This window comes from Coprococcus sp. HCN-4056, assembly GCF_037892645.1.
GTDB lineage: Bacteria > Bacillota > Clostridia > Lachnospirales > Lachnospiraceae > Coprococcus > Coprococcus ammoniilyticus.
The window spans coordinates 1-220,080 of the sequence record NZ_JBBKBL010000006.1 but is presented as its reverse complement, the minus strand read 5'-3'; the positions used below and the strand labels follow the sequence as shown (position 1 = coordinate 220,080).

The 220,080-nt window shown below is 41.2% G+C and carries 212 protein-coding genes, 5 pseudogenes and 1 other annotated feature; of the genes and pseudogenes, 188 read left to right on the top strand and 29 right to left on the bottom strand.

What is annotated here, in order from left to right:
* The 3 genes and pseudogenes from WKT03_RS11155 to WKT03_RS11145 form a co-directional block, all read left to right on the top strand.
* A pseudogene (locus WKT03_RS11155) lies at window positions 1-268 on the top strand (ATP-binding protein); the annotation flags it as partial.
* Window positions 269-302: 34 nt separating this feature from the next.
* Entirely contained in the window at window positions 303-851 is a 549-nt protein-coding gene (locus WKT03_RS11150) for a hypothetical protein (protein WP_117785623.1), read from the top strand.
* A 57-nt stretch (window positions 852-908) separates the two neighbouring features.
* The gene (locus WKT03_RS11145; RefSeq protein WP_340392060.1) at window positions 909-1,958 is read left to right on the top strand and encodes a S66 family peptidase; all 1,050 of its coding nucleotides are present in this window, start codon (window positions 909-911) and stop codon (window positions 1,956-1,958) included.
* 265 nt (window positions 1,959-2,223) lie between these two features.
* Here WKT03_RS11145 and WKT03_RS11140 read toward each other — a convergent pair whose 3' ends face one another.
* Window positions 2,224-2,658, bottom strand: a complete 435-nt coding sequence (locus WKT03_RS11140; protein ID WP_118615380.1) for an RrF2 family transcriptional regulator — start codon at window positions 2,656-2,658, stop codon at window positions 2,224-2,226.
* A 463-nt stretch (window positions 2,659-3,121) separates the two neighbouring features.
* Here WKT03_RS11140 and WKT03_RS11135 point away from each other — a divergent pair, with 463 nt between their 5' ends.
* From WKT03_RS11135 to argJ, 14 genes are all read left to right on the top strand, one after another.
* Window positions 3,122-3,271 carry a hypothetical protein gene (locus WKT03_RS11135; RefSeq protein WP_340392058.1) on the top strand — a complete coding sequence of 50 codons (150 nt, stop codon included), beginning with the start codon at window positions 3,122-3,124 and terminating at the stop codon, window positions 3,269-3,271.
* A gap of 45 nt (window positions 3,272-3,316) precedes the next feature.
* Window positions 3,317-5,215, top strand: a complete 1,899-nt coding sequence (locus tag WKT03_RS11130; RefSeq protein WP_340392056.1) for an Ig-like domain-containing protein — start codon at window positions 3,317-3,319, stop codon at window positions 5,213-5,215.
* A 244-nt stretch (window positions 5,216-5,459) separates the two neighbouring features.
* A complete protein-coding gene (locus WKT03_RS11125) occupies window positions 5,460-6,770 on the top strand; it encodes an O-acetylhomoserine aminocarboxypropyltransferase/cysteine synthase family protein (protein WP_021944776.1) in 1,311 nt (436 codons plus the stop codon).
* Between the two features lie 115 nt (window positions 6,771-6,885).
* Window positions 6,886-7,815 (top strand): cysteine synthase A, encoded by a 930-nt coding sequence (gene cysK, locus WKT03_RS11120; RefSeq protein ID WP_021944777.1) that lies wholly within the window; start codon window positions 6,886-6,888, stop codon window positions 7,813-7,815.
* Window positions 7,816-8,012: 197 nt separating this feature from the next.
* Complete coding sequence (locus WKT03_RS11115) at window positions 8,013-8,216, top strand: hypothetical protein (RefSeq protein ID WP_117785533.1); 204 nt, start codon at window positions 8,013-8,015, stop codon at window positions 8,214-8,216.
* An 11-nt stretch (window positions 8,217-8,227) separates the two neighbouring features.
* The gene (locus WKT03_RS11110; protein ID WP_117785534.1) at window positions 8,228-8,443 is read left to right on the top strand and encodes a hypothetical protein; all 216 of its coding nucleotides are present in this window, start codon (window positions 8,228-8,230) and stop codon (window positions 8,441-8,443) included.
* Between the two features lie 34 nt (window positions 8,444-8,477).
* Window positions 8,478-9,497 (top strand): lysylphosphatidylglycerol synthase transmembrane domain-containing protein, encoded by a 1,020-nt coding sequence (locus WKT03_RS11105; protein ID WP_117785535.1) that lies wholly within the window; start codon window positions 8,478-8,480, stop codon window positions 9,495-9,497.
* A 90-nt stretch (window positions 9,498-9,587) separates the two neighbouring features.
* Window positions 9,588-12,290 (top strand): translation factor GTPase family protein, encoded by a 2,703-nt coding sequence (locus tag WKT03_RS11100; protein WP_340392050.1) that lies wholly within the window; start codon window positions 9,588-9,590, stop codon window positions 12,288-12,290.
* 269 nt (window positions 12,291-12,559) lie between these two features.
* Window positions 12,560-14,911 (top strand): hypothetical protein, encoded by a 2,352-nt coding sequence (locus WKT03_RS11095; protein ID WP_340392049.1) that lies wholly within the window; start codon window positions 12,560-12,562, stop codon window positions 14,909-14,911.
* 389 nt (window positions 14,912-15,300) lie between these two features.
* Window positions 15,301-16,782 (top strand): glycerol kinase GlpK, encoded by a 1,482-nt coding sequence (gene glpK, locus WKT03_RS11090; RefSeq protein ID WP_021944783.1) that lies wholly within the window; start codon window positions 15,301-15,303, stop codon window positions 16,780-16,782.
* A 79-nt stretch (window positions 16,783-16,861) separates the two neighbouring features.
* On the top strand, window positions 16,862-19,414 hold the full coding sequence (locus WKT03_RS11085) for a glycoside hydrolase family 3 N-terminal domain-containing protein (RefSeq protein WP_340392047.1): 2,553 nt from the start codon (window positions 16,862-16,864) through the stop codon (window positions 19,412-19,414).
* A gap of 274 nt (window positions 19,415-19,688) precedes the next feature.
* A complete protein-coding gene (locus WKT03_RS11080) occupies window positions 19,689-20,663 on the top strand; it encodes an aldolase catalytic domain-containing protein (protein WP_340392046.1) in 975 nt (324 codons plus the stop codon).
* A 350-nt stretch (window positions 20,664-21,013) separates the two neighbouring features.
* The gene (gene gltX, locus WKT03_RS11075) at window positions 21,014-22,693 is read left to right on the top strand and encodes a glutamate--tRNA ligase (protein WP_340392043.1); all 1,680 of its coding nucleotides are present in this window, start codon (window positions 21,014-21,016) and stop codon (window positions 22,691-22,693) included.
* 116 nt (window positions 22,694-22,809) lie between these two features.
* Window positions 22,810-24,054, top strand: a complete 1,245-nt coding sequence (gene argJ / locus WKT03_RS11070; RefSeq protein ID WP_340392040.1) for a bifunctional glutamate N-acetyltransferase/amino-acid acetyltransferase ArgJ — start codon at window positions 22,810-22,812, stop codon at window positions 24,052-24,054.
* 190 nt (window positions 24,055-24,244) lie between these two features.
* Here argJ and WKT03_RS11065 read toward each other — a convergent pair whose 3' ends face one another.
* Window positions 24,245-24,694, bottom strand: a complete 450-nt coding sequence (locus WKT03_RS11065) for a hypothetical protein (RefSeq protein WP_021944788.1) — start codon at window positions 24,692-24,694, stop codon at window positions 24,245-24,247.
* A 79-nt stretch (window positions 24,695-24,773) separates the two neighbouring features.
* Window positions 24,774-25,163 (bottom strand): hypothetical protein, encoded by a 390-nt coding sequence (locus WKT03_RS11060; RefSeq protein WP_173788827.1) that lies wholly within the window; start codon window positions 25,161-25,163, stop codon window positions 24,774-24,776.
* A gap of 402 nt (window positions 25,164-25,565) precedes the next feature.
* Between WKT03_RS11060 and WKT03_RS11055 the strand changes: the two genes are divergently transcribed.
* The 6 genes from WKT03_RS11055 (at window position 25,566) to WKT03_RS11030 (ending at window position 32,395) form a co-directional block, all read left to right on the top strand.
* Complete coding sequence (locus WKT03_RS11055) at window positions 25,566-26,318, top strand: DeoR/GlpR family DNA-binding transcription regulator (RefSeq protein ID WP_008400090.1); 753 nt, start codon at window positions 25,566-25,568, stop codon at window positions 26,316-26,318.
* Entirely contained in the window at window positions 26,315-27,217 is a 903-nt protein-coding gene (gene pfkB, locus WKT03_RS11050) for a 1-phosphofructokinase (RefSeq protein ID WP_021944790.1), read from the top strand. The genes WKT03_RS11055 and pfkB overlap by 4 nt, the downstream gene beginning before the upstream one ends.
* A gap of 78 nt (window positions 27,218-27,295) precedes the next feature.
* Window positions 27,296-29,359, top strand: coding sequence for a PTS fructose transporter subunit IIABC (locus WKT03_RS11045; RefSeq protein ID WP_340392034.1), 2,064 nt, complete (start codon window positions 27,296-27,298; stop codon window positions 29,357-29,359).
* 171 nt (window positions 29,360-29,530) lie between these two features.
* Window positions 29,531-29,794: an HPr family phosphocarrier protein gene (locus WKT03_RS11040; RefSeq protein ID WP_008400082.1), complete on the top strand. Its 264-nt coding sequence runs from the start codon at window positions 29,531-29,533 to the stop codon at window positions 29,792-29,794.
* A 40-nt stretch (window positions 29,795-29,834) separates the two neighbouring features.
* Window positions 29,835-31,538, top strand: a complete 1,704-nt coding sequence (ptsP, locus tag WKT03_RS11035; RefSeq protein ID WP_340392030.1) for a phosphoenolpyruvate--protein phosphotransferase — start codon at window positions 29,835-29,837, stop codon at window positions 31,536-31,538.
* Window positions 31,539-32,092: 554 nt separating this feature from the next.
* Window positions 32,093-32,395 carry a hypothetical protein gene (locus WKT03_RS11030; RefSeq protein WP_021944793.1) on the top strand — a complete coding sequence of 101 codons (303 nt, stop codon included), beginning with the start codon at window positions 32,093-32,095 and terminating at the stop codon, window positions 32,393-32,395.
* A 15-nt stretch (window positions 32,396-32,410) separates the two neighbouring features.
* Here the strand turns inward: WKT03_RS11030 and WKT03_RS11025 are convergent.
* Window positions 32,411-32,503, bottom strand: a pseudogene (locus tag WKT03_RS11025) (winged helix-turn-helix transcriptional regulator); the annotation flags it as partial.
* A 199-nt stretch (window positions 32,504-32,702) separates the two neighbouring features.
* On the opposite strand from WKT03_RS11025, the gene WKT03_RS11020 reads away from it, so the two are divergent.
* The 3 genes from WKT03_RS11020 to WKT03_RS11010 all read left to right on the top strand — a co-directional run bounded on the left by WKT03_RS11020 (window position 32,703) and on the right by WKT03_RS11010 (window position 33,895).
* Entirely contained in the window at window positions 32,703-33,041 is a 339-nt protein-coding gene (locus tag WKT03_RS11020; RefSeq protein WP_340392027.1) for a cupin domain-containing protein, read from the top strand.
* A gap of 16 nt (window positions 33,042-33,057) precedes the next feature.
* The gene (locus WKT03_RS11015) at window positions 33,058-33,390 is read left to right on the top strand and encodes a carboxymuconolactone decarboxylase family protein (RefSeq protein ID WP_021944795.1); all 333 of its coding nucleotides are present in this window, start codon (window positions 33,058-33,060) and stop codon (window positions 33,388-33,390) included.
* Between the two features lie 67 nt (window positions 33,391-33,457).
* Window positions 33,458-33,895: a DUF3783 domain-containing protein gene (locus tag WKT03_RS11010; RefSeq protein ID WP_340392024.1), complete on the top strand. Its 438-nt coding sequence runs from the start codon at window positions 33,458-33,460 to the stop codon at window positions 33,893-33,895.
* Between the two features lie 92 nt (window positions 33,896-33,987).
* On the opposite strand, the gene aguA is transcribed toward WKT03_RS11010, so the two are convergent.
* The 4 genes from aguA to WKT03_RS10990 form a co-directional block, all read right to left on the bottom strand.
* On the bottom strand, window positions 33,988-35,085 hold the full coding sequence (aguA, locus tag WKT03_RS11005; protein WP_340392021.1) for an agmatine deiminase: 1,098 nt from the start codon (window positions 35,083-35,085) through the stop codon (window positions 33,988-33,990).
* A gap of 205 nt (window positions 35,086-35,290) precedes the next feature.
* Window positions 35,291-36,583, bottom strand: a complete 1,293-nt coding sequence (locus WKT03_RS11000; RefSeq protein ID WP_243175723.1) for a serpin family protein — start codon at window positions 36,581-36,583, stop codon at window positions 35,291-35,293.
* Window positions 36,584-36,749: 166 nt separating this feature from the next.
* Window positions 36,750-37,370: a hypothetical protein gene (locus WKT03_RS10995; protein ID WP_340392017.1), complete on the bottom strand. Its 621-nt coding sequence runs from the start codon at window positions 37,368-37,370 to the stop codon at window positions 36,750-36,752.
* A complete protein-coding gene (locus WKT03_RS10990) occupies window positions 37,354-37,842 on the bottom strand; it encodes an RNA polymerase sigma factor (protein WP_021944800.1) in 489 nt (162 codons plus the stop codon). Before WKT03_RS10990 ends, WKT03_RS10995 begins: the two co-directional genes overlap by 17 nt.
* 160 nt (window positions 37,843-38,002) lie before the next feature.
* On the opposite strand from WKT03_RS10990, the gene crcB reads away from it, so the two are divergent.
* The 17 genes from crcB to WKT03_RS10905 all read left to right on the top strand — a co-directional run bounded on the left by crcB (window position 38,003) and on the right by WKT03_RS10905 (window position 56,567).
* Window positions 38,003-38,365 (top strand): fluoride efflux transporter CrcB, encoded by a 363-nt coding sequence (crcB, locus tag WKT03_RS10985; RefSeq protein WP_021944801.1) that lies wholly within the window; start codon window positions 38,003-38,005, stop codon window positions 38,363-38,365.
* 42 nt (window positions 38,366-38,407) lie between these two features.
* A complete protein-coding gene (locus WKT03_RS10980; protein WP_340392012.1) occupies window positions 38,408-39,616 on the top strand; it encodes a M20 metallopeptidase family protein in 1,209 nt (402 codons plus the stop codon).
* 224 nt (window positions 39,617-39,840) lie between these two features.
* On the top strand, window positions 39,841-40,329 hold the full coding sequence (locus WKT03_RS10975) for a pyridoxamine 5'-phosphate oxidase family protein (protein WP_340392010.1): 489 nt from the start codon (window positions 39,841-39,843) through the stop codon (window positions 40,327-40,329).
* Window positions 40,330-40,489: 160 nt separating this feature from the next.
* The gene (locus WKT03_RS10970) at window positions 40,490-40,972 is read left to right on the top strand and encodes an HD domain-containing protein (protein ID WP_021944804.1); all 483 of its coding nucleotides are present in this window, start codon (window positions 40,490-40,492) and stop codon (window positions 40,970-40,972) included.
* A gap of 471 nt (window positions 40,973-41,443) precedes the next feature.
* The gene (locus WKT03_RS10965; RefSeq protein WP_021944805.1) at window positions 41,444-42,850 is read left to right on the top strand and encodes an amidophosphoribosyltransferase; all 1,407 of its coding nucleotides are present in this window, start codon (window positions 41,444-41,446) and stop codon (window positions 42,848-42,850) included.
* Window positions 42,851-42,937: 87 nt separating this feature from the next.
* Window positions 42,938-43,203: a binding site (T-box leader), on the top strand.
* 133 nt (window positions 43,204-43,336) lie between these two features.
* Window positions 43,337-45,058 carry a carbon starvation CstA family protein gene (locus WKT03_RS10960; RefSeq protein ID WP_118662468.1) on the top strand — a complete coding sequence of 574 codons (1,722 nt, stop codon included), beginning with the start codon at window positions 43,337-43,339 and terminating at the stop codon, window positions 45,056-45,058.
* 617 nt (window positions 45,059-45,675) lie between these two features.
* A complete protein-coding gene (locus WKT03_RS10955) occupies window positions 45,676-46,242 on the top strand; it encodes an alpha/beta hydrolase (protein WP_118674840.1) in 567 nt (188 codons plus the stop codon).
* A 70-nt stretch (window positions 46,243-46,312) separates the two neighbouring features.
* A complete protein-coding gene (locus tag WKT03_RS10950; RefSeq protein WP_340392003.1) occupies window positions 46,313-46,699 on the top strand; it encodes a MerR family transcriptional regulator in 387 nt (128 codons plus the stop codon).
* A 6-nt stretch (window positions 46,700-46,705) separates the two neighbouring features.
* The gene (locus WKT03_RS10945; RefSeq protein WP_186847411.1) at window positions 46,706-48,457 is read left to right on the top strand and encodes a 1-deoxy-D-xylulose-5-phosphate synthase; all 1,752 of its coding nucleotides are present in this window, start codon (window positions 46,706-46,708) and stop codon (window positions 48,455-48,457) included.
* Window positions 48,458-48,522: 65 nt separating this feature from the next.
* Window positions 48,523-49,086 (top strand): alkyl hydroperoxide reductase subunit C, encoded by a 564-nt coding sequence (gene ahpC, locus WKT03_RS10940; RefSeq protein WP_186847410.1) that lies wholly within the window; start codon window positions 48,523-48,525, stop codon window positions 49,084-49,086.
* Window positions 49,087-49,088: 2 nt separating this feature from the next.
* Entirely contained in the window at window positions 49,089-50,834 is a 1,746-nt protein-coding gene (locus WKT03_RS10935; protein WP_340391997.1) for an FAD-dependent oxidoreductase, read from the top strand.
* Between the two features lie 171 nt (window positions 50,835-51,005).
* A complete protein-coding gene (locus WKT03_RS10930; protein ID WP_008399964.1) occupies window positions 51,006-51,353 on the top strand; it encodes a type II toxin-antitoxin system RelE/ParE family toxin in 348 nt (115 codons plus the stop codon).
* 5 nt (window positions 51,354-51,358) lie between these two features.
* Window positions 51,359-51,670 (top strand): helix-turn-helix domain-containing protein, encoded by a 312-nt coding sequence (locus WKT03_RS10925; protein ID WP_021944812.1) that lies wholly within the window; start codon window positions 51,359-51,361, stop codon window positions 51,668-51,670.
* Window positions 51,671-51,893: 223 nt separating this feature from the next.
* On the top strand, window positions 51,894-52,562 hold the full coding sequence (locus WKT03_RS10920; protein ID WP_340391995.1) for a response regulator transcription factor: 669 nt from the start codon (window positions 51,894-51,896) through the stop codon (window positions 52,560-52,562).
* A 25-nt stretch (window positions 52,563-52,587) separates the two neighbouring features.
* Window positions 52,588-54,240 (top strand): ATP-binding protein, encoded by a 1,653-nt coding sequence (locus tag WKT03_RS10915; RefSeq protein ID WP_173788839.1) that lies wholly within the window; start codon window positions 52,588-52,590, stop codon window positions 54,238-54,240.
* Window positions 54,241-54,267: 27 nt separating this feature from the next.
* On the top strand, window positions 54,268-55,284 hold the full coding sequence (locus tag WKT03_RS10910; RefSeq protein WP_173788840.1) for a LysR family transcriptional regulator: 1,017 nt from the start codon (window positions 54,268-54,270) through the stop codon (window positions 55,282-55,284).
* A 167-nt stretch (window positions 55,285-55,451) separates the two neighbouring features.
* Entirely contained in the window at window positions 55,452-56,567 is a 1,116-nt protein-coding gene (locus tag WKT03_RS10905) for a 5-methyltetrahydropteroyltriglutamate--homocysteine S-methyltransferase (protein WP_173788841.1), read from the top strand.
* 103 nt (window positions 56,568-56,670) lie between these two features.
* Here the strand turns inward: WKT03_RS10905 and WKT03_RS10900 are convergent, their stop codons facing one another.
* Window positions 56,671-57,999, bottom strand: coding sequence for a sodium-dependent transporter (locus tag WKT03_RS10900; RefSeq protein ID WP_173788842.1), 1,329 nt, complete (start codon window positions 57,997-57,999; stop codon window positions 56,671-56,673).
* A gap of 325 nt (window positions 58,000-58,324) precedes the next feature.
* On the opposite strand from WKT03_RS10900, the gene WKT03_RS10895 reads away from it, so the two are divergent.
* From WKT03_RS10895 to sufU, 6 genes are read left to right on the top strand one after another with little or no spacing between them, the layout of a single operon-like run.
* Window positions 58,325-58,750 (top strand): RrF2 family transcriptional regulator, encoded by a 426-nt coding sequence (locus WKT03_RS10895; RefSeq protein WP_021943695.1) that lies wholly within the window; start codon window positions 58,325-58,327, stop codon window positions 58,748-58,750.
* Between the two features lie 23 nt (window positions 58,751-58,773).
* On the top strand, window positions 58,774-59,535 hold the full coding sequence (sufC, locus tag WKT03_RS10890; protein WP_008399954.1) for a Fe-S cluster assembly ATPase SufC: 762 nt from the start codon (window positions 58,774-58,776) through the stop codon (window positions 59,533-59,535).
* A 25-nt stretch (window positions 59,536-59,560) separates the two neighbouring features.
* Window positions 59,561-60,967: a Fe-S cluster assembly protein SufB gene (gene sufB, locus WKT03_RS10885; protein WP_021943693.1), complete on the top strand. Its 1,407-nt coding sequence runs from the start codon at window positions 59,561-59,563 to the stop codon at window positions 60,965-60,967.
* Window positions 60,968-60,980: 13 nt separating this feature from the next.
* Complete coding sequence (locus WKT03_RS10880; RefSeq protein ID WP_173788843.1) at window positions 60,981-62,072, top strand: SufD family Fe-S cluster assembly protein; 1,092 nt, start codon at window positions 60,981-60,983, stop codon at window positions 62,070-62,072.
* Window positions 62,053-63,270 carry an aminotransferase class V-fold PLP-dependent enzyme gene (locus WKT03_RS10875; protein WP_173788844.1) on the top strand — a complete coding sequence of 406 codons (1,218 nt, stop codon included), beginning with the start codon at window positions 62,053-62,055 and terminating at the stop codon, window positions 63,268-63,270. Before WKT03_RS10880 ends, WKT03_RS10875 begins: the two co-directional genes overlap by 20 nt.
* On the top strand, window positions 63,260-63,682 hold the full coding sequence (sufU, locus tag WKT03_RS10870) for a Fe-S cluster assembly sulfur transfer protein SufU (protein WP_008399947.1): 423 nt from the start codon (window positions 63,260-63,262) through the stop codon (window positions 63,680-63,682). The genes WKT03_RS10875 and sufU overlap by 11 nt, the downstream gene beginning before the upstream one ends.
* A gap of 342 nt (window positions 63,683-64,024) precedes the next feature.
* On the opposite strand, the gene WKT03_RS10865 is transcribed toward sufU, so the two are convergent.
* The 4 genes from WKT03_RS10865 to WKT03_RS10850 form a co-directional block, all read right to left on the bottom strand.
* Complete coding sequence (locus WKT03_RS10865; RefSeq protein WP_117785561.1) at window positions 64,025-64,849, bottom strand: amino acid ABC transporter ATP-binding protein; 825 nt, start codon at window positions 64,847-64,849, stop codon at window positions 64,025-64,027.
* On the bottom strand, window positions 64,833-65,543 hold the full coding sequence (locus WKT03_RS10860; RefSeq protein WP_021943689.1) for an amino acid ABC transporter permease: 711 nt from the start codon (window positions 65,541-65,543) through the stop codon (window positions 64,833-64,835). The genes WKT03_RS10865 and WKT03_RS10860 overlap by 17 nt, the downstream gene beginning before the upstream one ends.
* 65 nt (window positions 65,544-65,608) lie before the next feature.
* Window positions 65,609-66,484, bottom strand: a complete 876-nt coding sequence (locus WKT03_RS10855) for a transporter substrate-binding domain-containing protein (RefSeq protein ID WP_117808309.1) — start codon at window positions 66,482-66,484, stop codon at window positions 65,609-65,611.
* Between the two features lie 108 nt (window positions 66,485-66,592).
* Window positions 66,593-67,471 carry a YitT family protein gene (locus WKT03_RS10850; protein ID WP_044944542.1) on the bottom strand — a complete coding sequence of 293 codons (879 nt, stop codon included), beginning with the start codon at window positions 67,469-67,471 and terminating at the stop codon, window positions 66,593-66,595.
* A gap of 245 nt (window positions 67,472-67,716) precedes the next feature.
* Between WKT03_RS10850 and WKT03_RS10845 the strand changes: the two genes are divergently transcribed.
* The 24 genes from WKT03_RS10845 (at window position 67,717) to guaA (ending at window position 94,515) form a co-directional block, all read left to right on the top strand.
* Window positions 67,717-68,940 carry an SLC13 family permease gene (locus tag WKT03_RS10845; protein WP_340391979.1) on the top strand — a complete coding sequence of 408 codons (1,224 nt, stop codon included), beginning with the start codon at window positions 67,717-67,719 and terminating at the stop codon, window positions 68,938-68,940.
* A gap of 889 nt (window positions 68,941-69,829) precedes the next feature.
* On the top strand, window positions 69,830-70,573 hold the full coding sequence (locus tag WKT03_RS10840; RefSeq protein WP_118483356.1) for a LytR/AlgR family response regulator transcription factor: 744 nt from the start codon (window positions 69,830-69,832) through the stop codon (window positions 70,571-70,573).
* Window position 70,574: 1 nt separating this feature from the next.
* The gene (locus WKT03_RS10835) at window positions 70,575-71,897 is read left to right on the top strand and encodes a sensor histidine kinase (protein ID WP_340391975.1); all 1,323 of its coding nucleotides are present in this window, start codon (window positions 70,575-70,577) and stop codon (window positions 71,895-71,897) included.
* A 163-nt stretch (window positions 71,898-72,060) separates the two neighbouring features.
* Window positions 72,061-73,017 (top strand): hypothetical protein, encoded by a 957-nt coding sequence (locus WKT03_RS10830; RefSeq protein ID WP_340391972.1) that lies wholly within the window; start codon window positions 72,061-72,063, stop codon window positions 73,015-73,017.
* A gap of 247 nt (window positions 73,018-73,264) precedes the next feature.
* Complete coding sequence (locus WKT03_RS10825) at window positions 73,265-74,791, top strand: Y-family DNA polymerase (RefSeq protein ID WP_340391969.1); 1,527 nt, start codon at window positions 73,265-73,267, stop codon at window positions 74,789-74,791.
* Window positions 74,792-74,806: 15 nt separating this feature from the next.
* Window positions 74,807-75,241, top strand: coding sequence for a hypothetical protein (locus WKT03_RS10820; protein ID WP_340391967.1), 435 nt, complete (start codon window positions 74,807-74,809; stop codon window positions 75,239-75,241).
* A gap of 149 nt (window positions 75,242-75,390) precedes the next feature.
* A complete protein-coding gene (locus tag WKT03_RS10815) occupies window positions 75,391-76,278 on the top strand; it encodes a sulfide/dihydroorotate dehydrogenase-like FAD/NAD-binding protein (RefSeq protein WP_340391964.1) in 888 nt (295 codons plus the stop codon).
* Entirely contained in the window at window positions 76,278-77,666 is a 1,389-nt protein-coding gene (gene gltA, locus WKT03_RS10810; RefSeq protein ID WP_021945015.1) for an NADPH-dependent glutamate synthase, read from the top strand. Before WKT03_RS10815 ends, gltA begins: the two co-directional genes overlap by 1 nt.
* A gap of 200 nt (window positions 77,667-77,866) precedes the next feature.
* Window positions 77,867-78,475 carry an HD domain-containing protein gene (locus WKT03_RS10805; RefSeq protein WP_021945014.1) on the top strand — a complete coding sequence of 203 codons (609 nt, stop codon included), beginning with the start codon at window positions 77,867-77,869 and terminating at the stop codon, window positions 78,473-78,475.
* 221 nt (window positions 78,476-78,696) lie between these two features.
* Complete coding sequence (gdhA, locus tag WKT03_RS10800) at window positions 78,697-80,043, top strand: NADP-specific glutamate dehydrogenase (RefSeq protein WP_008399921.1); 1,347 nt, start codon at window positions 78,697-78,699, stop codon at window positions 80,041-80,043.
* Window positions 80,044-80,301: 258 nt separating this feature from the next.
* Window positions 80,302-80,967, top strand: a complete 666-nt coding sequence (locus tag WKT03_RS10795) for a phage holin family protein (RefSeq protein ID WP_119962519.1) — start codon at window positions 80,302-80,304, stop codon at window positions 80,965-80,967.
* Window positions 80,968-81,104: 137 nt separating this feature from the next.
* Entirely contained in the window at window positions 81,105-81,545 is a 441-nt protein-coding gene (locus WKT03_RS10790) for a Fur family transcriptional regulator (protein WP_008399910.1), read from the top strand.
* Window positions 81,546-81,669: 124 nt separating this feature from the next.
* Window positions 81,670-82,797 (top strand): putative manganese transporter, encoded by a 1,128-nt coding sequence (locus WKT03_RS10785; RefSeq protein WP_243863380.1) that lies wholly within the window; start codon window positions 81,670-81,672, stop codon window positions 82,795-82,797.
* Between the two features lie 27 nt (window positions 82,798-82,824).
* Entirely contained in the window at window positions 82,825-83,559 is a 735-nt protein-coding gene (locus WKT03_RS10780) for an SDR family NAD(P)-dependent oxidoreductase (protein WP_340391955.1), read from the top strand.
* Window positions 83,560-83,660: 101 nt separating this feature from the next.
* Entirely contained in the window at window positions 83,661-83,903 is a 243-nt protein-coding gene (locus WKT03_RS10775; protein WP_340391952.1) for a hypothetical protein, read from the top strand.
* 349 nt (window positions 83,904-84,252) lie between these two features.
* Window positions 84,253-84,810: a LytR C-terminal domain-containing protein gene (locus WKT03_RS10770; protein WP_340391949.1), complete on the top strand. Its 558-nt coding sequence runs from the start codon at window positions 84,253-84,255 to the stop codon at window positions 84,808-84,810.
* Window positions 84,811-84,970: 160 nt separating this feature from the next.
* Window positions 84,971-85,843: a YitT family protein gene (locus WKT03_RS10765; RefSeq protein WP_340391945.1), complete on the top strand. Its 873-nt coding sequence runs from the start codon at window positions 84,971-84,973 to the stop codon at window positions 85,841-85,843.
* Window positions 85,844-86,040: 197 nt separating this feature from the next.
* Window positions 86,041-87,153, top strand: a complete 1,113-nt coding sequence (locus WKT03_RS10760; RefSeq protein WP_021943138.1) for an ABC transporter ATP-binding protein — start codon at window positions 86,041-86,043, stop codon at window positions 87,151-87,153.
* A gap of 207 nt (window positions 87,154-87,360) precedes the next feature.
* Window positions 87,361-88,449 (top strand): PucR family transcriptional regulator, encoded by a 1,089-nt coding sequence (locus tag WKT03_RS10755; RefSeq protein WP_021943137.1) that lies wholly within the window; start codon window positions 87,361-87,363, stop codon window positions 88,447-88,449.
* Between the two features lie 128 nt (window positions 88,450-88,577).
* On the top strand, window positions 88,578-89,264 hold the full coding sequence (ftsE, locus tag WKT03_RS10750) for a cell division ATP-binding protein FtsE (protein ID WP_021943136.1): 687 nt from the start codon (window positions 88,578-88,580) through the stop codon (window positions 89,262-89,264).
* A complete protein-coding gene (gene ftsX / locus WKT03_RS10745) occupies window positions 89,254-90,162 on the top strand; it encodes a permease-like cell division protein FtsX (RefSeq protein WP_021943135.1) in 909 nt (302 codons plus the stop codon). The genes ftsE and ftsX overlap by 11 nt, the downstream gene beginning before the upstream one ends.
* 13 nt (window positions 90,163-90,175) lie before the next feature.
* Window positions 90,176-91,399, top strand: a complete 1,224-nt coding sequence (locus WKT03_RS10740) for a murein hydrolase activator EnvC family protein (RefSeq protein ID WP_243000471.1) — start codon at window positions 90,176-90,178, stop codon at window positions 91,397-91,399.
* A 223-nt stretch (window positions 91,400-91,622) separates the two neighbouring features.
* The gene (locus WKT03_RS10735) at window positions 91,623-92,891 is read left to right on the top strand and encodes a S41 family peptidase (RefSeq protein ID WP_243863381.1); all 1,269 of its coding nucleotides are present in this window, start codon (window positions 91,623-91,625) and stop codon (window positions 92,889-92,891) included.
* A gap of 82 nt (window positions 92,892-92,973) precedes the next feature.
* Window positions 92,974-94,515, top strand: a complete 1,542-nt coding sequence (gene guaA / locus WKT03_RS10730) for a glutamine-hydrolyzing GMP synthase (RefSeq protein ID WP_044944527.1) — start codon at window positions 92,974-92,976, stop codon at window positions 94,513-94,515.
* A gap of 292 nt (window positions 94,516-94,807) precedes the next feature.
* Here guaA and WKT03_RS10725 read toward each other — a convergent pair.
* Window positions 94,808-94,960: pseudogene (locus tag WKT03_RS10725) on the bottom strand (helix-turn-helix domain-containing protein); the annotation flags it as partial.
* A 258-nt stretch (window positions 94,961-95,218) separates the two neighbouring features.
* On the opposite strand from WKT03_RS10725, the gene WKT03_RS10720 reads away from it, so the two are divergent.
* From WKT03_RS10720 to WKT03_RS10675, 10 genes and pseudogenes are all read left to right on the top strand, one after another.
* The gene (locus tag WKT03_RS10720; protein ID WP_243863383.1) at window positions 95,219-95,425 is read left to right on the top strand and encodes a UPF0158 family protein; all 207 of its coding nucleotides are present in this window, start codon (window positions 95,219-95,221) and stop codon (window positions 95,423-95,425) included.
* Between the two features lie 2 nt (window positions 95,426-95,427).
* The gene (locus WKT03_RS10715) at window positions 95,428-96,687 is read left to right on the top strand and encodes a hypothetical protein (protein ID WP_173788861.1); all 1,260 of its coding nucleotides are present in this window, start codon (window positions 95,428-95,430) and stop codon (window positions 96,685-96,687) included.
* A gap of 61 nt (window positions 96,688-96,748) precedes the next feature.
* Complete coding sequence (locus WKT03_RS10710; protein ID WP_340391932.1) at window positions 96,749-97,378, top strand: phospholipase D-like domain-containing protein; 630 nt, start codon at window positions 96,749-96,751, stop codon at window positions 97,376-97,378.
* Window positions 97,379-97,447: 69 nt separating this feature from the next.
* Window positions 97,448-97,594, top strand: a complete 147-nt coding sequence (locus WKT03_RS10705) for a hypothetical protein (protein WP_243863384.1) — start codon at window positions 97,448-97,450, stop codon at window positions 97,592-97,594.
* Window positions 97,595-97,653: 59 nt separating this feature from the next.
* A pseudogene (locus WKT03_RS10700) lies at window positions 97,654-98,719 on the top strand (IS256 family transposase); the annotation flags it as partial.
* A 526-nt stretch (window positions 98,720-99,245) separates the two neighbouring features.
* Window positions 99,246-99,431, top strand: a complete 186-nt coding sequence (locus WKT03_RS10695; RefSeq protein ID WP_173788864.1) for a helix-turn-helix domain-containing protein — start codon at window positions 99,246-99,248, stop codon at window positions 99,429-99,431.
* A 19-nt stretch (window positions 99,432-99,450) separates the two neighbouring features.
* A complete protein-coding gene (locus WKT03_RS10690; RefSeq protein WP_173788865.1) occupies window positions 99,451-99,876 on the top strand; it encodes an Arm DNA-binding domain-containing protein in 426 nt (141 codons plus the stop codon).
* A 79-nt stretch (window positions 99,877-99,955) separates the two neighbouring features.
* Window positions 99,956-100,333: a TnpV protein gene (locus WKT03_RS10685; RefSeq protein WP_118508148.1), complete on the top strand. Its 378-nt coding sequence runs from the start codon at window positions 99,956-99,958 to the stop codon at window positions 100,331-100,333.
* Between the two features lie 88 nt (window positions 100,334-100,421).
* Window positions 100,422-100,871 (top strand): MarR family winged helix-turn-helix transcriptional regulator, encoded by a 450-nt coding sequence (locus WKT03_RS10680; RefSeq protein ID WP_173788866.1) that lies wholly within the window; start codon window positions 100,422-100,424, stop codon window positions 100,869-100,871.
* Window positions 100,864-102,219, top strand: coding sequence for an MATE family efflux transporter (locus WKT03_RS10675; RefSeq protein WP_340391924.1), 1,356 nt, complete (start codon window positions 100,864-100,866; stop codon window positions 102,217-102,219). The genes WKT03_RS10680 and WKT03_RS10675 overlap by 8 nt, the downstream gene beginning before the upstream one ends.
* A gap of 432 nt (window positions 102,220-102,651) precedes the next feature.
* Here the strand turns inward: WKT03_RS10675 and WKT03_RS10670 are convergent, their stop codons facing one another.
* Both WKT03_RS10670 and istA read right to left on the bottom strand, forming a co-directional pair.
* Entirely contained in the window at window positions 102,652-103,437 is a 786-nt protein-coding gene (locus WKT03_RS10670; protein WP_201854404.1) for an ATP-binding protein, read from the bottom strand.
* Window positions 103,430-104,746: an IS21 family transposase gene (gene istA, locus WKT03_RS10665; protein ID WP_243863385.1), complete on the bottom strand. Its 1,317-nt coding sequence runs from the start codon at window positions 104,744-104,746 to the stop codon at window positions 103,430-103,432. The genes WKT03_RS10670 and istA overlap by 8 nt, the downstream gene beginning before the upstream one ends.
* A gap of 337 nt (window positions 104,747-105,083) precedes the next feature.
* Here istA and WKT03_RS10660 point away from each other — a divergent pair, with 337 nt between their 5' ends.
* The 7 genes from WKT03_RS10660 to WKT03_RS10630 all read left to right on the top strand — a co-directional run bounded on the left by WKT03_RS10660 (window position 105,084) and on the right by WKT03_RS10630 (window position 111,824).
* Complete coding sequence (locus WKT03_RS10660; protein ID WP_173788869.1) at window positions 105,084-106,337, top strand: AAA family ATPase; 1,254 nt, start codon at window positions 105,084-105,086, stop codon at window positions 106,335-106,337.
* 78 nt (window positions 106,338-106,415) lie between these two features.
* Complete coding sequence (locus WKT03_RS10655; protein ID WP_173788736.1) at window positions 106,416-106,589, top strand: hypothetical protein; 174 nt, start codon at window positions 106,416-106,418, stop codon at window positions 106,587-106,589.
* A 36-nt stretch (window positions 106,590-106,625) separates the two neighbouring features.
* Window positions 106,626-107,321, top strand: a complete 696-nt coding sequence (locus WKT03_RS10650; protein ID WP_173788870.1) for an ATP-binding cassette domain-containing protein — start codon at window positions 106,626-106,628, stop codon at window positions 107,319-107,321.
* Window positions 107,314-109,791: an ABC transporter permease gene (locus WKT03_RS10645; protein ID WP_340391915.1), complete on the top strand. Its 2,478-nt coding sequence runs from the start codon at window positions 107,314-107,316 to the stop codon at window positions 109,789-109,791. The genes WKT03_RS10650 and WKT03_RS10645 overlap by 8 nt, the downstream gene beginning before the upstream one ends.
* 27 nt (window positions 109,792-109,818) lie before the next feature.
* Window positions 109,819-110,499, top strand: a complete 681-nt coding sequence (locus WKT03_RS10640) for a response regulator transcription factor (protein ID WP_340391913.1) — start codon at window positions 109,819-109,821, stop codon at window positions 110,497-110,499.
* Entirely contained in the window at window positions 110,496-111,539 is a 1,044-nt protein-coding gene (locus WKT03_RS10635; RefSeq protein WP_173788873.1) for an ATP-binding protein, read from the top strand. Before WKT03_RS10640 ends, WKT03_RS10635 begins: the two co-directional genes overlap by 4 nt.
* A gap of 75 nt (window positions 111,540-111,614) precedes the next feature.
* Window positions 111,615-111,824 carry a hypothetical protein gene (locus WKT03_RS10630; protein WP_173788874.1) on the top strand — a complete coding sequence of 70 codons (210 nt, stop codon included), beginning with the start codon at window positions 111,615-111,617 and terminating at the stop codon, window positions 111,822-111,824.
* A gap of 145 nt (window positions 111,825-111,969) precedes the next feature.
* On the opposite strand, the gene WKT03_RS10625 is transcribed toward WKT03_RS10630, so the two are convergent.
* Both WKT03_RS10625 and WKT03_RS10620 read right to left on the bottom strand, forming a co-directional pair.
* Complete coding sequence (locus tag WKT03_RS10625) at window positions 111,970-112,233, bottom strand: type II toxin-antitoxin system prevent-host-death family antitoxin (protein ID WP_173788875.1); 264 nt, start codon at window positions 112,231-112,233, stop codon at window positions 111,970-111,972.
* A gap of 462 nt (window positions 112,234-112,695) precedes the next feature.
* Window positions 112,696-113,571: a LysR substrate-binding domain-containing protein gene (locus WKT03_RS10620; RefSeq protein ID WP_173788876.1), complete on the bottom strand. Its 876-nt coding sequence runs from the start codon at window positions 113,569-113,571 to the stop codon at window positions 112,696-112,698.
* A 118-nt stretch (window positions 113,572-113,689) separates the two neighbouring features.
* Between WKT03_RS10620 and WKT03_RS10615 the strand changes: the two genes are divergently transcribed.
* From WKT03_RS10615 to WKT03_RS10605, 3 genes are read left to right on the top strand one after another with little or no spacing between them, the layout of a single operon-like run.
* The gene (locus WKT03_RS10615) at window positions 113,690-114,448 is read left to right on the top strand and encodes an ABC transporter ATP-binding protein (RefSeq protein WP_340392065.1); all 759 of its coding nucleotides are present in this window, start codon (window positions 113,690-113,692) and stop codon (window positions 114,446-114,448) included.
* Window positions 114,433-115,224, top strand: a complete 792-nt coding sequence (locus WKT03_RS10610) for an ABC-2 family transporter protein (RefSeq protein WP_173788878.1) — start codon at window positions 114,433-114,435, stop codon at window positions 115,222-115,224. Before WKT03_RS10615 ends, WKT03_RS10610 begins: the two co-directional genes overlap by 16 nt.
* A gap of 3 nt (window positions 115,225-115,227) precedes the next feature.
* Complete coding sequence (locus WKT03_RS10605; protein WP_173788879.1) at window positions 115,228-116,031, top strand: ABC-2 family transporter protein; 804 nt, start codon at window positions 115,228-115,230, stop codon at window positions 116,029-116,031.
* A gap of 436 nt (window positions 116,032-116,467) precedes the next feature.
* Here WKT03_RS10605 and WKT03_RS10600 read toward each other — a convergent pair whose 3' ends face one another.
* Entirely contained in the window at window positions 116,468-117,832 is a 1,365-nt protein-coding gene (locus tag WKT03_RS10600; RefSeq protein ID WP_340391905.1) for an MATE family efflux transporter, read from the bottom strand.
* 173 nt (window positions 117,833-118,005) lie between these two features.
* Here WKT03_RS10600 and WKT03_RS10595 point away from each other — a divergent pair, with 173 nt between their 5' ends.
* From WKT03_RS10595 to WKT03_RS10570, 6 genes are all read left to right on the top strand, one after another.
* Complete coding sequence (locus WKT03_RS10595; RefSeq protein ID WP_021943298.1) at window positions 118,006-118,497, top strand: RNA polymerase sigma factor; 492 nt, start codon at window positions 118,006-118,008, stop codon at window positions 118,495-118,497.
* A complete protein-coding gene (locus WKT03_RS10590; protein ID WP_340391903.1) occupies window positions 118,494-119,201 on the top strand; it encodes a zf-HC2 domain-containing protein in 708 nt (235 codons plus the stop codon). The genes WKT03_RS10595 and WKT03_RS10590 overlap by 4 nt, the downstream gene beginning before the upstream one ends.
* 312 nt (window positions 119,202-119,513) lie before the next feature.
* On the top strand, window positions 119,514-120,557 hold the full coding sequence (locus tag WKT03_RS10585) for a lysylphosphatidylglycerol synthase transmembrane domain-containing protein (protein ID WP_021943300.1): 1,044 nt from the start codon (window positions 119,514-119,516) through the stop codon (window positions 120,555-120,557).
* Window positions 120,551-121,171: a CDP-alcohol phosphatidyltransferase family protein gene (locus tag WKT03_RS10580; RefSeq protein ID WP_008399837.1), complete on the top strand. Its 621-nt coding sequence runs from the start codon at window positions 120,551-120,553 to the stop codon at window positions 121,169-121,171. The genes WKT03_RS10585 and WKT03_RS10580 overlap by 7 nt, the downstream gene beginning before the upstream one ends.
* A 21-nt stretch (window positions 121,172-121,192) precedes the next feature.
* Window positions 121,193-122,080, top strand: a complete 888-nt coding sequence (locus WKT03_RS10575) for a phosphatidylserine decarboxylase (protein ID WP_021943302.1) — start codon at window positions 121,193-121,195, stop codon at window positions 122,078-122,080.
* Between the two features lie 45 nt (window positions 122,081-122,125).
* Window positions 122,126-122,416, top strand: coding sequence for a hypothetical protein (locus WKT03_RS10570; RefSeq protein ID WP_021943303.1), 291 nt, complete (start codon window positions 122,126-122,128; stop codon window positions 122,414-122,416).
* A gap of 237 nt (window positions 122,417-122,653) precedes the next feature.
* On the opposite strand, the gene WKT03_RS10565 is transcribed toward WKT03_RS10570, so the two are convergent.
* Complete coding sequence (locus tag WKT03_RS10565; protein ID WP_021943304.1) at window positions 122,654-123,976, bottom strand: sodium-dependent transporter; 1,323 nt, start codon at window positions 123,974-123,976, stop codon at window positions 122,654-122,656.
* A 229-nt stretch (window positions 123,977-124,205) separates the two neighbouring features.
* On the opposite strand from WKT03_RS10565, the gene metF reads away from it, so the two are divergent.
* The 7 genes from metF (at window position 124,206) to mutY (ending at window position 130,795) form a co-directional block, all read left to right on the top strand.
* Window positions 124,206-125,075, top strand: a complete 870-nt coding sequence (gene metF / locus WKT03_RS10560) for a methylenetetrahydrofolate reductase [NAD(P)H] (RefSeq protein ID WP_021943305.1) — start codon at window positions 124,206-124,208, stop codon at window positions 125,073-125,075.
* A 626-nt stretch (window positions 125,076-125,701) separates the two neighbouring features.
* Entirely contained in the window at window positions 125,702-126,676 is a 975-nt protein-coding gene (bsh, locus tag WKT03_RS10555) for a choloylglycine hydrolase (protein WP_021943306.1), read from the top strand.
* Window positions 126,677-126,749: 73 nt separating this feature from the next.
* Window positions 126,750-127,376, top strand: a complete 627-nt coding sequence (locus WKT03_RS10550) for a metallophosphoesterase (protein WP_021943307.1) — start codon at window positions 126,750-126,752, stop codon at window positions 127,374-127,376.
* A gap of 6 nt (window positions 127,377-127,382) precedes the next feature.
* On the top strand, window positions 127,383-127,622 hold the full coding sequence (locus WKT03_RS10545; RefSeq protein WP_008399828.1) for a hypothetical protein: 240 nt from the start codon (window positions 127,383-127,385) through the stop codon (window positions 127,620-127,622).
* 214 nt (window positions 127,623-127,836) lie between these two features.
* The gene (locus WKT03_RS10540) at window positions 127,837-128,559 is read left to right on the top strand and encodes a DUF6577 family protein (protein ID WP_262530077.1); all 723 of its coding nucleotides are present in this window, start codon (window positions 127,837-127,839) and stop codon (window positions 128,557-128,559) included.
* A gap of 8 nt (window positions 128,560-128,567) precedes the next feature.
* Window positions 128,568-129,608, top strand: a complete 1,041-nt coding sequence (locus WKT03_RS10535) for a nucleotidyl transferase AbiEii/AbiGii toxin family protein (RefSeq protein WP_021943310.1) — start codon at window positions 128,568-128,570, stop codon at window positions 129,606-129,608.
* 89 nt (window positions 129,609-129,697) lie between these two features.
* The gene (gene mutY / locus WKT03_RS10530; protein ID WP_021943311.1) at window positions 129,698-130,795 is read left to right on the top strand and encodes an A/G-specific adenine glycosylase; all 1,098 of its coding nucleotides are present in this window, start codon (window positions 129,698-129,700) and stop codon (window positions 130,793-130,795) included.
* Here the strand turns inward: mutY and WKT03_RS10525 are convergent.
* Window positions 130,778-131,584, bottom strand: coding sequence for a LytR/AlgR family response regulator transcription factor (locus WKT03_RS10525; RefSeq protein WP_340391896.1), 807 nt, complete (start codon window positions 131,582-131,584; stop codon window positions 130,778-130,780). The genes mutY and WKT03_RS10525 overlap by 18 nt on opposite strands.
* A 450-nt stretch (window positions 131,585-132,034) precedes the next feature.
* On the opposite strand from WKT03_RS10525, the gene WKT03_RS10520 reads away from it, so the two are divergent.
* The 5 genes from WKT03_RS10520 to WKT03_RS10500 all read left to right on the top strand — a co-directional run bounded on the left by WKT03_RS10520 (window position 132,035) and on the right by WKT03_RS10500 (window position 136,079).
* Window positions 132,035-132,289, top strand: a complete 255-nt coding sequence (locus WKT03_RS10520; protein ID WP_117785594.1) for a heavy-metal-associated domain-containing protein — start codon at window positions 132,035-132,037, stop codon at window positions 132,287-132,289.
* A 126-nt stretch (window positions 132,290-132,415) separates the two neighbouring features.
* Entirely contained in the window at window positions 132,416-132,586 is a 171-nt protein-coding gene (locus WKT03_RS10515) for a hypothetical protein (protein WP_021943314.1), read from the top strand.
* A 26-nt stretch (window positions 132,587-132,612) separates the two neighbouring features.
* Complete coding sequence (locus tag WKT03_RS10510) at window positions 132,613-134,124, top strand: DUF975 family protein (RefSeq protein WP_340391894.1); 1,512 nt, start codon at window positions 132,613-132,615, stop codon at window positions 134,122-134,124.
* A gap of 175 nt (window positions 134,125-134,299) precedes the next feature.
* Entirely contained in the window at window positions 134,300-134,665 is a 366-nt protein-coding gene (locus WKT03_RS10505; RefSeq protein ID WP_119962490.1) for a BlaI/MecI/CopY family transcriptional regulator, read from the top strand.
* The gene (locus tag WKT03_RS10500; RefSeq protein WP_021943317.1) at window positions 134,658-136,079 is read left to right on the top strand and encodes a M56 family metallopeptidase; all 1,422 of its coding nucleotides are present in this window, start codon (window positions 134,658-134,660) and stop codon (window positions 136,077-136,079) included. Before WKT03_RS10505 ends, WKT03_RS10500 begins: the two co-directional genes overlap by 8 nt.
* A 164-nt stretch (window positions 136,080-136,243) precedes the next feature.
* Here the strand turns inward: WKT03_RS10500 and WKT03_RS10495 are convergent, their stop codons facing one another.
* Complete coding sequence (locus WKT03_RS10495) at window positions 136,244-137,086, bottom strand: AraC family transcriptional regulator (protein ID WP_021943318.1); 843 nt, start codon at window positions 137,084-137,086, stop codon at window positions 136,244-136,246.
* A 212-nt stretch (window positions 137,087-137,298) separates the two neighbouring features.
* Here WKT03_RS10495 and WKT03_RS10490 point away from each other — a divergent pair, with 212 nt between their 5' ends.
* The 6 genes from WKT03_RS10490 (at window position 137,299) to WKT03_RS10465 (ending at window position 145,173) form a co-directional block, all read left to right on the top strand.
* Window positions 137,299-138,582 (top strand): ABC transporter substrate-binding protein, encoded by a 1,284-nt coding sequence (locus WKT03_RS10490; protein ID WP_262530075.1) that lies wholly within the window; start codon window positions 137,299-137,301, stop codon window positions 138,580-138,582.
* Between the two features lie 2 nt (window positions 138,583-138,584).
* Window positions 138,585-139,493 (top strand): carbohydrate ABC transporter permease, encoded by a 909-nt coding sequence (locus tag WKT03_RS10485; protein ID WP_021943320.1) that lies wholly within the window; start codon window positions 138,585-138,587, stop codon window positions 139,491-139,493.
* Window positions 139,490-140,374, top strand: a complete 885-nt coding sequence (locus tag WKT03_RS10480) for a carbohydrate ABC transporter permease (RefSeq protein WP_008399819.1) — start codon at window positions 139,490-139,492, stop codon at window positions 140,372-140,374. Before WKT03_RS10485 ends, WKT03_RS10480 begins: the two co-directional genes overlap by 4 nt.
* 15 nt (window positions 140,375-140,389) lie before the next feature.
* On the top strand, window positions 140,390-142,567 hold the full coding sequence (locus tag WKT03_RS10475; RefSeq protein WP_340391888.1) for an alpha-galactosidase: 2,178 nt from the start codon (window positions 140,390-140,392) through the stop codon (window positions 142,565-142,567).
* Window positions 142,568-142,683: 116 nt separating this feature from the next.
* A complete protein-coding gene (locus WKT03_RS10470; RefSeq protein ID WP_186847383.1) occupies window positions 142,684-143,511 on the top strand; it encodes a zeta toxin family protein in 828 nt (275 codons plus the stop codon).
* A gap of 24 nt (window positions 143,512-143,535) precedes the next feature.
* On the top strand, window positions 143,536-145,173 hold the full coding sequence (locus WKT03_RS10465; protein ID WP_340391885.1) for an alpha-amylase family glycosyl hydrolase: 1,638 nt from the start codon (window positions 143,536-143,538) through the stop codon (window positions 145,171-145,173).
* Window positions 145,174-145,542: 369 nt separating this feature from the next.
* Here the strand turns inward: WKT03_RS10465 and WKT03_RS10460 are convergent, their stop codons facing one another.
* Window positions 145,543-146,001, bottom strand: coding sequence for a DUF2798 domain-containing protein (locus tag WKT03_RS10460; RefSeq protein ID WP_340391884.1), 459 nt, complete (start codon window positions 145,999-146,001; stop codon window positions 145,543-145,545).
* Between the two features lie 404 nt (window positions 146,002-146,405).
* Here WKT03_RS10460 and WKT03_RS10455 point away from each other — a divergent pair, with 404 nt between their 5' ends.
* Entirely contained in the window at window positions 146,406-147,005 is a 600-nt protein-coding gene (locus WKT03_RS10455) for a zinc-ribbon domain-containing protein (RefSeq protein ID WP_021943325.1), read from the top strand.
* Between the two features lie 69 nt (window positions 147,006-147,074).
* On the opposite strand, the gene hcp is transcribed toward WKT03_RS10455, so the two are convergent.
* Window positions 147,075-148,829, bottom strand: coding sequence for a hydroxylamine reductase (hcp, locus tag WKT03_RS10450; protein WP_117785632.1), 1,755 nt, complete (start codon window positions 148,827-148,829; stop codon window positions 147,075-147,077).
* Window positions 148,830-149,200: 371 nt separating this feature from the next.
* On the opposite strand from hcp, the gene WKT03_RS10445 reads away from it, so the two are divergent.
* From WKT03_RS10445 to WKT03_RS10430, 4 genes are read left to right on the top strand one after another with little or no spacing between them, the layout of a single operon-like run.
* Complete coding sequence (locus WKT03_RS10445) at window positions 149,201-149,974, top strand: ABC transporter ATP-binding protein (protein ID WP_008399808.1); 774 nt, start codon at window positions 149,201-149,203, stop codon at window positions 149,972-149,974.
* Window positions 149,964-152,051 carry an ABC transporter permease gene (locus WKT03_RS10440; protein ID WP_340391883.1) on the top strand — a complete coding sequence of 696 codons (2,088 nt, stop codon included), beginning with the start codon at window positions 149,964-149,966 and terminating at the stop codon, window positions 152,049-152,051. The genes WKT03_RS10445 and WKT03_RS10440 overlap by 11 nt, the downstream gene beginning before the upstream one ends.
* Window positions 152,052-152,053: 2 nt before the next feature.
* The gene (locus WKT03_RS10435) at window positions 152,054-152,734 is read left to right on the top strand and encodes a response regulator transcription factor (RefSeq protein ID WP_340391882.1); all 681 of its coding nucleotides are present in this window, start codon (window positions 152,054-152,056) and stop codon (window positions 152,732-152,734) included.
* A gap of 2 nt (window positions 152,735-152,736) precedes the next feature.
* Window positions 152,737-153,768 (top strand): sensor histidine kinase, encoded by a 1,032-nt coding sequence (locus WKT03_RS10430; RefSeq protein WP_117785603.1) that lies wholly within the window; start codon window positions 152,737-152,739, stop codon window positions 153,766-153,768.
* A gap of 59 nt (window positions 153,769-153,827) precedes the next feature.
* Here WKT03_RS10430 and WKT03_RS10425 read toward each other — a convergent pair whose 3' ends face one another.
* The gene (locus WKT03_RS10425) at window positions 153,828-154,178 is read right to left on the bottom strand and encodes a PadR family transcriptional regulator (RefSeq protein ID WP_118674774.1); all 351 of its coding nucleotides are present in this window, start codon (window positions 154,176-154,178) and stop codon (window positions 153,828-153,830) included.
* A 150-nt stretch (window positions 154,179-154,328) separates the two neighbouring features.
* Between WKT03_RS10425 and WKT03_RS10420 the strand changes: the two genes are divergently transcribed.
* From WKT03_RS10420 to WKT03_RS10400, 5 genes are read left to right on the top strand one after another with little or no spacing between them, the layout of a single operon-like run.
* Window positions 154,329-155,108 carry a hypothetical protein gene (locus WKT03_RS10420; RefSeq protein WP_118674772.1) on the top strand — a complete coding sequence of 260 codons (780 nt, stop codon included), beginning with the start codon at window positions 154,329-154,331 and terminating at the stop codon, window positions 155,106-155,108.
* 24 nt (window positions 155,109-155,132) lie between these two features.
* Entirely contained in the window at window positions 155,133-155,708 is a 576-nt protein-coding gene (locus WKT03_RS10415; RefSeq protein WP_262530068.1) for a hypothetical protein, read from the top strand.
* Window positions 155,705-156,586, top strand: a complete 882-nt coding sequence (locus WKT03_RS10410) for a hypothetical protein (protein ID WP_118674768.1) — start codon at window positions 155,705-155,707, stop codon at window positions 156,584-156,586. The genes WKT03_RS10415 and WKT03_RS10410 overlap by 4 nt, the downstream gene beginning before the upstream one ends.
* The gene (locus WKT03_RS10405) at window positions 156,583-157,230 is read left to right on the top strand and encodes an ATP-binding cassette domain-containing protein (protein WP_118674766.1); all 648 of its coding nucleotides are present in this window, start codon (window positions 156,583-156,585) and stop codon (window positions 157,228-157,230) included. The genes WKT03_RS10410 and WKT03_RS10405 overlap by 4 nt, the downstream gene beginning before the upstream one ends.
* Window positions 157,220-158,053 carry a hypothetical protein gene (locus WKT03_RS10400; RefSeq protein ID WP_340391872.1) on the top strand — a complete coding sequence of 278 codons (834 nt, stop codon included), beginning with the start codon at window positions 157,220-157,222 and terminating at the stop codon, window positions 158,051-158,053. Before WKT03_RS10405 ends, WKT03_RS10400 begins: the two co-directional genes overlap by 11 nt.
* A gap of 13 nt (window positions 158,054-158,066) precedes the next feature.
* Here WKT03_RS10400 and WKT03_RS10395 read toward each other — a convergent pair whose 3' ends face one another.
* Complete coding sequence (locus WKT03_RS10395) at window positions 158,067-158,948, bottom strand: helix-turn-helix transcriptional regulator (protein ID WP_117785612.1); 882 nt, start codon at window positions 158,946-158,948, stop codon at window positions 158,067-158,069.
* 239 nt (window positions 158,949-159,187) lie between these two features.
* Between WKT03_RS10395 and malQ the strand changes: the two are divergent.
* The 25 genes and pseudogenes from malQ to WKT03_RS10270 form a co-directional block, all read left to right on the top strand.
* Window positions 159,188-160,609: pseudogene (gene malQ, locus WKT03_RS10390) on the top strand (4-alpha-glucanotransferase); the annotation flags it as partial.
* Window positions 160,610-160,702: 93 nt separating this feature from the next.
* Window positions 160,703-162,955 carry a glycogen/starch/alpha-glucan phosphorylase gene (locus tag WKT03_RS10385; protein ID WP_340392062.1) on the top strand — a complete coding sequence of 751 codons (2,253 nt, stop codon included), beginning with the start codon at window positions 160,703-160,705 and terminating at the stop codon, window positions 162,953-162,955.
* Between the two features lie 51 nt (window positions 162,956-163,006).
* Entirely contained in the window at window positions 163,007-164,524 is a 1,518-nt protein-coding gene (locus tag WKT03_RS10380; protein ID WP_340391869.1) for a response regulator, read from the top strand.
* Complete coding sequence (locus WKT03_RS10375; RefSeq protein ID WP_340391867.1) at window positions 164,517-166,259, top strand: sensor histidine kinase; 1,743 nt, start codon at window positions 164,517-164,519, stop codon at window positions 166,257-166,259. The genes WKT03_RS10380 and WKT03_RS10375 overlap by 8 nt, the downstream gene beginning before the upstream one ends.
* Before the next feature lie 136 nt (window positions 166,260-166,395).
* A complete protein-coding gene (locus WKT03_RS10370) occupies window positions 166,396-167,703 on the top strand; it encodes an extracellular solute-binding protein (protein ID WP_340391866.1) in 1,308 nt (435 codons plus the stop codon).
* A 112-nt stretch (window positions 167,704-167,815) separates the two neighbouring features.
* Entirely contained in the window at window positions 167,816-169,201 is a 1,386-nt protein-coding gene (locus WKT03_RS10365; RefSeq protein ID WP_021943343.1) for a carbohydrate ABC transporter permease, read from the top strand.
* Window positions 169,201-170,076, top strand: a complete 876-nt coding sequence (locus WKT03_RS10360; RefSeq protein ID WP_117785617.1) for a sugar ABC transporter permease — start codon at window positions 169,201-169,203, stop codon at window positions 170,074-170,076. Before WKT03_RS10365 ends, WKT03_RS10360 begins: the two co-directional genes overlap by 1 nt.
* Before the next feature lie 50 nt (window positions 170,077-170,126).
* Entirely contained in the window at window positions 170,127-171,827 is a 1,701-nt protein-coding gene (locus tag WKT03_RS10355; protein ID WP_340391865.1) for a peripheral protein, read from the top strand.
* A gap of 36 nt (window positions 171,828-171,863) precedes the next feature.
* The gene (locus WKT03_RS10350; protein WP_008399796.1) at window positions 171,864-172,460 is read left to right on the top strand and encodes a sugar O-acetyltransferase; all 597 of its coding nucleotides are present in this window, start codon (window positions 171,864-171,866) and stop codon (window positions 172,458-172,460) included.
* 109 nt (window positions 172,461-172,569) lie between these two features.
* On the top strand, window positions 172,570-173,550 hold the full coding sequence (locus WKT03_RS10345) for a diaminopimelate dehydrogenase (protein WP_118674754.1): 981 nt from the start codon (window positions 172,570-172,572) through the stop codon (window positions 173,548-173,550).
* Window positions 173,551-173,566: 16 nt separating this feature from the next.
* Window positions 173,567-174,094: a nitroreductase gene (locus WKT03_RS10340; RefSeq protein ID WP_021943348.1), complete on the top strand. Its 528-nt coding sequence runs from the start codon at window positions 173,567-173,569 to the stop codon at window positions 174,092-174,094.
* Window positions 174,095-174,250: 156 nt separating this feature from the next.
* Complete coding sequence (locus WKT03_RS10335; protein WP_340391862.1) at window positions 174,251-175,585, top strand: MATE family efflux transporter; 1,335 nt, start codon at window positions 174,251-174,253, stop codon at window positions 175,583-175,585.
* 62 nt (window positions 175,586-175,647) lie between these two features.
* Entirely contained in the window at window positions 175,648-176,061 is a 414-nt protein-coding gene (locus tag WKT03_RS10330; protein WP_021943198.1) for an EamA family transporter, read from the top strand.
* Window positions 176,062-176,270: 209 nt separating this feature from the next.
* Window positions 176,271-176,669, top strand: coding sequence for a hypothetical protein (locus tag WKT03_RS10325; protein WP_340391860.1), 399 nt, complete (start codon window positions 176,271-176,273; stop codon window positions 176,667-176,669).
* 30 nt (window positions 176,670-176,699) lie between these two features.
* The gene (locus tag WKT03_RS10320) at window positions 176,700-177,251 is read left to right on the top strand and encodes a hypothetical protein (RefSeq protein ID WP_340391859.1); all 552 of its coding nucleotides are present in this window, start codon (window positions 176,700-176,702) and stop codon (window positions 177,249-177,251) included.
* A gap of 252 nt (window positions 177,252-177,503) precedes the next feature.
* Window positions 177,504-178,814 carry a leucine-rich repeat domain-containing protein gene (locus tag WKT03_RS10315; RefSeq protein ID WP_340391857.1) on the top strand — a complete coding sequence of 437 codons (1,311 nt, stop codon included), beginning with the start codon at window positions 177,504-177,506 and terminating at the stop codon, window positions 178,812-178,814.
* 146 nt (window positions 178,815-178,960) lie between these two features.
* Complete coding sequence (locus tag WKT03_RS10310; protein WP_173788899.1) at window positions 178,961-179,767, top strand: ThiF family adenylyltransferase; 807 nt, start codon at window positions 178,961-178,963, stop codon at window positions 179,765-179,767.
* Window positions 179,730-179,909: a hypothetical protein gene (locus WKT03_RS10305; RefSeq protein WP_173788900.1), complete on the top strand. Its 180-nt coding sequence runs from the start codon at window positions 179,730-179,732 to the stop codon at window positions 179,907-179,909. Before WKT03_RS10310 ends, WKT03_RS10305 begins: the two co-directional genes overlap by 38 nt.
* Window positions 179,910-180,076: 167 nt before the next feature.
* A complete protein-coding gene (locus tag WKT03_RS10300; RefSeq protein ID WP_340391854.1) occupies window positions 180,077-180,469 on the top strand; it encodes a hypothetical protein in 393 nt (130 codons plus the stop codon).
* 163 nt (window positions 180,470-180,632) lie between these two features.
* On the top strand, window positions 180,633-181,814 hold the full coding sequence (locus WKT03_RS10295; protein WP_147353881.1) for an FtsX-like permease family protein: 1,182 nt from the start codon (window positions 180,633-180,635) through the stop codon (window positions 181,812-181,814).
* A gap of 2 nt (window positions 181,815-181,816) precedes the next feature.
* The gene (locus WKT03_RS10290) at window positions 181,817-183,094 is read left to right on the top strand and encodes an ABC transporter permease (RefSeq protein WP_262530061.1); all 1,278 of its coding nucleotides are present in this window, start codon (window positions 181,817-181,819) and stop codon (window positions 183,092-183,094) included.
* Between the two features lie 2 nt (window positions 183,095-183,096).
* The gene (locus WKT03_RS10285; protein WP_340391851.1) at window positions 183,097-183,762 is read left to right on the top strand and encodes an ABC transporter ATP-binding protein; all 666 of its coding nucleotides are present in this window, start codon (window positions 183,097-183,099) and stop codon (window positions 183,760-183,762) included.
* Window positions 183,759-185,162: a hypothetical protein gene (locus WKT03_RS10280; RefSeq protein ID WP_340391849.1), complete on the top strand. Its 1,404-nt coding sequence runs from the start codon at window positions 183,759-183,761 to the stop codon at window positions 185,160-185,162. The genes WKT03_RS10285 and WKT03_RS10280 overlap by 4 nt, the downstream gene beginning before the upstream one ends.
* A gap of 83 nt (window positions 185,163-185,245) precedes the next feature.
* The gene (locus WKT03_RS10275) at window positions 185,246-186,403 is read left to right on the top strand and encodes an ATP-binding protein (protein ID WP_340391847.1); all 1,158 of its coding nucleotides are present in this window, start codon (window positions 185,246-185,248) and stop codon (window positions 186,401-186,403) included.
* 43 nt (window positions 186,404-186,446) lie between these two features.
* Window positions 186,447-187,382, top strand: coding sequence for a DMT family transporter (locus tag WKT03_RS10270; protein WP_340391845.1), 936 nt, complete (start codon window positions 186,447-186,449; stop codon window positions 187,380-187,382).
* Between the two features lie 202 nt (window positions 187,383-187,584).
* Here the strand turns inward: WKT03_RS10270 and WKT03_RS10265 are convergent, their stop codons facing one another.
* Window positions 187,585-188,337 carry a putative ABC transporter permease gene (locus WKT03_RS10265; RefSeq protein ID WP_021945002.1) on the bottom strand — a complete coding sequence of 251 codons (753 nt, stop codon included), beginning with the start codon at window positions 188,335-188,337 and terminating at the stop codon, window positions 187,585-187,587.
* Between the two features lie 230 nt (window positions 188,338-188,567).
* On the opposite strand from WKT03_RS10265, the gene WKT03_RS10260 reads away from it, so the two are divergent.
* From WKT03_RS10260 to WKT03_RS10235, 6 genes are all read left to right on the top strand, one after another.
* The gene (locus tag WKT03_RS10260) at window positions 188,568-189,773 is read left to right on the top strand and encodes a hypothetical protein (protein ID WP_340391843.1); all 1,206 of its coding nucleotides are present in this window, start codon (window positions 188,568-188,570) and stop codon (window positions 189,771-189,773) included.
* 94 nt (window positions 189,774-189,867) lie between these two features.
* Window positions 189,868-190,782, top strand: a complete 915-nt coding sequence (gene nadA, locus WKT03_RS10255) for a quinolinate synthase NadA (RefSeq protein ID WP_340391842.1) — start codon at window positions 189,868-189,870, stop codon at window positions 190,780-190,782.
* 440 nt (window positions 190,783-191,222) lie between these two features.
* The gene (gene pdxS, locus WKT03_RS10250; protein ID WP_021944999.1) at window positions 191,223-192,098 is read left to right on the top strand and encodes a pyridoxal 5'-phosphate synthase lyase subunit PdxS; all 876 of its coding nucleotides are present in this window, start codon (window positions 191,223-191,225) and stop codon (window positions 192,096-192,098) included.
* A 75-nt stretch (window positions 192,099-192,173) separates the two neighbouring features.
* Window positions 192,174-192,737 (top strand): pyridoxal 5'-phosphate synthase glutaminase subunit PdxT, encoded by a 564-nt coding sequence (pdxT, locus tag WKT03_RS10245; protein ID WP_021944998.1) that lies wholly within the window; start codon window positions 192,174-192,176, stop codon window positions 192,735-192,737.
* Window positions 192,738-193,166: 429 nt separating this feature from the next.
* The gene (gene pdxR, locus WKT03_RS10240) at window positions 193,167-194,567 is read left to right on the top strand and encodes a MocR-like pyridoxine biosynthesis transcription factor PdxR (protein WP_340391840.1); all 1,401 of its coding nucleotides are present in this window, start codon (window positions 193,167-193,169) and stop codon (window positions 194,565-194,567) included.
* Between the two features lie 46 nt (window positions 194,568-194,613).
* A complete protein-coding gene (locus WKT03_RS10235; protein WP_021944996.1) occupies window positions 194,614-194,949 on the top strand; it encodes a cupin domain-containing protein in 336 nt (111 codons plus the stop codon).
* A 225-nt stretch (window positions 194,950-195,174) separates the two neighbouring features.
* Here WKT03_RS10235 and tsaA read toward each other — a convergent pair whose 3' ends face one another.
* Entirely contained in the window at window positions 195,175-195,846 is a 672-nt protein-coding gene (gene tsaA, locus WKT03_RS10230) for a tRNA (N6-threonylcarbamoyladenosine(37)-N6)-methyltransferase TrmO (RefSeq protein ID WP_340391838.1), read from the bottom strand.
* A 303-nt stretch (window positions 195,847-196,149) separates the two neighbouring features.
* On the opposite strand from tsaA, the gene WKT03_RS10225 reads away from it, so the two are divergent.
* The 12 genes from WKT03_RS10225 (at window position 196,150) to WKT03_RS10170 (ending at window position 209,140) form a co-directional block, all read left to right on the top strand.
* The gene (locus tag WKT03_RS10225) at window positions 196,150-197,046 is read left to right on the top strand and encodes a substrate-binding domain-containing protein (RefSeq protein WP_021944994.1); all 897 of its coding nucleotides are present in this window, start codon (window positions 196,150-196,152) and stop codon (window positions 197,044-197,046) included.
* Between the two features lie 15 nt (window positions 197,047-197,061).
* Window positions 197,062-197,913 (top strand): phosphate ABC transporter permease subunit PstC, encoded by an 852-nt coding sequence (gene pstC / locus WKT03_RS10220; protein WP_021944993.1) that lies wholly within the window; start codon window positions 197,062-197,064, stop codon window positions 197,911-197,913.
* The gene (gene pstA / locus WKT03_RS10215) at window positions 197,914-198,777 is read left to right on the top strand and encodes a phosphate ABC transporter permease PstA (RefSeq protein ID WP_008402765.1); all 864 of its coding nucleotides are present in this window, start codon (window positions 197,914-197,916) and stop codon (window positions 198,775-198,777) included.
* Window positions 198,778-198,804: 27 nt separating this feature from the next.
* Window positions 198,805-199,560 carry a phosphate ABC transporter ATP-binding protein PstB gene (gene pstB / locus WKT03_RS10210; RefSeq protein WP_117785649.1) on the top strand — a complete coding sequence of 252 codons (756 nt, stop codon included), beginning with the start codon at window positions 198,805-198,807 and terminating at the stop codon, window positions 199,558-199,560.
* Window positions 199,561-199,574: 14 nt separating this feature from the next.
* Complete coding sequence (gene phoU, locus WKT03_RS10205; RefSeq protein WP_340391836.1) at window positions 199,575-200,225, top strand: phosphate signaling complex protein PhoU; 651 nt, start codon at window positions 199,575-199,577, stop codon at window positions 200,223-200,225.
* Between the two features lie 36 nt (window positions 200,226-200,261).
* Complete coding sequence (locus WKT03_RS10200) at window positions 200,262-200,552, top strand: hypothetical protein (protein WP_117807158.1); 291 nt, start codon at window positions 200,262-200,264, stop codon at window positions 200,550-200,552.
* A 143-nt stretch (window positions 200,553-200,695) separates the two neighbouring features.
* Window positions 200,696-202,462 (top strand): Na/Pi cotransporter family protein, encoded by a 1,767-nt coding sequence (locus WKT03_RS10195; RefSeq protein ID WP_340391833.1) that lies wholly within the window; start codon window positions 200,696-200,698, stop codon window positions 202,460-202,462.
* Between the two features lie 96 nt (window positions 202,463-202,558).
* On the top strand, window positions 202,559-203,233 hold the full coding sequence (locus tag WKT03_RS10190; protein ID WP_021944989.1) for a response regulator transcription factor: 675 nt from the start codon (window positions 202,559-202,561) through the stop codon (window positions 203,231-203,233).
* A gap of 57 nt (window positions 203,234-203,290) precedes the next feature.
* On the top strand, window positions 203,291-204,673 hold the full coding sequence (locus WKT03_RS10185) for a sensor histidine kinase (protein WP_021944988.1): 1,383 nt from the start codon (window positions 203,291-203,293) through the stop codon (window positions 204,671-204,673).
* Between the two features lie 350 nt (window positions 204,674-205,023).
* Window positions 205,024-206,970: a BMP family ABC transporter substrate-binding protein gene (locus WKT03_RS10180; protein ID WP_340391830.1), complete on the top strand. Its 1,947-nt coding sequence runs from the start codon at window positions 205,024-205,026 to the stop codon at window positions 206,968-206,970.
* A 115-nt stretch (window positions 206,971-207,085) separates the two neighbouring features.
* A complete protein-coding gene (locus tag WKT03_RS10175; RefSeq protein WP_044946130.1) occupies window positions 207,086-207,709 on the top strand; it encodes a metallophosphoesterase family protein in 624 nt (207 codons plus the stop codon).
* A gap of 72 nt (window positions 207,710-207,781) precedes the next feature.
* A complete protein-coding gene (locus tag WKT03_RS10170; protein WP_117785654.1) occupies window positions 207,782-209,140 on the top strand; it encodes a citrate/2-methylcitrate synthase in 1,359 nt (452 codons plus the stop codon).
* A gap of 70 nt (window positions 209,141-209,210) precedes the next feature.
* On the opposite strand, the gene WKT03_RS10165 is transcribed toward WKT03_RS10170, so the two are convergent.
* The gene (locus WKT03_RS10165; protein WP_340391828.1) at window positions 209,211-210,074 is read right to left on the bottom strand and encodes a class I SAM-dependent methyltransferase; all 864 of its coding nucleotides are present in this window, start codon (window positions 210,072-210,074) and stop codon (window positions 209,211-209,213) included.
* A gap of 321 nt (window positions 210,075-210,395) precedes the next feature.
* Here WKT03_RS10165 and WKT03_RS10160 point away from each other — a divergent pair, with 321 nt between their 5' ends.
* From WKT03_RS10160 to rpsH, 18 genes are all read left to right on the top strand, one after another.
* A complete protein-coding gene (locus WKT03_RS10160) occupies window positions 210,396-211,544 on the top strand; it encodes a class I SAM-dependent methyltransferase (RefSeq protein WP_340391827.1) in 1,149 nt (382 codons plus the stop codon).
* The gene (locus WKT03_RS10155) at window positions 211,541-212,416 is read left to right on the top strand and encodes an OST-HTH/LOTUS domain-containing protein (RefSeq protein WP_340391826.1); all 876 of its coding nucleotides are present in this window, start codon (window positions 211,541-211,543) and stop codon (window positions 212,414-212,416) included. Before WKT03_RS10160 ends, WKT03_RS10155 begins: the two co-directional genes overlap by 4 nt.
* 397 nt (window positions 212,417-212,813) lie before the next feature.
* The gene (rpsJ, locus tag WKT03_RS10150) at window positions 212,814-213,125 is read left to right on the top strand and encodes a 30S ribosomal protein S10 (protein ID WP_021944981.1); all 312 of its coding nucleotides are present in this window, start codon (window positions 212,814-212,816) and stop codon (window positions 213,123-213,125) included.
* A 156-nt stretch (window positions 213,126-213,281) separates the two neighbouring features.
* Window positions 213,282-213,965: a 50S ribosomal protein L3 gene (gene rplC, locus WKT03_RS10145; protein WP_340391824.1), complete on the top strand. Its 684-nt coding sequence runs from the start codon at window positions 213,282-213,284 to the stop codon at window positions 213,963-213,965.
* A gap of 22 nt (window positions 213,966-213,987) precedes the next feature.
* The gene (rplD, locus tag WKT03_RS10140) at window positions 213,988-214,608 is read left to right on the top strand and encodes a 50S ribosomal protein L4 (protein ID WP_021944980.1); all 621 of its coding nucleotides are present in this window, start codon (window positions 213,988-213,990) and stop codon (window positions 214,606-214,608) included.
* Window positions 214,608-214,907 carry a 50S ribosomal protein L23 gene (gene rplW, locus WKT03_RS10135; protein ID WP_021944979.1) on the top strand — a complete coding sequence of 100 codons (300 nt, stop codon included), beginning with the start codon at window positions 214,608-214,610 and terminating at the stop codon, window positions 214,905-214,907. The genes rplD and rplW overlap by 1 nt, the downstream gene beginning before the upstream one ends.
* 64 nt (window positions 214,908-214,971) lie before the next feature.
* The gene (gene rplB, locus WKT03_RS10130; RefSeq protein WP_021944978.1) at window positions 214,972-215,817 is read left to right on the top strand and encodes a 50S ribosomal protein L2; all 846 of its coding nucleotides are present in this window, start codon (window positions 214,972-214,974) and stop codon (window positions 215,815-215,817) included.
* Between the two features lie 19 nt (window positions 215,818-215,836).
* Entirely contained in the window at window positions 215,837-216,115 is a 279-nt protein-coding gene (rpsS, locus tag WKT03_RS10125; RefSeq protein WP_021944977.1) for a 30S ribosomal protein S19, read from the top strand.
* 31 nt (window positions 216,116-216,146) lie between these two features.
* Window positions 216,147-216,533, top strand: a complete 387-nt coding sequence (gene rplV / locus WKT03_RS10120; RefSeq protein ID WP_008402744.1) for a 50S ribosomal protein L22 — start codon at window positions 216,147-216,149, stop codon at window positions 216,531-216,533.
* A gap of 10 nt (window positions 216,534-216,543) precedes the next feature.
* Complete coding sequence (rpsC, locus tag WKT03_RS10115; RefSeq protein WP_021944975.1) at window positions 216,544-217,209, top strand: 30S ribosomal protein S3; 666 nt, start codon at window positions 216,544-216,546, stop codon at window positions 217,207-217,209.
* The gene (gene rplP, locus WKT03_RS10110; protein WP_008402742.1) at window positions 217,209-217,646 is read left to right on the top strand and encodes a 50S ribosomal protein L16; all 438 of its coding nucleotides are present in this window, start codon (window positions 217,209-217,211) and stop codon (window positions 217,644-217,646) included. Before rpsC ends, rplP begins: the two co-directional genes overlap by 1 nt.
* 7 nt (window positions 217,647-217,653) lie before the next feature.
* Entirely contained in the window at window positions 217,654-217,839 is a 186-nt protein-coding gene (gene rpmC / locus WKT03_RS10105; RefSeq protein WP_173783816.1) for a 50S ribosomal protein L29, read from the top strand.
* A 21-nt stretch (window positions 217,840-217,860) separates the two neighbouring features.
* A complete protein-coding gene (rpsQ, locus tag WKT03_RS10100; RefSeq protein ID WP_173783815.1) occupies window positions 217,861-218,118 on the top strand; it encodes a 30S ribosomal protein S17 in 258 nt (85 codons plus the stop codon).
* A 13-nt stretch (window positions 218,119-218,131) separates the two neighbouring features.
* Window positions 218,132-218,500 (top strand): 50S ribosomal protein L14, encoded by a 369-nt coding sequence (rplN, locus tag WKT03_RS10095; RefSeq protein WP_021944974.1) that lies wholly within the window; start codon window positions 218,132-218,134, stop codon window positions 218,498-218,500.
* 13 nt (window positions 218,501-218,513) lie between these two features.
* Window positions 218,514-218,831 (top strand): 50S ribosomal protein L24, encoded by a 318-nt coding sequence (rplX, locus tag WKT03_RS10090; RefSeq protein ID WP_021944973.1) that lies wholly within the window; start codon window positions 218,514-218,516, stop codon window positions 218,829-218,831.
* Window positions 218,832-218,851: 20 nt separating this feature from the next.
* Window positions 218,852-219,391, top strand: a complete 540-nt coding sequence (gene rplE, locus WKT03_RS10085; RefSeq protein ID WP_008402736.1) for a 50S ribosomal protein L5 — start codon at window positions 218,852-218,854, stop codon at window positions 219,389-219,391.
* A gap of 20 nt (window positions 219,392-219,411) precedes the next feature.
* The gene (locus tag WKT03_RS10080) at window positions 219,412-219,597 is read left to right on the top strand and encodes a type Z 30S ribosomal protein S14 (protein WP_008402734.1); all 186 of its coding nucleotides are present in this window, start codon (window positions 219,412-219,414) and stop codon (window positions 219,595-219,597) included.
* Window positions 219,598-219,621: 24 nt separating this feature from the next.
* A complete protein-coding gene (rpsH, locus tag WKT03_RS10075; protein ID WP_021944972.1) occupies window positions 219,622-220,023 on the top strand; it encodes a 30S ribosomal protein S8 in 402 nt (133 codons plus the stop codon).
* Window positions 220,024-220,080 lie beyond the last annotated feature (57 nt).

The window sequence follows — 220,080 nt, the reverse complement described above, 5'->3', positions numbered from 1 at the left end:
GGGGAAGGATGCAAAACCGATAAAAAAGCAACTGGAAGTCGATTTTATCTGTAATAAGGGTTCTAAAAAGTATTATATCCAATCAGCGTATATGCTGGAGACGGAAACAAAAATGGCACAAGAAATTCGCCCTTTTTTGAAAATAAATGATTCATTTAAGAAGATTGTAATTACATCTAATATACCAAAACCCTTTTATAACGATCAGGGAATTTTAATCATGAATGTATATGATTTTTTATTGAATGCAGATTCGTTGGAACTATAAGAAGTAACTGGTAAACAGGAATTTGGAGGGAAAAATTATGAAACTCGATAATTTTGTTGATATGATGACGGGACACTTTAATAACAAAGAGCAGTTTGATAAGATGAAGACAGAAGGAAAAATATATCCTTATGCAGAACACATTAATACAATCTGTAATGGAAAAATTTTGAACCTTCCTAAAGATTTTAATGGTAAATTTGTTGTTGAAGAAAGCTACTATGAGATAAATGGGAAACGCAATGTTTCACCACATCTTTTCCTTATTACAGAGAAAGAGGATGAAATTGTATTGTATTCTTATGAAATACCTAAAGGAGAAGATAAGAGTACATTTTCATATAGTTCTATGAAAAATGTTGATTACACCGAATTGAAAAAATCCGAAAAGTTTACCCCGGCAATCTACCATGAAAAGGATGGAATCTGGGAAGGAGGCAGTACAAGCCAGTTCTCTCCGGTAATGACATTTAAGCTTTGGGAAAAGTTTTCTGATAGTTGTCTGGAGGTATCTGAAAGCATGGAAGTTAATGGAAAGAAAACTTTTGGATATGATGAACCAATTATCTATAAGCGAGTATAATCCAAGAATGGAATATTGCGATAAATTCCTGTTCGTTGGGCTAAAAGGAGGAGAAAAATGAGATATCCGAAATTTTTAGAAAAAGGTGGAACGATTGGCTTTGTTGCGCCATCTTTTGGTTGTAATATAGAACCATATCGGACAGCATTTGGTCATGCACTTGATACATTCCATGCTAAGGGCTATCAGACGGAGCTTGGTCCAAATTGCTATGAAGGTTGTGGCATCGGTATCAGTAATACGCCGGAGAAATGCGGTCAGGAGATTAATGAAATGTACACATCAAAGAAAAATGATGTTCTGATATCCTGCGGCGGTGGAGAGCTGATGTGTGAGACTCTTGATCATATTGATTTTGAACGCTTAAAGAAAGCAGATCCGAAATGGTTTGTGGGATATTCGGATAATACGAATCTGACTTATCTGCTGACAACGATCTGTGATACAGCTTCTGTTTATGGTCCATGTGCGGCAGCGTTTGGCATGGAGCCGTGGCATGCATCGATAGAAGATACATTTGCATTGCTTTGCGGTGAGAAGAAAAGCCTGCAGGGATATCGTGGATATGAGAAGGAATCCCTGAAGGATGAAGAACATCCGCTTACACCGTATAATATCACTGAACAGAAAGAACTTCATCTGTATAAAACAGATGCGACGCATGGATCGATTGCTGTCGATGAAGTATTCATGGCAGGCAGACTGATCGGTGGTTGCATGGACTGCCTGGTGAATCTGCTTGGAACGAAATTTGATAAAACAACGGATTTTCTGGAACGCTATAAAGAGGATGGATCCATTTGGTTCTTAGAAGCCTGTGATCTGAATGTGATGGCGATCCGCCGTGCTATGTGGCAGATGGAGCATGCGGGATGGTTCCGATATGTGAAGGGCTTTCTGATCGGACGCCCGCTGGTGCATGGACAGGAGATGATGGGGCTTGACCAGTATCATGCGGTACTGGACATTATCGCCCACCACAATGTGCCGGTTATCATGGATGCCGACCTTGGTCATATCGCACCGATGCTGCCACTGATCTGCGGCAGCTATGCGAACATCACCGCTACAGGAAACAACCTTGTGGTTGACATGAAGTTGAAGTAGAATATTCCCATTCGGGGAAGTGTTTTTGTGGATAAGAATATCTTTTAAGCGCACGACAGCCCATCGTTTAAAAATCGATAGTGCAGTCGACTGAGTTTCCTATGATTTTGTGCCATGTCGTCGCCGCAGATGATTTTATTGCGGCAGAGACATGTGCATATAAAATTATAGGAAATGAGGGTAGACAAACGTGATTTTAAACGATGGGCTGTCGCGTGCTGGAAAGATAGTCTTTCACAGCATAGAGCCCGAATGGGCTACAAGGCTATATGCAGTATTCGTCGCCGGCTTCAGGTCGGCTGTTGCAGAGGTCTGCGATGGTGGTTGTGTCAACAACACTGCAGATCGCACTGTAAAGCCGCTTCCACAGATTGTAAGTGGAGCAGATGGATTCACGCTCACATTCAGGCGCATCCTCTTCGACACAGGCAACAGGGGCAAGCGTTCCTTCTGTCAGACGAAGAACTGCACCGACTGTAATGTCTTCCGGTGCTTTTCGTAACAGGTAGCCACCCTGTGGACCACGGACGCTTCGGACAAGTCCGCCGGAATTTAATATAGAAATGATCTGTTCCAGATATTTATCAGAGATATCCTCGTTTTTTGCTACATCCTTTATGCTGACCGGCTTACCATTAGAGTTGGCTGCTATATAGATCATAAGCCGTAATGCATATCTTCCTTTTGTTGATATTTTCAATGTAATACACCTCCAAATTACACGATCATAATTCATACTAATTTTCTATGAATTGATTATACACCAGTTTAAAAGAAAAAGCTACAGAAATATTTCTATTTTCCTATTGATAAAGTAGGAATATAAAAAGTAAGAATTAAAAATTGAGTTTTCATCAATAATTTGGTATATTGATTTTGTAAAAGGTGGTATATGGGGAATTGGTACTGACTGTTTCTATAAGAAATAGGATAGGATATAGTCAGACCAAACGACAATATAACGAGGGTATGGCAATCAGACAATTTATTGTCAAAGAGCACGTTTTTCAATGGGGTATTAGGAAAATCGTTCAGGATACAGGCAATAGAATACTGCCGTCATCTCGATATTGACGTTTCACATCCAACCGGTCAAGGTCTTCGACCGGATTCAATCCATTAAGAAAAAATTTCTAAGCCTTCTGTTAGTGTTGTGCTTTGTTATGGCATTTGGTTCAATAACAGCGCTGGCAGCAGAGGGACAAACAACAGACATATGGGATGGTACAGCAGATACAAGCTGGTACACGGGTCATGAGACAGAGAGTGAGTACCATATAACGACGGCAGAACAGCTTGCCGGACTTGCGTAGCTTATTAACACAGGTACTATAACCTTTGAGGGAAAGACTGTTTATTTGGATAATGATCTTGATCTGGATAAACGTGAATGGATATCCATTGGCAAAGGTAAAGGTGGAAGACAGGCAGCATATAGTTTTTGTGGTATATTTGACGGACAGGGACATGTAATTTCTAATTTGTATTCCCGTGATTCGCTGATGCCAAAAACGAATGTGGGGGATGATGAGGAAAATTGTTATAGACAGGGCTTATTTGGAAATGTCTATGATGGTGAGGTCAAGAATCTTGGTATTGAAAATGCTGATATTATAGTTGATCTCAATGATGCATCTACATATGGAAAAGGTATATTAGTAGACTGGCTTTGTAATTCCAAAATTACAAATTGTTGGACATCTGGTTCTATTTCAGGTGGTGCATATCTGGAGCATTATGTTGGCGGACTTGCAGGATGTACCTTGAGAAATAGTACTCTTACAGGATGTTATTCGACTGCAACTATTACAGGAAATTATAAGGGAACTTGTTATAAAGAAGAAGATGTAATGACGTATTTTGACTGTCTGGGTGGTATTGCAGGAGGAATGCTAGACGGAAGCCTTACAGTCGAAGATTGTTGGTTTTCTGGAAAAATCAATGTTAATTCTATACAGGCAACAGTTGGTGGAATGGTTGGATATTCAGACAATGCAAGTGTTACTAATTGTATGGTAACTTCTGCAGACCTTGCTGCAGATGAAGGTGGCAATACCTGCTGGGTTGTCTATAGTGGACTTAGTCTTGGTACGGCAGAAAACAATTACTGGCCGGCAGATGACCGGTATCAGGCAACGCTTCTTAAAGAGCAGGATGGAACCGCTGTGTCAGATTTCACATCTGCGGATGTGCTTTTCGGACTTCAGGCAAAGCAGGGAGCAGGCATTGAATGGGTAGCAGGAATCGATCATCCTACATTTGCATGGGATGACAGAAATATTCCGGCAGATTATACAGCAGTTGATGCGGCTATTGCAAAAGCGGACAAGATAGATGGAACACTGTATTCTAATTATGAAGATGTAAAGGCTGCCATTAATGCTGTTGACCGTAAAAAGAGCAAGTATGAGCAGAAGATAGTAGATGCAATGGCAAAATCTATTGAGGATGCTGTTGCAGGTCTGAAAGAGAAAGACAACGGTAAAGACAACAATAAAGATAATAATACCCCGGTTACCCCACAGATAAAGACATATACAGTAACATTTAAAGCAGCAGGTGGAAGCGCAGTTAAGGCGCAGAAGGTAAAAGAAGGTAAGTCAGTAAGTAAGCCGAAAAATCCAACAAGAAAAGGTTATAAATTTGCAGGCTGGTATACAGGAAAAACTGCATATAAGTTTGATACTCCGGTTAAAGCCAATCTGACATTAACTGCAAAGTGGACAAAGATCAAGGTGAAGAAGATCAAGATCACAGGAATGTCCAAGCAGATTGCAGCAGGTAAGAAGATTAAGCTGAAAGTAACCGTAACTCCAAAGACTGCAGCAAATCGTACAGTAAAATGGAAGAGCAGCAATAAGAAATATGCAACTGTAAATTCCAAGGGCGTTGTAACTGTAAAGAAAGCAGGAATAGGCAAGAAGGTAACGATAACAGCGATTGCAAAGGATGGAAGCGGAAAGAAAGCAACCTACCGTATAAAGATCATGAAGAAAGCTGTTAAGAAAATTACCTTAAAAGCATCAAAAACAAAAGTAACTGCCGGTAAAAAGGTAACAATAAAAGCAACTGTCACTCCTGGAAAGGATGTATACAAAAAGCTGACATATAAGAGCAGTAACAAGAAGTATGCAACTGTAAATTCCAAGGGTGTTGTTACTACCAAGAAAGCAGGAAAAGGGAAGACTGTAAAGATCATAGCAACTGCAACAGATGGAAGCGGTAAGAAAGCAACTATTAAGATCAAAATTAAATAATGCCTAAAGCAGTTGTATGTAACAAATAAATATAAACCGATAAGCTAAAATAAAGGATGCTGAACCACGGGATAAAGCCTGTGGTTTGGCATCTTTTTCCATTTTCTGAAAAATATTTCTATTATCCTATTGACAAAGTAGGAATAGAGGTGTAATATACATGCATAAGTTAAATCATAGTTTGTTGATAGGAATAAGCGGAAACGTACATCAGCCGGGAGAAAAGAACAGGAGATTAGAAATTATGGCAAAGAAATCATACAGCGAAAGAAATTTAAAATTTGAAACATTACAGTTACACGTAGGACAGGAAACACCGGATCCTGTAACAGATGCAAGAGCAGTTCCGATCTATCTTACATCATCATATGTATTCCATAACAGCCAGCATGCGGCAGACAGATTTGGCCTCAGAGATGCAGGTAACATTTACGGAAGACTTACAAATCCTACAGAAGACATTTTCGAAAAGAGAATCGCAGCATTAGAGGGTGGCGTAGCAGCACTTGCAGTTGGTTCGGGAGCAGCAGCTCTGACATATGCACTTCAGGCAGTTGCACATAAGGGTGACCACATCGTAGCAGCAAAGAACATCTACGGTGGAACATATAACCTTCTTGCACATACACTTCCGGATTTTGGAATCGAGACAACATTCGTTGATCCATTTGACTATGATGCAATCGAAGCTGCTATTCAGGACAATACAACCGGTATCGAGATCGAGACACTCGGAAATCCTAACTCAGAGGTTGTAGATATCGAGAGAATCGCAAAGATCGCACATGCACATAACATTCCATTGATCGTAGATAATACATTTGCAACACCTTATCTCGTTCGCCCGATCGAGTACGGCGCAGATATTGTTGTGCATTCCGCTACCAAGTTCATCGGTGGACACGGAACAACGATCGGTGGTGTCATCATCGACAGTGGTAACTTCGACTGGACATCCAGTGACAAATACCCATGGTTAACAGAGCCGAATGTATCTTACCATGGAGTAAGCTTTGCAAAGGATACAGCACCTGCTGCATTTGTTACTTACATCAGAGCGATCCTGTTAAGAGATATGGGCGCAACTATCTCACCGGTACATTCATTCATCTTCCTTCAGGGACTTGAGACGTTATCCTTACGTGTAGAACGTCATGTTGAAAATGCACTTAAGGTTGTACAGTATCTGAAAGATCAGCCACTGGTTGAGAAGGTAAATCATCCATCTATCTCAGAGGATCCTGAACAGCAGGCATTATATAAGAAATATTTCCCAAATGGAGGCGGATCAATCTTTACATTTGAGATCAAGGGCGGAGCAAAAGAAGCACAGGCATTTATCGATCAGCTTGAGTTATTCTCACTCCTTGCAAATGTTGCAGATGTAAAATCCCTTGCTATCCATCCGGCATCAACCACTCATTCAGAGTGCAACGAGGCTGAGCTATTAGATCAGGGTATCAAGCCGAATACAATTCGTCTGTCCATCGGAACAGAGAACATCGACGATATTATCGAAGATCTGGATGAAGCATTTAAGGCAATCGCAGAATAATCAATAATAAAAACAGTAGATAATTGGACATAAAAATAATAAAAAATATGGGTGATCGAAGATCATCGGTCACCTGCAAAACGAAAAAATAGAATCAGAATAGGAGATTAAAGTTATGAGTAAAATTTATAAAGACGCAACAGAGTTAATCGGAAATACACCATTAGTAGAGTTCAATCACATTGAGAAAAAGGAAGGCTTAAATGCAAAGATTCTTGCAAAGTTAGAGTATTTTAATCCGGCAGGAAGCGTAAAAGATAGAATCGCAAAAGAGATGATCGAAGATGCTGAGAGAAAGGGCACATTAAAGCCGGGCGCTACGATCATTGAGCCTACATCCGGAAATACAGGTATCGGTCTTGCATCTATCGCTACAGCAAAGGGGTATAAGGCAATCATCGTTATGCCGGAGACCATGAGCGTTGAAAGAAGAAATATCATTAAAGCATACGGCGCAGAGATCGTTCTGACTGAAGGTGCAAAAGGTATGAAGGGTGCGATCGCAAAGGCAGAGGAGCTCTCTAAGGAGATCCCTGACAGTTTCGTTGCAGGTCAGTTTGTAAATCCGGCAAACCCGGAAGCACACAGAAAGACAACAGGACCGGAGATCTGGAATGATACAGATGGAAAGGTTGATATCTTTGTAGCAGGTGTTGGTACAGGCGGAACTGTAACAGGTGTCGGTGAATATCTGAAGCAGCAGAATCCGGATGTTAAGGTTGTAGCAGTAGAGCCGGCTACATCACCGGTTCTTTCAAAGGGAACTGCAGGAGCACATAAGATTCAGGGTATCGGTGCAGGATTTGTACCGGATACATTAAATACAAAAATCTACGATGAGATTATCACAATCGACAATGATGCGGCATTTGAAGGCGGCAAGGAGATCGCAAGTATAGAAGGTATTCTTGTTGGTATCTCATCCGGTGCAGCTTTCGTAGCAGCAAAGGAACTTGCAAAGCGTCCTGAAAATGCAGGAAAGACAATCGTAGTTCTCCTTCCGGACAGTGGTGACAGATATTACTCAACTCCGCTCTTTGGATAAAACCAATAAGATTTACATGTGAATATAATATCCTTTCAAAATAATCATTTATCTCAAAACAGACACGCTTCACCATACAGCAATGTGGTGGGGCGTGTTTGTTGTTGTGCCTTTTTGGTTGTCGGTGAGCGTGTGGATATGGTATAGTGTAATTGTGCGGAAAGTAACGGTTTAGAATAAAGCAGAAAAGAGGCAATATGAAATTTATTTACAATGCTTTTGTTTTAAACCATATTGAATATGCGAAGATTTATAGTGAAATAAATACGAATTACAGTAAATATAAAAATAAACCTTTTGCAGTTCTTGCATCATATGGAATTGATAACAGACCATATTGGTATTATTTTGAGAACCATGGCTATAATGAATACAATATTTATATGCGTGTTGAGATGTAAGGAGGATGAATATGGAGGAATTAACAGCTTTATTAAATGCTATTGATGATTCTTATTATGATTTTGTTTCAGCAATGATAAATTATGCAGCGAAAAAACCAACAAGACAAAAATTATTAGTTGATTATATTAAAAATACTCCAAATTTAAAATCTTCTGATGTCGTAAGATTCGTTTCGGAGCAAAATGATTTTTTTGAGGATGCTGCATATATGGAAGTTGGGTAACAATAGATAAAAAATACGGAGTAATAAGTTGAGTATGAAGAAATTAACAGAAACACAGAAAAGTATTATAAAGTGGGCATTTGTGCTGGTGCTTCTCGGCTTGATCGTCTATGTGTTCCGGGATATGGCAGGACCGATCGCAAAGCAGCTTGTGAAGACAAGCCCTTGGATCGTCGTGCTGATCCTTGTGGCGACATTGCTGTATGGTGTGTTTGAGAGTACGATCACGATGTTATTTGCCAGACAGTATAATCCGACGTTTACATTCAGACAGGCGTTTGGAATGACATATTTTGTGTCATTTTACAGAACGGCGACGCTTGGAAGCGGAGCGGGTGTGTCGGCTCTGGTTTACCTGAATGAGTATGGAGTGAAGACATCAGAAGCATTTGGTATGTATATGATTGAATATGCAGTGCACAAATTAAGCATCGGAATCATGGCGGTGATCCTGTATCTGCTGCATTTCCATTATATGAATGAAACCTTTGCGGAATATGAAGCATATATTGGAATTGGATTTGTGGCTACGGTTATTATTACGATATGTTTACTGTTGTTTGTATGTGCCGGATGGTTCCATCAGATCTTAAAGAAGCTGATGGATCTGGTGAATTACAAAGGACGATTTACAGAAAAGTTTGATAAAATCAAAGAACAGTGTGATATCATGGAAACGGAATCAAAGAAATTGCTGCGCCATTGGAAGCTGCTGCTTGGCGTTCTGCTGATCAACATTTGTAAATTTTCCTGCTGGTTTATGATTCCGTATATCGTACTGTACAAGAGCGGTGCATTTTCGCCGGATGTGGCACTGGCGATCACGACGGTATCAGTCATGCTGGCGGCAGTTATTCCTACGCCTGCAGGAATCGGTTCCAGTGAGTTTGTAATGATCGCAATGTTTGGTGCGATCGTGGGAAGTGCGAAAGCAGGAGCTATGGCACTGCTATACCGTTTTGCAACATTTGTATTTCCATGTGCGCTGGGCGCGGCCTATGCAGCGAAGTTTGCAGTTATAAAACAGAGAAAGAATAAGAAGAAGGAAGTCTGACCCGTATGAAATGTGGGACGGATGGAAAAATATCCGTCAGCTATATGCTCGATATGATATATGATGGACAGAAACAGGATAAATACAGATATGAAAAAGTTGGTGGTGGGTATTCTTGCCCATGTTGATTCGGGAAAAACTACATTATCGGAAGCCATGTTATATACGGCAGGCAAGATCCGTAAGCTTGGACGGGTGGATCATAAGGATGCTTATCTGGATACGGATGCACAGGAGCGGGAGCGTGGGATCACGATATTTTCTAAGCAGGCGGTATTTACATATGATGGCATGGAGATCACACTGCTTGATACGCCGGGGCATGTTGATTTCTCGGCGGAAATGGAACGAACCTTACAGGTGCTTGACTATGCGATTCTTGTCATTAATGGCATGGACGGGGTACAGAGTCATACCGATACGTTATGGAAGCTGTTGAAGCGGTACGAGATCCCGACATTTATATTTGTAAATAAGATGGACATGGAAGGGACAGATAAAGATGCTGTTTTCCAAAATATACGAAAAAAGCTGGATGGGGATTGCGTTGATTTCTCATCTGGGGACAGAGATGAACAGATTGCGATGGCAGACGAGAGACTGTTAGATACCTATCTGGATAGTGGTATGGTTGAGACAGAGGATATCATCGAAGCAATTCTTGACAGAAAGATATTTCCTTGTTTCTGGGGATCGGCACTCAAACTCTCCGGTGTGCAGGAATTATTGGATGCGATGAATACCTATATGGTGATGCCTGCATATAATGCAGAATTTGGCGGACGGATCTTCAAGATATCGAGAGATGCAAAAGGGGAACGCCTTACCTATATGAAGGTGACCGGAGGAAGTTTAAAGTGCAGAGAGCAGATCGAGGGAACCGAAGGAAAAGTCAATCAGATACGGATTTATTCCGGTGCGCGTTACGAGACGGTAGAGGAGGCTTCTGCCGGAACGATATGTGCGGTCACCGGGCTTGGTGAGACATCCGCAGGTCAGGGCGTTGGATGTGAACAGGAAAATGTATTTGCCGGACTGGAACCTGTGTTATCCTATAAAGTCAGCTATCCGGAGGACAAGGATGCAGTTGTCGTGCTCCGGGATATCAGGCAGTTAGAGGAAGAAGAACCGGAGTTACATGTTGAGTTTGCACAGGAGACCGGAGAGATCTTTGTGAAGGTTATGGGACAGGTGCAGCTTCAGGTGCTGACACAGATTATAAAAGACAGATTTGGCTATCTCATATCATTTGGTATGGGAAGGATCATATATAAAGAGACACTTGCAGAACCGGTAATGGGAGTCGGACATTTTGAGCCGCTTCGTCACTATGCCGAAGTGCATTTGCTGATGGAACCGTTGGAGCCGGGAAGTGGCATGCAGTTTGATACGATATGCAGCGAGGATGTACTTGATAAGAACTGGCAGCGGCTGATCCTGACACATCTGGAAGAAAAGGAATACCGGGGCGTGCTGACAGGCGCACCGATCACGGATATGAAGATCACGGTGACTGCGGGACGGGCACATCAGAAGCACACAGAGGGCGGTGATTTCCGTCAGGCGACATATCGTGCAGTAAGGCAGGGGCTTATGATGGGAGAATGCAGGCTGTTAGAACCCGTGTATGCATTCCGGCTGGAGATACCTACAGAGATGACCGGGCGGGCGATGAATGATATCACGCGGATGCATGGACGATTTGCACAGCCGGAGATCGAGGGTGAAATGAGTATCCTGACAGGAACTGCACCGGTTGCTACGATGCAGGAGTACCAGCAGGATGTAACGGCATATACCAGAGGACAGGGTAAGTTATCCTGTACCTTGCAGGGATATGAGCCATGCCACAATGAAGATGAAGTGCTGGCGGCAAGTACCTATGATCCAGAGCTTGATATGGCAAATCCGGCATCATCAGTATTCTGTGCACATGGAGCCGGATATATCGTGGACTGGTACGATGTGTATGATATGATGCATGTAAAAGAAGATCCGGGATTTGCACTTGCAGGAATGGAAGATGTCCTGCGGAATATAACGTCAGAGCCTACTGAGGCAGACGAGGATAACCGAAAACGGATGGCGCGTGAGCGGCAGGACGCAGGTGCTCCGGTGTATGATGAGAAAGAGTTAGAGGATATATTTGTCCGTACCTATGGTTCAAACAGCCGGGAAAATGCAGCTTATAATAAAGCAGGTTTCAATCGGCGTAATAAGAGTGTATCGGAAGCGGACTGGTATGTGAAAAAGGCGGCAGAACATGGTAAAAGCAAAACTGCCGGTGCGCAGACACCGTCTGTCGGCTCAAAGACGGCGGATACCGGAATTGCCAGACCCGGAGCATACAGGAAGCAAAAGGGCGAGAAAGAATATCTGTTAGTTGATGGGTATAATGTGATATTTGCATGGGATGACCTGAAAGCACTGGCGGCGGTGAACATCGACAGTGCCAGAGATAAGCTGATCGATGTTATGTCGAATTATCAGGGCTATGTCGGCTGCGAGCTGATCCTCGTATTTGATGCGTATAAGGTGAAACAGAATCCGGGCAGCATCACAAAGCATGGAAATATCCATGTGGTCTATACGAAGGAAGCAGAGACTGCTGATATGTATATAGAAAAGACGACACATGAGCTTGGCAGAAAATATAAGGTGACGGTTGCCTCCTCAGATGGACTGGAACAGTTGATCATCATGGGGCAGGGCGCACTTCGGATGTCCTCCCGTGGGCTTCGGGAAGAAGTAGAACGTGTGAACCAGATTTTGAGAAATGATTATCTCAAATAAAACGGACATGTTTCTGGTATGATCCTGAAAAGATATTAGAGGGAATCGATTCCAAAGCAGCTATATGTATGAAATTTGTTAAAAATAGAATGAAAAAGTGAGTATCCTTTTCACAAAATTATATTATATAGATAAAAATATTTGGAATGTTTAAATAAATTTGGAAAAAATAACCAAAGAAAACCATATATTCCTTGAAGTTAATAACAAAATCTGCTAAAGTGAATAGTATGAGCGTACGAATTCAGATGAGATATGGAGGAGGAAGTATGGGAAATAAATTATTTGTAAGACAGATGAAGAGAACCGTTGCCTGCGTTGCGGCAGCAGCTACTGTTTTCTCAATGAATCCGGCAGGACTTCCGTATGCAGGGGGACAGGCTGGGGCATTTGTTGTAGATGCAGCGACTGAGAGTACGGCAGTGGAGATCAGTACATATGAACAGTTTGCAGCTTTTGCAAAAGCGGTAAATGCAGGTACGGCAGAGTCATATGCAAGTGTAAAGTTGACAGCGGATATTACGATACCTTCAGGAACCACATGGACACCGATCGGTAGTGCAGCTAATCCATATACGGGAGTATTTGATGGGGATGGACATACAGTGTCAGGACTTACGGCAAGTATAACGGCTGCAGAATATAATGCTGAGAATGATAGTGTTCCGTTTGGTTTATTTGGACAGACGCAGGGAGCCACGATCAAGAATTTGAAGATGAGTAATGTAGAAATTTCCGGCTCTGCAGGATCGGGCAGTGGTATCTTATGTGGCAGATCAATTGCTACTACGATCAGTGGTTGTACGATTGATAATAGCTGTACGTTTAATGGCAATACAGCAATGGTTGGAGGCCTTGGATGTATGCTTATTGAAAGCACAGTTAGTGATTGTGTTGTTGCGGTGCAGCTTCAGTTGGAAAATCAGGCCCCACCTGCTGGTGGATATGTTTATGTATTAAGTAATTCTCAAATTATAAATAGTATATTTAAGGGCACAATCAAAGGAACTGGTGCTATTTCGCTTACAGGCGGATTTGTTGGAGTTAATAGTGGTTTGATAGCAAACTGTATTTATTCAGGAACTATGACAGCCGCTGGTTATAATATGTGTAGTGCTTTTGCAGGAGAGGCATCGAATTCAGGAACGATAGTTAACTGTTTTGCAAATGGTAAGTTTTCATTAACGGATGGTTCAACAGGTACTACAACAGGTATTTTCAGAGGAAATGGTAACGGTAATAAAGTTGCAGACTGTATTGCAAATACTGCTATGGAACCGATGAATCTGATAGGTGTAGCAGGCAATGTTACCGATTGCGTATTCATGGAGCCATCAGAGATCACAGCCGGTAATGCTTCTTACAAATTGAATGGATATGCAGCTTCTTTGACAGATGCTGAGAAGGAAGAATACCATACATCTGAATGGAAATCTTTTGTAGAAACAGACAATGGTTCACTGACGTTCAGTTCAGAAACCAAGGTTACAAGAAAAGTAACATTTTATGATACAGACAATAATGTGATCAGCGGCGGTTCAAACTTCATGGAGGAGGGCGCAAAACTCGTATATCCGGAGGCAGCAGATCCTTCCTATATTGCATGGGTAGACAGCAAGGGAAGAATATATGATAAGAATTCAGTTGTTGGTTCTGAGGATCTGGAGCTGTATCCATTGACAGAAGGTTATGTGGATTCACTATTGAATATAAAACAGGTATCGATCACACTGGATAGTGATATTTCTCTGGTATATCTGGTAGATCCGGCTGTTCTGGAACGTTATCAGAATGCGACAATTGTGTACCGGGATGCATCCGGAACAGTACAGGGAGCATCGGGCTTGTCAAAAGAACTTACAAAGACTGTAAATGGCAAGACATATCTGTATGGAGAGTTTACAGGAATTGCAGCAAAGGAAATGACGAAAGATATAACAGCAACGCTTGAAGGTACCAGTGATGGTGGAATGACAAATTGCTACAGCAAGGCTTATACAACCAGTGTTGCTGATTATGCAAAACGGCTGATTGCAATGGATGGCACAAGTAAAGTATTAAAGACACTGTTGGTTGATCTGGTAAACTATGGTGCATCCGCTCAGACCTATTTTGGATATAACACTTCAGATTTGGCAAATGCAGATTTTGATGATTATCAGACCTATGCGAGTGCAAAACATTCATTAACAGGATTTACAAATTCCGGAAGCTCAGTTACAAATTCCGGTAATGTAAAGATCAGTGGACGAACATTGGTGCTTGAGAACCGTGTTGGTATTGCGGTGATCATTGATACATCTGAATATGAAGGGAATATTGCTGATATTACGATCAATGTCAACGGAACAGGAGTTTCAGATGTTATAGCAGGTCAGGATCTAAAGCCATATGGCACAAACAAATATTATGGTGTTACATATGAGATCCTTCCGACAAAGATGGATGAAACTTATACATTTACAGTTCAGGTAAATGGTGAAGCGTCAGCACGTATGACCTATGGTATATCTGCTTATGCCTATAATATGAGAAACAACAGCAACACAAAGCTGGTTGCATTACTGCAGGATATCATGGAATACGGTAATTCCGCATTAAACTACTGGCTTGCAAACTAAGGAAGATAAGATATTAATATAAAGATATAGGAAATATAAGGAGGGTTTTAAAACATGAAAAAGCAGTATGAATCACCGGTTATGGAGATCGTAGAATTTGAGGCAGAGGATATTATTACAACTTCAAGTAATATGCTTCCAACAGATCCAGCAAGCCAGATGTTGGAATAAAAAAAGCTAAATGTATAACACACAAAATATAGTCACAATATGAAATTGTTTATTATAATATAACAGTTAACACAATAAAATACGGGGGCAGGGAAGTCTTGTACCAAAACCTGCCTCCGTATTTTGTTCATTTGTTATGGTAACGAGGGAAAACGCAGCATAAGACAGGCAGAAGTTAGAACAGCTTGAGAAATTGTTATTTATAAAGAGGATATACAATGCAGAAATACATAATGGCGCTGGATCAGGGTACGACCAGTTCAAGAGCAATTTTATTTGGAAAAAATGGAGAGATGGCTGCTGTATCACAGAAGGAATTTACACAGTATTTTCCGGAAAATGGCTGGGTAGAGCAGGATCCGAAGGAAATATGGGCATCTCAGATGAGCGTAATGATGGAAGCAAGAGAGACACTTGGTATTCCAGTAGAAGAGATTGCAGCGATCGGAATTACGAATCAGAGAGAGACAACGATTGTCTGGAATAAAGAAACAGGAGAACCGATTTATCCGGCTATTGTATGGCAGTGCAGAAGAACCGCTGACCGGATCGATGCATTAAAGGCAGAAGGGTATGATACTGTGATCCGGGAAAAGACCGGACTGATCGCAGATCCGTATTTTTCCGCTACGAAGATCGAGTGGATCCTCGATCATGTTGACGGAGCAAGAGAGATGGCAGAGCAGGGCAAGCTGTATTTCGGTACAGTGGACACCTGGCTGATCTATAAGCTTACCGGCGGCAGGGTTCATGCAACGGATTATACAAATGCATCCAGAACGATGCTGTTTAATATTCACACATTAGAGTGGGATAAGGAATTGCTGGAGAAATTCCGGATACCGGAAAGTATGCTGCCGGAGGTGCATAATTCCAGTGAGATCTATGGATACACGGATGAACGGTTATTCGGCGGTTCGATACCGGTTGCAGGTGTTGCCGGAGATCAGCAGGCAGCTTTATTTGGACAGTGCTGTTTTGAACCGGGAGATACGAAGAACACATATGGTACCGGCTGTTTCCTGTTGATGAATACGGGAGACAGGGCTGTTTATTCCGAACATGGACTGCTTACTACGATAGCGATCGGACTGAACGGCAAGGTACAGTATGCACTGGAAGGCAGCGTATTTGTCGCAGGAGCGGCGATCAAATGGCTGCGCGATGAAATGAAGCTGATCGAGAAAGCCGGTGATACAGAGAGAATAGCATTATCCGTTAAGGACAGCAATGGTGTCTATGTGGTTCCGGCATTTACAGGACTTGGCGCACCATATTGGGATGCATATGCCAGAGGTGCGATCCTGGGACTGACCAGAGGCACCACAAGGGAACATATTGTCCGGGCAACCGTGGAATCACTGGCATATGAAACCTACGATGTGTTAAAGGCAATGGAGAATGATTCCGGCATGGAGCTGAAACGGCTGCGTGTAGATGGCGGTGCGAGTGCAAATAATTTCCTGATGCAGTTCCAGGCTGACCTGTTAGCAGGGGAAATTGTGCGCCCGGTCGTAACAGAAACGACAGCACTTGGTGCGGCATATCTGGCAGGACTGGCTGTTGGATATTATGACAGTATAGAAGAGATAAAGCAGAACTGGCAGGTGGAGCGGATATTTGAGCCGCAGATCGATGAAGAGATGCGGAGAATGCTGCTTTCCGGCTGGGAAAACGCAGTAAAGCGGGTGCTTTTATAAAATCAGAATTTAGTAGATAAAATTTGTGAGCTGTTTTCAGATGAACAGAAAATAGTTACAAATAGCAGGAGATAAAAATATGACAGATAAGATCAAGACAATACTGGAACAAATGACAATAGAAGAAAAGGCTGACATGGTATGCGGTGCAAGTAATTTCTGCACAGCGGATGCTTCCAGATATGGGGTGCCTGCGATCCGTATGCTGGATGGAGGAACCGGGATCAATTATGAACAGTTGATCGCAGATCTGATCCTTTCCTGGCGTACAAATCCGCGCGATGAGGAAGAAGCATGGCTGATGAAGGATTTTAGTGCAACAGAAGAAAGAAATGTTATATTTGACTATTTCCGTCCGGACAAGCTGACAGAAAAAGAGACAAAGGTTTGGAAAAAAGTCCGGGAATATCTGAAGGAACAATTTATAAAGAATACAACCAATAATGATACGACGCTTGCATTTGTTGAAATGGCAGGCGATGCGGCGGCTGATATTATGTCTCCGGCATGTTTTCCGTGTGGCATGATGCTGGGAGCAACCTTTAACCCCGATGTTGTCAATCAGACAGGACATGCACTTGGAAGAGAAGCGAGAGCATATGGTGTGAGCATGCTTCTTGGAACTCCGAATATCAATATCCACAGAGATCCACTGGGCGGAAGACTGTTTGAGGGATTCTCTGAGGATCCGTGTCTGGTAGCGAAGCTTGCTCCGGAATATGTAAAGGGTGTGCAGGCGGAAGGCGTTGCAGCAAATATCAAGCATTTTGCTGCCAATAATCAGGAGAAGAACCGTCAGGGAATAAATGAAACGATATCAGAACGGGCATTGCAGGAGATTTATTTTCCTGGTTTCCGTGCCTGTGTAGAGCAGGCACAGCCTGCGACAGTTATGGCAGCCTATAATAAGATCAATGGAACAGCCTGCACTGCAAATGAATGGCTGTTAGACGGTATTCTGCGTAAATACTGGGGCTTTGAAGGTATGGTCGTATCAGACTGGGGGGCAGTATATGATCCGATCGCAGCGTTAAAGGCAGGCAATGATCTGAATATGCCGGGAATCACAGCAGATCCGGAGAAGGTTGTTCAGGCAGTAGAAGCCGGGGAGCTGACGGAAGAGGAGCTTGACCGGAATGTGGCGAGAGTGCTGGAGCTGATGGACACCTATGGTTCACCGGAATGCTATGATATGTCAGCACAGTATATTATGGATATGTCGAAGCAGGCAGCATATAAGGCAGCCTGTGAGGGAATTGTATTATTGAAAAATGAAAATGGAATCTTCCCGATCCGGTCGAAAGGAAAGGCGGGCAATGATTCTGTATTTGAAGCTGTATCAGACGAGGAGGTAATGTCCGGGGTTGTTCTGTGCGGAAGCGGAGCTATCCGTTTATATGACTGTGGTACCGGAAGTGCAGGTATTACGACAGATAAGGACAGCAGCATCTACGAGGGACTGATCCAGAATGGTGTCGAGGTGAGTATCGGAATACCGGCAGCAGGGAAGCGTGCAGGCATTTCCACCTATATCTGCGTTGCCAGAATACCGGGCATGGAAGGAAATGACCGGAAGAATATGAAGCTGTCCGCCGAGGATGCACAGATTTTGAATCAGATGTTAGATCTGAAACGGGAAAATCCACTTGTGAAGCTGGGACTTATCTTAAATGTAAGCGGGCCGGTCAACCTGGCACTTTGGGAGCATGAGTTAGATGGCATCTTCTGTATGTTCTTACCGGGTATGGAAGGTGGACATGCAATGGCAGATATCTTAATCGGCAGAGTGAATCCATCCGGAAAGCTGCCGCTGACATTCCCAAAGAAATATCAGGATACACCGACGTATCTGAATTTCCCGGGTGACGGCTATCAGGTCAATTATGGAGAAGGCATCTACGTCGGATACAGATATTATGATAAGAAGATGGTAGAGCCGTTGTATCCATTTGGACATGGATTATCCTACAGTCATTTTGAGATCAGCAATGAGCGTGCAATCGGAGAGCAGTCTCCGGTAGAGATCATTTATCCGGATGGCAAAGTAGATAATAAGAAAATGCCGGTATTTACGGATTCGATCAAGATCGCTGTGGATGTGATCAATCAGGGACCGGAAGAATTCTCTGAAGGTATGGAAGTTGTTCAGCTCTATATCAGTGATCCGTATGCATCCATCTCAAAGCCTGTAAAGGAATTGAAAGCGTTTAAGAAGATCCGGCTGGCATATGGCGAACAGGAGAAGGTCAGCTTTACTCTGAAAAAAGACGACTTTGCTTCATTTGACAGTGACCTGCATCAGTGGGTAGCGGAAGAAGGTATCTATAATATCCTGATCGGAAACAGCTCACGAAATATCGTGTGCAGCATGCCTGTCTATCTGGATGCAAAGACGGAGTACAGCTACAGTATCGAGACACCGATCAAGGTGCTGTATGAGAATTCTGTGACGAAAGCGCATATGAATCATCTGTGGCTCAGACTGGGACTTGATCCGGCGGATATTGACAATAAATACGAATATGAGCCTCACACCAGACTGATCAATCTGGTTTATCTGAAATGTGAGAATCCGGAGCAGGAAGCACTGGATGAATTCGAACTTCGGGTTGGAAGCCTGAAGCGGGCATAAAGAAACGAAAAAAAGCCATTTCCAACATATATTCATGGATTTAAATGTATGGTATGGAGATGGCTTTTTTATTTGAAAAAATTCGAATTTTCACTTTAAAGTAAAAAAAGTTTATTGCGTTGAAGTAAAAAAGTGCTTGCATTATTTTAAAAAACTGTTATACTATACTCACGCCAACGCGTTAAAGTGAGAAAATAAATAGAAAGAGCGTTGGATAACCCTGAGAGTTTGATCGGCTCATCAGGTGATAAAAAAGATTTAGGAGGAAACAGCGATGATAGGCGGAGATATGATCACGTACAGACCTGATATTCAGGTGCTTGATGCTACAATTCGAGATGGAGGACTTGTCAACGATTTTTATTTTACAGATGAATTTGTAAAAGCACTTTATGAAGCAAATTTGAAGGCTGGTGTTGATTATATGGAATTCGGCTACAAGGCTTCCAAGGAGATGTTCGATGTAGAAAAGTTCGGAAAGTGGAAGTTCTGTGACGAAGAAGCCATTCGCAGTATAGTCGGAGAGAATAATACAGAGATGAAGATATCTGTTATGGCGGATGTCGGAAGATGCGATTACAAGACAGATATTATTGACAGAGTAGACAGTGTTATTGACATGATACGTGTGGCTACATACATCAACACCATGCCTGCTGCGATCGAGATGATAGAGGATGCACATGCAAAGGGATATGAGACGACCTGTAACATTATGGCAATCTCAAAGGATCAGGAGTCAGAGATCGATATCGCTCTTGAGATGTTAGGCAAATCAAATGTAGACGGAATCTACATTGTAGACAGCTACGGCTCTTTATACCCGGAGCAGATCCAGAGACTGACACAGAAATATGTGGCAGTTGGAGAGAAATACGGTAAGAAGATTGGTATTCATGCACATGACAACATGAAGATGGCATATGCAAATACTGTTGAAGCAATGAGACATGGAGCAAGCATGTTAGATGGAACGGTAAGCTCTATGGGACGAGGTGCAGGAAATTGCGCGATGGAATTGCTGCTTGGCTTCCTTCGTAATCCAAAGTACAATCTGTACCATATCCTGAAGTTCATTGAGCGTTACATGGTTCCGTTAAAGGAAAAGGGTGATGCTGTATGGGGCTATGATGTACCTTACATGCTGACCGGTATGCTGAACCAGCATCCAAGAGATGCCATTGATTTCATCAAACAGGGCAAACACGAATACGCTGACATGTACAGCTACTTACTTTATCGCGAGTAAGAAGTAGAAATCGTTTCAGTGTAGTCTTTATTTCGTAATAAATGTACATAAAGACCATCCATTTTATATACGACACATATTATTTCACAAGACACTTTCGTGAGTTTTTGAACAAAATGAAAGCTACATTACATATTATTGCATAAGACGTTATGATAGTAATGATAGCTTTCATTTTATTTTTAATTATTGGCGCTCGGAAAGGCTTTCTGACATCAATGTTACAGAAAAAACCTGTACAAAATGTGGGGTTTGTGGTATTTTTTACTATATGTGTTTTGACAGCCGATTAGGTGCTGTCAGGCGGTAAGAAACGAAAAATAGATTTGATATAAGAGGTGGCAGATAAGATGGATTATAACAAATTAGCAGAATTAATATTCCCGGATATAACAGGAACGGTAGACGATCTCGAAGCAAGATTTCCAAAGAGAGACTTGCCGGAGGGTGCGAAGGTAACGAGATTTGCGCCAAGCCCAACCGGATATATGCATATCGGTGGTTTATATGCTGCTATGATATCAAGAAAACTTGCAAAGCAGAGCGGTGGTGTGTTTTATCTTAGAATAGAAGATACAGACAGAAAGAGAGAGCTTGAAAATGGCGTGGAGGAGATCATCAATTCCTTAAACAAGTTTGATCTTGGATTTGATGAGGGACCATTTGAAGGAAGCCCTGTCACATATGCACCATATAAGCAGAGCGAGAGAAAAGAGATCTATCAGATCTGCGTTAAGAAGCTGATGCAGGAGGGATATGCATATCCTGATTTTACAACTGCGGAAGAACTGGATGCGATAAGAGCAAAGCAGGAGGCTGCAAAGGTAGATATCGGATATTATGGAGAGTATGCAGTTGGAAGAAATCTGACATACGAGCAGATCGAGGAGAAATTGGCAGCCGGAGAGCCTTATGTTGTCAGACTTAAGAGCCCGGGCGAGGCAGGCAAGACAGTTGTTTACAGTGACCCGATCCGTGGTAAGATCGAGATGCCTGAGAACATGATGGATGTTGTGCTGTTAAAATCTGACGGAATTCCAACCTATCATTTTGCACATGCAGTAGATGATCATTTTATGAGAACAAATATGGTCATTCGTGGTGACGAATGGCTTGCATCCTATCCGCTTCATAAGCAGTTATTTGAACTGTGCGGATTTGAACTTCCTGAGTATGCACATATTTCACCAATCATGAAGATGGAAATATCCGTTGATGAGGATGGAAATGAACATCAGCACAAGAGAAAGCTTAGTAAGAGAAAGGACCCGGAGGCAGCCGTTGGCTTCTATCAGGAGCAGGGTTATCCATCCGAGAGCGTATTGGAATATCTGATGACGATCGCCAATTCCAATTATGAGGAATGGCATACAGCAAATCCTGATAAGACGATCGATGATTTCACATTGTCACTTGCGAAGATGCCGGCATCCGGTGCATTATTTGACATGGTGAAGTTAAATGATGTCAGCAAAGAGATGATCTCCACATTTTCAGAAGAAAAGTGCTATGAGAAGATCATGGCATGGGCAAAAGAATTTGATAAGAAGCTGTATGAATTTGGCACAAATGATAAAGAGAGCTTCTTAAAGACGATCAGCCTCTGGAAGATGTCCGGAAATAAAGTCCGTAAGGATGTTGGCAAGTGGTCAGATCTGGCAGAGATGTTCGGCTATCTCTATGTGCCGGAGAATGAACTGAAGCTTTCCTACGAGGTCGATGAGAAGTATAATGCAGATCAGATGGCAGAGATCATCAATGAATATAAGAAGGATCTGTTCTTAGATGCAGAGAACTGGTTTGCCGAGATGAAGGTAATGGGCGACAAACTTGGCTATTGTCCGAATGTCAAGGAGTATAAGAAGAATCCGGATGCTTATAAGGGATCGATCACAGATGTCTGCACGATCGTTCGTGTGGCAATAACCGGTAAGAAGAATTCACCGGATCTTGCTACGATCATGAACGTGATCGGCAAGGATCGTACGATCGGAAGACTGGACAAGTTCCTGGCAGCGATCGGCAAGTAAGATAATAGAAATACAGGCAGAGTTTTATATATCTTAAAAAGGAGGCAGTGGCGAATCACTGACCGGCAGCAGCGGAATGAAACGTGGAAGTCGACAGGATTTGGCTACGGATGATTATGAAGAAGAAAACATACGAAGGATACACATATGTAGACGGTGGTGTCTGTGCAGCAAAGGGATTTGTGGCAAATGGTATAAACTGCGGACTGAATTCCGATAAGAATAAGAATGATCTGGGTATGGTTTACAGCAGTACAGTCTGTAATGCAGCAGCCGTATATACACAGAACAAGGTAAAAGGTGCGCCGATCCTTGTAACTAAGGAGCATCTGAAGGCAACAGGCGGCAAAGCCATGGCAGTTGTCGTTAATTCAAAGAATGCAAATACCTGTAATGCGGATGGCGTGGAAAAGGCAGAGCGGATCTGTGAGCTGGCAGCAGATGCACTGGGAATCGATGCAGATATGATCATCAATGCATCGACCGGTGTGATTGGTCAGATCATTCCGATCGAACCATTTGAAGAGCACATGAAAGAGCTTGCTGGCGGTTTAAGTGCCGATGGCAATGATAAGGCTGCAAATGCGATCATGACGACAGATACAGTTGATAAGCAGGTTGCAGTAGAATTCACACTTGGTGGCAAGACCTGTCGTCTTGGTGGAATGGCAAAGGGAAGCGGTATGATCCATCCGAATATGGCAACCACGCTGAACTTTATCACAACGGATGTTGAAATCTCAGCCGATATGATCCAGAAGGCTCTGAGTGAGATCGTAAAGGTAACCTATAATTGTCTGTCTATAGATGGTGATACATCGACAAATGATACTTTAAGTGTCATGGCAAACGGACTTGCAGGAAATGAAGAGATCGTAACAGAAAATGACGACTATGCAATTTTCAAGAAAGCACTGTACATCGTTATGGAGTGTATGACGATGATGCTCGCAAGTGATGGAGAGGGCGCAAGCAAGATGCTGGAATGTACAGTATCTGGAGCGCCGGATCAGGATACAGCGATCATCGTTGCAAAGAGCATTATCCGTTCCCCACTGACCAAATGTGCGATGTTTGGTGAAGACGCAAACTGGGGACGTATTCTCTGTGCGATCGGATATGCAGAAGCGGATTTCGATATCGATAAAGTAGATGTAGATCTTGAATCTGAGAAGGGTATCGTAGAGGTATGCAGAAACGGTTCCGGTATTCCATTTTCTGAGGAAAAAGCCTCTGAGGTATTATCTGAGGATGATATCTATATCAACGTCAATCTGAATCAGGGCGAAGCATCCGCCAAGGCGTGGGGCTGTGACCTGACTTATGATTACGTTAAGATCAACGGTGATTATCGTTCATAAATAAAAAGTGCCACCGATAGACGGTTAGCCTTGATATGATGAGTTAAAAATACCCCCTTTTATTAGACCTTTTTTGTCTAATAAAAGGGGTTCACTTCAAGGCTGGGAGGTTATTTTTTATACTTATAGTGCGCTGATTAGCGTGTCCCAAATGAATCCGTCCAGAGTGGCATATAGCCGCTTCGGATGGCTACTGCTTGGGAAGCCAGTTCTTTTTTACATCAATTCCAACTTCCATCAGTTTACCGGTGGGAGCAGCACCCGCAATTGCTATTATTTCGTTATCTTTTATTGCACATAAAACGATGGTTGTATTTGTATTTCCTTCTGCATCAAAAGCCAGTGAATTTTCAAAGCCCTCGATATCACATAATGTTTTAAGGTTGTTACCTTCATATAATTCGTCTCGAGTTTTACCTGATAACAGTTGTTTTCCAAGTTCATATTTTTCTTCAGACAGAGAAATGATATTTGTATCTCTGATGCTGAGAATTTTAACATAATTTTTAGCAGCCTTTTTGTTCTTTACGAAATGTGTGCCTTCTTCTTTTAATTGATCTGTTGAACAATTTATGTAGCCGGCAATGTAGTCATATATTTTATTATTTATCTCATCTTTATTAATATAAGAATTATTCATGATTTTCTCCATAAGTATAGTCAAACAGGGAGATAAAAACTTATCTCCCTGAAATGAATGATTTGCATTTGAACTGTGCTTAATACCGTGTATCTACTGAAAAGCCTGTTTGCTGCAGGGAAGATTTCGTAATGGTTCGGAACCAGTGAATGGAGGAGTTGTAGTTTCCCTCTACTACTGTTACCGTTCCCTTTACATTTTTTGTTTTTAACTGGTAAGTTTTGCCCTTCTTCAGCTTTAAAGATGTTTTATCCAGCGCAGCTTTCTTGGCCGTGGTCTTGCTTGCGGTAAGGGTGGCATCATTTGTGGTTGTATTTGTAGTAGAAGTGGCAGTGTTTATAGCTGCGGTTTTACTTGTGGCAAGGGCAGCATTGGTGCCTGTGTATGTACTGACAGCGGAAACTGTGCGCTCATTTAAAGTTGCTGCCTGAACTGCTGCCTGTGCTGGCAATGCAGTTACGATAACCATACCGAGCAGGCTGCATCCGATGATTGTACGTTTCCAGAAAGAATTGGAATGATATGGTGACGTCCCATTTTATATTTTAGAATTTTGTACGCAAAAAAGAACTTTATAATGAGATCCTTTTTGGAAGAGGCGCAGCTATGACCCTTTGGCTGATGTCATATATCAATCAGCAGGGAGTCTTATAACGAGACTGCCTGCTTTCTTTAATTCCGTTTCTTTCATATTTGTTCAAAAAACTTCAAAAAAATGCAAATTAATGATTGATTCTGAACGAAATGTGTGTTAATATAAATCCAAGTTGAACGAATATGATTGATTTTGAACGAAAAATCGGTTATAATGCATATATATGAATTGAATTGCAAATAATAAAATGACTTGATAATAAGGAGACCTATATATATGCTTACGGAAGAAAGATATAACAAGATACTGGAAGCTCTGAAGAACAAAGGAACGATCACAGTTGCAGAAATGACAGAGTGCACAGGAGCATCAGAATCAACCATAAGGCGGGATCTTATCGCTCTCGATGAAATGGGAAAACTGAATAAGGTACACGGAGGAGCTACAGCAGTTGCACACCAGTTTATTGCAGATGAGATTGCGGTCAGTGTAAAAGAGCAGCTCTGTGTGGAAGAAAAGAAAGCAATTGCGCGGTATGCGGTGAATATGATCAATGATGACGATTTTATTTTCATAGATGCAGGAACAAGTACCGGATGGATGATCGAGTATCTGGAATCAACCAGAGCGACATTTGTCACAAATGGAATTGCACATATCAAACGGCTGATGAACAAAGGACTTCGGGCATACATGATCGGAGGACTCGGAAAGCCGGTCACAGAATCTACGGTAGGTGCAGATGCTGTAAATAATATGAAGATGTTCAATTTCTCAAAATGCTTTCTTGGAACCAACGGTGTACATACAGATTACGGTTTCACGACAGTCGATGTAGAAGAAGCACTTGTAAAGATGGAAGCGGTCAACCGATCTTATGCGAGTGTTGTCCTTGCCGATCACACGAAGTTTGACAAGGTTACAGCGGTTACATTTGCAGGAATCAAGAAGGCGTGTATTATCACCGACCGACTTGTAAATGATAAGTATGCAGATGCAACAGTCATAAAGGAGGTAATGAAGGAATGATCTACACAGTAACTTTCAATCCGGCAATCGATTATGTTGTCAGAATGGAAAAACTGGAAATCGGTTCGGTAAACAGAAGCAGAGAAGAAGCCCTGTTCTACGGTGGAAAGGGAATCAATGTTTCGACAGTCCTTAAGAATCTGGGCGTAGATTCTGTAGCACTTGGATTTGTTGCAGGCTTTACCGGAAAAGCGATTGAAGAAGGAGTCGCTGCCCTTGGTGTAAAAGCTGATTTCATCACGGTTTCAGATGGCGTTAGCAGAATCAATGTTAAGCTGAAAGCCGGAGAAGAAACAGAGATCAATGGAAAAGGCCCTAATATCAGCGATGCAGAACTGGAAGAACTTTATAAGAAATTAGATGGTTTAACAGACGGTGACTGTCTGGTTCTGGCAGGAGCGATCCCACCATCTTTACCATCTGATGTGTACGAGAAGATCATGGCAAGACTTGCAGGCAAGAAGGTTGATATCGTAGTCGATGCTACGAAGGATCTCCTGTTAAATGTTCTCAAGTATCATCCGTTTCTTATCAAGCCGAATAACTTCGAGCTTGGAGAAATGTTTGGCGTAACACTTCATTCCGATGAGGAGATTGAAGAATATGCAAAGAGATTACAGGCACTTGGAGCAAGAAACGTAGCGATCTCCATGGCAGGAGACGGATCTATGCTGCTCACAGAGACCGGAGAGACATACAGAATGGGCGTTCCAAAAGGAAAAGTTGTTAATTCTGTAGGAGCCGGAGATTCCATGGTGGCAGGATTTATCGCAAGCTATTTTGCAGAGCATGATTACAAGAAAGCATTAAAGTACGGCGCAGCAACAGGCAGTGCAACTGCATTTTCAGAAGGACTTGCAACAAAAGACCAGGTTGAGAAACTTTTAGGACAATTTTAACAGTTGGGGAAAAGGGAGAAGAACCGACTGACCTGACCAGATCCTGATAAACCGGTATTTGAGTAAAGGAGAATGAGTATGAGAATAAGGGAGTTATTAAAAAAAGAAGGAATTGCCCTTGGTGTAAAAGTAGATTCTAAAGACGCAGCGATCGATTATCTGATCGATCTTCATGCAAAATCGGGCAATATAACAGATAAGGCAGAATTCAAGAAAGGAATTCTTGCAAGAGAAGAATCCGGTTCGACCGGAGTTGGAGAGGGAATCGCGATTCCTCATTCCAAGAATGCAGCAGTTAAGCAGCCGGGACTTGCAGCTATGACAGTACCGGACGGTGTAGATTATGATTCATTAGATGGACAGCCTGCAAACCTGTTCTTCATGATCGCAGCACCGGAAAAGGGCGCAGATGTACATCTGGAAGTATTATCAAGACTCAGTATGTTGCTGATGGATGAGAACTTCAGAGCAGAACTTCTTGCAGCCAAGAATGCAGATCAGTTCTTAGATATCTGCAGCAAATATGAGATGGAAAAGTTCGCGGATGAACTTGGAGAAGCAACAGAAGATAAGAAAGAAAACGCACCGGAAAAGACAGGATATAGAGTCCTTGCAGTTACAGCATGTCCGACCGGTATCGCACATACATTTATGGCAGCGGAAGCCCTTGAGAAAAAAGGAAATGAAATGGGCATTACGATCAAGGTTGAAACAAATGGCTCCGGCGGTGTTAAGAATCGTCTGACAGCAAAGGAGATTGAAGAATGTGACGGTATTATCGTAGCAGCCGATAAGAATGTGGAGACTGCAAGATTTGACGGCAAGCCAGTTCTTTTTACAAAGGTAGCAGATGGTATCCACAAACCGGAAGAGCTTATCAATAAAGTAATCGATGGCAAGGTTTCGGTGCATCATGAGAGTGGAAAGAAAGCAGAGGAAGAAAGCGCAGGCGGTGTTGGAAGTCAGATCTACAAGCATCTGATGAGCGGTGTATCCCATATGCTTCCATTCGTTATCGGTGGCGGTATCATGATCGCACTGGCATTCCTGATCGATACAATCTGTGGATATGGTTCAACCGGTGGTTCAAACTTCGGTACCTGTACACCACTTTCCGCATTCTTTAAATATGTCGGAGATCTGTCCATGGGACTGATGGTTCCGGTACTTGCGGGTTATATCGCATATTCGATCGCAGATCGTCCGGGTCTTGCAGTTGGATTTACCGGCGGACTTCTTGCTTCATCCGGTAATGCAGCGATCGCAAAATATATATGGGCAGGTGCAAGTCTTTCCCCATTCCAGAATTTTATTGCAAAATTCGGTTTTGTAGGCGAAGGCTCCGGTAATACAGTATCCGGTTTCTTAGGTGGTATTCTTGCAGGTTTCCTTGCAGGTTATATCGTACTTTTATTAAAGAAGATGTGTTCAAAGTTCCCTCAGTCATTAGAGGGTATCAAGCCAACATTGATCTATCCGTTAGTTGGTATTTTCCTTGTAGGCGTATTGATGGTATTTATCTTTAATCCATTGATCGGCCTTATAAATACAGGACTTTCCAATATGCTTACATCACTTGCAGATAAGAATCTGTTAGCTCTCCTTGGTCTGATCCTCGGAGCAATGATGGCGATCGACATGGGCGGTCCTATCAACAAGGCAGCTTATGTATTCGGCTCGGGAATGCTTTCTACAGCAGCAGACCTTGTATCAGCCGGTGCATCCCAGAGTGATGCAGCCGTTCAGGCATGCTACATTTCCATGGCAGCTGTAATGATCGGCGGTATGGTCCCACCAATGGGAATTGCACTTGCATGTAAGCTGTTCCCTAAGAAATTCACAAAGGCAGAAAGAGGCTCAGCCGTTTCTAACTTTGTAATGGGTTGTTCCTTCATCACAGAGGGTGCGATTCCATTTGCAGCAGCAGATCCGCTTCATGTTATCCCATGTACCTTGGTTGGTGCAGGTGTAGCAGGAGCATTATCAGCAGCATTCAAATGTACACTGATGGCACCACACGGAGGAATCTTCGTATTTGCAACAGTAGGGCATCCATTATTTTACATTCTTTCATGGGTGATCGGTTCTGTAGTAACCTGTTTACTGCTCGGTCTGATCAAGAAAAATGTAGCAGAAAAATAAAAACAAAAACCCTATCCTTTTTAATAACGGTGGGAACAGAAAGAATCTGTTCCTGCCGGATATAAATAAAACAGGGATATTTCAAATATTAAATCAAAAGTAACAATGTTGATCATGCGTTTGTCCGAATCGGATAAATGATAAAAGAGATATAAAAAGGAGAAGATAATTATGGTATCACAGACAGTTAAAGTTATTAATGAGCAGGGATTACACATGAGACCGGCAGGAGTATTTGCAAAGGAAATGACAAAGTTCAAATGTAACGTAACAATCGATATTGCCGGTAAGAGAATCAACGCAAAGAGCGTTATGCTGATCATTGCAGCATGTATTAAGTGTGGAACAGAGATGACAATTGAGTGTGACGGTGAAGACGAGCAGGCAGCTCTCGCAAAGGCAGTAGAGTTGGTTGAATCCGGTCTTGGCGAATAGTCAGACAGCATTCTTTCATCTGGAAAGCGGGGTAGAAGATATGTTAAAAGGAATAGGCGGCTCAGCCGGTTATGGCATCGGAAAGGTTGTCATCATCAGTGATGGCAAACCGGAATATAAGCAGCATACAGTAACAGATACAGATGCTGAACTTCAGAGATTTGAGAATGCTATGGAAGTTTTTGTTGAAAAGACTCAGAAAATGGCAGATGCAATGAAAGAAAAGGTTGGAGGACATAATGCAGAGATCCTAGAAGGACATATCGTTTTGATGAGTGATCCATTTATGCAGGATCAGGTCAAGGAGTTGATCGGTAATGGCGAATGTGCAGAAGCAGCCGTTGACAGCGTATGTGATATGTTCGTATCCATGTTCTCCCAGGTAGATGATGAACTGACCAGACAGAGAGCAACTGACGTAGGAGATATCCGTGTCCGTATGCTTAAGATCCTTACCGGTACGCCGGATATTAATATCGGAGATGTTCCGGCAGGTACAGTGATCGTCGCAAAGGATCTGACACCATCCATGACAGCAGGAATCGTAAAGGAAAATGTAGCAGGTATTATCACCGAGATTGGCGGTAAGACTTCTCATTCAGCTATTCTTGCAAGAGCACTTGAGATCCCTGCTGTACTTAGTGTAGATGGTATCGTAGATCAGGTGTCCGATGGTATGATGGCAGTTGTAGACGGATGCGAAGGCGTTTGCATCTTAGAACCTGCGATGGATGAGATCGCAGAATATGAGACAAAGCGTGCAGATTACCTGAAAGAGAAGGAACTGCTTCAGATCTACAGAGGAAAAGATACAGTAACTGCTGATGGAACAAAGGTAGCTTTATATGGCAATATCGGCAATCCAGAGGATGCCAAGGGTGTTGTAGCTGCTGATGGTGAAGGCGTAGGCTTATTCCGTACTGAGTTCCTGTTCATGGGAACAGACAGCTTGCCAACAGAGGACGAGCAGTTTGAAGCATATAAGGCAGCAGCCGAGACGATGCAGGGTAAAGAAGTTATTATCCGTACACTGGATGTCGGCGGTGACAAAGATATCCCGTATCTCGGATTGGAAAAAGAAGACAATCCGTTCCTTGGTTTCCGTGCAGTCAGATATTGTCTGAAAAATGAGGACAGCTACAAGGTACAGCTTCGTGCATTGCTTCGTGCGAGTGCATTTGGCGATATTAAGATCATGGTTCCGCTTGTTACCTGTGTGGATGAGATTCGACGGGTAAAAGAACTGGTAGCGGAACTTAAGAAGGAGTTAGATTCAGAGAAAATCGCATATAACAAGGATATTCAGGTCGGCGTTATGATCGAGACTCCTGCAGCCAGCCTGATCGCAGATCTTCTGGCAAAGGAAGCTGATTTCTTCAGTATCGGTACAAATGATCTGACCCAGTATACAATGGCAGTTGATAGAGGAAATGCCAAGGTTGCATATCTGTATTCCGCATACAATCCTGCTGTTCTTCGTTCTATGAAGAATGTTATCGAAGCAGGAAATGCAGCAGGCATCATGGTAGGTATGTGTGGTGAAGCAGCTGCTGATCCGTTACTGATCCCACTTCTGATCTCCTTTGGACTGGGAGAGTTCAGTGTATCGGCAACTTCTGTTTTAAGAACCAGAGGCACAATTGCCAAATGGTCAAAGGCAGATGCAGATGCTCTTGCAGCAAAAGCATTGTCCTTATCCACAGAAACTGAAGTGGCTGAACTGTTAAAAGCCTTCGCAAGATAAGCGAAAAGCCCATATCTGTTTTGTTTGGAACAGAATGAAAGATATTAAAAGCAACTAGTACTATAATTACACCTATTATTCCGCAAGTCGTTTGCACTCTATTTCAACGCAGCGGTACTAAGCTCCTTGCCTATGGCAACTCGCTAAGGACCGGCGTTGAAAAAGGCTTGCTACATAATAGTGTAATATATAGTAACTGTTGCTTTTGTAATATATCGGATAGTTCCAAACAAAACAGATATGAAAGTTTCTGCAATTAGCGCAGGCGAGGCTTAAAAAGTGCATTATTTTCTAAGACGGTTTTCTGCATATTTGAATAGCCAGGTAAATGTCAAGAATACATTTTTTACAAAATTTGAAAGCTTGAGTGTGGGGTTTTCACGAATTTCTTACGAAAATTAATTTGCACTGGAATTTTATGGAAAATATTTGGTAATATTAATAATATAGAAGTCTGAAATAAAAAAGTTATTTTTTAGCCGTAGCGGCAAGACGAAACAGGGCACATATTGGCAGTTGGAGATGTTTTCAATAGGTAGAGAGGAAGATAGGTTATGTTTGAAAACGAAAAAGTGAAACATGTAAAATTTGGTGAGGGAAATGTAGTTGAATGTGATGGTACACACATCCGTATTTTATTTCAGTGTGAGAATATAGAAAAGACTTTCACTTATCCAACCGTATTTGAGAAGTTTGTAAGATTTGACAGTCAGGACGCACAGGACAGGGTCACAGATGATCTGAATACCGCAAAAGAGGAGGCTGCAAAGCTGGAAAATCTCAGAAAATTATTCATGGCTGAGCAGGCAAAGAAGCGAAAGCTGGAGAAAGCAGCCAAGGCAACAAAGAAAAGATAAAGCAAGAGCACCCGGTCGGGTGATCAGCCCATCTTCATCCATTGAGCGAAGACTGTTGGTCAGAACCTTCTGGCTGATACCGGTCAGATCACGTTTAAGTTCGTTGAAATAAGGCTACCGCAATCCCACTGGCTTTAGACAATGGGTAGTTCACTACTGAGAATACTTACTTCATAAAAACTTCATACAAAAAAATTCTTGACTTGGAGTAAGGTTCAAAGAGTATGATAGGAGTGTACGAAAAAGGTATGCTCCTTTTTCATATATAAATATGGCATATGCACAGTATTTTATCGGAGATTCCTTTTTGAATCCACTGACCGATCCCAATAAGACAGCAGTATTTCTTGCAAATGTAACATTTGAACCGGGATGCCGTAACAACTGGCATATCCATCACGCAACAAAAGGCGGTGGACAGCTTCTGATCTGCACAGCCGGAGAGGGCTGGTATCAGGAAGAAGGAAAAGAGGCAGTCAGTCTTGTACCGGGAACTGTAATTACGATTCCGGCAGAGGTAAAGCACTGGCATGGTGCAAAGAAGGATAGCTGGTTTTCCCATATCGCAGTAGAAGTACCGGGGGAGAATTGCAGTAATGAATGGTGCGAACCGATTACAGATGAAGAATATAATAAGTTAGCATAGGAAAGGTGGATCTATCATGGCAGTAAAGCAGACAGCAGGAAGAACACAGCTTGGAGAATTTGCTCCAAAGTTTGCAGAATTAAATGATGATGTATTATTTGGTGAGGTATGGAGCAGAGAAGATAAACTGTCCCTCAGAGACAGATCTCTTGTAACCGTAGTTGCATTGATGGCACAGGGACTTACAGACGAATCTTTTCGTTATCACCTGATGAGTGCAAAGGCAAATGGAATCACGCAGGAAGAAATTGCTGAGATCGTTACACATGCAGCATTTTACTGTGGATGGCCAAAGGCATGGGCAGTATTCCGTATGGCAAAAGAAGTCTGGGCAGAAGAAGATAAGTAGGAGAAATGTGGCAGTTGTGGTATAATGAACATCGGTGTACCATAATAAAATGTAGACAGGAGACGGCATGGAAAAGTTAGTATTAATACATGTAGATGACATCGAATATCACAAGATACAGAACATTGCGAGCCGGATGAAGATCACTGTAGACCGGATACCGGAAGAAATAGTGACAGCGAATTATAAGTTGGGCGAGCTTGTAAATGGAGCCTATAAAAACGCCGCAGATACGATAGATGGAACTGGTCGGGAACAGGAAAATGTGACAGGACATTCTTCAGAGACAGGGGCGGTGAACGCACAGGCAAAGAGCCGTGCAGACAGCTTAATTCTGGTATGCAATCTGAAAGAAAAACGGCTGGATAAGATGTTGTTTGAGCTTCGTCATGCTGAGGTGAAGGTTATGTATAAAGCCATTCTGACACCAAGCAATCAGAACTGGACAGTTCCGATGCTGATGCAGGAGCTTTGCAGAGAAAGATTTGCAATGATGAGAAAGTAAAAAAAGATCGTACAGGGATGAATTTGATTCTCCTGTACGATTATTTTTTATAATACGATTTTAATGTTTGCAGATAAAGTTTCATGCGTCGTTTATGCTTTCGGCTGCTGCTGGGTGATACAGTGGATATTGCCGCCTCCATAAGCGATTTCTTCGGTACGGACACCGATAACCTTACGTTCCGGGAACATGGACTGCACCTGACGGATTGCAAGAGCGTCATTTTCGTCACCGTACTGTGGCAGGATGATGCCGCCATTTACGATCAGAAAATTCAGATAAGAGGCGATCGCAAGGTCACCGTTTTTTCTTGGAGTGCTTCCGGGAACTGCATCGACTGTGTCCATGCCCTTCAGATAAACCGGAGCTTTGGTTGTACAGAGCTTATGGACGATCAGTTTCCTGCCTTTGGCATCTACAGCATTTGACAGGGTGTGGTAAGCGGCCTGTGCTTCTTTATAGAATGGGTCAGTCGGATCATCCGTATAGATGCAGGCAACTTCACCGGGACGGACGAAGCAGGCAACATCATCGATATGTCCATTTGTCTCGTCGGGATCGATGCCGTCCTTGATCCAGATGATCGTATCGACATTTAGATAATCTTTTAATTTCTGCTCGATCTGAGCTTTTGTGAGATGAGGATTTCTTCCCTTTGACAGCAGGCACATCTCGGTGGTGATCAGTGTACCTTCCCCATCGACATGAAAAGAGCCGCCCTCTAATACGAAATCACCGGTTCGGTAAGAATCAATCTGTTCCAGTTCGCAGATTTTGGATGCGATCTGATCATCCTTATCCCATGGAAAATACAATCCGTCGACCAGTCCGCCCCAGGCATTGAAGGTCCAGTCACAGGCGCGGGTTTCACCTTTATCATTTATCAGAAAAGATGGTCCCATATCTCTGCACCATGCATCGTTGCTGCTCATTTCAATGATCCGTACGCCGGCAGGCAGCATGGTTTTTGCATGTTCATATTGTGCGGCAGATACGCACATTGTAACAGGTTCGAATTCTGAGATCGCAGCAGCTACATTTGCAAATGTTTTTTGTGCCGGTTTCGCACCGGCTCTCCAGTTGTCGGTTCGTTCCGGCCAGATCATAAAGATCTGCTTTTGTTCTTCAAATTCTCCCGGCATACGGAAACCGTCAGCCTTTGGGGTCGAGTTTGTAATAAGTTTCGCCATTCCTGTATCCTCCTTGTATCGTAAATAAAATATCCATAGCGTGTTTGAAAAATCATCTCTTGCAGGCAGGAGATTTTTCAGTCTTATATTTGATAAAACAAAAAACGGAGCAACTCATTTTCTGAATTGCTCCGTTGCATGTGTCTGTATTTATTTCTTATTACGATAGCACAGAGATTATTGAAAATCAATATGGAATTGGATCTTACAGATCATTTACCCGTCCCATGAACAGGATCATTCCGGTATCCTGATCTTCAATGACATAGACAAATGGCTGGTCAACGATGAAGTTATAGGTTTCTTCCGGTGGCATCATAGCAGTTTCCTTTATTATGATATCCGTCTCCGCGGCAGCCTTTGTTCCGTTTTCATCAACGATCACTTTTGCTTTGTGAGAAACGGAAGATACCGCGATGCCATCTGCGATCTTTGAGAAATCAGCAAAAGCATATGCAGACCGGATTCCAAGTCTGTTCAGGATATCATCCAGACCGTTGATACTCTGTTCATCTGTGAATTTTGGAAGCTGAATGGTCTCTATCTCAGGAGAATCAGCATTATCCAGAGAGTCGATAAGTGCCTGTTTCTCATCACTGCTTAAAGCATCGAACAGGTTGGTGATCGTATCGCCTTCTTTAGATGGAAGGAATACTTTCATTACAACAGAATCACCATCGTAAGGAAGTACGATTCCTTTTATCGATCCGCTATCCGCATAAGAGAATCGTTCATCGTACAGATGCATCATTGGTACGGTAGAATCTCCGTTTGTTCCGTGAAAAGTATCATCGTATGTGTTATCCTCTGTAAATGGTGTCTGCCATTTTCCTTCAAAGTAAACCGCATTAATGAGCATCATAACAGTATTTGTCGAAAGTTCATTCATGATGGATGGGATCATCTGATTTGTATGTTCATTTACCCAGTTGTTTACATCCTTCACAACCTGATCGGCATGATCCGTAAAATCGGCTTCATATATCTCACCATGGTAATAGGTCTTGGCCGGAAGCAGAAAATCATCTGAGATATTAGCCGCCCAGTCTTTTCCGGTGGTCATCCAGATGGAATTTGCAGTATTTACATATGTCTGCTTGGACCAGTCTTTGTTCAGATAGCTTTGCATTTCCGTATTCCAGGTTGAAAGATCTTTGATGCCAAGTGTTGATTCCAGTTCCGTTTTCGTTTCGCCCCCGGCACCCTGATCGAGCATGGACAGTGCGCTGGAAATACTGTAAGGGGAATAAAAACAGTTGCTGTCTTTTGGAAGTGCATCATACAAGTCAAATGCAAAATTGTTGACACCGTTTTTAAGTTCCTCATAGGAATCGACGGGCGCCGGTTTTGCTCCGACTGCGATGTCACTTCCGAGTTCTTTTGATGCTAAAAGTTTTTGTTTGGTGACGCTGCCGCCATTATTATCTGCGTTTCCGCATCCTGCAAGACTTGTGCACAGACATGCACCAAGTAATAAGCTGATTATCTTTTTATTCATAAATAATCCTCCATTTCTTTCGTGGTCAGATATGAATAATACTAACATATATCAGTGAATAAGAATATTCAAAAAAATATATAGTCTTATCAATGTCCGGTTTATTTGCTTCTTTAATTTACATACGAAAGAAAATGGAGGATTTATGGAATTATTTTAAAAATTTTTATTCTTCGGTCACGGAATAGGTGGCAGCTTCATCTGATAAGGATTCCGCATCTACACCGAGATCTTTTTCCGCATTTACAAACCATGCCGGAGTATCGGAAGATACATTCATGTTGTTGAAGATATAAGTACCATCTGCATCAAACAGATATTCGGCATAGCCATAATCATCGGCAGTTCCGCCTATGACGATCACATGTGTGATATGATCGGCATCCGTGTAATCATATCGGAAGTAGGTATCTGTACTGCATTTGTCTGTGATATCGGTCTGCTGTCCGTTCAGGGTGAAATACAGTCTTCCGGCTTTCGTGGTGACATAGGTTTGATCGGTTGATTCGATACGGAAAGACATGGTAGCGTCTTCTGCATCGTATTCGACCTTCGTACCATTTGCAGTAGAGAATACCTTATGCACCCAGGTGCTTCCGGTTGCTGCCAGACAGATGCCATTTGACAGACAGAAGATGGCTGCCAGTCCGGCAACTGCGTAGGAAAGTCTGCGTGTGATCGTGTGGATCCGCAGCTTCTTTGAGCGTTCCGGGGTGATGTTGATGACTGCATCTGAGTGGATCATGTCAAATGTTTTCTTATAGCGTTCTTTATTCTGATTGTTCATAGTCCCAAGCCTCCTTTAGGGTGTCGCGAAGCACGGTACGTCCGCGGTTTAACCGGACCTTTACGTTGCTTTCGCTGATCTTTAGAATGTCTGCAATTTCCTTAATGGAATAGTCTTCATAATAAAACAGATGGATCACTGTCCGGTATTTTTCTGGCAGCTTCATGACTGTTTCAAATAATTCCTGGCTTTCAGTATCAGAAAAATTCAGTTGTTCCATATAATCTTCCAATGATGTCCGGTTCCTGTGCCAGAAGGTGCGAAGCATATTTTTTGACTGATTGATCGTAACCCGGATCAGCCATGCCCGGATATGCATTTCATCGTTAAAATCCACGGCACCTGAATGATAGCGTAGAAATGTTTCCTGAACAACATCTTCGGCATCCTCCCGGTTCTGACAAATGGAAAATGCAATGCGGAACAGATTGTCCTGATACATTTGTATAACAGTTTGTGTTGGTAATCGCATAGTCACATCCTCTTTTCTTGTGTTAAAAGGCCTTTCAATAATAACACAATTCATCCGGTTTAAAGGTTACAAAAATACAAAATTATACTTGCATAAAATTTGTATTGTTTTATCATTTGATAGTGTAGGTATGAAATGACAGAAAGAGAGAAAAGATAAAATGGTAAAATGTTTGTTAGTTGGCGTTGGAGGCGGCATAGGTGCAATTCTTCGATATTTGATTGGTTTAATACCGGTGGGAGCACAAAACAACTTTCCGATAAAAACATTATTGATTAATGTAATAGGAGCATTTGTTATTGGCTTAATTTCTGTGTCGGCAGAAAAGTATCAGGTATCACCACTTCTGGTTTTGACATTAAAGACGGGAGTGTGTGGTGGATTTACGACGTTTTCTACATTTGCACTGGAAACAGATCAATTAATACAGAGCGGGAATTACGGATTTACGATACTTTATATAGGATTAAGTGTGATATTAAGTGTTGCTGCGGTATTTGCTGCACAAATACTTATGAAGTAACGATGAAACGATGAAGATTTATGGGAATAGAGGGCTGACGATATGGATAAGAGAGAGCAATATATAGATAAACAGATTATAGAGCAAATAATGGAACTGCGAAAGCAGCTCCACCGGATCCCGGAGCATTCCATGCAGGAAGTAAAGACAAAACAGTTGCTGATGGATTTCTTAAAATCGCATACAGCATTAGAGATCGTAGATTGTGGGGCATGGTTTTATGCGGTGAAAAGAGCATATGATCGGGTAACCACAGAAAATGATAAAACATTCCATGTGAGTGAAGTGGCTGCGGAAATACCAGAGCAAATGACGGAATATAAGCCACCGATTGCATTCCGGGCAGATATGGATGCGGTATGTGGCAAGGATGGAAAGCCGGGACATTTCTGTGGACATGATGGACACAGCAGTGTGCTATGTGGACTTGGCTTGTATCTGGACAGCAGAAAAGATCCGTTGACACAGGATGTATATCTGATCTTCCAACCGGCGGAGGAGATTGGAAAGGGCGCAGAGCTTTGCAGAAGCCTGATCAAAGAAAAGCATATCGGAGAAATCTATGGCTTTCATAATATACCGGGGAAGTCGCTTGGAACGGTACTTGTGAAGGATGGAACATTTGCATGTGCTTCAACGGGCTTAGAGATCCACATGACAGGAACGCCGAGCCACGCAGCATATCCGGAAGCTGGCAGAAATCCCGGATATGCACTTGCCGGACTCTTGCTTCAGATTGAAGAACTGACAGAGCAGTTTAATGAGACAAAAGGATTTGTCCGCATGACTTTGATCGGGATGGAACTTGGAAGTGAGAACTATGGTGTAGCGGCATCGGACGGATATCTGAGACTTACCGTTCGAGGTGAAGGCGAACAGGTATTTCATGATTATCTGGCAGAGATTCGTAAGCTGGCAGAAGTTATGGCACAGAAGGAAGCTCTGGAACTTTCGATAAAGGAGATTGAACGGTTTCCATCTACGGATAATCATGCGGAACAGGTGCAGAAGATCCGGGCGTGTGCGGCTTCTCAGCAGATTCCATATATGGAGCTGCCTGAACCGATGCGCTGGTCGGAGGACTTCGGTTGGTATTTGCAGGAGACAAAGGGAGCATTTTTCGGCATTGGTGACGGAGAGGATTATGCTCAGCTTCATACGGAACATTTCGAATTTCCCGATTCCATACTTGAAACCGCAGTCACTATGTTTGCCGGGTTGTGTGTTGACATAAAAGAGGGGGAATGTTAATTCTGTATGCAACTTTAAATAATTATAAATGTTCACTTGTCAGATAACACAAAGCTGGTATATAATGGAAAAAGAGCAGAGAGGTTCGACGATGTGCGAATTCTCTGCTTTTTTTACTTTATAGGAAAGTACGCCCTATTCATAAGTCTATTGTTGATGATTGAGGGATGGGAAATAAGTCTTTAATAATAATTTAAGCCCAATGTGGCTGAAAGGAGAACATAATGAACAGACCAATGAGAAGGCAAAAATGTGAAGTTACAGATCCGGTGAAGATCGAGCAGATCATAAAGAAAGCAGGCGTGGTTCATCTTGGGATGGTGGATGAAGGAAAGGCATACATTGTTCCATTGTATTATGGATATATTTATAAGGATGGAGGACTTACGTTATATATGCATGGCGCAACGGAAGGACGCAAATATGACGTGATCGCAGCTAATCCAAATGTATTTATCGAGATTGATACAGATATGGTACTGACCAGTGGTGGTGAAGTTCCATGTGAATATGGGGCATATTATGCTTGCGTGATGGGTGAAGGAACTGCCAGCATTCTGACCGATGTTGATGAGAAGGTTATGGGACTGGAGCTTATAATGAAGAGTCAGCTGGGAAGAGATTTTATCATTACAGAACCAATGACAAAATTGGTGAATGTGATCAAGGTTGTTGTTCCGGAATTATCGGTAAAAATGAATCAAGAAAAATAAAAAGAACATTAAGAAAAAGTAATAGTTTACCACGTATAAATTGTGCTATCATGGGTAAGAATAAATAGCCGGTTTGAGAAAAAAGCAAGGAATTGGAAAATAGCTGGTAGTAGTTGAATGATGTAAGAGATAGAGATTAGGGAATTCAGGAGAATCCAAAATGGAAGCGAATCGTATCGAAGAAAAAATATATAAATATGGTGCGGATATCCTGGCATCAGAGGGTATGCAGAAAGAAAAAACATTTGTGCAACATGGTTCAATAACCTGTTACGATCATTCCCTGCGGGTGGCGGAGAAAAGTCTGGAGCTTGCAGAGAAATGTTCCGCATATATTGATGAACGGTCGCTGGTGCGTGGAGCACTGCTTCATGATTATTTCTTGTATGACTGGCATGAGAAGGATGGCGGACATCGGCTGCATGGTTTTTTTCATGCAGAACGAGCCTTGCATAATGCCAGACGGGATTTCAATTTGAACTTCATTGAGCGGGATATCATCCGAAAGCATATGTTCCCACTCAACATAACACCTCCAAAGTTCCGGGAGAGCTGGATCGTAACATGGGCGGATAAGTTGTGCGCCGCCGAAGAAACCACCAGAGTCCTCCGCCTTGCCGTCACAAAAACCGTCAGAGGCTGATCATAATGCAGCATGCTGCATATAGCTAAAGAATAATATTGACATCTATAGAAAAAGAACAACATTATACATATTTTCGCAAGCTGTTTGCAGCCCGATAAGTGTATGATCTTGTTCTTTTTTTATTACGTTTTTTGATAGAAATTATTGATTTATGTAAGTACATCCTATAAAATAAAAAAGGTTTTGTAAAAAAACGAAGAATTATCACTGAAGAAAATATTGATATGAATTGACAAAGAGATATGAGATTGTACTAGAAAACAGAGATGTAGACATATATATTTTTATGTAACAGACCTCTTTTTACGCCGGTCCTTAGCGATCTGCGATTAGCAGAGAGCTTAGTACCGTTGCGTAAAAATAGAACGCAAGTGTTCTGTGAAATAAAGAATATATATGGATACATCTCGTTATGGAAGCATTTGTTGAGGAATGTCATGAGAGTTTTAGAAAAGAGAGGAAAAGGCAATGGGCGGATTTTTTGGCGTAGCATCAAAGCAGGATTGTGTATTTGATTTGTTCTTTGGTATCGACTACCATTCACATCTGGGAACAAGACGAGGCGGAATGGCAGTATACGGAGAAGACGGATTTAATCGTGCGATCCACAATATTGAGAATGCACCATTTCGTACAAAATTTGACAAAGATGTTCAGGAAATGAGTGGTCATATGGGAATCGGATGTATCTCCGATTACGAACCGCAGCCATTGATCGTACGTTCTCATCATGGCACTTATGCACTTACAACAGTCAGTAAGATTAATAACATAGGTGAACTTACAAAGAAGCTGTTCGAGAATGGACATTCTCACTTCTTAGAAATGAGCGGCGGCGATATCAATGCAACGGAGTTGATCGCAGCACTGATCAATCAGAAGGAAAATCTGATCGAAGGAATTCAGTTTGCGCTTGATTCTATCGATGGTTCTGTATCCATTCTGTTGATGAATCAGGCGGGAATCTATGCAGCCCGTGACAAATACGGCAGAACACCGGTTGTTATCGGTAAGAAAGAAGATGCCTATTGTATAACCTTTGAGAATTTTGCATATAAAAATCTTGGATATAAGGACTATAAGGAACTTGGACCGGGAGAGATCGCTGTCGTGACAGACAAGAACTGTATCACGCTGGTCAATCCGAATAAAGAAATGAAGATCTGTACCTTCCTCTGGGTATATTATGGTTATCCATCCAGTTCCTATGAGGGCACAAGTGTAGAGCAGATGCGGTATAATTGTGGTAAGGCAATGGCGAAGCGTGATAACGTAAAGCCGGATATTGTAGCCGGGGTACCGGATTCCGGTATTGCTCATGCAATCGGCTATGCAAATGAATCCGGAATCCCATTTTCCAGACCATTTATCAAATATACACCGACCTGGCCACGTTCCTTCATGCCAACGATCCAGAGTAAGAGAAATCTGATCGCTAAGATGAAGCTGTTAGCAGTGGATGAACTGATCCGTGATAAGAGCCTTCTTCTGATCGATGACTCGATCGTACGAGGAACCCAGCTTCGTGAAACAACTGAATTCTTATATGAGAGTGGTGCGAAGGAAGTACATATCCGTCCGGCATGCCCTCCGTTATTATATGGATGTAAATATCTGAATTTCTCTCGTTCATCATCAGAAATGGATCTGATCACCCGTCGTGTGATCGATCGTCTGGAGAATGGAAATGTAACCGATGAGGTATTACAGGAGTATGCAGATCCGGAATCTGAGAAATACGAAACAATGGTTGAGGAGATCCGTAAGGAACTGAACTTTACATCATTGCGTTTCAATCGCTTGGACGATATGCTGGAATCCGTTGGAATCGATAAGTGCAAGCTGTGTACTTATTGTTGGGATGGTAAAGAATAGGGAAAAATCATTCAGAAAAAGTCAAAAAAATTTAAAATCGCTCTTGACAACAAAAAAACAGAGTGCTAAATTAGCAGTTAACAAAGAGCAAATGCAACGAACAGAATACGATCATTAAAAAAGGAGTATTTCAGAGAGCCGCCGGGTGGTGTGAGACGGTGTATGTTTTTAGTGATTATCCTCTGCGAGCAGTGCACTGAATTCCAGATATGGACATTAGGTGTCACCGGTTTTCTACCGTTACAAAGAAACTTATTTCTACAGTGTGAGCTTATGAGATGAGGTTGAGTGGTCATTTTTTTGAATGGCAAATAAAGTGGTAACGCGGAAGTTTAAAGGCTTTCGTCTTTATGAAATTACATGAAGACGAAAGCTTTTTTTAATTTATAGGAAAGGTTGTCCTATAAAAGATATGTTTTTGTATAAACTCTTTGTGAACATACTATAATCAAGTATCTGCCACATGGCGGAAGGAAGGAGAATGATATGAATAGTTTGGTAATTATTCTTATCGCAGTAGTAGTTTTAGGAGCTGGCTATTTAGGTTACGGAAGATGGCTTGCTAAGAAATGGGGCATAGATGCAAATGCAAAGACCCCGGCCGTTGCAAATGAAGATGGAAAGGATTATGTACCATCATCAAAGCTTACAGTATTTGCACATCAGTTTTCATCCATCGCAGGTGCGGGACCTGTACAGGGACCAATCATTGCGGCAATGTTTGGATGGGTACCGGTTTTACTCTGGCTGCTTGTCGGAGGCGTATTCTTCGGTGCAGTACAGGATTTCGGTTCTCTGTATGCATCCGTTAAAAATGAGGGTAAGTCCATCGGACTTGTTATTGAGAAGTACATAGGCAAGGCAGGAAGAAGATTCTTCTCACTGTTCTGCTGGCTCTTTACACTTCTTGTTATTGCAGCCTTTACATCTATGGTTTCATCAACATTTAACGGATTTACAACAGGTGCTGACGGAGCAGTAACAAAGAACTTTAACGGCGCAGCAGCCGCTACAGTATCTATGTTATTCATTGTTGTCGCTATGGTGCTCGGTGTTGTTATGAAGACTTGCAAGAATATGAAGGAGTGGGTGAAAGCAATCGTAGCTATCGTCCTCATCGTTGCAATGTTTGCAGTAGGTATGAAGCTTCCTTGGTACTTAAACGGTAACCAGTGGAACTACGTTATCATGGCATATCTGTTCCTTGCATCCGTACTTCCTATGTGGTTACTTATGCAGCCAAGAGATTACATGACAACATTCATGCTTGTTGGTATGTTGGTTGGAGCATTTGTCGGTGTTCTGGTTGGACATCCGGATATGGGACTGAACGCTTTCAATGGTTTCACAGTTGTATCGTCAACAGGTGCTAAGAGTTATCTGTTCCCAACACTGTTTGTAACAATCGCCTGTGGTGCGGTTTCCGGTTTCCACAGCCTTGTTTCATCAGGAACATCATCAAAGACGATCAGAAATGAAAAAGATATGTTATTTGTAGGTTATGGCGCAATGATCCTTGAGACACTCCTCGGTGTTATCTCATTGATCGTAGTTGGTGCAGTAGCAGTTGGAGGAAAAGCACCGGAAGGACTTACACCATTCCAGATCTTCTCACAGGGTATCGCAGGTTTCCTTGAGAAGTTCGGACTTCCAAATTCAGTAGCGAATGTATTCATGACCATGTGTGTATCAGCACTTGCTCTTACATCACTTGATTCAGTCGCACGTATCGGACGTATGTCATTCCAGGAGCTGTTCATGGGAGATACTACAGATCCATCTCAGATGCCTGTATGGCAGAAGATTCTTACAAATAAGTATTTAGCTACAGTTATAACATTGTTCTTTGGTTACCTTCTCTGCAAGGGTGGATATTCAAATGTATGGCCACTCTTCGGATCAGCAAACCAGATGCTTGCAGCACTTGTACTGATTGGTGTAGCAGTATTCCTCAAGGCAACAAGCAGAAAGCATGCAATGCTTTATCCACCAATGCTTATAATGCTTGCTGTAACATTTACAGCTATCGTTCTCAACGTAATCGGAAATATCCAGAAGTTCCAGGCCGGAACCGCTACATTCCTTGTTGAAGGACTTCAGCTCATTGTTGCAGTATTCCTTATCGTACTTGGTATCATTGTAGCAATTACATGTATCAGAAAACTTGTTCTTATGAAGCATGAGAAGACTGCTGAAAAGGAAGCATAAAATAATATTCAAATAAAAAACAATAAACGTAAAATAAATAATAATTCTAAATCGTAAAAATAATATTCATTGAAAAACTGTGGATGGGAAGATATACAGATATCCTCCCACCACAGTTTTTGCGTTATAGAGAGGTATATAATAGAAACAATATAATCAGGAAATTCTCTATATGATATTGGATAATTATTTTTTAAAAGTAAGAGCTGTCCTTAAAATACTATTGAATTGACAATCTTTGTCAAAACGCGTATGTTTAATTAAATGTTAGTTTATAACTGGATAAAATCAGTTCAAGATAAAAACAAATAAATCGTCTATTTAAGCAGATAGTGTTTATAATAAAACATGGCACGGGAATTAGCGGTTACCAGTGTGTTTAGCTGAATTATAGCGAGCATTTCGTAAATGAGGAACACACTAGCAGCGAATGCGGTGTGCTGTTTGAGCCCGAAGGGCGAGTTGCACAAAGAGCATGAGCGGATAAGCGGGTGTGACGAATAGAAAGCGGAGCGTATTTGCTAAATACACTGGTAACCGCTAAATTCCCGTGCCATGTTTTATCACAAGAGTAGTGGTTAAATAGACGATTTAGCGAAAAAACAGGAGGTATGAAGATGAAGCTGGTAGTATGTTTTCCGGGAATCGGCTATCACTGCGACAAGCCACTGTTATATTATGGCAGGCGCGTAGCAGAATCCGTAGGATATAAAGAATATAAGAACGTAGAATATGTGAATCGGATCGGAAACGTCAAAGGCGATCCGGTAAAAATGCAGGCAGCATTTGAAGACCTGTACGGACAGACAGAGGAAATATTAAAAGATATAGATTTTTCCGGGTATGACAGCATTTTATTCTTATCAAAAAGTGTAGGAACGATCATTGCGACTACTTACGCAGAACGACATAAGATACCATGCAGGCATGTGCTGTATACTCCGCTTGAGGCGACATTTGACAATTGCGCATCTGATCTGTCGGGGAGAGCGATAGCATTTACAGGAACGGCAGATCCGTGGGTGGAGAGCACCGCTGCAATTACAGATCGGTGCCAAAAAGCAGGGATTCCGGTTCATGTGATAGAGAAAGCAAATCATTCCTTAGAGACAGCCGATGTATGGAAGAATCTGAAGAATCTGGAAAAAATCATGGCGCTGACGGCGGATTTTATAAGCCGGTAAAAAAGTCTTGACTTTGAGCGAACTCCAAGTGCTATAGTAAGGAAAAGTCAAATGAAGGATGGTGGCGCAGATGACGATCAAGGAAGTAAGTGAGAAATTTGGTATCTCACAGGATACCCTTCGGTATTATGAGCGTGTAGGGCTGATTCCACCGGTTACAAGAACTTCGAGTGGAAACAGAGATTATCAGGAATCGGATCTTGGCTGGGTAGAAAATGCAGTTTGTATGCGGAATGCCGGCGTCCCGATCGAGGCATTGATTGAATATGTGAAACTGTATCAGATGGGAGATACGACGTTTGAAGCAAGACGGCAGCTATTGCAGGAACAGTATGACGCATTACAGGAACAGAAAGAACAGATCGAGGCAACCATGAAGCGGCTTGCCTATAAGGTATCGCGCTATGAGAAAGCGGTACAGACAGGTGTATTGTCATGGAATAAGGAGGATTGTTAGAACATTATGTATATTGAACAGATTAACGGACCGGAAGATGTAAAGAAATTGAATATAGAAGAAATGACGGCGATGGCAGCAGAGATGCGACAGGCATTGCTGGTTCGTGCAAGCAAGCACGGCGGACATTTTGGACCGAATTTTGGTATGGTAGAAGCAACGATTGCGATGCATTATGTATTTGAGTCACCAAAGGACAAGATCGTATATGATGTATCCCACCAGAGCTATCCGCATAAGATGCTGACAGGCAGAAAGGATGCTTATCTCTACGAAGAACATTACGATGATGTATCCGGATATACAAATCCAAAAGAAAGTGAGCATGATTTCTTTGAGATCGGACATACATCTACATCTGTCAGCCTTGCTTGTGGCCTTGCGAAAGCCAGAGATTTGAAAAAGGAAGACGGCAACGTGATCGCTGTGATCGGTGATGGTTCATTAAGCGGTGGCGAGGCATTGGAAGGCCTTGACTATGCGGCTGAGCTTGGTGGCAATCTGATCATTGTTGTAAATGATAATGACATGTCGATCGCTGAGAATCATGGTGGTTTGTATCAGAATTTAAAACTGCTTCGTGAGACAAACGGGCAGGCAGAATGTAATCTGTTCCGTGCAATGGGACTTGATTATGTATATGTAGATAAAGGAAATGATATTGCTGCATTGATCGCAGCATTTGAATCTGTAAAAGACAGTAAGAAACCGGTTGTTGTGCATATTAAAACTTTAAAAGGAAAAGGCTATGCACCGGCAGAACAGAATAAGGAACAGTGGCATTGGTGTATGCCATTTGACCTTGAAACAGGAAATTCTTTGATGGAATTTGACGGAGAAGATTATTCCGACGTAACCAGAGATTATCTCTTAAAGAAAATGAAGGAAGATCCATCTGTAGTTACGATCACATCTGCAACACCTACTGTTATGGGATTTACAGAAGATAAGAGAAAAGAAGCAGGCAGTCAGTTTATTGATGTCGGTATCGCAGAGGAGACAGCGGTTGCACTGGCATCCGGTATTGCGGCAAATGGCGGCAAGCCTGTATATGGTGTATACAGTTCATTTATCCAGCGGACATATGATCAGCTGACACAGGATCTGTGCATCAATAACAACCCTGCAACGATCGTTGTATTTGCGGGATCTGTATATGGAATGAATGATGTAACACATCTTGGCTTACAGGATATTCCGATGCTTACAAGTATTCCGGGGCTTGTGTATCTGGCACCGACAACCAAAGAGGAATATCTGGCAATGCTTGACTGGAGCGTAGAGCAGACAGAGCATCCGGTTGCGATCAAGCTTCCGGGAGCTGCGATGGTATCGGACAGAAAAGCTGTAACAAAGGATTTCAGCCAGTTAAATAAATACGAAGTAACCCAAAAGGGAAGCAAGATTGCCGTTATCGGTGCAGGTACTTTCTATCAGCTTGGAACAGATGCAGCAGCACTGATCGAGGAGCAGACAGGAGTTACGCCAACCATCATTAACCCACTGTATGTTTCCGGTATGGATAATGGACTTCTGAATGATCTGAAGAAAGATCACGATATCGTGATCACGTTAGAGGACGGTTATCTGGAAGGTGGCTTCGGTCAGAGAATCGCCGGCTTCTATGGTGATTCTGATATGAAGGTTCTGAATTACGGTTTAAAGAAATTCTTCTATGACCGCTACGATGTAAATGAAGTATTAAAAGAAAATCATCTGACAGCAGAACAGATTGCAGAAGATGTGAAGAAGGTTTAACAGTATAAAAAATCGCTTACAGGTAATATTAATCAGAAATAATGTTTGATAAAGGAGATTAAACAATGTCGATGATTAACAGAGAAGTAAGCGATTTTTTTGTGCAAGCATATCAAAATGGTGAATTTAAAACGGTAACCCGAGATGACATATTAGGCGAGTGGAGTGTGTTTTTCTTCTATCCGGCTGATTTTACATTTGTCTGTCCAACGGAGCTGTCAGATCTGCAGGATAAATATGAGGATTTTAAAGCTGCCGGCTGCGAAGTTTATTCCATATCAACAGATACGCATTTTGTGCACAAGGCATGGCATGATACATCGGAAAAGATTGGAAAGATCACATTTCCGATGCTGGCAGATCCAAATCATGAATTATGTGAAGATTTTGAGGTGATGATCGAATCAGATGGGATGGCAGAACGTGGCAGCTTCATCATCAACCCGGAAGGACGAATTGTTTCCTATGAAGTCAGTGCAGGAAATGTTGGACGAAATGCAGATGAACTGTTTCGTAAATTGCAGGCATGTCAGTTTGTTGCGGAGCATGGGGATGAGGTCTGTCCAGCCAAATGGCAGCCGGGAGATGCGACCCTGCGCCCAAGTCTGGATCTTGTAGGGAGATTATAAGAATGAAGAATGAAAATATGTATGACGTGGTGATCGCAGGTGCAGGGCCGGCGGGACTGACAGCAGCCATTTATCTGGCGAGAGCCTGTTACCGGGTGCTTGTTATCGAGAAAGAGAAGATTGGCGGACAGATCACAATCACAGAAGAAGTGGTGAACTATCCGGGAATTGAGAAAACAGATGGGAAATCCCTGACTGCGGCTATGTACAGACAGGCAGAGAATTTTGGTGCAGAATTCCTGATGGCAGAGGTTGAAAAGTTGGATGTAGATGGAGAATATAAAACTGTGCATACAAGTAAAGGTGACTTTTCCTGTTATGGAATTCTTCTTGCAACCGGAGCGCATCCGAGAATGATCGGATTTGAGGGTGAGGAACGGTTTAAAGGACGGGGCGTAGCTTATTGCGCGACCTGTGATGGAGAGTTCTTCACCGGGAAGGAGATCTTTGTTGTGGGTGGAGGTTATGCCGCTGCGGAGGAAAGTGTATTCCTTACCAAGTATGCCAGTCATGTGACGATATTGATCCGGGGCGAAGATTTTTCCTGCTCCAAATCATCAGCGGATAAAGCCAGAGCAAATGAAAAAATTACGGTGCTTACCAGTACTGAGATCGTCCGCGCGGAGGGTGAAGATGTCCTGACAACACTGGTGTATAAAAATGTGAAAACAGGAGAAGAAAGTGTATATCATGCGCCAAAAGGAGATACGTTTGGTATTTTCGTATTTGCCGGATACGAGCCGGAGACTTCGTTGCTGCAGGGAAAAGCAGAGATTGATGAAAAGGGATATGTAATTACGGATGCTTCCAGACAGACCAGTATATCGGGTGTTTATGCGGCTGGCGATGTCTGCCAGAAAAATCTTCGTCAGGTAGTGACGGCAGTCGGTGATGGTGCAGTTGCAGCGACAGAGCTTGAACGGTATGTGGCAGCCATGCAGAAAAAGAATGGAGCAAAGCCATCACGGAATTTGCGGGAAAATAAACAATCAAAGGAGAAGAATGTTACACAGGAGAAAAAGCGTGAAGGAATGCAGCCTGTGGTCGCTGAAAATACCGGATATGAAATGCATAAAACTGGACAACAGAAACAGCCGGAAGCAGAAGATTCATTGTCGGACGAGTTCTTTGATGAAGAGACGGAAAAGCAGTTAGATGAGGTCTTTGACCGCATGGCGCATCCGCTGATCCTGAAATTATATCTGAATCAGAAGCAGGAGTCAGTGCAGCTAAAACAATATATGGAAGCTATGAGCAGACGAACCGAAAAGCTCAGTGTAATCGTAGCAGAGGAAGGGGCAGACGGGGATTCTGTTCCGGCAAACGAACGACCATTTGTCAGGATTTTGGGAGAAGACGGAAGTGATACCGGGCTTGGCTTCCATGGTGTACCGGGTGGACATGAATTCACTTCTTTTGTGATTGGATTGTATAATGCTGCCGGACCGGGACAAGAAGTGGATGCACAGATAATGGAGCGTATTCATGCGATCAAAAAGCCGCTTAATATCAAGATTCTTGTAACACTTGCCTGTTCCATGTGTCCGGATCTTGTCACCGCGGCACAGAAAATAGCCGCAGAAAATCCACAGGTTACAGCAGAGATTTACGATGTGATGCTATATCCATCTTATCAGAAACGCTATAAGGTTATGAGCGTACCGTGCCTTGTTGTGAACGATGAACATGTAGCATTTGGAAGAAAGACATTACCGGAGCTATTAGACTATTTGGATGAGATTTTATAAAATAATAGAGCATCTCTTTACTGGATATATTCGGTAAAGGGATGCTCCTTTTATTTTGAATAATTTGTGATCGTGTAAAATAGGATATTAGACAAAACAGATTAAATAAAAAGATTGACACCCTACAAAATAGGGTATACTATTTAGGAAAAAGGAGGGATGAATTAACGAATGATAAGAACATTTATTGAAATACCATTATTTACAAAACGGTGGAAAGAAATAGGGCTTGGGGAAGATGAGTTACGAGCATTGCAAATTATGCTATTAAAAAATCCAGAATCAGGACCGGTAATGGAAGGAACTGGTGGAATACGTAAGGTACGGTTCCCATTAGAAAATAGAGGAAAGAGTGGTAGTGTTCGTGTATGTTATACGGATTTTGCAGAATATGAAGTTACCTATCTAATAACTGCATTTGAAAAGAAAAGTCAGGAAAATCTGACAAATGAAGAAAAAAATGTACTTAAGAAGTTGGTAAAATCTTTGAAAGAGGAAACGGCAAAGAATAGGAGATGATTTCTATGGGTTCATTATTTGATGATTTAAAACAGGGATTGGAAGAAGCAATAGAGTATGAAAAAGGACAGGGAAAAGCTCGCGTAAAAACATATATGATAATGCCAGTGAAAGAATATTCAAATACAGAAATTCGTGAGATCAGGATGCGGGCAGGAATGACACAGGGAGTTTTTGCATCTTATATGGGTGTTTCGAAGAAAACAGTAGAGGCATGGGAGTGTGGCAGAACACACCCAACCGGACCAGCGTTTCGTTTGCTTGATATCTTAGCTTCCGAAGATCTGGATGAAACAGAATTTGTAGTAGCAAAATGATAATAAAAATAAAAAGGGCTTCCCCCTCTGCCCTGCTCCTTTGGAAATATAATGCGTTACGATTTCCAGGGGAGCAGGGCAGGTAGGGGAAGCCCTTTTTATTTTTGCAAAAATTACATTTGTGTACAACAGGATACAAATAGGATATAATTGCCATGTATGATAGATTCAGAATCTAAGATATCAAAAGATTTAAAAATGAATTCTGGAAATGGGGAGCGTTATGAGTTACAACATTTTACTGGTGGAAGATGAAACAGGAATTGCAGAGGGCATCATGGATTACATGAAAGAGAGTGAGATCACATTTACCTGGGCGGCGGACGGAGACGAGGCGCTTGCTCTTGTGTATGAACATGAATATGATCTGACACTTTTAGATGTGATGCTGCCGGGGGCAGATGGATTTGAGATATGCAGAGCCATCCGGGCAAAGAGCTACGTTCCGATCATTTTTCTGACCGCCAGAGGCAGAGAAGAAGACCGGCTTTACGGGTACGATCTCGGTTGTGATGATTACGTTGTGAAACCATTTTCCATGGCAGAGCTTCAGGCGAAGATCCAGTCATTTTTGCGTAGGTCGAAAGGCTTGTGGACGAAGAATCAGGTGATTCAGGTGGGGAACATCAAGATGTATCCGGACAGACTGCTTGTTGAGGCAGCAGGAGAAGAGGTCCGGCTTGCACCAAAAGAATATGCGATGCTCAAATACCTGATGGAGCATAAGGGCATGATCGTGACAAGAGATGATATGCTTGTCCGGTTATGGGGGTATGATTACGATGGTGGTGACCGTGTGGTTGACAACCATGTAAAGAAGCTTCGCAAAGCACTTGGTGACAGCGGCAAACTGATAAAGACTGTATTTGCAAAAGGATATCGGATGGAGTAATCAGATCAGAGAGGTGGACTATCATATGAAGAAAAAAGAAAAGAAATATTATGGAAAAAAGAAGAAGTTTTATTCCTTCTTTTTAAAGATTTTTATTCCGTTTATTATTGTAACATCGATACTCGGGGGTATCATTACAGCATTTTTAAACCTGACATTTCAGAATGACATATCAAACAGTGTGCGGGCAGCAGAGAATACCATCCGTCAGACAGGCGTAAAATATTGGAATATTTATCAGACGGAGCTTGAAGAACAGAAAGACGCAGATTACGAGTTTCAGACACCATATGATCATTATATTGGAAATATGATATATTTGAATGATCTGTCAATGGCGGTGTTAAATGACAGCGAGCTGGTCAGCATGCAGGGATTTATTCATCTGTATCAGAAGGATGATGCCGGTAATCTGACAGAGATTACGGACCAGAAAGATAAGGTATTCCTCCAGATCAATGATACATCTGAGAACAAATATATGTTGTATTGTGATAATGATATATTTGGAACTGCTGTTCCTGAAATGAAGGATATGTCTGCGGATTTTTCATTTGATAAAATGAATGAGGTCTATGTGTCAGGAATGCAGTTTTATCCGGCTTCCTATACCTGTTTTGCAGATGGGGAGGAACAGGAAAGAACGGTATCAGAGATACCGGATGGTTATGTGAAGCTGGATCAGAGTTCGGGATTTACCATTCCGCATGGAGTCGTTGGCTGTATACCAATATCGTTAAAGGTTGATCGGTATACAGGTACGGATGAGATCGTGAATGATTATCGGAATAGTTCCAACTGGGAGTATGTGGAAGATACAGAAAAATGTGCATATGGTACACATGCAGTCTATGCATTCCCTATCAACAATGACAACACTGCTTTTGCAGTCATTGATTATCATTATAATATTGTAAAGTCACTGATGGGACATATGATCATTTACACATGGCTTGGGGTAGTGCTTGGAAGTGCATTGATCTCACTTCTGATCGCATATATAATGTACAGATCCTATAAATCAGCGTATGATATGGAGCAGTACAGACGAACAACTTCAAATGCGATGGCACATGATCTCAAAAGCCCGCTTGCCGTTATTTCTCTGTATGCCGAGAATTTGAAATCAGGAAAGAATCCGGAGAAGAACCAGTATTATATGGACGGGATATTAAATGAAGTAAAGGCAATGAATGAACAGGTTGCATCCATCCTTGATATGGCAAAGGCTGAGGATGTAAACACAGAGCTTCATAAGACTAAAGTTGATATTGGAAACATCATAAATACAGCAGCAGATGTATATGCGGAAACAATTAAAACTAAAAATATCAGGCTTGACATTCAGGGAAGCTGCCAGATCGAAGCAGACGAGGCTCTGATGTATCAGGCAGTTATGAATATGATGGATAATGCGGTTAAGTATGTTACAAAGGATGGAAAGATCACAGTTCAGATGAGCAATGAGCGCCTTTCCATTCAGAATACAAGTGAGCCGATTCCGGAAGATATTTTAAAGAATATCTGGAATCCATTTGTCAAAGGGGATAACAGCAGACATGGACACAAAGGAACCGGGCTTGGCTTATCCATTGTCAAAACCATCATGGATCGCCATGGATTTATTTGTGAGATGAAAAATGCAGGTGATGGTGTGGAAGTGAAGGTGGACTTTTAGATAAGTTAATGATAAGGAGTGCCGGCAATGACATTACAACAGTTAAAATATATGATAACAGTAGCGGATACAGGAACGATCACGGAAGCAGCAAATAAGCTGTATATCTCGCAGCCAAGTCTGACAAATGCGATCCATGAACTGGAAAAGGAAATGAATATCGTCATTTTCAACCGGACGAATAAGGGTATCAGTCTTTCAAAGGAAGGAGAGATATTCTTAGGATATGCAAGACAGGTTTTGGAACAGGCGGCTATTTTAGAAGATAAATATAAGGGAAATGATGGTGGTAAGAAACAGTTCTGTGTATCAACCCAGCATTATTCATTTGCCGTCAATGCATTTGTGGATCTGGTCAAGCAGTATGGACAGGATGAATATGATTTCAGCATACGGGAGACGCAGACTTATGAGATCATCGAAGACGTAGCAAGGATGAGAAGTGAGATCGGAATCTTATTCCTGAATGATTTTAATGAAGCAGTGCTGCGTAAGCTTCTGCGTTCGAATGATCTGGAATTTCATTTGCTGTTTGTAGCCAGACCGCATGTATTTATCAGCAGAAAACATCCGCTTGCCGGCAAGACGGTCATAACAAATGAAGAACTTGAGGACTATCCGTATCTGTCATTTGAACAGGGGGAGCATAATTCCTTTTATTTTTCAGAAGAGATTTTTTCATCCTTTGAGCGGAAACGGAATATCCGTGTCCGGGACAGAGCTACGTTGTTTAACCTGCTGATCGGTTTAAATGGCTATACCGTGTGCAGCGGTGTGATCGATAAGAAGCTGAATGGCAGAGACATCATAGCAGTTCCGCTTGCCGATGAGAGTGATATGCGGATCGGATATATCACGCATAAGAAAGGAATGATCAGCCGGTTGGGAAATACATATCTGGAGGCTCTGAAAAAATATCTGAGTCCGGAACCGCCCAGACGAAAACTGGAACATCGGGGACGCTTTAATGAACTTGGCAGAGATGGGGAAATGCTGACGGATGTTACAGGTAAGATAGATGAACATATAAAGAAGCTGAAATAAAATCGAAAAGGATTTTGTTTTGATATAGTTTGAAACTATGACAAACAGAATCCTTTTTGTATTATACAGATCTTGTTCGCTGCCATATAATAAGCGGGAAATCACGGCTGGGAAATAAGCAGAGTGGTTATTATAGAAATGATTTGAATTATATGGAGGATAAAGCAATGAGTCAGTTACAGACACCATTTCGTTATGATTATGTAGGAAGCTTTCTTCGCCCTGCAAAGTTAAAGAAGGCGAGAAGACAGTTTGATGAGGGAAATATCTCATACGATGAATTAAAGAAAGTAGAAGATGAAGCGATCACAGAGCTTATAACAAAGATAAAGGAATCAGGCTATCATGTTATTACAGATGGTGAATTCCGTCGTGCAACCTGGCATCTTGATTTTATGTGGGGATTTGATGGAATCGGACATACACCTACAAAGACAGGTCTTCCATTCCATGGTGAAGCAGCTATGGTCGATGATACTTATCTGGTTGGAAAAGTCGGCATATCCAAAGAGCATCCATTTGTAGAGCATTTTAAGTTCGTAAAACAGTTTGAAGATGAGAATACAGTAGCAAAACAGACAATGCCATCTCCTGCTCAGTTCCTTGCGCAGTTTACAATGCCATTCAACCGTGTGGAGACGGAGAAATACTACACATCCGATGCAGACCTGGTAAAGGATATTGTAGATGCATATGGAAAAGTGATCCAGGATCTGTACAATGCAGGATGTAGAAATATCCAGCTTGATGACTGTACCTGGGGCATGATGGCAGACAGAAGCGGACATCTTGCATACGGAACAACTGCTGAGGGCTTAAAGGAGATCCAGAAGATCCATAAGGATATCAATAATCAGGTAATCGCAAATGCACCAAAGGATCTGACAATCAATACACATGTATGTCGTGGTAATTTCCATTCTACTTATGCAAACAGCGGTGCTTATGATCCTGTAGCAGATATCCTGTTCGGAGAAGAAAATGTAAATGCATATTATCTGGAATTCGATGATGAGCGTTCCGGCGGATTTGCTCCGCTTGCAAAGGTTTCCGGTGATAAGAAGGTTGTGCTTGGTCTTATTACAACGAAGTCACCAAAGCTTGAAAATAAGGAAGAAGTAATTGCCCGTATAAAGGAAGCTGCAAATTATATTCCACTTGACAGATTATATCTCAGCCCACAGTGTGGATTTGCATCCTGTGAGATCGGTAATAAGCTGACCGAGAAAGAACAGTGGGATAAGCTTCGTCTTGTAAAAGAGATTGCAGAAGAAGTGTGGTAGAGCGATAATAAGAAATGTGACAGGTCACAGTTATGGGCTGGTCGAAAGACCCAGGTCCAACCAAAAGAACAGGCGGGGAAACTCCCCGCCGTTTTGTTTTTTTTTAAAACGATATATGTTTAAACAATGCAACTGCACATAACACGATAGCAAGTGGTACATAGAGGTAACGTCCAATGGAATACCAGAGTGTGCCACGATTTTTTTTGCTGCCGCAGTTGACAGCTTCGAGCAGTTCGTCCTTCTTCATGACATAGAACCATGAGACAGCACCGATGGTTGCGCCGATCGGGATGATGTAGATAGAAACAATATCCATCCAAGGTCCCCATTTGGAGATCGTCTCCATACCGATGCCACAGCCAAGGCATAACACACCGATGATGATCAGGACTGCGGTACGGCTGAGCTTCGGAAACTGGTGTAAGAGTGATTCGGCAACCGCCTCAAACATATTCTGAAGGGAGCTTACACCGGCGAAGATCATTGCTATATACAGGATGATCGCAAATAACCGTCCAAGTGGAATGTTCTGTAAGATGGTCGGCAGGGTAACAAAGAGAAGACTTGGACCTGCTCCGACATCAACGCCATAAGAGAAACATGCCGGGATAATGACCAGCGCTGCGACAACGGCAGCAATCGTATCAAAGATCGCAGTATGTCTGGCAACTCCGACAACATCTTCATCCTTTGACAGATAAGCGCCATAGACGATCATGCCGCTTCCCGTAACTGACAGGGAGAAGAATGCCTGTCCCATTGCCCAGATCCAGATCATAGGATCAGCAAGCTTTGACCAGTCCGGTGTGAACATGAACTTATATCCTTCTGCTGCGCCCGGAAGCATAGCAACACGGACTGCAAGGATCAGGAAAATGATGAAGAATAACGGCATCATGATCTTATTTGTCTTTTCTATACTATGCGCTCCAAAGAACAGGGTCAGGAGCGTTCCGGCTACCACGATAATGTGAAGTGGGATCACGGAGAACGGTTTAGATGAAAATGAATCAAACCAGGCTGCTGTATCTTCATGCATTAAAGTTCCGATCAGAGAATCAAGGAAGGCTTTTAAAATATAGGAAACGATGATAGCATAACCGATCGCGATACATAAGGAGCCCGCGAGTGGAAGCCAGCCAAGCAGTCCGCCGGCAGTACCGGCTTTTTTACCTCTTGTTTCCCATGCATGTTTATAAGCACCAAGTGTTCCCGTCCCGGCTTTTCGTCCGATCGCAAATTCGGTCGGAAGTGCCACATAGCTGAATATAAAGATAAAAAGCAGGTAGATCAGCAGAAATGCGCCGCCACCATTACTTCCCAATTTATTTGGAAATCCCCAGACATTTGCCATACCAACGGCAGAACCAACAGAAGCCAGAATGAACCCCCATCTGCTTCCAAAACTTTTCGTATTTTTATTACTCATAAACTAACCCTATCTATTTCTTTATTATATAGATGATTGCGTAATTCAGATTTATAAACTAGCATGAATGGTTTGACTTACCAAAACAGTGGCATCTAAGGACCGTTGCAGGACGAAACGAGCGGAAGCGTCCACTGGTTGGTAATGTCAGAATCATTTATGCATATTAGTAACTAATGCTTACGCAATTATCTATACGTGCCATACTGTTCCAGTTTAAAGGTTTACAGTCGAAAAAGCAACAAAAATATTATTCACCTATTGACATGGTAGGTGAATAGGAATATTATCTTTGTAGCATAATTTGGAAAGAGGGAGAAATACTATGGTCATCTCGTCAAAAGGACGGTATGCATTACGCGTTATGGTTTATCTGGCGGTAAATCATGATGGCAGTTTTATACCACTAAAAGAAATATCACAACACGAAGAGCTGTCACAGAAATATCTGGAAAGTATCACCCGGATGCTGTCAAAAGCACATCTGATCGAAGCGGCAAGCGGACATGGAGGTGGCTATCGTCTGACCAGAGAACCGGAGGAATACAGTGTGGGAGAGATCCTCAAACTGACCGAAGGAACCCTTGCACCGGTATCCTGCCTGAAGGATGATTCAGTACCGTGTGACCGGTCGGAATTATGTTATACATTACCGATCTGGCAAGGACTTGCCGATCTGATCAATAATTATTTTGATAATATGACACTTGCCGATGTGGCAGGAAAAGCCGGACAAACAGTGAAAGAATAGATGAATATACAGGAGGCACGAATATGTCAGAGAAACAGTTATTAAATGTAAAGAATTTGTATGTAGATGTAGAGGAGAAGCAGATCCTTCACGGTGTAGATCTATCAATCGGAAAGGGTGAGACACACGTTCTCATGGGACCAAACGGAACAGGTAAATCAACACTTGGCTATGCACTCATGGGAAATCCAAGATACACCATAAAGAGCGGAGAGATCTGGTTTCAGGGTAAAAATATTACAGAGGCGCCTGTCAATGAGCGGGCGAAAGCAGGAATCTTCCTGTCCTTCCAGAATCCATTAGAGGTTCCGGGTGTGACTTTAAGTTCATTTATCAGAAATGCATTGGAGCAGAAGACAGGAAAAAGACAGCGTTTATATGATTTCAAAAAAGAGTTGGAGCGTACAATGGAGATCCTTCAGATGGATCCATCCTATGCAGAGCGTGATCTGAATGTCGGATTTTCCGGTGGTGAGAAAAAGAAGGCAGAGATCTTACAGCTCCTGATGCTGAAGCCTTCACTTGCAATCCTTGATGAGACAGATTCCGGTCTGGACGTTGATGCTGTAAGAACAGTATCTGCCGGTATCGAAGAATACCAGAAGAATTGCAAGGGCAGTCTTCTGATCATTACCCATAGCACAAAGATTCTGGAGTCCTTATCTGTTGATCATACACACGTTATGGTAGAAGGTAAGATCATACAGACCGGTGATGCATCTCTGGTAGAGGAGATCAATCGGAATGGATTTGCAAAATATGAGAAGACAGAGCAGAATCAGTAGTCTTTGAAAGGAGCATCCGATAGATATGAAAGAAAAAACATATGTAGAAGACATAGACAGAAATATATATGACTTCAAAGATGATGAAAAAGATGCTTATAAGATCAAGGCAGGACTGACGCCAGAGATCGTTGAGCAGCTTTCGAAAGAGAAACATGATCCGGCATGGATGCAGACCTTCCGTCTGGAATCCCTGCAGATCTATAATAATATGGAAGTGCCGGACTGGGGACCATCGATTGAAGGTCTGAATATGGACAACATCGTAACCTATGTCAGACCAAATACAAATATGAAAGCAAAATGGTCTGATGTGCCGGAAGATATCAAGAATACATTTGAACGACTGGGCATCCCACAGGCAGAGAGAAAATCTCTTGCAGGTGTCGGAGCACAGTATGATTCCGAGCTGGTATACCACAATGTCCGTCAGGAGGTAGCTGAAAAGGGCGTTGTATATACTGATATGGAGAGTGCATTAAATGGCGAATATGCAGATATGGTAAGAAAGCATTTTATGAAGCTGGTTCGTCCCAATGACCACAAGTTCGCAGCCCTTCATGGCGCTGTTTGGTCAGGCGGTTCCTTTGTATATGTACCAAAGGGCGTATCCGTAGAGATCCCATTGCAGTCTTATTTCCGTCTGAATGCACCGGGAGCCGGACAGTTTGAACATACACTGATCATTGTAGATGAGGGTGCGGATCTTCATTTCATCGAAGGCTGTTCTGCACCAAAGTATAACGTGGCAAATCTCCATGCCGGATGCGTGGAATTATTTGTCGGTAAGAATGCAAAGCTTCGTTATTCTACGATCGAGAACTGGTCAAAGAATATGTATAATCTGAATACAAAACGTGCAGTTGTAGAAGAAGGCGGAACGATCGAATGGGTTTCCGGTTCCTTCGGATCTCACGTATCCTACCTGTATCCAATGAGTATCCTGAAAGGCAAGGGTGCGAAGATGGAATTTACCGGTATCACATTTGCCGGAAAAGGACAGAATCTGGATACCGGAGCAAAGGTTGTTCACAGCGCACCGGATACCAGTTCTTATATTAATACAAGATCTATTTCAAAGGATGGCGGTATCAGTACTTTCCGTTCTTCCGTTGTAGTAGCAAAGGAAGCAGAGAATGCCAAGGCAGCAGTATCCTGTCAGTCGCTGATGCTGGATTCTATTTCAAGATCCGATACGATTCCGGCGATGGACATCCGTACCAGAAAGGCAAATGTCGGACATGAGGCACAGATCGGCAGTATTAGTGATGATGCGGTATTCTATCTGATGTCCCGTGGTATGAGCGAGGAAGATGCAAGAGCTTGTATCGTCAGTGGATTTGCGGACAATGTATCAAAGGAGCTTCCGCTGGAATACGCTTTGGAAATGAACAATCTGATCCGTCTGGAAATGAAGGGCAGTATAGGTTAGGAGGAAATGAGCAATGGACAAGAATACGATTAATATTAATAAACTTCCATCCAAAACATGGTACTGGCTTCATATGAATGATACAAAGGTTTCATGGAATCCGGAGATAGCACCATGTAAGGTGACGGTAGAGGAAGCATTTGAGGATAAAGAGACAAACAGCCTGATATCCGGGGGTGTAGCAGAATTTGCCACAGTTGAGAGTGGAGCAGGAAGAGAGGCTGATCCGATCTTTGCAGATGCGCAGACAGAAAAAACAGTTCTGACTGCTTCGGACAAAGACGCGAAGGCAACAATCCGTCTGGCTGTTGATGGAACGACAGTAGCGTCTGCGGCAGGTGCATGTTATCTGACGGCAGAAGAAGGTACGGATACAACCATAATTGAGACATTTACAAAGAAAAGTGCGCAGGCAGGTTCACTGGCATATCGTACGATGATACAGGCAAAGAAAGACAGCCGTGTTCGTCTGGTACAGGTATTTATGCAGGATGAAGAACAGACTCTGTTAAATGATATCGGTTGTGTCTGCGATGAAAATGCAAAGTTCGATATCCTTCAGATCTTTATCGGAAAAGGTGATCTCTATAACGGAATCCGTACAGATCTTAAGGGTACAGGAGCAGATACACAGGTCGAGATCGGCTACCTTGGACAGAAGACACAGAAGATTGATGTGAACCTGATCATAAATCACTTCGGTAAGAAGACGAATTGTGAGATCCAGGTAGATGGAACCTTAAAGGATGCAGCAGAGAAAGTATTTCGTGGAACGATCGATTTCAAGAACGGCGCATCCGAATCCACAGGCGCAGAGACAGAAAATGTACTCCTGCTTGGTGATGATGTGATCAATAAGACGATCCCGATCATTCTCTGTGCAGAGGAGGATGTAGAAGGTTCTCACGGTGCAACGATCGGTGAACTGGATGAGGAGACATTATTTTATTTTGAATCAAGAGGCATCGACAAGGAGACTGCGGAGGATATCATGACCCGCGGCAAATTCGAGATGTTATATCGCCACATAGGAGATGAGCAGACACAGAAGCTGGTAGAAGCACAGCTTGCGGAGGTAATGGCAGATGATAGAGAAGAATTATAAAGAGGATTTTCCGTTATTACAGACAAATAAAACCATTTATATAGACAATGCAGCTACAGCACAGAAGCCGGCAGTTGTAATTGAAGCAGAGAAGCGATTTTATGAAGAAAGCAATGCAAATCCGCTTCGTGGTTTCTATCCGCTGAGCCTTGCAGCAACAGAAGCATATGAAGATGCCAGAAAAGTTGTGCGTGATTTTATTCATGCAGATTCTGAAAAAGAAATCATCTTTACAAGAAATACAACAGAGAGTCTGAACCTTGTTGCATACAGCTATGCATGCAGTCATTTGAAAGCAGGAGATGAGATCGCAGTCAGCATCATGGAGCATCACAGCAACATTCTCCCATGGCAGATGGCAGCGAGAATGACAGGTGCAACGGTCCGGTATCTGAACTGTGAGAAGGACGGTACTTTGACAGATGAGACACTTGCAGCAGGAATCAATGAGAAGACAAAGCTTGTAGCGATCGGACAGGTATCCAATGTTCTCGGTTGTGTGAATCCGATCAAGAAGATCGCAAAGCTTGCACATGCGGTCGGCGCGGTTATTGTAGTAGATGCGGCACAGAGCGCACCGCATATGCCGATCGATGTCAAAGATCTGGATGCGGATTTTCTTGCATTTTCCGGTCATAAGCTGATGGGACCGATGGGTATCGGCGTGTTATATGGAAAAGAAGCATTACTGGAAGAGATGCCGCCATTTATGACAGGTGGCGAGATGATCCAGTCCGTAACGACAGAAGGAGCGGTATGGGCTGAGCTTCCGCATAAGTTCGAGGCAGGAACTGTAAATGCAGCCGGTGCAGCCGGACTTGCAGCCGCAATTTCATATATTAATAAGATTGGATTTGAGACGATCGAGCAGAGAGAACTGGAACTGACCCGACATGCGATGGAAGGACTTGCAAAGATTCCGCATGTTCATGTGATCGGCTCAGAAGATCCTGCAAACCATACCGGTATTGTGGCATTTACGATCGACAATGTACATCCACATGATGTCAGTGAGATCATGGCAGCAGATGGTATCGATGTTCGTGCCGGACACCATTGTGCACAGCCATTGCTTACTTATCTGAAGGTGTATAATACAACAAGAGCCAGCTTTATGTTCTACAATACGATAGAAGAAGTCGATGCATTTGTAGAGAGTGTTGCAAATGTCAGAAGGAGAATGGGATATGGAGAATAGAAGTTTTTATAATGAGATTCTGACGGAACACAATATCCGACCGGAATTCAAGCATGATCTTCCGGATGCGAACATTGTACTGGAAGGTGTAAACCCGAATTGTGGGGATGATATTTGGTTGAAATTAAAAGTAGAAAACGGAATCATCGAAGACGGAGCATTTGTCGGAGACGGTTGTGCGATCTCACAGGCGTCCGCTGATATCATGCTTGGCATGATCGTCGGAAAGACCGAGGAAGAAGCGTTGAAGCTTGGAAAACTTTTCTTAAAGATGATACAGGGCGAAGCGACCGATGAAGAGATCGATGAACTGGAAGAGGCCTCCGCCTTAAAAGATATCTCCCATATGCCTGCCCGTGTAAAATGCGCAGTCCTTGGCTGGCATACCCTGGAGGAAGCATTAAAAAAATAAACGAAAAACAGCTACTGTCATATGTCAGACGACATAGATAGTAGCTGTTTTAAAGTTCTCAGTTATTCGCGCTGGTGTAGGTTTGCACATATTAATATATGAAGTTAAAGCCATTAAAGTGGATATAAATAAAAGATGATAGATATTTTTGTGAAGCAAACCTATTCACGCTGTGTAACTTCGAACTAACCTCGGCGGAGCCTCACTAAGTTCTCAGTTATTCACGTCGGTCCTTAGCGATCCGCATAAGCGGGAGCTTAGTACCGTTACGTGAAAATAGAGCGAGAGCGTTTTGCGTAACAAAGAGTATCTATCATCTTTTATTTATAATGCCAAGTCAGTCTATAATACTTTCGAAAGGAAATCCTTTAGTCGAGGATTCTTTGGATTGCCAAAGAATTCTTCCGGCGTGCCGGTTTCAAGAATCTGTCCTTCATCGATGAAGAGGACTTTATTGGCAACCTCCTTTGCAAATCCCATTTCATGAGTAACCACGATCATGGTCATTCCCTCTTTTGCAAGATCCTTCATTAGGTCGAGAACTTCTCCAACCATTTCAGGATCAAGAGCAGAAGTCGGTTCATCGAATAAGATCACATCCGGATTCATAGCAAGCGCACGGATAATGGCAACTCGCTGTTTCTGACCACCGGATAAAGTAGAAGGATATACATCTGCTTTATCTTCCAGACCGATCCGTTTCAGAAGTTCTTCTGCCTTTGCTCTTGCCTCGGAAACGATCTGAGATTTACTTGTTGTAATCTCTATTTTCTCCTGCTTTTCTTTGCGGAACAGGTTCGTAAGTGGAAGCATACGATTATGACGCTTCGCTTTTTTCAGATCCTGACAACGCACCAGTACAGGAGCAAGCATGATATTCTGAATAACGGTTTTGTTGTTATACAGATTAAAATGCTGGAATACCATTCCCATATGACGACGGTGGATATTGATATCAACCTTCGGGTCTGCAATATCGACACCATTGAAGATGATCTGACCGCCTGTTGGGTCTTCCATACAATTTAAACAGCGAAGAAATGTACTTTTACCAGAACCTGAAGGACCGATTACAACCATTATATCGCCTTTATCGATTGTGACATTGATGCCTCGTAAAACTTCATTGTCACCAAAGTGTTTTTCAAGATTAATGACGTCTATCACTCTTTCTCAGGCTCCTTTCCATAAGTTTGATACCAAGGCTGATCAGAAGCACCATCACAATGTAGATCAGTGCCATAACCAGATATGGGATCATGAATTCGTAGCTGTTACTACCAATATAGTTAAATGCTACATATAAGTCAGTAGCACCAACAAAGCTTACAACAGATGTTTCCTTGATCAGAGATATAAATTCATTTCCCAGAGTAGGAAGGATGTTTTTAACTGCCTGAGGGATCACAATCTTGCGCATGGTCGTCGCAAAGCTAAGTCCCATGGCACGGCCACCCTCCATCTGTCCGGGATCAACAGAAAGGATACCGCTTCGCATGATTTCGGAAATATAAGCACCACTGTTTAGACCAAATACAAGCATTGATACCTGTACACCGCTCATATGACCTCCTACGATAGGGAGCAGAACATAGTAAAACAGCAGTAACTGCACGACCATAGGAGTTCCACGGAAGAATCCGACATAGACGCTGCAGATCGCATCTAAAACCCGTGGCAGCCGTTTATATTTTGGAATGACGCGGACAGTTGCAATAATGGTTCCGATCAAAATACCTATGATCAGACCGGTTATGGCGATGATAACGGTATTCTTAAGACCCTCAACAACCTTTACATATCCTTTGTTATCAATGAATATTTCTATGAACTTTTGTATTTTACTTGAAATGTCTCCCATGAAATATCCTTTCAATATCATTTATTTTCTTTACGCGAGGAACGCGTGATTCTTATAGCATATTTTTACTGCATAGCATTTAATGATTTTGTAATGGCAGCAGCAGGAGCAGAATCAATAATAACATAATTTAAGTTACCATTTAACAGATCCTGAACTGCAAGAGAACCGTTCTTGTAACCGGTAGATGTCATCTTAAGACCAGCGAATCCCCAGTCATCATCACCTTCGCAGTAGAACTGTCCGGTTGTACCTGTCTGGAAACCAATCTTGCTGCTTGAATCCTTAGCGTTAAGGATTGCATTTACATCATCGGCAGTCTTACATTCGTCAAATTCTGTGTTGTCTGATGGAACGATCAACTTCTGGGAAGCCTTGTAGTAAGAATCTGAGAAAGCTACATATTCTTCACGATCCGGCTTGATTGTAAGACCGGCCATAGCGATATCACATTTCTGCTGACCAACGGAGAGACATACAGCATCGAAATCCATGTTCTGGATAACCAGCTCCTTACCGAGCTTGTCAGCAAGTGCCTTAGCGATCTCCATATCGATTCCGTAGTAGTTCTCACCCTTTGTATACTCAAATGGTTCGAATGCAGCGTTTGTTGCTACAACTAACTGATCCTTGCTGGAATCTAATGTAGCTGATTCAACAGCAACAGGTTCGCCATCGCCGAAGTAGTGATTGCAGATCTCTTCAAAAGAACCATCTGCATTCATATCCTTGATAAATGCATTTACCTGATCCAGTAACTCCGGCTGAGTCTTATCTACACCGAAAGCATACTGCTCATCTGTCAGATCGATCTCGATAACTTTGGCTGTCTTCTTGTCGGATGACTTTTTGCTGTCATCGCTCTTGCTTCCGCAGGCTGTCAGAGAAGCCATAGCCAGAGCTGCGGACATCGTAATTGCTAAAAATTTTTTAAGTTTCATTTTCATTACTTCCTTTCATTCTTTTCTGAATAAATATACCATTGTGTTTTGAAAAATGCAATTTATATATGCAAAAAAATGCTGAAAATTACAGGTTTTATGCAGGTTTTATAAATGCTTTTCGTATTTTCCGCCAATATGCATACCTTCTTTTACGACAACAAAGGCGTGTTCATCGATGTTTTTCAGTCCGCGGCGGAGATGAACACATTCATATTTGGAAAGGATCGTAACGATCATATAAGTTGTTTCTTCGGTATAACCACCACGCGCCTCCCACCAGGTTGCATCCCGGTGAAATTCATTTACGATGTAATCAAGGATGGCTTCCGGTTCTTCTTTTGTATAGATCACAACTTCGGTATTGATGTTCTGCGTATGTGCTTTGTCAGTCATCAGAGTACTGACAGCGGAATAGATAATGCTGTATACGGCTGTCGGGATACCAAAAAGGATTGCACAGATGCCGTAGACAACAGCATTAACTGTCAAAGATACCTTTCCCACGCTGAAATTTTTGTATTTCTTGGTAAAGAACATACCGACGATATCCATACCGCCACTGGAGCCGCCGGAGCGTAAGGAGATACCGATTCCTGTACCGGCGAGAAGTCCACCCATAATGCTGGCAGTCAGGCTGTCATTGACCAGAGGTGTAGCCGGAATTGGAAATATACTTAAGAATATCGTCTGACTGATCAGGCAGACCAGTGTCCGGCTGAAGAAACTTTTGCCGATTGAGATATATGCCATGATAAATAAAGGTATATTTAAGATAAAGTTGATAATACCTGCGATATCGGTTCCTGATGCAAGCGATGGAAATACTTGGATCAGTAAGGTTCGTATGATCTGGCTGATACCAAGGACACCGCCGTTATACAGACTGGCGGGGACGATAAAGAAGTTGATTCCGGCGGCAAATAAAACCATGCCGCCGATCGCAGCAGCATTTCTTTGCCAGAGTGTTTTGTCTTTGAGATTCATATGCATGCCCTCCCTTATTAATGCTTGTACAGCTTGTGTAGATTATGAGCTTCAACCTGTTGATACTATCAAGACAGGAACGCTTTTGTAAATATTTATATGTAAAGTATAAAATATTTCCGGTAAAAAAGCATCTAAAATATAAGGAAGACTTGATCATAAATTGCAGAATTACAGGTTGTGGGGCGGAAGTGAATGCAGTACAATAATGCAAGCAGAAAATATGTGTTAAGAGGATTAGAAGGATGAAAAAGATTTTATATTTTATAAAGAAGGAAACCGTGTTATCGATCGCGGTCGTGCTGGCAGTGATATCAGTATTTTTTGTAGTTCCTGACAGAGAATATATTTCGTATATTGATTTCCGGACACTGGCGATCCTGTTCTGCCTTATGAGTATCGTTGCCGGCTTGAGGAATATTGATGTGTTTGATAAATTAGCAGAACGACTGTTATCAAAGGTGCATGGGATCGGAGGAGTAACGGTAATCCTTGTATGCTTGTGTTTCTTTATGTCGATGTTTATAACAAATGATGTATCACTTATTACATTTGTGCCGTTTGCAATTATAATAATGAAGAAACTGAATCCGGACACTGATAGCAAATGGATGCTAAAAGTAATTGTCATGCAAACGATTGCGGCGAATCTTGGCAGTATGTTGACACCTCTTGGTAATCCTCAGAATCTGTATTTGTATGGAAAAGCAGGTATAGGTATTGCGGAGTTTTTAAAGATCATGCTGCCGTATACAGTCTGCGCATTTGCTTTGTTAATGGCATGGATCGGTCTGGCATCCATGGTTCGAAAAAGAAAGTTAAGTCATGATGGGAAGACAGAAATAAAGCAGAACAAAGGCTTAGATTCTGCTGAAGATAAAGCTTCAACGAAAAGACAGAAGGATTCGTTGGGTGCTTCCGGTTCAAAATGGGAGAGAAAGGATGCGGAATGGATTGAAAAATTTACAGCATATCTTATTCTGTTTGTCATAAGTCTGCTTGCGGTTTCACATATTCTTCCGTATGGTGTGCCTTTCGCGTTAGTATTTTTATATTTGCTTCTGCGTGACCGGAAAATTCTGACACAGGTTGATTATTCTCTGTTATGTATTTTTATCGCGTTATTTATATTCATCGGTAATCTTGGACGTATCCCGGCATTCAGTCAACTGCTTTCGGATATATTGACCGGACGGGAGGTGGTCACTTCGGTAATTGCAAGTCAGGTAATGAGTAATGTTCCGGCTGCGATTTTGTTATCCGGATTCACAGACCATATTCGGGAGCTGGTGATCGGAACCAATCTCGGGGGCCTTGGAACGTTGATAGCATCAATGGCAAGCCTGATCAGCTTCAAATATGTTGCAAAAGAGGATCGGTCATTCAGGGGCAGATATTTTCTGGAATTTACAGTTGCAAATGTTATTTTCCTTTTTATAATGATGATTCTTTATCGTTTACTTTCTTAACATAATCAAGTAGAACAGCAGGGACGGAGGTATGGATGATCTCACTGACGGTTATTTTAGAAAATGATTTGTGTGTCATCAGTTCTTTTAATGTAGCTGCCAAAGCTTTTTTGTATTATAAGAAACTTCTTCGTTTGTTATAAGAGATCCTTCCATTTTCTTCATGTTAAACAAGCGATATGGATACTCAGGTTCAGGATCAGATCGATGAAATGCTGGCAGAAAGTAAAGGATCTTTTCTAAATAAATATAAATTGGAATCAACCCAGCTCCGGGTATGCTGTGCATTTTATATCAGGTATATTCGGGGCACTTTTTTATGCTTCTGAAGTAAATAAAATGACAAGATGTGTGTAATTCCTATACGCAGCTTTTATTACAGAACAAAAAACGACAGTTCAGAACAAATAAATAGAAAAATTGCATATAGCCTCTTAAACTATAACCATCGTACGAAATACATAACGGATGGCGCTTAAAGGGAAAGGGGAAAAATATGGCATTATATGGTCTTGATTTCTGGGAATGGCTTAAAAAATTTGTAGGCTGGGGAAAATAAAAAAATATTATGGAGTTGAGCGGAAAAATATTTTGACAGACAATATTTATCTATATAAAACAATGACAGTTTATGATTCTAAAGGGGGCTTTTAATAAAAGGGGGATTGTGAACAGAAAAATTTATAATAGTTAAAATTGTATATCTAGCAAAAGAAACAAAATGACTGCGGTTGTTAATGGTGGCATTAACAGAACATAAAAATAGTCCAAGTAATTTGGGCTATTTTTTTGTCTGTTTTTCTCGAAATATGTCGAATAGCGAACTTATTATTGTAAATAAAAAAGAAATAACGTATTATTTTAAATAGAAAAGAATGGGGGTGTTTTTATGAATATTGTTATTTGTGATGATGACGATAAAGTAATAAAAAATGTAGCGAATGTATGCAGGAATGTATTGTCGGTAAAGTCAAAAATTAGTGCTTTTCATTCTGCTGAAAGTCTGATACAAAATCTGACAAATGATGAAGAACTTGTGGATTTGTTTATATTAGATATAGAGATGCCGGGAAAGAATGGATTGTGGTTGAAAAAAGAATTGGAACAATATCGATATGGAAGTAGTATCATATTTTTAACAAGTCATGATGAAATGATTCAAGAAGCGTTCGGCAGATATGTTATAGGTTTTGTAGATAAAGTTAGTTTTGATAAAAATACAAATGTTTTAGCAGATAAATTAAGATTGTTTGAGCAGGTAGAAAGTGGAAAGAGAGTAGTTAACTTAAAGGATGAGTTAGGTAGCTTTTGTATACAGTACGATAGAATCATAAAAATTATGTCCGAACATGTCTATACATATATTGAATACACTACTGGTAAAATAGTAAATGGCTTATTTATGACAGATAAGAAGTTAGTTAGACGTTCTTTAAAGGATTGGGAAGTTGAATTAGGGAATAGTTTCTTACGGATAAGTAAAAGCTGTATTGTTAATATGGAATACATTCAGAGACTTGATCACAAAGTGATTTTAAAAGATGGGTCTGAAATTTCAATTCCAAGATCCAACATCAATAAGTGCCGTGACTGTTACTTTGAATTTTGCAAGACAAAAATGAAATGGAATTAGCATGATAGAAATTTTTTTATATAACAGTATTGAGATTATTAAATATTTTATAATCTTTTCGTTTTTATTCCAGGGAAAATTTTATAAAGATAAGAGACAATGGTTTAGAATTGGAATATGTCTGATAGGTTTTATAATAGAAATATATTTAATACAAAGGAAAGTTTCCTTTGTATCAGTTTTTTATATATTGTTCATCGTGTTACTTTTATATGATGGCAAAATGAAAAATAAAATTATATTGTATGTATTATCATTGATAGGTGTTAATTATATTGATACTGCGATGTTTGTAACATTAGGATATTTAATAAAAGGAAAAATATGGTGGTATTATATTTATGATGCAGGATGGATTAAGATATATGCAAATATAATTTCATTTATTATAGTCATATTGATCGTTTTGGGATGCCGCAGATTTGTTAGAAAAAATATGTTGAATAGGAAAATTGAGACCTTGCAATGTTCCTTATTATCAGTAGCAATGCTGAGTCTTTATTTCATTTTTATAATTATGATGATGACTATGGCATATGGGAAACCAGAAAACAGGGCACGGCTGTATAACATTATTGGGCTTACCTTTGCTATAATCGTTGCTTGTATTATTGTATTCTTCCTACATTCAAATCGTTTAAAACACCAAAATGATGTACACATAGAAACGGAAGGGCTTTATGGCGAAAGTCTAGGATTGAAATTGGCATATGGTGAACAAGTTCATGATGATTATGAGAAGGTTCGGCAGTTCAGACATGATTTCAGACACCATATTGCAGCAATGGAAGGTCTGGTCTATGGTGGAGAATATTCAGAATTGGAGAAATATATGGGACAATTATCCCAGAAGGATAAAGAGTTAAATCTAGAACGGGTTCGGTATACCGGAAACTTTATGGTTGATTCTATTATATTTGGCATTACAAGGGATCAGAAATTTAAAGAAGTTGATTTTCGATTTGATGGTGGATTGCCAAGCAATCTGGGTGTTAAAGATATTGACATTTGTGGAGTTCTGGCGAATGCTCTTGAAAATGCAATGGAAGCGTGTCTGAAAGGAAATGATAGGAAAGCGGTTATTATGAAAGCTGGCTGTTATGAAAATATGATCAGTTTTCAAATTAAGAATACATATGACAGCAGCCGTTATAAAGCATTGGCTGGCGGTGAATTTTATTCTTCCAAAGAGGGAGATGGTCATGGATACGGAATCCAGAATATGGAACGTGTGGTAAAATCCTATAATGGGAGAATGGAGTACAACGTAGATCCGGAATGGGTAACAGTCGATATCTTTTTACAGCAAAAAGATGAGATATAAAAGGATATTCTGACATATTGAGGATTCTTTTTAGGTAAATAATTATAAACTTGTTTTCCGTTCGGATATCCATTACAATCAAACTTGGAGAGACGGAGGCAATATACAAAGCTAAAATATGCATGTTATTCTGTTCTATCAGTGTTAAGAAAGGAGATAGAACATGGATAACGAAATTGTATATTCCTCCAATGCTACTGATCAGAAAGCACAGTATGATGCCAGAGCCAAGCGGCTGCTTGGACAGAAGATCATATTGGCGCATATACTGATCAGGGTAGTAGAAGAATTTAAAGGCATGGATGCAGATACGGTTGCATCATTGATTGAAGGTGAACCGTATATCAGCCAGATTCCGGTTGAACCTGGACTAATGAACAAAGAAGCAGTGGATGCCAGAACCGGTGAACGGATTGTCGGACTGAATACAGAAAGTTCCGAAATTGATGAGGGAAAGATATATTTTGATATTATTTTCTATGTACAGATGCGGGATGGATTGGCAAAGATGATCATCAATCTGGAAGCACAGAAGAATGAACCGACAAAGTACTTTATCTTAAATCGGGCAATCTTTTATACCGCAAGACTGGTATCATCACAGAAAGAGCGAGAATTCACAGGTTCAGATTATAACGAGATCAAACAGGTATATTCCATCTGGATTTGTATGAATATGGAGAAGAACAGTCTGAGTCATATCCATATGGTGAAGGATGATCTGGTAGAGGGACAGGATTGGAAAGGCAATCTGAATATTCCTAACATCGTGATGATTGGGCTGGCGAAGGAGATACCACCCAAGGAAGAAAGATATGAATTGCATCGATTGCTTGGAACACTATTGTCACAGACAATGACGGCAGAACAAAAATTGAAGCTGATGAAACAGGAATATAACATACCGGTAGACAGACGCAGTATAAGGAAAGAGGTGAATATCATGTGCAATCTGAGTGAAGGCGTAGAAGAAATGGGATATGCAAAGGGCGAAGCCGCTGGCAGGGTAGAAGGAAAAATTGAATTTATTCTGAATATGCATAAGAAAGGCTACTCCTTAGAGCAGATCATGGATGTAACCGATATGAGCGAAGCGGAAATTAAGGCAATTATAGGCTAAAGACACAGGCAGAACAGATAGCATGTATATTTTAGTAAAAGTCCAGATATGGTAGAGATGCTGTATCTGGACTTTTTTGCTCCAATAATATCCCTGACATAGCACCGGAAACAGGTGGGACTTTATCTTTGTATCCGTATTTTGCCATTGAGAAAACCAACCATTTTACATATAATTGAAGCATGGAATAAAATGCAGAACAACTGTCGGATGATGTGGATAAAATATACGAAAGGAGCATAGATAAATGGAAGAAAATAAAACGTATATAGCGATTGATCTGAAATCCTTCTATGCTTCCGTAGAATGTAGAGAGCGGAACAGAGACCCCCTGACCACAAATCTAGTAGTGGCAGATCCGAGCCGGACAGAGAAAACGATCTGCCTTGCGGTATCTCCATCACTTAAGGCATATGGAATACCGGGCAGGGCGAGATTGTTTGAGGTTATTCAGAAGGTAAGGGAGGCAAATAACGCAAGAAGACGGAATATACCGGATCATCATTTTACCGGGACATCGGATGACAGCACGAAGCTGGGGACAGATCCGACTCTTCAGCTGGATTATATTATTGCTCCGCCGCGCATGGCACTTTATATGGAATACAGTACACGGATCTACGACATTTATTTGAAATACATTGCGCCGGAGGATATTCATATTTATTCGGTCGATGAGGTATTTATGGATGTGACCAGCTATCTGAATGTCTATCATATGACAGCCAGAGAACTAGCCATGATGATGATACGGGATGTATTAAAGACGACCGGAATCACAGCGACGGCAGGAATCGGAACCAATCTGTATCTTTGTAAGATCGCGATGGATATCGTGGCGAAGCATATCGAACCGGATGAGGACGGAGTACGGATTGCGGAGCTGGATGAAATGGCATACCGCAGGAAGCTTTGGAGTCACAAGCCGATCACGGATTTCTGGCGTGTCGGTCAGGGATATGCGAAGAAATTAGCGGAATATGGGCTATACACGATGGGCGATGTGGCGAGATGCTCGGTTGGAAAGACAAATGAATTATATAATGAAGATTTATTGTATAAGTTATTTGGCATTAATGCAGAGCTGCTGATCGATCATGCATGGGGATATGAGCCTTGCACGATGGATCAGATCAAGGCATATAAACCGGAGACGAATAGCATTTGCACCGGACAGGTACTGCATTGTCCGTATGATTTTGATAAGACAAGGCTGGTTGTAAAGGAAATGACTGATCTTATGTCGCTTGATCTGGTGGATAAGGGACTTGTTACGGATCAGATCGTGCTTACGATTGGTTATGATATTGATAATCTGACAGACCCGGCGAGAAAGAAGAGATATAAAGGCGCTGTTACAACGGATCGTTATGGACGAAAGGTTCCAAAGCATGCGCATGGAACGATCAATCTGAAGCGGCAGACTTCATCGACCCAGATGCTTATGGATGCGGTAATGGAGCTGTATGACCGGATCGTTGACAAGGATCTTTTGATCCGGAGGATCAATATTACTGCGAATAAACTGGTGGATGAACATACTGTCACGAATGACGATGCGTATGAGCAACTTGATTTTTTTACAGATTATGAGGCTGTAAAAAAACAAAAGGAGAAAGAGGATGCGGATCTGGAACGGGAACGCCACATGCAGGAAGCCATGCTCAGTATTAAGAAAAAATATGGAAAAAATGCAATTCTGAAGGGGATGAACCTGCAGGAGGGAGCAACGGCGAAAGACAGAAATGCACAGATCGGCGGACATAAGGCATAATGAGGTATATATAACATGCAGGAGCAGAACAACCATAAATATGATGATATCATTCATTTGGAACACCCTGTTTCAAAGACACATCCGCAGATGTCACTCTATGACCGGGCGGCACAATTTGCGCCGTTTGCGGCATTGACAGGACATGCGGCGGCGATTCGTGAGACTGCCAGACGGACAGATGAGAAACGGGTGCTCAGTGATGAAGTATTGGAAGAGCTGAATGAGAAACTAAACATTATTTCAGCAAATATAGGTACAGAACAGTTAGTGGATATTACCTATTTCATACAGGATGAGAGAAAAGCCGGAGGAGAATATGTTACGCATTCCGGTATCGTTAAGCGAATCGATCTGTACAGGAGAGCGGTGATCATGGCAGATGCAACAATCATACCGATTGAAGATATCAGTCAGATAGAAAGTGATTTGTTTTCCGGTTTGGAGTAACGTAAAAATTATATGAAAATGCCTGAAAATTACACCTTTACAGTATTTGTTAATAGATGCTATAATGGACTATATTGTGCGATTTCGGCAGTGTAGTATTCCTGAGTCTTGTGTGGAGAGTCGGGAAAAGAGAAAGGAAGGATAAAAACGTGTTTAAGATTGTTAAAACAGAAGCGTTGACAGATGCAATCTATCTTATGGACGTGGAAGCACCAAGAGTAGCAAAGAATTGTCTTCCGGGTCAGTTTGTAATCGTAAGAGGCTCAGAAGATGGAGAGAGAATTCCTCTTACAATCTGCGATTATTCAAGAGAAGCAGGCACGATCACTATCGTATTCCAGGTAGTAGGTGCAGCAACAGAGATGATGAAGAATTTAAAGGTTGGAGACAGCTTTACAGATTTTGTTGGACCGCTTGGCCGTCCGTCGGAATTAGTAGAAGAAGATTTAGAGACATTAAAGAATAAGAAGATCTTATTTGTAGCCGGTGGTGTAGGAACCGCACCGGTATATCCACAGGTAAAATGGTTACATGAGCATGGAGTAGCCGCTGATGTTATCATCGGTGGAAGATCCAAAGAGCTTATCATTCTGGAAGAGCAGATGAAGGCAGTTGCCGGAAATCTCTACATTACAACAGACGATGGTTCATATGGAAGCAAGGGCGTTGTTACAAATGAGATTCAGAAGCTTGTAGACGCAGGCAACAAATATGATGTATGCGTAGCAATCGGACCGATGATCATGATGAAGTTCGTTTGTAAGCTTACAAAAGAGCTTGAGATCCCTACAGTTGTCAGCCTGAACCCGATCATGGTAGACGGTACCGGTATGTGTGGTGCATGCCGAGTAACAGTTGGCGGCGAAGTAAAATTCGCATGTGTAGACGGACCTGAATTTGACGGACACCTTGTAAACTTCGAAGAAGCTATGGAACGTCAGCAGATCTATAAGACACAGGAAGGCAGAGCATATCTTGCAGCCAAGGAAGGCGACACCCATCATGGTGGATGCGGACAGTGTGGAGGTGACAAATAATGGACGTTTTAAATAGAGTACCGGTTCGTGAACAGGAACCTGCGGTTCGTGCAAAGAATTTTGAAGAAGTATGTTATGGATATAATGAAGAAGAAGCAATGGCAGAAGCAGCAAGATGTATCGGCTGCAAGAATGCACAGTGTGTAAAGGGCTGCCCTGTTTCTATTGATATTCCTGGATTTATCGCTCATGTTAAGAAGGGCGAATTTGCAGAAGCATTCCAGGTGATCAGCAAATCATCAGCACTCCCTGCTGTATGTGGTCGTGTATGTCCACAGGAGACACAGTGTGAGGGTAAATGTATCAGAGGTATCAAGGGCGATCCTGTATCTATCGGTAAACTGGAGCGTTTCGTTGCTGACTGGGCAAGAGAGCATGGCATTAAACCAGAACCGGCAGCAGAGAAGAATGGCAAGAAGGTTGCAGTTATCGGTTCCGGTCCATCCGGTCTTACCTGTGCAGGAGATCTTGCAAAGATGGGTTACGATGTAACAATCTTTGAAGCACTTCATGAGACAGGCGGCGTACTGGTTTATGGTATCCCTGAATTCCGTCTTCCAAAAGATGGCGTAGTAAAGAAAGAAATCGAAAATGTAAAATCCTTAGGTGTTAAGATTGAGACTGACGTTGTAGTTGGTAAATCTGTAACGATCGATGAACTGATGGAGGAAGAAGGCTTCTCAGCAGTATTTATCGGTTCCGGTGCAGGACTTCCTAAGTTCATGGGTATTCCGGGCGAGAATGCAAATGGTGTATTCTCAGCAAATGAGTACCTGACAAGAAGTAACCTGATGAAGGCATACAAGGAAGGCTCTAACACACCTATCATGGTTGGTAAGAAGGTTGCCGTTGTCGGTGGTGGTAACGTAGCGATGGATGCTGCAAGAACTGCACTTCGACTTGGCGCTGAGACACATATTGTATACAGACGTAGTGAAGAAGAACTTCCTGCCAGAGTAGAAGAAGTACATCATGCAAAAGAAGAGGGAATCATTTTTGATCTCCTTACAAATCCAACCGAGATCCTTGAAGATGAAAAGGGCTGGGTTAAGGGCATGAAATGTGTCAAGATGGAGCTTGGTGAGCCGGATGCATCCGGTAGAAGAAGACCGGTTGAGATTCCTGATTCTGAGTTCGTTATGGATGTGGATGCAGTTATCATGTCACTTGGTACTTCACCAAACCCACTGATCTCATCTACAACAAAGGGGCTTGATACAAATAAGTGGAAATGTATTGTTGCTGATGAAGCAAACGGACAGACCACAAAGACAGGTGTATATGCCGGTGGTGATGCAGTTACCGGTGCAGCTACAGTTATCCTTGCTATGGGAGCTGGAAAGGCAGCAGCAAAGGGCATTGACGAGTACCTCAAAGGACTCAACTAATATATAGTCTTTGAAACAAAATAAAGGATGGTATTATCTATTATTCCACAAGACGTTTAATAGTAATACCATCCATTTATTTTTGGATTTATATACCGATTAAAAAAATGGAGTCTATTTTGAGATGCGGTATAAAGTGATAGAACTATGCTCACGAGATATTGAACATAAAATTATTAAAAATATACTGAGAAGAGGTTATGACATTGAAGGAATATATTGCAAGAGATGACGCGTTTGAATTACTGAAGAAATATAATAAAGATCCATTCCATATTCAGCATGCGCTTACAGTTGAGGCTGTTATGAAATGGTATGCAAATGAACTTGGCTATGGTGAAGATGCTGAATACTGGGGCATCGTAGGTCTGCTTCATGATATTGATTTTGAACTGTATCCAGCAGAGCATTGTCTGAAAGCACCAGAGCTGTTAAGAGATGGTGGTGTGTCAGAGGATATTATTCATGCGGTCTGTTCTCATGGTTATGGAATTACAGTGGAATGTGGTACAACCATCGATGTAGAGCCGGTTCATGAGATGGAGAAGGTTCTGTTTGCAGCAGATGAACTGACAGGCCTGATCTGGGCAGCGGCATTGATGCGTCCGTCAAAGAGTACAAAGGATATGGAACTGAAATCTCTGAAGAAAAAATACAAGAGCAAGGGATTTGCCGCAGGTTGTTCCAGAGAAGTGATTGAACGTGGTGCTGCACAGCTTAACTGGGAGCTTGAGAAGCTTCTGACCATGACATTACAGGCGATGGCAGCAACGGAGGATGAGATCAAGGCAGAGATGGAAAACCTGTAAATCCCGCTAATTTGCTAGCACTTTAGCGCATTGTAACTTAAGAAAATCTTGCTTTTTCATTAAAAAGATAAAAAAATTCATAAAAATCATATTTTTACTTGATAAATTCAAGTCTATTGTTTATAATCTTAAGTGGAAATTTTCTTAAAGAGAAAATACTACTCCAAATGAATTTCGCAGAGATGCGATTTACTTATAATTAATTTAAGGAGGATTTTAAGATGTCATACGTTGATGAAGTGCTGGAGATCGTAAAGAAGAAAAATGCTGACCAGCCAGAATTTTTACAGGCAGTAACAGAGGTTCTTGATTCACTTAGACCTTGTATCGATGCAAACGAGGAGCTCTACAGAAAGAATGCGATTCTTGAAAGAATCACAGAGCCGGACAGACAGATCATGTTCAGAGTACCTTGGGTAGATGACAATGGACAGGTTCAGGTAAACAGAGGTTTCCGTGTACAGTTTAACAATTCTATTGGACCATACAAGGGAGGATTAAGACTTCATCCTTCAGTTAATTTAGGTATTATCAAGTTCCTTGGATTTGAGCAGGTATTTAAGAATTCACTGACAACACTTCCGATTGGTGGTGGTAAAGGTGGTTCTGATTTTGATCCTAAGGGCAAATCAGATAGAGAGATCATGGCATTCTGCCAGAGCTTTATGACAGAGCTTTGCAAGTACATCGGAGCAGATGTCGATGTTCCTGCTGGTGATATCGGAACAGGCGGAAGAGAGATCGGTTTCTTATTCGGACAGTATAAGAGAATCCGTGGATCCTACGAAGGTGTTCTTACAGGTAAGGGACTTACATATGGTGGATCACTTGCTCGTACAGAAGCTACAGGATATGGTTTATTATACTTAACAAACGCATTATTAAAGGATCATGGTATTGATATCGCTGGTAAGACTTGTATCGTATCTGGTGCTGGTAACGTTGCAATCTACGCAATCCAGAAGGCACATCAGTTAGGCGCTAAGTGTGTAACATGCTCCGATTCAACAGGTTGGATCTATGATCCGGAAGGAATCGATGTTGACTTACTTAAGGAAGTTAAGGAAGTTAAGAGAGCACGTCTTACAGAGTACGCAGCAGCAAGACCAAGCGCTGAATACCATGAGAAGAAGAACGGCGAGCACGGTGTATGGAATGTTAAGGGTGATATCGCATTACCATGTGCTACTCAGAACGAGTTAGACTTAGACGATGCTAAGGCATTAGTTGCAAATGGTGTTATCTCTGTAACAGAGGGTGCTAATATGCCTACAACATTAGAGGCTACTAAGTACTTACAGGAGAATGGCGTATTATTCGTAGGTGGTAAGGCTGCTAACGCCGGTGGTGTTGCTACATCTGCACTTGAAATGAGCCAGAACTCAGAGAGACTTTCATGGACATTTGAAGAAGTTGACGGCAAGTTAAAGGGAATCATGGAGACAATCTACGCAAACATCAGCGACGCTGCTAAGCGTTACGGTGTAGAAGGCGACTATGTTGCAGGTGCTAACATTGCCGGTTTCGAAAAGGTTGTAGAAGCTATGCTTGCTCAGGGTGTTTGCTAATCAAATGCCGGTCAAAATCTAACGATAATTATTATATAGTAAATGTTAATATAAGACCCCGGAATCGTGATATGCGGTTTCGGGGTTTTTCTTTGCGAGAAAGACATTATAGAAAAGAAAATTCAATAACGCTTTATTTCGGGATATGCAGATACAATCTATAATGATTTTATGGAAAGTTTTTGATTGAATCTATGGAGACCTTTTCGTATAATATAGATATTATATGCTTTTTACATAAAAAAGGAGGATCTTCATATGGGGAGAGATATTGTACTTGCAAAAATAAAAAAAGGTGGAATCACGGCGGTTGTCGGCGGAGCGGTGTTAATGCTGATTTTCGGATTGATCACAATAGGTGTGATGTCAGATAATGCAGATGACGGAATGGGTATGATCATTTTGTTTGGTTTATTTGCATTATTAGGAATTGTATTTATCATAATAGGGATTCGTAATATTGTAAGACCTGAAAAAACCGGCTATTTGAAAAATAACCCGCAGCTTTTGGAGATGGCCGACCAGTTATATTCGCATATAATATATGAAGACCAATATGTATTGATTTCCGATAAGGTGCTTGCGAATAAGAAGCAGCCGACACAGATGACCTGGCTCTGGGATGTATATCTGATCTATCTGCATACTACATCGACGAACTTTATTCCAACCGGAAGTGAATATGTAATCGAAAATCGTTTTCAAAAGAACCGTGTTGCTATTAATGTACTGGCAAGAGGGAAAAAGAGTAAACAGGAGTTGTTGAATGTACTTGCACAGGCATGTCCAAATGCGAGATTTGGATATTCTGATGAGGGGCTGGCATATCTTCAGTATATGAGAAATCAGGATCTCAGAAATATTCCGAATACACCTTATTATCAGGGAGTACCGGTGCAGATGCAGGACAATGTGCAGCAGTAATTAGAATATGCAGTAGGAAGATAAAGTATAGATAGAATGTGTAACAAAAAGCAGATAATGTGACAGCAGATCGATACTGCATAGAATAACAGCTTACATAGTGGAGACTTAAGAACAGATAGAAAGCAGGAATTGAGATGGAACGTAAACATGAATATCAGACAAAGAGCAGACAGATGATCCTTGATTATCTGATCCGGAATAAAGATCGTGCCGTTCATGTGTCGGATATTATACGGCATATGGATCAGGAAGAGTGTTCGGTAAATAAAACAACTGTATACCGATATCTGGATAAGCTGGTCGCAGAGAAGACACTGATGAAATATGTGGCTGATAAGGGCGAAAAAGCAGGATATCAGTATGTAGAACAGCCATCCAGGTGTCAGAAGCATCTACATCTGCAATGCTCCGAATGTGGAAAGGTCATCCATCTGGACTGTGATTTCATGAAAGAGATATCAGAGCACATTTTGTCTGATCATGGGTTCACACTTTGTTGCAAGGATTCCATTTTATATGGTGTCTGCGACGAATGCAGTAAGAAAGAAAAGAAACAGAAAAATAAAACCAGATAACAGGAATTTCCATGCTGAAAATTGAATATTTCTGATAATAGGAGTTGACATTGGGCAAAATAATGCTATAATCTGATAATGCAACTTGGTTGCAAATTATATTTTCAGGAATGAGATGGATAGTATGGAATTATTATTTGATTCGTTTTCAGATGCACTGATCGATAGTGTAAAATTAATACCATTTTTATTAGTGACATATCTGCTGATGGAATGGTTGGAGCAGAGAACAGAAGAAAAGCAGAAGCAATATATGCAGTCTGCCGGTGCGTTTGGTCCGTTGGCAGGTGGAGCACTTGGAATCGTTCCACAGTGTGGATTTTCCTGTGTGGCAGCAAACCTTTACAGTGGTGGCGTGATCACAGCAGGAGTTGTGCTTGCAGTATTTATGTCAACCTCTGATGAGATGCTCCCAATCTTTATTTCGCATACAGTAAATGCCGGTACAATTATTCGTATCCTGCTTGCAAAAATGTGCATTGCGATCGTTACAGGTTATGCAGTCGATCTTGCAAATAAATATATCCGCAGAAGATATCTGGCAGGAAGAAAAACGAAGCATACAGCGTCTTCAAAAAGCGATAATTCTAAAAATACAGATGGTGCAGATGAATCAGAGCATTCTGGATATTCCGTTCAGGCAACACAGACAGTCAATGCAGAATGTACACATAATTATAAAGATACTCATACACATAATGGAAAAAGTGTGCATGTGCATGATGAAAAAATTATTCATGCCGATGATGAAAAAAGTACACACACACATCATGGACATATCCACTATGATGGTACAGACATAGAAGAAAAACATATCCATGATCTGTGCGAGCAGGAACACTGCAACTGCGAGGACGGAATCTGGATGTCGGCATTAAAGCACACCTTGAAGATCACGGTATTTATCCTGGCGGTATCCTTTGTGTTAAATATTATTATCGGTATCGCAGGGGAAGATGCGATTGGAAGACTTCTTGGTGATGTACCGTTCCTTGGAGAAGCAATGGCAGCACTGATTGGACTGATACCAAACTGCGCACCATCTGTTATTATTACGGAGCTTTATCTGGATGGTATGCTCAGTGCCGGAGCAATGATGTCAGGCCTGCTTGTCAGCGCAGGCGTAGGACTTCTGGTATTGTTCCGTATGAACCGCCACAGATTGAAAGAAAACATTATGGTTGTTGGAACCTTGTATGTTACTAGTGTGTGCTGGGGGTTGTTGATCAATCTGTTGGGTATCACATTTTAAATAGAAAGAACAGCGAGAACAGAAAGAATGGAGCAGAAAACAGCAATAGTTATCGGGGCATCAACAGGAATTGGTGCAGCAACGGCGGAAGCCCTTGCACAACAATATAAAAAAATAGCCATAACGTCATTTCGTCATCCGGAAAAGCTGAAAGAGGTTCAACAGAAGATACTTGCGCAGGGCACAGATTGTTATGCAGAGATTGGTGATGCCGGAGATTTTACATTTGTAAAGCAGTTTATAGAACATGTAACCGAACATTTTGGTGAGAAGATTGATCTGTTGGTCAATAATGCCGGAATTTCTTATGTCGGGCTGCTGACTGATATGGATGAAACGGACTGGAAAAGAATTATAGATACGAATATAACGTCAGTATTTAACACATGCCGTCAGGTTGTGCCGTACATGGTGCATGCACATAAGGGACGTATTATCAACATTTCATCTGTATGGGGCAATGTCGGAGCCTCCTGTGAGGTAGCGTATTCAGCAACCAAAGGTGCGGTCAATGCATTCACAAAGGCTCTTGCGAAGGAACTCGCCCCAAGCGACATCGCGGTAAATGCCATCGCATTTGGTGCAATTGATACTACGATGAATGGACATCTGTCATTGGAAGAAAAAATAGCTCTGGAAGAGGAGATTCCGTTTGGCAGGATGGCTACTGAGAAAGAAGCCGCAGATTTTATCGTAACGGCAGCAAATGCCGGCAGTTATCTGACCGGTCAGGTCCTGACCTTTGATGGAGGCTGGCAGTAGTCTGGTAAACGTTTTGCATTTTCCATAATTATCTATTGAAAAATTGTTCATATTGCTATAAAATAATCTATGCAAAGTTGCGTAGGTATGGGGTAGAGATTATGGGAATAAAGTTTATTAAAAAGAAAAAGAGTGAGGTTGCTGCGGCAAATACATCGGCAGATCTGAAAACGACAGTAGATAAAGATGGCAATGTTGAGATCGTATCGAAGAATTTTACAATGACAACCAGCCAGCAGCCGAAGAAGGAAGCAGAGGCTTCAGAGTGGACATGTTGGGGCTGCGGACATGTAAACAGTGGAGAAGTCTGTGAGGTTTGTGGGAAAAAACGGGTACAGAAGTAAAATATATGGAATTGGTTGATTTTTAAAACAGAGAGTATAGAAGTGAAAAAGGATTCTTGTATGAAAACATATAAGGATTCTTTTTTTATGTCCGGGAAATGGACAAAATACAGGATTGTATATTATATTGGTCTAGCATTTTTCACGGATAAATAAGAAATTGGAAATGCAGGTTGAAATTTAAAAGTACGTTTGGTATACTCAGTAGGTGATTTTTAGGTATTAATGAAGAATCATAGAATAGTAATGTTTTTGGTGCATTTGTGATGCATGGAACTGGTAGGCTGTTTTAAGAACAATCGGATGTTCCTAGGATGCATTATAGTATATATTAAATGGAGGCCAGAAAATGGGAAAAAAAGTATTGAGATTATTTCTGGAAACAATGCTCAGAGCACTTGTAATTATTCTTGCAATCGGAATAGTTATTATGGGAGCACTGCTTATAAAGACTTTAGTAAAGAATAATTCTCTGAAAGACAGTAAGAAAACAACAAATGGAAAAGAAATTGTAACAGAAGCAGAAGATGAAAATGATCCTACCTTTAAGAATGGAGATGGAGAAAACAGTGGATCAGATGGCTCAGATGAAGCGGGTTCCGTTGCTTCCACAGATGCGAAGATCCTTGTTATCAATGCGACAGGAACAAGTGGAGTTGCCGGCGCATGGAAGACAGCATTAGAAGGCAAGGGCTATGCTTCTGTAGAAGTTGGTACATATACACAGTCTGCAATTGCAACCTCAAAGGTATGTGTATCCGGTTCATATGATGGTGCAGATCTTGCTGCTGAATTAACCTCACCGGAGATGTCAACGGTAGATTCCGTAAGCGCATCGGATTGTGATGTATCGATTGATGGATATGATATTATCGTTATTATAGGAACCAGTGATATTAAAAATTAAACAGAACAACTGGAAGAATATATATTTGCTCAGGTTGTCCATACAAAAAACGGGTATTTTCACAGAAATGTGGCAGTACCTGTTTTTTTGTTTTAGATGCATATGACTATACCGGAATAAATCGGACATACTATAAAAAATTGTATGAAAGGTGGTTTGTATGAAAAATATCGGCGAAGTGATAGAAACATATGCATTGCTTACGGTGGCAGCATTTCTGATGTCGCTTGGTGTTGTCTGGATTTTTAACAGTGAACAGATCGTGCCGGGTGGTGTGACAGGAATTGGAATTATAATTGAGAATTTGACAAAAGGGATGGGAAACGGAGAAACAGGCATACCGGTCTGGCTGAGTAATCTTGTGATCAATATACCTCTTTTTATCTGCGGATATTTTCTATTGGAAAAGAAGAGCATGATAAGGACAGCATATACAACAGCCATTTCAACCGTATTCATGGCGGTTATCCCTACATTTCCCCTAGCAACGCAGGATAAACTGCTGAATATGATCCTTGGCGGTGTTATGTTTGGCTGTGCTTATGGGCTGATGTTCCGGCAGAATGCTTCCTCCGGCGGGGTTGATCTGATGGCATTGATCCTGAATCATCTGCGGCATGATATAGGAGCACCATTATTTCTTGGCGGGATCGATCTGGCGATCGTTGTGGCAGGCGGACTGGCATTTGGATTTGAAAATATGCTGTATGCAGTTATTGCGATCGCGATATCGACAAAATTATCCGATGTGATCGTGCAGGGGCTCCGGCATGGAAAACTGGTATATATTATTTCTTCCCATTGTGAAGAGATCAAAGCCTGTATCATGAATGAGATCGGAAGAGGTGTGACGGTATTAAATACCAGAGGTGGTTACACGAATGAAGGGCGTATAATGATTATTTCTGTTTTGTCAAGTAGGCAATTAGTAGAATTAAAAGATAAAATAAGGACAATTGATGAAAATTCTTTTCTCATTGTAGGGCAGGTTACGGAGGTTTTTGGTGAAGGTTTCACAAAATTCTCGTCTTAAATCTTCTTAAATCGATGCGAAAATCGTCAAAATGTTAGTTTTTTTGCGGTCGTATACAAAACAAACAAAACATTAAAATTTTTTTTGGGCAATAATCATATGGTTTAAAGAAGGGGAATGTTGTAAAATGACACTATGTTCAGAACGAATGAATAAATAAAACAATACTATATAATATTTACGGAGGTATTTGCAGAATGGCAAGTTTATCACTTAAGAACATCTATAAGGTATATCCTAACGGATTCAATGCTGTTAAGGATTTCAACCTTGAAATTGAAGATAAGGAGTTCATCATTTTCGTTGGACCTTCAGGATGTGGTAAGTCAACAACTCTTAGAATGATCGCAGGTCTTGAGGATATCAGCTCAGGTGAGTTATGGATCGGCGACAAGCTTGTAAATGACGTAGAGCCTAAGGATAGAGATATCGCAATGGTATTCCAGAACTACGCTCTGTATCCACATATGTCAGTATATGACAACATGGCATTCGGACTTAAGTTAAGAAAGGTTCCGAAGGAGAAGATTGACAAGGCTGTTCATGAAGCTGCTAAGATCCTTGACATTGAGCACTTACTTGACAGAAAGCCAAAGGCTTTATCAGGTGGTCAGAGACAGCGTGTAGCTATGGGTCGTGCAATTGTTCGTGAGCCTAAGGTATTCCTTATGGATGAGCCACTTTCAAACCTTGATGCGAAACTTCGTGTACAGATGCGTGTTGAGATTTCCAAGTTACATCAGAGATTACAGACAACTATCATCTACGTTACACATGACCAGACAGAGGCTATGACACTTGGTACAAGAATCGTAGTTATGAAGGATGGTATCATTCAGCAGGTAGATACACCACAGAACTTATACGATAAGCCATGTAACTTATTCGTAGCTGGTTTCATGGGTATGCCACCTATGAACTTCATTGATTGTAAGGTAGTTAAGTCTGGATCAGACATTCTCTTAATGTTCGGTTCACACTCAATCAAAGTTCCAGATAGCAAGGCTGAGAGACTTATCGCACTTGATGCAGTTGATAAGGAAGTTGTTCTTGGTATCCGTCCAGAAGATATCCATGATGAGCAGCTCTTCATCGAGTCCTCACCGGAAAGCGTTATTGATGCAAGAATCAATATCTATGAAATGTTAGGTGCAGAAGTTTACTTATACTTCACAATCGATCAGTTCGATATCACAGCAAGAGTTAATGCTCGTACAACAGCAAGACCTGGTGATACAGTTCAGTTCGCATTTGACTTAAGCAAGATCCATATCTTTGATAAGGAAACAGAGGAAATCTTAGTAAGCTAATAGATGCTACATACTTAATATTTATAAACAAAGAGGGAAAATGCAGAAAATTCTGCATTTTCTCTTTTTTTTTTTTGAAATATGTTTTAGAATAGGTATAGTAGTGTATTTTGTTATTCGTATGCTTTCCGGGAGGTTTATCCGTCGGGCAGAATGGATAGGGAAAGAATACAGAATCCGAATATAAGAATAAGGAGTGTAGAATATATGATATCGAACCAGATACTTCAGGATACGATTGATGGATTAAAGAATATTACAAGAACCGATTTATGTGTTCTTGATACAGAAGGTAAAATACTTGCATCAACATTTAAGGATGTCGATGACTGTGAAGAGGCTGTACTCGCATTTGTGGATTCTCCTGCGGAAAGTCAGGCAATCCGTGATTATCAGTTCTTCAAGGTATTTGACGATAACCAGTTAGAGCATATCTTACTTGCAAAGGGTGAGACAGATGATACCTATATGGTAGGTAAGATCGCAGCATTCCAGATCCAGAATCTGTTAGTTGCATACAAGGAGCGTTTTGATAAGGATAACTTTATCAAGAATCTTCTGCTGGATAATCTGTTGCTTGTTGATATTTACAACCGGGCAAAGAAACTGCATATCGATACAGATGTCAGAAGAATCGTATTTATCATTGAAACCAAGAATGAGAAGGATACCAATGCACTTGAGACGGTTCGTAATATCTTTTCAACAAAGACAAAGGATTTTATCACTGCTGTAGATGAGAAGAATATTATTCTTGTAAAGGAAGTAAAGCAGACAGAGTCCTATGATGATATGAATAAGATCGCAAAGGTCGTTGTAGATATGCTGAATACAGAGGTTATGTCTTCTGTTCATGTATCTTATGGTACGATCGTAAATGAGATCAAGGAAGTATCCCGTTCTTATAAAGAAGCAAAGATGGCACTGGATGTAGGAAAGATCTTCTATGAGAACCAGAATATCATCGCATACAGCAATCTGGGAATCGGACGTCTGATCTATCAGCTTCCACTTCCGCTTTGTAAGATGTTTATTCGTGAGATTTTCGATGGCAAGTCACCGGATGAATTCGACGAAGAAACACTTACGACGATTGATAAGTTCTTTGAGAACAGTCTGAATGTATCAGAGACATCCAGACAGTTATACATTCACAGAAATACTCTGGTTTATCGTCTGGATAAGCTTCAGAAGAGTACAGGCTTGGATCTTCGTGTATTTGAGGATGCGATTACATTTAAGATCGCGCTGATGGTTGTAAAATACATGAAGTATATGGAGTCATTAGATTATTAAAGGTAAAAGCTGGTCTCTTTGTAATATATTGTATGCATGATTTACACATATATTTCACATTTAGTTGCTATACTTGCAAATGCAAAGAGAGAGAAAGTACAGACAGTTAAAGTTGAAAGGAAACCATTATGATAGAGTTAGAGAATGTTACTATGACCTACCCGGGTGGTATGACGGCTCTGAAGAATGTTAATATCAATATAGAAAAAGGCGAGTTTGTCTTTATCGTTGGAAGCAGTGGATCTGGTAAAACGACATTGATCAAGCTCTTATTAAAGGAACTAGATCCGACATCCGGTTCTATCCGTGTAGCGGGATATAATTATAAAACGATCAAAAAGAAGAATATCCCAAAGGTCAGAAGAAAGATTGGAGTTGTATTCCAGAACTTCCGACTGTTAAAGGATCGTACTATCTATGAGAATGTCGCATTTGCACAGAGAGTTATACAGACTCCTGCAAGATATATCAGAAGACGGGTACCTGCTATGTTGACGCTGGTAGGACTTGCTGATAAGTACAAGTCATATCCAAAGGAGTTATCCGGTGGTGAACAGCAGAGAGTTGCCATGGCAAGAGCTTTGGTAAATAATCCTGAGATCATCCTTGCCGATGAGCCAACCGGTAACCTGGATCCGAAGAACTCAGAGGATATTATGGAGCTGCTGGACGATATCAATAAACGTGGAACGACAGTTGTTGTAGTTACACATAATAAGGATATCGTAAATGAGATGCGAAAGAGAGTAATCACACTGAAGAAGGGTGTGGTTATCAGCGATGAAAAACAAGGTGGTTATATAGATGAAGATTAGTACATTCTTTTATATCCTGAAACAGGGATTTACAAACATCAGAAGAAATATATTGTTCTCCCTTGCATCCATCGGTACAATTATTTCGTGTTTGTTTATATTTGGTATTGTATATGCAGTTGTTGTTAACTTCCAGTCCGGAATGCAGGATCTGGAGAACAACGTAACGATATCTATCTTTTTTGATGAAGATATTCCGGATGAAACGGTTCAGTTGATCGGAGAGCAGATCCGTGTTCTCGATTATGTGAACACAATGGATTTTATCAGTGCAGATGAAGCATTTGATAAATTCTGTGAGCAGAACTATGATGATCCGAAAGCAGCAAAAGCAGCTTTTGGTGATGACAATCCGTTAAAGAATTCTGCTTCTTATGAGGTAACATTGAAGGATGTATCCAAACAGGCTGAATTTGTAGCATTTGCAAAGGGACTGGACGGTGTAAGAAATGTCAGAAGCTCAGAGGTAACGGCTGATAGTATTTCGACATTATCATCACTGGTCGGTTATGCTTCCGTCGGTATCGTTGTGATACTGATGCTGGTATCTATCTTCCTGATCAGTAATACGATCACGATCGGTATTACCGTTCGTAAGGAAGAAATTGCGATCATGAAGCTGATCGGTGCAACAAACTTTTTTGTACGTGCACCGTTCATAATAGAAGGTATTATTATCGGAGCAGTCGGTTCTGTTATTCCGCTTTATCTGTTATATATTATGTATCAGAAGATTCTGGAATATGTGGCAGGACGATTTGCAGTTCTGACATCAGTATTTGCATTTGTAAGCAAAGAGGAACTGTTCCGTACAATGGTACCGGTAGGCTTAATACTTGGTATAGGTGTAGGTTTGTTTGGTAGTTTGATCACTACCAGAAAACATTTGAAGGTTTAAGGGAGGTTTTATTTTGAAGAAATTTCAGATTCCATTGATGAAGAAATTCAAAAAGACAGCAATTGTTGTTGTATGTGCGGTTGCACTTGCGGCAATACCGCCGGTTTCCAATGTCTCGGCAACTTCCATGCAGGAGGCACAGGACAGCAAGAATGAAGCTGAGGGAAATAAAAAAGATGCACAGAACGTGCTGGATGGTCTGCAGGAGAGACAGAATCAGTTGATCAGTGATGTTGAAGTACTTGATAAACAGGTTTCTGATATCCAGACAAAGATCACTGCAAAAGAGGAAGAAGAAGATCAGTTAAATACTGAGATCGACGATACAAAGGAAAAGCTTGCAGCAGCCCAGGTTGAGGAAGATAATCAGTATGCAGCAATGATGAAGCGTATTCAGTATCTTTATGAAAACGGAGAGGTAGAATACATAGACACACTGATGTCATCTGCTTCCTTTACAGATATGTTGAATAAATCAGAGTATGTTGAGCAGATTTCAAGCTATGACCAGAAACAGTTAAATGCACTGATCCAGACCAGACAGGATATTCAGGATTACGAAGCAACACTGGAAAAAGACCTGAAAGAGGTTGAGAGTGTTAAGGCTGATCTTGAAACTGAAAAAGATAATCTGAATACAACAATTACAGAGAAGAATAATAAGATCGCAGAGTATTCCAAGGATATTGACGCTCAGACAGCTATGGTTGAACAGTATCAGAAAGAGATTGATGCAGCAGATGCAGAGATGGCAGCCATTCAGAAGCGACTGGATGAGCAGCGTGCAGCACAGCAGCAGAGTGGTGGCAGCAGCGGAAGCAGTGAGCCACAGTACTATACACCAAGCGGTGGTTCTTACATGTGGCCTGCTACACAGGGAAGCCGGATCAGTTCTTACTTCGGACCAAGATCTTCACCTACAGCAGGTGCAAGTTCGAACCATAAGGGAATTGATATTCCATGTCCAACCGGTAGTGATATTGTTGCATCAGCAGCAGGTACAGTTGTTGTATCACAGTACAGCTCATCTGCAGGATACTACATCATGATCGATCATGGAAATGGTGTATCGACAGTATATATGCATAATTCCCAGTTGGTTGTCAGTGTAGGACAGAGTGTTGAACAGGGACAGGTAATTGCCAAGGCAGGAAGTACCGGATACAGTACAGGTTCCCATTGCCATTTTGGAGTTATGATCAATGGATCTTATGTAAATCCACTGGATTACCTGTAAAAAGACAGAAAGCTGGGATTCATACAAGTATGATAACCAGTCAGAATTGTAAGATTTTACAGAATTACACATAGGATAAAACAACAGACAGATCGGGTGAAAGCTGGATTTGTCTGTTGTCGTTTATAAAAGGAAATTTTCGGGAGATATTCAAAAAAGCTAACATGATACAAATGAATATGAATGATTATTTCTAAGAATATGAAAGGATGCAAAATGCGCGATGCGCATTGCAAAAGGTAAAATGAAGCATAATTTTAAGAAATGGATTCTTGGTGCGGCAGTTATAGCCGGATGTGCGGGAATGATGGGATGCTCCTTTACGAAGGACAATACAAAAAGCGGCGATTTGAATACGGATGCTGGAAAACGGCATGATAATCTGGAATACAATGGTTCAGTCGTGGATGAAGATACACTGGAGAAGCTTGCAAGTCTGGAGACGATCATAGATCAGTCGTATTATTTTGACACATCGGATGAGGATATGCAGAATGGTCTGTATGCCGGGCTGATCGAGGCATTGGATGATCCATATGCAAAATATTATACACCAGAGGAATTTGCAAAATTGCAGGAAGACAGTTCCGGAGAATATGCGGGCATCGGTGTTGTTGTGAGACAGGATGAAGATACCGGATATGCGATCGCGGTTAGCATTACAGAAGATTCCCCAGCGTCAGAAGCTGATATTAAGCCGGATGATCTGATCTGTAAGATCGATGATTATGAGATTCAGGAATCTGATGATCTGGATTATCTGGTTACAAAGATCCGTGGAGAAGAAGGTACGGATGTCACTCTTGAGATCTACAGACCAAGCGAGCGGAAGTACCATACAGTAACCATTACAAGAAGAAAACTGGAAAACAGTACCGTTTCTTATTTTATGGCAGATACAGATAAGAAGATCGGCTATGTCCGTGTAACACAGTTTGTTGCGAATACAGGCGATTTGTTCAGAAAAGCAGTAGAAGATCTGAAATCACAGGGAATGACAGCGCTGATGATCGATCTCCGTTCCGATCCGGGCGGAATGTTATCAACGGTTGTTGATATGTGTGATTATCTGCTTCCTGCCGGTAAGATCGTATATCAGGAAGATAAGAATGGAAATGTCTTATCAACGTATGAGTCTACGGATGAAGAGCAGCTAGATCTACCGATGGTAGTGCTCGTAAACGGAGAAAGTGCAAGCGCATCCGAGATCATGACAGCGGCATTAAAAGAATATGGCGTAGCAACGATTGTTGGCGAGAACACATATGGCAAGGGAATCGTACAGTCGGTTATTCCGCTTTCTGATGGCTCAGCAATAAAGCTTACAACTGCCAAATATTTCACTCCAAATGGAAATGACATTCATAAGAAGGGTGTAGCACCGGATATCGAAGTAGAACTTCCGGAGGATTATGTTTCCGATGATTTCCAGGGCGAGAAAGATACACAGTACCAGAAGGGGCTGGAAGTCCTGCGCGGGAAGGTAAAATAGAGCAGGATTAGGTGTAGAAAATAGAGTAATTACATGGTATAATCAAAAATAACGTGTTAAGAAAAATAAAGGAGAAACTTTCATGAATAAGGAATTGATTATCGTACTGGACTTTGGTGGACAGTACAATCAGCTTATTGCACGAAGGGTCAGAGAATGTAATGTTTATGCAGAAGTACATCCGTACACTATGAGCATTGACGAGATCAAGAAGATGAACCCGAAAGGCATTATTTTCACTGGTGGACCGAATAGTGTATACAAGGCTGATTCACCAAGTTACAGCAAGGAAATTTTTGAACTGGGTATTCCAATCCTTGGAATCTGTTATGGTTCACAGCTTATGGCACATGTGCTCGGTGGCAAGGTAGCAACTGCTCCGGTCAGTGAATATGGCAGAACTGAGGTAACAGTGGATAAGAATTCCATTTTGTTTAAAGATGTAAATAAATCAACGATCTGCTGGATGAGTCATACCGACTATATCGCAGAAGCACCAGAAGGATTTGTATCAACTGCAACGACTCCAAACTGTCCATTTGCGGCAATGGAAAATGCGGAGAAGAACTTATATGCAACACAGTTCCATCCAGAGGTTATGCATACAGAAGAAGGAATGAAGATGCTTCGTGCATTTGTCATGGATGTATGTAAATGCTCCGGTGACTGGAAGATGGATTCTTTCGTTGAAGATACGATCAAGAGTCTGCGTGAGAAGATTGGAAATGGCAAAGTGCTCTGTGCATTATCCGGTGGTGTAGATTCGTCGGTTGCAGCCGTTCTGTTATCCAAGGCAGTTGGTAAGCAGCTTACCTGTGTATTTGTCGATCAGGGACTTCTTCGTAAGAACGAGGGTGATGAGGTCGAGGCAGTATTTGGTCCGGATGGTCCATATGATCTGAACTTCATCCGTGTAAATGCGCAGGATCGTTTCTACCAGAAACTTGCAGGAGTTGTTGAACCGGAAGCAAAACGTAAGATCATCGGTGAAGAATTTATTCGTGTATTTGAGGAAGAAGCAAAGAAGATCGGCGCTGTCGACTTCTTAGTACAGGGAACAATTTATCCTGACGTGATCGAATCCGGTCTTGGAAAATCTGCAACGATCAAGAGCCACCACAACGTAGGCGGACTTCCGGATTATGTTGATTTTAAAGAAATCGTTGAACCGCTTCGTCTCCTGTTCAAGGACGAGGTTCGTAAAGCGGGTCGTGAGCTTGGCATCCCAGAGTATCTGGTAAGCCGTCAGCCATTCCCAGGTCCGGGTCTTGGAATCCGTATCGTTGGGGAAGTAACTGCTGAGAAGGTTAAGATCGTTCAGGATGCTGACTATATCTACCGTGAGGAGATTGCAAAAGCAGGTCTTGATAAAGGACTTGGACAGTATTTTGCAGCTCTTACCAACATGCGTTCGGTTGGTGTTATGGGTGATGAACGTACCTACGACTATGCAGTTGCACTTCGGGCCGTATGCACCAGCGATTTCATGACTGCTGACTGCGCGGATATTCCGTTTGAAGTATTGCAGAGAGTAATGACAAGAATTATTAATGAAGTGAAGGGTGTCAATCGAGTAATGTATGATCTGACGAGTAAGCCACCTGGAACGATTGAGTTTGAATAAATCGAGTTGCTTAAAAAAGCCAGTGTTTATGCGGGTTTCAGCGATTTCGATTAGTCTTTTGATAACAAATTGATAACAGTCATAGCAAGTGCCATTATTCTTGTTATCCAGTGGTTTATGGGTAACGGAACAATTAACAGGTGGCTTGCAGACTAAAGTTCGGAGCTTGGCTCTGAACAAATTCCATATTATAAACTAAGCCCTTAGCTGTGGTTAATAACCATAGTTAAGGGCTTTTTTGTCGTTGCCAAAGCATCTGTAGGGAGCTGCCAGTGGCAGGTCCTGTAGGTGCTTATTTATCTTTCAAGTGGTCTTTGAATGCTTCCACGAGAGCGTCACTTAATTCCTGTGATGGAACTTTTGCCCAACGCTGTGTGGTGTCGAACTCTGGATAATGGTAACGCCAGTTATCGTATTCTTCTCTGTTGATTTCTTCGGAAGATAGTGATATTCAGGATGGGTATGAGGAAGATGAATTGATTGACGATTATGATTTGCCGGCACATTGGTTAATGATGCAGATGAACAATTTTTGCGTTGGCGCTAATTACGTGTTTTTGAATGGAAAGCATTGTTATACAGTTCATCATTCGTAAGCCGGGTTTTTCAAAAACTCGATAATACAATGGCAGGAGGTACACATGAAAGTAAAATTACAAGAAGTTATCGAGGCACTTTATGGTGCCGGAATGGATATAGGATGATGGAAGAATTTATTTATGACTTACCGGCTGGAAGAGCACAGGACGCATTGGATGCAGCAATCAGAGGCAAGGGTGCATTCCGCAGATTTAAGGATAGGCTGTACGACTTTGACCTTCAGGAAAAATGGTATAAGTACAGGGATGATTGCTATGAGCAAATAGCAAGAGACTGGTGTGAACGGTTCGGGATAGAGATAGAGGAATAACTATGGCTGAGACAAATGATATTTTAGAAGTTGCGAAGATGACAATTAGCGCATCGATAAAGTGCAATACGGTCCGAGGATTTATTGGTTGGCACAGCTGCGACAATATTTGTATGGATATGCATGATGTATTGGATATGTGCGAAGATGCTTTTAAGCGGGAAAGATACCAGGAATCTCTTGAGGCAGATACATATGTGCTTGTTTCGGGCGTGAAATTGGCTTCTTGTGCAGATAGCAGTTCCGGTATGCTGACGGATGTAATAATGCGTGCATTTGAACTAATAGATTTATCTACACAGACAATTGCCAAACTGGATGCAGCAATGAGAAAACATGCGCTGTCATTGATTATAAAGGAAGCAAAGAAAAAAGCATTTGACGGCTGGGACTCATGGCGCTATGAATTATTGGAAAAGGCTGTTTGTTTGTGTGATGAGAAGTTGGCAGCAAAATTGGAAAAGCTTTTGGATATATTCTTAGAAGATATTGAGAATGATTATATGCCGGAATACAAAAGGCAGGAAGACACAATTTTACGTTATAAATTACATCGACATTTAAAGGGTACAGACGCAGTTAAGGATGAGTTATATGCAAATCTGTATATAAGAGAAATGCGCATAATTGCAGTTAAAGATGCAACAGATGCGAGGAATTATAACGAAGCAGAAAAGTTGTGCCTTGAACAGATAAAGAAAGAGGACGGTCGCTTTTACAGAAACACTCCGGAGGATTGGAATAATATACTGTTTGATGTTTATGTGCAGTCAGGCATAACAGATAAACAGATTGAGCAGGCAAAGAAAATATTGTTCCTGGGGAATGAAGGATTTTGGGATGTTTTAAAGCGGCTGTATCAAAGTCAGGGGATATGGGAAAGTCAGAAGCCAATTTTACTTAAAGAATTAAAGCAATGCAAATATTCAGTATGTTATCGGTCTGTATTGGTTGAGGAAAACGAAAAGAAGTTGCTATTAGAAGCCGTTACAGCAAATCCATATAATTTGTTCTATTATGCTCAATTTCTTGTAATGGATTATCCGAATGAAATTTATGAATTGTGTGCAAATTACATAAGAGAACAATGTGCGCAGGCAACAGATAGAAGATTATATAAGAAAGTATGTAAGGACCTATTACAGTTGATTAAGTGGAAAGGAAATGCTACTGCCAAGCTGCTTGTGGATGAATTTAAGGCAACGTATCCTAGAAGAAGTGCGTTATTGGACGAGCTGCAAAAGGTAGAGAAGAAATTGTAAGTGTTACTTGGCTGTTGCATTTTTATAATACGCGTGACAGTTGAGCAGGTAATGGCAGAACTTGACATATCAAGAGCAACGGTATTCAGGGATTATGCAAAAATTAAAAAGGTTACATTATGATGGAAAAGAAAATGTAATTGTATATGATTATGTAGACAGCCACATTCCGATGTTTGATAATATGTATGCGAAGAGATTAAAAGCATATAGGCAAATCGGATATGATATATGTAGCGGACCCAAAAGCAGAAAACAGACTGCAAACGCAATCTTTGATTGTGAGAATTATTTGGAAACCTATAAAAAAGATTTACTGCAGGCAGATAAAAATATTGTTATATCAAGTCCGGTAATCAGTGGTGCCAAGGTTTATGAATTGATTAGCTTATTGCGTGATAAACAGGTGGCAGGAGTTGAAATTACAATTGTCACATGGGAACCGGATTCCTATGGGTTTGGAGATGCAGCTTTTTGGATGCAATTACATGAAGAAATGCGGCAAGCGGGTTTTTATGTAAAAACAGTGGAAGAATCATGTGAACATTTTGCAATTGTGGATCAGGAAATCGTTTGGTATGGAAGTATGAATCTGTTGTCTAAAAGTAATGCAGAGGATAGCATGATGCGAGTTCAAAGCAAAAAAATTGCAATGGAGCTTATGGGATTGACCTTTGGAAAGGAGTCATAGAAAATGCAAATATCAGAACATGATTGGAAAATATTCCGGAACAAAATACCGGATTGGCAGGAATGCTACATGGAACGACTAGCAACAGATTACATAACACTTTTACAAAGCGAGAAAAAAGCTTCCGCTAAATTCTGGGAACTTGAAAAACGTATCAAGCAGGATAAGAAATCCCCTGGTGTGTTAATTGATGAGTGTGTGAAACTTTTTCTGTAAATAGTTTATAGTAGCAAGGTCTTCTATGATAAAATAAAAATCATAGGAGGCCTTTAATTATGGCAAGAAGAGAAAAGAAACCAGTACACAAAGTAGTAATGACAGAGGGAAAACGAAATATCATTCAGCAACTCCTTCAGGAGTATGATATCGAAACTGCTGAAGATATCCAGGATGCTCTCAAAGATCTGCTCGGAGGAACCATCAAAGAAATGATGGAAGCAGAGATGGATGATCATCTTGGCTATCAAAAATCCGAGCGCTCTGATAGCGATGATTATCGTAACGGATATAAATCAAAGCGAGTAAACAGCAGCTATGGAAGTATGGATATTGATGTTCCGCAGGATCGTAAATCAACGTTCAAACCGCAGGTAGTAAAGAAACGCCAGAAGGATATTTCTGACATCGACCAGAAGATTATATTCATGTATGCGAAAGGTATGACAACCCGGCAAATATCAGAAGCCATTGAAGATATCTATGGTTTTGAGACATCGGAAGGATTTATTTCAGACGTCACAGATAAAATTCTGCCTCAGATTGAAGACTGGCAAAATCGCCCGCTGGATGAGGTATATCCGATCCTCTACATAGATGCTATTCACTATTCTGTGCGCGACAATGGAGTAATCAGAAAGCTAGCTGCATATGTGATTCTGGGCATCAACACGGAAGGGAAAAAGGAGGTTCTTTCAATCACTGTAGGCGATAATGAAAGCTCCAAATACTGGCTGTCCGTATTAAATGAACTGAAGAATCGTGGGGTAAAGGATATCCTGATTATCTGTGCTGACGGTCTTAGTGGTATCAAAGAGGCAATCGCAGCTGCATTCCCGAAAACAGAGTATCAGAGATGCATTGTGCATCAGGTAAGAAACACTCTGAAATACGTTCCGGATAAGGACAGAAAAGCGTTTGCTGCCGACTTAAAGACGATTTACCATGCTTCCGATGAAGAAAAGGCTAGACTGGCTCTGGATCGCGTCACCGAGAAATGAACCACAAAATACCCGAATTCCATGAAACGCTGGTATGACAACTGGGATGCAATAAACGCCCATTTTCAAGTTCTCACCGGATGTCAGAAAGGTCATTTACACGACCAATGCTATCGAAGTTTTGCTGGAGCTGGCAGATTACCTGCATGAGTGTGGGATTGAAAAAGTAAGCGAAGAATTATTGCCGGTAAGATATGACAATATGGGGCAAGATTTGATCGTTTACTTCCCAAGTGTTTCTTCTATATAATATATGTTTTTTGATATAAGAATTATATGGTACAACCAAGGCTATGGATTCTGTGAATGAGTTGCAGTATCCGTAGCCTTTGTTATTTGTGAAAATGGAAGGTTGTTTAGTTTTTGTAAGTGTTTGTCGTGATGAATAAGCATCATTGTTCTTTTTTATAATGCTATAAACGGGGTATCTATTTGAGACTGTTTTCGAGTTCGTCAGTTATTGGAAATGGCTTATTTTAGTATAAAAATCCAAGTATTGAGCCATTTGAATAGGGGTTCAGTAAGAGTTATTATCCTGTAGACATCCTGAATGGTTGAAATGAAGATGTCGCAATCTGAGAGAGTAATTGAGTTATGGGGATAGAAGTATCTTCGTTTGAAGAAATACTTTATTTAAGGGGGTATTCATTATGAATACTATTTATTACACAGCACAGGAAGTGGCAGACCTATTAGGTGTATCAAAGGGGCATGCATATAAAATTATCAAAGCCCTGAATGAGGAGCTAGCAAAGAAGAGGTATATAACTGTTTCAGGAAAAATACCTAAGAAATTTTTTGCAGAAAAGTATTATGGTGGATTTGATATTGATTAGGAAAGGGGGGGGATAGGTTTTGGCTGGATATTTTAATAAAGAGGCAAATGGTAAGTGGTCAGTACAATTTTACCACGTTGATTATGCAGGAATAAGACGTCGAAAACGTAAACTAGGGTTTGACTCAAAGCGAGAAGCAGAAGCTTGGAAAGAAGAATTTATAAGAAAAGCACAGGCGAATATGGATATGAGATTTGATTCATTTGTAGATGAATATTTCGAGATGATATCTCATGATATTAGACAATCAACCATGTATACTAAACGGCATATGATTGATGTCCATATCTTACCTTATTTCAAGGAAAGAAAAGTGGCAGAGATAACCCCATTAGATATAAAGAAATGGCAAAATGAGATAAAAAAGAAAGGATTTTCAGATACATACCTTAAGACTATTCATGCTCAATTATGTGCAATTTTTAACTATCGGACAGCCTTTTAGAGCAGGCAAAGGCAGTACAACAGTCTAAACAGCGTGGGAAACACTTTAGAAATAATCAAGAGGAAAGGTAGGAAACATTATGGAAAATAGGATTTATGATGAAAGAAACGGTCTTTGGTATGCAAAGCAGGGCGACTATTACCTTCCAGAGCTTGCATTACCTTCCGAAAAAGAAAAGCCCATAGGAATATGGGGGCAAAGGCATTTGCAGTATCTCAAAGAGTATAAGCAGTTTGTTTATCTTAATCTGCTGACAAGCGGCAGGTTGAACGAATACCTTGCAAGCGTGGATGAACAGGCAGAGGATATGTTTTCTCGGCTGGTAAAAGAATATGCCGACAGGCAGGGAGTAACAGAACAGCTAAAGGCAGAAAATCAGCTTGAATGGGTCGGGAAAATGAATAATATTCGTAGCAGAGCAGTAGAGATTATAGATGTAGAATTGATTTGTGTTTAGGAGGACAAAGCGGCAGATATAATGTTAAAAGTAGTTGCGTGCGCACGCATATTATGTTATCATACTGGTGGTTAGGAGGAATATATCTATGAAACTATTAAAATGGCTTTCAGTAACAGACCGATTTTACAAAATCTATTTGGACAAGCAACTTGCCCCCTATGGAATCAACAACAGTCAATATATGTTCTTAATCAAAATCTGTCGTTCGCCTGGCATTTTACAGGATTCTTTAATGGATATGTTTTATGTTCATCCGAGCAATATTGTACGGACAGTTGCGGCATTAGAAAAGCAGGGAATGATTATGCGTTCCCCAAATGATAAGGATAAGCGGACGTGTAAGCTGTATCCTACGGAACGTGCGCTGTCTGTAATTGATGAGGTACAGACGGTATGTGAAAAGACAGAAGCTCTTTTATTGCAAGGCTTCAGGGAATCTGATAAAAACCTCTTTATTGATTTGCTGATTCAGGCAGGTGAAAATATTACAGCGGAACTCCGTATAGAAAGAAAGGGGGATGAATTTAATGACTGAGAATCCCCTAGGATATGAAAAAATTTCAAAACTGTTGAAAGATTTTGCCATTCCCAGTATTATGGCGTCTCTTGTCGGCTCAATCTACAATATTGTGGATCAGATTTTTATTGGTCGAGGGGTCGGTTATCTGGGAAATGCAGCAACCAATGTTGCCTACCCGTTCTCTACCATCTGCCTTGCTATTGCACTGCTGGTTGGAATTGGCAGTGCTTCCCGTGTTTCCCTCTGTCTTGGACGCAAAGAGCCGAAAGCTGCCGCCAAAGCAGCGGGAAATGGTATTGTTCTGATGGGGATTTTCGGAATTATTTATTTGTTGGTTGGTGAAGCTTTTCTGTCTTTGCTCCTAAAGGCATTTGGGGCAACGACAGATGTATTTCCATATGCAAAGCAGTATGCCAGCATAACATTGATTGGAATGCCGTTTCTTATTGTAACGAATGGTATGAGCAATTTGATTCGAGCAGATGGAAAACCAAAGTATTCAATGGTTTGCATGGTTATGGGAGCTATTATCAATACCATTCTTGACCCTATTTTTATTTTTGCTTGCGATTGGGGGATTGCCGGCGGAGCTTGGGCAACAGTTATTGGGCAAATTTTTTCCTTCATACTCGCACTCCGTTATCTATGGCGTTTCCAAACAATCCATTTTGAAAAAGAGTCGTTTTTATTGGACATCAAAGAAAGCATGAAAATTTGCAGCATGGGAATAAGCAGCAGCTCAAACCAGATTGCAGTTACCGTGATTCAAATCATTCAGTACAATTCGTTGACTTATTACGGCGCATTAACAAAATATGGAACAGATATTCCCTTAGCTGCTTGCGGAATCGTTATGAAAACAAATGCCATAATCCTTGCGATTGTTGTAGGAATCTCGCAGGGAACACAGCCGATTATCGGCTTCAACTATGGGGCAAGGCAATACCATCGTGTACGGGAGGCTTACCTGCTTGCGGTAAAATGGAACCTTGTTGTTTCCACAATTGCTTTCATCGCATTTCAATTTTTCCCGCAATCTATCATTTCGCTATTCGGAGATGGGGACGAGCTGTATTTTGAATTTGCTGTTTTGTTCATGCGTACCTATCTTTTTATGGTATTGGTAAATGGTGTGCAGTTGCTTTCTTCTAGTTTTTTTACTGCAATAGGAAAATCGTTAAGAGGTGCTCTGTTGGCATTAACAAGGCAGACCTTTGTGTTGATTCCGCTTACCCTGCTGCTCCCGCTTCGTTTCGGAATTATGGGAGTATTGCTTGCGGGACCTGTTGCTGATTTTTCAGCGTTTGTGCTATCTGTTGTACTGGTGGGTATAGAATTAAAAAAACAAAAAAATGACATGTAAACAACAGCCCTATGTGAAAACATTCTTTTTCCACCGTTAAGTAATCAAGAAGCAAAAACTTAAAAACCGTTGCGATAAATTTTATAAATTTAGTAGGATAATATTTAGGGCAAAAGTATCATCCTGTGAAAACATGAAATGCAATTAAGAATAAAGAATGACCTTGATGGTCTGGGAGTTCCAGACTGTCAGGGTCTTTTTTCTTATCAAAAGTCTGTCTGTAGCCGATTGGCAGCAGTTTTTGAAGAATCTGAAAGTAGAGAAAAGCCTTATTTTAAGGGATTTTAAAGGTGCTAAAAGCGACATAAAATTTGAATTTTATGAGGATGTTAGAGCCCGGGGGAATTAACCACTCAGAGTCCAACAGAATTGACCAATTTAAGCTCATTAGAAATAGCCAATGCACCAACTTATCTAATTGCTTATTGTCCCTTATTCAACAGGATCATTGATTTCTATCGAATAAGTTTTTAAGTTTCGTCCACGATAACTTTCTCCCTTCATGAGATAAACGGTAGCAGCATCGAAAGTTCGATCCAGAGCACAGAGTAAAGCATCATCTTCTCGAAAGAAATCACGCCATTTATCGGGAGTCAGGTTACTGGTGAAAATCATGCAGTTTGGACCTTCCTTGCTGCATCTTCGGTCAATCATGTCAAAAAACAGACGGGTATTTTCCATATCAAAAATACTGCGTCCTATTTCATCAATAATCAGACAGGATGGTCTGACAAGACCTGAGATGGCACTGCTTTCGGTTCCTGTCCTTCGTGCTTTCGTGAACTTCTCATTTAGTTCAGTTGCTTTTATAAAATACGCTTTCAATCCTTTTTGACAGCAGGCATTGCCATATGCCATTGATAAATGCGTTTTTCCTACACCTGGAGGTCCAATGAAGGCTATATTCTGTCGAGAATAAAGTGCTGTTAGGTTCGGAAGATTCCTTATCTGAACAGCATTTTCACCATTCACTCTGCTGAAATCAAAGTTATCGAATGTACTGGGTTCCTTCTGAGGAATCCGACTATGCGACAACAGTGCGCTTATCGCCTTATCCCGCTGGTTCTTTCTTAGATATGCCATGAATTCTTTCATAGCTTCCAGATGTTCCGGCGGAACTTTCTTTTGGGACAAATATAACGCAATCTCCTGAGTCGTTATCTTGATATCCAGTGCACAAGCATCTGCCTGGAGTTGTTCGATCAGTGTTTCATTCATGCAGATCACCTCCAAACGCAAACTTTGCAAACGCAGATTTTGGAGCGGTTTCTTTTTTCTGTGTAATGCAGACTTTAACTGGAGCAGACGGTTTTTCTTCTGGTTGATCGTCTATAAACTGTCCTTTGCAGAAACTGTCTTTTCGGCTCCATGTCACGTCATGGGTGATCAATACTTTACGCAGTTCTAAGTCATAAACATACAGTGTGAAGTTTTCTCTCTGAACGCGGCAGGTATGCTGGACATAACTGTAAGGGATGCCAAAACGCCTGCCTTCATATGTAACAAAACCATCAAAAGAAATACAGCGGATTGGACACAGGTACTTACGTACATCAAATGTATCTTTAAGTAAGGATACGTTTTTCATACAACTGATAGAGTGCCTTTCGTGAGGAATACAATCAACTGCTTTATGGTATCGGTTATTCTGGGTATCGCACCATTTCCATGCTTCGTAGTTAAGATCTGTAATAGTGCCAAATACCCGGCCAGCAAGAAAGTTGTCCTTTACGAAACGCACAAGACGTTCTACGGCTCCTTTGGTAAAAGGATGTCTGGGTCTGCACAGCTTTGTTTCAAAGCCGATTGTATCCATAAAGATTTCGTAATCATGGTTCCAGATTGGATGCCCTTCCGAATCACGATGAAGCACAACACTCTTCATGTTGTCTGTAAGTACATGTTCAGGAACTCCCATACGTTTGAAAGCATGGATCATACCAATAAAGAGATTTTCCGGTTTTGCGTTCGGAAAGAATTCTATATATCGTTCGCCGCAATGATGGCAGATCATTGCAAAGCAAGCCACTTTATAAGGAGTTTCATCACCAGAATCCACGTTTACGAATCCCCAGTCCATCTGATAGCTTTCGCCAGCCTCACTGGAGTAACGGCGTCCGCGGTTTCCCTGAGGCGCAACTGCCTGTCTTTTTGGCGGGATGAGATCCCTATGATCTTTGATATATCTTTTTACGGTAGTCAGGCTGCCCATATACCCCTGTTCCTGGATTCTTTCAAGAATAACTTCTGAATTAGATACTCCTTCTTTCAGAAGGCCATCAATCACACCGGAATAAGCAGAAATGATAGTAGTATCAGCCTTTCTTCCGGTAAGTGCATGCGGTGTTACCTTGAAGTTGTTCTTTTTTAACCTCCGTAATTGAGCTCTTGTCAAACCAGTGCGACGTTCAAGTTCAGCAAGATTGATTTTTTTTATGTCGAACCTGTCTGCCTGTTCTGACTTCAATTCTTCAATGGCTTGTGTTATGATAGATTGCAAGTCATTACTGTTGTTGATTTCGTTCATGTTTCTCCTTTCATGGTGCATTGACTAACACCATTATAGAGCATGAAACCATACGGTAATGGCTTTTTCTAATGAACTGAAATTGGCTGTTTCTGCTGGTCTTAGGCTGGCTGTTTCAAGCGGACTCTAACAGAAGTATGTTTCTGGATTTGAAAGGATACCTATACTGTGTCAATTTAGGCATGGTGTAGGTATCTTTTTTGCATATTATCTATAACCGTTACATAAAAAAGTGCAAATGCACAAAAAATAGTAATAGCTATTGAAGTAAAAATAATTTAGTGGTAAAATAACATTACCAAATTTTGTGCAATGCACAAAAACAAGGAGCGATACTATGGAGATTAAAAGAGATTCATACCTTGAACAGTTAAAGATAAGAAAAGATAACGGAATGATAAAGATTATCACGGGAATCAGGAGATGCGGCAAATCATTCCTGTTATTTGTGTTGTTTAAGAAATATTTATTGGAGAGTGGCGTAGATAATGCCCACATCATTGAGATTGCTTTAGATGGCATTGAAAATGAGGAACTGAGAGATCCAAAGAAGTGTTATCAGCATATTAAAGATGCAATGAAAGATGACCGGAAGTATTATTTGCTCTTGGATGAAGTACAGTTTATGCCACGATTTGAGGAAGTGTTGAATAGTTTGCTTCGTATCAGTAACATTGATGTGTATGTAACCGGCAGTAATTCTAAATTTTTATCTAGTGATATTGTAACTGAATTTAGAGGCAGAGGAGATGAAATCAGAATTTATCCGTTATCCTTCGCGGAGTTTTATGCGGCTTTTGATGGAGATTATGATGATGCTTGGGAGGAATATATGATATACGGTGGGTTGCCACAGGTAGCACAATTCTCTGTGGAACGCCAAAAGGCTGAGTATCTAAAAAATATTTTTACCAATGTTTATATCAAGGATGTGGTAGAACGAAACAGAATTCAAAATGTTGATGAGATTGGAACTTTGGTAGATATTCTTGCTTCTGCCATAGGAACACCTACCAATCCAACCAAAATATCAAATACATTCAAAAGTGAGAGAGGTATCAATTACAGCAATAAAACTATATCCAACCATATTGATTATTTGGCAGAGGCATTTTTGATTTCTAAAGCGGACCGGTATGATATTAAGGGAAGAAAATATGTAGGAGCAAACCTTAAATACTATTTTTCGGATATAGGACTTAGAAATGCCAGACTGAACTTCAGACAGCAGGAGCCGACTCATATTATGGAGAACATAGTTTATAATGAGCTGCTTGTGCGTGGTTACAATGTGGATGTCGGTATTGTGGATGTATTTGCAAAGAATAGTGAAGGAAAGAGGGTTCATAAGCAGTTAGAGGTTGATTTTGTAGTGAACCAGGGCAGTCAGAGATATTACATTCAGGTGGCTTACGATATGACTTCTGAGGAAAAGCAGACACAGGAACTTAATTCACTCCGAAGTATTCCGGATTCATTTAAGAAGATTGTTATAGTAAATGGAACGAAAAAGCCTTGGAGAAATGAGGAAGGCTTTGTAATCATGGGTATGAAATATTTTCTACTCAATACGGATAGCTTGGAGTTTTAGTATGGAAAATGAAATAATTTAAATAAATCAACTGCTTTCTTTCTTTTCTCGTATGAGTACATGATAACCAGAAGAAATATGATAAAAATAGATATGCACAGGGCTATGTGGATTGGTGCAGTAGCAACCTATACTTTTGCTTCCGATTTTATTAATATAGCTGGAATTAACGCAGTTGTATGGGGATTGTTAGTAGGTGGAATCTTATCACATTTTAAGGAAAACTGTAAGAAGATTGTAAGATGCGTATGATAGAATGAACGTATCAACAGGAAAGGAAGAGATGAAATGAACATTTTATCAACGCATGATCTTACAAAAATATATGGAAACGGGGATAATGCGGTACATGCATTATCCCACGTTTCGCTTGATATTGAAGAAGGTACATTTGTTTCTATTATTGGAAGTTCAGGAAGTGGCAAATCAACGCTTCTTAATCTGTTAGGAGGACTTGACCGGCCGACAAGCGGAGAGGTCATCGTAGATGGCAAATCTATCTTTGAAATGCGGGACGAGGAGCTTACCATTTTCAGAAGAAGGAAGATTGGATTTGTATTTCAGAATTACAATCTGATGCCAATTTTGAATGTATATGAGAATATTGTACTTCCGATTGAGTTAGACGGTGCAAAGATTGATGAGGCTTATGTGGAAAGAATCATGGATATGCTGAATCTTTCCGAAAAACGGTACGCCATGCCGAATCAGTTGTCGGGTGGTCAGCAGCAGAGAGTTGCCATTGCAAGGGCATTGGCAGCAAAGCCGTCGATTATCTTAGCGGATGAGCCGACCGGTAATCTGGACAGTAAGACCAGCATGGATGTCATTGCATTATTGAAGATGACTGGTAAGGAGTTTGCACAGACCATCGTTATGATCACACATAACGAAGAGATTGCTACCATTGCCGACCGGATGATACGGATTGAAGATGGAAAGATTGTTTCCTCTGAGACAAAAGGGGGAAATGCGGATGCTTAAGAATAATAATCAGACGGCGGTTAATCGTATCTATCATCGGATGTTAAAGCAGAACCGCGTTCGTAATGTAATCGTTATTCTTGCCATTGTATTGACAACCTTTATGTTTACGGCAGTATTTACGCTGGGTTTTTCTATGGCAAGGAATATAAATCAGATGCAGCTTCGCTTACAGGGAACAAAGGCATCGATCTCGATCGATCATCCGACAAAGGAACAGGTAAAGGAGATAGAGCGATGCCCTTCTCTTTGGGCAGCAGGAATTCAGATAGATGCCCAGAGGGTTGCAAGTAAGGATTTAGAATATCAATATCTCCTTCAATATTATGATACAACGGAATTTGAGAAGAATTTGCAGCCGGCCATTACAGATCTACAGGGAACTTATCCGAAAAATGAGAATGATATTATGTTAACCAAGCAGACACTTGACAATCTTGACATTCAGACACCACAGATCGGTCAGGATATTGTACTTATGTTAGATGGAAAAGAGCAGTTGTTTCAATTATCCGGCTGGTATACCTGTTATAGCAAAGGCAATACAACGTTGGTGTCTAAAGCATATATGGATAAGTCGGGATTTACGATGCAGGAGAATGGACGTGTCAGCATTTCCGCCAAAGAAGGAAAGCAGGAGAGTTTAAGGGATGAATTAGAGGAACAGGTGACGTTACGAAAAGACCAAAAGATTGATGCAAGCTATGATACGCAGTCAGAAAATGGTTCCAATCGTATTGTCATTGCAATCAGTATTGGAATGATTGCCATGATGATCGTGTTAAGCGGATATCTGCTGATCTATAATGTGATGTACATTTCTGTGACAAAGGATATTCGTTTCTATGGAATGTTAAAGACGATCGGGGCTACGATGCCGCAGATTCAGCAGATTGTGAAACGGCAGGCGAGGTATCTTGCATGTATTGGTATTCCAATCGGAGTATTGCTTGGCACGGGAGTATCCTTTGGTGTTGTTCCGTTGGCGATGACGATGTTCTCGGTTGGACGGGAATCGGCAGTATCTTCCACGGTAAGCTTCCATCCGGGTATTTATCTGTTTTCCGTATTATTTGCATTTGTAACAGTATCTATCAGTGCAAGGAAACCAGCGAAGTATGCGGGTAAGATATCTGCAATTGATGCAATGAAGTATACGGGAAATGAAGTAAAAAACTGTTACAGGACAACGAGTGGCGGCAAGCTGCCGAAAATGGCATGGCGCAACGTATTCCGGGAAAAGAAGAGAAGCATTCTTGTATTTGCATCTGTTTTTATGGGATCCGTCACTTTTTTATGCGTGAATACATTTATTGACTGCTTAAGTGCCGATAGTTATATCGCACACTATCTGCATAATGATTATGTATTGTATGGAAGCAGCGATGAAGGCGGAGCAGATCAGGGTGTGACCATGACGGATATTGCAGAGAAGATGCGGGAGATAGATGGAATGGATGAGGTATATACCAATCGTAGTGCAGATGTCATGCTTCCGTTTGATGCGGAGTTATATGCTCCTTTTTTGGAAAAGGAAGATAATCCCGGGGACATTGTAAAGTTCTATGAGACGACAACAGAAAAGACGGCACAGTATTCAGCTCCATTGATTTCCATTAATACGAAAATGGTAGAATCATATAACAAGACTGCCGCACAGAAGGTCGACATGGAAGCTTTTGAAAGGGGCGAGATCTGTCTGATCGGATATCTGGATTCAGAGGATGCAACAAAGCGGATGCAAGGCAGGACAATTACACTACGGAATGCTGACACTGGAAATGAGAGAAAGATTACAGTTGGTGCGGCATTACAGGATGACGAAAGAATTACCGCAGGATATTATTGGGTATTAGGCGGCGCTCCGGATGCCATTTTTGTGAGTGACCAGGTGATGGATTCGTTATTTCCGGATACAGAAGTGGATTGTATTATTGCGAATGCAAAGAAAGGGAAAGAACCGGATGTTACGCCATCCGTAGAACGGATTGTGAAAGGAAATGCGATCATTCTTGCCAGCGATATCCGTTCGGTAGAAGCAGCAGATTTTAAGAAATCTATGATGTCACTTGAGGTGATCGGTGGAGGTATTTCCCTGATTCTGATATTGATTGGTGTTGTCAATTATATCAATGTAATGATCACCGGTGTGTATACGAGAAAAATGGAACTTGCGGTTTTGGAAAGTGTCGGTATGACAAAACGGCAGATCCGAGAGATGCTGATGTATGAAGGTCTGGTCTATGGTATGATCAGTTGTGGGTTGATCCTGACGTTAGGAAGTCTTATGATGTATGGAACCGGGCGATTATGTATGCATATAGCAGATTATGCGATATTCCATTATCCATTTGAATTAGTAATTGTCATGGCTGTGGTTTTATTTGTGATATGCATTGTAGTACCGGCGTTAGTATTTTGTCTGATAAACAAAGAAACGGTTGTGGAACGGCTGCGAATGGCAGAATAGGATAGCAGCGGATGATAGGAGTTAAAAATGAGACGGATATTGATTGTGGAAGATGATGTAATTATATGTGGTGGTGTCAAGTTGTTCTTAGAGCAGCGGGGATATGCAGTGGAGACGGCATATTCCCGTAAGGAAGCAGATGCCTGTATGCAGCATGGATTTGATCTGATTCTACTTGACCGTAATCTCCCAGATGGTGCAGGGCTTGATTATTGCAGACAGTTAAGAGGGAGCATGAAGGTTCCGATCGTATTTCTTACCGCAAAGGATACGGATGAGGATATGATTGAGGGGTTCCGGGCCGGATGTGATGATTATATTGCAAAGCCTTTTTCTGTGGAACTTCTATATCAACGGATTGAAGCAGTGCTTCGAAGAAGTATAGAGGATAAGAACCATGCCCGTTTTCATTATAAAGATATGACGGTGGATTTTGAGCGCATGCAGGTTTTTTTGTCAGAAGAACCGGTGAAATTATCAGGAACGGAATATCGTATTTTGGAATTACTCATACGAAATAAAGGCAGGGTAGTGACCAGAGATACGATCCTGCAGAGGATATGGGATTGTGATGGAAATTATGTGGATGAGAATACATTAAGTGTGCATATCCGCAGGCTTCGGCAGAAGATAGAAGAGGATGCAGGTAATCCACAGTATATCATTACGGTATTTGGAATTGGTTATACATTTGGAGAGGAAGCATGAAAGAATATTCATATCAACAAAATAAGAAATACTATGCAAGAAGGGTGAGGATGCTGTATGCATGCTCCCTTCTTGTGGTTGTGGGTGCGGCGGTTATCATGTATCTCTATGTTGGGAAATGGTTACCGGTTGTTATTGTGATTGGTTGTGGTGCGGGAATGATCGGAATTATGAGGCTGTTGCAGCATACCGATGATGTCTGCATTTCACAGATTGTTGCAGCGTTGTCAGATCTGTTAGACAGCCTGTCGGAATTAGAAAGACAGGAAGTGTTTCCGGAAAATGAAGATACGCTGCTATCCAAATTACAGAGTAAGACCGATAAGATTGTTACCACTCTTAGACTTCAAAATGAGCGGGAACGGGCAGAGCATGAAAATATCAAAGGTCTGGTATCGGATCTTTCCCATCAGTTAAAAACACCGATCTCGAATTTGAAGATGTATACGGAATTTTTGAAAAATCCACATGTCACGATAGAGGAGAGACAGCAATATTTACATATCTTGGATCTGTCGGTGGAACGTTTGATATTTCTTTCGGAAAGCATGATCAAAGTATCGAGATTAGAAAGTGGTCTGATCACACTACACTGTGAGAAGCAAAGCATCAATGAAACCATCTTACAGGCGGTGAAGGATATCTATACCGATGCGAAGAAAGCGGATATCATGATCACTTATAAGGAAGAGATAAGCTGTGATATATTACATGATAGAAGATGGACGGCAGAAGCCTGTTTTAATCTGTTAGATAATGCTGTGAAGTATGGCAAACCGGGAAATGAGATTATTCTGGCTGTCCGGGAGTTAGGACTGACCATAGAGATTAGTGTAACCGATCAAAATGAACCAATATCCGGGGAAGAACGAACCCGTATATTTGAACGGTTCTATCGGGGACAGAATACCTGTGAAAAGGACGGTATTGGAATTGGTCTGTATCTTGCCAGAGAAATTATAGAGAAACAGGGTGGTTGTCTTAGTGTGCATCCGGTCGGACAGGGGAATTGTTTCAGTATCGTGTTGCCAAAGCAATAGCCCGGTGGGCGGTGTGCACTGGTATGAGAAAAATGTGCAGGGAGCTTTCTGGAAGGTTTTATACAGCTGACGGTAATGTTCGAGATCTGCGGTATCTTTGACAGAGTATTCATCGACTGGTATTGGGTGGGACATACGAAATCCTGGCTGATCCCGGGGACTGAGGATCTGATGCCCTATGTGCCTCCTAAGGCATGGAAAAAGAAGATACTCGGCACTATCATAGATTATCCGCTGATGGCAGCATTGCTGTCCTGGATCATGTGTGCGATCTTACATATATAGATATATAATATGGAACCGGTCAACAGATCGACGAAACAGTAAGGGCTTCCCGACTACTTGGGAAGTCCTTACTGTTTCATTTGCAATATATTCGTAAATATGGTCTAATTCATGAATTGCCTTAGGGTTGATTTTTACCTTGTATTTATCTAAAATGCTTTTTCTCCAATTCTGCAAAAACTATCTCAGCGTCAACTGCTTCTGCTCCGTTGGCAATTTCCTGTTCTGATTCAAATATGGCTTGGTCGATGCGGTTCATTCTTGCAAATTTATCATATAATTCGCTACTCATTACAACCAAGTCGCTATATCCGTTTTTAGTAATAAAAATAGGCTCCTGTTCCTTGTGTGCGATATTAGAAATCTCAGTTGTATTGCGTAAATCCTTAATAGGCATAATAAGTGGCATAATGTTTCACTCCTTTCTCTGACATGACTATAGCATAATTATGTCTCAAAAAGCAATATAAAATGTGCGTCTATAAATATGTTTATATTCATTCTTTAGGTGCTCCTGGCTACTTTCTTCTATATCACAGATTATATCTTCTGCAAGATTGCTAACATAAATAGTGCTGTTAATGTCCTGCTCAATAAGCACTGATTTTATCCCTGTGAAATTATGCGAAAAATAGCGGTACTTGATACAGGAAAAAGTGAGATCAATAATCACTTTGATCCTGAATATGTAAAACGTATTCATACAGTGAAAGCGCATGAGTAGTTGATTTGCAGAATATAAATTTACCAAACGGAGAAATGTTTCTTCAATTTTTAACAGGACAAAGTATGTATGAAAAGAAACAGGTGTGTATAATTCTGCTTATTTCTAATTTTCTGTCCCCTTACTATTAAATAAGGCATCCCAACGCTATTGTGCAAGAATATTTAATAACCCTTGCATAGCGGTGTTGATATACTTATCTTTATGCACAAAAATCTGTGAATATATAGGAAAATCACAGCCAGACCAGGGCAATTTCTTTAACAGACCATCAGTTACTTCATCATTTATTATCATATCAGGGATGAAGGCCACACCAAGTGTATTGATAGCAAATTGTTTCAATACAGTTTTGCTTGATGTTTGGAGTATTACATTGGGCGTAATACCTGCTTGGGACAGGTCGTCCAGCAGCATGGCGCGAAAATCGCAGCCATGAGATGTCAGAAGTAGAGGAATATGATCAAGATCTTTTTCTGAAATGTGATCGTGTGCAGAAATGGCATGCATAGGGCTGGCATAAAAACCAAGAGTTTCAGGCTTCTTATAAAGCAACATTAATTCGGGTGACTCGATAAGTGGGTTTAGGGTATAAACTATATCGAGGTCACCTTTTTTTAATTGAGTAGGAAAAGTACTGTGTTCTATGAAGGAAATCTGAAGATCCACCTTTGTAAAACGCCTTTTGAACTCCAGTACCTGTGTTGGAAATGTGTTGTAACAAAGTGACTCTGAAACTCCAAGCTTTAAAACACCAGTAGGTTCTGTCTGAGATGGGACATTATGTTGTATTTCATTTGTCAGTTGAAGTATTTTGTTTGCATATACGAGCAAACGTTCGCCTTCTTGCGTGGGTATAATGCTTTTACCAAGTCTTTCAAATAAGAGGCAGTTTAATTCCTCCTCCAATTGCTTTATTTGGGTCGTAACGGTAGATTGAGCATACCCAAGGGCGTTGGCTGCAGCAGAAAAACTGCCTAATTCTATAATTGTCATAAAGGTTTGTAATTGAATAATTGTCATATTATTTTTCTCCATACATAGTTCAAAAAAACTGAACAAAACAATCTAAAACTTCAATTTTACTAATTGTTCGCTTGGATGATATTATACAGAAAAAGTATAGGAGGTGCAAGAGTTGGTGGAAATTGAAGTTAGGAATCTGACAAAAAAATACAAGAATTTCACAGCAGTTGACCATATATCATTTAATGTTCTTAAGGGAGAAGTGGTAGGATTTATAGGCGCGAATGGAGCTGGAAAATCTACCACTATAAAAATGATGACAGGTATTCTTACGCCGGATGATGGTTCAGTTACAATCAGTGGATTGAATTACAAAAAGAATCGGAGAGAAATACTGCTTAAAATGGGTGTCGTATTTGGACAGAGAAGTGTCCTTTGCTGGGATATTCCGATTATGGAATCATTTAAACTATTTCGAGATATGTATCGTATTCCCAAGAGTTTATTTGAAGATAATCTGGAAATCTTTGCGGATATTCTGAATATTTCAGAATATATTAATAAACCGCCCAGACAACTTAGTCTTGGACAAAGAATGAAGGCAGATCTGGCTGCTGCATTACTTTATAATCCGGAGATTTTATTTCTTGATGAACCCACTATTGGTATCGATGTTCTTGCTAAGTCAAAAATGAGGGAATTCATTCAAACTATTAACAGGGAAAGGAAGACAACCATAGTAATTACAACACATGATATGTCTGATATTGAAGCACTGTGCGAAAAGACAATAATCATTGACAAAGGAAAAATTCTGTATAATGGAACAATTCAGGAACTACTATTAAATTATGCGGATTCGGATGGCAAATATAATTTAGAGAAAATAGTAAAAGAAATCTATGAGGGTGATTATATATGCAAAAATATTTAGATTATATGATAATTGGTGTGAAGGAACAGATTGTTTACAAAGGTGCATTTGTAGCAAAATTATTATCCAAGATAGTATATCTTTATCTTCAGCTATCAATCTGGAATGCGTTATTTTCAACAGGATCACAGATTGATTCAGCTTTAAGCAGAGAAGAAACTATTTGTTATGTAACAGTTGCCACAATCATTTCTTCGTTTATGGAGTGTAATACGATTGAATGGGTAAATAATCAGATTCGAACCGGGAACATTTCGATAGAACTGATAAGACCCATTCGGTATAGAGCCATGCTATTTTCCCGACATTTGGGAAGCAGCATATTGAAACTTGCTTTATTTACCCTTCCATTATGCGTTATTGTAAAAGTGTTTGTGAAGGAAGTCTATTTATGTGACGCGCAAATAGTTTTAGGGCTGGTATCAGTGGTGTTTGCTTTTTTTATTCAGTTTCTTTATTCTCTACTGATTGGTCTTTTGGCTTTTTGGCTTATAGTGACTTGGCCTATCAATATGTTTTTGGATGCAATCTACAAACTTCTCTCAGGGATGTGGATTCCTGTGACGTTGTTTCCAACATTTTTGAAAAAGGTCAGCATGTTTCTTCCGTTTAGTGCGATTTATTCCATACCTGTTAATACACTTACATCAAGCATGAGTCGAATTGCGCTACTTTCAAAACTTGGCGTTCAGGTTGTGTGGATAGTAATTTTAATCGTGCTAAATGAAATTATCTGGATTGTAGGAAATAGAAAATTAGTTGTTCAGGGAGGGTAGTATATGAATTTACTTCGTATGTACAAACGATTTGTAATCATATATATAAAAAGCAAACTTGAATATCACGGAGCCTTGTTGTTGGAATTATTCGCAAATACAATACTTATTGGAGTATATTTTGCAGGATTTTTAATACTTTTCCATAACTTTAAAGGCATTGGAGGTTGGACTGAATATGAAGTGTTGTTTATGTTTACGACGAGCTGGACATCGTATTCCGTAAGCTGTTTTTTCTTTTGGAGTCCTATGAAGGATATAGGAGAAATGATAAGAAATGGAAGCTTTGATATGTATATGACAAGACCAATAGGCCCAATGACATATCTTGTGTTACAGCAGTTTCAATATACGTTTCTGCCAAGAATTGTTCTGTCAATTATATTTTGGACAATCAGCATGCAGAAGGTTACGATTGTATGGAATCTTAGAAATATCATTTTTTATGTAGTGAGCATGTTATGTTCTTTTGTGATTTTTTCTTCAATCACAATAATCACGGGCAGTATTAGCTTTTGGACAATAAAAAGTGAGGAGATTGTATCACTGCTTACGGACAATAATTATGGGCTTAAGAATTTTACCGATTATCCAATTCAGATATATTCAAAGGAGATACAATTACTGCTTACATTTGTTGTTCCATATGCATTTACTGCATATTATCCGGTGGCGATTCTCTTAGGAAAGAACATTGGAAACAACATTCTCGGCTATCTTTCGCCTGCAATTGCATTGCTTTTTGCTTGTTTAGCATGTTTGATGTGGAAAAAAGGACTTAAGCATTATGGGAGTTCGGGTGCATAAATAAATGGTTCAATATATGTTTGGGTGTGGTTATACCTGATAGAAATAAGCAATACCCATTGTTCAATCTGTAGATTTTTTGTAAATGTCTATGGCGATGGAGTACTTCCTGTACTTGTACCAGATTACTGCCATGTTCCCACTGTTTATGTGGAAATGTGTAAATGAGGATAAATATAAATTGAAACTATTCGCCATTGTGAGTAATAAAAAAGTAGATTGTATCAAGCCGATGGAAAATTGTCGGTGCAGATACTGCAACTAATTTGCTATTAAAAGTTTTGAAAACGATGCAAAAAGAGCGATATTTGACGAAATAGATGTGCCCCCAATGCAGGAAATATCAGCATTTGTGAGTTGCCGATAATAAACTCGGGAAGAGTTTGAATAGTAAACAGAGCTTCATAAATGGCGAAAACAAGCCATTTATGGGGCTCTACAGCGCCTTCCCCATCTTCTTTTCTACCTTTCGCATATGTCTTACATACACGATAAACAGTGCGCATCCGGTAAATATCCATGAAGCCGCATATACATTCAGCAGCCAGTCAAATGTTGGAAGCAGGCGGAAGACCGTGCCAAGCCAGATCAAGCGGAAAACAACCGTTCCTAAGATGGTGAAGATTGCAGGTTCCACTGATTTGCCCATACCACGGAGAGCGGCACTTTCAACCTCGTAAGTAGTGGTTAGACCTTCCAATGAGCAGACATGATACATACGGATCAAAGCATAGGCAGCGACTGCTGTACTTTTTGTGTAGATTCCGACGAAAAAGTCACTCCATACGATAAAGATAACTGCGAGAATCTCTGTGAAGACAATGCCAAACAGCATATTTAACCAGAACACCTTCTTGCAGCGTTTGATGTTTCCTGCGCCATAGTTCTGGCTGGTGAAGGTGACTGTTGCCTGTGCAAATGCATTTGCAATGTCATAGGTAAAATATTCAAAATTAAGTGCAAGAGAAGAACCTGCAATCGCAAATTTGCCAAATGAATTAATACCACTCTGGATAAAAACATTTGAGATCGAGAAAATGGTTCCCTGGATACCGGATGGAATACCGATTTGAAGGATCTTGCGCAGATACGAGCGTACAATCTTCATCCGGTTGAACCGGAATGCAAATTCATCATCTCTGCGGTAAAGGTATACCATGACCATAACAGCACTGATAATATTAGAGATTACAGTGGAAATGGCAACACCGGCAACACCCAGATGAAAGCAGATGACGAGGATCAGATTCAGGATGACATTTACGATACCGGAGATGATAAGATAGAACATTGGTCGTCTGGTATCACCGAAGCTTCGCAGGATGGCAGCTCCAAAATTATAAACGGTCATGAACGGAATGCTTAAGAAATAGATGCGGATATATAACAGTGCTTCGGCAAGAACACCGGACGGAGTACCGGATAATTCCAGAATGATCCGGGCAGAGGCAAAGCCGAGGATCATAAGTCCAAGTCCGAGGATTGTGCCAAATGTCAGAATCGTATGTACCATATCGTTGATCTTGTCACGTTGTTTCTGACCAATCAGATTAGCGAGGACGGCATTTGGTCCTACAGCCAGACCGACGATCAGGTTGACAAAGATGCCGACCAGAGCCACACAGCTTCCGACTGCAGCGAGCGCATTATCTCCGGCAAATCTGCCGACAACAGCGACATCTGCGGAGTTGAATAATTGCTGTAAAATGCTGCTGAATGCAAGCGGCAGTGAAAAAAGGATCAGCTTGCCAACCAATCCCCCGTTTAACATATCCATTTCTTTTGACTTTATCGTTTTCATATCTATAATCCCAAAGTAGTATTTTGAAATGTTTATTTCACACATTAGAAGCAGAATCTATTTAAACACCATCGACAAATGTCGTCAAGACGGATATTATAAAAAATATAAATTTTTCTGTAACGTTTTTCTGGGAGCGTTGTCATATAAGTGATGGGAGGTGAATAAGCAAATTGGTACCAATAGAAGAAATCTACAATAACTATTATACAGACTTGTATCGGTATGTTTTCGCGTTAAGTAAAAACGCGCATATAGCGGAAGATATTACGCAGGAGACATTTATGAAAGCCATAAAGGCAGTAGACCGATTCAAGGGTGACTGCGATATACGCGTGTGGTTGTGCCAGATTGCAAAGAATACTTACTTTACTTATGTGAAAAAACAGAAACGGGAAACGACTGAACCGGATGAGATGCTGACAGAACGGGCCTCGGATCACGATTTTGTCAAAGATACCGTGGACAGGGAACAGGCGATGAAGATTCATCAACTGGTTCATAACCTGAGTGAACCGTATAAGGAAGTATTCAATCTGAGAGTATTTGGCGAACTGCCATTTCGGGAAATTGCAGTAATATTTGGAAAAACAGAGAGCTGGGCGCGAGTGACGTATCATCGTGCAAGGCTGTTGATCATGAATGAAATGGAGGAATTATCTTGAAAAAAGAATGTGAAATGATAAATGATCTGCTTCCTTTATATATAGATGGGGTTTGCAGCGAAGAAAGTAAAAAATTAGTAGAAGAACATATGAAGACCTGCGATTCTTGCAGAAAAACTGCGGAGCAGATGAAGTCAGACCTTGCCTTGCCGATGAAGGACAGTGCGGATGTAAAAGGATTTCGTAAATTTGTAAATAAAAAGGTCTGGGGACGGGCTTTGATCGTTATTGTGATATTTGCTGTTTTGTGGGTAGTCGGTAACTGGGCGGTTACTTCACACTGGTCGGAGGTATGGCCGGAGATCGGTGCAGAGGGTATTCAGGGAAATGTGGAAGTGGTCGAGATGGATGGAGCGTTATATCTGCATCAGTCTGCTCTCTTAGGAAGCGGACAGATCGTGACGATCAGTACAGGAGAGGAACTGGAAAATGGAATTGTAAGATTTTATCTCGGTGAACAGGGACTGACTTCCCTTGATCCAACCGGTCAGAGCAGATCATGGCAATTGACAGAGAGCTATCATGCACTTGGTGGACACCGGGAAGGTGCCACTATAACATCAGCATTTGCATCCGGTGATGAGGAAGAGACAGAGAGTTTGCCGGTGATCCGGAAGGTAGTTTACTGTCATAAGGATGGAACAGAAGTAACTGTTTTATGGGAAGAAGGACAGGAGCCTAAGATTTTAGAGGCACAGAAATAATTTCATATTTGGCGAAAGTCAGCATAGAAAGCGGTCTTTGAGAATAATTTTATTCTACAGACTGCTTTTTTCTATATTAGAAAAGTTATCCTTGTAAAGTAAAACAAGGGGTGCACTTCATGGTAAAAAAGTTAATTGATTGGAAATTCCTATTGAAAATATAATATTAAATATTATTAATGTGATATTAATGTCAGATTTAACATTTTTTTCAAACGTTGTGATATACTGAAACAGATATTGGCAAAGACATGGTAAAGAAACAGTAAAAATGCTTCATGCATAAGGCAGTGAAATTGGAAATGAGGACGTATGGAGAGTAAGAAAAAATGGATATTTAATATAATTTTTTTGCTTCTGATCTTTGCAGCAACTCTTTATGGTGTGTTTCATGGCAAGGATATGGGGCGGATCATCGAAATAATTAAAACTGTGAACCCGTTTTGGTTGATTCCCGGCGTTATCTGTGTAATAATCTTCATATGGGGAGAATCTATCATTATTCATTATCTGATGCATTCACTAGGTATAAAGGTAAAGAAATGGACCTGCTTTTTATTTTCATCCGTTGGCTTTTTCTTTAGCTGCATTACTCCGTCTGCATCGGGCGGTCAGCCGGCACAGGTTTACTATATGAAGAAAGAAGATATACCGATTCCGATCTCAACGATGGTATTGTTGATTATAACCATTATCTACAAGATGGTACTGGTACTGCTTGGTATTGCATTGGTGATCTTCGGGCAGGGATTTATACATCGGTATTTATCGGATGCAATCTTCTGGTTTTATCTCGGAATGGGATTAAATGTGGTGTGTGTAGTGATTATGGTTGTATTTGCATTTCATCCGAATTTTGCAAAGTCAATTATGATCAAAGGGCATATTTTGTTAGAACGAATCCATATATTAAAACATAGAAAGTCAAGAGCAAAGAAGCTGGTTCAGTCGATGGATCAGTATCGGGGAGCTGCTGTTTATTTGCAGGAAAATAAAAAGGTGCTGATCGTTGTATTCCTCATTACGATGGTGCAGCGGTTTGCGTTGTTTGCAGCAACCTGGTTCGTATATCTTGCATTTGGATTAAAAGGAACATCAGCGTTTACCGTGATACTTCTTCAAGGCTCAATTGCGGTTGCAGTTGATATGCTGCCGCTTCCGGGCGGAATGGGAATTAGTGAGAAGATATTCCTTGATATCTTCCTTCCGGTATTTGGAAGTATGCTTCTCCTTCCGGGTATGGTATTGTCCCGTGGCCTGGGGTATTATACGGAACTGATCCTCAGTGCGATATTTACGATTGTTGCAAATTTTACTATTGGAAGAAAAAAGAAAAGTGTGGTAGAGAAATGTTAGGTGTTTATGATTATACAGTAATTCTTACATATATCAGTCTGATGGTGTCCATCGGTGGTATGTTATTTTCGTTAAATGGCGACTGCCGGATGGCACTTGTATGTCTGGCAATTTCCGGTTTGTGCGATATGTTTGATGGCAAGGTTGCACGGACAAAGAAAGATCGTACAGAGGTTGAAAAACGATTTGGAATCCAGATTGATTCTCTGGCGGATATTGTCTGCTTTGGAGTTTCACCGGCAATCCTTTGCTACCGTATGGGAATGCGTGGATTGACTGGTGTTGCGATCCTGTTATTCTATGTGCTGGCGGGCTTGATCCGTCTGGCATGGTTCAATGTTTCTGAGGAAGTCAGACAGGATGAGACAGAGGAAAAACGTAAATATTATCAGGGACTTCCGATCACATCTATGGCTGTGCTTTTGCCACTTTTGGCAGTATTTAAGCCGATGCTTGGCAAGCGGGAATTCATGCTCAGCCTTCATGCGTTGGTACTGTTGGTCGGTTTGCTGTTTATTACAAATTTCAAATTCCGTAAACCAAAGAACCGCACACTGGCGATCATCGTTGGCGTTGTAACGCTGGCGGTGCTTCGAATGCTCCATATTTGGTAGGAGAAGATTGGAGAAAAGAAAATGAGTATCATATATATAGATCGAAAAGGACATAAAAGACAGGGCGAGACCGGTCAGGATCGCCTGCTTGCATTTATCTATGGACATGCAGTGACGAGGTGTCTGATCCGTCCCTTTCTGTCACCGGTAGTGTCCCGCATAGGCGGGGCATTTTTGGATACCCGGATTTCAGGACTGGCAGTTCCGGGGTTTGTAAAGAAGAATGGCATTGATCTGTCCTTATATGAGAAACAGATATTTGATTCATATAATGATTTTTTCACTCGAAAGATCAGAGCAGAAGAACGACCGGTTAATCCGGATGCAAATGCGCTGGTCAGCCCAAGTGATGGAAAGGTCAGTGTGTATAAGATCCATGAAAATGGACATTTTCTTATTAAACACACCGAGTATACATTGGAACAGTTGTTGCAGGACAAGAAGCTGGCTAAGCGATATCTGGACGGACATATCTATGTGATCCGGTTGACGGTAGATGATTATCACAGGTATTGCTATGCAGCAGATGGAAGAAAATCCGGACAGCGTAAGATAGCAGGAATTCTGCATACGGTGAACCCGGTTGCAAATGATGTCTGTCCGATCTACAAGATGAATTCCAGGGAGTATTGTCTGATAAAGACGGAGCAGTTCGGAACGCTTCTTCAGATGGAAGTCGGGGCATTGATGGTTGGTAAGATCAGTAACAATCAGCAAGGCTTGGGATTTGTTCATAAGGGTGTTGAAAAAGGACGATTTGAATTCGGCGGTTCAACGATCATTCTGCTGACACAGAAGAATGTCGTGATACCGGATCGGGATTTATTGGAACATACCGGATCAGGAATGGAGACACTGGTGAAAATGGGAGAGCAGATCGGACGATCAGCGAACCATTTGGATGCATAATTGGATATGCAGATATATATCGAAAGAATAGTCAGGTGATCATAAATGAAACCAAGATCAGAAGCAAGTAAAAACCTATATCAGATGATGCTTGACCGGGGCTATCCGGTGGAATTCTGCGAGGTTATAACACAGAATCTGAATACAGATTTTACAGCCGGTCGTATGATCGGCTATTTGTCACATTATCAGACACTTCCCATGGAGGAGATCGTAGATGAGATGCTCGTGATCCTTACAGACCGCAACCGCATCATGCAGAAAAAAGAACTGGAGCGTAACAACGCCAAGTGGAATGAATACCTGGCAAATGGCATTCCTAATGACGAGGAGTAATGCCGAGATTCAGATATTTTATATTTATAATAATACCCCTATTGATATAACATGAACGAGATTTCGTTGTGAGAATGCACATTGCCAGTAAATGCGGGTGCATGTTTGAGCCCAAAGGGCGAGTTTGCACAGGAGCATTTACGAATCAGGCATGTGCATCGAACAGAAATCGTAGTGTGTTATTCAATAGGGGTATTGTTATAAATAGAAGTATCTGAATCTCGCATTATCCCTGTTTTAGCCGATTCCGCCTAATGCGATTCCAAGTATTAAAACCAGAATGCAGATAGGGCAATAGACATATTTACAGATTGGCAGAAATTTGTCGGTGAACTTCTTTTCACGTCCAAGGTTTACCTGCTCCTCTACATATTTCTTACCGCATACCCAGAAAAACATGATTCCGGCAAGTCCTGCACCAAGCGGGCAGATATAGATGGACAGAACATCCATCCAGCCGGATACGATTCCCTGAATACAGATGGATACGATCACGCCGATTCCTGCGATCACCCCACAGGATAATTTACGATTTAATCCAAGCTTTTCCTGAATCGTTGCGATCGGAGCTTCGTACAGATTGATCAATGAGGACAAGCCCGCAAAGAATACTGCAACGAAGAAGATCATGGCGATGATACGTCCGCCCGGCATAGATTTGAACAGGGCAGGCAGATAGATGAACATAAGCCCGGGACCACCCTGGTCTAACTGCGCACCGGTCGTTGCCATAACCGGAATGATAACGAGGGCGGCAAGTAACGCAGCGATCGTATCAAATAAAGCAACCTGTTCGGCAGCTTCCGGTATATTTTCTTCGTCCGGCAGATAAGAGCCATAGATCAGTGTCCCATTTCCGGCAACAGACAGGGAGAAAAATGCCTGGCCAAGTGCGTAGATCCATGTCTTTGGATCGGCGAGAACCTTTGGCTCGATCCGGAAGATATATTTATATCCTTCGGCAGCACCCGGCTGGCAGGCGGTATAGATCGCAAGAATGATAAACAGGATAAAGAACAGAGGCATTAGGATCTTATTTGCCTTTTCGATTCCGTTTCCGATACCAAACATCAGAATGATAATGCCGACAGCGAGTGCAATGATCTGCCACAGGTTATTGCCGAATGCAGAAGCGGTTGAACCAAATGCGGCACCAAAGGATTCCACATTTTCCGGTGCAAGTGTTGAACCGGTAAATGCACCGATCATATATTTTAAGATCCAGCCCATTACGACAGTATAGCCGATTGCCATGGCAAGCGCGCCAAGTACCGGTATAAATCCAAGAATTTCGCCAAGCTTTCGTTTGCCCTTTGTTCCACAGGCATAGCCGAAAGCGTCGACCGGACCGGATTTGGTAGCACGTCCGAAACTCATTTCGCCGATCACACCGGTGAATCCGATCAGAATAACGAATATGAAGTAAGGGATCAGATAAGAGCCTCCGCCATAGAGGGATACTCTGGTTGGGAACATCCAGATATTACCCATGCCGACCGCTGAGCCGATACAGGCGAGGACAAATCCCCATTTGTTGTTAAATGATTCACGTTTTTTCATCTTTTGATAACTCCTCCAAACAAATTACATACCCATATACTATACAGGAAAATGTGGGATTACGCCAGCAGACTTTTCAAAAGTTTTCATGGTGTGGCAGAAAAGAATGTTGTTATTGTCATATTACCGTAGAATTTATATAATGAAAAAGGATGAGAAAATTCTCTGGGATGCACGAATTATCCCAACTGCAGATATACAAAAAAGATGAAATGACAGGAGGAAATACATGAAGATAAGAGATATTATAGGGCAGGAGAAAGCAACATTGTCATTTGAGGTTTTTCCGCCGAAGAAGGATACAGATTTTGCAAGTGTGGAAGCTGCGGCACTTGGAATTGCGGCATTACGGCCGAGTTATATGAGTGTTACATATGGAGCGGGTGGCAGCACAAAAGGACATACGATCAAGCTTGCAAATGAGATTCAAGAAAAATACGGAGTTCCGACGATTGCGCATCTGACCTGTGTATGCGCAAATAAAGACAGCATCCGGACAGCACTTTCTGAAATGAAAAATGCAGGGATTGAAAATATCCTGGCACTTCGTGGGGATATTCCAAAGAATTATGATGGACAGGTATTTACTGATTTTGCTCACGCATCGGAGCTGGTAAAATTAATAAAAGAGAGCGGAGACTTCTGTGTGGGCGGAGCTTGTTATCCGGAGGTTCATCCGGATTCTGCAAACAAGCAGGATGATATTGCAAACCTGAAAAAGAAAGTGGAAGCGGGATGTGAATATCTGACTACACAGATGTTTTTTGATAACAATATTTTCTTTAATTTCATGTATCGTATCAGAGAAGCAGGGATTGCTGTGCCGGTGATTCCGGGAATCATGCCGATCACGAAGCGGGTTCAGGTGAAAAATGCCGTCAAATTATCCGGCTGCAATGTGCCAGAACGTTTCAAGAATATTGTTGACCGGTTTGGAGATACCGAAGCTGCAATGAAGCAGGCAGGTATTGCTTATGCGACTGATCAGATCATAGATCTTCTGGCAAATGGCGTAAAGCACATTCATGTATATTCCATGAACAAGCCGGAGGTGGCAGCAGGAATTCAGGCAAATCTGTCTGATATTTTGCTGGTTTAAAAGATGTACGATTTTTTGTGCATATAAAACTGTAATATAAAGCCATAAACGGGTTGACTGTATAAAAATACAGGAAATTCAAAGAAAATCGGAACTTTATAGGACAGAACAAATGTACAGGAGATCGGAATTATGATAAAAGGATATTTTGTAACGGAAGGTTATATGGGATATGTAGATGGAAGATACCAGCTTTTTGCGGATGAAACAGATTATATTGAATACATGGAAGAATAGAATCTGGAAGCGTCATTCTTGCAGAGACATTTCTGTATAATCAGCTACTCACTATATATAACTCGCTGTGGTTTCTATTCCATGCACATGCCTGATTCGTAAATGCTCCTGTGCAACTCGCCTTCGGCTCATACAAGCACTCGCATTTACTGGCAATGTGCATGTCATAACGAAATCCTCGCTGATGTTATATTATAGTGAATAGCTGGTTATACGGAAATGCTTTTGCAAGAATGCCGCTTTTTATAATTCTTTTATAATTGAACCATTGTTTTATGCGAATGCTAATAGTAACATGTGTAGTATATGAAAATAATAAGAATATAATTTTGAACTTGATGAGTGCAAGATTGCAAAATTGAGAAAACAGGAAAGGATGATGGTTATAGATGTGTACAGCAGCGACGTATAAAACGAAGGATTTTTATTTTGGCAGAACGTTAGATTATGAATTTTCTTATGGGGATGAGATTACGGTGACACCGAGAAAGTTCCCGTTTGAGTTTCGTCATATGGGAAAGAGGTATTCTCATTATGCGATCATTGGCATGGCGCATGTGGCAGGTGGATATCCGCTTTATTATGATGCGATCAATGAAAAGGGTGTTGGTATGGCGGGACTTAATTTTGTTGGAAATGCAGTTTATCAGGCAGTAGAAGCTGGTAGGGATAATGTTGCACAGTTTGAATTTATCCCGTGGATACTTGGACAGTGTGCGGATCTGGACGAGGTACGGGCATTGCTTGACCGGATGAATCTGGTCGGAACACCTTTCAGCGAACAGCTTCCATCGGCACAGTTACACTGGATCATAGCAGATCGAAATGCTGCGATCACAGTTGAGTGTATGGCGGATGGAATGCATATACATGAGAATCCGGTCGGAGTTCTCACGAACAATCCACCATTTGAGACACAGATGTTTTTATTGAATAATTATCAGGGCTTATCTCCGAAGCAGCCGGAAAATACTTTCGCAGAGCAGCTGCAGTTACAGTCTTACAGCAGGGGCATGGGTGCACTTGGTTTGCCGGGTGATCTGTCGTCAGCGTCACGATTTGCGAAGGTCGCATTTACAAAAATGAATTCGAAATCCGGTGACAGCGAGGCAGAGAGTATCAGCCAGTTCTTCCATATTCTCGGATCGGTCGATCAGCAGCGTGGATGCTGTGAAGTGGCAGATGGCAAATATGAGATCACACTCTATACTTCCTGCTGTAATGCAGATAAAGGAATTTATTATTATACAACATACGACAACCACCAGATCACAGGTGTGGATATGCACCATTGTGATCTGGACGGTTCCGAGCTTTTTAGATATCCACTGGTTCAGGGAGAACAGATCCACTGGATGAATTGATATACCTATTTGGTAGAATGTAAACTGGTGAGAGGAAAAATGTCATAAGGACATTGCGAGGTGAAAACACGGAATGAATTATTATATCAGCGATCTGCATTTCTGCTGTGCCAGTCAGCTTGCAGGCAGCGGAAGCGGATATGATGAGAGAGATTATAAGACACTGGAAGAAATGCATACCGATATGCTTGCCAGATGGAACCGGAAGGTGACAAATGGTGATACGGTCTATATCCTTGGCGACCTCAGTAAGCGGGGAAAAAGTGAAGAATTGATTGCACTCGTTGCGCAGTTAAAAGGACATAAGATTCTTGTGCATGGGAACCATGATGATCTGTCAGATTACAGGCTCCGGCAGTTATTTGAGGAGGTTTGTAATTACAAAGAGATTACAGACAACATTCGAGGAAATGCATATAAGCTGGTGCTTTGTCATTATCCAATCCTGTTCTGGAATGGTCAGCATAGAGGGAATATCCTGTTGTATGGGCATACACACCGATCCCCGGAGGATGTGTTTTTTCAGGACTGCATAAAGCGGCTGAATGAACGCAAGGATCTTCATGAGGAAGACCAGGATTTCCTGGCGATCAATGTCGGTTGTATGCAACCGTATATGAATTATGAGCCACAGTCATTGAAGGAACTGTTAGAAGCAAGAGGAATCGAGATCCCGGAAAAAAAGAAAAAAGGAAGGTAATTTCAGATGAAAAGTACATTAATTAAAGACACAACAAAATCAGAACGAATTGCACTTGTAAAACAGTGGGAGGAAGAAGAAGGCTGTGAGAATTCCGGTATGAATTTGATGGAATATTTCAGAGATTACATTGATGGCAAGAAAGAAATTGCAGAAGTAAATGCTGCATTTCGCACAAATTATGTAGTAGAAACACCGGAGACAGAAGAAAAGCCTATGTGTGGCATGGGCGGAAGAAGATTTTAAGTGTATAATTATTATTCTTATCAAAATGACCGGAACGGCAAAAAAATAAAAATTTGCCGCTCTGGTCATTGCCTTTTATTATAAAAGATGTTATCCTATTAATGACTATATCGGCAAAAAAATAAAAATTTGCCGAACGAGACAATGAAACGGTTAGAAAAAGAGGAAAGGAGGATTCCAATTACAGATTGGATTGTATGGAAGAATGAAAAATATGGATTTATTGATAAGAATACCTGATGGAATAATATCAAGAAAAGAATTGATGCAGCTTGTGATTGAGGTACAACCGGAGTTTCGTGAAGGACAGATGAAGCGATTAATAGAATATTGGATTCGAATGTCAGAGATAGAAAGAGTTGGTCGTGATAAATACAAGAAGTGTACATCAGGAGAACATCTGAAAAAATATACAAATATCTATACAGACAGATCAAAAAAAATAATAGATGAGATGGAGCAGAAATTTCCATTGGTGGATTATAGAATATGGGAACTTCGATGGTTGAATGAATTTTTTAATCATCAGGTAGGATATAATTATATTTTTTTAGAAGTTGAACATACAGGATGTGAATTTGTGTTTGATCAGTTAATAGTTGAAAATAAAAAGATTCTTTTTAAGCCAAGTGTAGAAGATGTATTGCGTTATGCAACATATGAAACAATATTGCTAGATCGTCTTGTCAGTGAGTCTCCGAAAGGGGAAAGTTCGGCGTATGGTCTTTCACTGGAAAAGCTGGTAGTTGATTTGTTTGCCAATAAAAAATTGAAGCAGATGCTTTCATTTTCTGATTATCCACAGGCCTTGGAAAATATGTTTTCCATGTACAAAATTGATGAAACAAAGTTATTTCGATATGCACGGAGGCGTAATAAAGAAATTGAAATTCGGGATTTTATAAAAGATAACACGAACATACAACTGATTGTATAGGAGATTGGATGCTTACAAAGGATAATTATACATTAGAACATATAAATGAATTGAGAAAAAATAAAAATACGGATACTTTTATTTTAGAGAGAAGCATCTATGCGTTTGGTTTGCTGGAGGCTCTTTGCAAGGTAAAGATGCCGTTTATATTTAAGGGTGGAACCAGTTTAATGTTGTTACTTGAACATCCAAGAAGATTATCGACAGATGTTGATATAATCGTTCCACAAGGAACGGATGTGGAAAGTTATTTGAAGAAAGTAAAAGATGTCTTTCCTTTTGAGAAAGTCGTGCAACAGGAGAGAATTGGAAAAAATGGTATCGCAAAGAAACACTATAAATTTTATTATAAATCTCCGGTGAAAAATGATACTTTGTTTTATATACTTTTAGATATCCTCTTTGAAGAGAATCATTATGCAAGGATTGTAAGTAAACCTATTAAAAATGATCTTTTAAATACACAGGGGGAAGATTTAGAAGTTGTATTGCCATCGGTAGATTGTATTCTGGGTGATAAATTAACAGCATTTGCGCCACATACGACGGGTATACCATTGGGAATAGGAAAAGAACTTGAGATAATCAAACAAATGTATGATGTAGCTGCGTTGATCGATGTATTTGATGATTTTGAAGATGTTTATAATTCTTATATGGCTATCGTTGAAACGGAGATAAATTATAGAGGGTTAGATATATCGGCAAATGAGGTATTAATGGATACAATAGATACTGCTGCCTGTATTGCTGGCAGAGGACAGATCGGTAATGAATATCCAATGTATCTGGCAGGAATAAAAAGTATTTCCACACATATATATGATGAAAGATATTCTGCTGAGAAGGCGGTGCAATCTGCCTGTAAAACAATGTATCTTGCTGCTTGTATTTTGCGAAAATCAAATTTTGAAAAAGTTATAGACTGTAATTTATATCTGGATTGTAATATAGGTAAATCAAACTATTCGAAGCTCTCAAAATTACGAAAGTTTAATGCAGAAGCATTTGCATATGTGGTAAAAACGGTAGAATTGTTGGAAAAATAAAAACATCGAGAGGAGCAATATCCGATGGCAGCAAATAAATGGAAACGGGAAGAAAATGGTAATGCTGTTTTGCAGGATATTGTGATAGAATGATAGAAATAAAATACAAAAACGCAACAGGATGGAATGAGTTTATGCAGAATGTATATAAGCAGATCGCGGACAATTTGATCGCATGGTATCCGGAACATGCCAGAGATCTTCCATGGAGAAAAGATAAAGAACCGTATCATGTATGGTTGTCGGAGATCATGCTGCAGCAGACGAGAGTGGAAGCAGTAAAAGAATATTACAGAACGTTTTTGCAGGAGCTTCCGACGATCGAGGCGCTGGCAGAGGTAGATGATGACCGCCTGATGAAACTTTGGGAAGGACTTGGATATTATAACCGTGCAAGAAATCTGAAAAAGGCAGCAGGAGAAGTGGTGATAGAATGGCAGGGAAACTTCCCTGCAGAATACGATGAGATCCTGAGCCTGCCGGGAATCGGAGAATATACGGCGGGAGCAATCGGCTCGATCTGCTTTGATCTGCCCACTCCTGCAGTGGACGGAAATGTCCTCCGGGTATATACCAGAGTGATGGAAGATTCGTCAAATATCGACAAGCAGGCAGTAAAGAAGAAAATCCGGGAGGAACTTCTGCAGGTGTACCGGTATGGACATTGCGATATGCTGACACAGAGTCTGATGGAGGTTGGAGCAACAATCTGTCTGCCAAATGGTGCGCCAAAATGTGAGGTGTGTCCACTACAGGAATTGTGTAAAGCTCATAAGCATGATTCCTGGCAGCAGTATCCGGTTCGTGAAGCAAAGAAGAAACGGAAGGTGGAAGAAAAAGCGGTGCTGATGCTTCGGTATGAAGATAAGGTTGCGATACGGAAGCGGACAGAGAAAGGGTTGTTACATGGATTGTGGGAATTCCCGAATCTTCCCGGAAGCTACAGCACACAGGAGATCCTTTCGTATGTAACGTCAAAAAATCTCCACCCAAAAGAAATCTGGATGGAGACAACATATACACATATTTTTTCCCATGTAGAATGGCATATGAAAGCCTTTTATATGGAATGTATGGAACAGCAGGCGAAAGATCTTCGTTGGGTTACATTAGAAGAGCTGAAGCAGGAGATTGCGATTCCGTCAGCATTTGCACCGTTTAAAGATCTTTTAAATTCCGGTGTCTGATGACCGGGCGTTAATAAAATCCAGAAGCAGACGTTTTACCTGAGTATATTTCTTTTCCGGGATTGGGATTACAAAGCCATCGGACATTGTAAGTTTAAAACGTTCAATTGATGATGCGAAATCAGGATTGATCAAATAACTCTGGTGGCAACGCAGGAAATAATCCGGGAAGCGTTTTTCCAGAGAAAGCAGACTTTCTGTAATCTCGTAGGAATTGGAGGTTGTATGGATATTGGAGTGTCTGCCATGGGATTCTATGTACAGGATCTGATTCCGATTCAGAAAAAGCAGAGATTTATCTGTACCCTTAAACGACAAACGTTCCGAGCGGGATACGCCGGCAAGCGGCATTCTGCGGAATTTGGAATCGTAATGCACCGGATAGATGGTATCTCGTTCATCGTAAGAGATAGCATTTGAGATATGGCAGAGCCGAATCTGAGGAACTCCGTTGTTCATGATCCAGGACAGATGAATCCTCTGATTAACCCGATTCATGCTGTTATCAGGCCATATCGTATCAACCATAAAGAACATAATGATCTCAACTACCCGGTTGCTGGTCGTAGCAAGAGGAGTAATAACCAGATCATGAAGAACAAATTTTAATTTGTGCTGTTCAGACAGAAATGTGTTGACCAGTACTTTTTTTGTGCGAATTACCTGTTTTTCGGCAGGACCGATCCACAGAATATCTTCATGGCATGCATCGAGAAATGGCGTAAAGTTGTTGTCATAATATTGTGTCAATATCTCGCCGGAAAGAGAAACAAAATCCTGAATTGTCATGGGGTGCTCCTTTCTTTTTTTCTATTTTAATCAGAACTATATAAAAATACAACCCGCAAATTGGACAGTGTGTGTATGTTTGATTCGATTAGAAGAGGTAAAAAAGATAAAAATAAATGAAATAAATGGCAAATACTATCCGTTTGGTTAGTGTACAAAAAGTGGTGCAGGGTGATATAATTTGACTATGATCGATAATAGATCAGTGCATTTGGGAATTTAGTATAAAGAAAAGAGCGTGAGACCGATGTGGGGATATCGGTGATGACCGGCAGATTAGGGACTGCCGGTTTTTCCTTTTTATACAGCATGATTTTTCAAAAAGTGATTTGTGAAGTAATATACGATTAAGTGATAATTAATTCTCAATATAATAGAAACAGAATTGACATATACCCCTGTGGGGTATATATTAAATGCGACATAATAAATACGAAAGAAGGAATTGAGATGATAAAGACAACTTTAAAAATTGATGGCATGATGTGTGGTATGTGTGAAGCCCACATGAATGATTTGATCCGTAAGAATTTCAAGGTAAAAAAGGTAACTTCTTCTGCCAAGAGCGGAGAAACGGTGATCATCAGCGAGGACAATATCGATACTGAGGCTGCAAAGAAGGCAATCAAGGATATCGGTTATGAGATGCTTTCCGCAACCAGTGAGCCATATGAGAAAAAGGGCTTATTCCATTTTGGAAAGTAGGCAGTTTATTTTGATTGCGAAGTTTTGTATAGAAGTTTTTTGTAAATTTCAAATTGCATATAAAGATAGAATTTTGTCGAAAGAGATAGTATAATCAGGCTAACGCTTTTGATAGGAGATATGGAAATGTTAGTATGTGATTATATTGTAAAACAGATTGATGGAGAATATGCGCATCTGCAGAATCTGGATGGTTCCGAAGAAGATAAGCTGGTTGCAAGAGCCTTGCTGCCGAATGGGATCGCAGAGGGAACGAAGCTGCACTACGAGCTGTTACAGTATGAGATTATACAGTAAGCAGAGCTGGAGGAGAGCATAAGAATATGAACTGGAATCGAAAAGAACTGAGAAAAGGCGCGTGGAACACGGTGTTTAAGCGTGGAACGATGGCGTGGCTTGCACTGGTTGCAGTCTGCTTCATCTTTGCATTTTTAGGTGTCGATGAATTTGCACAGTCGACATTTGTAAATGGGATTGACAAGGCAATCGGACTGGATACTTCGCATGTAGCAAGTAACGTGGAAATCTTAAAAGACTATGCTGTAAATACACCGATTGTAAAGGATGTTCCGTTTATACATTCGGATTTTGTGATCGGACTGATCGATGTTGCTTCCAAGAGTCAGACATGGATCATTAAGCTGTTAGGCGCAAATGCCGCCTATCTGGAACGTAATACCGGAGAAGTGATCATTGCACTTCTATTATCCGCATTTATTATGATGATCGTGCATTTCTTTATTCAGAGTGCAGCCATCGTTGGAAAGAATCGGTATGCGATGGAGTGCCGGTACAGTGATAAAGTATCAATCAACCGTATGTTTGCACCATTTCATTTTAAACATTTATTGAGATTGATCTGGACGATGTTCGTATATAAGGTGGTTCTGTTCTTATGGAATCTTACGATCGTCGGTGGTATATACAAATTCTATCAGTACCGGATGATTCCGTATCTGGTCGCAGAGAATCAGACACTTAGCTGGAAAGAGGCAAAAGCTTTATCCAAAGAAATGACAAATGGATACAAATGGAAGATGTTCGTAACAGATCTGTCATGCATTCCTGTTATGCTGTTAAAGCTTGTTCCGATTGCCGGTCTGTTAGTAGCAGTACCGTTTGATGTAGAGATCGACGTGGAGATGTATTTTCATCTTAGAAAGAGAATAGACAGTGAAGCATTTGTTGAGCGTGCATTTGACGGAGCACCATACTATAAAGGTATAGAAACTGCTGTGCCGGTATATCTCTTGCAGGATGCAGCAGTAGAAGTACCAAAGGGAATCAAGATCAAGAGTGAATACCGGTTGACGGATTTCATCTTTTTCTTCTTCTCATTCTGTTTTGTCGGCTGGGTGTGGGAGGTTATGCTCCATATCGTCAGAGATCATGAGCTTGTAAATCGTGGAACAATGTATGGACCGTGGCTTCCAATCTATGGTGTCGGAGGTGTCGTTATCATCTTCCTGTTAGACCGGTTTAAGGCAGATAAATTGAAATTATTCTTGATGTCTATGGGTATCTGTGGCGTGCTCGAATATATCGCAAGCTGGATCCTGGATTTCTTCTTTAATTCCCACTACTGGAATTATAAGAAATTCTTCCTGAATTTAAATGGAAGGATCTGTCTGGTCGGCTTACTTGCATTTGGCATCGGAAGTCTGTTCGGTGTCTATATCGCGGCGCCGAAGCTCGGCCGCTTTATGCATAAGAAGAGCCGGAAAACACAGATCCTGATCTGCGCTGTCTTAAGCACAGCCTTTATCATCGACTTGATTTGCTGTGCGTTATTTGGCTTCAATGCCGGATCCGGCGTAGGTGGAACTTATAATTAGTAAGGAAAAAACATGTATCTTTTTTATTATAAATAGTTGTTTAGCTATAGTAATATTACATAATTAATAGCTAAAGAATTATCATGGAAAAGGATAGATGTTTTTTTGTTTTATAATTGACATGACGGTCTATGTGATGTAGACTGGTCTATATAATATAGACTGGAGGAAGATAATGGAAACATTAACGGAAATGGAGTATAGATTGATGGTAGTAATCTGGGAAAAACAAAATTTAACATCTATGGAGTTAGTTAATATATGTATGACTAAGTTTGCATGGAAAAAATCAACAACTTATACGATGTTAAAAAAGCTAGAAAAAAAAGGTATGATTAAAAACGATTCTACAGTACTTCAAATATTAGTTTCAAAAAAAGAATATGAAAATCAAGAAAAAAGAAAAGTGATAAAAAAATATTTTAAAAATTCATTGCCGGATTTTTTTGTTGCTTTTGCACATGAAAAAAAACTTAGTAAAGAAGATATAGATGAATTAGAACACATAATTGCTGAATATAAGGAGAATTTGGATGACTGATATTTTTCGATTTTATGTTGGCTCGTTTCTTTCAACAACAATTATCATAGTGATATTTTTGTTAATAAGATGGTTGTTTCGTAAAAAATCTAATGTACAAATTTGTTTCATTTGGATAATTTTATTATTTAGATTGCTTTTTCCAGTATCTTTAGAAACTGACTGGGGAGTGAGTGATCCAGTTTATGAAGTAGTAAATCATGAGAGCAGAACAATAGACATCAAATCTACTACAGATAATTTAAATGTAGATCAGGAAAATAATGAATTAAGCAATAAAAATAGTAATGATCGTTATGTAAGAAAAAGTGAATGTATATGGTACATAGGAATAGGAATCATGGGATTTTATTACATAATACAGTGTATATTGGTTTATAAAAAAGGAAGAGGGGCTAGATTATTAGAAAATTATAACAATGTCAGAGAATGGAAAGACTCTACAGGAGCATGTGTAATAGGCTTACTGAAACCATGTATTTATCTGCCAAACAATTTACCTGATGACATAAAAAAAGTAATAATATGTCATGAGCAGACACATATTCAACGGCGAGATTATTTGGTTGTTTTTTTATATTATATAGCATTGATGTTAAATTGGTATAATCCTTTGGCGTGGATAGTGTATATTGTGATGCTTCAAGATATAGAATGTGCATGTGATGAACAAGCATTGAGAAATGCAACATTGAATGAAAGAAAAAAGTATGCCTATTCACTGATTCAATTTTATAGTGGAACCTATGAAAGAGATTCATTTAAATATATACTTGGTTTTTCAAAAAAAGCTATAAAAAAGAGGGTGAAAGATATAGGAATTAACAAAAAAAAATCTAAGAAAATTACTATTTTAATATTGGTTTGTTGCTGTGCTATATTGGTAACTGGGGCATGTTTTTATCAGTTGGAAAATTATAAAGAAGAGATGCAGCAGATAGGAGAGAATATAATAGGAAGTGATTTGCCTAAATTTATATATGCAGATGATAACTATGTAGAGTTTTATGATTACCATGGAATATATATATATGATATTCAAAATTCTAATATATATAGATATATAACTTTTTCAGAGATGGGATTGGTTTCACAGATACAAGGAGAAAATGCTATACAGGTGTATGCAGAGCAGAATGGAAGAAAATTATATATTTTATCGGGAAAAAATCAATATGTATATGATATGGGAAAAAACAAAATTAGGCAATATGATAATGCAGTGATTGTAACTAATATGTTTCATTTTGAAAAAAATCTAGAAGATGAAGATAATAGTATTGGTGGCATATATTTATATAATGATAGAAAAATATATTGGTCATATGTTATTGGTGGAACTGGATTATATAAGGATTTGGAGTTGAATATAGAAAAGGGGGGAAAGAAAACAGTTTATACTATATTTAAATAATAAAGTGATATAAGAAAGAGGCTGGATTTACTTGACAATATAGTTAAGTAAATCCAGCGTTTATTATTTCAGAAAAAGCATGCGGAAGATCAGTCGGAGAAATGGACCGTAGTAAAAGCTGCCAGAAGAAAGCAACCGGGAAGTTTAAGAGGGGATTTTTTATATTAGTGATTCTGGTCCCGCCAGTTTTTTGGGGAGACACCATATATATTTTTAAAAGCTCTTGAGAAATGCAGTTGGTTTGGATAGCCGACTGCATTTCCTATATCTGCAATTGATAATTTAGTCATTTTCAGCAACTCTGTTGCTTTGGACATCCGATAATTTATCAGGAATTCCTGTGGCGTTTTGCCAATGGAATCATGAAATATCTTTCCCAGATAGCTGCGGTTGATGCCGCAACAGGCAGCTATATCTTCGATAGAGATGTCATAAGGAAAATTCTGCTCTACGAAGTTGATTGCTTCTTTTATATAGTAATCGCTCATTTTACCGGTTTTTATCATCTGGGTAGAGGCGGTGGAACGGGTGAGTGCATCCAGAAAAAGGTAGGAATGACCGATCAGGTGAAATGGCGGTTCGTTTGGGTGATTGGCAATATAGAGCATTTCGTTCATCATGATTTCCCGGTATTCCTTTGAGGTAGCATGATAGATGGGCTGGTCTTTTGAAAAACCGGCAATGTCCAGTGCTTCTTTTACCCGTAATCCATCAAATTCCAGCCAGGTATATTCCCATGGGTTTGTCTCATCTGCGATATAGGTGCTGATCTGTCCCGGATACAGAAGAAAGCCCTGTCCGCTTTTGATCGAATAATTTCTAGTCTCTCCTTTTTTGTCCTGTGCCATTAAAAGTCCGGTTCCGGAGATGACATAATGAAACAGATAGTGGGTTCTGGCAGCCGGACCGAACTGATGGGCCGGTGCACAGCGTTCCCATCCGTACTGGTATAGTCCAAGATCTATAAATTTCTCATTTGGAAATATAGAAAAAAGGTATTCATGCATAAAAAAACCTCCCAAAATTAGAACAAATACACAATATAAACTCTACTGTTTTTTACTATATACCAAAATGCTAGATAAATGCAATAGTGAGACAAAAATAATGCATTTTGGTATAAAAATGGAATTATTACGATATTTTAACAAGCATTATGATATGTTAGAATGAAAATAACTTAAAAAAGCATATTATAAAAGAAGGGAGAAATGTATTTATGCTAAAAGGGAAAAAACTATTATTTGTACTTACAATGATGACTGGTTTCTGCTTACTGGCGGGGTGTGGCAAGAATAATAAAGACGGAAAAACAGTGATCGAACTGGTACAGTACAAGCCGGAAGCAACCTCTTATTTTGAAGAAGTTGAGGAACGGTTTAATGCCAGTCATGATGATATTGAATTGAAGATCAGTTCTCCGAACGATGCAATGACGGTGTTGAAGACCAGATTTGTTCGTGAAGATAATCCGGATATCATTGGTATTGGCGGTGACATCAATTATTCGAATTTTATTGATGCCGATATGTTGATGGATATTTCTGATTTTGATGGACTGGCAGATATAAAGGAAAATTATCTGACGATCTGTGAGAATCTGAAATTTATTCCAACAGAAGGAACATACAGTGTTCCATATGTGGCAAATGCTGCCGGTATCCTGTACAACCGGGATATGTTTGAGGAGCATGGATGGACGATCCCGGAAACATGGGATGAGCTTCTTGCATTATGTGATGAGATTAAAGCAGAAGGAATTCTTCCGTTTTATATGGGCTACAAGGATACATGGACCTGTCTTTCTCCATGGAACAGTGCAGTAGCTTCATTGACATCTTCGACCGTATGTAAGGATGTTAATAAGGGAGAAACGACATTTTCCGATCAGTATGTTCAGGTTGCGGAAGAAATGAAAACCCTGCTTCAGTATGGAGAAGCCAATCCGGTTGCATATTCTTATAATGATGCTTGTACAGCATTTGCAAAAGGTGAGTCAGCAATGTATATGATCGGAAGCTATGCTGTACCACAGATCCAGTCAGTAAATCCGGATATCAATATTGATTCATTTGTATTCCCGGCTTCTAACAATAAGGATGACATGGTTCTGACATCCGGTGTAGATCTTCAGTTCTGCGTGATGGAAGACTGTCCGAATAAGGAAGCAGCCTATGAAGTCCTCCGTTTCCTGTTAGAGGATGAAAATGTACAGGACTATATAGACAATCAGAACGCAGTACCTTGTAAGAAAGGTGATTTCAAGCTTGCATCTATGTTAGACGGTATGCAGGAATATCTGGACAACGGAATCGTGACTGATTATCAGGATCATTTTTATCCATCTGAGATGGCAGTAGATGCATTGATTCAGACTTATCTGTTAGATGGAGATACAGAAGCGTTTTTGAAGAAATTTGATACGGAATGGAAACGGTACAATCGTGACCTGATCACAAAGGTTCGCAAATATGAGCAGGAGCATTCCGGAGAGGAGGAATAGAAATGGATACAAAAAAGACAGAAGATATGAAGTTTGCTAAAAAGAAAAAGAAAATGTCCGGGAAATCCAGAACATTTATGTTGATCACAATTCCTATCGTAGCATTGTTCTTTACATTCAACACATTGCCTTTGATTCAGGGTGCGATTTACAGCTTTACCAATTTCCGTGGGTATGGCAGCTATGAGTGGGTTGGTTTTCGAAACTATATTGATCTTTTTCATGATGCCAGAGTTGGTTCATCCTATCTGTTTACATTTAAGCTGGCTATAGTAACAACGATCATCGTAAATGTTGTCAGCCTGATCCTTGCGATGGCATTAAACAGCAAGATTCGTTTTAAGAGCGGTCTTCGTGGACTGTATTTCCTGCCCAATATCTTAGGCGGTCTGGTTGTTGGTTATATTTTTAACTATTTCTTTACTTATATTCTGCCACAGATTGCAATCATGCTTGGTTTTGAGGGAAACAGTATGCTGGCAAGTTCTAAAACGGCCTGGCTTGCAATCGCAGTAGTATGTGCATGGCAGTCGATCGCAATGAATACGATCATTTATATATCCGGTCTTCAGACAGTTCCGGAAGATGTATACGAAGCAGGATCTTTAGATGGGGCAACCGGATTTGCAAAATTCCGTTATCTGACATTCCCACTGATCCTTCCGTTTTTTACAATTAATGTAGTCCTTTGTATGAAGAACTTCCTGATGGTATTTGACCAGATCATGTCGTTGACAAAGGGTGGTCCTGCGCAGAGCACAGAATCCATTTCCTACCTGATCTACAACAATGGTATGAGTGGCGGACAGTTTGGATTCCAGAGTGCAAATGCAGTCGTATTCTTTATAGTAATCGTAGTGATATCTGTATTACAGATGCGTTTCCTGGGTAAGAAGGAGGAACAGTTATGAAAAAATCGCAGAGACAGATCAGAAAAGAATATAAAGAAAAGGGGATTAAGACAGGAAAAGAACGATATAATATCGGGGTTACGATTCTGTTGATCCTTGGTCTTGTAACCATCCTGTTCCCATTATATATGACGGTTATGATCGCATTTAAGCAGCCGTCTGAGATGACAAATGATATCCATGGAATCTTATCTCTTCCACAGCACTGGAGTCTGAGTAATTTTAAGGAAGCTATGGAGGTAACAGATTTCTGGCATTCTCTCGGTAACAGTTTATTTATCACACTGGCAACTATCGCATTATCGATCGTAATACATTCCCTGATCGGTTATGTACTTGGACGAAGCAAGAAAAAGAATCGGATCTATAATGGAATTTATCTTTATCTTGTCAGTGGTATGTTCGTGCCATTTGCTATTTTGATGATGCCGCTCGTAAAACAGACAGCAAAAATGGGATTGGCAAATATGATTGGTGTGGTATTACTTTATACAGTATTTTATCTTCCAATGAACACAATGTTATATGCAGGATATCTGAATAATCTTCCGCTTGAACTGGAAGAGGCAGCCTGTGTTGACGGAGCCACTACATGGACGACTTACTGGAAGATCATCTTCCCGAATATGAAACCAATGCATGCAACGGTTGCGATCCTTACAGCCCTTGGCACATGGAATGACGTTATGACACCGCTTGTAATTATGTCCGGTGATCAGAATACACTTCCGCTTGCGCAGCTGAATTTCCAGACTCAGTTTGGAACAAATTACAATCTGGCTTTTGCATCTTATCTGTTAGCGTTACTTCCGATTCTGATCTTCTACATTATTTGTCAGAAACAGATCATATCAGGTGTGGCAAACGGAGCAGTAAAATAAAAGGAGACTTAATTTATGGCTATTATATATAACAAAGAGAAAAGAATATTTTCTCTCCATACGGAACATACCACTTATCAGATGATGGCCGATACACATGATTATTTGCTTCATCTGTATTACGGAAAACGCTTGGATTCGGAAATGGATTATATACTGACTTACTATGATCGAGGTTTTTCAGGAAATCCATATGATCTTGGAAACGATCGTACTTATTCCCTGGATGCACTTCCTCAGGAATTCCCTGTTCTTGGAACCGGTGATTACAGAACAACGGCAGGAAAGATCCGTGAAGCAAATGGCTGTATGGCACTTGATCTTCGCTATACAGGATATCAGATTCAGGATGGTAAGTATGATCTCCCGGGACTTCCGGCAGCACATTCTGAAGCTGCACAGACTCTGTGCATATATCTGAAGGACGAAAGAGTCGGTGTAGAGGTAACATTATCATATGGCGTATTACCTGACTGCGATGTAATAACCAGAAGTGTAAAAGTTACAAATGTCGGAAAGAATGAAATCTATCTGGAGAAGCTTTCCAGCGCATGTCTTGATCTTTTGTATGGAGATTATGATGTACTGACATTTTATGGACGGCATGCAATGGAACGGAATATGCAGCGAACACCGGTAACACATGGCAGACAGGTGATCGGAAGTAATCGTGGTACGTCCGGACATCAGTATAATCCATATATGATCCTTGCGGAACACGGCACAACAGAGACCGCCGGAGCCTGTTATGGTATATCACTGGTGTACAGTGGAAGTTTTGAAGGAAGCGTAGAATTAGATCAGTTTGATCAGATCCGTCTGGTTATGGGTCTTCAGGAGGATTTCTTTTCCTATCAATTAAAGCCGGAGCAGACATTTTATGCCCCGGAAGCAGTTTTGTCATATTCAGCGTATGGAATGGAACAGCTATCCAATCAGATGCATCATTTGGTGAGAGAGCATATCTGTCGCGGGAAATATAAAAATCAGATCCGTCCGGTTCTTGTAAATAGCTGGGAAGCCTGTTATTTTGATTTTAATGGTGAAGCGATCGTTAATCTTGCGGAGCAGGCTGCAGCACTTGGTGTGGAGCTTCTGGTCATGGATGATGGCTGGTTTGGCACAAGAGATGATGATAATTCATCCCTTGGTGACTGGATTGTAAATGAAGATAAACTGGGCTGTTCTCTTACGGAGCTGACAAAACGGGTTCATGACAAAGGTGTTCAGTTTGGTATCTGGATAGAGCCGGAGATGGTTTCAGAAAACAGTGATCTTTACAGAAAACATCCGGAGTGGGCAATTCAGGTTCCCGGTAAACATCCGGTACACGGCAGAAATCAGCTTGTACTTGATTTTGCAAATCCGGAGGTGGTGGATCATATCTATGAACAGATTGCAGCTGTCCTCAGGCAGGGCGATATCAATTATGTGAAATGGGATATGAATCGAAGCTTATGTGATATATATTCCGACAGTATGGTATGGCAGGGAAATGTAATGTATGACTATATGCTTGGTGTATATGACCTGCTGGAACGCCTGACGCAGGCATTTCCGGATATGTTATGGGAAGGCTGCTCCGGCGGTGGCGGAAGGTTTGATATGGGTATGTTGTATTATACACCACAGATATGGTGCAGTGATAATACAGATGCAGTTGATCGTATCCGTATCCAGTATGGTACATCGTTTGCTTATCCTTTATCAACGATGGGAGCCCACGTATCTGCGGTGCCGAATCATCAGACCGGCAGAGTGACGGACATGAAGACCAGAGGTGTGGTTGCCATGACAGGTGCATTCGGATATGAACTGAATCTTGGAAAGTTATCTGAGGAAGATAAGACGGCAGTCCGTGAACAGATCAAAACCTATCATGAAGCAGCACCGGTTATTTTAAAAGGGGATTATTACAGATTAAGTAATCCGTTTGAGGCGGAATATGGAGCATGGATGTCTGTCGATGAAGAAAAAAAACATGCAGTTGTAGGTGCTGTTTTATTAAATACACATGGTAATCATCCTGTATTTTATATTCGATTGAGAGGGCTTGCGCCGGAACGTTCCTATCGGGATAAGAAAACAGGTACTGTTTATTCAGGAGCTGCTTTGATGGAGCTCGGTATGCCGTTTACGATAGTATCCGGTAATTATCCAAGCTATCAGATCCTGCTTGATGCAGTAGAATAAGAATAAATAAATAAATAAATAGGACTCCCCGGTTTCTGTTTGCAGAGATCGGGGAGTTTGGCAAAAACAATAAAGTAAAAGATATATAAGATGATCAGAAATGAGGTGACGGACAGATGGATACGAAAGAAATTACAGTATCGGATCTGGCACAGGAACAGATCAAAAACGCAGAACGGTTATTTCCGTTGATCCGGAAAAAAACAGAAGAAAGAAAAGAGAAAAAAACAGTCATATCGGTATCCGGAGGTTCTGGTGTTGGTAAGACCGGAATGGCTTTCTTACTTCAAAATATGTTTGAAAAACAGGGGAAGAAATCACTTATTATAAGCGGGGACAATTATCCGCATCGGATTCCCATGTATAATGATGCAGAACGAATTGCGAGATTTCGTATGTCCGGGTTAAATGGACTTATAACTGAAAGGCTATATACAGATGAAATAAAAGAAAAATTATTAGAGCTTCAAAAAGCCGGAAGGGATGCAGAAGAACAAGAGGACATGCAGTGGTTATCCATATATCAGAAGTATGGAGACAAGGCTCTTACAGACTATCTGGGTACGGATCAGGAACTGGATTATGAAGCTATATCGAATCTTCTCATGCAGTTTCATGGAGGAACCTCACAACTGCTGCTACGTCATATGGGAAGAACCCCGGATGATATCTGGTATGATCGCAGGGATGTATCAGATACAGATATTCTGATCCTTGAATGGACACATGGAAACAGTGCATACCTGCAGGGGGTGGATGTATCTGTTGTATTGATCAGTACGCCGGAAGAAACACTTGAAAACCGAAAGAAGAGGAATCGTGACACTGCCATTGACAGTCCCTTTGTAGCCAGAGTATTAAGAATTGAGCAGAAGAAGATTAATGATGGATTGGATCGGGCAGATATCATTCAGGATATGCATGGCAGGATTTATACGGAATAGTAAGTGAACAGGAGGTTATAGAATATGAGGAAAACAGAGATAGAAGAAACAACTATGACAGATATAAATAAAATTGAAAATGGTCCAATGCTGAATCTGTATCCGGACAGTCTTGGCGGAGATCTGGAAGCTGTTGCGGATTTATTTGAAAGAGATGGATTTGCAGATGCATTTTCCTCAATGTATATACTACCGAGTATTTACCATTCTGATCTGGATCGTGGTTTTTCTGTAATCGACTATGATCTTGAGGAGACATTTCATTCTGAAAAGGCACTATTACGGTTGGGTAGACAGAATATAGATCTGAAGCTGGATTTTGTGTTAAACCATGCGTCTGTACAGTCGCCACAGTTTCAGGATCTGTTGGAGAATGGCAGTCGATCGGAGTATCGTGACTTTTTTATTAACTGGAATACATTCTGGGAAAACTGTGGAGAAATGACAGAAGACGGCTATATACAACCGGAACAGAAGTATCTGGATCCAATGTTCTTCCGCAAACCGGGATTACCTCTGTTGATGGTGGAAATGGCAGATGGCAGTCGGATTCCATACTGGAATACGTTTTATCAGGAGATTCGGGATACTGAGGATTATCATACCAGATATTTGGGACAAATGGATCTCAATATTAAATCAGAAAAGGTCTGGGACTTTTACCGTGAAACCATAAAAAAACTGGCAGGTTACGGAGCAAAGATAATCCGTCTGGATGCATTTGCATATGCCCCAAAAGCACCGGGACGCGCCAATTTCTTAAATGAACCGGAGACATGGGAATTCCTTGAACAGATCCATAAGCTTGCAAAACCATATGGAATCCGCCTTCTTCCGGAGATTCATGCCGGATATAAAGAGAAAAAGTATAAGATGATAGCAGAGAAGGGATATCTGACATATGACTTTTTCCTTCCGGGATTGATCCTGGATGCTCTTTACAGAGGCGATGGCTCTTACCTGGAGCAGTGGGCAAAGGAACAGATAAAAGAGAATATTCATACTGTGAATATGCTTGGATGCCATGATGGAATACCGGTATTGGATCTTGCCGGATTGTTACCGGACAACAGGATTGAAGATTTGATCCGGCTGCTTGTGGATCGTGGTGGTTTTGTAAAGGATCTTCACGGTAATAAAAAGATGTATTATCAGGTAAATACGACATATTATAATGCACTTGGCGAAAATGAACAGGCATTGTTATTAGCCAGAGCATTACAGATATTTATGCCCGGAAAACCTCAGGTCTGGTATCTGGATCTGTTTGCCGGATCTAATGATTATGAGGCAGTGAAGCGTGCGGGTGCAGGTGGACATAAAGAGATCAACCGGACAAATCTTTCACAAAAAGATATAGAGTCAGGACTTGAAAAGGAGGTCGTAAAAAAGCAGCTTGAAATGTTGAAATTCCGGAAAGAATTTCCGGCATTTGGATTTGATGCGGAAATGACAATCCGGACAAAGCCTGCAGCGCAGATCTCTGCTCAGGCAGAAAATGCTTTGCATTTTGCAGAAGTACCGGCGGATCAGATGTATAACCGTATTTATATCACCTGGAAAAAGGATGGTTATCTTGCCCGCCTGTCCGCAGACCTTAAAGCCCATACCTACCGGATTCAGGCTCTTGATCCATCCGGTAACCTGGTCTGGCAGTCGTAATGTGTAAATCCCCTCCGACAGATGGTTATACATATGGGGCTTTATCTGTATTTCCTATCTGGCAGTCAGCCATTTTTTACTATGACTTGCTATGATTTCTGTTTGCTGCATATGCCTGATTCGTAAATACTCCTGTGCCAACTCGCTCTTTGAGCTCGAACAGGCACCCGTATTTACTGGCAATATGCAGCTCACAACGAAATCTTCGCAAATGTCATAGTTAGAAAACGTCTGATGACCATATAAGAAATACAGGTAAAACGTTACGCATATAACCATCTGTCGGAGGGGATTCTCTAATTTCATAATATAAATAATGGATTCGAGTGCCAGCCTGCCGAGGCACCCGAATCCATTGTTTATGCAGACTTATTTCGCTGGAAAAAGCTTGCGGAAGATCAGACGGATAAATGGACCGCAGTAAAAAAGCTGCCAGAAGAAAGCTACCGGGAAGTTTAAGAAGGTGGTCTGGAGCCACACGGCTGCAAACTGACGACCGGCATGCTTGAATAAAATAGTGGCAACAAGACTCATGCAAGGACACATAATGCAGATGATCATGGTAGAAATTGCAAGCGTGATGATGATCGGGCGGTCATCCGGCTTCACGAAGCGGAATGCAAGAGCATGTGCAGCCTTATCTATAAACAGAAATTCAAGTAAAAAGGCAACCGGCCACATGATGATAAGCTCATGAAAGGCGGCTAAGAAAACGGAGTTTGACATTCCACCCGTGTTTAGGGAAATGTTGTAGCAGATCATGGCATAGACCATAAGAAAAGACATCATTGATGCGAAAACAATGTTTTGAAATAAAGTTTTTGGCATAAAATAAATCTCCTTTTTGATAAATAATCTGAATAAATGCAGAACCAAAACTGCAAATATCTTAAAAATAAGCACAAAAAAGACACATGTGTTGTTCGTTATCAAGTGATATGCTCATCCGTCGGCAAACGAGGTGAAATATCAGGAGCACACTTGTGTCGTTTCCAATTTTATACCAAAGCTTTTTCTTCAATTTTTACAACGTCGGTCATTATACTAAGCTTTTAGTAAAAATGCAAGTGAAAATTTCATATTCAAACTTATAAAATTTCATATGCAGGTATAAAGAATATCATAGGTGAAAACAGATAATTGTATACGCAATAATACATGGATTTGTTTGACTTAAAAATGGGTAGATGCTAGTATCATAGTTATGATCATTATGTGGGAGGCAGATGGATATGAACAGTGCACAGAAGATATGTATGATTGTCGGAGTGGGTTTTGCAGGAATAGGGCTTTTTATGACATTGATCTTTTTATTTGCATTTGGTAAGCCCGGGGCATTTATATTAATTCCATTAATGTTTGTGGTACTTGGATTATGTTTTATCGTGACGATCCTTGTTATGCTCCATAACAAGAAAATGATCCGTGTACATGGTGAAAAGTATACAGCGAAGATTTATGGTTATGTAAAAAATACATCTTATATGGTAAATGGCAGATTTCCTTTAAATGTAAAGGTGCATTATTTTGATAATTATGGTATCGAGCGGGAAGTAATCCTGCCGACTTCGATCAGTGGAGGAGCGGATTCCATGTTCCCGATCGGAATGACGATCGATATCTATGAATACAATGGTAAGTACAGTTATGATCCTGCTTCTGTCCGTGGAGAACGGCTCAGAAGAGAAGAAGAGCTGATGGACAACAAGCCGATCGATCCGGAACAGCTTCACCTGATCGCAGTCCGATGTTCGAACTGCGGTGCTTCTTATAAGGCAGCAACCGGATATGCCAGCCGCTGCCCTTATTGTGGTGGTTACCAGAATGTGTGATAAAGCACTGATGTTTGCCGGAACGTGTGATGAAGCTGTTGCCGGAATGGGATGATGCCGGCTGACTATTTAGCCGCGCCCGAGGATCGCATCCATATCCTGCTCAGGAGCCGTGATCGGCTGCAGGTTGTAGGTGTCAACCAGAAAACGGACAACGGTCTCTGTCATGAATGCCGGAAGGGTTGGGCCGAGATAGATGTTTTTGACACCGAGGGCAAGCAGGGTTAAAAGGATGCAGACAGCCTTCTGTTCATACCATGAAAGAACGAGAGTCAGAGGAAGCTCGTTGATATCACAGTTAAAAGCTTCTGCCAGTGCAAGGGCAACTTTGATCGCGCTGTAAGAATCATTACACTGCCCCATATCTAAGATCCTTGGAATTCCATCGATCTCACCCAGGTCGAGATCATTGAACCGGTATTTGCCACAGGCAAGTGTCAGAACGAGAGAATCCATAGGAGTCTGTTTTACAAATTCCGTATAATAATTTCTGCCCGGATGGGCACCGTCACAGCCGCCAACTAAGAAGATGTGTTTGATATCACCATTCTTGATGGCGGCTGTAAGTTTATCTGCATGGGAGAGGACTGCGCCATGTGCAAATCCTGTTGTCAGGATATGTCCGCCATTGATACCGCTCATGCTGTGATCGTGTTCATAGCCGCCCAGCTTTAGGGCATGCTTGATGATCGGAGTAAAATCCTTCTTGCCATCCTTTGTTCCCTCGATATGCACCATTCCTTCATAGCCGACAACAGAGGTAGTGTAGATGCGATCCTCATAGCTTGGGCGTGGGGGCATCAGGCAGTTGGTTGTAAAGAGGACGGGTGCAGGGATATTTTCAAATTCCGTCTGTTGGCTCTGCCAAGCAGTTCCGAAGTTACCGGCAAGATGCTTATAGGCAGCTAATTTTGGATAGCCGTGAGCCGGAAGCATTTCGCAATGTGTATAGACATTGACCCCGGTTCCTTCGGTCTGTTTTAAGAGCAGATCCAGATCACGGAGATCATGACCGGATACAACGATGAAAGGCCCCTTGCGGATATCGGTGTGAACCTTAGTCGGCGTTGGTGTGCCGAAGGATTCGGTATTTGCCTTATCGAGCAGTTCCATGCACTGATAGTTCACTTTTCCAAATTCCATAATAAGCTCGATCCATTCTTCTACCGAGTGTTCGCGGTTCACTTCACACAAGCCCTTATAGAACCAGGTTGTTACATTATCATTTTGATAGCCGAGATTCATTGCATGATGCGCATACGCAGCCATTCCCTTTAAGCCGAACAATAACGTGGAGCGGAGTGACACGATATCGTCCGTACCATCCCACAGGCTGATTACCGGGATATCATGTGGATCTTTCAATCCACAGGTCGGAGGATTGATATTTGCTGTTGATGAATTCATATTTGTATCTGAGAAGTTCATATTTGTAGTCGGGAAGTTCTTATATGCGATATCTGATATGCTACATATGTCTGTAGGCATACAGCGCATGATATCCTTCTGGTTTTTCTGCACTTCTTTGATGTAATCTTTGATTGCTTTATCATCAAAATTTACATTTGTAAGTGTCGTAAATAAGCCGTCGATCAGCAGGCGGTCAGCGGATTTTCGGGTGTTCAGGTATCGGGACAGAAGTTTGGGATCTGTCTCTTTTTTCTGTTGCAAGGATTTCTTTGTAAGCTCGGCTGCTTCGGCAAGTCGTATCAGTTCACAGATCAATTCGTCCTGCAGATTGGATGTCGAGGGCTGCTTACCGCAGACTCCGGTATTTACACAGGCTTTATTGCCAGCCGTCTGCTGGCACTGAAAACAAAACATATTTGACATGGGATAACCTCCTGATGGAATTTTACTGATGAGTGCGGAATCGCATATATACTGTGTTGGTAAGTCATGCTGTTCATGTATGAGCAATATATATAATAATTCTGCAATTATCTTTTTAAACATATTTAGTATCGTCGGATGTTTCCGGAATTATACAGGCAAAACCTTTCATTCAGTGTAAGTGTTATTTGAGGAAGATATCTGATAGTATAAATATTGTCAGATATGGTGGGTATGAAATTAAGAAATAAATTATGATACCCCCAGGAGCCGGGCAGCAGCGGGTATGAGAGAGCGAAGGAAACCATGATACCCCAAGAAGTCAGACAACAGCAATTAAGAAAGTACAAGGAGGCGGCAGCATGGATGCATTATTAGAGATAGAAGATCTGAAAAAATATTATGGAAAGGAACCAAACCAGACAAAGGCATTGAACGGAATCACATTTCAGGTGATGCCGGGCGAGTTTTTAGGAATTATGGGAAGCAGCGGTTCCGGTAAGTCAACGTTATTAAACTGTATCGCAACAGTGATCCAGCCGGACAGCGGCAAGATCCGGATGAAGGGTACAGAGATCCAGAGGTTGAAGGGCAAGAAGCTGGCAGGATACCGTGGCAAGGAGATCGGATACCTGTTCCAGAATTTTGAACTGCTGGATAATCTGACCGGACGTGAGAACATCATGGTTCCATTGTCGATTCATAACATATCGGAGGCAGAGGGCGGAAAACGTCTGGAGCAGTTAGCGGAATATCTGGAGATCACCGAGGTACTGGATAAGTTCCCATCGCAGATGTCAGGCGGACAGAAGCAGAGACTGGCAGCAGCTAGAGCGCTGATCCTGAATCCGGGTATCATTCTGGCAGATGAACCAACCGGAGCACTTGATTCCAGAAATGCCAAAGCCTTAATGGAGAAATTAGCCGGTCTGAACCGGGATGAGAAGGCAACTGTTTTGATGGTAACGCATGATTCCAATGCAGCAAGCTATTGCAAGCGTATCCTGTTCATTCAGGATGGCGTGATCTTCCATGAATTAAGACGGGATCTGCTCGCAGAGACACAGCAACAGTTCTATGAAAGAATCCTGCAGGTCATGGCACAGTTGGGAGGGGGCAGCGCAAATGTTCTTTAAACTGATCCGAAAAAACAGTAAACGAAACAGAAAAGAAAACGGTTTATTTTTCTCCTCGTTAGTAATATCCATCGTGGCATTCTATATTATCCTGTCACTTTCTTCACAGGATGTTATGGTATTCCTTAAGAAAATGGAGAGTGATGCGGTAGATCGTCTGTTCCAGATCATACCTGCATTTTTTGTAATGACACTGGTGATCTTATTCTTCCTGATCTACTATGCAAGCAAATTCCAACTGGAACGAAGAAGACACGAATTTGGCGTCTACCTGATGATGGGAATGAGGAGAAGCAAGCTATTCGGGATGCTTCTTGCAGAAGATATAGGAAGCAGTCTGGCAGCCCTTATAACAGGACTTCCGATTGCCATTTTATTATCTGAACTGATCAGTCTGATTACAGCCAAATGTGTAGGACTTGGGATCGTCGGACATCAGCTAACATTTTCCATTCAGGCAATCATAATCACTGCTGTTGGATTTCTGGTGATTAAGCTGGTTGCATTCCTGATCTTAAGCGGGAAGATCGCGGGACAGGAGATCGGTGCGTTGTTAGTTGATACACCGGAGGGAACAAAGAAGCAGTTCCCGGCTGGTGTCTATGCGGTAAGTTTCGTTCTCGGTATTATCTGTCTGGCTGTAGCATACAGCATGGCGATCGGAGGAATATCATGGACGACACTTCGTAAGATGTCTGAGACAATATTGATCGGTTTTGTCGGTATGTTGCTCTTATTCTATGGCATGCGGTTTTTTATCGACCGTCTGGCAAAACACAGCCATGGGGGAGCGGCCCTTCGGGTATTTAACTTCCGTCAGGTGCAGGAAAATGTCATAAGAAAATCCAGTACCTTATCGATCAGTTCTATTCTGATCCTTGCAGCTCTCTGCTGTTTTGGAGCAGGAATCGTGATCGCATTTTCTTATGGAAATGAAAAGGGAAATACCCATATCATGGATTATACATTTGAAAATTACGAAGAAGATCAGAAACAGGGTGTGGAAAATGTAAAAAAGCTTCTGACAGACAACGGACTGGAACAGGATTTCTCCGATCTGTTTGAGGTGCAGGTTGGTCATCTTATTCCGGGTGCAAATGATGATTATGATGTATTTGATCTGTCATCAGTCATGAACCGGGTAGAACAACTGCCGGATTCAGAGGATAAAGATATTCTGCTTAACAATCTGGAATATGAGTCATATCCATATCTGATCTCTTTGAGCGGATATAATCATGTACTCGAACTTGCAGGGAAAGAACCTCTTGCATTGTCAGACGATGAGGCGGCAGTATTTAAAAGTCTGGAATTTACATCGGATAGTATGAATCAGAATATAAATGATATTCTGGCAGACCGCCCGGAGGTGGCATATCTGGATCATAAGATGTATCTGACCGGTAAGATACAGAACACACCGCTTATTACCGACCGGGCAATTACATTATCCTTTGCCCTGATCGTGCCGGATGAAATATTTGACAAATATACATGGGACAGCACGATCTATCTGAATGGTGTGCTGGATCAGTCAAAGGTCAAGGGAGATAACCTGCTTCAGTCGGTCATGCAGATGAATGATAAACTTGCGCAGATCGATTTTGCAGCAAAAAATATTGAATATGAAAGTTATCTGAAAAATATGGGACGCCGGATGTTCTATATCGTAGCAGCAAGTTATATCACGATCTATCTGGCGATCATTTTCCTGATCATTGCAAATACCGTGATCGGGGTACAATTCCTGATGGGGCAGCAGAAATCCGGCCGCAGATATAAGACACTGATCCGGCTTGGAGCAACCTATGAACTGCTCTGCCGTTCCGCAAGAAAGCAGATCAACTGGTACTTTGGTATGCCGGTTGTCGTTGCAGGCATCAGCAGTATCTTTGGTGTGCGTGCCGTTCTTACATTGGTTTCCGGTATGATCTCAAATAGTATCGGGGATGCCATGCTGCTTGCTGCGGCTATGATTTTGTTGCTCTGTGTGGTAGAATGCATTTATATGGCATTTGTAAAACGGTCAAGCAACCGGTATCTTCTGACACTGATGGTACCGGAACGTGAGGAGTAGATATGAAGCATATAGCAGTGGTAGAGGATGAAGATATGATGCGGGAAGAACTGGAAGCTATATTGCAGAAGGTGGGCTATCAGACCAGCGGTATCACGGATTTTGAGAATGCGGCAGCAGCTATTCTTGCGGCATCCCCGGATCTGGTGCTGCTCGATCTGAATCTGCCTGGCATGGGTGGATTCCAGATCTGCCGGGAACTGAAGCAGAAAAGCTCCATACCGGTTCTGGTTCTGACGTCGAGGGATCAACTTCAGGATGAACTGCATGCCCTGGATCTGGGCGCAGATGAATTCCTGACGAAGCCGTGCAGAAAAGAACGTCTGCTCGCCAGAGTATCCAATGTGTTGAAACGGTACGAGGGAAGAAATAACCTTTTGGAAGGAAACGGATTTCTCCTTGACCGGCAGACCTATACTTTATATATTCATAACCAGTCTGTTATTCTGCCGCAGAATCAGGGAAAGATCCTTGAGATATTCTTAGAGCACGGATCGGATATCGTGACGAAAGAGGAACTCTGTATCGCCTTATGGGGGACAGCAGAATTCATCGATGAAAATGCCTTACAGGTGAATCTTACAAGACTGAAAAAGACAATGGCAAATCTTGATATGCCACAGCAGATCCTTCCTGTGCGTGGCGTCGGATATCGTTTTGTCGGACAGACAGCGGAGAGGTAAAAATGGAACATATATCCGTAAAGGAGATCGGACAGATCATAAAACAGAATAGATTTTGGCTGGGGATCATCGGACTGCTTGATCTGCTCAGTATCCTGCTGTTATGGCTGATCGATGCACAGGCGTTTCAGGTGATCGTAATATCGGTAATTCTGTTCAGTCTGCTGGTATTTGTAACGGCTGTTCTTTATCTGGCAAAGAAAGAGAGAAAACGAAAGAAAGCATTTGATGAATTCCTTGCAATGCCGGATTCCTACCATGAGGAACAACTGCTTCATGATGCGGAGAATCTGCAGGCGGAGATCAGAAGCTTCAGTCAGATATTACATGAGCAGATGGATCAATGCGCACAGACGAAGTTACAGCTAAATGATTATGAGGAATATGTGGAAGCATGGGCGCATGAGGTAAAGACGCCGCTTGCCCTGTTGACATTTATGCTGGACAATCACAGAGACGAGCTGTCAGAAGATGTGGTATGCAAGCTTGATCGGATCAACTGTCAGATGCAGAGATATATCGACCAGATGTTATATTATGCCCGCTTAAAGGGGGCGAGAAAAGATTACAGATTCGAGTCGGTCGATACGGAAACCTGTGTGAAGGAAGTTTTGGAAGATTTCACACCACTGTTAGAAGAACAGAAGATACAGGTTCAGCTTGATATAAAGGAGAACACATTATTTACCGATAAACGTGGCTTCGCATTTATGCTTGGACAGTTTATCAGCAATTCGATCAAATACAACAAAGGAGAGGGTAAAAAGCTCTGGATCTCCTGTATCAGAGAGCAAGAGAAGATCATTTTGTCTGTCCGGGATAATGGCGTGGGTATCAAAGCCTGCGATCTTCCGTATGTATTTGAGAAAGGCTTTACCGGAGATTCCGGGGACAGGCGGAAGAAAGCAACCGGGATGGGACTTTATCTTGCAAAAGAAATGGCACATGACCTGAATGTGGAACTGGATGTTTCCTCTGATGAAGCCACAGGCGGCTGTGAGATAAAAGTATATTTTCCGGTGGTAGAAGAATAAAAGTAAAGAAACCAAATGGGAATCCTGTAAGTTAGGATTCCCATTTGGTTTCTTTGCTTTTATTTAAGATAATGTTCATCTCCATTAAATCTTAAAATGTCCTGAATTGCCTGATTGGTCTGGTAGTAATCATGTAACAAAAGATCTAATCGTGTTTTCCCGCTATCCTCTAAGTGATAGTATATACGAATCATTCTTTTTCCCACTTGTTCCTTATGATCAGAGATATATCCTGCATCAATTAATTTGTATAATGCCGGGTATAATGAACCAATCGGAATATCAATGACGCCATTCGTTTCCTGTCTTATGATCTGTGTCAGCTCATATCCATAGTAATCCCGTAAGCTTAACAGATGTAAGACCATTAGTTCGACGGATCCACGTCGAAAGTTGCTTTTTCGATCCATTAGAACACCTCAATTTCAGGGCTTTAATATAACATATATCATTTATTTTGTAAATGTATAGAAAAACTAAAATAATGTTGACATACGCATTACGTGTTATTAATATATAGATAAAGCAAAATGGGACAACAAAAGGAAAGAGAGGTTTATATGAAAAAGAAACTTGTAGTTGTGATTCTTGTTATCATCTGTATCGCAGGCATTGTTTTTGCCGGTTTTTACAGAAGAAAGCATAAGGATGTAATGCAGGAGGAAACATCTTCACAGGAAAATTCAGAAAGTGTGGAAGCGGAAGAACAGAAACGTCAGCAGCAGATCCAGAAGGATGTTGCATCAGCAGAACAGAAACATATCTTTACCATGGAAGATGGCAAGCAGTCATTTGGTGGTTTTGGATTTGAAGTGAAGAAGTTGAAGCTGTATGACAGTCCGGCGGATTTTGAGGCCGGTGAAGATTATCGGAAAGATTATAGTGATCCTGATATTAAATTAGAGGACGAAAGTATGATCGTCTATGCAGAGATTGAAGTTACAAATGAAAGTGATTCAAAACAGGCATATTATCCAAATGAACTGATCGCGGCACCGGTTAATGCAGATGGATATTCCTATGATCCGGATCTGGGATTTGAGGATGGCGATCCGGATCCAATCAAAGGCAGTTTTTCGGAAGTATTTTATGCGAACCCGGCGGAACATCCTGTCGATGCGAAGAATCCGACAGCACCTAAACTTCAGCCGGGAGAATCTGCACTGGTGAAGGTAGGGATCCAATGCGTTAGTTATGGAGAAGATGGGTCAGTTAAGCCATCTGAGTTATTTGATCCGTGTACCTGGTATCTGGGAATTCCGGGAGCAGATATAACAATGGGAGCAGCATTTAATGTGAACAAGGATACAAAGCATATTTTTATCAGGATTGATTCATAGCGTTATGAAAGGAAAAAGAACGAAGTGGATAAAAAGAAGAAAATAGCAGGTATAGCATTGGCAATTGCTGTGTTTTTAATAATTGGAGCCCGGATCTGTTATGTAACTGCACATGCCAGACTGCCGGAACAGAATGTGATCGCACAGGGAGATAGTCTGACATACAGAGGATTAACTTATCAGATCAAAGGCGCTGTTCTATGGAATTATGAGGATTATTTCAAAGAACATCCGGAATATCAGAGTTATCAGGAATCGTGGCTTACAGGAGAAAATACGAAGTTATTGATGGTGGCATATACAGTGAAGAAGCTTCAGGATCAGAATGTGTTGGAAACGATGCCTTCAATTCAGTATTTCCATGTATTTAATCAATTTGATCCATTCTTTTTCAGTGATCTGAATCCGGCATTATCGGATGGAACATTTGTATCGGGAGATACCCTTTATATTCCTTATGAAATATATAAGGAAGTCTTAACAAAAGAACAATGGGAGCAGGTGGAGAACAATCAGGTGGTATATGAGATGGTTCTCGGAACATATCCGGTGAAAAACAGATTACAGATCACAGATATAGAAATGGAGGGAGAACAGTGAGACAGGTTGTAAGCTTGGAATTAAAGAAAGCGTTCCGGACAAAAGGATTTTATATTGCGCTGGTGGTTGGATTGTTGATCAGTCTGTACCATACAGTGTGGATTTACAGATATGCTTATGCTCCGAATAATGCTGAATATGAAGAGGTTGCGGAAGCCGGGGAAATGGATAAGGAATATGGATACTGGTATGAGATTGGTGTTCTGGATGGATGGTTAGGAACAGAGCTGCAGTCACCCTGCAATCAGCTATTCTATCTGTTGCTGCCATTTCTGGCAGTGCTTCCATATGGAAGCCAGTTGTTTTCCGAATGGAACAATGGGTATGCCGGTCAGATGATCATACGATGTGGACGACGCAGGTATCTGACAGCCAGAGGGATAGCTGCATTTGTAAGTGGAGGATGTGTGATAGCAATACCATTGCTTGTTAATTTTCTGTCGATTGCTTGTTTTATGCCGATTATTGTAACAGACCCAATGGCATTGCAGTCGGTTGTACCGGGACGGGCACTTCTGGGGGATCTTGTGTATGAAGCACCGGCGTTGTATGCAGCATGGTATATTTTTATAGATTTTATCTATGGCGGTTTATTTGCACTGATGGCGCTGGCGATCACACAGTTTTGCAACAACGGGTTTGTATTGACGATCCTGCCACTGATGTTTAACTGCTGTATGTATTATGGAGTTCATAATCTGATCCCGGATATAAATGCATATAATATCAGTCTGATCCCAAATCCCGCACAACAAGGCATGAAGCTTACCTGGCATTCTCTGTTCTTATCAATGTCAGGAACGTTTCTGATCCTTATAGTGCTGTTTGCTGCAAGTAACTATAAAAAAGATGTATTAAGAACTGGAGCAATGGAATGAAAATAGAAATTACAAATTTAAAAAAGGTGATTAAGGGAGCTACCGTGCTGGATGATATTAATTATACATTCACCGGTGGCAGGATCTACGGTTTATGCGGAAAGAATGGATGTGGCAAGACCATGTTGATGCGTTTAATGGCAGGCCTGATCTATCCAAGTTTCGGAACTATACGGATCAAAGATAAGATACTTGGTAAAGATATTTCATTTCCGGAAAGTGTTGGTATGTTGATTGAGAATCCATCATTTCTAAATGATTATACAGGAAAACAGAATCTGGAGATGCTGGCTGGTCTTCAGAAAAATGTCGATAAGGCAGAAGTACGCCGGGTTCTGGAACAGGTGGGACTGGATCCGGATGATAAGAAAAAATTTTACAAGTATTCACTTGGTATGCGGCAGCGCCTTGGAATCGCGGCAGCGATCATGGGAAGTCCGGAACTGATCCTGTTAGATGAACCGATCAATGCGATCGATGCAGATGGAGTGCAGGAGATCCGTGCAATTATTCGTGGGCTTTCGGCTGAAAACCGTATCATTATCGTTGCCTGTCATGATAAATCTGAAATGGATTATCTGGCGGATGAGAAAATCTATATGTCAGAGGGAAGGATTATAAAGGAGACGGAGAATGATCGTTAAGTTTTTTCAACATGATATCCGGCAGGGGCTGGTAAAATATATTGGACGATATATTCTGGCTGTGCTGATTGGTGCGATCGCCTGTGGGATGGTCGATCAGGCCGGCGAGTACTTCTGGCAGTGGTATGGACAGAACCTGTCAATATGGGAATATGGGTTGAATCTATTTCAGGGACAAAGCCCTTTTTCGTTTACAGGAGATAGTTCATTTGGAGTTCCAATGACGTGGTTTATGCTGTATCTGTGTCTGCTGTTCTGTGTTGGAGATTATATCCGGCAGGATATGCATGGATTTGGTATGTATATGATGGTTAAGAGCAGGAAGCGTTCAATCTGGTGGTGCTCGAAATGTGCTTGGTGTATTTGTGTGAATCTGCTGTATTTTACATGTGCATGGCTTGGAACACTTGCGTATGCGTGGGCACGGTACGGAGAGATATCATTCAGGGATCATATAACATTGGCTAACATGATATATGGAACAGATTTTATAGGAGTTGGGGCATCAGATATGCTTGTGAATCTGCTTGTTTTGCCATTAATGGTTGGCATCATACAGTCTCTTCTTCAGATGATACTTACAGTACAGTACAGCAGTTCGGCAGGTATGGTTGTTGTATTTATGATGTTGGTCGTAAGCAGTTATTATGGTAGTCGTTATCTTCCGCATGGATATGCTATGATCACCCGTTTTTTCAGTAGTGATGGAGCGGATGCGCTGTCTGTCCGGTTTGGATTATTATATCTGACCATTTGGATCATTGCTTTGTGGGTGATCGGCTATATCATTGTCCGGAAAAAAGATGTATTTGGCAGGGAATAAAGAAAGCGGTTTACTACCGTTTCCGATACTCTCCGGGTGTGACACCATATTTCTTCTTGAAGGTTCGATTGAAATAGGACAGGTTAAAGAATCCGCAGCTTTCTGCGATGGACAGGATGCTGTCATCGGTTGTGACAAGAAGTCTGGCTGCGATATTTAACCGGAAATCACACAGATAGGTGGTAAAGGATACACCCATTGTATTCTTAAAAAATCGCATAAAATGGGATTCAGAGAATCCACAGTAAGAAGCAATGTCCGCAATGGATATTGCTTCTTTGTAGTTTCCGTCGATATAAGATAAGATCGCTTTGGTACGATCCAGATTCTTTGCATGATTTTTCCGGTCTGAGGTCTCTGCCTTTTGCTCTGCATGTGTATACAGGGTATAGAAGAATTCAAAATAACAGCTTTTCAGAGCAAGCCGATATCCCTTTGGAGTCGATGCACAGAGGGTATCTACCCGGTTTAGGCAGGAGGACAGGGAATTATATAACGGATCGTCACGGTCATAGATACTCTTTATATCTAATTCACCGGAGAGCAGAGGCAGGAAGAATTCACTGTCTAAGGTATCATGATTTTTGGATCGGAACAGATCAACAGAGAAAATGATATTTTCATATTCCATCGAATAGGAGGCATACTGAGAGATGCCGTGGATCCTGCCCGGCAGGATCAGAATGATATCTCCTTCTTCTACATAGTGCGTCGTGAAATCCAGCGTTACATTTCCTTTTCCTTTCTTAATATAGATGATCTCCATATATGGATGCCAGTGGAGCGGAACGGCATTGAAGTCGAGCGGAATCGAGCACAGATAGGTGTTGTAAGGGAAGAGCGGATCGGCGTGCGCCTTCGTTTCCATGTAATTTTCATATTCTAAACTGTTCATATATATACTCCTTTCCTCGCGTCCACCTGTTTGATAAGATATAGTAGCTGAATGTTTTTGAGATGATAGAATAGTACCATAAAATGCTCTTATTATGCAAGAAATAGCATGAAAAAGATATTAGAATACAAACCAGAACAGACATTCCGAATATACGACCTTTACCTTACCTTTACCTTTATTAAATGCAGGCGAATGGATAGCTGTTCAATAGAAAATTTAATAAAGAGGTATCAGACATGAAGAAAGCGTTAGAGCGTGGCGCAGGAATCCTCCTGCCGATCAGCAGCCTTCCATCCCCTTATGGAATCGGATCTCTGGGGAAAGAGGCATATGAATTTGTTGACAGGTTGAAGGAGGCAGGCCAGCGTTACTGGCAGGTGCTTCCGATCGGACCAACCAGCTTTGGTGACAGTCCGTATCAGTCATTTTCAGCATTTGCGGGCAATCCTTATTTTATCGATTTCGACATTCTGATTCATGAAGGTTTACTGACACAGGAGGAGGTAGATGCATATAGCTGGTACGATCAGCTGGATGACATCGATTACGCCCGCCTGTACAGACAAAGGTTTGAGGTATTGAGAAAAGCATATGGCAGATCGAAGCATGAGACATCAAAGCAGTATGCAGAATTTCTCACGGAAAATGAAAACTGGCTTCCGGATTACGCCCTTTATATGGCGGTCAAGGCAGACCATGAGAACAAAGAATGGTTAAGCTGGGAAGAACCGGTTTTAAAGAGAGAAGAAACAGCACTTCGTAAGTGTAGGGAACAGTTACACGATGAGATCGGATTCTATATGTTCCTTCAGTTCAAATTCGATGAGCAGTGGAAGACACTCAAATCTTACGCCAACCGTCATGGTATCAGTTTGATCGGCGACATTCCAATCTATGTAGCACTGGACAGTGCAGATGTATGGGCAAATACAGAACAATTTCAGTTAGATCATGATCTACAGCCTGTGTGTGTAGCCGGTTGTCCACCGGATGCATTCTCCGATTACGGTCAGAAATGGGGCAATCCTTTGTATGACTGGGATCGTATGGAGCAGGATGGGTTCTCGTGGTGGAAGAACCGGATCCGTAAATCAGCCAGTCTCTATGATGTGATCCGTATCGATCATTTCATCGGGGTTGTGCGGTATTACAACATTCCGGCAGACGGAGAACCAAAGAACGGATTCTATCTGGAGGGCCCGGGAAAGAAGCTGGTAGATGCGATCGACAGTGCCAGAGGAAATGCAAAGGTGATCGCAGAAGATCTGGGAGTCATTGTGCCGGAGGTACAGAAGCTGGTGAAGGAATCCGGCTATCCGGGAATGAAGATCTTACAGTTTGGATTTGACGGAAATGCGGAGAATGAACATGCACCGCATAATCACGAAAAGAATTACGTTGTCTATATCGGAACACACGATAATGACACATTAAAAGGATATATCGAGAATGCATCAAAGGACAATCTTACATTTATGATGAAATATCTGGGAGCGGCAGATGAGCAGGAGATCCCGGAGAAGATGATGCAGGTATTATATATGAGCCCTGCCGATACCGTTATCGTTCAGATGCAGGATCTGCTTGGAAAGGATAACGAAGCACGGATGAATCTTCCGTCTACGATCGGTACAAACTGGCGCTGGCGGATGAAGAAGGGTGAATTTACAGACGAGATCAGAGACAGATTAAGGGAATTAGCAAGAGTATATGGAAGAAATGCTGTGAAGCAATATTTTTGTAAGGAGGATATGATGTTAACAGAGATTTGTAAGAAAAAATATAATAAGACGATCAAGGAATGCAGCAATGAGGAGATCTATTTTGCGCTGCTTGATATGACAAAAGAATTAGCAGAGGACAAGGTTACAGAGGATGGCAAGAAAAAGGTTTACTATATATCAGCAGAGTTCCTGATCGGTAAGCTGTTATCCAACAATCTGATCAATCTTGGAATCTTCGATGAAGTAAAACAGGTGCTGGCAGAAAACGGTAAGAGCATCTATGACATCGAAGAAGTAGAGCCGGAACCATCTCTTGGAAATGGCGGACTCGGACGATTGGCAGCCTGCTTCCTTGATTCGATGGCGACACTCGGACTTCCGGGAGATGGTATCGGATTAAATTACCATATGGGTCTGTTCAAGCAGGTATTTGAGAATAACTATCAGAAGGAGACTGCGAATCCATGGATCGAGGCAGACAGTTGGCTGACAAAGACCGATGTAAGCAACACGATCCGGTTCGGAAACTGTACCGTTCAGTCCAGAATGTATGACATCGATGTGACAGGTTATGAGAACCGCACAAATAAACTGCATTTATTTGATATCGAGAGCGTGGATGAGAGTATCATGGAGCCGGATGGCATTAGCTTTGATAAGACAGATATCAAGAAGAACCTGACACTCTGTCTTTATCCGGATGACAGTGACGAAGCCGGTAACTTACTTCGTATCTATCAGCAGTATTTCATGGTTGCAAATGGTGCACAGCTGATCCTTGCAGAGGCAAAGGAGAAAGGTTCGAATCTCCATGACCTTGCAGATTACGCTGCCGTTCAGATCAATGACACACATCCATCTATGGTGATCCCTGAGTTGATCCGTTTGTTGATGGAAGAAGGTATCTCCTTTGATGAGGCAACGGAGATCGTAACCGATGTATGTGCTTATACGAATCATACGATCCTTGCAGAAGCATTGGAGAAATGGCCGGTTGCTTATCTGGAGAAGGTCGTTCCACAGCTTATGCCTGTGATCCGTATGCTGGATAAAAAGGTCAGAAACCGTTATAAGGATGAGCGTGTTTATATTATAGATGGAGATTCCCGTGTGCATATGGCACATATCGATATGCATTACAGCCACAGTGTAAATGGTGTTGCTTATCTGCATACCGAGATCCTGAAGAATTCAGAGCTGCATCCATTTTATGAGATTTATCCTGAGAAATTCAACAATAAGACAAATGGTATCACATTCAGAAGATGGTTATTATACTGCAATGAAAAGCTGGCAGCCTACATCACAGAGCTGATCGGACCGGACTACAAGAAGGATGCCGATAAGTTACAGGAGCTGGCTTCTTACTACAAAGATAAGAACGTATTAGAAGAGATCCTTGCGATCAAGAAGAGCAATAAGGCAGTCTTAAAGGACTACCTGAAAGAGACACAGGGAATCGACATCAACGAGAATTCGATCTTTGATATTCAGGTCAAGAGACTGCATGAATACAAGCGTCAGCAGATGAACGCCCTCTGGGTGATCTACAAATATTTTGAGATCAAGAAGGGACACCTGCCTGAGACTCCGGTCACAGTTATATTTGGAGCGAAGGCTGCACCTGCTTATACGATCGCAAAGGACATCATTCATCTGATCCTCTGCTTGCAGGAGCTGATCGATAATGATCCTGAGGTAAGTCCGTACTTGAAAGTTGTCATGATCGAGAATTATAATGTATCAAAGGCAGCAAAGATTATTCCGGCATGCGATATCTCAGAGCAGATATCACTGGCATCCAAGGAAGCATCCGGAACAGGAAATATGAAGTTCATGTTAAACGGTGCGGTTACTCTGGGAACCCGTGATGGTGCAAATGTAGAGATCGGAGAGCTGGTTGGCGAGGATAATATTTATTTCTTTGGTGAATCCAGTGAAGAAGTGATCGAGCACTATGCAAAGGCAGACTATGTGGCAAGAGAGTTTTATGAGAAGCCGGAGATCAAGAAGCTGGTAGACTTCATCGTGAGTGATGAGCTGCTTGCGATCGGTCAGAAGGAAGCTCTTACCAGACTTCATAACGAGCTGATCGTAAAAGACTGGTTTATGACACTTCTTGATGTCTGTGATTACATTCAGACAAAGGAACAGGTGCTTGCCGATTATGAAGATCGTATGGGTTGGGCAGAGAAGACTCTGGTAAATATCAGTAAGGCAGGCTTCTTCTCCTCTGATCGTACGATCGCAGAATATAATAAAGATATCTGGAAGCTGTAAAATGTGTTAAAATAAGATATATATTTCCACCATAGAAAGGCGTTGATAGATATGTACAAGATATTGATCGTAGATGATGAGAAGATAGAAAGAAACGGTATTCGGTTTCTTTTAAAAAAACTGAATCTGGAATTTGAGATTGCAGAGGCGGTAAATGGTGTGGATGCACTGGAGAAGCTGGAGAAAGAAGATTTTGATATCCTGCTTACAGATGTAAAGATGCCTTTCATGGATGGAATCGAACTGATCGACCATGTTGTGAAGGAAAAGAAAAAGCTGCGCACAGTCATATTCAGCGGATGCAATGAATTCGACTATGCAAAGAAAGCGATCCGGCTGGGTGTTGTTGATTATATCTTAAAACCGGTCGATCCAAATGAATTCAAGAATACCCTGAATAAGGTTGTAAATGAACTGGAAGAGGCAAAGGCTTCGGACGAGCTGAAGAATAAGAGCATGGAATTCTTATATGAGCATGCGCTCTATATGCTGTTGAATGGAACGGATGTTACGAAGCTCAGACAGGAATACAGCGGATTATCGCTTGATCTGGGTAAATTCAAGAATATGCTTTTGATGGAATTCAATCATGATTTCTTCGGCAGACGTGGGGTGGATTTCAAAGAAAATGAGAACTTAAAGTCAATTGGAATCCTGCAATATCTGAACCTGAACCAGCAGCAGGAGATCTTATTCTTAGGGGATGAGATGAATATTCTCCGTAAGGCAAATGAGATCGTAAAGATCATCAAAGCCGATTATGATGCGGACTGTTACATAGCGATATCCTCTGATATCGGTGATCTGTCCGAGGTGGCAGATAAGATGGAAGAGCTCGAAGTGCTGATGGAGAACAAATTCTACCATCCGGAGATCCATGTATTTTATCCGAACATGGAGGGCGAGACTCCGGGTATTATCCAGTTCGATGATGATACCTTTATGAAGCAGATGAAACAGGATATCAAGATGAAGGATGTGGAAGCACTCCGGGAGCATTTTCAGAGATTCTGTGAGAAGTACAGACATAAGACAGAGTACTCCCAGATCTATATCAAGTTTCTGTTCTCGAATCTGATGAAGGATATCTATGGAAGCATCGATGAGACTGACGAAGCAGAGTTAAATAAAGACATTGAGAAATTATATATGGCGACAGATTTTCAAGTGCTGACGGAGCTTGTAGAAGAAGCAATCCGGAGACTGGAAACCTGTTTTGCAGGAAAGACACAGACGGCGCACCGGGAAGTAGAACTGGTGAAGCAGTATATTTACCGGAACTATGGAAGTGAGCTTGGAATCGATATGCTGGCGGATATGGTACATCTTGCACCGAGCTATCTAAGTACGGTTTTTAAGAAGGAGACCGGACAGAATCTAAGCAAATTCATCAAGGCATACCGGATGGAACAGGCAAAGGATATGTTAGAGAATAGCATGACGAAGATCGTAGATATCAGTGTGGCATGCGGATATCCGAATGTGTCGTATTTTTGTTCCAGCTTCCGTGAGTTCTTTGGCGTGAGTCCACAGAAATTCAGAGAGAGCGGAGGACAGGCGGATGCATAAAGAACGGATAGATAAAAGGGTAAAAAGAGGGTTTCAGAATCTGCGATTATCCGGCAAGCTGTTGGTTATTTATATACTTGCCGGGTTTCTGCCGATCATGATCACGCTGACAATCACCTACCATGAAATGAAGAAGATCCTGTGGGATCGTGAGACAATGATCCTGGAATCGTATCTGACACAGACGACGGATGCGCTTGATAATGAGTTAGAGATTTATAACAATCTTTCTAATTATATATCCTATAATCAGTCGATCGCGAAGATCTTAAGCTCAGATCAGAGTACATATCAGAATTATGAGCAGGTGGCAAGTGTCATAGATCCCCTGCTTTCTTCTATTATGTATTTTCATGATGATGTAAAGCAGGTAACGATCTACACGGATGCCTGTCAGGTGAAGCACGGCAGTACGATCGCCCCTATTACGACACTTGAAAATGAAGAAGAAAATTATGGGATGGTCGGTGATAACCAGATCCACTGGATCGTGAATGCGAAGGATAAGACTGCTTATTCGTTAAACCGCATGGCCATGCTGGAGCAGAAAAAGGCAAAAGGTCTGCTCTATGTAGGGGTAGATTATGACAGCGTATTCCAGCCGTTTAATAACGAAACAGTATTTGATAATTATGGCGTTGTGATAGAGGATGCAGAAGGTAACTGCATCTTTAAAAAGAGTGTATTTACAGAAGAAAAACAGCCGTATGAATTATCAGAGGAACAGTTCTTTGCAACAGTAGGGCAGAAGAATTCCGGTTATCAGTTTATTAAGCGGGAGTCGAAGGCATCCGGTTGGAAGATCTGGATCTATAAGCCGGATCGGCTGATCATTTCTTCGGTTCAGCCAATCTTAATAATTGCTGCTGCCGCAATCCTGGTCAGTCTGATGGCAGCAATCGCATGTATCCGTATAATTTCCGAGTTCATAACGAAACGTATCAGTAAGCTTCAGAAGAAAATGCGCAATCTGGAAACCGGAAATCTTGGTATGGAGATTGAGAATGACAGTACGGATGAGATCGGTGATCTGATCAATGGTTATAACAGTATGACGAAGCGTCTGGATGCAACGATCAATGAAGTATACCGAAGCAAGATCAAAGAAAAGGAATATGAGATGCGGGCGTTACAGGCGCAGATCAATCCGCATTTCCTGTATAATTCACTGTCTATCATTAACTGGAAAGCATTAGAGGCAGACCAGGAGGATATCAGCCGTATCACGTTGTCGTTGTCCACCTTTTACCGGACAGCGTTAAATAAGGGAAAGAATATCCTGCTTGTCCGGGATGAGATCGCGAACATCAAAGCATATCTGGATATCCAGCTTACGATGCATGATGACAGCTTCGATGTCATCTATGATATCGATGATTCTATTTTAAAATATGAGACTTTAAATCTGATCTTGCAGCCGATTCTTGAGAATGCGATCCATCATGGCATAGATCTGAAACAGGATGGCAGAGGAGAGATCCGCATCAGTGGAAAAGAGGACGATAAAGATATCCGGTTTGCGGTATCCGATAATGGTGTCGGTATGACCAAAGAACAGGCGGAGCTGATACTGACTGCCGATTCAAAGGGCTATGGTGTGCGAAATGTCAATGAACGTATCAAACTGTATTATGGCGCGGAATATGCGGTTTGTATCGACAGTGAAGTTGGCAGGGGAACGACCGTCACGATCCATTTTCCAAAAGAACTGCATGCAGAAATCAAACATTCATAAAAAACCAACATGTTTCTGAAATTATTGATATATACGATGAAACGGTTCCTTTTTATAATAATGTCATAAGGTAAAGGTACTGCAAAAGTATTAAAAAACAAACAAAAAACATGACTTATTTAAAGGAGGAACGGTTATGAAGTTAAGAAAGTATGCAGCGATTGCACTGGCAGGAGCTATGTGCATGTCATTACTCGCAGGATGTGGAGATAAGAAGGATGATACATCTAAGGATTCCACAACAGCATCAAATGCAGAGGCAACATCAGGAGAGAGTACTGATGCATCTGCAGAAGAGGAAAACATTAAAGCAACAATTACAGTATGGGGACCTGCCGAGGATCAGTCACCGGATTATGGTGAATGGCTTCAGGGAAGATGTGAAGCATTTAATAAGGAACATCCAAATTGGGATCTTTCATTTGAATATGGTACATGCAGCGAGGCAGATGCAGGAAAGACCGTAACACAGGATGTATCCGCATCAGCAGATGTATATATGTTCGCAGACGACCAGTTACAGACACTGATCGATGCAAATGCAATCTCGGAGTTAGGCGGAAGCACAGCAGACTATGTAAAGTCAACAAACTCACAGGCAGTTGTGGATTCTATCACAGTAGATGGCGGAATCTATGGTGTTCCGTTTACAACAAATACATGGTTTTTATACTATAACAAGAAAGTATATTCAGACAGCGATGTAAAGAGCCTTGATACAATGCTTGAAAAAGGAAAAGTTGCTTTTCCTCTTACAAACAGCTGGTATGATGCAGCATTTTATCTTGCAAACGGATGTACATTATTCGGTGATGGTACAGATAATGACGCAGGAATCAACTTTGGCGGAGATAATGGAAAGGCTGTTACAGATTACCTTGTAGATCTTGTAGCAAATAAGAATTTTGTAAATGATGAATCCGGTGTCGGTATTTCCGGTATGACAGATGGATCTATCGCAGCTATGTTTTCCGGTTCATGGGATTATAAGGCATTACATGATGCACTTGGTGATGATCTTGGAATCGCAGCTATGCCTACAGCCAAGATCGGCGGATCTGACAAGCAGTTACTTTCATTTGCCGGTTCAAAGGCAATCGGTGTAAATCCAAACTGTGAATATCCACAGGTAGCAGTAGCACTTGCCCTGTACCTTGGTAACGAAGAATCACAGCAGTCACATTATGAAGCAAGAAGCATTGTTCCTTGTAACACAAATCTTTTAGAGAGTGATACGGTAAAGAATGATGCATTAGTAACAGCTCAGAACGATACCTTCAACAATACATCTATGATCCAGCCATTTGTACCTAAGATGAGTAACTTCTGGACACCGGCAGAGAATTTTGGTAAGGCACTCTTAAACGGTGAAGTTACACATGATAATGCTGCTGAGCAGACAGAAGCATTCAATACATCATTGAACACAGATGTAGCAGAGTAAAAATAAACAGATCATAAGATAGAGTGTTCCATTTCCACAGGGGTGGTGGAACACTTTATTTTATGAAAGAGACGTAAAAACGCAACATTTACTTTGAGACGGAGGTGTCAGGATGGCTGAAGCGACAGTAAGCAAAAAGAAAAAAATAAGACGAAGTGATTATCAATATACTGTTTTCAAGGCCATGAGAAATGGTGATTGGATCACCAGATTATCGTTCCTGATCATGGGATTCGGAAACATTGTCAGAAAACAGTTTGTAAAAGGTTTATCATTTCTGGTACTTGAAAGCATATTTATTTATTTCATGATAAAAAACGGTGCATCCCTTCTGACCGATTTCTTCCATCTGGGAGGAGCAGAACAGGAGAAGGTGTGGAATGATGCAAAAGGCATATTTGAATATACACAGGGTGATAATTCCCTTTTGATGTTATTATATGGAGTAGCCACAGTATTTATCATATTTGCATTTGTATGCCTCTGGGTAGTCAGTGTCGAGAGCGCATATCGTGCACAGTGCCTGCATGATGCAGGGAAGAAAGTTCCGGGATTTACAGATGATATTAAGAGTTTATTTGATAAAAACCTTCATATGTTTCTGCTACCACTTCCGGTACTCGGGATTGTTGTCTTTACGATCCTGCCGCTCGTATTCATGATCTGTATGGCATTTACAAATTACAGTAAGCTGGATTCCCATACGGTATTGTTTAACTGGGTAGGACTGAAAAACTTTGCCAAGATTTTGAATTTTAATGACGCAGTCGGAAGTACATTCTGGTCCGTCCTCGGATGGACGCTGGTATGGGCGGTTGCTGCGACATTTACCAACTATATCTTCGGTATGATCCTTGCAATGGTCATCAATCGAAAGGGAACAAGATGTAAGAGTGTGTGGAGGTCGATCTTCATGTTATCCGCAGCCGTTCCACAGTTTGTATCCCTGCTTTTGATGCGTACGATCTTCAGTCAGAATGGTATCGTAAATACTTTATTACTGAATCATCATATCATCGACAATGCAATTCCGTTCTGGAGCAATGCAACCATTGCCCGTATCATGGTTATCGTGATCAATATCTGGATCGGTATTCCGTTTACCATTATGCAGGTGACCGGTATCTTACAAAGTATACCGGAAGATATCTATGAGGCCGCAAAAGTGGATGGAGCCGGACCGGTGAAGATCTTCTTTAAGATCACACTTCCATATATGTTATTTGTAACAGCTCCGTATCTGATCACGACTTTTGCAGGTAATATTAATAACTTTAATGTAATCTATCTTCTGTCAAACGGAGCACCGATTCCGGTTGGAAAGACAGCAGGAAAGACCGATCTTCTGGTTACCTGGCTCTACAAGCTGACAGTTGATAATCAGTATTATAATCTGGGTGCGGTTATCGGTATCATGACATTTATCGTTCTTGCGATCGTATCTCTGATCACCTATCATAATACAACATCTTATAAAGACGAGGAGGGATTCCAGTAATGACTAAAACAGGTAAGAAAATAAATGGAAAACAGAAGCTTACACCATCGGATATCGTTGTTCATATTATACTGGTAATTCTTTCTGTGATCTGGGTGATCCCGATTCTGTGGATCGTTCTGATCAGCTTCCGTGGAGAAAAAGGACAGTATGTTTCTACATTGCTGCCAAAGGCGTATACTCTTGGCAATTACACAAAGTTATTTACAGATACCGGTATCCTGAATTTTCCGAAGATGTTCATGAATACTTTGATTATTGCGATTTTCTCCTGTATAATATCTACAGTATTTGTATTGGCGATGTCATACTGTATGTCGAGAATGCGTTTCCGACTGAGACGCCCATTTATGAATGTAGCATTGATCCTTGGTATGTTCCCGGGATTCATGGCTATGATCGCAGTTTATTATATCTTAAAGGCGATCGGACTGTCAGAAGGATCCTTGATCCGTGTTGCACTTATCCTGGTTTATTCCGGTGGTGCAGGCTTACAGTTCTATATTGCAAAAGGCTTCTTTGATACGATTCCGAAGTCGATCGAGGAAGCAGCTTATCTGGACGGAGCAACCAGATGGCAGTCGTTTACTAAGATCATTATTCCGTTAAGCCGTCCGATCATTGTATATACGGTTCTGAATTCCTTTCTTGCTCCTTGGATTGATTTCGTATTTGCAAAGGTTATCTGCCGTGCAAATAAGAATTACTATACCGTATCTATCGGACTTTGGAATATGTTAGAGAAAGAATATGTGTATCCGTGGTTCAATTCCTTTGCAGCCGGTGCGGTGCTGATCTCAGTTCCGATCATCATTCTGTTCATGTTTATGCAGAAGTGTTATCGTGAGAGCTTCTCCGGTGGTGTAAAAGGTTAAGGGATCATATGATTATTTGCTTATAGTTTGGTTGAAACAGAGGAATGTATATGATTACAGGTTCGTATTTAAAAAAGATTATTTCATGTGTGCTGATTATAAATTTATTGATCTTATGTGGATGCGGTGATTCCGGGGCTACCCCCTCCACCCGGGAGAATGCAGAGACAAAAGAAGAATATGAAGCTGCGTTATATACAGCCCGCACGACACCTTACGGAAAATATCCGGAACAGCTTACCTACACACTGGGTAAGCTGTCCGGAGCAAATAATTCCAATCTCCCGGATGGCGAGACGTATGAAAATAATGCTTATACAAGGCTGTTGAATGAAAGGCTAAATGTTCAAAATCAGGATGTGTTTGAGGCTATGGATGAGCAATATACCGATAGTGTGACCATGGTGATCGCACAGAATGATCTTCCGGATGTGATGATCGTGGAGGATCTGGATGAGCTTCAGTATCTGGTGGATAATGATATGATCGCAGATCTGACAGACAGCTATAATAACTGTATGAGCGATACGATCAAGAATATATATGGAAGCTATGGTCGGGATATCCTTGATGTTGTAACCTTTGGCGGGAAGATCATGGCGATACCGGAAACGAATATCTCAGACGGACCAAATCTGATCTGGCTTCGTAAGGATTGGATGGATGCACTTGGGCTGTCCGCACCGAGAACACTCTCGGATGTAGAAGAGATCATAAGACAATTTAAAGAAAAAGATCCCGGACATAATGGGGCAGGAAATACCGTAGGGCTTGTATGTGATACCAGTCTCTGCGGCGGTTGTGGTTATAGCAGTGAATACACATTAGATATTATATTTGCTGCATATGGTGCATTTCCGAAACAGTGGATTTATGATGAGGACGGCAATGTTGTCTATGGTTCGGTTCAGCCGGAGGCGAAAGAGGCACTTGCCCATATCCATGAGTTGTATAAAGAGGGAATTCTGGATCAGGATTTTCTGATGCGAACGAGCAGTAACCTGATCGAGCTGATCGTGGATGGTCAATGCGGTTCTTTCTTTGGTCCCTGGTGGGCACCGAATAACCCGCTGATGCAGGCAGTGGAACAGAATAAAGATGCCGAGTGGCAGCCTTATCTGATCGCAACAGAGAAATCCGGATTTACCAGTTATCATACACAGAATCCTTCCGGTAAGTATATTGTAGTGCGTAAGGGTTATGAATATCCGGAGATTGCATGTAAGATTGTTAGTGTATTATTTGACTATTTGCGGTATAATGACAGAGACAATCAGGAGATTGTCGATTATTATAAAGAAAATGTAGACCCTACCGCCAGACCGTTTGCGATCAATGTAGATTACAACAATGCTTTGCAGATCTGCTATGGAGAACTAAATCATGTATTTGCGGGGGACAAATCCGCAGATGAACTGAACGTACTGGAATATTCCTATTATGAGGCATGCGAATCCTATCTGAAGGATGCGGAGAATGCCAGTGCGGAAGATTGGGCGGCGTATACTTCCCGTATCACAGCCTGTAAGATCTTAAACGATGGAAGGACGAACAAAGTAGAGTCGTTATATTTTGGAGAAACGGAAACGATGGTTACAGACTGGTGGAGCCTTGAGAATCTGGAAAGTGACACTTATCTGAAGATTGTAACCGGTGAGAGCGCACTCGATGAATTTGATCGTTTTGTCGAGAACTGGTATCAGAATGGCGGTGAAACGATCACAAAAGAGGTACGGGCTGAGATAGAATAAGAAGTTTCCGATGTTTTTATACGGAGGCATATTAAAATGACAGAAAGAGAAAAAATGATAGCAGGATCCGTTTATGATCCATCTGATGATGAATTAATACGATTAAGACAGAATGCGCATCGGTTGAGTAAAGAGTATAATGACTGCTTTGAGACAGATGAGAAACGCGAGAAGATCCTGGCAGAGCTGATTCCGAATAAGGGTAAGAATGTATATCTTCAGGGACCGGTTCAGTTCGATTACGGCTGCTTTACCGAGATAGGCGAGAACAGTTATGCGAACTTTAATTTTACCTGTCTGGACTGTGCACCTGTTAAGATCGGCTGCAATGTATTTATGGGACCGAATGTTTCTCTGCTGACACCGATGCATCCGTTTCGTTTTCAGGAGCGTAACATTTATAAGAGGGAAGACGGCGTGTATACAGACCGGGAATATGCGAAGCCGATCACGATCGGAGATAACTGTTGGCTGGCAGGAAATGTAACAGTATGTGGCGGTGTAACGATCGGCAGTGGTTCTGTGATCGGAGCCGGAAGCGTGGTTACGAGAGATATCCCATCGGGAGTACTGGCTGCCGGAAATCCATGCAGAGTCATTCGCGAGATCACGGAGGAAGACCGTTTAAAGTAGAATTATATTGTTGAGAAAATGAAATGGGAGTCTGTCAATGAAAAAGTTGACAGGCTCTTTTTGAATCATTAAACTGAAAGAAAAGTAATTTTGCAAAGGAGTATGAAACATGAAAATAGGTATTTTAGGATATGGAAATCTTGGACGGGGTGTTGAGTGTGCGATCAAGCAGAATCCGGATATGGAGCTAGTAGCGGTATTTACCAGACGTGCACCGGAGACAGTATCGATATTAACAGAGGGAGTCGCTGTTTGTTCTGTAAATGATGTGGAGCAGTGGAAGGATAAGATCGATGTCATGATCCTCTGCGGCGGCAGTGCTACCGATCTGCCGGAGCAGACACCAAAGTATGCAGAGATGTTCAATGTTATAGACAGCTTCGATACACATGCAAGAATTCCGGAGCATTTTGCAAATGTAGATGCTGCCGCAAAGAAGAATGGTCATGTCGGCATCATCTCAGTAGGCTGGGATCCGGGTATGTTCTCTTTAAACCGTATGTATGCAAATGCGATCTTACCGGAAGGCCGTGATTATACATTCTGGGGAAAAGGTGTCAGCCAGGGACATTCCGATGCGATCCGTCGTGTAGAGGGTGTTAAGGATGGCAAGCAGTACACGATCCCTGTAGAAGCAGCACTGGAAGCAGTCAGAAATGGTGAGAATCCAGAACTTACAACCAGACAAAAGCACACAAGAGAGTGCTTTGTTGTATTAGAGGACGGTGCCGATCCTGTAAAAGTTGAAGAAATGATCAAGAACATGCCAAACTATTTTGCCGATTATGATACAACGGTTCACTTTATCAGTGAAGAAGAATTAAAGGCAAACCACAGTGGAATTCCTCATGGTGGATTTGTGATCCGTTCCGGTAAGACCGGCTGGAATCTGGAAAATAATCATGTGATCGAATACAGCCTGAAGCTGGATTCCAACCCGGAATTCACATCCTGTGTCATCGTGGCTTATGCAAGAGCAGCATACCGTCTGTACAAAGAAGGACAGAGCGGATGTAAGACCGTGTTCGATATAGCACCGGCGTACTTGAGCGCAAAAGACGGAGCAGAACTCCGTAAGAGCTTGTTGTAATAAGGAGGATTTTAAGATGAGCGTTGTTTTGGATGAGATGAAGACAAGAAGAAGTATCCGGAAGTTCAAACCGGATATGGTTCCGGCGGATGTTCTGGATCAGATCATTGAAGCAGGAACATTTGCTGCAAACGGCAGAGGCTTGCAGTCTCCGATCATTATTGCGGTAACAAATAAAGAGATGCGGGATAAGATTATGGAGATGAACCGTATGATCGGCGGCTGGGAGGAAGGCTTTGATCCATTTTACGGAGCACCTGTTATATTGATCGTACTGGCAGATGCATCCTGTCCGACTGCTGTCTATGACGGAAGCCTGACGATGGGAAATCTGATGCTTGCCGCACATGATCTTGGAATCGGAAGCTGCTGGATCCATCGTGCAAAAGAAGAATTCGAAAGCGAAGAAGGAAAGCAGATCCTTGAAGGCCTTGGAATCACCGGCGACTATATCGGTGTCGGACATTGCGCACTTGGATTTACGGATGGAGCGTATCCTGATGTTATTCCAAGAAAGGATAACAGAGTATACTATATTCGCTAAGCAGTTATTGACATTCTGAAAAAATATGGTAGAATACCCACGAAAACGAATGAAGTGGATTTTTCCGGATAATAAATAAGTCATCTTTTCGCCACACAGCTATAAGTGAAACCATTTATAACTGTGTGGCGTTTTTATGTAGAGAGGGAGAAATGTATGAACGAAGAATTTATGAAAGAACGACCGGTGCTGCCGCTACTTTTGTCAATGGCACTTCCGATGATATTATCGATGTTGGTCAATTCTCTGTACAACATTGTGGACAGCTTTTTTGTAGCGAAGATCAGCGAGGATGCGATGACAGCTCTGTCGCTTGTCTTTCCGATCCAGAATTTTGTAAATGCGGTAGCCATCGGTTTTGGCGTGGGAATCAATGCGGTGATCGCGTTCTATCTCGGCGCAAAGGAACCGGACAAGGCAAATGCAGCAGCGTCAAAGGGTACTCTTCTTTCTGTTGTTCATGGTGTGATCATGACAGTAGTCTGTATCCTGATCATGCCGGGATTTCTGCGGATGTTCACATCGAATGAGACAGTTGTTCAGATGGGAATTCAGTATTCGATGATCGTATTTGCATTTTCTGTTATTATTTCCATTGATCTGTCATTTGAGAAGATCTATCAGGCAGTTGGAAGAATGGTTGTTACAATGGTCGGACTTGGCGGTGGATGCCTGATGAACATTGTATTAGATCCCCTATTGATCTTCGGTATCGGACCATTTCCGAAAATGGGAATCCGGGGTGCTGCACTTGCAACCGGACTTGGACAGGTGTTTACCCTGTTGATCTATCTGTTTGTCTATGTGTTCCGTCCAATATCCGTAAAGATCGGCAGACGATATCTGCATACGGAGGATTATCTGACAGGGAAGTTGTATGCGATTGGTATTCCGGCTATTCTTAATATGGCACTTCCGTCCCTGCTTACGACTGCACTGAATGCGATATTAAGCACCTATTCACAGATCTATGTTGTGATCCTTGGAATCTATTATAAATTGCAGACATTTTTATATCTTCCTGCAAACGGCATGATCCAGGGTATGCGTCCGGTAATTAGCTATAATTACGGAGCAGGAGAGCACAAACGTGTCCGCAGCATTTATAATATTACACTTACGATCATTGGTATGATCATAGTATTTGGAACAGTGATCTGCCTGATCTTCCCGGATAAACTGATCGGAATGTTCTCGGATAATCAGGCAACGATCACGGAGGGCACGACGGCACTTCGGATCATCTGTGCCGGATTTATAGTTTCTTCGGTATCTGTGACTTCATCCGGTGCATTAGAGGGACTTGGCAAGGGTACGCCATCATTGATGATCTCCCTGCTTCGCTATGTGGTTGTCATCATTCCGGCTGCATTTGTACTCAGTCGTATCTTTGGTGTTGTCGGTGTCTGGAATGCGTTCTGGGTAGCAGAACTGATAACAGCAGTTGCTGCACTTTTCATTTACCGACAGGCAGTTAAGAGAAAAAGTTAAGATTTCATAGATTACACAGTTGCATGAAAAAGAAGATAATAAAAGAAGAAAGAAGGATTTATATGTGGTTTGTATTTGCATTGTTGTCGTCTGTATTTGCGGCATTGACATCAATTCTTGCAAAGGTAGGTATTGACGGAGTAAATTCGAATCTTGCAACAGCGATCCGAACAGCAGTTGTGCTTGTGATGTCATGGGGTATGGTGTTTCTGACACATACACAGTCCGGAATCAGCGCGATCGGGAAGAAAAGCTGGTTGTTTCTGATCCTATCAGGACTTGCAACCGGAGCATCGTGGTTGTGCTATTATAAAGCACTTCAGATGGGAAATGCATCCAAGGTAGTACCAATCGATAAATTAAGTGTCGTTATTACATTGATTCTTGCATTTGTATTTCTGCACGAAGAATTCACGATGAAGTCGATTATTGGCTGTGTACTGATCGGACTGGGAACGTTGTTGATGGTGTTATAAATAGACTAAGATAAGAGCGCAGACGGCACAGATAAGGTGTATATTTTAGTAGAAGTCCGGATATGGCAGAAATGCTGTATCCGGATTTTTTTATGGATAAACTTGTTTTCCGTTCGGATATCCATTACAATCAAACTTGGAGAGACGGAGGCAATATACAAAGCTAAAATATGCATGTTATTCTGTTCTATCGGGAAAGGAGATGGGACATGGATAACGAAATTGTATATTCCTCCAAGGCTACTGATCAGAAAGCACAGTATGATGCCAGCGCCAAGCGCCTGCTTGGACAGAAGATCATACTGGCGCATATACTGATCAGGGTAGTAGAAGAATTTAAAGGTATGGATGCAGATACGGTTGCCTCATTGATCGAAGGTGAACCGTATATCAGCCAGATTCCGGTTGAACCGGGACTAACGAACAAAGATACGGTGGATGCCAGAACCGGTGAACGGATTGTCGGACTGAATACAGAAAATTCCGAAATTGATGAGGGAAAGATATATTTTGATATTATTTTCTATGTACGGATGCGGGATGGACTGGCGAAAATGATCATTAATCTGGAAGCCCAGAAGAATGAACCGACAAAGTATTTTATCTAAAATCGGGCAATCTTCTATACGGCAAGACTGGTGTCATCTCAAAAAGAACGGGAATTTACAGGTTCTGACTATAATGAGATCAAACAGGTATATTCGATCTGGATTTGTATGAATATGGAGAAGAACAGTCTGAGTCATATCCATATGGTGAAAGATGATCTGGTGGAGGAACAGGACTGGAAAGGCAATCTGGATATTTTAAACATCGTAATGATCGGATTGGCAAAGGAGATTCCGCCTAAGGAAGAACAATATGAACTGCATCGATTACTTGGAACGCTATTGTCGCAGACAATGACGGCAGAACAGAAATTGAAGCTGATGAAACAGGAGTATGACATACCGGTAGACAGACACGGTATCAGAGACGAGGTGAAGATCATGTGTAATCTGAGTGAAGGCGTAGAAGAAATGGGATATGTAAAGGGCGAAGCCGCGGGCATAGTCAAAGGTGAAATAATAGGCGAAGCCCGAGGGAAATCGGAGATTATCCTGAAAATGCATAAGAAAGGCTATTCCTTAGAGCAGATCATGGATGTAACCGATATGAGCAAAGCGGAAATTAAGGCAATCATAGGATAAAGACATAAGCAGAACAGATAACATGTATATTTTAGTAGAAGTCCGGATATGGCAGAAATGCTGTATCCGGACTTTTAAATTTGTAAAATGGTGCAAAATATCTAAAAAATGAAAAATGTTTTGTGGATTATTGACAGCCGTTTTTTTTATAATGTTTATGCTTTTTTACAGGCATCGGAGAATTATGCATACAAATGAAGAAAAAGCAACGTAACTTATGGAAATTATAGTGTAAGAGAAAAGGAGAGATGAATGAAAATGATGCAAAAGAAGATAAGAAGCCTGATCTATGCGGGCTTAGGATTGATTTTATGTGTGTTGCTGTGTGGTGGGGTCGGTATGACAGCACAGGCGGAAGAGTCAAAGACATATGGTGATTTTACATATGAAGAAGCTAAGGATGGAATTACAATTACCGGATATACAGGAGAAGCTAAAAAGGTTGTAATCCCGGATAAGATTAATGGGACAGAGGTAATAAGTATAGGAAACAAGGCATTTTGGGAATGTACCAGTTTAACTGGTGTAACGATACCGGAGGGAGTAACGAGTATAGGTGACAGGGCATTTGAGGATTGTACCAGTTTAACCAGTGTAACGATACCGGAGGGAGTAACAAGTATAGGAAATGATGCATTTTCGTTATGCGGAAATCTAACCAGTATATCGTTACCCAAGAGTCTAACCAGTATCGGCAGTTACGGATTTTCTGGTACTGATCTGACGAGTATTACGATACCTGAAAATGTAAGAAGTATAGGATGCGAGGCTTTTTTTTTATGTGATAAATTAAAAAAAGTAGTATTGCCGGAGGGGATAACAAGAATCTCCAGTAAAACATTTGCTATGTGCAGCAATTTAACCAGCATAACGATACCGGATAGTGTAACAAGTATCGGTAATGGCGTATTTTGTGGCTGCTCAAAGTTGAAGTCTGTTGTTATACCGGACAGTGTAATCGAAATTGATGTATTTAAAAAGGGCGAGAATCAGGGCGAATATTGGTGGCTACTTTTTGACCCAAATACTACAATTATCTGCAATAAAAATTCTGCAGCATATAAATACGCAAAGGAAAATAATTTACCAATCAAATTAATGCCAAAGCCTGCTAAGAAAGGTACAATTCTTACAGTTCCTTCTAAGAAGATTAAAGTAAAGGTAACTTCATCTTCAAAGAAGAATCCAACTGTTGCTGTTATGAAGATCACAAACAAGAAAGCGAAAAAACTTACCATACCATCTACTGTAAAGGTGGGTGGTGTTACCTATAAAGTAACAGCGGTTGCGAGTCAGGTATTCAAGGGTAACAAAAATCTGACAAATATCACGATCGGAAGGGGTATAACGAAGATAGGCAATGAAGCATTCTCCGGTTGTAAGAATCTGAAAAAGATCACTGTCACAGCAGGAAATCTTACGACTATCCGTAAGAGTGCGTTCAAGGGCATTAATAAGAAAGCAACCATTACTGTGAAAGGCACAAAGAAAGCAAAGACAGCTTTAAAGAAACAGCTGAAAAAGAAATCCGTCGGATACGTAAAGACGTGGAAGATTAAATAATTAGAAAATAGTTAATGTAAGCAGGATCGGTATTATATGACGTGGTATAATACCGGTCCTTTTTGCCAGAAAATCATTGACAAAGAACCTTTTCAGGCCCTATAATTTTGCCTAGCGTTTTAGTAGGTTATTTAGGAGAGATAGACATGTTAACACAGTTTTCCCGGACAGAATTATTGCTTGGTAAAGAAGCAATGGACAAATTGGCAAATTCAAAAGTAGCGGTATTCGGCGTTGGAGGCGTTGGCGGTTATGTGTGCGAAGCTCTGGCACGAAGTGGTGTCGGTTCCTTTGATCTGATCGACGATGATAAGGTATGCCTGACAAATCTGAACCGCCAGATCATTGCCACCAGAAAGTCTGTGGGAAAATATAAAACAGATGTTATGAAAGAACGGATTCTGGACATAAATCCGGATGCTAAGGTCGAGATGCACAAATGCTTTTTCCTGCCGGAAAATGCAGATGAATTTCCATTTGACTCCTATGATTATGTTGTAGATGCAGTAGATACGGTTACGGCTAAGATTGAGCTGGTGCTCCAGTCACAGAAAAAAGGAGTGCCGATCATCAGCAGTATGGGTGCAGGAAACAAGCTGGATGGCAGTATGTTTCAGGTAGCAGATATTTATAAAACAAGGGTATGTCCGCTTGCAAAGGTTATGCGTCGGGAACTTAAGAAGCGTGGCGTGAAAAAGTTAAAGGTTGTATATTCGGAAGAACAGCCGGTAAGACCACTTGAGGATATGTCGATCAGCTGCAGGACACAGTGTATCTGCCCGCCGGGAGCACAGCACAAATGTACAGAGCGGAGAGATATTCCGGGCAGTGTGGCGTTTGTACCATCTGTTGCAGGACTGATCATTGCAGGTGAAGTGGTAAAAGATTTGTGCAAAGAAGAAAGGCAGCGTGCATATGAGCATTACAATAGCGGAATTAAAGAATCGAAATAAAGACAGTTACCAGTTGATCGATATCCGGGATGCCATTGAGATCTCTCATGGGGCAGTGCCGGATGCGGTTGTGATTCCTGCGGAAGAAATAGAGACAAGCAGCGAGGTGGATAAGGACAAGCTGCTTGTTTTTGTTTTATAGTGATATGAATGAAACACAGATTACTATTTAAATAAAAAGTAAAAAAATATATTTCAGAACAAAAATCGACATTTTAGAACAAAGTGCTTGTAATTTAATTCGAGTATTAATATGTTGGAATTATCGTGCGAAATTATATGAGGGTTGTACAACTAAAAAGGAGATTTATGAAACAATTTAAGAGATTTATACTTTTAGTATTATGTATTGGCTGTTTTAGCAGTACATTATTAGTATCTGCTGGTTCAAATAGCAGGACGATTTATAATTCACAAAAAACAGTAAAAGCATATTCAAAAGCAAGCTATTCAAAAGCAACTATAAAGGATCATTTAAAGATTTCGGCTGAGATTAATGGAGGATGTGATGCTTCTAAAATAGGAGCGAGTAATTCGGCATATTATAAATATAAGCCGGGTGGTGGCAGTTACTCAGGTAAATATAAATTTTGGTATGCAAATTCTGCAAATGGTAAATATAAAATCAAGAAAAAGTATACAAGTGCAACAATTTTTATCAACTTAGATGATGTTGAAAAGACATATGCTGTTTTTGAATAACATGTATGAGACGTGATAAAATAGGTAGCTGCAGATATTTATTTTATATACGCAAAAATAAGCCAAAGTCCGTGCTCGCACGAGACTTTGGTGACTGCGGAGTTAACTATTAGAAATGTACGTTATGAGATCCTTATAGTTACAGATTACAGGAGAAGATGATATGTATAAAATTACAAAAGATAAGCTGACATTTATACTTTTTTTAGTAGGTATGAGTCTGTCCTTGAGTACAATTTTGAATGGATATCAGATTATGAGTAATTGGATTCAAAAATATGAAAGTCAGGATGGTATTTCAAAGTATAACGCTTATATTAATATCTACTCTACCACAGGAGCAACGGAATATAAATTGAATGATATAGAAGAATATCGACAAATACAGGAGATGGCGGTTCGAAGTACAAAAGCAATTCTGGAGCGTATAAGCGATGTTAGTTGTGATGCTGTAATCAGAGGAGATGAGTTTTCGATTGGCAGTTGTGAGGAAGATGCGGATGAAGTGCAGATTGCAGTGGCATATCATGGAAACTGGAACAGATTGCTTGAAAGTGGCAGATATCCAACAATGGAGGAATGGAATTCGGATAACATTTATCTTGTAGTAGGACATGGATGGAAGGATTCAGTAACAGTTTCAAAAGATGGAACGGAATGCTTGTCATTAGATGGAATTGATTGTCAGGTGACTGGGTATCTGGAATCATTTGGAAATGATTCAGATAAAATGATTATTGCGTTTGGCTCGTTAGAAAACTGGACATCGGAATCAGATGTATTTTTGAACCGGATAGCCGATGGAATGACCTATACTTCATCTTCTTATCCGGGAATGACAATCCAGCTTATGGATAAGAGTGTTCCGGTTGCAGAGCAGGCTGATGAATTGATAGAGATATTTGGACAATCAGATAATTATTATGCACAGCTGCTGGATCATTATGAGAGTCAGACAGATGTGTATATCGTTTATAAATTAAAAGCAGCTATTCTGATATTACTGTACATAGTGGGTATTATAAATTGCATAATGATTGCAAGAGTATGGTATGCACGACAGAAAAGAGATTTTGCAATCATGAAAACGGTTGGAATAACAGATAGACGAATCATAGAGTGGCAGTTGGTACGAATCGGGATATTAATGGGAATTTCTATTATTGTTGCAGGATGTTTACAGATTTTCTATTGTCTTGCAATGGAAAAGAAGATGACGTTTGTCTGGAATACATATATTTTGTGGTATTTTATATTTATGATTGGTATTTTGTTGCTGGTATTACTTTTTCCAATCTGCAAGCTGTTAAGACACCTGGTGCCTGCAAAGGAGGTTAGGAATTAAGTATGAGAAAACGAAATATAATACGATTAGCAGCAGATAATGTTATGTCTCATGTTTTGCAACTGGGTGGTAATATTGTGTTGGCAATGGTGTTATTGCTTTTGATTGCTGTGCTGATCAGTGTTTATAGTATGTCAACCAATATCAGACGTTCTTTGCAAGAATCAGGAATCAGGAATATAGATACCTTGTGTGAAATCCGTTTTTTGGATGAACTGGATAGTGAATTACAGTCTGACCCGGCAATGGATATAATAAAATCAGTGGATGGAGTGGAAGCTGTAACCTGTGCGTGGCAAACAGGATATATAAATACCGATCCGGCATTGGAGAAATTGAAAAATATTCAGATAGGCCATAGTTTTCAGGCAATCGATGATGAAGATGGAAAAGATGGCTTATATTATATTGAAATAGATGCAACCATTCAGAATATATGGAAGATGAAATTAGACGAAGGAATCCTAATCGAAGAATTAAAACCGATGGAAGATGGCATGTATTTATATCTGGGATCTGCATATAAGGACAAGATAGAAGTTGGAACAAAATATATTGGCGAAGTGGGAGATCAGTCATATACATATGTAGTTGCCGGGATATTAGAAAAGGGACAAAGTTTTCCGGTTTCACAAATGGAAATGCTGGATTTTTCAGATGTTACAGGAACAATTCCGTTGGATTATGAAGTGTTAGCCTGCCCGGGAGAGATATTTTGTAATCATTCGGATTTCTATTTTTCTATAAAACAAGGACACTCTTATGTAAAGATAAAGAGAAGTCTTATGCAAAAGCTGGCAAAGGCTGGATATAAAGATATAAAAGTGATTGATATTGGTAAAGCAATAGAAAATGGAGAAGAAATGAGTCGGAAGATTAATTATAATATTATTCAGATGTTAATTCTGGTGGGACTCACATTTTGTATTGTACTTTTATGTATACAGATACTTGATTTTTTGCGGAGACGAAGAGAGTATGGAATTATGCTGACGGCGGGATTTTCAATGAAAAATATAACCTGGATGATCCTATGGGAGAATATTCTTAAGTTTCTTCTAGCCTATGGCTGTTCATTATTTCTTGTATGGTGGTTGTTTATTCATATAATAGAGCCTGATCAGTTAATGGTATTTTCTTACAGAAGTATATACTGGAAGCGAGTGGTTCCTATCCTTGGAGAGATAAGCATACTATTTGTTGCATTATCAACAATTTGCCCGGTATTTATGATTTATAAGTGTTCACCGATTGATTTGTTAGGAAAAGAAGGAGAATAGTGATGATAAAACTTCGAAATGTTACAAAAGTATATGAGCATCGGGAGCTTCCGGCGCTTAAGGATGTATCACTGGATGTCCAGGATGGGGAATACATATCGATCATGGGACAATCCGGATCAGGGAAAAGTACATTATTAAATATTATTGGGACTATGGATTATCTGACAAGCGGTGAATACTATTATAATGATATTGCTGTTCATGAGATGAAAGGAGATAAGCTTCACGAATTTCGTCGTAAACATGTGGGATTTGTATTTCAGAATTATGCCTTAATGAAATCTTATACGGTATTTGAAAATGTAGAACTGCCATTACTGGCAGGCAGATATTCCGGTAGGGAAAGAAAAAAACTGGTAAATGAAATGTTAGAATTTACAGGAATCAGGGATTTAGCAGACAAAAAGGTAACCAGGATTTCAGGTGGGGAACAGCAGCGTTGTGCGATTGCAAGATTGATGGTGGCAGGGGGAGATTTGATCCTTGCAGATGAACCGACAGGCGCATTAGATCATGAAATGGGAATCGCGATTATGGAGTTGTTAGAAATGTTGAATAAACGAGGAAAGACATTGATTGTGATAACACATGATCAAGAGATAGGAAGTCGGGCGGATCGTATGATACGTCTTGCAGATGGACAAATATTGGAGGAAGCAAAGTGAGAAATAATTTGGGGAAAGTCACGCTTATGATATCTATATTATTGTGCTTTGGGGGATTAACTGCTTGTGAAAGTGCAAAAGAGAAGAATATATCATATGTAGGGGATGCGGCAAATAGTTTGCATATTCCGGATAGTTATACGGAAGAATGGAAAGTAAATAAGAATACAGTTAAGCTTGCGGTAGAGGGCGTTGAATATATACCAGATTCTGATTTTAGAATATATGAATATAAGCAGATTCCGAATGCTGCAAAACAAAAACAGGAGATTGTTGAAGCTGTGTTTGAGGAAGAGAAAGGGATTTTTGAGAACCGTTTGGAAAATGATTATAAGAATCTGTGCAGAGAGGATCTGGAAACCATACATATATATCAGGAGAAAATTCGAGAATATTATTTGGATCAGGGACAAACATCACAGGCAGTTTCCTGCGATCAAGAAATAGAAAATATTATTGCCTGTGAGGCAGGTGCATCAGATAAACGAGCATTGATACAGAATTATGAGGGACAGAAATATGTTGGATATATCGGAGATAATTTATTCCTTTTGACATTTAAAGAAGAAAATGATTGTATTACAGGAATTACACTGGAGAATTATCTGGGAACTGCGGGTTTATATACATATTACGGAATGAAGACGGATGATACGATCACATTGGAAAATCATCTGGGAGATGTAACAGAATGGATTGTTGACTTAGAGAATACAGTGGAAAACAGATGTGCAAAAGATATGGATTGTGCGCGTGATGAAGCCTTGTTGTTTTTGGAAGCATGTGGAATTACGGATGTAGAGATTTTAGAAGAAGGACCGCTTGGTTATAGTACGTTTGAAAGTGCAAGACCAATTGATTTTAATGGCTATTGTTTTCAGTTTACCAGAGCTGCAGGCAATAGAGGGGCATATACAGCTGAAACGGAGTTGTTTGCGCCATATCCGTTCTGCACATCTGAATTATTTACTGTTTGTGTTGATGATAATGGTGTGATGAATGCGGAACTTTATATTGCAGGGGTGCAGGCAGGAGAAAAATCAGTAACATTAATGGATTTTGAAGATATAGAACCGAAATTCGCAGAACAATATGAGGCATTTTATGCAGCATATCCAGAAATTGATAAACCAGCGGCATTTAATTTTATGGAGCTTGATTATATGCTTGTGGAGGGGAAAAAATTAGGGATGTTTGAGTACAAACCTGTTTGGCTTGTGGCGTATTATGAGGATTTGGATACCTGTTATACATATGATTATTTTTATTATCCTGATTCGCTGCTGGTAATTGACGCTGAAACAGGAGAATATATTGACTATCTAAAACAGAGCTGTTTTCGTTTATATTCTTCAAGAGTAGCTGTTTTCCATAATTGCATTGACAAAGTAACTTTTTAGGTCATATAATTGCTTGGTATTTTAGTGTAGGTTAAATATATATGAAAGATTATTGGCGCACTAGGAAGAAAGGCAGCGTGCATATGAGCATTACAATAGCGGAATTAAAGAATCGAAATAAAGACAGTTACCGGTTGATCGATATCCGGGATGCCATTGAGATCTCTCATGGGGCAGTGCCGGATGCGATTGCGGTTCCTGCGGAAGAAATAGAGACAAGCAGCGAGGTGGATAAGGACAAGCTGCTTGTTATTTTCTGTGCGAGAGGCGTAGTCAGCATTGACGTAGCGGAGCATTTGAAAGAAAAAGGATATCAGGCAGAGAGTCTGGAAGGCGGTTATGCTGCATGGCTGTTGGATGTTATGAGCAAGCCGGAGGAGCAGAACAAGGCGAAGGATGTTGAACTGAGTCTGCGTAAGAAATTCAAGAAAAGCATTTGGTCAAAGTTCACCAAGGCGATCAACACATATGAGCTGGTGAAGCCGGGAGATAAGATTGCAGTCTGTATTTCCGGTGGTAAGGATTCTATGCTGATGGCGAAATGTTTTCAGGAATTGAAGCTGCATAACAAATTTGAATTTGAAGTTAAGTTTCTGGTTATGGATCCGGGTTACAGTGAGGCGAACCGGAAAGTTATAGAAGAAAATGCAAAAAGTCTGAATATCCCGATCACGATATTTGAATCGGATATATTTGAATCTGTATTTACGGTTGAGAAGTCGCCATGTTACCTGTGTGCACGAATGAGACGTGGACATTTGTATCATTTTGCACAGGAGCTTGGCTGTAATAAGATCGCACTTGGTCATCACTATGATGATGTAATTGAAACCATTTTAATGGGTATGCTGTATGGCGCACAGGTGCAGACGATGATGCCGAAGCTTCACAGTACGAATTTTGAAGGGATGGAACTGATCCGTCCGTTATATCTGGTGCGAGAGGATGATATCAAGGCATGGAGGGACTATAATGGTCTGCATTTTATCCAGTGTGCATGCAAATTCACGGACACCTGTACGACCTGTAACAACGAGAACCGTTCCAAGCGTGTTGAGATCAAGGAGCTGATCCAGAACTTAAAGCAGGTAAATCCATATGTGGAAGGTAATATTTTCAAAAGTGTGGAAAATGTAAATCTGGACACAGTTGTTGCATGGAAGCAGCACGGAGAGAAGCATCATTTTCTGGATGCATACGATAGGAAAAATATCTGTACAGAAAATGAAGCAAAGGAATAATGTAACGATTTGACAATAAACAAGATAGGAAGAGGAAATACAAATGAAAAGCAGACAAATTAGAAATTCACTCCTGTTAGTTCTTACGGCATTTATCTGGGGAACCGCATTTGTGGCACAGAGCAAGGGCGGACAGGCACTGGGACCATTTTCTTTTAATTGTATACGAAGTCTGGTTGGAAGTGTAGTGCTGCTTCCGGTGATCAGGTTGCTTGATAAAATTAACCCAAATAATAAAAAGCCAAAGACAGTCGTAGAACAGAGAAAGTTATGGATCGGTGGACTGTGCTGCGGAATGGCATTGTTCTTTGCAAGCTCTGCACAGCAGCTTGGTCTGTATAATGGCACTCCGGCAGGAAAGGCTGGTTTTCTGACGGCTTGCTATATTCTGCTGGTTCCGATTCTTGGTTTGTTTTTAAAGAAAAAATGTGGTTGGAATATCTGGCTTGGAATGGTGATCACGATCGTGGGACTTTATCTTTTATGTATGACAGCGGGTTCGCTATCATTTCAGAACAGTGATCTCTTTGTATTGCTTTGTGCATTTTTGTTTGCTATACATATTCTGGTGATCGATCATTTTTCACCATTGGTTGATGGTGTACGGATGTCCTGTATCCAGTTCCTGGTTGCCGGGGCATTCAGTGCGTTCCCGATGTTCTTTTCAGAGATGAGACATTCGGCAGCAGGAATAGCAGCATGGCTTCCACAGTTACAGTCATGGGATGTATGGGTTGCAATTCTGTATGCCGGTGTGATGTCGAGCGGTGTTGCTTATACCTTGCAGATTATTGCACAGAATGGACTGAATCCGACGCTGGCCTCTATGATCATGAGTCTGGAATCTGTATTTTCAGTACTTGCCGGCTGGGTGATCCTTGGTGAGGTGTTGACCGCCCGCCAGCTCCTTGGCTGCCTGTTGATCTTTATTGCGATTATCTTCGCACAGATTCCTATGGGGGAGAAGAAAGAAGCATAAAACAATTTTAGTAGCATTAAAAATATGCGCGCCAACTTATCACTATATTTTATGGAGCAGACCTATTTGAACGTCGGTCCTTAACGAGTCACCAATAGGTGACGAGTTTAGTACCGCTACGTGAAAATAGAACGAGAGTGTTCTGCGCAATAAAGATATAGTGATAAGCCAGCGCGCATATTTTTTAGATAAAATCAATATATTATTTCTTCTTCTTTTCTTTCAGAATCTTCTTAATGGAATATTTCTCTAACGAATCCTCAAATATCTCACGGAGCGGTCGTGCATTTTTCATAGCAAGGAAGAAATGAGATTTTTCCTTGCGGAGCTCGGCTTCTTCCAGCAGATGCTGTTTGAGTTCATCGATTTTAACGACGATCTCGTATTCAGTAGCCAACTGACGGATCTTTACGATCAGGTTGAAGGAGTAAACGATATCAATCAGGAACACGCCGTAGAAGAATCCGATAAAGAATGAAAATGCAAGATTTCTGGATAACCAGTCAAGTGCTGATAAAACATGTGGATGGATCAGCAGGTAGTAGATCGCGCCGAGAACTGCCCAGAAGAATGAAAACAGTGGACAGATGATTCCCTGAATATTGCCCCATCGGTCTGTGTAGTCCCAGAGTTTTACATTCATTCCCTTAATGAAGATCAATCCGGTGATGTATTCGATCACGGTCATAGCGATCGCCATAAATACAAATAAAACAATCTTCTCAATGATTGGATGTTCATCCAGAAATGACAGGTTAATAGATGCTAACATATACAAGACGCATAGTCCTGATCCATATAGCGGAAGGTAAGGACCGACCAGAAAGCCGGGATTTACCCATTTCTTTGTTGTTCGACCATTTGGAGAACAGAATCTGCGGAAGAACAATTCAATCACCCATCCGATCAGACTTCCGATAAAAAATAAAAACAATAATACAAGAGCTTTATTCATAATATTTCAACCTTTCTGATTTATATTTTTCCATAGAATTATGACTCTTTTTTTCATTGATACAAATTGTGACATATCGCGGTCATAAAGTCAATAAATTAAATGGTTTCTCAAGTTGTTTGTATTGAAAAAGTATGGCAAAATGTGGTACTCTCAGATCAGGTATATGAGGCATTGCAGATAGTGAGAAAGCATATATCTGCATTTTAGAAAATGAGGGATAGGGAGATATGTATAAGATCAGAGAAAATGCGGATCGGGAGAAATGTATCCTGTTGATTCCAGCAATGTTAGATGCACATTTTCCATTGTTAAAATATGCGTTTTATTCAAAAAATTATCATCCGGTGATTTTAAAAAATGAAAAAGATATAACGGATATTGGATTAAAATATGTCAATAACGATATGTGTTATCCGATCATCTTAAATGCAGGACAGATGATAGCAGCTCTTCAATCAGGGAAATATGATCTGAACCGTACAAAATTATTAATGCCGACTGCCGGAGATGCATGTCGTGGTTCAAATTATCTGCATGTGTTAAAGGCGGCTGTTCGGAAAGCAGGATTTCCGCAAGCTCAGGTATTGTCGTTAAACATTCAGGGATTGGAGAAGGGGGAGCAGATGAAGCTGGAACCTGATATGGTCTGGCGTGCGTTATTTGGATTGTTTTATGGTGATATTCTGATGCTTTTACTAAATCAGGTCAGACCAAATGAAGTGCATAAAGGTGAGGCACAAAGGAAATGGAAGAAATGGATCAGGATTCTTGCATATGATCTTCGGGAAGGAAAACATCTGACAATTTCAAGAATGAAACAGAATTTTATAAGGATTGCGGCGGATTTTTCAAAAATTGAACTGGTGAAGCCGAGAAAGCAACGAATAGGGATCGTCGGAGAGATTTATATAAAGTATTGTCATTTGGGAAACTGGGATATGATCCGTTTTCTCGAAAAGAATAATTGCGAATCCCATACAAATGGATTATCCTGGTACGCGATGTATTATATAGATTCGCATTTATCGGATGTAAGCAAAATAGAACAGGTGGCTTATCGTATTGGGTTAAAACTGTTCGGAAGTCTTCAGAGATCCATGATTGCAGCAATGCGGCAGTATGGATTTTATTCGATGGAAGAATTTCAAATAATGAAAAAAGAGGCTGATGGTTATGTAAACTGGACATATAGAACAGGTGATGGCTGGCTGATCGGTGCAGAGATGGTAGGACATATTCTGCATGACTGCAAAAAGGTATTGGCAGTTCAACCGTTTGGATGTATGCCAAATCATATCTGTGGGAGGGGATTGTATCCTTCCATTCAGCAAAAGCTTCCGGAAGGGCGTATTGTGAGTGCTGATGTAGATTCCGGTTCTTCAAAGTTGAATGTTTATAACCGTGCCAGAATGTTGGTGGATATGCATATTTAACAGAATAGATGGTAATCTTTCTCAATATGCGGTATACTTACTGTGCATTCTTTAACAAAAAATGAAAACATAACAGACAAAGGAGAAAATTGTCATGAATATAAAAGAGATGCAGGATGAAATAATGAGAATAAAGAAGGAAAAGGATATTTGTATTCTTGCACATGCCTACCAGAGCCATGATATCTGGGAAGTAGCTGACTATGTAGGAGATTCCTTTGGCCTTGCACAGAGAGCAGCGGAAGCACCTCAAAAGACTATGATCATGTGTGGTGTGCGTTTTATGGCAGAGACTGTAAAACTGTTATCACCGGAAAAGACAGTATATCTGCCGGAGCCGGATGCCGGATGCCCGATGGCAGACCAGATCGACTATGATCTGTTAGCTGCCCTTCGTGAGAAGAATCCGGATTATACAGTTGTAGCATATGTGAATACTACAACGGAAGTAAAGACATTAAGTGATGTCTGTGTTACTTCTTCTTCCGCAGTAAAGATCGTGAAGAATATGCCGGAAAAGGATATTTTATTTATTCCTGACTGTAATCTCGGTTCATGGGTAAAGAAGCAGGTACCGGAAAAGAATATTAAGCTGGTATCGGGCGGCTGTCCGACACATGTCAGAGTAACCGTAAAAGATGTAGAGAAAGCAAAAACAGCTCATCCAAATGCATTACTTCTGGTACATCCGGAATGTTTAAAGGAAGTAACGGAGCTTGCAGACTATGCCGGAAGTACAACCGGAATTATGGATTATGCAGCAAAGAGTGATGCAAAAGAATTCATTATCGGTACGGAGAATAGTATCGTGTCACACCTTCAGCTTGCACACCCGGAGAAGCGTTTCTATGCATTGTCTAAGGATTGTGTATGCCACAACATGAAGATGACGACACTTGGTGATGTCTATAACTGCGTGGTAAATGGTGAGGGCGAGAGCATTACCCTTACAGAGGAGACAATGCAGAAAGCCAGAAAGAGCATCGATGCGATGCTGCGCCTTGGCTAGAAGCCGGACGATCACTGTATTTCATATAAACAGAAATAGCAGGAAAAATGCGAAACTTACTTTGCTTCGATTGGTTTTTATATGCACGGGATTTCGGACACGATAAAATCGTTGTGTCCTCCATCCCGGCACAAAATCATCGAAACGCAGGCGTTTTCGCAACATTTTCCTGCTATTTTGTTTATTATACAATACGGTGATCTGTCCGAGAGGTCAGTTTACATAATCTGATATCTGGTATTTGCATATGTGACATATTGATATGGTCAGTTTGGATATAAGAAAAAGTTTGAAATTGAATATTTCAACATGGTCAGATAATTTTATAATAAATCCTAGCAGGTTTGTAGTGAATCTGTTCGTGATTTTGAGTAGTGATATTCAAGGATGAATATGTTACAGATAAATACACACATCAAATGAAAAAAGGAGTTACGATTATGGCAAACAGACAGTATGAATTAAACAAAGAATTGGCACAGATGTTAAAGGGTGGCGTTATCATGGATGTAACAACACCGGAGCAGGCAAAGATCGCCGAGGCAGCAGGTGCTTGTGCAGTTATGGCACTGGAGCGTATTCCTGCTGACATCAGAGCAGCAGGTGGTGTATCAAGAATGAGTGATCCTAAGATGATCAAAGGTATTCAGGATGCAGTATCTATCCCTGTTATGGCAAAGTGCCGTATCGGACATTTTGTAGAAGCTCAGCTTCTTGAAGCAATCGAGATCGATTACATTGATGAGAGTGAAGTTCTTTCACCTGCTGATGATGTATATCACATCGACAAGACAAAGTTCAAAGTACCATTTGTATGTGGTGCTAAGGATCTCGGCGAGGCACTTCGTAGAATCAATGAAGGTGCATCCATGATCCGTACAAAGGGTGAACCCGGTACAGGTGATGTTGTCCAGGCTGTAAGACATATGAGAATGATGAACAGCGAGATCGCACGTATTTCTTCTATGCGTGAAGATGAATTATATGATGCAGCAAAGGTTCTTCAGGTTCCATATGACCTTGTATTATATGTACATGAGCACAAGCGCCTTCCGGTTGTAAACTTCGCAGCAGGCGGTGTTGCTACACCGGCAGACGCAGCTCTTATGATGCAGCTTGGTGCTGAAGGCGTATTCGTTGGATCCGGTATCTTCAAGTCAGGAAATCCGGAGAAGCGTGCAAATGCCATCGTTAAGGCTGTTACAAACTTCACAGATGCAAAACTGATCGCTGAATTATCAGAGGATCTTGGTGAAGCTATGGTTGGTATCAATGAGAGCGAGATCGAACTCCTTATGGCTGAGCGTGGTAAGTAAAATATCAGACAGACAAATAGATGCGGATATCGTAATGATGGATGATCGACATAAGCGAAAGGATGAACTGACACGATGAAGATAGCAGTATTAGCGGTTCAGGGCGCATTTATCGAACACGAGAAAATGTTAGAGAGCCTTGGAGCAGAAACAATAGAACTCAGACAGAAAAGTGATCTGGAACAGGATTTTGACGGTATCGTTTTGCCGGGTGGCGAAAGCACTGTTCAGGGTAAGCTGTTAAAAGAGCTTGATATGTATGATGTATTAAAAGAAAAGATCGAACAGGGCATGCCGGTTCTTGCAACCTGTGCGGGACTGATCCTTCTTGCAGAAGAACTGTCCAATGATGATAAACGTCATTTTGCGACCCTTCCGGTCTGCGTAAAGAGAAATGCATATGGCAGACAGCTTGGAAGCTTTCATTATGATGGCGAGATCAAAGGTCTTGGAGTATATCCGATGGAATTTATCCGTGCACCATATATCGAGAGTGTAAAGCCGGGTGTTGAGGTATTAGCCGAGGTAGATGGTCACATTGTAGCGGTAAAATATCAGAACCAGATCGCACTGGCATTCCATCCGGAGCTTTCCGATGATACCCGTATTCATCAGATGTTCTTAGACATGATCAAATAAGGACAATAAAAGTAAACAATAAGATAACGGTATTTATTATTGAACAGGTTGACTGTACGATAATAAATACCGTTTTTTATTGTTCATATATAAGAACTATGTGATATCCCGCCCTGCGCCTGTCCTTATAGAAATGCCATTGCGAGGATTTCGTTATGAACTGCACATTGTTAGTAAATACGGGTGCTTGTTTGAGCCGAAGGCGAGTTAGCACAGGAGTATTTACGAATTTAACATGTGCAGTGAGTAGAAAACGCAGCACGGCATTTCTATAAGGACAGGCACAGGGCGGGATGCCATAGAGTTTTTGTCTATCTATAGAATGTAAAAAACTTGCATAATGCTTTCTTCCCACATATAATATTTTATAACTATGGTATCGCAAAGGGGGTGTGATGCCGGCAGGAATAATGTGAAGGGCGGTTTGCTATGCTGACATATGCACTGGAAAATCGAGGAACAGATACGTTATATGAATATCTGTACAAGCAGATCAAAACAGATATTTTGTCTAAGAAGCTTGTAGCAGGGGAACGTTTGCCATCGAAGCGTCTGCTTGCAAAAAATCTGAATGTCAGCACGATCACCGTGGAAAATGCATACAGTCAGTTGGTTGCCGAAGGATATATATATTCGATTCCGAAAAGCGGTTATTATGTTACGGACATTTCGGCAGATCTGATGAAGCCGTTGCCGGAGCGACCGGCGAAGCAATTTGAAAAGCCGAAAGAAAAGAAAACATATTTTGCGGATTTTGCCAGTAACTCAACGGTAGAGGATGCGTTTCCATTCAGCATCTGGTCAAAGCTTTTAAAAGAAGTGATGGCGGAAAACAGCAAAGAGCTGATGTCCCGATCACCGTCCAAGGGTGTCTATGAGCTGCGAAGCGCCGTAGCAGGCTATCTGTATCAGTTCCGTGGTATGGATGTGAAGCCGGAGCAGGTCATCATAGGAGCCGGAACAGAATATCTCTATGGTCTTATCATTCAGCTGCTTGGCTATGACAAATGTTATGCGGTCGAAGATCCGGGGTATCAGAAGATATCAAGGATCTATCAGGCGCAGAATGTATGCTGCAAATTTGTGGCAATGGATGGAAATGGGATCAATATGGAGGCTCTGGAAGAATCTGGCGCAGATGTACTTCATATTTCGCCGGCGCATCATTTTCCGACCGGACTGGTAACACCTGTCAGCAGGAGATATGAATTGTTATCTTGGGCATCAAGAAAGGACAACCGCTATATCATCGAAGATGAATATGACAGTGAATTTCGACTGGTTGGCAAGCCGGTACCTACACTTGAAAGTATCGATGTGGGCGAAAAGGTCATCTATATCAACACATTTTCCAAGAGCCTTTCCTCTACGATCCGTATCAGTTATATGGTTCTCCCGGAGAGTTTGATGCGGCGATATGATGAGATGCTCAGCTTTTATGCATGTACGGTGTCAAATATCGAGCAATATACACTTGCAAGATTTATCACCGATGGTTGTCTGGAAAAACACATCAACCGCATGCGTAATTATTACAGAGAACAGCGGGATCTGGTGCTTGCATGCATTAAAAAATATATGAATCCGGACAAGATTCGTATTCGCGAAGAGAATTCAGGGCTGCATTTCCTGTTGGAGATTGATACAAATTACAGTGACGATCGGCTGCGGAATAATGCCGAAGCAAGAGATATTCACATTTCATTTCTCAGCCAGTATTATAGAAATACCGAAAATGCCAGATATCATACACTGGTTATTAATTATTCCGGTATCATGCCGGAGCATATAGAAGAAGCAGTCAGAAGATTGATTGAAAGTATCGAATAAAGAGTGTGCGGGTGTTAATATAAGGAACCATATAAGGAGGAATCATATGAAGATATCGTTTGATACAATCGCAGAATCAGCGATCGAGAATTTTAAAGGGGGAGAAGGAACATTCCATGTGCATATGTTTCAGGATATGAACAACAAGATCATGAAGGGCAGACTTGTGCCTGGTTCATCGATCGGAACACATACACATGAGGGAAACAGTGAAATTATTTATGTACTTTCCGGTGTCGGAACGATGGAGTATGAGGACACCAAAGAGAAGCTGTATCCGGGCGACTGCCATTATTGTCCGCAGGGAGCAACCCACAGCCTGTCAAACGAAGGCACCGAAGACCTCATATTCTTCGCTGTTGTACCGGAACACGAGCACTGAGCGTCAAACATACTCCTAAGGTTTATATGATTGCTAATGTTAGTATATAAACAGATAAGAGACAGGGGCAGAGGATATATATTTTATGAAGCAGACCTGTTCGAACGTCGGTCCTTGGTGAACTGCATAAGCAGTGAGCCTAGTACCGCTACGTGAGAATAGAACGAAAGTGTTCTGCGGAATAAAGATATATATCCTCTGCCCCTGTCTCTTATCGTTCGGTTATCATACAGCCACCACCTCACACACTGTGAGGATGTTGCCGTTGATGTGGAAGTGCACGTCGAAGCCTGCGAAGGCGACGCCATATCTGCGGTCGGGATCGTGCTGGTAGCCGGGACGCGGATCTTCTGCAAGAATGCCGATCAGGGCAGGACGCTTGGCTTCCGGAATCATTGCAAGAAGCTCCGGCGGAAAGGTGACATCCAGCTTTTCCGTATGAATGTGTTCGGTAAAACCACCGGTGGCATCCGGGTGGCAGTCTGTATATGGAATATAAGGTTTGATATCATATACAGGAGTACCGTTTAATAGATCAACACCAGAGATATGCAGGATCGGACCATAGTCATCGGTATATTCAATTCCTGTCAATTTTACAGAAGACAGACCTATATTATTTGGGCGGAACGGCGATCTGGTCGCGAATACGCCCATTCTTTTATTGCCGCCAAGTTTCGGCGGCTTTACTGTTGCACTCCAGTTCTCCCGTTTGGCTTTATGGAATTCCCACAGGATCCAGATATGGGAGAAATCCTCCAGCCCCCGGAAGGCTTCCGGCTGTCTGTATTCCGGCAGAAAAACGACCGTTCCGGTCAGTTCATCCACCAGACCGCTCTGTCTGGGAATCCCAAATTTTTCCTGAAAATCTGTATATACGTGTCCGATGATATTCATGATGCTTTTATTCTTCCTTTCAAAAACGGAATTGTATCTGCTGTTCATAGTAACATGAATATTTTTTATTTTCCATAGAAACTCATAAAGTGCGTTTCTTCATAATTTTACATTTCTTCCGTTTACACAAAGTTTTTACTTTTCCTTTACTTTGGGATGGTGATGTATTTTACATAGATGCCGTATGATAATCCTGCGATCCGGAAAAGGGCGCGCGATCCGGTTTCGCAATTTACATAATTTTGAATGGATCAGAAAGATGAACGATTCTGAGCCCAGAGAGTCAATTGGAGGAAAATTAAAATGAAAAAAGGAAATAAGATTTTAGCGTTAACATTAAGTGCAGCACTTGCGGCAGGATGCCTTGCAGGATGTGGAAGTAAAGGTGGTTCAGATTCCAAGAGCGGAAGTTTTGATACATCACAGGAGATCTCAGTTGTATCCAGAGAGGAAGGCTCAGGTACAAGAGGAGCATTTGTGGAACTGACCGGTGTAGAAGAAAAGGACGCAGATGGAAATAAAGTTGATAAGACAACTACGAGCGCGATTACAGCAAACAGTACAGAAGTAGTTCTCACAACAGTTGCAGGAGACGATTATTCGATTGGTTATATCTCACTTGGAGCATTAAATGATACCGTAAAGGCAGTTAAGATTGGCGGCGTTGAAGCAACAGCAGATAATATCAACAACGGTACATACACATTATCAAGACCATTCAACATTGTAACAAAGGGTCAGGTAAGTGATGTAGCACAGGATTTTATCAACTATATTATGAGTGAAGATGGACAGAAGATCGTATCAAGCAATGGTTACATCGAGATTGCAAATTCAGGAGCATTTAAGTCTTCAGGAGCAACCGGTAAAATCGTAATTGCCGGATCATCATCTGTAACTCCTGTTATGGAGAAATTAACAGAGGCATATAAGGCAGTGAACAGTGGTGCGGATATCGAGCTTCAGGAATCTGATTCAACAACAGGTATTACAGCAGCGGCAGATGGTACATGTGATATCGGTATGGCATCCAGAGAACTGAAGGATAGCGAGACAGGTGAAGGACTTACAGCTACTGTAATCGCAATGGATGGTATCGCAGTTATTGTAAATAAGAATAACCCTGCAACTGATTTAACTACCGATCAGGTAAAATCAATCTTTACAGGAGAAGCAGCAACCTGGGCAGATGTCAAATAGTAAGGAGTGTCCTCTATGCAAAAGTTTAAAGAAATATTCATGCATATCGTATTCCTGTTAGCGGCATTTGTATCGATAGCAGCGGTTTTATTGATCTGTGTGTTCTTATTTGCAAGTGGTATTCCTGCCATGAAGGAAATCGGTCTGACTGATTTCCTCTTTGGCAAAGTCTGGAGACCGACCAATGATTATTTTGGAATCCTTCCGTTTATTCTTGGCAGTATCTACGTTACGGCCGGGGCAATCGTGATCGGCGTTCCGATCGGACTTCTGACAGCGATATTTTTATCAAAATTCTGCCCACCAAAAGCATATAAGGTCATTAAACCATTTATCAATCTGATGGCAGGAATCCCATCGGTTGTATACGGATTTTTTGGAATGTGTGTACTTGTTCCGGCAGTCAGACAGATTTTCGGAGTGAACGGAAATACAATGCTTACCGCATCTGTACTGCTTGGCATCATGATACTTCCGACGATCATCAGTGTATCTGAAACTTCGATCAGTGCAGTCCCGGATAAATATTATCAGGGTGCATTAGCACTTGGAGCGACACATGAAAGAAGTGTATTTCTTACCGTAGTACCGGCTGCAAGATCCGGTATCATGGCAGCGATCATCTTGGGCGTTGGTCGTGCGATCGGTGAGACAATGGCTGTTATCATGGTGGCGGGAAATCAGGTCCATATGCCGAAAGGATTGATGAAGGGTGTTAGAACCATGACTGCAAATATCGTAATGGAAATGGGTTATGCCCAGGATCTTCACAGAGAGGCTCTGATCGCAACAGGCGTTGTATTGTTTGTATTCATTCTGATCATTAACCTGCTGTTTTCAATTTTAAAAAGAAAGACGGTGAACTAAATGGGAAAAAGAAATTTACTTGCGGAATATAAAAGACGTCCCGGCTCACTGATCCTTCGGATACTTGTTTATCTGGCAGCAGCTTTGACGTTGGTTTGTATTGCTTTTATTTTGATCTATATTCTTGCAAAAGGAATTCCGAATCTGACACCGGATCTGTTCAAGCTGGAATATACATCGGATAATTGCTCGATGCTTCCGGCATTGGTTAATACGTTGTTTATGACATTACTGTCACTGCTGATTGCGGGACCGATCGGTATCTTCGCAGCTATTTATCTGGTGGAGTATGCAAAATCAGGAAATAAGCTGGTTGGAATTGTACGTATCACTGCAGAAACACTGACAGGTATTCCATCTATTGTATATGGTTTGTTCGGAATGATCTTATTTATGACAAAGCTTGGATGGGGATTGTCCCTGCTGTCCGGTGCGTTTACACTGGCGATCATGGTGCTTCCGGTTATCATGAGAACAACAGAAGAAGCCTTGCTGGCTGTTCCAAAGTCATACAGAGAAGGAAGCTTTGGACTTGGTGCAGGAAAACTTCGTACAGTATTTAAGGTTGTTTTACCGAGTGCTGTTCCGGGTATTTTATCCGGTGTTATCCTTGCAACCGGGCGAATTGTCGGGGAGACAGCAGCGTTGATCTATACGGCAGGCAGTGTGCCGAGAATAGCGAAGAATTTATTTTCTTCCACACGAACCTTGTCCGTACATATGTATCTTCTTTCCAAAGAGGGACTTCATACGGATCAGGCATATGCAACAGCCGTTGTTCTTCTTGTATTCGTAGTATTGATTAATTTCGCATCCGATGCAATTGCAAAGAAAATGTCGGCGAAAACAGAAAAAGACAGATAACAGATAGATGTAAACGGAGATAAATAGATGAGCAATATAAAATTTGATGTAAAAAATCTGAATCTTCACTATGGTAAATTCCATGCGTTGAAAGATGTAAATATGGAAATACCGGAAAAACAGATTACAGCATTTATCGGACCTTCCGGATGCGGTAAATCAACATTTTTAAAATGTTTAAACCGTATGAATGATCTGGTGGAAGGTTGTAACATCACGGGTGATGTGAAGTTAGATGGTGAAGATATATTTGACGGAATGGATGTAAATCTGTTAAGAAAACGGGTTGGAATGGTGTTTCAGAATCCGAATCCTTTCCCAATGAGTGTATATGACAATATAGCATATGGTCCAAGGACACATGGTATTCATAGTAAAGAAAAACTGGATGAGATCGTAGAACGATCTCTCAAACAGGCGGCAATATGGGATGAATTAAAAGACAGACTGAAGAAATCGGCACTGGGTCTTTCCGGCGGACAGCAGCAGAGACTTTGTATCGCCAGAGCACTTGCGGTTGAACCGGAGGTCTTACTGATGGATGAACCGACATCAGCACTTGATCCGATTTCTACGTCAAAGATCGAAGATCTTGCTATGGAGCTGAAACATGATTATACGATTATCATGGTTACACATAATATGCAGCAGGCAACCCGTATTGCAGACAAGACAGCATTCTTCTTACTGGGTCAGGTGATCGAATTTGATGATACCGAGAAGATGTTCTCGAAACCACAGGATAAGAGAACTGAGGATTATATCACAGGAAGATTTGGTTAAAAGGAGTAAAGATAATGAGGACAAATTATGACAGACAGTTGAAAAAACTCAATGATGAAATGGTTGAGATGGGATCCATGATCGAGGGTGTGATCGAAAAGGCGATCAAAGCACTTGTAAATCAGGATGTTGATCTGGCACAGGAGGTTATCCGCAGGGATGATCAGATCAATCAGCAGGAAAAGGATATTGAGAGTCTGTGTTTTAAACTTCTTTTAATGGAGCAGCCGGTTGCAACAGATCTTCGTCAGGTTTCATCTGCACTGAAAATGGTAACGGATATGGAACGTATCGGTGATCATGCAGCAGATATTTCTGAACTGACGATCCAGATGGCAGGCAAACCTTATGTAAAAGAATTGGAACATATTAAGGCAATGGCAAAAGAAAGCATGGTCATGTTGGTTGACAGTATAGAAGCATATGTGAATCTTGATCTTACAAAAGCAAGAAAAGTTATTGCCCAGGATGATGTGGTAGATGATCTGTTTATAAAAGTGAAGAGTGAATTGATCAATCTGATCCACAGGAATGCAGATGCAGGGGAACAGGAAACCGATCTTTTGATGGTTGCAAAATATCTGGAGCGGATTGGCGATCATGCAACGAATATTTCAGAATGGGTCATATATTATATAACAGGAGAACATATTTCCGGAAATTAAGAGTCTTATAGGATACAGGATCAGGAGGTGATTGTCATGAGACGTATATGGAATATGACAGCAGATGCCGGTAAAGGAAAAAGTAAACAGCACCTGATAAAAATGTTTTTGTTATTGAACAGTATCGTCTGGGGCGTGATCGCTGTGGTTGTAGCTGTCACGTTGAAAGGAATCGGGCTTATGTCATCATGGAGTATGGCAGAGAGCATTTTGGTATCGGCAGGATATGGTATTTGTCTGGTAGGATTGATTGGCGGTATCGTATGTATTTTACAAAACGACGGTCCTGACAGAACGTATCTTGAACAGCGACAGGAAGAATATTAAACGCATTCAGCGTGAAATGTAAAACAAATTTTAAAATTTTACACAGACTTTACGTAGGAATCCTTTCCTTTTTACATACCTGTTATACGATGATGTGCGAAGGTACAAATGTCTAATTTATGTAAAAAGGAAGGAATTTTTTTATGAGTATTTTTGATGTACTTGCACTGTTTGGCGGACTTGCATTGTTTTTATTTGGTATGAACGTAATGGGAGACGGCCTGACCCGTGCGGCGGGCGGTAAGATGGAACGTATCCTTGAAAAGCTGACTTCAACGCCGATCAAAGGGGTGCTGCTTGGAGCGTCTGTAACAGCGGTTATTCAGTCATCATCGGCTACAACCGTTATGGTTGTTGGCTTTGTAAATTCCGGGATTATGAAACTGCGTCAGGCGGTCGGCATTATCATGGGTGCCAATATCGGTACGACAGTTACTTCCTGGATCTTAAGTTTGTCAGGAATTCAGGGAGACAGTATCTGGATCCGGATGTTAAAGCCATCCTCATTTTCTCCGATCCTAGCGGTTATCGGTATTGCATTTCTGATGTTTTCCAAGAATGAGAAAAAACATGATATTGGCATGATCTTTTTGGGATTTACGATCCTTATGTACGGAATGGATGCAATGAGCGGTGCGGTTGCTCCTCTTGCAGATGTTCCTGAATTTGCAAATGTGCTTTTAATGTTCTCAAATCCTGTACTCGGAATGATCGTAGGAACATTATTTACAGCAATCATCCAGAGCTCATCGGCATCGGTTGGTATCTTACAGGCACTTTGCATGACAGGAGCAGTTACATATGGAACGGCACTTCCTATTATAATGGGACAGAATATCGGTACTTGTGTAACGGCATTATTATCCAGTATCGGAGCAAAGAAAAATGCGAAACGTGCAGCTTTTGTACATCTTTACTTTAATCTGATCGGAACCATTCTCTTTATGATCGTATTCTATTCAATCAATGCATTTGTAAATTTCGGTGTATTACAGGATATGGCAACTCCGGCTGGCATTGCAGTGATCCACAGTATATTTAATATTCTGACAACAATTGTATTACTTCCGTTTGGAAAGGGTCTTGAGAAGCTGGCAACTCTTACGATCCGTGAGAAAGAAGAACCTGTTGAGGAGATTGCGGAGCTTGTACCGTTAAAGCATCTGGATGCCAGATTCCTGGAGCAGCCGGCGTTTGCCGTTACACAGAGCATGGATGTTATGAATCAGATGGCAGGGTATTCAGCTGAAGCGTTATACGATTCATTAGAGTTGATGAAGGATTATTCGGATGAGAAGTGGCAACGTGTTGAGGCTTTGGAAGATATCGTAGACAAATACGAAGATGAACTCGGAACGTATCTGGCGAAGGTCAGCGGAAAAGAACTGGCAGAGGAAGACAGCAAACGTGTATCCAATGGGCTTCATTGTATCGGAGATCTGGAGCGTATCTCCGACCATGCATTAGCGATCGCAGAAATTTATGCTAAGATGCACAAGGAAGAAATGGTATTCTCAGATAAAGCAATGGCAGAATTAAATCTGTATTCAAATGCAGTTTATGAGATTATGAGCATGACCTGTAAAGCACTGAATGAAGATGATATGAAAATAGCAAAGAGGATTGAACCATTGGAGGAAGTAATTAATGGGCTGAATGCTACGATCAAAAAGCAGCATATCAAACGTCTGCAGAAGGGAAAATGTACGATCGAGCTTGGTATCGCTCTTGAAAATCTTCTGAATAATTATGAACGTGTGGCAGATCACTGTTCAAATGTGGCAGCATCACTGCTTCAGGTTAAGACAGACAGCTTTGATACGCATGAGTATCTGAACCGGGTCAAACAGGAATCAAATGTAGAGTTTCAGGCGATGTACAGCATGTATAAGGAAAAGTACAGTTTATAGTAAAGTATACGATATCATAAAGTGTAAATTACTTTGACCATATATTAGAAATATATTATTATAGATAAGAAAGAACAGAGACAGGAGGAACGGCAGATGCAGGCATTGATTTATATTGTAGAAGATGATATGAACATTCAGGAAATAGAAATGTTTGCCTTAAAGAACACGGGATATGTAACAGAAGGATTTGCAAATGCAAAGAGCTTCTTTTCCAGAATGACAGAGAAGATTCCGGATCTGATCCTACTGGATATCATGTTACCGGATCAGGATGGACTGGAGATTGTCAGAAAATTAAGAGAACGTCCGGAGACTGTGCGTGTGCCAATCATTCTTGTGACGGCAAAGACAACAGAACTTGATAAGGTAAAGGGGTTGGATATCGGAGCAGATGATTATCTGACAAAGCCATTCGGCGTAATGGAGCTTATATCCAGAGTTAAAGCATTGCTTCGCAGAAGCAAGAGTATTCAGGAGGATCAGATTCTTCGGCTGAAGAACGTAACCCTTGATTCCGAGAAGCGTATCGTGCATGTGAATGATATTCCGTGTGAGTTGACCTTTAAGGAATTTGAATTGTTAAAGCTGTTAATGATCAACGCCGGAATTGTACTTCGGAGAGAAGTGATCATGATGGATGTGTGGGGAACGGATTACGAAGGTGAATCCAGGACTCTTGATATGCACATCAAGACTCTGCGCCAGAAACTGGGAGATGCAGGGAATATGATCAAGACAGTTCGTAATGTCGGATATAAGATGGAATAAGAAGAAGCAGGAAAATTTTATAACAGAAGAATCTTATAACAGAAAGAACAGGTTTTTATGGAAGAACAGAAAGATAAAAAGGATAAGAAGGTCAGAAAAGACAAACGATTATCCAGCAAGATCAACAGTCGCTTTATAGCATTGACGCTGATTGCGATATTGTGTACGATGATACTTTCGACAACGGTTTATTATGATCTGTTTAAAAAGGAGATCATGCGCGATCTGGAAAATTACACACAGACCTTGAAGAGTGCAGGATTATTTGATGATATCAGTGAGCTCCGCAATGTAAGGATTAAGAATACAGAATTGCGTATTACATTAGTTGCACCGGATGGAACGGTTAAGTATGATAACATGGCAGATCCGGAGACCATGGGAAAACACAACGACAGACCGGAGATTGAGGAGGCATTTGAGAAAGGAGAAGGCGAGGATACCCGTCTTTCCCAGACGCTCAATATGAGTACATTCTACTATGCGATCCGGCTTTCAAATGGTTGTGTACTTCGTGTATCAAAGGAGACAAGCAGCATTGTCAGTGTTTTTTTGAAGGGACTTCCAAGTATGACGGTTATTATGCTGGTGCTTGTGACTATCGTGGTTCTGATATCCCGATATCTGACAAAGAGTATCGTCTGTCCGATCGGACAGATGGCAAAGGATCTGGATCATGTTGATGATATTAACGCCTATAAGGAAATTCGTCCATTGATCGATACAATCCGGGAACAGCATAATGATATTATGGAGAATGCACAGATGCGACAGGAATTTACGGCAAATGTATCTCATGAGTTAAAGACACCTCTGACAGCAATCTCCGGTTATTCTGAGCTGATTGAAAACGGAATGGCGGCAGATGGTGATGTCAGACGATTTGCTACAGAGATCCATCGTAATTCAAATCGGTTGCTTACCCTCATCAATGACATTATTCGTCTGTCAGAGCTTGATGTAACAGAGAATGCACCATCTATGGAACGAATCGACCTGTGTGCGGTTGCAAGATCGAATGTGGATATGCTGATGCTATCGGCAGAAAAACATAATGTTACATTGAAGTTCTCCGGTCAGCCAAGCTATATTATGGGTAATAAGATGATGATGGAAGAACTGGTATATAATCTGACCGATAATGCGATCCGATATAATAAACCGGATGGAACTGTAGAAGTAACTGTGTATTCTTATGAGAAAGATCATTCAGTTGTCATGAAGGTGAAGGATACCGGTATCGGAATACCTGAGGAGCATCTGGGACTGGTGTTCCAGAGATTCTATCGGGTCGATAAGAGTCGGTCGAAGTCAACCGGAGGAACCGGTCTTGGACTTGCGATCGTAAAACACATCGTAGCGCAGCATGATGCGAAGCTTGATATAACAAGTGAACCGAATGTGGGAACAGAGATAACGATTACCTTTCAGAGCAGATAAAAAGATAAGGAAAAGGAGCCTGTAAGAAGTTAGGAAACAGGCTCCTTTGATTTATAAGTATTCACACACACCGATTTAAAATTCAAGATTGTATGTTATTTACTATTCTGATATTATATTAACACACGCTATTTTAAATTTCAAGGTAAAAATGTAAGAAATGCACAATTAATTTTATTAAAAATACACAAAACTTTACCGGAATAAGAAATTTTAAGGCGTGAAAAAGATGAAAATACGATTTGCCACTGGTAATTTTCGGTTTTTGTTGTATATATATAGTGAACGGAAAAAATGATGGGACAATGAGTTAAACAGGTTGATTTAGACACAGATAGGAGGTTTTTAACATGTCATTAAATGATTATGTAAAAGCGCAGAAGCTTGGTGAAAAGAGATATCAGGCTGCACTTTCTAAAAATGAATATCCATATCTGCCGGTACTGGATGAACTGATCACGAATTCCGATATTGCAGGCGAAGTAAATCTTGGTTTACAGCATATTTCTCTCGATCGGGTTGTAGGTACAGCGACAAAAGGCCGTACTACAGCATTTGCAAGTAACTTCATGCCTATATTAGATGCGAATTCTGAATTCGGAAATAAATGGTCATCTCTCTGTGACTCTCATATAGAAGAAGGAATCCATGACCCGATCAAAGTATATGAATATATGAATAAATTCTATGTCATAGAGGGAAATAAGCGTGTCAGCGTACTGAAATATTTCGGTGCGGATTCTGTCCCTGCGATGGTAATCAGAAAGCTGCCGAAGCGGACAGATGAGCTGGAAAACAAGATTTATTATGAATTTGTAGATTTCCATAAGCAGACAGGAATCAACTATATATGGTTCACACAGCTTGGCGGATATGACAAATTAAGAGAATATATAGGATTGACACCGGATGGTGGATTTACGGATGATGATCGTATGAACCTGAATTCGGCACATCTGGCATTTGATACAGCATACAGGCAGAAAAACGGCAGTGACAGTCTTCCGATCACGGTAGATGATGCTATGCTTGTATTTTTAAATGTATATGGATACAAGGCATTACAGGATATGTCTTATGATGAGGTAAAGGAAAATCTGGATAAGGTCTGGGACGAGATCGTATTAAGTGCACAGAAGAAGAACATGACGATCGTTCCGAAGCTGGAACCGGTAGAGTCAAAGAAGAAGCTGTTCAGTATCACGCCGGTACCGAAGAAGCTTAAGATTGCATTTGTTTATGATAAAGAGCCTGAGAATTCTGTATGGATCTACAGCCATGATCTTGGAAGAATGGGCGTAGAAGGTAAATTCAAGGATCGGGTTGAGACACATACTTTTTCGAATATGGATGATAATACGAAGCTTGCAGAATGCCTGGAGCAGATCGCACAGGACAAATTCGATGTTGTATTTACAACCGGCCCGGAGATGCTTCCGGAGTCATTAAAGGCTGCGATTAAATATCCGGAATTGAAGATATTAAACTGCTCGTTAAATGTATCGACCAGCCATGTCAGAACGTATTATGCGAGAATGTATGAGGCGAAGTTTATAACCGGTATTATCGCAGGTTCACTCTGTGAGGATGGCAGGATCGGCTATGTAGCTGATTATCCGATCTATGGAACGACGGCGAACATCAACGCATTTGCGATGGGAGCAAAGTTTGTGAATCCAAGAGCGAAAATCTATCTGGAGTGGTCAAAGGTCAAAGGCTCCGATCCGAAGAAACGGTTTAAGGAACTGGGTATCTCCTATGTATCCGATAAGGATATGATCACACCGCTTACGGCCTCCCGTGAATTCGGTCTGTATTCCTGCGATGGGAACGAGATATCGAATCTTGCGATGCCATTTTACAACTGGCGCGTATTCTATGAGAAGATTGTTCAGTTGATTCTGGACGGTAACTGGAAGCTGGAAGAAAAGAACGAGAAAGTAAAGGTTCTGAATTACTGGTGGGGCATGTCTGCCGGAGTGATCGATGTGATCTGTTCGAACCATCTTCCGGTTGGGACGGCGAGACTGGTAAATCTGATGAAGCGCTTGATCAAGGATGGTACGGTAAGTCCATTCTACGGCAAGCTCTATTCACAGAATGGAGTGGTTCGTGATGATGAAGATGGTGAAATGAGCCCTGAGGAGATCATGAAGATGGATTGGTTGGCAGATATTGTTGTTGGTTCGATCCCGACTCTGGATGAGCTGGTAGAAGATGCCAGAGATGTTGTTGCTTTCCAGGGAGTTAATACGCCGGAAAATCTGGAATTGAAAAAAACTACAGACATAGTATAATAAGGCTATGCGGGTCTTGTGATCCAGAGTACGAATGTAGATGAGCGGGTTTTCTTTATGGAAACAGGCGGGGTACAGTTTCGTAGAAAAGAAAAGAAAACACGGAGATACGGATATGAAGATTCTTGTTCTGGCGGATGCAGAATCAAAATACTTATGGGATTATTTTGATAAGAAAAAATTAGAAGGAATTGACCTGATCATTTCCTGCGGCGACCTGGCACCGCAGTATCTGTCGTTCCTTGCGACATTTACACATGCCCCGGTTCTGTATGTATATGGAAACCACGATACCTGTTACGCAGACACACCACCGGATGGCTGTATCTGCATTGACGATCGAATCTATGTATATAAAGGAATACGGATCCTGGGCCTTGGAGGCTGTATGGAGTATCAGTACAATGGTGCACCGCATCAGTATACCGAGAAAGCAATGGAGAAGCGCATTCGTAAGCTGGGTCGGCAGATAAGAAAACATCGTGGATTTGATATTATGATCACGCATGCCCCTGCGTACCGGATCAATGATTCCGAGGATCTTTGTCATACCGGTTTCAAGTGCTTCCGGACAATGATTGAAGACTATCATCCGCAGTATCTGGTACATGGTCATGTGCATAGTAATTATGGCAGGGATTTTGTACGGGAATCCAGATACCTGGATACCACGATCATAAATGCATTTGAAAAATATATTATAGAAATAGATGAGACTGCCTTACAGGCAGCGAAATAGTCTTGCAAGCCAGGCGAAAGTTTGATAAACTTAAGCTTGGCTTAAATACTATATTCGAAAGGAGATAGAGGTTTGGAAAAGGGAAGTGCAGAGTACGAGAAAATTTTAGATGAACTGGTTGGTTATTGCAATGATTCAGGTACGATCGATCAGAACCTCTATGTTACATATGATGTTAAGAGAGGCCTTCGTGATTCAAATGGAAAAGGTGTCTTAACAGGTCTGACAGAGATTTCAGATGTATCCGGTTTTGCGGTTCAGGATGGTGAACTGGTTCCTTCAGACGGAAGACTCTATATACAGGGATATAATATCGAAGATCTGGAACGTGGATTCCACGGAAGCAAGTTCGGCTTTGAGGAGACGATCTACCTGCTTTTATTCGGTGAACTGCCGACCAGAACTCAGTTTAATAAATTTAAGGAATTGATGGAGACATTCCGGGAGCTCCCAAGAAAGTTTGCTCGTGATGTGATCTTAAAAGCACCAAGTAAGAATATGATGAATGTCTTACAGCGATGTGTGCTTACTTTATATTCATATGATGACTGCCCGGATGACATCAGCATTCGAAATGTCCTTCGTCAAAGTATGGAACTGATTGCACAGTTTCCGCTGATCGCTGCGTATGGCTATCAGGGCTATAAGCATTATTATCAGGATAAGAGTCTTATTATTCACAATCCGAAGCCGGGCCTTTCGACAGCAGAGAATTTCCTCCGCCTGATCCGTGCGGATAAGAAGTATACTGAGCTTGAAGCGCAGGTACTGGATATCTGTCTGGTGCTTCATTCAGAGCATGGTGGTGGTAACAACTCCACATTTACAACACATGTTATATCATCAACCGGAACTGATACCTATTCAACCGTTGCCGGTTCTCTTGGTTCTTTAAAAGGACCGAAGCATGGTGGTGCGAACCTGAAGGTTCAGCAGATGATGGATGACTTGAAGGCTCATGTAAAAGACTGGAGCGATGAAGCGGCGATCCGTGAATATCTTCAGGGACTGCTTGATAAGAAGGGCTTTGATCATAGCGGTCTGATCTATGGTATGGGACATGCTGTTTATACGGTGTCCGATCCAAGAGCCAAGATCCTGAAGCGTTATGCCGGAAGGCTTGCAGAAGAAAAGGGTATGCAGGAGGAGTTCAAGCTGTACACGGATATTGAACGGATCTCTATGGAGCTTCTTGCAAAGAAGCGAAACTCCGTTATCTCTGCAAATGTCGATTTCTACAGTGGATTTGTATATCGTATGCTTGATATACCGATCGAACTGTTTACTCCGATCTTCGCGATCGCAAGAATCGCAGGCTGGAGCGCACATAGAATAGAAGAGCTGGTAAATGCCGGTAAGATCATCCGTCCGGCTTACAAATATGTCGGAACGCATAAGACATATCTGGATATGGACGAGAGAAACTGGTAGGACTATATAAAATAAATACGGGACAATTATTAGGTTTGTTTCACAAAGATAATAATTGTCCCGTATTTGTTTATTTACTCCATCTTCCGGCAGCGCCGCATGGCAGTACCAGACCGGAGTCTGTAACCGGAAGTCCTACTTCGTCGGAGATAACATGACCGCCGAATTTAGACTGTACCTCGGTTGCTATCATATAGGTAAGAACGGCTGGTGCAAGTCCGGTCGTATAGGAATTGACCAGGAAGAAAAGCGGATCATCGCAGAGCAGCTCGCTGCACAGCTTGATAAACGGATGTATCTTTTCTTCAATCTTCCAGATCTCGCCCTTTGGTCCTCGGCCGTAGGATGGTGGGTCCATAATGATCGCATCATAGTGATTGCCACGGCGGATCTCACGTTCTACGAATTTTACACAGTCATCAACGATCCAGCGGATCGGAGCATCTTCGAGTCCGGATGAGACTGCATTTTCCTTTGCCCATGTAACCATGCCCTTAGAAGCATCAACATGAGTAACTGCCGCACCTGCTTTTGCTGCCGCACAGGTTGCACCGCCGGTGTAAGCGAAAAGGTTTAATACCTTGATCTCTTTCTTTTTCGATGAGCGGATCAGGTCAGAGAACCAGTCCCAGTTGGCTGCCTGTTCCGGAAACAGACCGGTGTGTTTGAAGCTGAATGGTTTTAGGTTAAAGGTCAGATCTTTATAATGAATCGACCATTGCTGCGGAAGGTTAAAGAACTCCCATTCACCGCCGCCCTTATTGCTGCGGTGGTAGTGACCATTTAGCTGCTTCCAGCGTTTATCTGTTTTTGGAGTTGACCACAGAACCTGTGGATCGGGACGAAGGAGAATGTATTTGCCCCATCGTTCCAGTTTTTCTCCATCTGAACAATCTATTACTTCATAATCCTGCCAGTGATCGGCTGTCCACATAATCGATATCCTCGTTTCGTTTGAAATATTTATATAAAACTACTATATTATAAGGTGCAGTCATTTTCAAGTCAACGATGAAATCTGCATAGAAAGAAAATGAAATCGGCATATAAGGAAAACAAATTGACCGATATCTGCCGGGGTGATAAAATCACAGCAGTAGAGCAAAACGAAAATATATAATTGCAATAGATAATTTTGGATATAATGAATGCCAAATTATTTGCTCGTGAGAATGTTAATTATGTGAAGGACATTTCATGAGCTGTGTTTCACAAAATGACAAGCAGATACAAGACAGAAAACATGGAGAAATATATGGACATTATAAAAGAGATCGCGGAGACACATCCACATAAGGTCGTACTGAGCAATGGAAAGGGAGAATACAAGAAGATCATATTTGCCCGAAAGGTATTAAAGGGCAGAAATGCATACCAGCTTGAAAAATATACACAGACGCAGGTCTTTCATGAGAATATCGAAGAAGGAAGGCTGGCAGAGCATATTGCGATGCATTTTCCGGCAGAGTTTAAGCAGATGAATGCATTTTCTTTGACGACAGATTATGATGTAAAAGCAGGCAAAAAAGGAAATCTGGCAGTCAGCCGCAGACAGGCGGAGAATAAGACGATATTGGTCGGCGGTAATAATCGCAAGAAGAAATATATTCTGGATGAGGGAATGGATATTCCTGCATTCCGGGAGCTTGGAATATTTACCAAAGAGGGAAAAGTAGTTTCCTCCATGTATGATAAGTTCCGTCAGATCAACCGCTTTATCGAGATGGTCGATGATGTGTTAAAGACTTATAAAGGCGATGAGATCAACATTATTGATTTTGGATGCGGCAAATCCTATCTGACTTTCTTCTTATATTATTATATAGTAGAGATCCGTCATATGACGGCACATATCACAGGGCTTGATCTGAAAGAACAGGTAATAAAGAACTGTAATAAGCTGGCAGAAAAATGCGGATATACAGATCTGAAGTTTAAAATCGGTGATATTAATGGATACCGGACAGACCGTAAGGTGGATATGGTAGTGACCTTGCATGCCTGTGATACGGCAACTGACTATGCGCTCTATAATGCGATCTGCTGGAACACGACATACATCTTATCTGTTCCGTGCTGCCAGCATGAGTTAAATAAACAGATCCGGTCGGAGGAGTTGTCGGCACTGACCAAGTACGAAATCATCAAGGAACGGACAGCGGCATTGATGACTGATGCGATCCGTGGATGTATGCTGGAATATTGTGGATATAAGACAGATCTGTTGGAATTTATTGATATTGAACATTCACCTAAAAATATTCTGATCCGGGCAGTGAAGAAACCGGTATCAGAGGAGAAACGGGAGCGGGCAAAAGCAGAAGCGGAACGGTTGTGCCGGACCTTTGGCATTCACCAGACTCTGATGCAGCTTGTGCTGACGGAAGAAAGGAGCCATTCATGAAGCGGATTTTAATATATGATTGTAATACAGTGGATACCGTTTATGCACCGCTTGTATGCAGAGAGATCATGATTCAGGATGATCTGATCGACCGTCTGGCATGCGGCTATGTTTCAAAAGCTTCGAAAGAAGAACTGCAGAAGCAGGGATTTCGCGTGATGGGAGCAGAAGAAAGGGGAAATCATGCCGGCTGCACTTTTATAACAGAATTGGTTGCCCATGCATTTGACCGGCAGGTCGAAGGAATCGATATTGTGACCGATGATGATACGATCCTGGCGGCAGTTGTAAAGGCACAGGAGCAGGGCAAGAATATTCGGGTATTTGGCAGTAACGCACACAGCGAATCGTTTATCCGCAGATGTAATCGCTTCTGTTATATAGATATTTTGCAGGGCTATGAACCGGAACAGTGTCTGACACCATTATCAGAGATTGTATCTGATGTCTACCGCATTATAATAGAAGAAAGAGCTTCGGGTATCTGTACAGAACTGGCAGGATTGATATATAAGCTCACAAAGCTGCACGCAGAATTCGATACTAGAAACTATGGATATACCAGCATGGAAGAACTAATCCTGAAAAATGGAAAAGATATTCAATTCTATAAAGCTGGAGAGCAGTATTATCTCGAGATGATCGATGACCGGGAAAACGTAGAACACTTTATCACATCGTATCTGTCAGAACGGAATAACAAGATAGATGATATGCAGGAGCTGTTTGATGCATTATCAGAAGAATTCGAACGATTTGATACCAGAAATTATGGTTACGCATCGGATATCGCTTTTCTTTTGAGTTTCCCGAAGCTGGAAATATATAATAACAGGGGCGTGAAGCTGAAGCAGAGCTTTAAGCTGAAATAAGCGATAACGTTTCTATTGTGCATTATATATAGAAGAAATAGAAGAAACAGATAAAATATAACAGTATGACGGATGAAAAAGTGCAGGGAAATATAATAAAAAAATTCTTAAAAAATATAGAAAAAATGCTTGCATTCCGCAAAAACGTGTTATATAATCAAACGTGCTGTGACATGATAGCGTTGAAACGGAGGTTGCTGTATCGCATAGATACAGGTTTTTCGTGGAGCGAATGTCAATAAAGAATTACTGACGACAAGTCACTGTACCAATAACTGTCTATCAAAAGGATAGAAACGACGTGTTGATTCTGATTTAATTCAGGATACACACGGGAGAGTGTACAGTCACCACTTGTTGTACTATTAAAAAGTGCGAAAAGGAGGCGGCTTTTTTTATGGCAAAACAGATTATGAGAATCACATTGAAGGCGTACGACCACAAACTTATCGATCAGGCTGCTGGACAGATCATCGATACTGTTAAAAAGACAGGAGCTAAAGTCAGCGGACCGGTTCCAATGCCTACAAAGGTTGAGAAGATTACAATCCTCAGAGCTGTTCATAAGTACAAAGATTCAAGAGAACAGTTCGAGCAGAGAACTCATAAGAGATTAATCGACGTGATTGCACCAACACAGAAGACAATTGATGCATTACAGAAGATCGATTTATCAGCTGGCGTATACATCGACGTAAAGATGAAATAATCAGCCACAAAAATTAGAAGTGAACTAATCAAATCACAAAAAAACAAACATAGCACGAAACAGTGCACAAGCAGTAACCTAATGCATCCGAAGGATGTAATTTAGTATGATTGTCAAGACAATCCGCTGTGAATTAAATTAGGAGGAAAACTTAAAATGAAGAAAGCTATTTTAGCAACAAAAGTCGGAATGACTCAGATCTTCGACGAAAACGGCGTTTTAGTGCCGGTAACAGTTTTACAGGCTGGTCCATGTGTTGTAACCCAGGTAAAAACAGTTGAGAATGACGGTTATGATGCAATTCAGGTAGGATTCGGCGAAAAGAAAGAAAGAATCACAACAAAAGATGTATCAGGAAAGAAAGTAATCAGAAACCCACATGGTGCTGGTAAGGCAGAAGTTGGACATGCAAAGAAAGCAAACACAACACCTAAGACTTTCTACAGAGAGTTCAGACTTGATGACTGTGCTCAGTACGAACTTGGTGCAGAGATCAAAGCCGATGTATTTGCTGAAGGAGACAAGATTGACGTTACAGCAAAGACAAAAGGTAAGGGATATGCAGGCGGTCTTAAGAGACACGGCTTAAAGTCAGGTCCTTCAGGACATGGTTCCAAGTATCACAGACATGCAGGTTCAAACGGTTCAGCTACTACACCAGGTAGAGTATTCAAAGGTAAGAAGATGCCTGGACATATGGGTAGCGTAAGAGTTACAATCCAGAACCTTGAGGTAGTTAAGATAGATGCAGAAAATGATGTTATTTTGGTAAAGGGCGCAGTTCCGGGACCAAAGAAATCATTAGTAATGATTAAGGATACAGTAAAGACTGGCAAGTAGTCTTTAGGAAGGAGGAACGAAAATGGCATCAGTTAAGGTTTATGACATCGAAGGAAAAGAAGTTGAGACATTAGAACTCAATGATTCTATATTCGGTGTAGAGATAAATGAACATTTAATGCATCTGGCTGTAGTTGGCCAGCTGGCAAATAGCCGTCAGGGTACACAGAGCGCAAAGACTCGTTCTGAAGTATCAGGTGGTGGAAGAAAGCCATGGAGACAGAAAGGAACAGGTCATGCAAGACAGGGTTCAACAAGATCTCCACAGTGGACAGGTGGCGGAGTTGTATTTGCACCAAAGCCAAGAGATTATTCAGTTAAGATGAATAAGAAAGAAAAGCAGCTTGCTATGAAGTCAGCACTTTCAGCAAAGCTTGCAGAAGATAAACTTGTTGTAGTTGACAAGATTGAATTAGAAGAGGTTAAGACAAGTGTATTCGCAAAGATCCTTGCAAATCTTAAAGCTCCTAAGTCATTAGTAGTAACAAAGGACAAGAACGACAAGGTTGTTCTTTCAGCAAACAACATTCCAACAGTTAAGACAACAGCTACAAACTCACTGAGTGTATATGACATTCTTAAGTATGATAAGCTTGTTCTTACAAAGGATGCTGTAGCAGCAATTGAGGAGGTGTACGCATAATGGCAGACATCAAATATTATGACGTTATACTTAAGCCTGTAATCACAGAGAAAAGTATGAATGCAATGGCAGAGAAGAAGTACACATTTCTTGTACACCCGGAAGCAACAAAGTCTCAGATCAAAGAAGCTGTAGAGAAGATGTTCGAAGGAACAGAAGTTGCTAAGGTTAACACCATGAACAATGACGGTAAGGTTAAGAGACGTGGCGTAACACTTGGAAGAACAGACAAGTACAAGAAAGCAATCGTTAAACTTACAGAAGCAAGTAAAGAGATCGAAATTTTCGAAGGACTGTAAAATAACGGAACAGATTTATACGCAAAAAAGCGTGACAATAAATTGAACCGAAAGGAGAACAAAAATGGGAATTAAGACATATAACCCATATACACCTTCCAGAAGAAATATGACTGGTCTTGATTTTTCAGAGATCACAAAATCAACACCTGAGAAATCACTCGTTGTATCAATGAGCAAGACAGCTGGTCGTAACAATCAGGGAAAGATCACAGTTAGACATCACGGTGGTGGTGAGAAACGTAAATACAGAATTATAGATTTCAAGAGAAACGATAAGGATGGAATTCCAGCAACAGTTAATGCAATCGAATATGATCCAAACAGATCAGCAAACATTGCACTTCTGTTCTACGCTGATGGCGAGAAGAGATACATCCTTGCTCCTTATAAGTTAGCAGTAGGAGATGTTCTTATGAGTGGCGCTGAAGCAGAGATCAAAGTTGGTAACTGCCTCCCACTTCAGAATATTCCAGTTGGTACATTAGTACACAACATCGAGTTATACCCAGGTAAGGGCGGACAGCTTGTTCGTTCAGCAGGTAACTCAGCACAGCTTATGGCTAAGGAAGGAAAGTATGCAACATTAAGACTTCCTTCAGGCGAAATGAGAATGGTTCCAATCATCTGCCGTGCAACAATCGGTCAGGTAGGAAACATTGAGCATGGCCTTGTTAACATTGGTAAAGCCGGACGTAAACGTCACATGGGTATTAGACCAACAGTTCGTGGTTCTGTTATGAACCCTAATGACCATCCACATGGTGGTGGTGAAGGTAGAGCACCAATCGGTCGTTCAGGCCCTTCAACTCCATGGGGTAAGCCAGCAATGGGATTAAAGACAAGAAAGAAGAACAAGCAGTCTAATAAGATGATCGTAAGAAGAAGAGACGGCAAGAGCATTAAATAGTTAATAAGGAGGTATGACAATGGCTCGTTCATTAAAAAAAGGACCATTCGCAGATGAGCATTTACTCAAGAAGATAGATGCTATGAATGCAAGCAATAGCAAAGAAGTTGTTAAGACCTGGTCAAGACGTTCAACAATTTTCCCATCATTCGTAGGTCATACAATCGCAGTTCATGATGGAAGAAAGCATGTACCTGTATATGTTACAGAAGACATGGTTGGACATAAGCTTGGTGAGTTCGTAGTTACCAGAACCTACAGAGGTCATGGTAAAGACGAAAAGAAGGGTAGAAGATAATATTTGGAATATTTGAAAGGAGGACTAAATCATGGCTAAAGGACATAGATCCCATGATAAGAGACTCAGAAATGAGAATAAAGATACCAGACCATCAGCTAAGGTATCATATGCAAGAGTGTCAGTAACAAAGGCTTGTTTCGTATTAGATGCCATCAGAGGTAAGGATGTTCAGACTGCACTTGGTATTCTGGCATACAACCCAAGATATGGTTCAAGTGTTATAGAGAAGCTGTTAAAGTCAGCAATCGCAAATGCTGAAAACAACAATGGACTTAAGGCAGAGGACCTTTATGTAGCAGAGTGCTACGCTAACAAGGGACCTACAATGAAGAGAGTTCATCCAAGAGCCCAGGGTAGAGCATATAGAATCGAGAAGAGAACAAGTCACATCACAATCGTGCTTGACGAGAGATAGGAGGTAAATAATGGGACAGAAAGTTAATCCTCATGGTTTAAGAGTCGGCGTTATCAAAGATTGGGATTCAAGATGGTATGCTGACACAAAGAATGATGAATTTTCTAACAACCTTGTAGAAGATCATAAAATCAGAACTTATTTAAAGAAGACACTTTACAATGCAAATATCTCAAAGATCGAGATCGAGAGAGCTGCAGACAGAGTAAAGGTTGCATTATATACAGCTAAGCCTGGTGTTATCATCGGTAAGGGCGGAGCTGGAATCGAAAAGATCAAAGCAGATGCACAGAAGCTTACAGATAAGAAGCTGTTCATCGATGTAAAAGAAATCAAGAAGCCGGATGCAGACGCACAGTTAGTAGCTGAGAACATTGCAGCACAGCTTGAGAATCGTATCTCATTCAGAAAAGCAATGAAGTCATGCATGAGCAGAACAATGAAAGCCGGAGCGCTTGGTATCAAGGCTTCATGTTCAGGACGTCTTGGTGGTGCTGATATGGCTAGAACAGAGTTCTACAGCCAGGGAACAATTCCTCTTCAGACACTTCGTGCTGACATTGATTATGGTTTTGCTGAAGCAGACACAACATTTGGTAAAGTTGGTGTTAAGACATGGGTTTACCATGGTGAAGTACTTCCTGTAAAAGGAAAGAAGGAAGGAGCGGATAAATAATGTTAATGCCTAAGAGAGTAAAGCGTCGTAAGCAGTTCAGAGGAACTATGGCTGGTAAGGCACTTAGAGGCAATAAGATTACAAACGGTCAGTATGGTTTAGTAGCACTTGAGCCTGCATGGATCAAGTCAAACCAGATCGAAGCAGCCCGTATTGCGATGACAAGATATATGAAGCGTAGTGGTAAAGTATTTATCAAGATCTTCCCTGATAAACCAGTTACAGCTAAGCCGGCTGAAACTCGTATGGGTTCAGGTAAGGGAGCACTTGAGTACTGGGTAGCAGTTGTTAAGCCAGGCAGAGTTATGTTTGAGATTGCAGACGTACCTGAAGAAGTAGCAAAAGAAGCTTTAAGACTTGCTATGCACAAGCTTCCACTTAAGTGTAAGATCGTTTCAAAAGAAGAATTAGAGGAGGTAGCAGGCAGTGAAAACTAAGGACTATATGAACGAATTAAATGCTAAATCTGTTGATGAGCTTCAGAACGAATTAGTAGCTGCAAAGAAGGAATTATTTAACTTAAGATTCCAGAATGCTACAAATCAGTTAGAGAACACAAGCAGAATCAAAGATGTAAGAAAGAATATTGCAAGAATACAGACAGTTATAGCCCAGAAGGCTAATGCTTAATTATCTTAGAAGGAGGAATATATTGTGGAAAGAAATCTGAGAAAAACACGTGTAGGTATCGTTACAAGTGACAAGATGGACAAGACAATCGTTGTTTCTATCGTAGATAATGTTAAGCATCCTCTTTATGGAAAGATCGTAAAGAGAACTTACAAGTTAAAGGCTCATGATGAGAAGAATGAGTGCAATATTGGCGATAGAGTAAGAGTTATGGAGACAAGACCTTTATCAAAGGATAAGAGATGGAGACTTGTTGAGATTATAGAGAAGGCTAAATAAGGAGGCAAATAAAATGGTTCAGCAGGAAACAAGACTTAAAGTTGCTGATAATACTGGTGCCAAAGAGCTCCTTTGCATCAGAGTTTTAGGCGGCTCAGTAAGAAGATATGCAAATATCGGCGATGTCATCGTTGCCTCAGTTAAAGACGCAACACCAGGCGGAGTTGTTAAAAAAGGTGATGTTGTTAAGGCCGTAGTAGTAAGATCAAAGAAGGGCGCTCGTCGTAAGGATGGTTCATACATCAAGTTTGATGAGAACGCAGCAGTTATTATAAAAGACGATTTAAATCCAAGAGGAACACGTATCTTTGGACCAGTTGCAAGAGAGTTAAGAGACAAGAAGTTCATGAAGATTGTCTCACTTGCACCTGAAGTATTATAAGGAGGTGTAGACCATGGCAACATTAAAGATTAAGAAAGATGATATGGTACAGGTTATTGCCGGCAAGGATAAAGGCAAAGAAGGCAAGGTTCTTCATGTTGACAAGAAGAACGGTACTGTAGTCGTTGAAGGCGTAAATAAAGTATTTAAGCACAGCAAGCCAAGCATGGCTAACCAGGCAGGCGGAATTATCGAAATGGAAGCTCCAATGGACATCTCCAATGTAATGTATCTTTACAAAGGCAAGCCGGTAAGAGTTGGTTTTGAAGGAACAGGTAAAGATAAAGTCCGTGTTGCTAAAGTAGATGGCAAAACAGAGAAGATAGATTAATTGGAAGGAGGTCGTCTTAGTTGAGTAGACTTAGAGAAAAGTATGACGCTGAAATTAAAAGCGCCATGACTGAAAAATTTGGATATAAAAATGTAATGCAGATCCCAAAGCTTGATAAGATCGTTATTAACATGGGCGTTGGTGAAGCAAGAGAAAATGCTAAAGTTTTAGACGCAGCTATCAAGGATCTTGAAACAATCGCCGGTCAGAAGGCAGTTGTTACACGTGCGAGAAAGTCAGTTGCTAACTTCAAGTTAAGAGAAGGAATGCCTATCGGATGTAAAGTAACACTTCGTGGCGAGAAGATGTATGAGTTCTTAGATCGTCTTGTAAACCTTGCACTTCCTCGTGTACGTGACTTTAGAGGTGTTAACCCTAACGGTTTCGATGGCAGAGGTAACTATGCTTTAGGAATCAAGGAACAGCTCATTTTCCCAGAAATCGAGTACGATAAGATTGATAAAGTCAGAGGTATGGATATCATCTTTGTTACAACAGCAGAGACAGACGAAGAAGGTCGCGAACTGTTAACATTATTTGGTATGCCTTACAGCAAATAATTAAAGGAGGAAGATTCGTTATGGCTAAGACAGCAATGAAAGTTAAACAGCAGCGTAAACAGAAGTTCTCATCAAGAGAATATACACGTTGCAAGATTTGTGGACGTCCACACTCAGTATTAAAGAAATACGGAATCTGTAGAATCTGCTTCCGTGAATTAGCATACAAGGGACAGATCCCTGGCGTTAAGAAATCAAGCTGGTAAGAGATAGAAGGAGGAAGAAACATTATGTCAATGAGCGATCCAATAGCAGATATGCTTACAAGAATTCGTAATGCTAACACAGCAAAACATGATACAGTAGAAATCCCTGCTTCAAAGATGAAAAAGGCTATTGCTGACATCCTTTTATCAGAAGGATATGTTCAGGCAGTAGACATTATCGAAGATGGTAAGTTTGAGACAATCAAAATTACATTGAAGTATGGTGCAGATAAGAACGAGAAGATCATCACAGGCCTTAAGAGAATCTCTAAGCCAGGTCTTCGTGTATATGCAAGCAAGGATGAGCTTCCAAGAGTACTTGGTGGACTCGGAACTGCAATTATTTCAACAAACAAAGGTGTACTTACTGACAAGGAAGCAAGAAAGCAGAATGTTGGTGGCGAAGTATTAGCATTTGTTTGGTAGGCATTGAGCACTTAGTGAGCACAAGCTGAAAGCGCCGTGCGAAGTTAGTGCGAAAGC

Excerpts from the sequence above, each read along its gene's own strand:
- rplW (WP_021944979.1), top strand. The coding sequence starts at position 214,608 with ATGGCAGACATCAAATATTATGACGTTATACTTAAGCCTGTAATCACA.
- WKT03_RS10490 (WP_262530075.1), top strand. The coding sequence starts at position 137,299 with ATGCTAAAAGGGAAAAAACTATTATTTGTACTTACAATGATGACTGGT.
- WKT03_RS10995 (WP_340392017.1), bottom strand. The coding sequence starts at position 37,370 with ATGAACAATCAGAATAAAGAACGCTATAAGAAAACATTTGACATGATC.
- WKT03_RS10470 (WP_186847383.1), top strand. The coding sequence starts at position 142,684 with ATGGATACGAAAGAAATTACAGTATCGGATCTGGCACAGGAACAGATC.
- WKT03_RS11080 (WP_340392046.1), top strand. The coding sequence starts at position 19,689 with ATGATAGGCGGAGATATGATCACGTACAGACCTGATATTCAGGTGCTT.
- WKT03_RS10185 (WP_021944988.1), top strand. The coding sequence starts at position 203,291 with ATGGAAGAACAGAAAGATAAAAAGGATAAGAAGGTCAGAAAAGACAAA.
- guaA (WP_044944527.1), top strand. The coding sequence starts at position 92,974 with ATGAATAAGGAATTGATTATCGTACTGGACTTTGGTGGACAGTACAAT.
- WKT03_RS10285 (WP_340391851.1), top strand. The coding sequence starts at position 183,097 with ATGATAAAACTTCGAAATGTTACAAAAGTATATGAGCATCGGGAGCTT.
- WKT03_RS10980 (WP_340392012.1), top strand. The coding sequence starts at position 38,408 with ATGGATAAGAGAGAGCAATATATAGATAAACAGATTATAGAGCAAATA.
- ptsP (WP_340392030.1), top strand. The coding sequence starts at position 29,835 with ATGTTAAAAGGAATAGGCGGCTCAGCCGGTTATGGCATCGGAAAGGTT.
- WKT03_RS10295 (WP_147353881.1), top strand. The coding sequence starts at position 180,633 with ATGTATAAAATTACAAAAGATAAGCTGACATTTATACTTTTTTTAGTA.
- pstC (WP_021944993.1), top strand. The coding sequence starts at position 197,062 with ATGCAAAAGTTTAAAGAAATATTCATGCATATCGTATTCCTGTTAGCG.
- rplP (WP_008402742.1), top strand. The coding sequence starts at position 217,209 with ATGTTAATGCCTAAGAGAGTAAAGCGTCGTAAGCAGTTCAGAGGAACT.
- WKT03_RS10305 (WP_173788900.1), top strand. The coding sequence starts at position 179,730 with ATGAGCATTACAATAGCGGAATTAAAGAATCGAAATAAAGACAGTTAC.
- WKT03_RS10380 (WP_340391869.1), top strand. The coding sequence starts at position 163,007 with ATGTACAAGATATTGATCGTAGATGATGAGAAGATAGAAAGAAACGGT.
- WKT03_RS10765 (WP_340391945.1), top strand. The coding sequence starts at position 84,971 with ATGAAAAATATCGGCGAAGTGATAGAAACATATGCATTGCTTACGGTG.
- WKT03_RS10440 (WP_340391883.1), top strand. The coding sequence starts at position 149,964 with ATGTTCTTTAAACTGATCCGAAAAAACAGTAAACGAAACAGAAAAGAA.
- WKT03_RS10360 (WP_117785617.1), top strand. The coding sequence starts at position 169,201 with ATGACTAAAACAGGTAAGAAAATAAATGGAAAACAGAAGCTTACACCA.
- gdhA (WP_008399921.1), top strand. The coding sequence starts at position 78,697 with ATGTCATACGTTGATGAAGTGCTGGAGATCGTAAAGAAGAAAAATGCT.
- WKT03_RS10695 (WP_173788864.1), top strand. The coding sequence starts at position 99,246 with ATGAATACTATTTATTACACAGCACAGGAAGTGGCAGACCTATTAGGT.
- WKT03_RS10365 (WP_021943343.1), top strand. The coding sequence starts at position 167,816 with ATGGCTGAAGCGACAGTAAGCAAAAAGAAAAAAATAAGACGAAGTGAT.
- WKT03_RS10190 (WP_021944989.1), top strand. The coding sequence starts at position 202,559 with ATGCAGGCATTGATTTATATTGTAGAAGATGATATGAACATTCAGGAA.
- WKT03_RS10610 (WP_173788878.1), top strand. The coding sequence starts at position 114,433 with ATGCAAAAATATTTAGATTATATGATAATTGGTGTGAAGGAACAGATT.
- WKT03_RS10355 (WP_340391865.1), top strand. The coding sequence starts at position 170,127 with ATGATTACAGGTTCGTATTTAAAAAAGATTATTTCATGTGTGCTGATT.
- WKT03_RS10080 (WP_008402734.1), top strand. The coding sequence starts at position 219,412 with ATGGCTAAGACAGCAATGAAAGTTAAACAGCAGCGTAAACAGAAGTTC.
- WKT03_RS10580 (WP_008399837.1), top strand. The coding sequence starts at position 120,551 with ATGTTAGGTGTTTATGATTATACAGTAATTCTTACATATATCAGTCTG.
- WKT03_RS10770 (WP_340391949.1), top strand. The coding sequence starts at position 84,253 with ATGGGAAAAAAAGTATTGAGATTATTTCTGGAAACAATGCTCAGAGCA.
- sufC (WP_008399954.1), top strand. The coding sequence starts at position 58,774 with ATGTCAGAGAAACAGTTATTAAATGTAAAGAATTTGTATGTAGATGTA.
- WKT03_RS10625 (WP_173788875.1), bottom strand. The coding sequence starts at position 112,233 with ATGCCACTTATTATGCCTATTAAGGATTTACGCAATACAACTGAGATT.
- WKT03_RS10835 (WP_340391975.1), top strand. The coding sequence starts at position 70,575 with ATGATAGAAATTTTTTTATATAACAGTATTGAGATTATTAAATATTTT.
- WKT03_RS10200 (WP_117807158.1), top strand. The coding sequence starts at position 200,262 with ATGAGACGTATATGGAATATGACAGCAGATGCCGGTAAAGGAAAAAGT.
- WKT03_RS10960 (WP_118662468.1), top strand. The coding sequence starts at position 43,337 with ATGAATAGTTTGGTAATTATTCTTATCGCAGTAGTAGTTTTAGGAGCT.
- cysK (WP_021944777.1), top strand. The coding sequence starts at position 6,886 with ATGAGTAAAATTTATAAAGACGCAACAGAGTTAATCGGAAATACACCA.
- WKT03_RS10510 (WP_340391894.1), top strand. The coding sequence starts at position 132,613 with ATGAACTGGAATCGAAAAGAACTGAGAAAAGGCGCGTGGAACACGGTG.
- WKT03_RS11040 (WP_008400082.1), top strand. The coding sequence starts at position 29,531 with ATGGTATCACAGACAGTTAAAGTTATTAATGAGCAGGGATTACACATG.
- rpsS (WP_021944977.1), top strand. The coding sequence starts at position 215,837 with ATGGCTCGTTCATTAAAAAAAGGACCATTCGCAGATGAGCATTTACTC.
- WKT03_RS10925 (WP_021944812.1), top strand. The coding sequence starts at position 51,359 with ATGGGTTCATTATTTGATGATTTAAAACAGGGATTGGAAGAAGCAATA.
- tsaA (WP_340391838.1), bottom strand. The coding sequence starts at position 195,846 with ATGAATATCATCGGACACGTATATACAGATTTTCAGGAAAAATTTGGG.
- WKT03_RS10370 (WP_340391866.1), top strand. The coding sequence starts at position 166,396 with ATGAAGTTAAGAAAGTATGCAGCGATTGCACTGGCAGGAGCTATGTGC.
- WKT03_RS10735 (WP_243863381.1), top strand. The coding sequence starts at position 91,623 with ATGCGCATTGCAAAAGGTAAAATGAAGCATAATTTTAAGAAATGGATT.
- pstB (WP_117785649.1), top strand. The coding sequence starts at position 198,805 with ATGAGCAATATAAAATTTGATGTAAAAAATCTGAATCTTCACTATGGT.
- WKT03_RS10550 (WP_021943307.1), top strand. The coding sequence starts at position 126,750 with ATGAATTATTATATCAGCGATCTGCATTTCTGCTGTGCCAGTCAGCTT.
- rplN (WP_021944974.1), top strand. The coding sequence starts at position 218,132 with ATGGTTCAGCAGGAAACAAGACTTAAAGTTGCTGATAATACTGGTGCC.
- ftsE (WP_021943136.1), top strand. The coding sequence starts at position 88,578 with ATGATAGAGTTAGAGAATGTTACTATGACCTACCCGGGTGGTATGACG.
- WKT03_RS10260 (WP_340391843.1), top strand. The coding sequence starts at position 188,568 with ATGTATAAGATCAGAGAAAATGCGGATCGGGAGAAATGTATCCTGTTG.
- WKT03_RS10340 (WP_021943348.1), top strand. The coding sequence starts at position 173,567 with ATGAGCGTTGTTTTGGATGAGATGAAGACAAGAAGAAGTATCCGGAAG.
- WKT03_RS10165 (WP_340391828.1), bottom strand. The coding sequence starts at position 210,074 with ATGTGGACAGCCGATCACTGGCAGGATTATGAAGTAATAGATTGTTCA.
- pdxS (WP_021944999.1), top strand. The coding sequence starts at position 191,223 with ATGGCAAACAGACAGTATGAATTAAACAAAGAATTGGCACAGATGTTA.
- istA (WP_243863385.1), bottom strand. The coding sequence starts at position 104,746 with ATGAACGAAATCAACAACAGTAATGACTTGCAATCTATCATAACACAA.
- aguA (WP_340392021.1), bottom strand. The coding sequence starts at position 35,085 with ATGGCGAAACTTATTACAAACTCGACCCCAAAGGCTGACGGTTTCCGT.
- WKT03_RS10955 (WP_118674840.1), top strand. The coding sequence starts at position 45,676 with ATGAAGCTGGTAGTATGTTTTCCGGGAATCGGCTATCACTGCGACAAG.
- WKT03_RS10235 (WP_021944996.1), top strand. The coding sequence starts at position 194,614 with ATGAAGATATCGTTTGATACAATCGCAGAATCAGCGATCGAGAATTTT.
- WKT03_RS10350 (WP_008399796.1), top strand. The coding sequence starts at position 171,864 with ATGACAGAAAGAGAAAAAATGATAGCAGGATCCGTTTATGATCCATCT.
- WKT03_RS10395 (WP_117785612.1), bottom strand. The coding sequence starts at position 158,948 with ATGAACAGTTTAGAATATGAAAATTACATGGAAACGAAGGCGCACGCC.
- WKT03_RS10335 (WP_340391862.1), top strand. The coding sequence starts at position 174,251 with ATGAACGAAGAATTTATGAAAGAACGACCGGTGCTGCCGCTACTTTTG.
- rplV (WP_008402744.1), top strand. The coding sequence starts at position 216,147 with ATGGCTAAAGGACATAGATCCCATGATAAGAGACTCAGAAATGAGAAT.
- pfkB (WP_021944790.1), top strand. The coding sequence starts at position 26,315 with ATGATCTACACAGTAACTTTCAATCCGGCAATCGATTATGTTGTCAGA.
- WKT03_RS10655 (WP_173788736.1), top strand. The coding sequence starts at position 106,416 with ATGATAAAAATAGATATGCACAGGGCTATGTGGATTGGTGCAGTAGCA.
- WKT03_RS10845 (WP_340391979.1), top strand. The coding sequence starts at position 67,717 with ATGAAAAAGATTTTATATTTTATAAAGAAGGAAACCGTGTTATCGATC.
- WKT03_RS10775 (WP_340391952.1), top strand. The coding sequence starts at position 83,661 with ATGGGAATAAAGTTTATTAAAAAGAAAAAGAGTGAGGTTGCTGCGGCA.
- WKT03_RS10805 (WP_021945014.1), top strand. The coding sequence starts at position 77,867 with ATGACATTGAAGGAATATATTGCAAGAGATGACGCGTTTGAATTACTG.
- WKT03_RS10180 (WP_340391830.1), top strand. The coding sequence starts at position 205,024 with ATGTCATTAAATGATTATGTAAAAGCGCAGAAGCTTGGTGAAAAGAGA.
- crcB (WP_021944801.1), top strand. The coding sequence starts at position 38,003 with ATGGTAAAATGTTTGTTAGTTGGCGTTGGAGGCGGCATAGGTGCAATT.
- WKT03_RS10780 (WP_340391955.1), top strand. The coding sequence starts at position 82,825 with ATGGAGCAGAAAACAGCAATAGTTATCGGGGCATCAACAGGAATTGGT.
- ahpC (WP_186847410.1), top strand. The coding sequence starts at position 48,523 with ATGTCGATGATTAACAGAGAAGTAAGCGATTTTTTTGTGCAAGCATAT.
- WKT03_RS10275 (WP_340391847.1), top strand. The coding sequence starts at position 185,246 with ATGAGCATTACAATAGCGGAATTAAAGAATCGAAATAAAGACAGTTAC.
- WKT03_RS10795 (WP_119962519.1), top strand. The coding sequence starts at position 80,302 with ATGGGGAGAGATATTGTACTTGCAAAAATAAAAAAAGGTGGAATCACG.
- WKT03_RS10950 (WP_340392003.1), top strand. The coding sequence starts at position 46,313 with ATGACGATCAAGGAAGTAAGTGAGAAATTTGGTATCTCACAGGATACC.
- WKT03_RS10330 (WP_021943198.1), top strand. The coding sequence starts at position 175,648 with ATGTGGTTTGTATTTGCATTGTTGTCGTCTGTATTTGCGGCATTGACA.
- WKT03_RS10300 (WP_340391854.1), top strand. The coding sequence starts at position 180,077 with ATGAAACAATTTAAGAGATTTATACTTTTAGTATTATGTATTGGCTGT.
- argJ (WP_340392040.1), top strand. The coding sequence starts at position 22,810 with ATGAAGAAGAAAACATACGAAGGATACACATATGTAGACGGTGGTGTC.
- rplD (WP_021944980.1), top strand. The coding sequence starts at position 213,988 with ATGGCATCAGTTAAGGTTTATGACATCGAAGGAAAAGAAGTTGAGACA.
- WKT03_RS10920 (WP_340391995.1), top strand. The coding sequence starts at position 51,894 with ATGAGTTACAACATTTTACTGGTGGAAGATGAAACAGGAATTGCAGAG.
- WKT03_RS10535 (WP_021943310.1), top strand. The coding sequence starts at position 128,568 with ATGCTTACAAAGGATAATTATACATTAGAACATATAAATGAATTGAGA.
- WKT03_RS10680 (WP_173788866.1), top strand. The coding sequence starts at position 100,422 with ATGAAACTATTAAAATGGCTTTCAGTAACAGACCGATTTTACAAAATC.
- WKT03_RS11030 (WP_021944793.1), top strand. The coding sequence starts at position 32,093 with ATGTTTGAAAACGAAAAAGTGAAACATGTAAAATTTGGTGAGGGAAAT.
- hcp (WP_117785632.1), bottom strand. The coding sequence starts at position 148,829 with ATGTTTTGTTTTCAGTGCCAGCAGACGGCTGGCAATAAAGCCTGTGTA.
- WKT03_RS10760 (WP_021943138.1), top strand. The coding sequence starts at position 86,041 with ATGGCAAGTTTATCACTTAAGAACATCTATAAGGTATATCCTAACGGA.
- WKT03_RS10570 (WP_021943303.1), top strand. The coding sequence starts at position 122,126 with ATGAAACCAAGATCAGAAGCAAGTAAAAACCTATATCAGATGATGCTT.
- WKT03_RS10465 (WP_340391885.1), top strand. The coding sequence starts at position 143,536 with ATGAGGAAAACAGAGATAGAAGAAACAACTATGACAGATATAAATAAA.
- WKT03_RS10310 (WP_173788899.1), top strand. The coding sequence starts at position 178,961 with ATGTTAACACAGTTTTCCCGGACAGAATTATTGCTTGGTAAAGAAGCA.
- WKT03_RS10670 (WP_201854404.1), bottom strand. The coding sequence starts at position 103,437 with ATGAATGAAACACTGATCGAACAACTCCAGGCAGATGCTTGTGCACTG.
- WKT03_RS10520 (WP_117785594.1), top strand. The coding sequence starts at position 132,035 with ATGATAAAGACAACTTTAAAAATTGATGGCATGATGTGTGGTATGTGT.
- WKT03_RS11060 (WP_173788827.1), bottom strand. The coding sequence starts at position 25,163 with ATGGTTATCGTAACTGCATTGCCAGCACAGGCAGCAGTTCAGGCAGCA.
- WKT03_RS10915 (WP_173788839.1), top strand. The coding sequence starts at position 52,588 with ATGAAGAAAAAAGAAAAGAAATATTATGGAAAAAAGAAGAAGTTTTAT.
- mutY (WP_021943311.1), top strand. The coding sequence starts at position 129,698 with ATGATAGAAATAAAATACAAAAACGCAACAGGATGGAATGAGTTTATG.
- WKT03_RS10480 (WP_008399819.1), top strand. The coding sequence starts at position 139,490 with ATGAAAAAATCGCAGAGACAGATCAGAAAAGAATATAAAGAAAAGGGG.
- WKT03_RS10315 (WP_340391857.1), top strand. The coding sequence starts at position 177,504 with ATGAAAATGATGCAAAAGAAGATAAGAAGCCTGATCTATGCGGGCTTA.
- rpsJ (WP_021944981.1), top strand. The coding sequence starts at position 212,814 with ATGGCAAAACAGATTATGAGAATCACATTGAAGGCGTACGACCACAAA.
- WKT03_RS10895 (WP_021943695.1), top strand. The coding sequence starts at position 58,325 with ATGGTCATCTCGTCAAAAGGACGGTATGCATTACGCGTTATGGTTTAT.
- pdxR (WP_340391840.1), top strand. The coding sequence starts at position 193,167 with ATGCTGACATATGCACTGGAAAATCGAGGAACAGATACGTTATATGAA.
- WKT03_RS10445 (WP_008399808.1), top strand. The coding sequence starts at position 149,201 with ATGGATGCATTATTAGAGATAGAAGATCTGAAAAAATATTATGGAAAG.
- WKT03_RS10660 (WP_173788869.1), top strand. The coding sequence starts at position 105,084 with ATGGAGATTAAAAGAGATTCATACCTTGAACAGTTAAAGATAAGAAAA.
- WKT03_RS10385 (WP_340392062.1), top strand. The coding sequence starts at position 160,703 with ATGATGTTAACAGAGATTTGTAAGAAAAAATATAATAAGACGATCAAG.
- rplC (WP_340391824.1), top strand. The coding sequence starts at position 213,282 with ATGAAGAAAGCTATTTTAGCAACAAAAGTCGGAATGACTCAGATCTTC.
- WKT03_RS10495 (WP_021943318.1), bottom strand. The coding sequence starts at position 137,086 with ATGCATGAATACCTTTTTTCTATATTTCCAAATGAGAAATTTATAGAT.
- rplB (WP_021944978.1), top strand. The coding sequence starts at position 214,972 with ATGGGAATTAAGACATATAACCCATATACACCTTCCAGAAGAAATATG.
- WKT03_RS10195 (WP_340391833.1), top strand. The coding sequence starts at position 200,696 with ATGAGTATTTTTGATGTACTTGCACTGTTTGGCGGACTTGCATTGTTT.
- WKT03_RS10720 (WP_243863383.1), top strand. The coding sequence starts at position 95,219 with ATGGAAGAATTTATTTATGACTTACCGGCTGGAAGAGCACAGGACGCA.
- WKT03_RS10850 (WP_044944542.1), bottom strand. The coding sequence starts at position 67,471 with ATGAATCTCAAAGACAAAACACTCTGGCAAAGAAATGCTGCTGCGATC.
- WKT03_RS10160 (WP_340391827.1), top strand. The coding sequence starts at position 210,396 with ATGGACATTATAAAAGAGATCGCGGAGACACATCCACATAAGGTCGTA.
- WKT03_RS11015 (WP_021944795.1), top strand. The coding sequence starts at position 33,058 with ATGGCAGTAAAGCAGACAGCAGGAAGAACACAGCTTGGAGAATTTGCT.
- WKT03_RS10855 (WP_117808309.1), bottom strand. The coding sequence starts at position 66,484 with ATGAAACTTAAAAAATTTTTAGCAATTACGATGTCCGCAGCTCTGGCT.
- WKT03_RS10650 (WP_173788870.1), top strand. The coding sequence starts at position 106,626 with ATGAACATTTTATCAACGCATGATCTTACAAAAATATATGGAAACGGG.
- phoU (WP_340391836.1), top strand. The coding sequence starts at position 199,575 with ATGAGGACAAATTATGACAGACAGTTGAAAAAACTCAATGATGAAATG.
- WKT03_RS11065 (WP_021944788.1), bottom strand. The coding sequence starts at position 24,694 with ATGAATAATTCTTATATTAATAAAGATGAGATAAATAATAAAATATAT.
- WKT03_RS11045 (WP_340392034.1), top strand. The coding sequence starts at position 27,296 with ATGAGAATAAGGGAGTTATTAAAAAAAGAAGGAATTGCCCTTGGTGTA.
- glpK (WP_021944783.1), top strand. The coding sequence starts at position 15,301 with ATGCAGAAATACATAATGGCGCTGGATCAGGGTACGACCAGTTCAAGA.
- WKT03_RS10565 (WP_021943304.1), bottom strand. The coding sequence starts at position 123,976 with ATGAAAAAACGTGAATCATTTAACAACAAATGGGGATTTGTCCTCGCC.
- rpsH (WP_021944972.1), top strand. The coding sequence starts at position 219,622 with ATGTCAATGAGCGATCCAATAGCAGATATGCTTACAAGAATTCGTAAT.
- WKT03_RS10880 (WP_173788843.1), top strand. The coding sequence starts at position 60,981 with ATGGACAAGAATACGATTAATATTAATAAACTTCCATCCAAAACATGG.
- WKT03_RS10715 (WP_173788861.1), top strand. The coding sequence starts at position 95,428 with ATGGCTGAGACAAATGATATTTTAGAAGTTGCGAAGATGACAATTAGC.
- WKT03_RS10645 (WP_340391915.1), top strand. The coding sequence starts at position 107,314 with ATGCTTAAGAATAATAATCAGACGGCGGTTAATCGTATCTATCATCGG.
- bsh (WP_021943306.1), top strand. The coding sequence starts at position 125,702 with ATGTGTACAGCAGCGACGTATAAAACGAAGGATTTTTATTTTGGCAGA.
- WKT03_RS10265 (WP_021945002.1), bottom strand. The coding sequence starts at position 188,337 with ATGAATAAAGCTCTTGTATTATTGTTTTTATTTTTTATCGGAAGTCTG.
- WKT03_RS11085 (WP_340392047.1), top strand. The coding sequence starts at position 16,862 with ATGACAGATAAGATCAAGACAATACTGGAACAAATGACAATAGAAGAA.
- WKT03_RS11135 (WP_340392058.1), top strand. The coding sequence starts at position 3,122 with ATGGCATTTGGTTCAATAACAGCGCTGGCAGCAGAGGGACAAACAACA.
- sufU (WP_008399947.1), top strand. The coding sequence starts at position 63,260 with ATGGAGAATAGAAGTTTTTATAATGAGATTCTGACGGAACACAATATC.
- rplX (WP_021944973.1), top strand. The coding sequence starts at position 218,514 with ATGGCAACATTAAAGATTAAGAAAGATGATATGGTACAGGTTATTGCC.
- WKT03_RS10425 (WP_118674774.1), bottom strand. The coding sequence starts at position 154,178 with ATGGATCGAAAAAGCAACTTTCGACGTGGATCCGTCGAACTAATGGTC.
- WKT03_RS11055 (WP_008400090.1), top strand. The coding sequence starts at position 25,566 with ATGCTTACGGAAGAAAGATATAACAAGATACTGGAAGCTCTGAAGAAC.
- WKT03_RS10965 (WP_021944805.1), top strand. The coding sequence starts at position 41,444 with ATGGGCGGATTTTTTGGCGTAGCATCAAAGCAGGATTGTGTATTTGAT.
- WKT03_RS11000 (WP_243175723.1), bottom strand. The coding sequence starts at position 36,583 with ATGAATAAAAAGATAATCAGCTTATTACTTGGTGCATGTCTGTGCACA.
- gltA (WP_021945015.1), top strand. The coding sequence starts at position 76,278 with ATGGACGTTTTAAATAGAGTACCGGTTCGTGAACAGGAACCTGCGGTT.
- WKT03_RS10405 (WP_118674766.1), top strand. The coding sequence starts at position 156,583 with ATGAAAATAGAAATTACAAATTTAAAAAAGGTGATTAAGGGAGCTACC.
- WKT03_RS10345 (WP_118674754.1), top strand. The coding sequence starts at position 172,570 with ATGAAAATAGGTATTTTAGGATATGGAAATCTTGGACGGGGTGTTGAG.
- WKT03_RS10785 (WP_243863380.1), top strand. The coding sequence starts at position 81,670 with ATGGAATTATTATTTGATTCGTTTTCAGATGCACTGATCGATAGTGTA.
- WKT03_RS10930 (WP_008399964.1), top strand. The coding sequence starts at position 51,006 with ATGATAAGAACATTTATTGAAATACCATTATTTACAAAACGGTGGAAA.
- WKT03_RS10455 (WP_021943325.1), top strand. The coding sequence starts at position 146,406 with ATGAACAGTGCACAGAAGATATGTATGATTGTCGGAGTGGGTTTTGCA.
- WKT03_RS11125 (WP_021944776.1), top strand. The coding sequence starts at position 5,460 with ATGGCAAAGAAATCATACAGCGAAAGAAATTTAAAATTTGAAACATTA.
- WKT03_RS10525 (WP_340391896.1), bottom strand. The coding sequence starts at position 131,584 with ATGACAATTCAGGATTTTGTTTCTCTTTCCGGCGAGATATTGACACAA.
- WKT03_RS10540 (WP_262530077.1), top strand. The coding sequence starts at position 127,837 with ATGGATTTATTGATAAGAATACCTGATGGAATAATATCAAGAAAAGAA.
- WKT03_RS10675 (WP_340391924.1), top strand. The coding sequence starts at position 100,864 with ATGACTGAGAATCCCCTAGGATATGAAAAAATTTCAAAACTGTTGAAA.
- WKT03_RS10970 (WP_021944804.1), top strand. The coding sequence starts at position 40,490 with ATGGAAGCGAATCGTATCGAAGAAAAAATATATAAATATGGTGCGGAT.
- WKT03_RS10575 (WP_021943302.1), top strand. The coding sequence starts at position 121,193 with ATGAGTATCATATATATAGATCGAAAAGGACATAAAAGACAGGGCGAG.
- WKT03_RS10900 (WP_173788842.1), bottom strand. The coding sequence starts at position 57,999 with ATGAGTAATAAAAATACGAAAAGTTTTGGAAGCAGATGGGGGTTCATT.
- WKT03_RS10545 (WP_008399828.1), top strand. The coding sequence starts at position 127,383 with ATGAAAAGTACATTAATTAAAGACACAACAAAATCAGAACGAATTGCA.
- WKT03_RS10515 (WP_021943314.1), top strand. The coding sequence starts at position 132,416 with ATGTTAGTATGTGATTATATTGTAAAACAGATTGATGGAGAATATGCG.
- pstA (WP_008402765.1), top strand. The coding sequence starts at position 197,914 with ATGGGAAAAAGAAATTTACTTGCGGAATATAAAAGACGTCCCGGCTCA.
- WKT03_RS10635 (WP_173788873.1), top strand. The coding sequence starts at position 110,496 with ATGAAAGAATATTCATATCAACAAAATAAGAAATACTATGCAAGAAGG.
- WKT03_RS10620 (WP_173788876.1), bottom strand. The coding sequence starts at position 113,571 with ATGACAATTATTCAATTACAAACCTTTATGACAATTATAGAATTAGGC.
- WKT03_RS11115 (WP_117785533.1), top strand. The coding sequence starts at position 8,013 with ATGAAATTTATTTACAATGCTTTTGTTTTAAACCATATTGAATATGCG.
- WKT03_RS10820 (WP_340391967.1), top strand. The coding sequence starts at position 74,807 with ATGCAGGAGCAGAACAACCATAAATATGATGATATCATTCATTTGGAA.
- WKT03_RS10860 (WP_021943689.1), bottom strand. The coding sequence starts at position 65,543 with ATGGGAGACATTTCAAGTAAAATACAAAAGTTCATAGAAATATTCATT.
- WKT03_RS11145 (WP_340392060.1), top strand. The coding sequence starts at position 909 with ATGAGATATCCGAAATTTTTAGAAAAAGGTGGAACGATTGGCTTTGTT.
- WKT03_RS10755 (WP_021943137.1), top strand. The coding sequence starts at position 87,361 with ATGATATCGAACCAGATACTTCAGGATACGATTGATGGATTAAAGAAT.
- pdxT (WP_021944998.1), top strand. The coding sequence starts at position 192,174 with ATGAAGATAGCAGTATTAGCGGTTCAGGGCGCATTTATCGAACACGAG.
- WKT03_RS10630 (WP_173788874.1), top strand. The coding sequence starts at position 111,615 with ATGTTCGAGATCTGCGGTATCTTTGACAGAGTATTCATCGACTGGTAT.
- WKT03_RS10990 (WP_021944800.1), bottom strand. The coding sequence starts at position 37,842 with ATGCGATTACCAACACAAACTGTTATACAAATGTATCAGGACAATCTG.
- WKT03_RS10605 (WP_173788879.1), top strand. The coding sequence starts at position 115,228 with ATGAATTTACTTCGTATGTACAAACGATTTGTAATCATATATATAAAA.
- WKT03_RS10400 (WP_340391872.1), top strand. The coding sequence starts at position 157,220 with ATGATCGTTAAGTTTTTTCAACATGATATCCGGCAGGGGCTGGTAAAA.
- WKT03_RS10485 (WP_021943320.1), top strand. The coding sequence starts at position 138,585 with ATGGATACAAAAAAGACAGAAGATATGAAGTTTGCTAAAAAGAAAAAG.
- metF (WP_021943305.1), top strand. The coding sequence starts at position 124,206 with ATGAAGATAAGAGATATTATAGGGCAGGAGAAAGCAACATTGTCATTT.
- WKT03_RS10270 (WP_340391845.1), top strand. The coding sequence starts at position 186,447 with ATGAAAAGCAGACAAATTAGAAATTCACTCCTGTTAGTTCTTACGGCA.
- WKT03_RS10905 (WP_173788841.1), top strand. The coding sequence starts at position 55,452 with ATGAGTCAGTTACAGACACCATTTCGTTATGATTATGTAGGAAGCTTT.
- WKT03_RS10500 (WP_021943317.1), top strand. The coding sequence starts at position 134,658 with ATGACTGATATTTTTCGATTTTATGTTGGCTCGTTTCTTTCAACAACA.
- WKT03_RS10600 (WP_340391905.1), bottom strand. The coding sequence starts at position 117,832 with ATGAAAACGATAAAGTCAAAAGAAATGGATATGTTAAACGGGGGATTG.
- WKT03_RS10430 (WP_117785603.1), top strand. The coding sequence starts at position 152,737 with ATGGAACATATATCCGTAAAGGAGATCGGACAGATCATAAAACAGAAT.
- WKT03_RS10475 (WP_340391888.1), top strand. The coding sequence starts at position 140,390 with ATGGCTATTATATATAACAAAGAGAAAAGAATATTTTCTCTCCATACG.
- WKT03_RS10825 (WP_340391969.1), top strand. The coding sequence starts at position 73,265 with ATGGAAGAAAATAAAACGTATATAGCGATTGATCTGAAATCCTTCTAT.
- WKT03_RS11110 (WP_117785534.1), top strand. The coding sequence starts at position 8,228 with ATGGAGGAATTAACAGCTTTATTAAATGCTATTGATGATTCTTATTAT.
- WKT03_RS10375 (WP_340391867.1), top strand. The coding sequence starts at position 164,517 with ATGCATAAAGAACGGATAGATAAAAGGGTAAAAAGAGGGTTTCAGAAT.
- WKT03_RS10640 (WP_340391913.1), top strand. The coding sequence starts at position 109,819 with ATGAGACGGATATTGATTGTGGAAGATGATGTAATTATATGTGGTGGT.
- WKT03_RS10155 (WP_340391826.1), top strand. The coding sequence starts at position 211,541 with ATGAAGCGGATTTTAATATATGATTGTAATACAGTGGATACCGTTTAT.
- WKT03_RS10420 (WP_118674772.1), top strand. The coding sequence starts at position 154,329 with ATGAAAAAGAAACTTGTAGTTGTGATTCTTGTTATCATCTGTATCGCA.
- WKT03_RS10910 (WP_173788840.1), top strand. The coding sequence starts at position 54,268 with ATGACATTACAACAGTTAAAATATATGATAACAGTAGCGGATACAGGA.
- nadA (WP_340391842.1), top strand. The coding sequence starts at position 189,868 with ATGAATATAAAAGAGATGCAGGATGAAATAATGAGAATAAAGAAGGAA.
- WKT03_RS10935 (WP_340391997.1), top strand. The coding sequence starts at position 49,089 with ATGAAGAATGAAAATATGTATGACGTGGTGATCGCAGGTGCAGGGCCG.
- gltX (WP_340392043.1), top strand. The coding sequence starts at position 21,014 with ATGGATTATAACAAATTAGCAGAATTAATATTCCCGGATATAACAGGA.
- WKT03_RS10705 (WP_243863384.1), top strand. The coding sequence starts at position 97,448 with ATGGAACGACTAGCAACAGATTACATAACACTTTTACAAAGCGAGAAA.
- WKT03_RS10790 (WP_008399910.1), top strand. The coding sequence starts at position 81,105 with ATGGAACGTAAACATGAATATCAGACAAAGAGCAGACAGATGATCCTT.
- WKT03_RS10585 (WP_021943300.1), top strand. The coding sequence starts at position 119,514 with ATGGAGAGTAAGAAAAAATGGATATTTAATATAATTTTTTTGCTTCTG.
- ftsX (WP_021943135.1), top strand. The coding sequence starts at position 89,254 with ATGAAGATTAGTACATTCTTTTATATCCTGAAACAGGGATTTACAAAC.
- sufB (WP_021943693.1), top strand. The coding sequence starts at position 59,561 with ATGAAAGAAAAAACATATGTAGAAGACATAGACAGAAATATATATGAC.
- WKT03_RS10175 (WP_044946130.1), top strand. The coding sequence starts at position 207,086 with ATGAAGATTCTTGTTCTGGCGGATGCAGAATCAAAATACTTATGGGAT.
- WKT03_RS10685 (WP_118508148.1), top strand. The coding sequence starts at position 99,956 with ATGGAAAATAGGATTTATGATGAAAGAAACGGTCTTTGGTATGCAAAG.
- WKT03_RS10290 (WP_262530061.1), top strand. The coding sequence starts at position 181,817 with ATGAGAAAACGAAATATAATACGATTAGCAGCAGATAATGTTATGTCT.
- WKT03_RS10975 (WP_340392010.1), top strand. The coding sequence starts at position 39,841 with ATGAACAGACCAATGAGAAGGCAAAAATGTGAAGTTACAGATCCGGTG.
- WKT03_RS10505 (WP_119962490.1), top strand. The coding sequence starts at position 134,300 with ATGGAAACATTAACGGAAATGGAGTATAGATTGATGGTAGTAATCTGG.
- WKT03_RS10875 (WP_173788844.1), top strand. The coding sequence starts at position 62,053 with ATGATAGAGAAGAATTATAAAGAGGATTTTCCGTTATTACAGACAAAT.
- rpsC (WP_021944975.1), top strand. The coding sequence starts at position 216,544 with ATGGGACAGAAAGTTAATCCTCATGGTTTAAGAGTCGGCGTTATCAAA.
- WKT03_RS11100 (WP_340392050.1), top strand. The coding sequence starts at position 9,588 with ATGAAAAAGTTGGTGGTGGGTATTCTTGCCCATGTTGATTCGGGAAAA.
- WKT03_RS10945 (WP_186847411.1), top strand. The coding sequence starts at position 46,706 with ATGTATATTGAACAGATTAACGGACCGGAAGATGTAAAGAAATTGAAT.
- WKT03_RS10460 (WP_340391884.1), bottom strand. The coding sequence starts at position 146,001 with ATGCCAAAAACTTTATTTCAAAACATTGTTTTCGCATCAATGATGTCT.
- WKT03_RS10830 (WP_340391972.1), top strand. The coding sequence starts at position 72,061 with ATGGATAACGAAATTGTATATTCCTCCAATGCTACTGATCAGAAAGCA.
- WKT03_RS11095 (WP_340392049.1), top strand. The coding sequence starts at position 12,560 with ATGGGAAATAAATTATTTGTAAGACAGATGAAGAGAACCGTTGCCTGC.
- WKT03_RS11010 (WP_340392024.1), top strand. The coding sequence starts at position 33,458 with ATGGAAAAGTTAGTATTAATACATGTAGATGACATCGAATATCACAAG.
- WKT03_RS10225 (WP_021944994.1), top strand. The coding sequence starts at position 196,150 with ATGAAAAAAGGAAATAAGATTTTAGCGTTAACATTAAGTGCAGCACTT.
- WKT03_RS10840 (WP_118483356.1), top strand. The coding sequence starts at position 69,830 with ATGAATATTGTTATTTGTGATGATGACGATAAAGTAATAAAAAATGTA.
- rpmC (WP_173783816.1), top strand. The coding sequence starts at position 217,654 with ATGAACGAATTAAATGCTAAATCTGTTGATGAGCTTCAGAACGAATTA.
- WKT03_RS11105 (WP_117785535.1), top strand. The coding sequence starts at position 8,478 with ATGAAGAAATTAACAGAAACACAGAAAAGTATTATAAAGTGGGCATTT.
- WKT03_RS10435 (WP_340391882.1), top strand. The coding sequence starts at position 152,054 with ATGAAGCATATAGCAGTGGTAGAGGATGAAGATATGATGCGGGAAGAA.
- WKT03_RS10325 (WP_340391860.1), top strand. The coding sequence starts at position 176,271 with ATGGATAACGAAATTGTATATTCCTCCAAGGCTACTGATCAGAAAGCA.